The organism is Micromonospora chokoriensis (assembly GCF_000718555.1).
Classification (GTDB): Bacteria; Actinomycetota; Actinomycetes; order Mycobacteriales; family Micromonosporaceae; genus Micromonospora; species Micromonospora chokoriensis_B.
Map to the genome: position 1 here is coordinate 56,104 of NZ_JOAN01000015.1, position 230,686 is coordinate 286,789.

193 protein-coding genes, 2 tRNA genes, 4 pseudogenes and 1 riboswitch (1 of these 200 cut by a window edge) are annotated in these 230,686 nt (G+C 71.1%); of the genes and pseudogenes, 118 read left to right on the plus strand and 81 right to left on the minus strand.

Features of this window, described 5'->3' with window-relative positions:
• Positions 1–246: 246 nt before the first annotated feature.
• Both IF46_RS0120085 and IF46_RS0120090 read right to left on the minus strand, forming a co-directional pair.
• Positions 247–786: a nitroreductase family protein gene (locus tag IF46_RS0120085; RefSeq protein WP_030489891.1), complete on the minus strand. Its 540-nt coding sequence runs from the start codon at positions 784–786 to the stop codon at positions 247–249.
• An 84-nt stretch (positions 787–870) separates the two neighbouring features.
• Positions 871–1,659, minus strand: a complete 789-nt coding sequence (locus tag IF46_RS0120090; protein ID WP_157563221.1) for a hypothetical protein — start codon at positions 1,657–1,659, stop codon at positions 871–873.
• Between the two features lie 258 nt (positions 1,660–1,917).
• Between IF46_RS0120090 and IF46_RS0120095 the strand changes: the two genes are divergently transcribed.
• Positions 1,918–3,183 (plus strand): aspartate kinase, encoded by a 1,266-nt coding sequence (locus tag IF46_RS0120095; protein WP_030489892.1) that lies wholly within the window; start codon positions 1,918–1,920, stop codon positions 3,181–3,183.
• Positions 3,184–3,188: 5 nt separating this feature from the next.
• The gene (locus IF46_RS0120100; protein WP_030489893.1) at positions 3,189–4,250 is read left to right on the plus strand and encodes an aspartate-semialdehyde dehydrogenase; all 1,062 of its coding nucleotides are present in this window, start codon (positions 3,189–3,191) and stop codon (positions 4,248–4,250) included.
• Positions 4,251–4,259: 9 nt separating this feature from the next.
• Here IF46_RS0120100 and IF46_RS0120105 read toward each other — a convergent pair whose 3' ends face one another.
• Positions 4,260–5,669, minus strand: coding sequence for a sensor domain-containing diguanylate cyclase (locus IF46_RS0120105; protein ID WP_030489894.1), 1,410 nt, complete (start codon positions 5,667–5,669; stop codon positions 4,260–4,262).
• Positions 5,670–5,869: 200 nt separating this feature from the next.
• On the opposite strand from IF46_RS0120105, the gene IF46_RS0120110 reads away from it, so the two are divergent.
• Together IF46_RS0120110 and IF46_RS0120115 are read left to right on the plus strand one after the other, a co-directional pair.
• Entirely contained in the window at positions 5,870–6,649 is a 780-nt protein-coding gene (locus IF46_RS0120110) for a phosphodiesterase (protein WP_030489895.1), read from the plus strand.
• A 10-nt stretch (positions 6,650–6,659) separates the two neighbouring features.
• Entirely contained in the window at positions 6,660–7,310 is a 651-nt protein-coding gene (locus tag IF46_RS0120115; RefSeq protein WP_084597969.1) for a histone deacetylase, read from the plus strand.
• On the opposite strand, the gene IF46_RS0120120 is transcribed toward IF46_RS0120115, so the two are convergent.
• Positions 7,303–8,100 (minus strand): alpha/beta fold hydrolase, encoded by a 798-nt coding sequence (locus IF46_RS0120120; protein WP_084597970.1) that lies wholly within the window; start codon positions 8,098–8,100, stop codon positions 7,303–7,305. The two genes, IF46_RS0120115 and IF46_RS0120120, sit on opposite strands and share 8 nt — an antisense overlap.
• Before the next feature lie 279 nt (positions 8,101–8,379).
• Between IF46_RS0120120 and IF46_RS0120125 the strand changes: the two genes are divergently transcribed.
• Entirely contained in the window at positions 8,380–10,086 is a 1,707-nt protein-coding gene (locus tag IF46_RS0120125) for a bifunctional metallophosphatase/5'-nucleotidase (RefSeq protein WP_030489898.1), read from the plus strand.
• A 112-nt stretch (positions 10,087–10,198) separates the two neighbouring features.
• On the opposite strand, the gene IF46_RS0120130 is transcribed toward IF46_RS0120125, so the two are convergent.
• Positions 10,199–11,476 carry an MFS transporter gene (locus tag IF46_RS0120130; RefSeq protein WP_030489899.1) on the minus strand — a complete coding sequence of 426 codons (1,278 nt, stop codon included), beginning with the start codon at positions 11,474–11,476 and terminating at the stop codon, positions 10,199–10,201.
• A gap of 151 nt (positions 11,477–11,627) precedes the next feature.
• Here IF46_RS0120130 and IF46_RS0120135 point away from each other — a divergent pair, with 151 nt between their 5' ends.
• From IF46_RS0120135 to IF46_RS0120165, 6 genes are all read left to right on the plus strand, one after another.
• On the plus strand, positions 11,628–12,101 hold the full coding sequence (locus IF46_RS0120135; protein ID WP_030489900.1) for a hypothetical protein: 474 nt from the start codon (positions 11,628–11,630) through the stop codon (positions 12,099–12,101).
• Positions 12,102–12,207: 106 nt separating this feature from the next.
• Positions 12,208–14,817 (plus strand): right-handed parallel beta-helix repeat-containing protein, encoded by a 2,610-nt coding sequence (locus IF46_RS32645; RefSeq protein ID WP_157563224.1) that lies wholly within the window; start codon positions 12,208–12,210, stop codon positions 14,815–14,817.
• 108 nt (positions 14,818–14,925) lie between these two features.
• Positions 14,926–17,535, plus strand: coding sequence for a right-handed parallel beta-helix repeat-containing protein (locus IF46_RS33870; protein WP_084597972.1), 2,610 nt, complete (start codon positions 14,926–14,928; stop codon positions 17,533–17,535).
• Between the two features lie 61 nt (positions 17,536–17,596).
• Positions 17,597–20,212, plus strand: a complete 2,616-nt coding sequence (locus IF46_RS33330; RefSeq protein WP_157563227.1) for a hypothetical protein — start codon at positions 17,597–17,599, stop codon at positions 20,210–20,212.
• A 136-nt stretch (positions 20,213–20,348) separates the two neighbouring features.
• A complete protein-coding gene (locus tag IF46_RS33335) occupies positions 20,349–23,006 on the plus strand; it encodes a right-handed parallel beta-helix repeat-containing protein (protein WP_157563230.1) in 2,658 nt (885 codons plus the stop codon).
• Between the two features lie 292 nt (positions 23,007–23,298).
• Positions 23,299–24,129, plus strand: coding sequence for a hypothetical protein (locus IF46_RS0120165; RefSeq protein ID WP_157563234.1), 831 nt, complete (start codon positions 23,299–23,301; stop codon positions 24,127–24,129).
• Between the two features lie 64 nt (positions 24,130–24,193).
• On the opposite strand, the gene IF46_RS0120170 is transcribed toward IF46_RS0120165, so the two are convergent.
• The 3 genes from IF46_RS0120170 to IF46_RS0120180 form a co-directional block, all read right to left on the minus strand.
• On the minus strand, positions 24,194–26,239 hold the full coding sequence (locus IF46_RS0120170; RefSeq protein WP_084597973.1) for a DUF5010 domain-containing protein: 2,046 nt from the start codon (positions 26,237–26,239) through the stop codon (positions 24,194–24,196).
• A gap of 352 nt (positions 26,240–26,591) precedes the next feature.
• A tRNA-Pro gene (locus tag IF46_RS0120175) sits at positions 26,592–26,668 on the minus strand.
• 87 nt (positions 26,669–26,755) lie between these two features.
• A complete protein-coding gene (locus IF46_RS0120180; protein WP_030489905.1) occupies positions 26,756–27,649 on the minus strand; it encodes a metallophosphoesterase in 894 nt (297 codons plus the stop codon).
• A gap of 25 nt (positions 27,650–27,674) precedes the next feature.
• Here IF46_RS0120180 and IF46_RS0120185 point away from each other — a divergent pair, with 25 nt between their 5' ends.
• Positions 27,675–28,130 (plus strand): GatB/YqeY domain-containing protein, encoded by a 456-nt coding sequence (locus tag IF46_RS0120185; protein WP_030489906.1) that lies wholly within the window; start codon positions 27,675–27,677, stop codon positions 28,128–28,130.
• Positions 28,131–28,245: 115 nt separating this feature from the next.
• Here the strand turns inward: IF46_RS0120185 and IF46_RS0120190 are convergent, their stop codons facing one another.
• Positions 28,246–30,675, minus strand: coding sequence for a penicillin-binding protein (locus IF46_RS0120190; RefSeq protein WP_036392712.1), 2,430 nt, complete (start codon positions 30,673–30,675; stop codon positions 28,246–28,248).
• Between the two features lie 407 nt (positions 30,676–31,082).
• On the opposite strand from IF46_RS0120190, the gene IF46_RS0120195 reads away from it, so the two are divergent.
• Complete coding sequence (locus IF46_RS0120195) at positions 31,083–31,403, plus strand: WhiB family transcriptional regulator (RefSeq protein WP_030489908.1); 321 nt, start codon at positions 31,083–31,085, stop codon at positions 31,401–31,403.
• Between the two features lie 6 nt (positions 31,404–31,409).
• On the opposite strand, the gene IF46_RS0120200 is transcribed toward IF46_RS0120195, so the two are convergent.
• From IF46_RS0120200 to IF46_RS0120210, 3 genes are read right to left on the minus strand one after another with little or no spacing between them, the layout of a single operon-like run.
• Positions 31,410–32,561, minus strand: a complete 1,152-nt coding sequence (locus IF46_RS0120200; RefSeq protein WP_030489909.1) for an ArsA family ATPase — start codon at positions 32,559–32,561, stop codon at positions 31,410–31,412.
• Positions 32,562–32,614: 53 nt separating this feature from the next.
• A complete protein-coding gene (locus tag IF46_RS0120205; protein ID WP_030489910.1) occupies positions 32,615–33,592 on the minus strand; it encodes an ArsA-related P-loop ATPase in 978 nt (325 codons plus the stop codon).
• A 26-nt stretch (positions 33,593–33,618) separates the two neighbouring features.
• Complete coding sequence (locus IF46_RS0120210) at positions 33,619–34,356, minus strand: hypothetical protein (RefSeq protein ID WP_332261500.1); 738 nt, start codon at positions 34,354–34,356, stop codon at positions 33,619–33,621.
• A 355-nt stretch (positions 34,357–34,711) separates the two neighbouring features.
• Between IF46_RS0120210 and IF46_RS0120215 the strand changes: the two genes are divergently transcribed.
• The 8 genes and pseudogenes from IF46_RS0120215 (at position 34,712) to IF46_RS0120245 (ending at position 42,645) form a co-directional block, all read left to right on the plus strand.
• Complete coding sequence (locus IF46_RS0120215) at positions 34,712–35,194, plus strand: hypothetical protein (RefSeq protein ID WP_030489912.1); 483 nt, start codon at positions 34,712–34,714, stop codon at positions 35,192–35,194.
• 44 nt (positions 35,195–35,238) lie between these two features.
• Positions 35,239–35,394, plus strand: a complete 156-nt coding sequence (locus IF46_RS34835) for a DUF4177 domain-containing protein (protein WP_165435850.1) — start codon at positions 35,239–35,241, stop codon at positions 35,392–35,394.
• Entirely contained in the window at positions 35,391–35,852 is a 462-nt protein-coding gene (locus tag IF46_RS0120225) for a RidA family protein (protein ID WP_030489913.1), read from the plus strand. The genes IF46_RS34835 and IF46_RS0120225 overlap by 4 nt, the downstream gene beginning before the upstream one ends.
• A 122-nt stretch (positions 35,853–35,974) precedes the next feature.
• On the plus strand, positions 35,975–36,811 hold the full coding sequence (locus IF46_RS0120230; RefSeq protein ID WP_036392718.1) for an MBL fold metallo-hydrolase: 837 nt from the start codon (positions 35,975–35,977) through the stop codon (positions 36,809–36,811).
• A pseudogene (locus IF46_RS35755) lies at positions 36,808–38,376 on the plus strand (adenylate/guanylate cyclase domain-containing protein); the annotation flags it as partial. The gene IF46_RS0120230 and the pseudogene IF46_RS35755, both read left to right, overlap by 4 nt.
• Before the next feature lie 105 nt (positions 38,377–38,481).
• Positions 38,482–40,488 (plus strand): annotated as a pseudogene (locus IF46_RS35760) (adenylate/guanylate cyclase domain-containing protein); the annotation flags it as partial.
• 126 nt (positions 40,489–40,614) lie between these two features.
• Positions 40,615–41,118, plus strand: coding sequence for a hypothetical protein (locus tag IF46_RS0120240; protein WP_030489916.1), 504 nt, complete (start codon positions 40,615–40,617; stop codon positions 41,116–41,118).
• Positions 41,119–41,148: 30 nt separating this feature from the next.
• Positions 41,149–42,645, plus strand: a complete 1,497-nt coding sequence (locus tag IF46_RS0120245) for a serine/threonine-protein kinase (RefSeq protein ID WP_030489917.1) — start codon at positions 41,149–41,151, stop codon at positions 42,643–42,645.
• Here IF46_RS0120245 and IF46_RS32650 read toward each other — a convergent pair.
• Positions 42,632–42,964, minus strand: a complete 333-nt coding sequence (locus IF46_RS32650; RefSeq protein WP_157563237.1) for a hypothetical protein — start codon at positions 42,962–42,964, stop codon at positions 42,632–42,634. The two genes, IF46_RS0120245 and IF46_RS32650, sit on opposite strands and share 14 nt — an antisense overlap.
• A 177-nt stretch (positions 42,965–43,141) precedes the next feature.
• On the opposite strand from IF46_RS32650, the gene IF46_RS0120255 reads away from it, so the two are divergent.
• Together IF46_RS0120255 and IF46_RS0120260 are read left to right on the plus strand one after the other, a co-directional pair.
• Positions 43,142–44,083 carry a transporter substrate-binding domain-containing protein gene (locus tag IF46_RS0120255; protein WP_030489918.1) on the plus strand — a complete coding sequence of 314 codons (942 nt, stop codon included), beginning with the start codon at positions 43,142–43,144 and terminating at the stop codon, positions 44,081–44,083.
• Entirely contained in the window at positions 44,080–45,276 is a 1,197-nt protein-coding gene (locus IF46_RS0120260; protein ID WP_030489919.1) for a hypothetical protein, read from the plus strand. Before IF46_RS0120255 ends, IF46_RS0120260 begins: the two co-directional genes overlap by 4 nt.
• 92 nt (positions 45,277–45,368) lie before the next feature.
• Here IF46_RS0120260 and IF46_RS0120265 read toward each other — a convergent pair whose 3' ends face one another.
• The 8 genes from IF46_RS0120265 to IF46_RS0120300 form a co-directional block, all read right to left on the minus strand.
• Positions 45,369–46,532, minus strand: a complete 1,164-nt coding sequence (locus tag IF46_RS0120265) for an acyl-CoA dehydrogenase family protein (RefSeq protein WP_030489920.1) — start codon at positions 46,530–46,532, stop codon at positions 45,369–45,371.
• On the minus strand, positions 46,529–48,538 hold the full coding sequence (locus tag IF46_RS0120270) for a biotin carboxylase N-terminal domain-containing protein (RefSeq protein ID WP_030489921.1): 2,010 nt from the start codon (positions 48,536–48,538) through the stop codon (positions 46,529–46,531). The genes IF46_RS0120265 and IF46_RS0120270 overlap by 4 nt, the downstream gene beginning before the upstream one ends.
• An 11-nt stretch (positions 48,539–48,549) precedes the next feature.
• Positions 48,550–50,151 (minus strand): acyl-CoA carboxylase subunit beta, encoded by a 1,602-nt coding sequence (locus IF46_RS0120275; protein ID WP_030489922.1) that lies wholly within the window; start codon positions 50,149–50,151, stop codon positions 48,550–48,552.
• Positions 50,148–51,344: an acyl-CoA dehydrogenase family protein gene (locus IF46_RS0120280; RefSeq protein ID WP_030489923.1), complete on the minus strand. Its 1,197-nt coding sequence runs from the start codon at positions 51,342–51,344 to the stop codon at positions 50,148–50,150. The genes IF46_RS0120275 and IF46_RS0120280 overlap by 4 nt, the downstream gene beginning before the upstream one ends.
• Positions 51,341–53,005: an acyclic terpene utilization AtuA family protein gene (locus tag IF46_RS0120285; protein ID WP_030489924.1), complete on the minus strand. Its 1,665-nt coding sequence runs from the start codon at positions 53,003–53,005 to the stop codon at positions 51,341–51,343. Before IF46_RS0120285 ends, IF46_RS0120280 begins: the two co-directional genes overlap by 4 nt.
• Positions 53,002–53,799 carry a TIGR03084 family metal-binding protein gene (locus IF46_RS0120290; RefSeq protein ID WP_030489925.1) on the minus strand — a complete coding sequence of 266 codons (798 nt, stop codon included), beginning with the start codon at positions 53,797–53,799 and terminating at the stop codon, positions 53,002–53,004. The genes IF46_RS0120285 and IF46_RS0120290 overlap by 4 nt, the downstream gene beginning before the upstream one ends.
• Before the next feature lie 37 nt (positions 53,800–53,836).
• A complete protein-coding gene (locus tag IF46_RS0120295; RefSeq protein ID WP_030489926.1) occupies positions 53,837–54,442 on the minus strand; it encodes a TetR/AcrR family transcriptional regulator in 606 nt (201 codons plus the stop codon).
• 263 nt (positions 54,443–54,705) lie between these two features.
• Positions 54,706–55,383 carry a Crp/Fnr family transcriptional regulator gene (locus IF46_RS0120300; protein ID WP_007466162.1) on the minus strand — a complete coding sequence of 226 codons (678 nt, stop codon included), beginning with the start codon at positions 55,381–55,383 and terminating at the stop codon, positions 54,706–54,708.
• 143 nt (positions 55,384–55,526) lie between these two features.
• Here IF46_RS0120300 and IF46_RS0120305 point away from each other — a divergent pair, with 143 nt between their 5' ends.
• The 6 genes from IF46_RS0120305 to IF46_RS0120330 all read left to right on the plus strand — a co-directional run bounded on the left by IF46_RS0120305 (position 55,527) and on the right by IF46_RS0120330 (position 60,790).
• Positions 55,527–56,234: an adenosylcobinamide amidohydrolase gene (locus IF46_RS0120305; protein WP_051724032.1), complete on the plus strand. Its 708-nt coding sequence runs from the start codon at positions 55,527–55,529 to the stop codon at positions 56,232–56,234.
• 12 nt (positions 56,235–56,246) lie between these two features.
• Positions 56,247–57,410: a CapA family protein gene (locus IF46_RS0120310; protein ID WP_030489928.1), complete on the plus strand. Its 1,164-nt coding sequence runs from the start codon at positions 56,247–56,249 to the stop codon at positions 57,408–57,410.
• 19 nt (positions 57,411–57,429) lie between these two features.
• On the plus strand, positions 57,430–58,239 hold the full coding sequence (nth, locus tag IF46_RS0120315) for an endonuclease III (protein WP_030489929.1): 810 nt from the start codon (positions 57,430–57,432) through the stop codon (positions 58,237–58,239).
• Positions 58,236–58,859: a TlpA family protein disulfide reductase gene (locus IF46_RS0120320; RefSeq protein WP_030489930.1), complete on the plus strand. Its 624-nt coding sequence runs from the start codon at positions 58,236–58,238 to the stop codon at positions 58,857–58,859. Before nth ends, IF46_RS0120320 begins: the two co-directional genes overlap by 4 nt.
• Positions 58,856–59,548, plus strand: a complete 693-nt coding sequence (locus tag IF46_RS0120325; protein ID WP_030489931.1) for an NUDIX hydrolase — start codon at positions 58,856–58,858, stop codon at positions 59,546–59,548. The genes IF46_RS0120320 and IF46_RS0120325 overlap by 4 nt, the downstream gene beginning before the upstream one ends.
• A gap of 63 nt (positions 59,549–59,611) precedes the next feature.
• Entirely contained in the window at positions 59,612–60,790 is a 1,179-nt protein-coding gene (locus IF46_RS0120330) for a MarP family serine protease (RefSeq protein ID WP_030489932.1), read from the plus strand.
• 24 nt (positions 60,791–60,814) lie between these two features.
• Here IF46_RS0120330 and IF46_RS0120335 read toward each other — a convergent pair whose 3' ends face one another.
• The 3 genes from IF46_RS0120335 to IF46_RS0120345 all read right to left on the minus strand — a co-directional run bounded on the left by IF46_RS0120335 (position 60,815) and on the right by IF46_RS0120345 (position 67,055).
• Positions 60,815–61,603 (minus strand): phosphatase PAP2 family protein, encoded by a 789-nt coding sequence (locus tag IF46_RS0120335; RefSeq protein WP_036392724.1) that lies wholly within the window; start codon positions 61,601–61,603, stop codon positions 60,815–60,817.
• A 53-nt stretch (positions 61,604–61,656) separates the two neighbouring features.
• Entirely contained in the window at positions 61,657–62,997 is a 1,341-nt protein-coding gene (gene mycP / locus IF46_RS0120340) for a type VII secretion-associated serine protease mycosin (protein WP_030489934.1), read from the minus strand.
• A 74-nt stretch (positions 62,998–63,071) separates the two neighbouring features.
• The gene (locus IF46_RS0120345; protein ID WP_030489935.1) at positions 63,072–67,055 is read right to left on the minus strand and encodes a type VII secretion protein EccC; all 3,984 of its coding nucleotides are present in this window, start codon (positions 67,053–67,055) and stop codon (positions 63,072–63,074) included.
• A 101-nt stretch (positions 67,056–67,156) separates the two neighbouring features.
• On the opposite strand from IF46_RS0120345, the gene eccD reads away from it, so the two are divergent.
• Complete coding sequence (gene eccD / locus IF46_RS0120350) at positions 67,157–68,560, plus strand: type VII secretion integral membrane protein EccD (protein WP_030489936.1); 1,404 nt, start codon at positions 67,157–67,159, stop codon at positions 68,558–68,560.
• A 31-nt stretch (positions 68,561–68,591) separates the two neighbouring features.
• Here eccD and IF46_RS0120355 read toward each other — a convergent pair whose 3' ends face one another.
• Complete coding sequence (locus IF46_RS0120355) at positions 68,592–69,098, minus strand: inorganic diphosphatase (protein WP_030489937.1); 507 nt, start codon at positions 69,096–69,098, stop codon at positions 68,592–68,594.
• 404 nt (positions 69,099–69,502) lie between these two features.
• Between IF46_RS0120355 and dacB the strand changes: the two genes are divergently transcribed.
• The 3 genes from dacB (at position 69,503) to tilS (ending at position 73,210) form a co-directional block, all read left to right on the plus strand.
• Positions 69,503–71,044, plus strand: coding sequence for a D-alanyl-D-alanine carboxypeptidase/D-alanyl-D-alanine-endopeptidase (dacB, locus tag IF46_RS0120360; protein WP_198041486.1), 1,542 nt, complete (start codon positions 69,503–69,505; stop codon positions 71,042–71,044).
• A gap of 92 nt (positions 71,045–71,136) precedes the next feature.
• Entirely contained in the window at positions 71,137–72,207 is a 1,071-nt protein-coding gene (locus IF46_RS0120365; RefSeq protein WP_030489939.1) for a zinc-dependent metalloprotease, read from the plus strand.
• Positions 72,208–72,217: 10 nt separating this feature from the next.
• Positions 72,218–73,210, plus strand: a complete 993-nt coding sequence (gene tilS, locus IF46_RS0120370) for a tRNA lysidine(34) synthetase TilS (protein ID WP_030489940.1) — start codon at positions 72,218–72,220, stop codon at positions 73,208–73,210.
• A gap of 1 nt (position 73,211) precedes the next feature.
• Here the strand turns inward: tilS and IF46_RS0120375 are convergent, their stop codons facing one another.
• A complete protein-coding gene (locus IF46_RS0120375) occupies positions 73,212–74,174 on the minus strand; it encodes a GlxA family transcriptional regulator (RefSeq protein WP_030489941.1) in 963 nt (320 codons plus the stop codon).
• Between the two features lie 138 nt (positions 74,175–74,312).
• Between IF46_RS0120375 and IF46_RS34490 the strand changes: the two genes are divergently transcribed.
• The 4 genes from IF46_RS34490 to folE all read left to right on the plus strand — a co-directional run bounded on the left by IF46_RS34490 (position 74,313) and on the right by folE (position 78,387).
• The gene (locus tag IF46_RS34490; protein ID WP_157563243.1) at positions 74,313–74,462 is read left to right on the plus strand and encodes a hypothetical protein; all 150 of its coding nucleotides are present in this window, start codon (positions 74,313–74,315) and stop codon (positions 74,460–74,462) included.
• Positions 74,463–74,562: 100 nt separating this feature from the next.
• Positions 74,563–75,138, plus strand: a complete 576-nt coding sequence (hpt, locus tag IF46_RS0120385; RefSeq protein WP_030489942.1) for a hypoxanthine phosphoribosyltransferase — start codon at positions 74,563–74,565, stop codon at positions 75,136–75,138.
• A 529-nt stretch (positions 75,139–75,667) separates the two neighbouring features.
• On the plus strand, positions 75,668–77,686 hold the full coding sequence (ftsH, locus tag IF46_RS0120390; protein ID WP_030489943.1) for an ATP-dependent zinc metalloprotease FtsH: 2,019 nt from the start codon (positions 75,668–75,670) through the stop codon (positions 77,684–77,686).
• Positions 77,687–77,721: 35 nt separating this feature from the next.
• Complete coding sequence (gene folE / locus IF46_RS0120395; RefSeq protein ID WP_030328001.1) at positions 77,722–78,387, plus strand: GTP cyclohydrolase I FolE; 666 nt, start codon at positions 77,722–77,724, stop codon at positions 78,385–78,387.
• Positions 78,388–78,491: 104 nt separating this feature from the next.
• Here folE and IF46_RS0120400 read toward each other — a convergent pair whose 3' ends face one another.
• Positions 78,492–79,211: a hypothetical protein gene (locus IF46_RS0120400; protein ID WP_030489944.1), complete on the minus strand. Its 720-nt coding sequence runs from the start codon at positions 79,209–79,211 to the stop codon at positions 78,492–78,494.
• Between the two features lie 28 nt (positions 79,212–79,239).
• Complete coding sequence (locus IF46_RS0120405) at positions 79,240–81,801, minus strand: FtsK/SpoIIIE domain-containing protein (RefSeq protein ID WP_030489945.1); 2,562 nt, start codon at positions 81,799–81,801, stop codon at positions 79,240–79,242.
• A 185-nt stretch (positions 81,802–81,986) separates the two neighbouring features.
• Between IF46_RS0120405 and IF46_RS33875 the strand changes: the two genes are divergently transcribed.
• Positions 81,987–82,550 (plus strand): hypothetical protein, encoded by a 564-nt coding sequence (locus IF46_RS33875; protein WP_084597975.1) that lies wholly within the window; start codon positions 81,987–81,989, stop codon positions 82,548–82,550.
• 2 nt (positions 82,551–82,552) lie between these two features.
• Here IF46_RS33875 and IF46_RS0120410 read toward each other — a convergent pair whose 3' ends face one another.
• The 7 genes from IF46_RS0120410 to IF46_RS0120440 form a co-directional block, all read right to left on the minus strand.
• Positions 82,553–83,152 carry a hypothetical protein gene (locus IF46_RS0120410; RefSeq protein WP_030489946.1) on the minus strand — a complete coding sequence of 200 codons (600 nt, stop codon included), beginning with the start codon at positions 83,150–83,152 and terminating at the stop codon, positions 82,553–82,555.
• A 13-nt stretch (positions 83,153–83,165) separates the two neighbouring features.
• Positions 83,166–84,344: a M23 family metallopeptidase gene (locus IF46_RS0120415; protein WP_030489947.1), complete on the minus strand. Its 1,179-nt coding sequence runs from the start codon at positions 84,342–84,344 to the stop codon at positions 83,166–83,168.
• Complete coding sequence (locus IF46_RS0120420; protein ID WP_030489948.1) at positions 84,341–84,898, minus strand: hypothetical protein; 558 nt, start codon at positions 84,896–84,898, stop codon at positions 84,341–84,343. Before IF46_RS0120420 ends, IF46_RS0120415 begins: the two co-directional genes overlap by 4 nt.
• On the minus strand, positions 84,895–86,850 hold the full coding sequence (locus IF46_RS0120425; protein ID WP_030489949.1) for an MFS transporter: 1,956 nt from the start codon (positions 86,848–86,850) through the stop codon (positions 84,895–84,897). The genes IF46_RS0120420 and IF46_RS0120425 overlap by 4 nt, the downstream gene beginning before the upstream one ends.
• 1 nt (position 86,851) lies before the next feature.
• Entirely contained in the window at positions 86,852–90,253 is a 3,402-nt protein-coding gene (locus tag IF46_RS0120430) for an ATP-binding protein (RefSeq protein WP_030489950.1), read from the minus strand.
• Between the two features lie 70 nt (positions 90,254–90,323).
• Entirely contained in the window at positions 90,324–90,686 is a 363-nt protein-coding gene (locus IF46_RS0120435; RefSeq protein ID WP_030327985.1) for a hypothetical protein, read from the minus strand.
• Positions 90,687–90,699: 13 nt separating this feature from the next.
• Complete coding sequence (locus IF46_RS0120440; protein WP_030327982.1) at positions 90,700–91,014, minus strand: hypothetical protein; 315 nt, start codon at positions 91,012–91,014, stop codon at positions 90,700–90,702.
• A 356-nt stretch (positions 91,015–91,370) separates the two neighbouring features.
• Here IF46_RS0120440 and folP point away from each other — a divergent pair, with 356 nt between their 5' ends.
• The 7 genes from folP to IF46_RS0120475 all read left to right on the plus strand — a co-directional run bounded on the left by folP (position 91,371) and on the right by IF46_RS0120475 (position 95,968).
• Positions 91,371–92,267 carry a dihydropteroate synthase gene (folP, locus tag IF46_RS0120445; protein ID WP_051724034.1) on the plus strand — a complete coding sequence of 299 codons (897 nt, stop codon included), beginning with the start codon at positions 91,371–91,373 and terminating at the stop codon, positions 92,265–92,267.
• Positions 92,264–92,632, plus strand: a complete 369-nt coding sequence (gene folB, locus IF46_RS0120450) for a dihydroneopterin aldolase (RefSeq protein ID WP_030489952.1) — start codon at positions 92,264–92,266, stop codon at positions 92,630–92,632. Before folP ends, folB begins: the two co-directional genes overlap by 4 nt.
• The gene (gene folK, locus IF46_RS0120455) at positions 92,629–93,156 is read left to right on the plus strand and encodes a 2-amino-4-hydroxy-6-hydroxymethyldihydropteridine diphosphokinase (protein WP_030489953.1); all 528 of its coding nucleotides are present in this window, start codon (positions 92,629–92,631) and stop codon (positions 93,154–93,156) included. Before folB ends, folK begins: the two co-directional genes overlap by 4 nt.
• Positions 93,157–93,175: 19 nt before the next feature.
• Entirely contained in the window at positions 93,176–93,715 is a 540-nt protein-coding gene (locus IF46_RS0120460) for a DUF3180 domain-containing protein (protein WP_030489954.1), read from the plus strand.
• 119 nt (positions 93,716–93,834) lie between these two features.
• On the plus strand, positions 93,835–95,049 hold the full coding sequence (locus IF46_RS0120465; protein WP_030489955.1) for an ABC transporter permease: 1,215 nt from the start codon (positions 93,835–93,837) through the stop codon (positions 95,047–95,049).
• 53 nt (positions 95,050–95,102) lie between these two features.
• Positions 95,103–95,411 carry a hypothetical protein gene (locus IF46_RS0120470; protein ID WP_030489956.1) on the plus strand — a complete coding sequence of 103 codons (309 nt, stop codon included), beginning with the start codon at positions 95,103–95,105 and terminating at the stop codon, positions 95,409–95,411.
• A gap of 125 nt (positions 95,412–95,536) precedes the next feature.
• Positions 95,537–95,968: a hypothetical protein gene (locus tag IF46_RS0120475; protein WP_420063580.1), complete on the plus strand. Its 432-nt coding sequence runs from the start codon at positions 95,537–95,539 to the stop codon at positions 95,966–95,968.
• A gap of 32 nt (positions 95,969–96,000) precedes the next feature.
• On the opposite strand, the gene IF46_RS0120480 is transcribed toward IF46_RS0120475, so the two are convergent.
• Positions 96,001–97,005 (minus strand): ABC transporter ATP-binding protein, encoded by a 1,005-nt coding sequence (locus IF46_RS0120480; protein WP_030489958.1) that lies wholly within the window; start codon positions 97,003–97,005, stop codon positions 96,001–96,003.
• A 2-nt stretch (positions 97,006–97,007) separates the two neighbouring features.
• Here IF46_RS0120480 and IF46_RS0120485 point away from each other — a divergent pair, with 2 nt between their 5' ends.
• The 4 genes from IF46_RS0120485 (at position 97,008) to IF46_RS0120500 (ending at position 101,447) form a co-directional block, all read left to right on the plus strand.
• Complete coding sequence (locus IF46_RS0120485) at positions 97,008–97,694, plus strand: ABC transporter permease (protein WP_030489959.1); 687 nt, start codon at positions 97,008–97,010, stop codon at positions 97,692–97,694.
• A complete protein-coding gene (locus IF46_RS0120490; protein ID WP_030489960.1) occupies positions 97,691–98,431 on the plus strand; it encodes an ABC transporter permease in 741 nt (246 codons plus the stop codon). Before IF46_RS0120485 ends, IF46_RS0120490 begins: the two co-directional genes overlap by 4 nt.
• A gap of 200 nt (positions 98,432–98,631) precedes the next feature.
• Positions 98,632–99,636 (plus strand): glycine betaine ABC transporter substrate-binding protein, encoded by a 1,005-nt coding sequence (locus IF46_RS0120495; protein ID WP_030489961.1) that lies wholly within the window; start codon positions 98,632–98,634, stop codon positions 99,634–99,636.
• 110 nt (positions 99,637–99,746) lie between these two features.
• Positions 99,747–101,447 carry a hypothetical protein gene (locus IF46_RS0120500; protein WP_051724035.1) on the plus strand — a complete coding sequence of 567 codons (1,701 nt, stop codon included), beginning with the start codon at positions 99,747–99,749 and terminating at the stop codon, positions 101,445–101,447.
• An 18-nt stretch (positions 101,448–101,465) separates the two neighbouring features.
• Here IF46_RS0120500 and IF46_RS0120505 read toward each other — a convergent pair whose 3' ends face one another.
• Together IF46_RS0120505 and IF46_RS0120510 are read right to left on the minus strand one after the other, a co-directional pair.
• Entirely contained in the window at positions 101,466–102,653 is a 1,188-nt protein-coding gene (locus IF46_RS0120505; RefSeq protein WP_198041487.1) for an NADH-quinone oxidoreductase subunit D, read from the minus strand.
• Entirely contained in the window at positions 102,650–103,855 is a 1,206-nt protein-coding gene (locus tag IF46_RS0120510) for an SAM-dependent methyltransferase (RefSeq protein ID WP_030489964.1), read from the minus strand. Before IF46_RS0120510 ends, IF46_RS0120505 begins: the two co-directional genes overlap by 4 nt.
• A 266-nt stretch (positions 103,856–104,121) precedes the next feature.
• On the opposite strand from IF46_RS0120510, the gene IF46_RS0120515 reads away from it, so the two are divergent.
• The 7 genes from IF46_RS0120515 (at position 104,122) to IF46_RS0120545 (ending at position 110,939) form a co-directional block, all read left to right on the plus strand.
• Complete coding sequence (locus tag IF46_RS0120515) at positions 104,122–105,096, plus strand: Rossmann-like and DUF2520 domain-containing protein (RefSeq protein WP_030489965.1); 975 nt, start codon at positions 104,122–104,124, stop codon at positions 105,094–105,096.
• Positions 105,093–105,941: a pantoate--beta-alanine ligase gene (panC, locus tag IF46_RS0120520; protein ID WP_030489966.1), complete on the plus strand. Its 849-nt coding sequence runs from the start codon at positions 105,093–105,095 to the stop codon at positions 105,939–105,941. The genes IF46_RS0120515 and panC overlap by 4 nt, the downstream gene beginning before the upstream one ends.
• A gap of 44 nt (positions 105,942–105,985) precedes the next feature.
• A complete protein-coding gene (panD, locus tag IF46_RS0120525; protein ID WP_030489967.1) occupies positions 105,986–106,414 on the plus strand; it encodes an aspartate 1-decarboxylase in 429 nt (142 codons plus the stop codon).
• A 96-nt stretch (positions 106,415–106,510) separates the two neighbouring features.
• Positions 106,511–107,407, plus strand: a complete 897-nt coding sequence (locus IF46_RS0120530) for a septum formation family protein (RefSeq protein WP_030489968.1) — start codon at positions 106,511–106,513, stop codon at positions 107,405–107,407.
• Between the two features lie 108 nt (positions 107,408–107,515).
• Positions 107,516–109,210 (plus strand): L-aspartate oxidase, encoded by a 1,695-nt coding sequence (locus IF46_RS0120535; protein WP_030489969.1) that lies wholly within the window; start codon positions 107,516–107,518, stop codon positions 109,208–109,210.
• Positions 109,211–109,266: 56 nt separating this feature from the next.
• The gene (gene nadC / locus IF46_RS0120540) at positions 109,267–110,163 is read left to right on the plus strand and encodes a carboxylating nicotinate-nucleotide diphosphorylase (protein WP_030489970.1); all 897 of its coding nucleotides are present in this window, start codon (positions 109,267–109,269) and stop codon (positions 110,161–110,163) included.
• 17 nt (positions 110,164–110,180) lie between these two features.
• Positions 110,181–110,939, plus strand: a complete 759-nt coding sequence (locus tag IF46_RS0120545; protein WP_030489971.1) for a type III pantothenate kinase — start codon at positions 110,181–110,183, stop codon at positions 110,937–110,939.
• Positions 110,940–111,034: 95 nt separating this feature from the next.
• On the opposite strand, the gene IF46_RS0120550 is transcribed toward IF46_RS0120545, so the two are convergent.
• Positions 111,035–111,772 (minus strand): class I SAM-dependent methyltransferase, encoded by a 738-nt coding sequence (locus tag IF46_RS0120550; RefSeq protein WP_030489972.1) that lies wholly within the window; start codon positions 111,770–111,772, stop codon positions 111,035–111,037.
• A gap of 87 nt (positions 111,773–111,859) precedes the next feature.
• On the opposite strand from IF46_RS0120550, the gene lysS reads away from it, so the two are divergent.
• From lysS to IF46_RS0120565, 3 genes are all read left to right on the plus strand, one after another.
• Positions 111,860–113,368, plus strand: a complete 1,509-nt coding sequence (lysS, locus tag IF46_RS0120555; RefSeq protein ID WP_030489973.1) for a lysine--tRNA ligase — start codon at positions 111,860–111,862, stop codon at positions 113,366–113,368.
• Between the two features lie 112 nt (positions 113,369–113,480).
• Positions 113,481–113,825 carry a histone-like nucleoid-structuring protein Lsr2 gene (locus IF46_RS0120560; protein ID WP_036392792.1) on the plus strand — a complete coding sequence of 115 codons (345 nt, stop codon included), beginning with the start codon at positions 113,481–113,483 and terminating at the stop codon, positions 113,823–113,825.
• 564 nt (positions 113,826–114,389) lie between these two features.
• Complete coding sequence (locus IF46_RS0120565) at positions 114,390–116,936, plus strand: ATP-dependent Clp protease ATP-binding subunit (RefSeq protein WP_030489975.1); 2,547 nt, start codon at positions 114,390–114,392, stop codon at positions 116,934–116,936.
• Positions 116,937–117,131: 195 nt separating this feature from the next.
• Here IF46_RS0120565 and IF46_RS0120570 read toward each other — a convergent pair whose 3' ends face one another.
• Positions 117,132–118,043: an A/G-specific adenine glycosylase gene (locus tag IF46_RS0120570; protein WP_030489976.1), complete on the minus strand. Its 912-nt coding sequence runs from the start codon at positions 118,041–118,043 to the stop codon at positions 117,132–117,134.
• A 96-nt stretch (positions 118,044–118,139) separates the two neighbouring features.
• Between IF46_RS0120570 and IF46_RS0120575 the strand changes: the two genes are divergently transcribed.
• The 3 genes from IF46_RS0120575 to IF46_RS0120585 all read left to right on the plus strand — a co-directional run bounded on the left by IF46_RS0120575 (position 118,140) and on the right by IF46_RS0120585 (position 120,044).
• Positions 118,140–118,652, plus strand: a complete 513-nt coding sequence (locus IF46_RS0120575) for a glycine cleavage system protein R (RefSeq protein ID WP_030489977.1) — start codon at positions 118,140–118,142, stop codon at positions 118,650–118,652.
• The gene (locus IF46_RS0120580; protein WP_030489978.1) at positions 118,649–119,221 is read left to right on the plus strand and encodes a peptide deformylase; all 573 of its coding nucleotides are present in this window, start codon (positions 118,649–118,651) and stop codon (positions 119,219–119,221) included. The genes IF46_RS0120575 and IF46_RS0120580 overlap by 4 nt, the downstream gene beginning before the upstream one ends.
• A 118-nt stretch (positions 119,222–119,339) precedes the next feature.
• Positions 119,340–120,044, plus strand: coding sequence for a hypothetical protein (locus tag IF46_RS0120585; RefSeq protein ID WP_030489979.1), 705 nt, complete (start codon positions 119,340–119,342; stop codon positions 120,042–120,044).
• A 6-nt stretch (positions 120,045–120,050) separates the two neighbouring features.
• On the opposite strand, the gene disA is transcribed toward IF46_RS0120585, so the two are convergent.
• The 4 genes from disA to IF46_RS0120605 form a co-directional block, all read right to left on the minus strand.
• Positions 120,051–121,235, minus strand: a complete 1,185-nt coding sequence (gene disA / locus IF46_RS0120590; protein ID WP_030489980.1) for a DNA integrity scanning diadenylate cyclase DisA — start codon at positions 121,233–121,235, stop codon at positions 120,051–120,053.
• 131 nt (positions 121,236–121,366) lie between these two features.
• Positions 121,367–122,824 (minus strand): DNA repair protein RadA, encoded by a 1,458-nt coding sequence (gene radA, locus IF46_RS0120595; RefSeq protein WP_030489981.1) that lies wholly within the window; start codon positions 122,822–122,824, stop codon positions 121,367–121,369.
• Between the two features lie 85 nt (positions 122,825–122,909).
• Complete coding sequence (locus IF46_RS0120600) at positions 122,910–123,689, minus strand: hypothetical protein (protein ID WP_030489982.1); 780 nt, start codon at positions 123,687–123,689, stop codon at positions 122,910–122,912.
• 140 nt (positions 123,690–123,829) lie between these two features.
• On the minus strand, positions 123,830–124,669 hold the full coding sequence (locus IF46_RS0120605; RefSeq protein WP_157563246.1) for a UbiA family prenyltransferase: 840 nt from the start codon (positions 124,667–124,669) through the stop codon (positions 123,830–123,832).
• A 46-nt stretch (positions 124,670–124,715) separates the two neighbouring features.
• Here IF46_RS0120605 and IF46_RS0120610 point away from each other — a divergent pair, with 46 nt between their 5' ends.
• The 4 genes from IF46_RS0120610 to IF46_RS0120625 all read left to right on the plus strand — a co-directional run bounded on the left by IF46_RS0120610 (position 124,716) and on the right by IF46_RS0120625 (position 128,500).
• On the plus strand, positions 124,716–125,489 hold the full coding sequence (locus IF46_RS0120610; protein ID WP_051724036.1) for a class I SAM-dependent methyltransferase: 774 nt from the start codon (positions 124,716–124,718) through the stop codon (positions 125,487–125,489).
• A 40-nt stretch (positions 125,490–125,529) separates the two neighbouring features.
• A complete protein-coding gene (locus tag IF46_RS0120615; protein WP_030489985.1) occupies positions 125,530–126,696 on the plus strand; it encodes an acyl-CoA dehydrogenase family protein in 1,167 nt (388 codons plus the stop codon).
• An 85-nt stretch (positions 126,697–126,781) separates the two neighbouring features.
• A complete protein-coding gene (locus IF46_RS0120620) occupies positions 126,782–127,840 on the plus strand; it encodes a type III polyketide synthase (protein ID WP_084597976.1) in 1,059 nt (352 codons plus the stop codon).
• Positions 127,841–127,864: 24 nt separating this feature from the next.
• A complete protein-coding gene (locus IF46_RS0120625) occupies positions 127,865–128,500 on the plus strand; it encodes a hypothetical protein (protein WP_030489987.1) in 636 nt (211 codons plus the stop codon).
• 35 nt (positions 128,501–128,535) lie between these two features.
• Here IF46_RS0120625 and IF46_RS0120630 read toward each other — a convergent pair whose 3' ends face one another.
• Complete coding sequence (locus IF46_RS0120630; protein ID WP_030489988.1) at positions 128,536–129,216, minus strand: hypothetical protein; 681 nt, start codon at positions 129,214–129,216, stop codon at positions 128,536–128,538.
• A gap of 327 nt (positions 129,217–129,543) precedes the next feature.
• Between IF46_RS0120630 and IF46_RS0120635 the strand changes: the two genes are divergently transcribed.
• The 4 genes from IF46_RS0120635 to IF46_RS0120650 are packed head-to-tail and all read left to right on the plus strand — an operon-like array spanning position 129,544 to position 132,319.
• Entirely contained in the window at positions 129,544–130,029 is a 486-nt protein-coding gene (locus tag IF46_RS0120635; protein ID WP_007073334.1) for a CarD family transcriptional regulator, read from the plus strand.
• Positions 130,030–130,085: 56 nt separating this feature from the next.
• Positions 130,086–130,781 carry a 2-C-methyl-D-erythritol 4-phosphate cytidylyltransferase gene (ispD, locus tag IF46_RS0120640; RefSeq protein WP_030489989.1) on the plus strand — a complete coding sequence of 232 codons (696 nt, stop codon included), beginning with the start codon at positions 130,086–130,088 and terminating at the stop codon, positions 130,779–130,781.
• 13 nt (positions 130,782–130,794) lie between these two features.
• Entirely contained in the window at positions 130,795–131,280 is a 486-nt protein-coding gene (gene ispF / locus IF46_RS0120645) for a 2-C-methyl-D-erythritol 2,4-cyclodiphosphate synthase (protein ID WP_030489990.1), read from the plus strand.
• 10 nt (positions 131,281–131,290) lie between these two features.
• A complete protein-coding gene (locus IF46_RS0120650) occupies positions 131,291–132,319 on the plus strand; it encodes a tetratricopeptide repeat protein (protein ID WP_030489991.1) in 1,029 nt (342 codons plus the stop codon).
• 89 nt (positions 132,320–132,408) lie between these two features.
• On the opposite strand, the gene IF46_RS0120655 is transcribed toward IF46_RS0120650, so the two are convergent.
• Both IF46_RS0120655 and IF46_RS0120660 read right to left on the minus strand, forming a co-directional pair.
• Positions 132,409–133,020: a hypothetical protein gene (locus IF46_RS0120655; RefSeq protein WP_030489992.1), complete on the minus strand. Its 612-nt coding sequence runs from the start codon at positions 133,018–133,020 to the stop codon at positions 132,409–132,411.
• A 273-nt stretch (positions 133,021–133,293) separates the two neighbouring features.
• Positions 133,294–134,460: a homogentisate 1,2-dioxygenase gene (locus IF46_RS0120660; protein ID WP_030489993.1), complete on the minus strand. Its 1,167-nt coding sequence runs from the start codon at positions 134,458–134,460 to the stop codon at positions 133,294–133,296.
• A gap of 94 nt (positions 134,461–134,554) precedes the next feature.
• Here IF46_RS0120660 and IF46_RS0120665 point away from each other — a divergent pair, with 94 nt between their 5' ends.
• The 6 genes from IF46_RS0120665 (at position 134,555) to IF46_RS0120690 (ending at position 139,443) form a co-directional block, all read left to right on the plus strand.
• Positions 134,555–135,424, plus strand: coding sequence for a hypothetical protein (locus tag IF46_RS0120665; protein ID WP_030489994.1), 870 nt, complete (start codon positions 134,555–134,557; stop codon positions 135,422–135,424).
• Complete coding sequence (fahA, locus tag IF46_RS0120670) at positions 135,421–136,617, plus strand: fumarylacetoacetase (RefSeq protein WP_030489995.1); 1,197 nt, start codon at positions 135,421–135,423, stop codon at positions 136,615–136,617. Before IF46_RS0120665 ends, fahA begins: the two co-directional genes overlap by 4 nt.
• 176 nt (positions 136,618–136,793) lie before the next feature.
• The gene (locus IF46_RS0120675; protein ID WP_030489996.1) at positions 136,794–137,003 is read left to right on the plus strand and encodes a DUF397 domain-containing protein; all 210 of its coding nucleotides are present in this window, start codon (positions 136,794–136,796) and stop codon (positions 137,001–137,003) included.
• Between the two features lie 143 nt (positions 137,004–137,146).
• Positions 137,147–137,629, plus strand: a complete 483-nt coding sequence (locus IF46_RS0120680; RefSeq protein ID WP_030489997.1) for an SRPBCC family protein — start codon at positions 137,147–137,149, stop codon at positions 137,627–137,629.
• An 81-nt stretch (positions 137,630–137,710) separates the two neighbouring features.
• Entirely contained in the window at positions 137,711–138,967 is a 1,257-nt protein-coding gene (locus IF46_RS0120685) for a PQQ-binding-like beta-propeller repeat protein (RefSeq protein WP_030489998.1), read from the plus strand.
• A 101-nt stretch (positions 138,968–139,068) separates the two neighbouring features.
• On the plus strand, positions 139,069–139,443 hold the full coding sequence (locus tag IF46_RS0120690) for an LPXTG cell wall anchor domain-containing protein (RefSeq protein ID WP_030489999.1): 375 nt from the start codon (positions 139,069–139,071) through the stop codon (positions 139,441–139,443).
• A gap of 75 nt (positions 139,444–139,518) precedes the next feature.
• Here IF46_RS0120690 and IF46_RS0120695 read toward each other — a convergent pair whose 3' ends face one another.
• The 3 genes from IF46_RS0120695 to IF46_RS33880 form a co-directional block, all read right to left on the minus strand.
• On the minus strand, positions 139,519–140,349 hold the full coding sequence (locus IF46_RS0120695; RefSeq protein ID WP_051724037.1) for a hypothetical protein: 831 nt from the start codon (positions 140,347–140,349) through the stop codon (positions 139,519–139,521).
• A 211-nt stretch (positions 140,350–140,560) separates the two neighbouring features.
• Positions 140,561–141,115, minus strand: a complete 555-nt coding sequence (locus IF46_RS0120700; RefSeq protein ID WP_030490001.1) for a hypothetical protein — start codon at positions 141,113–141,115, stop codon at positions 140,561–140,563.
• 152 nt (positions 141,116–141,267) lie between these two features.
• On the minus strand, positions 141,268–142,074 hold the full coding sequence (locus IF46_RS33880) for an AfsR/SARP family transcriptional regulator (protein WP_198041488.1): 807 nt from the start codon (positions 142,072–142,074) through the stop codon (positions 141,268–141,270).
• A 599-nt stretch (positions 142,075–142,673) separates the two neighbouring features.
• On the opposite strand from IF46_RS33880, the gene IF46_RS34495 reads away from it, so the two are divergent.
• Both IF46_RS34495 and IF46_RS0120715 read left to right on the plus strand, forming a co-directional pair.
• A complete protein-coding gene (locus IF46_RS34495) occupies positions 142,674–143,291 on the plus strand; it encodes a hypothetical protein (RefSeq protein WP_157563252.1) in 618 nt (205 codons plus the stop codon).
• Between the two features lie 116 nt (positions 143,292–143,407).
• Complete coding sequence (locus IF46_RS0120715) at positions 143,408–143,812, plus strand: hypothetical protein (RefSeq protein ID WP_157563255.1); 405 nt, start codon at positions 143,408–143,410, stop codon at positions 143,810–143,812.
• A 65-nt stretch (positions 143,813–143,877) separates the two neighbouring features.
• Here IF46_RS0120715 and hisC read toward each other — a convergent pair whose 3' ends face one another.
• From hisC to hppD, 4 genes are all read right to left on the minus strand, one after another.
• A complete protein-coding gene (gene hisC, locus IF46_RS0120720) occupies positions 143,878–144,981 on the minus strand; it encodes a histidinol-phosphate transaminase (protein WP_030490005.1) in 1,104 nt (367 codons plus the stop codon).
• A complete protein-coding gene (locus IF46_RS0120725) occupies positions 144,978–146,048 on the minus strand; it encodes an RDD family protein (RefSeq protein ID WP_030490006.1) in 1,071 nt (356 codons plus the stop codon). The genes hisC and IF46_RS0120725 overlap by 4 nt, the downstream gene beginning before the upstream one ends.
• A gap of 156 nt (positions 146,049–146,204) precedes the next feature.
• Complete coding sequence (locus IF46_RS0120730; RefSeq protein ID WP_030490007.1) at positions 146,205–146,924, minus strand: RDD family protein; 720 nt, start codon at positions 146,922–146,924, stop codon at positions 146,205–146,207.
• Positions 146,925–146,935: 11 nt separating this feature from the next.
• Entirely contained in the window at positions 146,936–148,141 is a 1,206-nt protein-coding gene (gene hppD / locus IF46_RS0120735) for a 4-hydroxyphenylpyruvate dioxygenase (protein ID WP_030490008.1), read from the minus strand.
• A gap of 139 nt (positions 148,142–148,280) precedes the next feature.
• On the opposite strand from hppD, the gene IF46_RS0120740 reads away from it, so the two are divergent.
• The 4 genes from IF46_RS0120740 to IF46_RS0120755 all read left to right on the plus strand — a co-directional run bounded on the left by IF46_RS0120740 (position 148,281) and on the right by IF46_RS0120755 (position 153,538).
• A complete protein-coding gene (locus IF46_RS0120740; RefSeq protein WP_030490009.1) occupies positions 148,281–148,784 on the plus strand; it encodes an Lrp/AsnC family transcriptional regulator in 504 nt (167 codons plus the stop codon).
• 70 nt (positions 148,785–148,854) lie between these two features.
• Positions 148,855–150,300 carry a PQQ-binding-like beta-propeller repeat protein gene (locus IF46_RS0120745; protein ID WP_420063582.1) on the plus strand — a complete coding sequence of 482 codons (1,446 nt, stop codon included), beginning with the start codon at positions 148,855–148,857 and terminating at the stop codon, positions 150,298–150,300.
• A 125-nt stretch (positions 150,301–150,425) separates the two neighbouring features.
• On the plus strand, positions 150,426–152,093 hold the full coding sequence (locus tag IF46_RS0120750; RefSeq protein WP_030490011.1) for a fumarate hydratase: 1,668 nt from the start codon (positions 150,426–150,428) through the stop codon (positions 152,091–152,093).
• A 35-nt stretch (positions 152,094–152,128) separates the two neighbouring features.
• Positions 152,129–153,538: a class II fumarate hydratase gene (locus IF46_RS0120755; RefSeq protein WP_030490012.1), complete on the plus strand. Its 1,410-nt coding sequence runs from the start codon at positions 152,129–152,131 to the stop codon at positions 153,536–153,538.
• Here the strand turns inward: IF46_RS0120755 and IF46_RS0120760 are convergent.
• On the minus strand, positions 153,515–153,829 hold the full coding sequence (locus IF46_RS0120760; RefSeq protein WP_030490013.1) for a hypothetical protein: 315 nt from the start codon (positions 153,827–153,829) through the stop codon (positions 153,515–153,517). The genes IF46_RS0120755 and IF46_RS0120760 overlap by 24 nt on opposite strands.
• Before the next feature lie 665 nt (positions 153,830–154,494).
• Between IF46_RS0120760 and IF46_RS0120765 the strand changes: the two genes are divergently transcribed.
• The 3 genes from IF46_RS0120765 (at position 154,495) to IF46_RS0120775 (ending at position 156,129) form a co-directional block, all read left to right on the plus strand.
• Positions 154,495–155,307 (plus strand): helix-turn-helix domain-containing protein, encoded by an 813-nt coding sequence (locus IF46_RS0120765; protein WP_030490014.1) that lies wholly within the window; start codon positions 154,495–154,497, stop codon positions 155,305–155,307.
• Positions 155,298–155,480 (plus strand): DUF397 domain-containing protein, encoded by a 183-nt coding sequence (locus tag IF46_RS0120770; protein WP_030490015.1) that lies wholly within the window; start codon positions 155,298–155,300, stop codon positions 155,478–155,480. Before IF46_RS0120765 ends, IF46_RS0120770 begins: the two co-directional genes overlap by 10 nt.
• 64 nt (positions 155,481–155,544) lie before the next feature.
• The gene (locus IF46_RS0120775) at positions 155,545–156,129 is read left to right on the plus strand and encodes a GNAT family N-acetyltransferase (RefSeq protein ID WP_030490016.1); all 585 of its coding nucleotides are present in this window, start codon (positions 155,545–155,547) and stop codon (positions 156,127–156,129) included.
• On the opposite strand, the gene IF46_RS0120780 is transcribed toward IF46_RS0120775, so the two are convergent.
• A complete protein-coding gene (locus IF46_RS0120780; protein ID WP_030490017.1) occupies positions 156,096–156,641 on the minus strand; it encodes a CGNR zinc finger domain-containing protein in 546 nt (181 codons plus the stop codon). The two genes, IF46_RS0120775 and IF46_RS0120780, sit on opposite strands and share 34 nt — an antisense overlap.
• Positions 156,642–156,726: 85 nt before the next feature.
• On the opposite strand from IF46_RS0120780, the gene IF46_RS0120785 reads away from it, so the two are divergent.
• Both IF46_RS0120785 and IF46_RS0120790 read left to right on the plus strand, forming a co-directional pair.
• Positions 156,727–157,692 (plus strand): EamA family transporter, encoded by a 966-nt coding sequence (locus tag IF46_RS0120785; protein WP_030490018.1) that lies wholly within the window; start codon positions 156,727–156,729, stop codon positions 157,690–157,692.
• Positions 157,693–157,883: 191 nt separating this feature from the next.
• The gene (locus IF46_RS0120790) at positions 157,884–159,587 is read left to right on the plus strand and encodes a S8 family serine peptidase (protein ID WP_030490019.1); all 1,704 of its coding nucleotides are present in this window, start codon (positions 157,884–157,886) and stop codon (positions 159,585–159,587) included.
• 198 nt (positions 159,588–159,785) lie between these two features.
• On the opposite strand, the gene IF46_RS35240 is transcribed toward IF46_RS0120790, so the two are convergent.
• Positions 159,786–160,196: an endonuclease domain-containing protein gene (locus IF46_RS35240; RefSeq protein ID WP_232234099.1), complete on the minus strand. Its 411-nt coding sequence runs from the start codon at positions 160,194–160,196 to the stop codon at positions 159,786–159,788.
• A 615-nt stretch (positions 160,197–160,811) separates the two neighbouring features.
• Here IF46_RS35240 and IF46_RS35245 point away from each other — a divergent pair.
• On the plus strand, positions 160,812–161,249 hold the full coding sequence (locus IF46_RS35245; RefSeq protein WP_232234100.1) for a hypothetical protein: 438 nt from the start codon (positions 160,812–160,814) through the stop codon (positions 161,247–161,249).
• A 180-nt stretch (positions 161,250–161,429) separates the two neighbouring features.
• Here IF46_RS35245 and IF46_RS0120805 read toward each other — a convergent pair whose 3' ends face one another.
• Positions 161,430–162,038, minus strand: a complete 609-nt coding sequence (locus IF46_RS0120805) for an IclR family transcriptional regulator (RefSeq protein WP_036392801.1) — start codon at positions 162,036–162,038, stop codon at positions 161,430–161,432.
• 186 nt (positions 162,039–162,224) lie between these two features.
• On the opposite strand from IF46_RS0120805, the gene cysS reads away from it, so the two are divergent.
• Positions 162,225–163,640 carry a cysteine--tRNA ligase gene (gene cysS / locus IF46_RS0120810; protein WP_030490023.1) on the plus strand — a complete coding sequence of 472 codons (1,416 nt, stop codon included), beginning with the start codon at positions 162,225–162,227 and terminating at the stop codon, positions 163,638–163,640.
• Complete coding sequence (gene rlmB, locus IF46_RS0120815; protein WP_030490024.1) at positions 163,640–164,773, plus strand: 23S rRNA (guanosine(2251)-2'-O)-methyltransferase RlmB; 1,134 nt, start codon at positions 163,640–163,642, stop codon at positions 164,771–164,773. Before cysS ends, rlmB begins: the two co-directional genes overlap by 1 nt.
• 130 nt (positions 164,774–164,903) lie before the next feature.
• Here rlmB and IF46_RS0120820 read toward each other — a convergent pair whose 3' ends face one another.
• Positions 164,904–165,995, minus strand: coding sequence for an ABC transporter ATP-binding protein (locus IF46_RS0120820; RefSeq protein WP_030490025.1), 1,092 nt, complete (start codon positions 165,993–165,995; stop codon positions 164,904–164,906).
• A 342-nt stretch (positions 165,996–166,337) separates the two neighbouring features.
• On the opposite strand from IF46_RS0120820, the gene IF46_RS0120825 reads away from it, so the two are divergent.
• A tRNA-Thr gene (locus IF46_RS0120825) sits at positions 166,338–166,414 on the plus strand.
• A gap of 440 nt (positions 166,415–166,854) precedes the next feature.
• Here the strand turns inward: IF46_RS0120825 and IF46_RS0120835 are convergent.
• The 3 genes from IF46_RS0120835 to IF46_RS33885 are packed head-to-tail and all read right to left on the minus strand — an operon-like array spanning position 166,855 to position 170,473.
• On the minus strand, positions 166,855–168,120 hold the full coding sequence (locus IF46_RS0120835; protein ID WP_030490027.1) for a glycosyltransferase: 1,266 nt from the start codon (positions 168,118–168,120) through the stop codon (positions 166,855–166,857).
• Positions 168,121–168,128: 8 nt separating this feature from the next.
• Entirely contained in the window at positions 168,129–168,740 is a 612-nt protein-coding gene (locus tag IF46_RS0120840) for a tetratricopeptide repeat protein (RefSeq protein WP_084597979.1), read from the minus strand.
• A complete protein-coding gene (locus IF46_RS33885) occupies positions 168,737–170,473 on the minus strand; it encodes a collagen-like triple helix repeat-containing protein (protein WP_198041489.1) in 1,737 nt (578 codons plus the stop codon). The genes IF46_RS0120840 and IF46_RS33885 overlap by 4 nt, the downstream gene beginning before the upstream one ends.
• A 696-nt stretch (positions 170,474–171,169) precedes the next feature.
• Between IF46_RS33885 and IF46_RS0120850 the strand changes: the two genes are divergently transcribed.
• The 3 genes from IF46_RS0120850 (at position 171,170) to IF46_RS0120860 (ending at position 172,741) form a co-directional block, all read left to right on the plus strand.
• Positions 171,170–171,571 carry a helix-turn-helix domain-containing protein gene (locus IF46_RS0120850; RefSeq protein ID WP_030490030.1) on the plus strand — a complete coding sequence of 134 codons (402 nt, stop codon included), beginning with the start codon at positions 171,170–171,172 and terminating at the stop codon, positions 171,569–171,571.
• A gap of 35 nt (positions 171,572–171,606) precedes the next feature.
• Entirely contained in the window at positions 171,607–172,026 is a 420-nt protein-coding gene (locus IF46_RS0120855) for a VOC family protein (protein ID WP_036392805.1), read from the plus strand.
• Positions 172,027–172,096: 70 nt separating this feature from the next.
• Entirely contained in the window at positions 172,097–172,741 is a 645-nt protein-coding gene (locus IF46_RS0120860) for a histidine phosphatase family protein (protein WP_030490032.1), read from the plus strand.
• Here the strand turns inward: IF46_RS0120860 and IF46_RS0120865 are convergent.
• Positions 172,729–173,292: a hypothetical protein gene (locus tag IF46_RS0120865; protein WP_030490033.1), complete on the minus strand. Its 564-nt coding sequence runs from the start codon at positions 173,290–173,292 to the stop codon at positions 172,729–172,731. The two genes, IF46_RS0120860 and IF46_RS0120865, sit on opposite strands and share 13 nt — an antisense overlap.
• Positions 173,293–173,481: 189 nt before the next feature.
• Between IF46_RS0120865 and IF46_RS0120870 the strand changes: the two genes are divergently transcribed.
• Together IF46_RS0120870 and IF46_RS34840 are read left to right on the plus strand one after the other, a co-directional pair.
• Positions 173,482–174,249 carry an enoyl-CoA hydratase/isomerase family protein gene (locus IF46_RS0120870; protein WP_030490034.1) on the plus strand — a complete coding sequence of 256 codons (768 nt, stop codon included), beginning with the start codon at positions 173,482–173,484 and terminating at the stop codon, positions 174,247–174,249.
• Between the two features lie 94 nt (positions 174,250–174,343).
• On the plus strand, positions 174,344–175,846 hold the full coding sequence (locus IF46_RS34840) for a serine/threonine-protein kinase (protein ID WP_051724041.1): 1,503 nt from the start codon (positions 174,344–174,346) through the stop codon (positions 175,844–175,846).
• Between the two features lie 72 nt (positions 175,847–175,918).
• Here IF46_RS34840 and IF46_RS0120880 read toward each other — a convergent pair whose 3' ends face one another.
• From IF46_RS0120880 to IF46_RS0120900, 4 genes are all read right to left on the minus strand, one after another.
• Positions 175,919–176,362, minus strand: coding sequence for an HNH endonuclease (locus tag IF46_RS0120880; RefSeq protein ID WP_030490036.1), 444 nt, complete (start codon positions 176,360–176,362; stop codon positions 175,919–175,921).
• Between the two features lie 211 nt (positions 176,363–176,573).
• The gene (locus IF46_RS0120890) at positions 176,574–177,782 is read right to left on the minus strand and encodes a hypothetical protein (RefSeq protein ID WP_051724042.1); all 1,209 of its coding nucleotides are present in this window, start codon (positions 177,780–177,782) and stop codon (positions 176,574–176,576) included.
• 67 nt (positions 177,783–177,849) lie between these two features.
• Positions 177,850–179,403, minus strand: coding sequence for a hydroxysqualene dehydroxylase (locus tag IF46_RS0120895; RefSeq protein ID WP_030490038.1), 1,554 nt, complete (start codon positions 179,401–179,403; stop codon positions 177,850–177,852).
• Positions 179,404–179,433: 30 nt separating this feature from the next.
• On the minus strand, positions 179,434–179,922 hold the full coding sequence (locus tag IF46_RS0120900; RefSeq protein ID WP_030490039.1) for an MSMEG_6728 family protein: 489 nt from the start codon (positions 179,920–179,922) through the stop codon (positions 179,434–179,436).
• Between the two features lie 95 nt (positions 179,923–180,017).
• Between IF46_RS0120900 and IF46_RS0120905 the strand changes: the two genes are divergently transcribed.
• From IF46_RS0120905 to IF46_RS0120935, 7 genes are all read left to right on the plus strand, one after another.
• Entirely contained in the window at positions 180,018–181,988 is a 1,971-nt protein-coding gene (locus tag IF46_RS0120905) for a potassium channel family protein (protein ID WP_232234101.1), read from the plus strand.
• Between the two features lie 60 nt (positions 181,989–182,048).
• Positions 182,049–182,621: a BMP family ABC transporter substrate-binding protein gene (locus tag IF46_RS33355; protein WP_157563261.1), complete on the plus strand. Its 573-nt coding sequence runs from the start codon at positions 182,049–182,051 to the stop codon at positions 182,619–182,621.
• 109 nt (positions 182,622–182,730) lie between these two features.
• Complete coding sequence (locus IF46_RS0120915) at positions 182,731–194,325, plus strand: LamG-like jellyroll fold domain-containing protein (RefSeq protein WP_157563265.1); 11,595 nt, start codon at positions 182,731–182,733, stop codon at positions 194,323–194,325.
• Complete coding sequence (locus IF46_RS34505) at positions 194,325–194,921, plus strand: hypothetical protein (protein WP_157563268.1); 597 nt, start codon at positions 194,325–194,327, stop codon at positions 194,919–194,921. The genes IF46_RS0120915 and IF46_RS34505 overlap by 1 nt, the downstream gene beginning before the upstream one ends.
• A gap of 152 nt (positions 194,922–195,073) precedes the next feature.
• A complete protein-coding gene (locus tag IF46_RS0120925; protein WP_051724045.1) occupies positions 195,074–197,917 on the plus strand; it encodes a BTAD domain-containing putative transcriptional regulator in 2,844 nt (947 codons plus the stop codon).
• Between the two features lie 30 nt (positions 197,918–197,947).
• Entirely contained in the window at positions 197,948–198,937 is a 990-nt protein-coding gene (locus IF46_RS0120930; protein WP_030490045.1) for a daunorubicin resistance protein DrrA family ABC transporter ATP-binding protein, read from the plus strand.
• Entirely contained in the window at positions 198,934–199,719 is a 786-nt protein-coding gene (locus tag IF46_RS0120935; RefSeq protein ID WP_030490046.1) for an ABC transporter permease, read from the plus strand. Before IF46_RS0120930 ends, IF46_RS0120935 begins: the two co-directional genes overlap by 4 nt.
• Positions 199,720–199,746: 27 nt before the next feature.
• Here IF46_RS0120935 and IF46_RS0120940 read toward each other — a convergent pair whose 3' ends face one another.
• Together IF46_RS0120940 and IF46_RS0120945 are read right to left on the minus strand one after the other, a co-directional pair.
• Positions 199,747–200,985, minus strand: coding sequence for an APC family permease (locus IF46_RS0120940; protein WP_030490047.1), 1,239 nt, complete (start codon positions 200,983–200,985; stop codon positions 199,747–199,749).
• Between the two features lie 11 nt (positions 200,986–200,996).
• Positions 200,997–201,743, minus strand: coding sequence for a phosphatase PAP2 family protein (locus IF46_RS0120945; RefSeq protein WP_030490048.1), 747 nt, complete (start codon positions 201,741–201,743; stop codon positions 200,997–200,999).
• 90 nt (positions 201,744–201,833) lie between these two features.
• Between IF46_RS0120945 and IF46_RS0120950 the strand changes: the two genes are divergently transcribed.
• On the plus strand, positions 201,834–203,057 hold the full coding sequence (locus tag IF46_RS0120950; RefSeq protein ID WP_198041490.1) for a DUF4032 domain-containing protein: 1,224 nt from the start codon (positions 201,834–201,836) through the stop codon (positions 203,055–203,057).
• Between the two features lie 43 nt (positions 203,058–203,100).
• Here the strand turns inward: IF46_RS0120950 and nagA are convergent, their stop codons facing one another.
• From nagA to IF46_RS0120965, 3 genes are read right to left on the minus strand one after another with little or no spacing between them, the layout of a single operon-like run.
• Positions 203,101–204,210, minus strand: coding sequence for an N-acetylglucosamine-6-phosphate deacetylase (gene nagA / locus IF46_RS0120955; RefSeq protein ID WP_030490050.1), 1,110 nt, complete (start codon positions 204,208–204,210; stop codon positions 203,101–203,103).
• Positions 204,207–205,160 carry an ROK family protein gene (locus tag IF46_RS0120960; RefSeq protein WP_030490051.1) on the minus strand — a complete coding sequence of 318 codons (954 nt, stop codon included), beginning with the start codon at positions 205,158–205,160 and terminating at the stop codon, positions 204,207–204,209. Before IF46_RS0120960 ends, nagA begins: the two co-directional genes overlap by 4 nt.
• A complete protein-coding gene (locus IF46_RS0120965) occupies positions 205,157–206,089 on the minus strand; it encodes an SIS domain-containing protein (protein ID WP_030490052.1) in 933 nt (310 codons plus the stop codon). Before IF46_RS0120965 ends, IF46_RS0120960 begins: the two co-directional genes overlap by 4 nt.
• 200 nt (positions 206,090–206,289) lie before the next feature.
• On the opposite strand from IF46_RS0120965, the gene IF46_RS0120970 reads away from it, so the two are divergent.
• The 6 genes from IF46_RS0120970 (at position 206,290) to IF46_RS0120995 (ending at position 211,334) form a co-directional block, all read left to right on the plus strand.
• Positions 206,290–207,075 (plus strand): DeoR/GlpR family DNA-binding transcription regulator, encoded by a 786-nt coding sequence (locus tag IF46_RS0120970; RefSeq protein ID WP_030490053.1) that lies wholly within the window; start codon positions 206,290–206,292, stop codon positions 207,073–207,075.
• Between the two features lie 121 nt (positions 207,076–207,196).
• A complete protein-coding gene (locus IF46_RS0120975) occupies positions 207,197–208,207 on the plus strand; it encodes an ATP-binding cassette domain-containing protein (RefSeq protein WP_036392748.1) in 1,011 nt (336 codons plus the stop codon).
• Positions 208,204–209,220, plus strand: a complete 1,017-nt coding sequence (locus IF46_RS0120980) for an ABC transporter permease subunit (protein WP_030490055.1) — start codon at positions 208,204–208,206, stop codon at positions 209,218–209,220. Before IF46_RS0120975 ends, IF46_RS0120980 begins: the two co-directional genes overlap by 4 nt.
• A 110-nt stretch (positions 209,221–209,330) precedes the next feature.
• A complete protein-coding gene (locus tag IF46_RS0120985; RefSeq protein ID WP_030490056.1) occupies positions 209,331–209,732 on the plus strand; it encodes a DUF3263 domain-containing protein in 402 nt (133 codons plus the stop codon).
• Between the two features lie 94 nt (positions 209,733–209,826).
• Entirely contained in the window at positions 209,827–210,684 is an 858-nt protein-coding gene (locus IF46_RS0120990) for a hypothetical protein (protein WP_051724046.1), read from the plus strand.
• A 140-nt stretch (positions 210,685–210,824) separates the two neighbouring features.
• Entirely contained in the window at positions 210,825–211,334 is a 510-nt protein-coding gene (locus IF46_RS0120995; RefSeq protein WP_030490058.1) for a GNAT family N-acetyltransferase, read from the plus strand.
• Positions 211,335–211,339: 5 nt separating this feature from the next.
• Here IF46_RS0120995 and IF46_RS0121000 read toward each other — a convergent pair whose 3' ends face one another.
• From IF46_RS0121000 to IF46_RS0121030, 7 genes are read right to left on the minus strand one after another with little or no spacing between them, the layout of a single operon-like run.
• Complete coding sequence (locus IF46_RS0121000; RefSeq protein ID WP_030490059.1) at positions 211,340–213,553, minus strand: AAA family ATPase; 2,214 nt, start codon at positions 213,551–213,553, stop codon at positions 211,340–211,342.
• Positions 213,554–213,589: 36 nt separating this feature from the next.
• Complete coding sequence (locus IF46_RS0121005; protein ID WP_030490060.1) at positions 213,590–214,135, minus strand: hypothetical protein; 546 nt, start codon at positions 214,133–214,135, stop codon at positions 213,590–213,592.
• A gap of 38 nt (positions 214,136–214,173) precedes the next feature.
• Positions 214,174–214,920 carry a GTP-binding protein gene (locus tag IF46_RS0121010; RefSeq protein WP_084597980.1) on the minus strand — a complete coding sequence of 249 codons (747 nt, stop codon included), beginning with the start codon at positions 214,918–214,920 and terminating at the stop codon, positions 214,174–214,176.
• A complete protein-coding gene (locus IF46_RS0121015) occupies positions 214,898–215,386 on the minus strand; it encodes a DUF742 domain-containing protein (RefSeq protein WP_030490062.1) in 489 nt (162 codons plus the stop codon). The genes IF46_RS0121010 and IF46_RS0121015 overlap by 23 nt, the downstream gene beginning before the upstream one ends.
• Complete coding sequence (locus tag IF46_RS0121020) at positions 215,383–215,856, minus strand: roadblock/LC7 domain-containing protein (protein ID WP_030490063.1); 474 nt, start codon at positions 215,854–215,856, stop codon at positions 215,383–215,385. Before IF46_RS0121020 ends, IF46_RS0121015 begins: the two co-directional genes overlap by 4 nt.
• Positions 215,853–218,423 (minus strand): sensor histidine kinase, encoded by a 2,571-nt coding sequence (locus IF46_RS0121025; RefSeq protein WP_030490064.1) that lies wholly within the window; start codon positions 218,421–218,423, stop codon positions 215,853–215,855. Before IF46_RS0121025 ends, IF46_RS0121020 begins: the two co-directional genes overlap by 4 nt.
• Complete coding sequence (locus tag IF46_RS0121030; protein ID WP_030490065.1) at positions 218,410–219,588, minus strand: hypothetical protein; 1,179 nt, start codon at positions 219,586–219,588, stop codon at positions 218,410–218,412. Before IF46_RS0121030 ends, IF46_RS0121025 begins: the two co-directional genes overlap by 14 nt.
• 371 nt (positions 219,589–219,959) lie before the next feature.
• Here IF46_RS0121030 and IF46_RS35765 point away from each other — a divergent pair.
• The 3 genes and pseudogenes from IF46_RS35765 to IF46_RS0121040 all read left to right on the plus strand — a co-directional run.
• Positions 219,960–220,649 (plus strand): annotated as a pseudogene (locus IF46_RS35765) (alpha/beta hydrolase); the annotation flags it as partial.
• A 78-nt stretch (positions 220,650–220,727) separates the two neighbouring features.
• Positions 220,728–222,785, plus strand: a pseudogene (locus IF46_RS0121035) (ATP-binding cassette domain-containing protein); the annotation flags it as partial.
• Positions 222,785–223,651, plus strand: coding sequence for an ABC transporter permease (locus IF46_RS0121040; RefSeq protein WP_030490067.1), 867 nt, complete (start codon positions 222,785–222,787; stop codon positions 223,649–223,651). The pseudogene IF46_RS0121035 and the gene IF46_RS0121040, both read left to right, overlap by 1 nt.
• Positions 223,652–223,660: 9 nt before the next feature.
• On the opposite strand, the gene IF46_RS32685 is transcribed toward IF46_RS0121040, so the two are convergent.
• Positions 223,661–224,341, minus strand: coding sequence for a DUF4232 domain-containing protein (locus tag IF46_RS32685; protein WP_232234102.1), 681 nt, complete (start codon positions 224,339–224,341; stop codon positions 223,661–223,663).
• A gap of 493 nt (positions 224,342–224,834) precedes the next feature.
• Between IF46_RS32685 and IF46_RS0121050 the strand changes: the two genes are divergently transcribed.
• On the plus strand, positions 224,835–225,296 hold the full coding sequence (locus IF46_RS0121050) for a DoxX family protein (protein WP_030490069.1): 462 nt from the start codon (positions 224,835–224,837) through the stop codon (positions 225,294–225,296).
• An 89-nt stretch (positions 225,297–225,385) separates the two neighbouring features.
• Here IF46_RS0121050 and IF46_RS0121055 read toward each other — a convergent pair whose 3' ends face one another.
• Positions 225,386–225,691 (minus strand): ArsR/SmtB family transcription factor, encoded by a 306-nt coding sequence (locus IF46_RS0121055; protein ID WP_030490070.1) that lies wholly within the window; start codon positions 225,689–225,691, stop codon positions 225,386–225,388.
• 90 nt (positions 225,692–225,781) lie between these two features.
• Between IF46_RS0121055 and IF46_RS0121060 the strand changes: the two genes are divergently transcribed.
• The 4 genes from IF46_RS0121060 to paaN all read left to right on the plus strand — a co-directional run.
• Positions 225,782–226,744, plus strand: a complete 963-nt coding sequence (locus tag IF46_RS0121060) for a DMT family transporter (protein ID WP_051724047.1) — start codon at positions 225,782–225,784, stop codon at positions 226,742–226,744.
• A 68-nt stretch (positions 226,745–226,812) separates the two neighbouring features.
• Positions 226,813–226,948: riboswitch (SAM riboswitch) on the plus strand.
• A 10-nt stretch (positions 226,949–226,958) separates the two neighbouring features.
• A complete protein-coding gene (gene thrC / locus IF46_RS0121065) occupies positions 226,959–228,245 on the plus strand; it encodes a threonine synthase (protein WP_030490072.1) in 1,287 nt (428 codons plus the stop codon).
• A 252-nt stretch (positions 228,246–228,497) separates the two neighbouring features.
• The gene (locus IF46_RS0121070; protein ID WP_030490073.1) at positions 228,498–229,517 is read left to right on the plus strand and encodes a GNAT family N-acetyltransferase; all 1,020 of its coding nucleotides are present in this window, start codon (positions 228,498–228,500) and stop codon (positions 229,515–229,517) included.
• A 50-nt stretch (positions 229,518–229,567) separates the two neighbouring features.
• Positions 229,568–230,686, plus strand: partial view of a phenylacetic acid degradation protein PaaN gene (gene paaN, locus IF46_RS0121075; protein ID WP_030490074.1) — the 5' portion only. The gene runs 555 nt beyond the window's last position; the window shows 1,119 of its 1,674 coding nt (coding positions 1–1,119); it begins with the start codon at positions 229,568–229,570; its stop codon lies off the right edge, out of view.

Consider the following 230,686-nt stretch of genomic DNA (forward strand, 5'->3'; position numbering starts at 1 on the left):
GAGGCGCCGGGCAGCGGTGCGCGGCGGTGCCGAGAGGAAACTCGGATGTGCTGGACGGCGCGATGCAACTCCGCGACGAGGTGCCGGCCGGTTAGGCCTCGTCGCGGCGGCTAAGGAGAAGAAGCGCCTGCCACATGACCAGGTAACCCTACGTGATGGATCTCTGAGTGGGAAGGTCCGTCCGGACTATGGGACCGACGTCATGGTCCGGTTCCGGGGTTGCTGCACCCGTGGCGTGCGGTGTGTTCAGCCGAGCAGGAGGTCGGCCAGCGGCCGGCGACGGCGTAGGCCGGTCTCCTCGGCGACGAGGTCCGCCGGGAGGCTGAGCGGGTCGCCGAGTTGCCCGACGACGAGCACCGCGTACGGCCGCACGTCGGCGGGTAGGTGCAGGTCGGCGGCGAGTCCGGCGCGATCCACGGTCAGCACCTGCCGCACGTGCAGCCCGAGCGCGGTGGCCTGCACGGTGAGATGGGCAACCGCCTGGCCCAGGTCGTACGCGATCCCGTCGGCTGGTGCGGCCTCCGGTTCGACGTGCCCGGCGAGCAGCAGCGCGGCGGCCCGGTGTGCCCAGCGTTGGTCGCGCTCGGGCAGGTTGACCAGGATCCGCTTCCACGTCTCGTCGTCGCGGTAACCGAGGGTGAACCGCCAGGGCTGGCGGTTACCCAGGGAGGGCGCCCAGCGGGCCGCCTCCAGCAGGGAGGACGCGTCGGCCGCGCTCAGTTCCTCGGTGGGGTGGAACGCCAGCGGACTCCAGCGGTAGGCGAGCAGCGGGGTGAGGTCGGCCATATGACGGATCGTCCTGTATGGGCGATTCGCCGCTCAGGTCGGGTGTGCCAAATGTGGTCAAAGGCACCCGTAACCGGACGAAGATCAGGACGTTCCCGCGCTCGGGCTCTCCGACGAGTCCGGGGTCGGTGGCGCCGCCGTGTCGAGCGGCTCCCGGTCGACCACCACCGGGCCGGCCAGCTGCACGGTGGCCGGGGCCGGACCGGGTGGGGCGGCCAGCCGTAGCGTCCCGGCCCCGGTCCGGACACCGGTCGGCGTGCCGTCCTGGTCGTAGCAGTAGATGCCCACGTCCAGCGGGGCGTTGAGCGACGCCGAGGTGGAGTCCACCGAGTAGCAGGTGCCGGTGAGCCCCTCAGGCGCGCTGGCCGGGGCGACCGCCAAGGGCGCGCGCCGGTCGGTGAGCACGTCCAGCCAGTCGGTGAGCGGGTGCTGGACCCGAGGGTCCGAACGACGTGGGATCGCGTCGTCGCGATCACCCAGGCGCACGCAGCTCGCCGACTCGGTATGACCGGCCGACGGCAGGGCGCACTGGAACAGCCCGTCAGCCGTGTTGGCCATCGAGACATCGACGGTGCCACCCAACGCGCCCCCCGGCACGTCGGCCCGCCAGCTGCCGTCGTTCGCGCTGGTGAACACGATTGTGCGATCGGGTTCGCCCTCCTGGCGGTACACGTACTGGGCCACCAGGTGACGGTCCTGAGCAGCCGCGGCCAGCGCGGCCAGCTCATCCCGTGCGGCGTCCACCTCGACCGGCCCCGGATCGGCGGGCGGTGGAGGTGGAGGCTGCTCACTGGTGCAGGCGGCCAGGAGCGCCGGCAGGGCGAGGACGAGCGGCCCGAGCACGCGGCCGGCCGAGCGGTTGAGGACGGGCACCGGCCCATTCTGGTGGGTGCGGGCGGCCGGTGGGGGCCGACGCGTACCGGGCTCGTCTCGGCGTGTCGGGCGGGTCGTCCTCGCGTACCGCCCGACCTGGTGGGACCGGCCTGGCCGGCCCCGCGCGGGCCGGATGGTGGGATCACCTGACCCGGCGTCGTTACCTGCCGGATACCCTCGAGGGGTCTGACACGCGCCGCCGGCCCCGGTTCCGGCGGCGTCGGCACGCTCAGGGTCGCTGGGAGGGAGTGCACCGTCGTGGCACTCGTGGTGCAGAAGTACGGCGGGTCCTCCGTCGCCAACGCCGAGCGGATCAAGCGGGTGGCCGAGCGCATCGTCGCCGCCCGCAAGGCCGGCGACGACGTGGTGGTGGTGGTCTCCGCGATGGGGGACACCACCGATGAGCTGCTCGACCTGGCCAACCAGGTCAGCCCGCTGCCGCCCGGCCGCGAGCTGGACATGCTGCTCACCGCCGGGGAGCGGATCTCCATGGCCCTGCTGGCCATGGCCATCCACAACCTGGGGTACGAAGCCCGCTCGTTCACCGGTTCGCAGGCCGGCGTGATCACCACCTCGGTGCACGGCCGTGCCCGGATCATCGACGTCACCCCCGGGCGGCTCAAAGGCGCGCTCGACGAGGGGTCGGTAGTCATCGTGGCCGGCTTCCAGGGTGTCTCGCAGGACACCAAGGACGTCACCACGCTGGGCCGGGGTGGCTCGGACACCACCGCCGTGGCGCTCGCCGCAGCCCTGCACGCCGACGTCTGCGAGATCTACACCGACGTGGACGGCATCTTCACCGCCGACCCGCGGATCGTGCCCAACGCCCGGCACATCCAGCACATCACCTACGAGGAGATGCTGGAGCTGGCCGCGTGCGGCGCGAAGGTGCTGCACCTGCGTAGCGTGGAGTACGCCCGACGGGCGGGGTTGCCGATCCACGTCCGTTCGTCATACTCGACCAACACCGGCACGATGGTCACCGGATCGATGGAGGACCTTTCCGTGGAGCAGGCACTGATCACCGGAGTCGCGCACGACCGCAGCGAAGCCAAGATCACGATCGTCGGGGTGCCCGACGAGCCGGGTGCCGCCGCGCGGATCTTCGACACCGTCGCCGGTGCCGAGATCAACATCGACATGATCGTGCAGAACGTCTCCACCGAGGGCACCGGTCGGACGGACATCTCGTTCACCCTGCCCAAGGCTGACGGCCCCACCGCGATGGCGGCGCTCAGCAAGATCCAGGAGCCGGTCAAGTTCAAGGGCCTGCTCTACGACGACCACGTCGGCAAGGTCTCGCTGATCGGCGCCGGCATGCGCTCGCATCCCGGTGTCGCGGCCGGCTTCTTCGCCGCGCTCGGCGCGGCCGGGGTCAACATCGAGATGATCTCCACCTCCGAGATCCGGGTCTCCGTGGTCTGCCGGGACACCGACCTCGACGCCGCCGTCCGCGCCATCCACGACGCGTTCGAGCTGGGCGGCGACACCGAAGCCGTGGTCTACGCGGGGACGGGTAGGTAGCGCCGATGACGGCGCTGCCCACCCTCGCCGTGGTCGGAGCGACAGGTGCCGTCGGCACCGTGATGTGCGAGCTGCTCACCGGGCGACGCAACGTCTGGGGTGAGATCCGGCTGCTCGCCTCCGAGCGCTCCGTCGGGCGGCGGGTGCGCTGCCGGGGCGAGGAGATTGTCGTCCAGGCGCTGACCCCCGAGGCGTTCGACGGGGTCGACGTGGCCATGTTCGACGTGCCCGACGAGGTCTCCGCCGAGTGGGCGCCGATCGCCGTCTCCCGAGGGGCGATCGCGGTCGACAACTCTGGCGCCTTCCGGATGGACCGCGACGTTCCGCTGGTCGTTCCGGAGATCAACCCCGAGCAGGTGCGTAACCGGCCCCGGGGCATCATCGCCAACGCCAACTGCACCACCCTCGCGATGATCGTCGCCGTCGCGCCGCTGCACCGCGAGTACGGCCTACGGGAGCTGGTGCTCGCCTCCTACCAGGCGGTCTCCGGGGCTGGCCAGTCCGGCGTCGACATCCTGCACGACCAGCTCAGCAAGGTCGCCGGCGATCGGGCGCTCGGCTCGCGCACCGGCGACGTACGCCAGGCGGTCGGTGACGACCTGGGCCCGTTCCCGGCGCCGATGGCGCTCAACGTGGTGCCCTGGGCCGGCTCCCCGGCAGACAGCGGCTGGTCCTCGGAAGAGATGAAGATCCGCAACGAGTCGCGGAAGATCCTCGGCCTCCCCGACCTCAAGGTCTCCGCCACCTGCGTCCGGGTGCCGGTGGTCACCGCCCACTCGGTGGCCGTGCACGCGGTCTTCGCCAGCGAGGTCGACGCCGAGGGCGCCCGTGAGGCGCTGCGCAACGCGCCCGGGGTGATCCTGGTCGACGACCCCGCGGCCGGGGAGTTCCCGATGCCGATCGACGCCGTCGGCACCGACCCGTCCTGGGTCGGCCGGATCCGCCGTGCCCTAGATGACCCCCGTGCTCTGGACTTCTTCGTCACCGGCGACAACCTCCGCAAGGGCGCAGCCCTCAACACCGCCCAGATCGCCGAACTCCTGGCCAAAGAACTCCGTAACCCCTGACCGCTTCCGTTAGGCGGCGGATAGCAGGACGCCGTCTCGGCCTTGGCGTTTTACTGCGTAGAGGGCTTGATCGGCTCTTTTCAGGGTGCGGTCGGGGGTTTCGCCGGGGCGGGGGAGTGCCACGCCCACGCTGATCGTGCGGCCGATGCGTCGGGCCGCCTCGGTCAGCCGTTCCGCGATCCGGACCGCCTCCTCCGGACGGCTCACCTCGATCACCGCGACGAACTCGTCGCCGCCGATCCGGTACAACTCGTCGCCGTGCCGCAGCGCTGCCTCCAGGGCCCGCGCCAACCCGACCAGCACCCGGTCGCCGGCCTGGTGGCCGTACGTGTCGTTGACGGTCTTGAAGCCGTCCACGTCGATCGCCAGCAGGGCCGTACGGCCGGGGGTGGCCGTCGCGATCCGCCGCCCGAACGGGCCGGTGTGCCGCAACCCGGTCAGCGGGTCGGAGCTGGCCTGCTCCCGCAGCCGGGCCAGGGTGCGCAGTCGTTCCACGCTCGTCCAGGCCTGCCCGGCGAGCAACTCCATCAGGCTGACCGTGGTCGGGTCCGGACGCAGTGCGCGTTCGTCGGCGACCAGCAACACGCCGCCGGCGTCCGTCGGCCCGACCGGTACGGCGACAAGCGTGCGTACCCCCGCCCGCGTCAGCGGACGGTAGTCCTCGGTCGGGGGATGCCCGGACTCGCCCAGCGTGTACCCGGCGCCGTACCGGTGTGCCCGGTCGACCATCCGGTTCAGGGCGGCCGGACCCGCCGTGGTCAGCTCGGCGCGGATTCGGGTCTCCAGGTCGTTCGCCACCGACGGGGACGGGCCGAGCTGGCCGCCGATCAGCAGGATCGCTGTGGAGAGGGTGGAGACCTCCCGGGCAGCGCGGGCCGCCACCCCCATCACCTCCCCCTCGCTCGGGGCACAGGAGAGTGCGGCGGCGTGCCGGAGCAGCTTCTCGCTGCGGCTCTCCGCCGGTGGGCCGCCGAGGGCGGCGATCCGTGAGCCGAGCTGGTCGGCCAGCCGCTGCGCGGTCTCCCGCCACGGCTCCAGGTCGGTCGGCTCACTCCACTGCAGGTCGAGTACGCCGATCGTCGTGCCTGCCGGGTCCAGCACCGGTACGCACAGCTCGGTGGTCACGTCCGGGCGTACCGGTAGGTAGTCCGGGTCGACGGTGACATCCGGGACGACGGCGGGGGCGCCGGTGGCGTACACCCGACCGACGATGCCGGTCCGCGCTGGCACGGTGGCGAAGACCTGCCAGGCCCCGGTCGCCGCGACACAGCGCAGGCGGTCGTGGACCGCGAGCAGCACGGAGATGGTCGCCGGGGTGTGGCGGGACAGCGCGGTGACCGTCCACCGACACGCCTCTGGCGTGCTCGACGCCATCGGCAGGCGGACGGTGACGTCACGGATGACTCGCTGATGATCCACTCGCACGTCGTTCCAGGTAGGGGAGGAGCCCGGCCGGCGCCGAGCCGCGCGATCAAGCGTACTCACGGCGGCGGGGACCGGCGCGGCTTCGTACACACGTGCTATCCACAGGCTGTGGACGCAGCCTGTGGGCGGCGTGCCCCACGGGATGCCGTGCCCGGCGATAGCGTGGAGCATCCCGGCGCCGAGGAGGCGAGCCCATGCTCATCGCCCAGCTCAGTGACCCCCACCTGACCACCGGCCTGCTCGCCGCCGAACCGGCCGCCGGGCTGCACCGTGCGCTCGGCCGGGTGCTCGCGTTGCGGCCCCGACCGGACTGCGTGGTGATCACCGGCGACCTGGCCGACCACGGGCAGCCCGACGAGTACGCGGCGCTGCGCGAGGTGATCGGCCGGTTCCCGCTGCCGGTGCACCTGGCCACCGGCAACCATGACGACCGGGAGTCGCTGCTCGACGCGTTCGGGGGCACGCCGTGGCTCGGGGGCGGCTTCTCGGCCTACTACCACGTCGACCACGAGGCGGCGTCGGTCGTGGTGCTCGACTCGCTCGTCCCCGGCAGCGACAGCGGGCAACTCGGCGAGGAGCAGCTCGGCTGGCTCGACGGGGTGCTGGCCGGGCGGCCCGAGGTGCCGGCGGTGATCTTCCTGCACCACCCGCCGGTCGCGGTCGGCATCCCGGTGGCGGACACCGTCCGGCTCGCCGACGGTGCCGCGCTCGCCGAGGTCATCGGCCGGCACCGGCACGTCGTCCGGGTCGCCGCCGGGCACCTGCACCGCCCGGTCACCACGGCGTACGCGGGCACGGTGCTCACCGTGGCCCCCAGCACCTGGAAGCAGAGCACGCTCACCATGAGCGCCGACGAGCAGATCGGTTGGGTCAACGAGCCCACTGCCTTCCTGCTGCACTCGGTCGAGGCCGGCGGCTGCGTGACCCACACCGTGCAGGTGAGTCACTCCGCTGGGCAGACCTGCGGCTTCTGAAGGCGTCGCCGTGCTGGTCTGGTACGTCGCGTACGGCTCGAACCTGCACGCCGCCCGGCTGGCCTGGTATATCGGTGGCGGCTGCCCACCCGGCGGAAAGCGGACGTACCCAGGCTGCCGCGACCGGCGCCCACCGAGCCGGTCCGAGCCGGTGTCGCTGCCCGGCGGCATCTACTTCGCCGGCGAGTCCGGTGCCTGGACCGGCGGCATGGCCTTCTACGACCCGGATCTGCCGGGTGAGACGGCTGCCCGCGCCTACCTGGTGACCCTGGAGCAGTTCACCGACATCGCGGCCCAGGAGATGTACCGCCCGACGGCTGACACCGCCGACCTGATCCCGGCGACCGGCGCGGCCATCGACGCCGCAGTCGCCGACGGGCGAGCGACGCTCGGCCCGGGACGATACGAGACGCTTGTCTGCCCCGGCAGCCGTGACGGCGTTCCGCTGCTCACCTTCACCGCACCCGAGGGGGCGTCAGCCGCACGATGCCGGCCACCCGCGCCGATCTACCTCGCCATGATCGCCCGAGGGCTACGCGAGTCGCACGGCTGGCCGGCGGAGCGGATCGCCAACTATCTGGCGGTCCGGCCCGGCGTGGCCGATAGTTGGCCTCCGGACGCGGTTGCCGCCCTGGTCACCGAGGCGCTAGCCGTCAGTTGAGCAGGAACTCGCGAAGCGCCGGGGCCAACGTCGTCGGCGGCACGTCGTGGTAATCACCGTCGAGGCTGATGGACCGGCCACCCGGGACCGCCTCGGCAGCGGCCCGGCTCGCGTCCCGCAGCCACTGTGGACTGCCCGTGCTGTCCACCGCGAGGGTCGGCGCGGTGATGGCCGCCAGCCGGTCGGCAGGGAACCGCCCGCCGGCGGTGACGATCGAGTCGTACGGCAGGGTGTGCGCGATCGCGGTCAGTGAGCCCCACATCGGTTGCGCCTTCATCCCGGCGACCGCCTCGGCCGGCAGCCCCACCGAGTCACTGAGGAACGTCTCCACCGCGCCGCCCCGGTCGTCGGCGGCGATCAGCTCGATGAGTTGCGCGGTGATGTCTTTACGGACGCCAACGTGCGGGCCGACCTGAAACGGTGGCTCGAAGAGGACCAGCCCGGTCACCGGGAGGCCCTGCGCGGTGGCGAGGGCGGCCAGGACCGCACCCGAGGAGATCCCGTAGACAGCGGAGGAACCACCTGCCGCCGCGATCAGGGCGGCCAGGTCGTCGATCTCGCGGCCAATCTCGTACGGTGCGGTGTCGCCGCTTTGGCCCCGACCTCGACGGTCATAGCCGAAGACGGTGAAATCCGGTGCCAACGCCGCCCCCAGTGCGCGGGTCGTGTTGCGATCGCTGAACGCGCCACCGACCAGGATGATCGTCGGCCCGGCACCGGACCGTTCGAACGCGATGGGCGTGCCATCCGCCGATCGCACCTGCTCCACCGTCGGTGTCGTTCCGCTCACGATGCCGCCCCCTTTCCATGATTGCTGTCCTGTCCTTTCTAGACCCTGGGTCCGACACTGTCCGGCAATGCGCGGTAAACGGTGATCGATTTCGGACTGGGCGTATGCGCAGCTCTGCTGCGCTGCCGGAGTCGCCGGGTCGGCGTCCGGATGAGAGGCTGTCGGGGCAGGCGGCCATCCACGACCGCCGCTAACCGTGACCCTTCCGACGGCGTCGGTCGGGGGCCCGGTCGACCCACCGGCCGGGCACCGTACGCGCCGATTCTCACGAGGAGATCCATGTTCATACCCGGGATGCGTCGGGCCGCTGTCGGCCTGACCGCGCTCGCGGTGGCCGCCCTCGGCGCGGTCGCCACCAGCCCTGAGCAAGCCGACGCACGGCCGAAGCCGGTCGACGTCACCCTGCTGGCCCTCAACGACTTCCACGGCAACCTCGAACCACCGAGCGGGTCCAGCGGCACCATCGCCGGGCAGACCGCCGGCGGCGTCGAGTACCTGGCCACCCACCTGGCCGAGCTGCGCGCCGCCGCCAAGAAGAAGAACACCATCACGGTCGCCGCCGGTGACCTGATCGGCGCGTCCCCGCTGCTCTCCGCGGCGTTCCACGACGAGCCGACCATCGAGGCGCTGAGCATGGCCGGGCTGGACTACGCCAGCGTCGGCAACCACGAGTTCGACGAAGGTGCAGCCGAGCTGCTGCGCATCCAGAACGGCGGCTGCCACCCGGTGGACGGCTGCGCCGACGGCACCCCCTATCGGGGCGCCGGCTTCAAGTACCTGTCCGCGAACGCCTTCAAGACCGCGACCGGCAAGCCGCTGCTGGCGCCGTACGCGATCCACAAGGTGCAGGGCGTCAAGGTCGGCTTCATCGGGATGACCCTGGAGGGCACCCCGCAGATCGTCAGCCAGCAGGGCATCGCCGGCCTCAGCTTCGCCGACGAGGCGGACACCGCCAACCGGTACGCCCGTGAGCTGCGCCGCAAGGGCGTACAGGCGATCGTCGTCCTGCTGCACGAGGGTGGCACCCAGGCGGCGACCGGTGGGATCAACGACTGCGTCGGCATGACCGGGCCCATCGTCGACATCACCAACCGGATGGACCCGTCGATCGACGTGGTGGTCAGCGGGCACACCCACCAGGCGTACAACTGCGACATCAACGGCAAGCTGGTCACCAGCGCCAGCTCGTTCGGTCGCCTCGTCACCGACATCGACCTCAAGATCGATCGCCGCAGCGGGGACGTGATCTCCGCCGCCGCGAACAACGTCGTGGTCACCCGGGACGTCGCCAAGGACCCGAGGCAGACCGCGCTGATCAACCGGTACAAGACGGTGCTCGGCCCGGTCGCCGGACGCCAGGTCGGCGTGACCAGCCAGGTGATCACCCGGAGCCAGGAAACCCTCTTCGGTACGAGTCTGGGTGAATCGCCACTGGGCAACCTGATCGCCGACGCGCAGCTCGCCGCCACCGACAACGAGCAGGGCGCAGTCGCCGCCTTCATGAACCCCGGCGGGGTTCGAGCCGACCTCGACGCCGGCCCGGTCACCTACGAAGAGGCGTTCACGGTGCAGCCGTTCGCCAACAACCTGGTGACACTGGACCTGACCGGCGCGCAGCTCTACTGCGTCCTGGAACAGCAGTTCGTCACCAACCGGACGCTGTACCCGTCGGCCACGGTGGGCTACGTGGTCGACCCCAACGGCACCACCGGCACGGTCGCCGACCCGTGCGCCGGCACCCGCGTGGTCCGAGGCAGCCTCACCCTCGGCGGCACCACCGTCGACACCGCCGCCACCTACCGGGTGACGGTGAACAACTTCCTGGCCGGCGGCGGTGACGGCTTCAGCGCCCTCACCGGTGGAACGAACCTGGTCACCGGCCAGATCGACCTGGACGCCTTCGTGGACTACCTGACCGCCCAGTCGCCGGTCTCCGCACCGACGCTGGACCGAATCCGCACCACCGTCGAGGTCCCCGCCGCCTGACGGTCGACCCCCGCGACGCCGGGCCCCGGAGCATCAGCTCCGGGGCCCGACCCGTCCCAGGCACTACCGCCCGGCGCGGGGTGCGGGGTGCGGGGTGAGTCGGGGGGCGGGGTCAGGCGGAGGCGGGGGCGGGGATCGCCGGGGAGGTCGTCGGACGGCCGTCCTGCTCTGCGTTGAGCAACCGGCGCAGGGAGAGCGCGACCAGCGAGGCGACCAGGCAGCCGCCGACCACGGTCGCCACCCAGACCTTGCCGTCAGCGGCGCCGATGAGCGGGCCGGCGGTGACCGGGCCGATCACACCGCTGATCCCGAAGATCATCGAACTCATCGCGTTGTACCGGCCGCGTAGCTCGTCGGTGGCCAGCGCGTTGGTCAGCGCGGGCATCACCGGCGACAGCAACGTCTCGCCGAAGCCGAAGATCGCCGAGCAGGCCACCACGCACAGCGCGGCCAGGACGGCACCCTGGGTGCTGACCAGGTTGGCGGCGCCGAGGACCAGCCATGCGGTGGCGAACACCGCCCCGACGAGGGCCAGCGCGGCGGTGCGGCTGCGGCCCTCGATCCGGCGGATGACCAGGAGTTGAGCCAGCACGATCATCACGGTATTCGCCGCCAGCGCCCAGGCCACCACCCGTGGGCTCACCTCGGCGACCCGTACGGCGTACGCGGCGAAACCCACCTCGACCTGTGCGTAGCCGCAGGTGGTGAGGATCAACCCGAAGATCACCAGCCGCCGGAACGGGCGGTCCCGGAGCACGGTCAGGTAGCCGCCGGCCGATGGCTCGTCGACGCCCCGACGGTTGCCGAGTCGGTGACCCACGCCGGGCAGGGTGAGCAGGATCAGGGCCGGCATCAGGTAGGTGACCGCGTCCAGCAGGTAGATCGCCTGGAAGGTGCCGGGCCGGGCGGTGTCGATGATCGCGCCGGAGGTCATGCCACCGATCCCGATGCCGAGGTTGAGCAGCGCGAAGTTCAGCCCGAAGACGCGTTGCCGCTCATCGTCGTCGGTCAGCGAGGCGAGGATGGTGTTCTGCCCGGACCAGATCGCCGAGCTGCCAACCGCGATCACCGTCATCACCGCGAACGCGGAGGCGCTCGAATCAACCAGGGCCAGCGAGCCGGTGCCCACCGCCTCGATCAGCAGGCACGGCAGCACCACCCGGCGGGCCCCGAATCGGTCGATCAGAGTCCCGCCCAGCGGCGACAGGGCCAGGGTGACCACGCCGTACCAGCCGATCACCAGCCCGGCCCGGGTGTCGGTGAGACCGCGTACGTCGGTCAGGTAGATGAAGAGGAACGGCAGGGTGAGGCCGCGCCCGATCGCCGACAGCACGGTGCCGACGAGGAGCCGGCGAGCTTCCGAACGGCGGGGGAGGGCGCGACGCAACATGACCGACATTCTGTTCGCCAGCTGCGACATCGCGCGAACGGTATTGACCGAGCCACGCCTTCGCCGGGGTGCTCGGGTGACCAATCCCACGAGGATGGACGCGGCGCGTTCGTTCGCCGTTGGTGTCCGCCGGGTCTGCGATGCTCTCCCGATGACCGGCACCTGGCGACATCTGCCCGCTACCGCCCGCGCCATCGCGGTGACCGCTACCGCAGCTGTCGCCGCCGCCCAGACGCGCGACGGTGAGGTGTACGACGAGGCGGTCGATGGGCTCGCCGCGGACGAGCGATCTGGCCTGGTGCTCGGCGCAGTGGTGCGGCTGCTGCTGGAGGCGACCCATCCGGACGGGCTGGACGGCGACGACGTGCGGCAGGTGCTGGAGCGGTGCGTCCGGGCGGCGGCCCCCTGGCGACCGGACGTCGACCCGCACGTCGTGCTGGTCCTGCTGGCCGGGGCGCTCGGCGTGTACGACCCCGGCGAGGACGACTCGCCACCCGACCCGGCAGCGCTCGCCCGGCACGCCCCACTGCTCGTGGCCGACCTGCTGGCGGTGACGGGCCGACCGCTCGACGGCTACCTGAGCGCGGCGTTCACCGAGATCGAGCGCACCGAGCGGCACGACTGACACGTTGCGGCCGAACGGGCGAGGGTGCCGACCGATCGGAGCTGATCACATCGTTCGGCATCGCGCTATTCTCCCTCCGCATGATCGACTCGCACGGGGGTGTGTGATGGACAGACGTATGGCGGCGCGGCTTGCGGTCGTACCGCTGCTTGGTGGTGTGGGCCTGGTGGGGCCGGCGATGCCGGCGGTGGCGGCGGCCCCCGCGCCGGTCGCGAGAGCAACGGCCAGCCTGGCGAACGAGCTGTACGTGAGCGGCCAGGACTGCACGCCGGGCGCCGATGGCAGCGAAGCGGCGCCGTACTGCACGATCTCGGCGGCGGCGGCGGTGGCGCAGCCCGGCCAGACGGTGCTGGTGCAGCCCGGCAACTATCCGGAGACGGTCACCTTCACCCGGTCAGGCACGGCGACCGCACCCATCGTGTTCCGCGCGGTGAACGCCTTCGACGGCTGGGTCCACGTAGGTCGGACCGTCGGGTCGGACGTTACCGGCACGATTCTGTCTCTCAACCAGGTCCACGACGTGGTGGTGGACGGCTTCGTGTTGTACGGGCAAAGTATCAGCGCCTCGCCTGCCGTGGTGATCGATGGCTCGTCCCGGGTCACGCTGAACGGTGTCGCCGTGCAACAGACAAAGGTGCCGGCAGCGGTACGGGTCAGCGGTGCTTCCCACGACGTGACGATCAGCCGAAACTGGCTGATCAACCTCAATGACACCGGTAGCGTCGCTTTGGCTGTCGAAGGGGCCGCGACCGGCACAACGGTCATTGCCAATCAGGTCGCGGCCGGGCGGATCGGCGTCACCGACGCGCCCGGCACCACGGTCACCAACAACACGGTAACCGCGGCGTGCGGCCCGGGGATCGACATCACCGGCACCTCGCCCAACGTGACCATCGAGAACAACATCGTCAAGCCATTGAGTAGGCAGGTGGCCCTGTGTAGGGGGTCATACGCCGACGGTGCGATTTCGGTCTCGGCGGCTTCGTTGCCGGCCGTGGCCGACTACAACCTGATCGATCCGACGGTGGGCACTGCCCCGTATGTCTGGGCTGGCACCACGCACCCCACCTTGGATGCGTTTCGATCCGCCACCGGGCAGGGCGGGCACGACATCGCCGCTGATCCGTTGCTGGATACCCAGAGCGGCGGAATGCGGAGTTTCTTCCCCCTGAAGGCGGGCTCACCGGCGGTCGACTCGGCCAACGCGACGGCACGGGGCCTGCCCGCGACCGACATGTTGGGCAATTCGCACGCCGACGACCCAGCGGTGACCAACACCGGCACCGGCAATGGCTACCACGACCGGGGTGCGGTCGAGCGGATCCTCGGCTTCAACTGGTACACGGAGCCATTCCGCCAGTCCGTCGGCGGCGGGCCACTGGACGGGACCGCTCGGAGCACGAACCATTCGACGTGGCAGTACGACGGCCCGGTGGGGACCTTCACCTACAAGTTCAGCGACTCGAAGTTCTACCGGGTGAGCCAGTCGCCGGAGGAGACTCACCGGTTCCGCCGCGCGGGCCGGGCCTGCGCCTACGTCCGCTCGAACTTCACCGGTAACCGTGAAGCGCCCGGCTCCTACAGCACCCTCTGCACGGTTCTCGGGGCGCACTACACACCTGTGTCACCGACCCGGCTGCTCGACACCCGTAGCGCGATCGGAGTGGGAACGACCACCCCGATTCCCGCGAACTCCGAGGTGGTGCTGCCGCTCAGCAGCATCGGTGGCGTGCCGGTGGCGCGGATCAGTGCTGTGGTGTTGAACGTGACGGTGACCGAGCCGACGACGTCGGGCTTCCTGACCGTCTATCCGGACGGTACGGGGACGCCGAGCGCGTCGAACGTCAACTTCGTGGCCAGGGAGACGGTGCCGAACCTGGTCACCGTCCCGGTGGAGAACGGGAAGATCCGGATCCGGAACAGTAGCGGCGGCACCGTGCACGTGATCGCCGATCTTCAGGGCCAGTACAGCGCAGAGGGCCAGGGGTTCACCGCCCTCGCCCCGCAGCGTGCGCTCGACACCCGTACCTCCGGCGGTGCGTTCCCGCCGAACACCACCCGGCAGTTGGACCTTGTCGGGAGGATCCCAGCGAATGCCACCGCCGTCGTCCTCAACGTCACGGTGACCGGGCCGACGACGAGCGGCGTCCTGAAGGTCTTTCCCGCCGGTGCGGCGCTGCCCGCCGCCTCGAACCTGAACTTCGTCACCGGTCAGACCATTCCGAACCTGGTGACCACTCCGGTGGTTGCCGGCAAGGTGAGCATCCACAACCAGAGTTCCGGTAGCACGCACGTCGTCGCGGACGTGGCCGGTTACTTCGGGCCGGCCGGTCAGTTGACGTACGTGCCGAACTCCCCGGTTCGGATCGCCGACACCCGCGCTGACCCGAACCGCGGAAACCATCCACTCAATCCGCGCGAGTCGATCACGGTCTATAGCGACTTCGCGGCCGGCGGGAACTGCTCCTGCCCGTTCGTGGCGGCGATGGTGGCGAACCTGACCGTCACTGCTCCGACCACGGCCGGCGTGCTGACCGCCCACCCGGCAGACGAGGCCCGACCGTCGGCGTCGAACGTCAACTTCGCCGCCGGGGAGACCGCTTCCAACCTCGCCATCGTCGGGACGGGTCGCGGCACCGCGCTCTACAACAACAGCTCAGGCACCACGCACGCCATCGTGGATCAGTCTGGCGTCTTCATCAAGCCGCTGTACTGACCCGTTCGCCCACGGCGGCCACACTCCTCGTCGGGGTGTGGCCGCTGTGCCACGGAAGCCGCTTGGCAATCACGCTGAGTTCGATCATTTCTCTTACGGGGGCAAGTCATGACCGTCCGACGTTGGGCGAGGTTCACGCTCGTACCACTGCTTGGCGGCGCGGCGCTGGTGGGGCCCGCGGCGCCGGCCGTGGCCGCACCCGTCGCGGCCGCGCCGGTGACCGTCGCGGCGGCCGGCGGTGAGCTGCACGTCAGCGAGCAATGGTGCCTCAGCAGCGGTGACGGCACCGAGCAGCGGCCGTTCTGCACCATCTCGGCGGCAGCGGCGGTGGCCGGCCCGGGTCAGACGGTGCTGATCCATCCGGGGGAGTACCTGGAGACGGTCCGGTTCACCCGATCCGGCACCGAGGGTGCGCCGATCACCTTCCGGGCAGTCAACGTCAAGTGGCAGATGGCCCGGGTCGGCAACTTCGACACGACGGTCGGGACCGGCGCCGTCCTCGACCTCACCAACGTGCACGACGTGACGGTGGAGGGTCTGGTCGTGTTCGGGGCGAATCTCGCCGACGCCGTGACGGTGCGGGACTCCCGCCGGGTCCGCCTCGACAAGCTCACCATCCACAACGGGCTCGGCGGCCTCACCGGTGTGCGGATCAGCGGCCAGTCGAATGAGGTGATGTTCAGTCGGAGCGTCATCCGGGCCGCACAGGGACCGTCGGTGACCGTCGAGCCCGGCGTGACCGGTACGACCATCACCGCGAACGTGCTCGACAACTCCGGCCTCGTCGCTACCGACGCCGTCGGCCTGGCCGTCACCGGAAACACGGTCTACGTCGACTGTCGTCGTGGCATCGATGTGGCCGGGCGTTCCCCCGGCGCCGCGATCCACAACAACATCGTCGTCACGGCGCGTCAGCGCAAGCGCTGCACCACCCCAGCGAACGCGGCCGGCATCCGGGTGTCCGCCGAGTCCGTGCCCGGGACCAGCACCGACTACAACCTGATCGAACCGTTGAGCGGTGGAGCACCCTACAACTGGGCGGGCACTGACTATCCGGACCTAGCCGCGTTCGTGGCGGCGACGGGACTTGCCACGCACGACCTCGCGGCTGACCCGAAGCTCGTGTGGACGAACGCCCTGCACCGCGACTACCTGTTGACGCTCGGGGGTTCGCCGGCCCGGGACTCCGCCGACGCCACCGCCGTGGGTGTCCTGGACACCGACCTGCTCGACAGCTCCTTCGCTGATGATCCGGGTGTGCCGAACACCGGCACCGGCAGCGGCTACCGCGACCGAGGAGCGGTCGAGGGTGGCTCGCAGGTCACCGAGGATCCGGTACGTGTCGAACGCAAGGTGGGTGGCGGGCCGCTCGATATCGTCGCGCGTGCCGGCTGGCACCAGACCTGGACGGTCGAGCGGGATCGGGCCCAGTACGCGTATCACCTCGACGGTGAGCACTTCTGGCGGGTGAGCGACGTCGCCACCATGGAGTACACGCTGCGGCGAGCCGGCGATGCCTGCGTCCAGGTCCAGATCAGCGTGTCCGACTTCCGGATGCCCGCTGGTGGCGAAGAGCGGGTCTGCACCCAGGTCGGCGCGCGCTACGTACCGATCACCCCGACCCGACTGCTGGACACCCGGGCACCGATCGGTGTGCCCGCCTCGCGGCCGGTGGCAGGCTTCGGAACGATCGAACTGCCGGTCGGCATCATCGGCGGCGTCCGGGACACGGACATCAGCGCGGTCGTGCTCAACGTGACGGTCACCCAGCCGACCTCCGCCGGCTTCATAAGTGTCTTTCCGGGCGGCGACTGGAGCGACGCATCCAGCGTCAACTTCGTGGCGGGGGAGACCGTGCCGAATCAGGTCACCGTGCCGGTACGCAACGGGTCGGTGAAGTTCTACAACGCAAGCTCGGGCACCGTCCATCTGGTCGCCGACCTGCAGGGTTTCTATGCCGCGGCGGGATCCGGCTTCGCGTCGGCGTCGCCGACCCGGGTCCTCGACACCCGGGAGGGCGTGGGAACCCCGATCGCCGCCAAGGGCACCCGAGTCCTCGACCTGTCCGGCCGGCTGCCCGCCACCGCGACGGCGGCCGTGCTCTCCGTGACAGTCACCGCGCCGAAGACGGGCGGTGTGCTCACCGTCTACCCGTACGGCTCGGCGGCGCCCACCGCGTCGAGTCTCAATTTCGTCGCCGGACAGACCATCCCCAACCTGGTCACCGTGCCGGTGGTGAACGGTCGGGTCAGCATCTTCAACAACAGTTCCGGCACCACCCACGTCATTGCGGATCTGGCCGGATGGTTCAGCCCGGACGCCACCCAGACGTTCGTCCCGATGACGCCGAAGCGGATCGTCGACTCCCGGAACAGCACCGGGCTGCCCGGCCGGACCCCGGCTCCCCTCGCCGCTCGGGAGACCGTCCGGTTCGCGCCGATGCGCAGTGCTCTGGTCTGTAACCCGGCCTGCCCCGCCCCCACCGCGCTGTTGGGGAACGTGACAGTCACCGCGCCGACCACGCCGGGCCTGCTCACCCTCTACCCCGGCGGTGGATCGCGACCCACTTCCTCGAACGTCAACTTCGTCGCCGCTGAGACCGCGTCGAACGCCGGGGTGGTCGCCGTGGGCGCCGGCATCGACCTCTTTCACAACAGCGGCGGTACGTCCCACGTCATCGTGGACCAGTCCGGCTACTTCATCGCCGCCGCGTCCTGATTGGGCGGCGTGGGCCGTCCGTTTTCGCCCTTATTGCAGATCCACATTATGGAGATGATCGATGAGACGGTCTGCCATGGCGGGGCTCGCGCTCCTGCCGCTGGCTGCTGGCGCGGGCCTGGTGGTCCCGGCGGCGGCCGCATCCGCCACTGTCGTGCGGGCGCCCGCGCCGAGCGCAACCGGTGTCGAGTTGCACGTGAGCAACACGAGATGCGTGACGGGCGGTGACGGCAGCCTGGTAGCCCCGTTCTGCACCATCTCGGCGGCAGCCGCCGTGGCCGAACCCGGCCAGGTCGTCCTGGTCCATCCCGGCACCGAATACCGGGAGTCGGTGGTCATCAGCCGATCGGGGACCGAGGGTGCGCCGATCACCTTCCGGGCGGTGAACGGCCCGGGTCAGAGTGCCACCGTGGTCAAGGTGGGTAAGCGACGCGGCGCCAATGGCAGCGAGAGCGCGTTCACTCTTCGCGGCGTCCACGACGTGGTCCTCGACGGCTTCCAGGCTTCCGGTGAGGGCACCGCCGAGGCCGTCCTCGTCGACGCGTCCACCCGGATCACCCTGGACCGGCTTGTGGTCGGCGAGTACGACGCCCGGGCGGCGGTTCGGATCACCGGCACCTCCCAGGACGTCACGATGAGCCGTGGCGCATTCACGCCGGGCAGTGGCCTGGCGGTGGATCCGGGGGTACGCGGTGCGCTGGTGACCGCGAGCACCTTCACCCAGAGCGGTATCACGGTGCGGGACGCGCCGGGCACGAAGATCGTCGGCAACACCCTGGAGACCGACTGCACGTTGGCGATCGACGTCATCGGCACGTCGCCGGGGGTGTCGATCCGCAACAACATCCTGGAGACCGCCACCGGCCCGCTCAGTGACGCGGTGGCGTGCGAGGTGCCGGCGGAGGCCACTGCCATCGCCGTCTCGGCGGACAGCGTCGCGCAGACCGTGTCGGACTACAACCTGATCGAGCCGGCCAGCGGCGGCCCGCTCTACCGGTGGGGTGGCACCGAGTACACCAGCCTGCCCGAGTTCGTCGCCGCCACCGGTCACGGCCGGCACGACATCGCCGCGACCCCGTGGCTGTCGGCGGAGCCGGCGTACGAGCGGCCGTACTACAAGATCGACCGGAACTCGCCGGCCATCGACTCGGCCGATGCCGCCGCCGAGGGTGTCTCTCGCACCGACCTGCTGGACAACCCGCACTCTGACGACCCCGACGTCCCCAACACCGGCACCGGCTCGGGTTACCACGATCGGGGTGCGGTCGAGGCACAGGGCCCGACGACGGTCACCGAGGTGCCGGTCCGACGCAAGGTCGGCGGCAGCCCCATGGACGTGACCGTCGGCATCTCCGTCACCACCGCCTGGCGTACGGACGGCCCGCTGGGCAAGGTGTCGCGCAGTTGGGGCGACGAGCCGTTCCGCCGGATCGTTCAGATCGGGCCGGAGGAGCACCGCTTCCGGCGTGCCGGTAGCGCCTGCGAGACCCACCAGGTGACCTTCACTGACTTCCGCTTCACCTATGGCGCCCCCAAGACCACCTGCACCGTGGTCGGTGCCACCTACACCGCCCTTGCGCCGCTGCGGGTGCTGGACACCCGCAGTGCGCTCGGAGTGCCGGGATCCGTGCCGATTCCGGCGAACACCGAGGTCGTGCTGGCGCTGCCCCGGATCAACGGGGTGCCGGCCGCAGACCTCAGCGCGGTCGTGCTGAACGTGACTGCCACCGCGCCGACCACCGCCGGGTTCCTGCGGGTCTACCCGGACGGCACCACCCTGCCGGACGCGTCGACAGTCAACTTCGTGCCCGGTGAGACGGTGCCGAACCTGGTCACCGTGCCGATGACCAACGGCAACCTGCGCATCCGCAACAGCGCCAGCGGCACGGTCCACGTCGTCGCGGATCTGCAGGGCTACTACTCGGCAGGTGGTTCCGGGTTCCGGTCGGTCGCTCCGTCACGGGTGCTGGACACCCGCGATGCCGGCAACTCAGCGTTCGCCCCGAACACCGGTCGGACGCTGGACCTGACCGGTCGAATTCCGTCCGGGGCGACGGCAGTGGTGGTCAACATGACCGTGACCGGGCCGACGACGAACGGGGTGCTCACCGTCCACCCGTACGGCACGGCGGTGCCGACGGCGTCGAATCTGAACTTCGTCGCCGGGCAGACCATTCCGAACCTGGTGATGGTGCCGGTGGTCAACGGGAAGCTGGCCATTCAGAACGTCAGCTCCGGTCGTACCCACGTGGTTGTCGATCTTGCCGGCTGGTTCGGCGGCGGTGCCACGGACGTCTTCGTGCCGTTCGGCCCGCGCCGCATCCACGACACCCGAGGGGCTGCCGGCGAGGGCTGGCCGCAGGCGCCGATCACTTCGACAGGCGTGCCTGTCCCGTACCTCGACCCGATGTTCGACAAGACGGCACCGAAGCCGACGGCCGTGGTGGCGAACCTGACCGTCACCGCGCCGACCAAGGCCGGCGTGCTCACCGCCTACCCGAACGGATCGGGCCAGCCCACCGCGTCGAACGTCAACTACGTCGCAGGTGAGACCGCCTCGAACCACGCCATCGTGGGCGTCGGTGAAGACAGCAACATCGTGCTGTTCAACAACAGTTCCGGATACACCCATACGGTCGTGGACCAGGCGGGTTACTTCATCGCCGCCGCACGCTGACCCACGTACGCGCGCAAGCCGGTGCCCCCCCGCGAGCAGCGGGTGGGCACCGGTTTGGCTTCACGGCCAGGCAGCAGCCACCTGATCGCCGATCTCACGCATAGCCATACGTCGGTATAGGCTGCCTCGCGTCAAGGTGATCTATTTTCAGCGGGGGCTGTTGGTGAGAAGAAGACTGTGGTCGCTGGTGGTCGTACCAGTGGTTGGTGGGGTGAGCCTGGTCGGGCCGATGACGCCCGCGGGAGCGGCACCGGCCCCCGCGCAGGCGGTGCCCGCGTCCGGCTCCGAGGTGTACGTCAGTAAGAGTTGTCCGTTCCCTGCCTTGGCGGACGGAACGGCCGACCGTCCGTACTGCACGATCTCGGCCGCCGCGGCGGTGGCACAGCCGGGGCAGACCGTCCTCGTGCAGATCGGCTCCTACGTGGAGAAGGTGGTGGTCAGCCGCTCGGGCTCCAGCGGTGCGCCGATCACCTTCCGGGCGGCGAACGGTCCGGACGGCTTCGTCACGTTGAGCGCGCCGGCCGGAGGCAACGCGATCTCGCTCGCCGGGGTGCACGACGTCCGGGTCGAGGGTTTCTCGCTGCGGTCGTCCGGCACCGCCGAGCCGGTCCTGATCGACGGGGCCACCCGGGTGACCGTGGACGGGCTCACGGTCCGTGCGCCGGCCGGCGTGAGCGGAGTGCGCGTCACCGGGGCGTCGAGTGACGTGACCGTCAGCCGGGGCTGGTTCAGCGCTTCCGGTGCGCCCGGGGTGGCGATCGGTGCCGGTGTGGCTCGTGCCGTGGTCAGCGGCAACCAGTTCCGGGGTGGCCTCACGGTCACCGATGCCCCCGGCACGGCGATCACCGGGAACACGCTGGTGACCGGCTGCGCGTCCGGTATCACCGTGACCGGCTCCTCGCCGGGAGTGGAGATCCGCAACAACATCGTGCAGACCGCCGACGTGTCCGGCAGCGCCCCCGCCGCGTGCGCTGACCCGGCTGCGGCCACCGCGATCGCTCTCTCGGCCGGTTCGGTCGGGCAGAGCGTCGCCGACTACAACCTGATCGACCCGGTGAGTGGCGCTGCCCTGTACAACTGGGGAGACACTTCTTACGCGGACCTTGCGGCGTTCCGGGCGGCGACCGACCAGGGCGCCCACGACATTGCCGCCGACCCGAAGCTCAAGGCACAGCAGGGCACGGAACGGCCGTGGATCGCTCTCGATCGCACGTCGCCGGCGGTCGACTCGGCGGACGCGGGTGCGACCGGCTCCGCTCCGGTCGACCTGCTCGGCAACTCCCGTGCCGATGTGCCGGAGGTGCCGAACACCGGCACCGGCTCGGGGTACCGCGACCGCGGCGCGGTCGAGATCGCCAGCCCGTGGACCGGCAGCAACGACGTCACCGTCAGCCGGAAGGTGGGCGGCGGCCCTTACGACATCGTGACCCGGCTGCCCTGGACCTCCGCGTGGCCGGTGGAGACGGTTGCCGGCAACTTCGCCTATCGCGCGACCGACTCCCGTTTCATGGAGCTGGCCAGCAGCCCGGTCCACGAGCAGACGGTGCGCCGGGCCGGCCAAACCTGCGTTCGAGTGTTCACGAGCGGGGACGGCTTCCGGATCCTCAACGACTTCGACCTGCCCAAGGGCAGCTGCACGGTGGTCGGCGCCCGGTACAACCCGGTCACTCCGACCCGCCTGCTGGACACCCGGTCCGGGGTCGGAGTCGGCACCTCCGTGCCGGTCGGGCCCAACTCCGAGGTGCTGCTTCCGGTTCCGAGCATCGGCGGTGTGCCAGCGGCCAACATCGACGCCGTGGTGCTGAACGTGACGGCGACCCAGCCGACGGCGAGCGGCTTCCTCACCGTCTACCCGGACGGCGTCACTGCGCCAACCGCGTCGAGCGTCAACTACGTCGCCAAGGAGACGGTGCCGAACCTGGTCACCGTGCTGCTGACGAGCGGGGGGATCCGATTCCGCAACAGCAGCAGCGGCACCGTGCACGTCATCGCCGACCTACAGGGTTGGTTCGGCGCTTCCGGGTCGGGTTTCAAGCCGCTCACCCCGGTACGGGTGGCTGACAGCCGGGAGGGTACCGGCGGCCCGTACCTGCCGGACACGTCGCGGCAGCTCGACCTCTCGTCGAAGGTTCCAGCCGACGCGACCGCCGTGATCCTGAACGTGACGGCCACCGCTCCGGCGACAGCCGGAGTGCTGAAGGTGTACCCGGGCGGTTCGCTGGTGCCGGTCGCGTCCAACCTGAACTTCGTGGCGGGTCAGACGATCCCCAACCTGGTTATGGTGCCGGTTATCAACGGCAAGGTGAGCATCTACAACCAGAGTTCCGGCACCGTGCACGTGCTCGCCGACCTGGCCGGATACTTCGGGTCCGCGTCCTCCGGCGCCGACCAGACCTACGTGCCGTACGGCCCGCGCCGGGTCGTCGACACCCGGGACGGCACCGGGTTGCCGTCGCGGCCGGTCGGACCGGTCGCGTCGAACTCCCTGATCAGCTTCAAGCCGGCGAACGTGCAGGCCAACCCTTACTGCGCGAGCGGCGTACTGCAGTGTCCGACCGCGGTGGTGGCCAACCTGACGGTTACCGGACCGACCAAGGCCGGCCTGCTCATCGGGTATCCGTCGCACCTGCCGCGGCCGACGGCGTCGAACGTCAACTTCGTCGCCGGGGAGACGGCCTCCAATCTGGCCGTCATCGGGACCGAGATGGGTGGGGCGTCGCTCTACAACGCCAGCTCGGGCAGCACCGACGTGATCGTCGACCAGGCGGGCTACTTCATCGCCGCCGCGTCCTGAGCACCGTTTTCGGAGCCGGCACCGCATTGCGGTGCCGGCTCCGGCTGTCTCCGGGCAACAGTTAGCGGCACCGCTGACCAGTCGATCACTCATCACTCATCACGACTCCGCCGAGGCGCAGAAGGTTGAAGGCCAGCAGCGCTCGCGTCGCGCAACGTTCACCTGAGAGAGCCGGTTACCAGCGGGTTTGGCTGAACCGAACGGTTCGAGGTGTCGTCGTAACGACCGGAACTGGCAGGTAGGACATGTTGTCTGGGGGATGGGCGTGGACGGCGGGCACCTGGGACGATCCATGGAGACCACCGCGATGGAGCGGATCGACGCGCTCCGGTTCGACTGGGACGTTCAGGATGGCAAGGCGTATCGCGGTGCTCGCCGGGCTGGTCGCGCTCGTCGGAAGCGCGGTGCGGCGGCCCTGCTGCTTGCCTGCCTGTCGACTGTCGTTCTGGCGGTGATGATCGGGGTCGTGGCGATGCCCGCCAAGCTCGGAAGCTCCGCGCCGTTGGCCGGTCCCAGCATCGACGCGGGGATGCCGATGGTCCCGGTCGTTCCGCAGGTGTCCGACGCGCCGCTCGGCTCCGCCACCACTTCGCCGACGGCAGCCGTCCCTTCGACGAGCGGCACACCGTCACCGACGGGTTCCGCTCCTGTGCACCGGCCGACCACCCCCGGGCTGACCCCGCCCTTGGCCCCGACCGTGATCCCGTCGACGGCCGCGTCGGTCCCGCCCCCGACGGTCCAGCCGTTTCGTCCGGTGACCGTCCAGGCCGAGGACCCGCGCAACGAGCTGCACGGCGACGCCCAGGCGGTTGGCTGTCCGACCTGTGATGGTGGCGCCAGGGTTCGCTACATCCTCGGCGCGAGCTATCTCGTCGCGAACCTGACGATGCCGGTGGCCGGGACCCGGACGGTGACCGTGAAGTACGAGTCCGCGGACTACCGGCCGCTGAAGATCAGCGTGAACGGTGCAGCCCCGCTCGTGGGCTGGGGGGCTGGTGGAGGCGACTGGGAGACGCCACTCTCCTTCACCGTCACGATGCACCTGCCCGCAGGTCCGATTCGGATGAAGCTCTACCACGACACGGACCCGGCCATGGACATCGACAGCGTCACCATCAGCTAGCTGGTCGACCGGCGGAACCGGTGCGAGCGGCCTCAGCTGCCCGCACCGGTTCCACACCGTGGTGTCAGAGGATCACGATGGTGAACTTCTCCGCGGTCCCGATCGACGAACGATTGGCGATCAGGGGGCTGGCGCCGGAGTTGGCGGCGCTCACGTACATGCCGTTCACCTTCGCCCGAAGGCTGATCGTGTTGTCCGAGTTGCGGACCAACGTGAAGGTCTCCCACCCGCCGACGGCGGCCCGGTTGGCGATCAGCGGCTTCGTGCCGGCCTCCGCCGCGCTCACGTACATGTTGTTGATCTTCGCGCGCAACGCGATGTTGCCGCTGCCCAGGTCAACCATCTCGAACGGTTCCCAGACCCCGATCCCGGCAGCACCGGCGATCAGGCTGTCCGCACCGGCGTACGAGCAGCTGACGTACTTCTTGTTGACCACGGCCTGCAGAGCGATCGGCCCGATGGGCAGCGTGGGCCCCGACGTGGGCGGGGTCTGCCCGGTCGGGTTCTGGGTGACGGCCTGCCAGAAGTTGATGTTCAGCGGCCCGCCCACGAACTCCAGCCGGACGGTGTGGTGCTTACCCGCCGGGAGGCTGAAGGCGCCCGCGTCGATCGTCTGGTAGCTCTGCCAGTCGCCGGTGTTCGGCACGGAGATGGTCGGTCCGGCGACGCCGTCGATGACGAAGCGAAGCTTGGCGTCCGTGTTCGGCGTGGCGACCCGGGCCTTCATCGTGACCGAGTTCTGCAGCGGAATCTCCTGCCACTGCAACCACTCGCCATTGCTGGTGGAGCCGACGTTCCAGCCGCCCCCGGAGTCCGGGGTGGTCTGCACGTCGACGTCGCCGGCCCGGTAGACGTTGTACGCGTTGCCCGAGGTGCTGTCGCTGTAGCTGTCCGCGGTCTCCGCCTCGACCCGCAGATCGGTGGGGAACGGGTTCTTGGAGTACCGCCGCAGGATGTTCAACATCTGGTTGGGGTAGTCGACCCGCCGCTGGGCGTACGTCCCGGAGGCCATCCGCCAGGTCGCCGCGTTCTCCTCCCAGTCCGTGAAGCCCTCGACCAGGGTCGCCGCCGCGCCGTTGTTCACCGTGGTGTTGAGGTTGCTGGCGAAGGTCTGGCCGTGGTTCGGGTCGATCACCATGTTGGTGCTGTCTCGCACCACGTAGAACCCCGGTACGGCCACGCCGTAGCTGCGGCCGTTGAAGGTGGTGAGGGAGCGCCCACCGCTGGGCATGCTGAACCAGGAGTTCGAGCCGTTCGCGACGGCGCTGACCGCCGAATCGCGCTCCATCCAGGTGCGGTCGAGGTTGAAGAACGGGTCGACCCCGAACTCCGCCTTTGCCCGGTCGCGGACGTGCTGCAACATCTTCGCGGCGTTACCGCCACCCTGGTGAACGAAGAAGGTGTCGCTCAACGACCACTCGTACACCACCGGCTTCCCGTCAATCTTGAAACGCAGATTGTCCGGTACGGCGGTGAAGAAGGCCCGCAGGTTGTTGTCCCAGATGTACTTGTAACCACCCTCGCCGGTGCCGGCCGCGTCGGCGATGTCGAAGGGCGGGTCGTAGCCGCCGCGGTTGTGCACCGCCATGTTCTTCTGATCGGTCATCGAGGCCGGAGTGTCGTCGAAAGCGGCGATCTTGAGCCGGTCGGCGACACCCCGACGGTTGATCGCGTCGACGAGCTCGCTCAGCATCCGCGGGTCACCCCCGCCGTTGGGCACCGCGGTCCCCGGGACGTACCCGCGCAGCACGGGGGCGACGAAGTCGACCCCGGCGCTCGTCAGCTCCTCGACGTAGTTGTCCCAGAACTTCGCCCGGTCACCGGTGGTGACCAGGTACGACGGCAGGTTGTAGGTCGTGCTGCCGAAGCCGGGGTAGGAACCGTTGAGGGTGCCCCCGCTCAACCCGAACGTCACACCGACTGGTCCGGTCCCGCCGGCCGTACGGCCGGGCAGGCTGGTGCCGCTGGTGACGACCACCGGGGTGGTTGCCGCGGCGGCACTCGTCGTGGTTGCGCCCACCGCGCCGACCGGAAGGACCAGGGCGAGCCCCAGCATGGCCGCGGTGCGACGCATGGTCCTCGGAGTGGTTTTCTCGGGCTTGTCGCTCATAGTCACCCTTCTTGGCTGCTGTGATCTGTCGGGTTCTCGAACACCGGAACCGCACTGGGAGACCAGTCATGGGCATGTTCGGGACGGCCCCCATTGCTGGCCGGTCGACACGGCCGGGGCTCCCGGGAGTGCAGTGCGTGTCCGGTCCGTGCCCCTCTGCATGGCCGGTGATCCGCCACCAAACTGGACGAATGGCGAGACCTGGCCACTCGGACGACGGCTGCTGGGCCGGCTTGGTTCAACAATTCCGGCAACCCAATGCACGCGATCCCGAGGTTGCTGTCCGTACCGTGGGAGCGCCGGAAACGAATCAAGGCCCCTCCGTGGAGGGGCCTTGACCTGCTCTTACCTCTGGTCGGGGTGGCCGGATTCGAACCGACGACCTCTTCGTCCCGAACGAAGCGCGCTACCAAGCTGCGCCACACCCCGAGGCGTGCCGACAAATAGTAGCCCACCCGGCCCGATGGTCAAACTCGGTACCCCCGCCGCTCTGGGCGACGGGGCACCGGGCGGCTGTCAGCGGGGGATGAGGGTGAGGATGCTGGCTTCCGGGGGACAGGCGAAGCGGACCGGGGCGGTCGGGTGGGTGCCGAGGCCGGCGGAGACGTGCAGCCAGGAGTCCGATCCCGGCCACCGGTGCAGACCGCGCGCCATCGAGCGGGGCAGGCCGCAGTTGGTCACCAGCGCCCCGAAGCCCGGTACGCAGACCTGACCGCCGTGGGTGTGCCCGGCCAGCAGCAGCCCGAAGCCGTCCGCGGCCATCTGGTCGAGCACCCGTGGCTCGGGTGAGTGGGTCAGCGCGATGGACAGGTCGGCCGAGGACGAGACCGCGCCGGCCACGGACGGGTAGTCGTCCCGGTCGATGTGGGGGTCGTCCACGCCGACGAGGTCGAGCTGGCGGCCACCGGCCTTCAGCGTGGTCCGAGCGTTGTTGAGGTCCGCCCAACCCGCGCCGGTGAAGACCTGACGCAGTTCCTCGTAGGGCAGCTCGACACCCTCGGTGTACTCCCGGTCGGGCAGGAAGTACGTGAAGGGGTTCTTCAACACCGGCCCGGTGTAGTCGTTGGACCCGAACACGAACGCGCCCGGGTAGTTCAGCAGCGGTTGCAGGGCCCGCAGCACCCCGGGCACCGCCCCCGGGTGCGCCATGTTGTCGCCGGTCACCACCACCAGGTCGGGGTCGAGGGCTGCCAGCGACGCCACCCAGCGCTGCTTGCGCGCCTGGTCGGGCATCATGTGCAGGTCCGACAGGTGCAGCACGCGCAGCGGCTCCGCGTCGGCCGGGAGCACCGGCACGTCGTACCGCCGCAGGGTGAACATGTTGCGCTCGATGAGCGACGCGTACGCGAGGCTGGCCGCGCCGATCGTGGCGGTTCCGGCGGCGAGCCGGAATAGTGTGCGCTTTCGCATGGCGTTCAGGGTAGTTTGACCGTCCATGAGCACGCTGAAGGACCGCCTCACTGCCGACATGCGTTCCGCGCTCAAGGCGCGCGACGAGCTGACCACCTCCACGCTGCGGATGGCCCTGGCCGCCGTCGGCACCGCCGAGGTCGCCGGCAAGGCCAAGCGCGAGCTCACCGATGACGAGGTGCTCGCGGTGCTGACCAAGGAAGCCAAGAAGCGCCGGGAGGCGGCCACCGCCTTCGCCGACGCCGGCCGCACCGAGCAGGCCGCGAAGGAGAGCGCCGAGGGCGAGGTGTTGGACCGCTACCTGCCCAGGCAGCTCTCGGACGCCGACCTGACCGAGCTGGTGTCGGGGGCGCTCGCCGCGGGCGGCTTCACCGCTAAGGCCCAGATGGGCCCGGCGATGAAGGCGGCCCAGGCCGCGGTGGCGGGCCAGGCCGAGGGTGGCCGGGTGGCCGCCGAGGTACGCCGACAGCTCGGTCTCTGACTCACCAGGATCGGCCGGCGCGGCACGACGGTTGTCGCAGCCGATCGCCGGTCCGGACAGACGAACGGGCGGGCACCCGAGGAGGGTGCCCGCCCGTTGTGTCCTACTCGTCGGCTCAGCCGCCTGGACGACCGCCGGGTCGACCGGGCCCGTTACCGGGCGGCGGACCACCCGGGGTGCCCTCGGTGTTGCCCGGCGTGCCGCCACCGCTGCTGACCTGAATGGTGACCACGCCACCCTTGATCGTGCGTCCGTCCGGGCTGCTACCGGCCGCTTCGCCCGCCTTGCAGGAGGACGGCACCCTCGTGTCGGAGACGACCGGCTCGAAGCCAGCGCCCCTGAGCCGGGACTTCGCGGTGTCCACCGACACGCACTTCACGTCGGGGATGCTGCGCTGGTCACCCTCGGAGATCTTCTGGCCCGGCGGCTCGAAGTTGATGCGGGGCTTGCCCTTCATGGCGTCGCGCAGCGTCTCCCACACCGGCGGGTTGATGCCGTCCCGCTCCGAGTGCTTCATCTTCACGTTGGTCTGCGGCCAGTCCGGGTCGGCCATGATGCCGGCGACCGAGTACTGCTTGGTCATCACGACCTGAGCAGCGGTCTTCTCCGAGTCGGTGGTGCCGGACTTGCCGGCCACCGGGTAACCGACGTCGTTGCGGATGTTGCCGGAGGTGGCGCCGGTGCACCGGGAGACGGATGACTTGTCACCGACTGGGCAACGGGCCGCGTCCACCGCGGCGCGGGCCACCTCGGTGCTGAACCGCTTCTCGCAGCGCGGGTTGGCGATGTCCAGCTTGTTGCCCGCCGGGTCGCGGATCTCCTGCACCGGGATCGGCTCGCAGTACTTGCCGTCTGCGGCGAGGGTGGCGTAGGCGTTGGCGAGATCAAGCGGGGTGGTCTGCGAGACGCCCAGGGTGAAGGCGCCCCACTGGTGCGCCCCCTTCTCCAGGTCCAAATCTTCCTGAGATCGGAAGTTGATGCCCAGCCGCTTGGCGGCCTTGACTACGTTCTCGGCGCCGACCTGCTGTTGCAGCGGCACGAAGTAGGTGTTCACCGAGCGGCCGAAGGCACCCCACATGTTGTGTGGGCCGGCCATGCTCTCGGCCGCGTTGGTCGGGCAGTAGAAGTGGGTTCCCGGACAGGCTGCCTTGCCAGGCTGAATGATGTATTCCGACCGGAACTGCTTCGGCGAGTTGATCGTGTAGCTGAGCGGGATGCCCTTCTCCAGCGCCGCCACGATGGTGAAGATCTTGAACGTCGACCCGGCCTGGTAACCGCTGATGCCGTCGCCGCCAGTGAGCAGCGGGTTGACCGTCGCCGGGTAGTTGCCGCGGATCTTCTTCTTGCTCTTCGCCGGATCGCTGGAGAGCTTGTTCTTCGGGTTCTTCGGGTCGTCCAGCTTGAACTGCCGGTTGACCGCCAGCGCCCGGACCCGGCCGGTGCCCGGCTCGACCACCGCGACCATGGCGGCTTCCTTGCTGTTCTCGCTCTTGGACTTGCGGACCGCCTTGTCCGCGGCCTTCTGCGCCTGAACGTCGATCGAGGTCACGACGGTGTAGCCGCCGCTCTTCAGCCGGCGCTCCCGGTCGTACGTCGTCGAGCCGAACGTCTCCTGATCCATCCACCAGCGGTAGAAGTAGTCGCAGAAGAAGCCCCAGCTGTTGACGTTGGCGGACACGCAGCCGTTCGGGGTGCGCTTGTCCTTGACCACCAGCTTGACCGCCTTGGCGGCGTCCGCCTCCTGCTGGGTGATGGCCTTGATCTCGACCATGTTGTCGATGACGTAGTCACGTCGATGCAGCGCGGCCGGGTAACCCGACTCGGTGGTCGGGTCGTTCGTCGTGGGCGCCTTGACCATGCCGGCCAGCAGCGCGGCCTCTTCGATCTTGAGCTTGCTCGGCGGCTTGCCGAAGTAGACCTGGCTGGCGGCGAAGATGCCGTACGCGCCGTTGCCGAACGCGGCGAGGTTCAGGTAGCGGGTGAGGATCTCGTCCTTGGAGAATTCCTTGTCGACCTGGAGGGCCAGCCGCATCTCGCGCAGCTTGCGGGCGCTGGTGTCCTCGGTCGCCGCGACCACGTCGGCCGGGTGGGTGGCCGAGTAGGCGATGGCCAGCCGGACGTACTGCATGGTCAGCGTCGAGGCGCCCTGCCGGCCGGCGGACTCGCTCTGGTTGTTGACGAACGCACGGGCGACACCGTTGATGTCGACGCCGTTGTGCTTGTAGAAGTCATGGTCCTCGGCCGCGATGATGGCCTTCTGCATGTACGGCGAGATGTCGGCGAACTTCACGTCGCGCCGGTTCTCGTCGTACATGGTCGCGAGCGGTGTCTTGCCGTCCGAGGCCAGTAGGTAGCTGATCTGTGGCGCGCTGGGCGCCTCCAGCTCCGTGGGCAGGGCGTCGAAGGTCTTTGCGCCGGCCTTCGCGGCCAGGCCAGACATCGCCACTGCGGGGAAGGCCGCCGCAGCGACCACCACGCCGGCCAATAGGCCACACACGAGTAGCGATGCGGCGTTGGTCAGCACATTGTGGTCACGTTTCCGCATCCAGGTCACCTCGACAGGGTACGCGAGTAGGGAACGAGGGGCGCTGGGGCGTTCTTTCCCCATTTCCTGCGCGCGCTGCCCTCGTTGTGCTAAACGCACGACCCCCGGTGCGTGGTTGCGTGTGACCTGGCGTGAGTCTCCTCCAATTCAGGGAGGCGGCGCAGCGTTACCGCTGACCTCGGCGGGGTAACCGGCGGTTGAAGGCCCGGGAAGCCGGGAGTGTCCGGAATGATGGATTTCGCCGACAACGTTGCGTAATCAGTCGACTACAGAGCATGATGGAGGCGGCGACAGCGCCACATGTCGTCCGCGCCGCCTTGGGGAAGGCAGGCCGGGCGACCGGGGGGAATTGCCGGCTGACGTGCATCGACGAGGTCGGTAGGTACTGCAAGGGGGGACGTGTACACATGGGCATGATCACTGACTGGCCGTCACAGGCGGCATGTCAGAACGGGGACCCGGACGCGTTGTTCGTACAGGGCGCCGAACAGAACGTGGCGAAGCGGATCTGCCGGAGCTGCCCAGTTCGGTACGAGTGCCTGGCCGACGCGCTGGACAACCGGATCGAGTTCGGTGTGTGGGGCGGCATGACCGAACGCGAACGGCGGGCGCTGCTGCGCCGTCACCCGCAGGTGACGAGCTGGCGCAAGATGTTCGAGGCCGCGATGAAGAAGAACAGCAAGGACAAGGCCGGCAAGGACAAGATTCTCGTCAGCGCGGCCAACTGACGCCGGTCACGGCCGGCTGATCGCCGCGCCGATCGTCCGTAGCCCGTCGACGTCGTGCACGTCGGCGGGCTGCGCCGTGACCGAAACCGCCGGCACGGCCGGGAACGCCTCGGTGAAGCGCGCGGCGACCTGCTGCTCGCGTACCGCCTGACGAGCCAGCGCCGCGTGCGCCCGCAGCACGTCGGCGGTGCCCTCGTGCCCACCCAGCTCGGTCAGCCGCTCGGCGGCGACCCGGCTCTGCTCGGCGTCCAGCTCCGGGACCGCCGGGCGGTGCACCCGGTTGAGCACTAGGCCGGCCAGCGGCATCCGCTCGTCGCGCAGCCGGCCCGCGAAGTAGGCGGCCTCTCGGACCGCGTCCGGCTCCGGCGTCGCGACCAGCAGAAAGGCCGTCTCCCGCGCCTGGAGGATGCGGTACGTCTGCTCGGCGCGCTGCCGGAAGCCGCCGAACATCGAATCCAGTGCGGCCACGAAGCCGGACAGGTCGGTGAGCAGCTGCGCGCCGAGCACCTTCTGCACCACCTTCGAGAACATCCCGAACGAGGCTGTGACCAGGCTGAACATGCTCCGTCCGCCGCTGCGGGCCGGGGCCAGCAGCAGTCGCAGCATCCGGCCGTCGAGGAAACGGGAGAGTCGAGCCGGCGCGTCCAGGAAATCAAGTGCCGAGCGCGATGGTGGCGTGTCCACCACGATCAGGTCCCATTCGCCCCGAGCGTGCAGCTGGCCCAACTTCTCCATCGCCATGTATTCCTGCGTGCCGGCGAAGGTCGAACTCATCGCCTGGTAGAACGGGTTCGCGAAGATCTCCGCGGCCTTCGTCGGGTCGGTGTGCTGCAGCACCACGTCGTCGAAGGTGCGCTTCATGTCGAGCATCATGGCGTGCAACTCGCCGCCGCTGCCCTCGACGTCGATCCCCTTGACCTGGCGGGGGGTGTTGTCCAGCTCGGTCAGGCCCAGCGACTGGGCCAGCCGGCGGGCCGGGTCGATGGTGAGCACCACCGTGCGCCGGCCATGGTGCTCGGCGGCCCGCAGCGCCAACGCCGCAGCCGTGGTCGTCTTTCCCACTCCGCCGGCACCGCAGCACACGATGATCCGCACGCCGGGGTCGGCGAGGATCTGGTCGACGTCCAGCTGCGGCGCCGCGTCTTCGGAAGGCACCAATCGAGCGTATCGGGCCGGTGGGTCCGCGCGCCCGTGCTGCGCTCAGGTGTGAGTCATTCGGCGCGGACGAGGGCCTGGGCCAGCGTCGCGAGCCCGGCCTGGTCCACCCCGTCGGGCAGCAACGGCAGCTCGATCATCGGCAGCCCCAACTCCACCAGGTCGGCGCGGAGCGAATCCTCCAGTTCGCGCCGGATGAGCTGGTCTCGTGCCTCATCGTGCAACCCGGCCACGATGTCCCGATCGGCTGGCAACCCGGCGGCGACCAGCCCGCGCTTCAACTCCGCGGCGGTGACCGCGCGGCCGGCGGGCAGCGGGGGCCGGACGCCGTTGACGAGCACCTTCCCGATGCCGAAGCCGAGGGCGGTCAGGTCGGCGATCGCGTCGACCGTCTCCTGGATAGGCATCTCCTCGAGCAGCGTGACCACGTGCACCGCGGTCATCGGAGACCGCAACAACGCGGCGACCCCCTCGCTCTGGGTCTTGATCGGGCCCACCTTGGCCAGCCGGGCGGTCTCCGCCGTGACGTTGAGGAACCGGCCGATCCGCCCGGTCGGCGGGGCGTCCAGCACCACCGCGTCGTACGCGCGCCGCTGCCCCAAGGTGCGGGTGGTGGCCTCCTTCACCTTGCCGGTGAGCAGCACGTCGCGCAGGCCGGGCGCGATGGTGGTGGCGAAGTCGATGGCGCCGAGCTTGCGTAGTGCCCGGCCCGCCGCACCCAGCTTGTAGAACATGTCGAGGTACTCGAGCAGCGCCTCCTCGGCGTCCACCGCGAGTGCGCGCACCTCACCCCCGCCCGGGGCGTCGGCGAGGTGCCGCTCCTCGTAGGGCAGCGGGTCGATGCCGAACAACTGGGCGATGCCCTGCCGCCCCTCCACCTCGACCAGCAGGGTGCGCCGGCCACCGGCGGCTAGCGCGAGGGCCAGGGCCGCCGCAACGCTGGTCTTGCCGGTGCCGCCCTTGCCGGTCACCACGTGGAGGCGGGCAGACCATCCGGCACCGGCCGGGTCGATCGGACGCTCAGCTGCACACACCCGTCGAGCCTATCCAGGCCGGGCGGTCAGGCGACCTCGCAGACCCACCAACCCGTCTTCTGCACCACAGTGAAGCGCAGCTCCTGGTCGGCCACCTTCTCGTCAGCGGTGGTCATGGTGAGCCGGGTGGAGACGGTGGCCCGGTCCCCGGTCTGGTTGTCCACCTTCGGGGTGGTCCACCGGAAGCGCGGGTTCTGGTAGGTGGCGGCGTACTTCTCCACCTCGGCCACCTTCGCGGCGATCTTGTCGTCGTCGCGCGCGGCGGCGCAGACCCGACTGGCCGCCTTGGTCGCGTCGCGATCCTTGTAGACCGCGGTGAGGAACTCGTCGACGGCGACCGCCGGTTCCTTGGCGCCCTCGCCGGTCTCGGCATTGCGCAGGGTCAGGAAGGCCACCACACCGCCGCCCACGCAGAGCACCATGATCACGACCAGCGCGATCGCCGCGATCAGCAGGCCGCGCTTCTTCTTCGGCTCGGCCGCACCCTGGTAGGGCGGGTATCCCGGCGGGGGCGGGGGGATCGGCGACGGGCCCGGGGTGCCCGGCTGCGCCGCTGCGGCGGGGAAGGCGGGCGAGGTGGGTGAGGCGGGGTGGGCCGGCAACGCTGGCTGGGCGGGGGATGCGGGGAGGGCGAGCTGCCCAGGTCGCGCGGTGGGGGCCGGCTGGCTGGGGATGGCCAGCGCGCCGGGCTGACCGGCGGGATCCGGGTGGACCGGCGGGTGAGCGGGTGTGTCGGCCTGGTCGCCGCTGGGCGGGTGGGTCATGTCGTTCCCCCAGGGGTGCGGCGCCCGCCGCCACCCCTGGCGCCGAGCGTGATCGAGCGGGCGGCCGGGCGCTGCGCGACCGTCCGACCGGAAGGGTAGCGGTCGATGACCGGATCGGTATCGCCCCGGCCGTGCCGCACGGTTCATCGGTCCGGTGGGCGGTACCCGCGTCTGATTCGGTGTCAGGCCCCCGACCTGCGGTGTGTCGCATATGTGACTGTTGGTGATGCTTGTGCGCGTCCTGTTGGCGGGACTGCGGCCACAGACCTACCTTCGTCCCGGTGCGGGGGGGCCGGAACGGACGAATGGGTCCGGGCCGGACGCATGGTCCGAGAGGTACGACCGGAGGCAGTGCATGCGCGACGCGGACAACATTCCTCGCACCCAGTTCCCGACGAACGACCGACCCCGCCGGCCCCGGTCAGCGGTCGAGGCCGGCGGGCAGCTCACCAGCCAGCCGATCAACGAACGGTCGTACCGCCGCATGCCGGAGCAGACGGAGACGGCTCGGGTGCCGAGCCAGCCCGCCGAGCGGACCCGCGACGACGACGAGCCGGGCTTCGTCATCCACCTGCCGATCCGGGTGCCGAATCTGGCGGCGGCGACCGTGCTGGCCGGCCGGGTGGCGGTGTCGCTGGGCTTCCTGCCCGAGCTGGACGCCGGCGAGACCACCGTGTCCAACGCCGACGATCAGAACAACCGGCACCGGGTCTTCTGTGACCTGCTGCTGCCCGATCGGTCCCGCTGCCCCCAGGGGTACGAGCACGAAGGGCTCTGCGGGGAGCTGCCGGCCGCGCCGGAGCAGCGTCCCGTACCTCGTCCGGCCAGCGGACCGTAGGCTGTCCCTCGAACAATTCCGCACCGAGAGGGAGCCCTTCAGCGATGCAGAAGTGGGAATACTCCACGGTCCCGCTGCTGGTCCACGCGACCAAGCAGATCCTCGACAACTGGGGCGAGGACGGGTGGGAGCTCGTCGCCGTGGTCCCCGGCCCGAATCCGGACCAGCTGGTCGCCTACCTGAAGCGGCCCAAGCAGTGAGCAACGGTCCGCACGCGAAGCTTGCCGAGCTGGGGCTCGAACTGCCCGACGTCGTGCCGCCGGTGGCCAGCTATGTCCCGGCCGTGCAGTCCGGGCAGCACGTGTACGTTTCCGGCCAGTTGCCGATGGCCGAGGGCAAGCTGCTCGCGACCGGCAAGGTCGGCGCCGGGATCTCCGCCGAGCAGGCGAAGGATCTCGCCCAGCGCTGCGCGCTCAACGCGCTGGCCGCGGTCGACGCGCTGGTCGGCCTGGAGAACGTGGTCAAGGTGGTCAAGGTGACCGGCTTCGTGGCCTCAGCGCCCGGCTTCACCGGTCAGCCTGCCGTGATCAACGGTGCTTCCGACCTCTTCGGCATCGTCTTCGGGGAGGCCGGCCGCCACGCCCGCAGCGCCGTGGGTGTGGCCGAACTGCCCCTCGACGCCCCGGTGGAGATCGAGCTGATCTTCGAGGTCGCCTGACGCGTCCCATCTCCCCGCGATCTTGCACTTTCGGCCCGGACGAAAGCCCTGAACGGGGATGAATCAGGGGTTGCAAGTGCAAGATCGTGGGGTGTGGCGGGCGGGGTCGTACGATCGCAGCCATGAGCGGGCACGTGACGGGGGCGGTGGCGGCGCTCGCCGACGAGCTGCCCCGCTGGGTGACACTGCTGCGTGCGCCCAACCCGGGGCCGATGACCCTCGACGGCACCAACACCTGGGTGCTGCGGGCGTCGGCAGCCGAACACGCCATCGTGGTCGACCCGGGGCCGGCGGACGAGGGGCACCTGACCCGGATCGCCGAGCACGGCCCCATCGGGCTGATCCTGATCACGCACGGCCACCCCGACCACACCGAGGGGGCCGCCCGGCTGAGCGAGCTGCTCGGCGGCGTGCACGTCCTCGCCGTGGACCCGGCGCACACCATCGGCGGTGAGCCGTTGACCGAGCCGGGTGAGCGCTTCGGTGACTTCGACCTGCGCGTCCACCTGCTGCAAACGCCGGGGCACACCGCCGACTCGGTCTGCTTCCTTGTCGAGTACGGCGACGAGCGGGTGGTGCTCACCGGTGACACCATCCTCGGTCGGGGCACCACCGTGGTCGCCCACCCGGACGGGCACCTCGGTGACTACCTGAACAGCCTGGAGCTGCTGTCCGCGTACCGGGGGATCGTGGCGCTGCCCGGGCACGGCCCGGCGCTGGCCGACTGCGCCGCCGCCGCCAATTTCTACCTGGCCCACCGCCGGGCCCGGCTCGACCAGGTCCGGGCGGCGGTCGCCGCAGGCGCCCACACCCCCGCCGACGTGGTGGCGACGGTCTACGCGGACGTGGACCGCGCACTCTGGTGGGCGGCCGAATGGTCGGTCCGTGCCCAGTTGGAGTATCTGGGTGTCGGCACCGGGGAATCCGCGCCCGGGGCCAGTGGGTTGGAGCACATGTGACCTGCCCCGTGTGTGGAACCGTTGCCGTTCCCGGTGCGCGGTTCTGCCACAACTGTGGCGCCGCGCTGCCGGCCGCCGCCACGTTGCCGGCGGCCGAGCGTCGGGTGGTCACCGTGCTCTTCGGTGACCTCTCCGAGTTCACCTCCTGGTCGGAGGACCTCGACCCGGAACGCGTCGGTGCGGTCACCGACCGGGTGCTCGCCGCCCTCGCCGGTGCCGTGAAGACGTTCGGCGGGCACGTCGACAAGCTGACCGGTGACGGCATCATGGCGGTCTTTGGCGCCCCGGTGGCACACGAGGACGACGCCGAACGTGCCGTCCGGGCCGCCCTGTCCATGCAACGGGCCGTCCGCCGGGTGCTCGACGACGAGCGGGGCGGCGGCGCGCCGCTCGGGCTGCGGGTGGGGCTGAATACTGGCGACGTCATCGCGGGCATCCAGGCCGCGATTGAGTACACGGTCATCGGCGACACGGTGAACACTGCGGCCCGGCTCGCCGATGCCGCAGCGGTCGGAGCCGTCTACGCCGGTGGTCGCACCGCCGCGGCAACCCGGCACGTCTCCTCCTGGCGGGCGCTGCGTCCGTTGCGGCTCAAGGGCAAGCGTGAGCCGGTCGAGGCGTACGAGCTGCTGGGCCTGCTGGACGCGCCGGGCACCCGGTCGGGGCTCGGCGACGAGGCGCCGTACGTCGGCCGAGAGACGGAGATCGGCCGGATCGCCGGCCGGCTCGCCGAGGTGATCGACCAGGGCGACCCGCGGGTGCTGCTGATGACCGCCGAGGCGGGGATCGGCAAGTCCCGATTCGCTGCCGAGGTAGAACGCCTGGCCGCCGGGTACGACGTGGGTGCTGGCCGGTACGCGGCGCACACCGGGGCCCGGGTGCTCTCGGTGCGCTGTGCCGCGTTCGGTGAGCGGCGACGGCTCGCACCCCTGGCCGACCTGGTGCGTGCCGCCGTCGGTCTGCCCAGCGACGCCGCCCCCGCGCTGACCCGCCCGGCGGTGGAGGAGCGGTTGCGGCGGCTCGGGCAGCGGCTCGCCCGCTCCGGCGGTGAGATCGCGCCGATCGCTACGGAGCAGCTGCTCGCCCTGCTCGGCTACGCGGAGCTGCCGGCGCACGGCGGCACCGACAGCGGCGAGTGGGGCGGGTCGGGCACTGCGGCGGCGGATGCCGAGGTGGTGCCGAACGCGGTCGCCGATCTGCTCAGCGGGCTCGCCTCGGAGGCGCCGCTGGTGATCGTGGTGGACGACCTGCACGATGCCACCGCCGAGACGATCAGTGCCCTCGGGCTGGCTCTCTCCAGGCTTACCGGCCCGGTGCTGGTGCTGCTGCTCGGCCGCCCGGAGCTGGTACGCACCGCTGGTGCGCTGACCCGGGTCGCGGACGCCGAGGTGCATTCGTTGCCGCCGCTGCGCGGTGCCGACGCGGCACGGCTGCTCACGAGCTACCTCGGCGGCGGCCGGCTGCCACAGGCCGACGCCGACCGGTTGCTCGCCACCGCGCAGGGCAACCCGTTCTACCTGGCTGAGCTGGTCACCCTGCTGATCGAGCGCGGAGCGCTCACCACCGAATCGGTGCGCGGAGTCGGTGCCGGTGCCGCGTCGGTGCGCGGAGTCGGTGCCGGGTCAGCGCGGGTCGCGGCGGAGCGGCCTGGCTCCGCCGAGCGGGAGCAGGGCGGGTCCGCCGGCTGGCGGCTGGTGCCGGGTTCGCTGGGCAGTCGGCTGCTCTCCCGCGACCTCGCCGCCGTGCTCGCGGCTCGGATCGACGCACTGCCGCCGGACGCCCGGTCGGTGCTGCGCGACGCCGCGGTCACCGGTGACACCGTGCCGACCGGAGCGTTGGAGGCGATGCGGGAGCAGCGCGCCGGTCGCGACGGCCGGCCGTCGGCAGTGGTCGCCGTCGAGCTCGACCGGGCTGTCGAGGAGCTGCTGCAACGCCGGATGCTGCACCGTTCGCGTACCGGCTACTCGTTCGCGACGCCGCTGATGCGGGAGGCCGCGTATGCCGGGGTGAGCAAGGCCGAGTTGGCCGAGCGGCACGCCGCGCTGGCCCGGTGGGCCGCGCCGGCGGACGAGGGCAAGGTCAGCACGGTGGGCGGGTTCACCGACGAGGCCCGGGACGACTTCGTGGCGGCGCACGTCGAGCGGGCCGCCCGGCTCGCCGACGCGGTGAAGCTGCGCCCGGACGCGCCGGCCCGGGCGGTAGTCCCGCTCGGCGTCGCCGCGCTCGGTCGGGCCGCCCGCCGGTCGCTCTCCGCCGGTGAGCCGGTCATGGCCGTCGAGTACGCCGAGCGCGCCACCGAGTTGGCCCGCGACGGGGTGCCGGCAGCCGATCGGGTGGTGCACGCCCGGGCGTTGCTCCAGGTCGGCCGCGTTGCCGATGCGCTGGCGTACGCCGAGAAGATCGCCGCGAACGCGGGGGACGAGGCCACCCGGGTCAGCGCCCTGCTGCTGGCGGGGCAGGCCCAGGAGACCCTCGGCGATCAGGGCCGGGCGGTGACCGCCTGGCAGGAGGCGTTGCAGGTCGCCACGGAGGGTCAGCTGCCCACGCAGCGCGCCACGGCGATGCGCCGGCTCGGCATGGCCGACTTCGTGGCGGGGCGGCTGAGTCAGGCGAGCAGCCGGTTGGCGGCCGCGTACCAGGTCAGCCTCGGCGCGCAGGATCGGCGCGGGCAGGCGTGGTCCCTACAGAACCTGGCCTGGGTGACCACCACCCGGGGTGACTTCGCCGGCACCGACGCGGTGCTCGGTCGGGCCGCCCGGCTCTTCGCCGAGCTGAAGGACCCGTACGGGCGGGCCTGGCTGCGCGGCACCACGGCGTTCGCCCGGCTGCTCGCCGGCCGACTGCGCGAGGCGTGTCGGATGGCGCAGGTGTTCCTGCCGTTCGGTGAGCGGGTCGGTGAGGCGTGGGCGGTGGGCACGTTGCGCGCGGTGGCGGCGTTCGCCACCGCCGAGCTGGGTGACCTGGCCGAGGCCGACCGGGAGGCCCGGCGCGCGTACCGGGACTTCGCCGCCGCCTCCGACGACTGGGGCCGCGGGTTCGCCCTGGTGGTCCGGGCGGTGGTGGCGCGTGGGCTGGGCGAGTCGGAGCACGCGGCGGACCTGCTCACCGACGCTCTGGCGTACGCGGAGCGGACCTCGCATCCGCTGCTCACCGGGATGGCCGGCACACTGCGGGGCTTCGTCGCGTTGGACATGGGCGACCGCGAGACGGCCGAGCGAGTGGCCCGCGCGGTGCTGACCGCCGTGGAACCGCACAACCCGCAGGCCCCGGCGCAGGTGGCGCCCCGGGTGTTGCTGGCGGCGGCCCGTCTCGCCGCCGGCGACTCGGCGACCGCGGTCGGGCTGCTCGCCCCGGTGGCCACGGCCGCTGCGAACGCACCCTCGTTGCTCTTCTCCCGCCGTCAGACGATGGCCCAGTACGCTGCGGCGCTGCTCGCTCACGGTCAGCGGGAGCAGGCGTTGGACTGGGCCCGCCGGGCGGTCACCGCACCCGCCGAGGACGTGCGCAGTCAGGTGATCGCAGCGAGTGTGCTGGCCGAGGCGTTGGCCGCCTGCGGTCGTCCGACCGAGGCCCTGTCCTGTGCGGAGGAGGCGGTCCGCACGGCGTACGCGACCGAGCAGCGCAGCGAACGAGCCGCGGCCGACGCCCTCCTCACCCGCCTAAAAGCCCTCACCTGACCCGACTCTGGGGTGGGGCAGGTTTTGGCGATTTTGGGGATGTGGTGGTCGGGGTGAGCGGCTAGCGTGTCACCACCGCGTGCGGGTCCACAGTGGTGACCGTCGCAGTGCCTGGGGAGGCCCTTCATGAAGCTGCCGCGATCCATCGCGGGCTGGACCATCGCGGTCTTCGGCCTGCTGGCGCTGGTGATGGGCGGGGTCGGGCTGCTCTGGCCGGAGGCGCAGTTGCGCATGCTCGGCTTCGAGGTGCCGGCGACGCGGGCCGTCGGTGATCACACCGGCACGTTCCTGCTGGCGTCCTCGATGGCGGCGTTCAACATGGGCGTCTACTACCTGCTCGCCACGGTGACCGAGTGGCGGGCGTTCTACCGGTTCACCGTGGTCTTCCGACTGGTCACGTTCACCGTCTTCACCATCGCGGTGCTGGCCGACATCGCTCCCAACCGGTTCTTCGGGGTGGCGGCGTGGGAAGGGCTGGGTGCCGTGGCCACCGCCGTCGGTCTGCGCCTGGATGCCCGCCGGGGCGTCCCGGCCGGCGAGGTCGCATCGTCCGAGGGTGCCGGGACGACTGCGGTCGCCGAGGAGGGTACCGGTCCCGCCGGTGCCGCTTCGGCGGACGCGGTGCGCTGAGCCATCGGTCGGGTTGGGTATTTTCGAGCGGTGACCGACACCCCGACCGGCGGCCTGCCAGTGCCGATCGTGCCTGGTCTGACTGATTTGCGGGTCTTTGCCCGGGGCGGGTACGCGACCGTCTACCGAGCTACCCAGATCTCCGTGGATCGCGAGGTCGCCGTCAAGGTGGAGAACCGGACGCTGGACAGCGACCGGGATCAGGCCCGCTTCCTGCGCGAGGCGCGGGCGGCCGGCCGGATGTCGTCCCACCCGCACGTGGTGGACCTCTTCGATGTGGGGGTCACCGTCGATCAGCACCCCTATCTGATCATGGAACTCTGCGACGGCTCGTACGCCGAACGGATGCGCACCTCGCCGCTGGGCCCGGTGGAGGCCCGCGACCTCGGCATCAAGATCGCGGATGCCCTGGCCCACTCGCACGCCGCCGGGGTGCTGCACCGGGATGTGAAGCCGGCCAACATCCTCCACTCGTCCTTCAACTCGGCGGTGCTCGCCGACTTCGGGCTCGCCGTCCTCGCCGAGCACCGGGACGCCTCGGTCACCCTGGAGGTGCTCACCCCGGCGTACGCGCCACCGGAGATGTTCAGCCACAGCCCGCCGTCGCCGGCCGTCGACGTGTACGCGCTCTGCGCCACCCTCTACGCCGTGATGCACGGCCGGCCGCCACGCTGGCAGTCCGAGCGCAACCCGAGCCTGGTCACCGTGCTGGAGATGTTCAACCGGCCGCTGCCCGCCCTGCCCGGCGTACCGGACGAGCTGATCGACGTGCTGCGCGCCGGCATGGCCAACGACCCGGCCGAGCGTCCCTCCGCCCTGGAGTTGCACGACCTGCTCGCCAACCTGCCGTTCGGCTCTCCGGCGACACCGGTCAGCGGCGCTCCGGTCAGCGGTGGCGCGACCCCCTCCGGCCCGTACGCGGCCAGCCAGCGGGTGCCCCGCCCGCCTATCGAGGAGACTCAGCGAACAGTCCCGGCGGACCGGCGTTGGCGGCGCTGGCTCTTCGGTGGTGCCGGGGTGCTCGCGCTCGCCGCCTCCGCAACCGCCGGGGCCTGGGTCGCCGACCGGGCGCCATCACCCACCCCGAGCCCGTCGGCCACGCAGATCGCCGCGCCGGCGACCGGGCCGCTGCCCGGCTGCGCGACCGGCATCGGTGCGCCCACCGCTCTCCCCGAGGGTGCCCGGTGCCTGCCCGAGCTGGAGTGCTTCGGCCCGATGCGGATCCGCGGCAGCCGCGCCGAGGCGGCTCGGCTGTCCTGCGCCGGCCGACACACCTGGGAGACGTACGCCGAGGGCATCCTGCCGGTGTCGCTTGTCGGCGCCGACTATGACGAGGTGATCGCCGCCGAGCCGGTGCGGCAGGTGTGCAGCGCCAAGACCTTCCGGTTGACCACCGGCATCGGCGAGCCGACCGGCTGGCACCTGGAAGTGCTACCGCCGGTCGACGGCAGCATCGACCGGACCTACCGGTGTCTGGCGGGGCGGGGCGTGGACGCGCTCACCGCACCCACGCTCACCGGCCGCTGAGCCCGTCCGACCCGCGCCGACGGTCACGCACCGCACGCAACGCGTCCCGGCTGTCGAGCGCGTCGAGGGTGTCCGCATCGATCCCGTACGGCATCAGCTCGGGCGGCCCGATGGCCGCCGACCGGTCCATGGGCTCCGGGTCGTCGACCTGACGGGCGGCGGAGACAGCAACCCCGGCGACCATGGTCAGCAGCACGCAGAGCAGCGCGAGAACCACGCCGAGGAGATCCTGTCGGCGCCACACGACCAGCATGACCAGCGGCGCAAGAGCTCCCAGCGCCGCGAGCACCGCCACCGTCCGCGCATCTGGTCTGGACAATCGGCTCACCTGTCCAGCATGTCGTGACGAGGCCGGCTGTCAACCGCAGAGCTGGCCGCCGCGCCGATCGACATCGATCTGAGGGATCCACCCGACATGATCGACGGCGCGCACACGGATTGGACGACAACGGCTACTCTCGGTGTCCCGCAGGCTCTTTCGGCAGCGAGGTCGCCCATGAACTCAGGCAGTTCGCAACCCCGGCTCCGCGCGTTCACGTCGACGCTGGCGGTCGCCCTCACTCTCGTGCTCGCCGCCGCCGCCGGTTGCGACAGCAGGAAGGAGCCGGAGCTGCCCTCCGTGCAGGAGAAGATGCGCGAGACGCACATCTACGGCCAGTCGAAGCTGCGGATCGGTGTCGCCACGAACGAGCCGCTGATGGGGGAGTTGCGCAACGGCAAGCCGGTCGGCTTCGACGTCGAGATCGCCCGGTACATCGCCACCTCGCTCGGTTACGCGGGGGACCAGCGGGTGGAGTTCGTCCCGGTGGCCACCGAGGAACGGATCCCCGCGCTCCAGGGCGGGACTGTCGACCTAGTGGTGTCCAGCTTCTCCATCACCGAGGAGCGCAAGAAGGTGGTGAGCTTCGCCGGGCCGTACTTCGTCACCACCCAGGAGGTGATGGTGCCGACCCGATTGCGGGGGAAGATCAGCACCATTGAGGACCTCCGTAACCCGGACTACAAGATCTGCACCAGCGGCGGCTCCACCTCCGAGGCCGAGCTGGGAAGTCACCAGGTCAAGGCGTTTGTCGTGAAGACCGTCGGGGACTGCGTCGCCGGCATCCGGACCGGCCGCTACGACGCGGTCAGCTCCGACGAGACGATCCTCGCCGGCTTCCTGGCCCGCCACCCGAAGGAGTTCGAACTCGTCGACATGCCCTTCGGTACCAGCGAGTTGCTGGGCGTCGGCGTGCCGATCGGCGACCCGGCACTGCGGGACCTGGTCGCGTTCTTCCTGCAGAAGAGCTACCAGCAGGGGCGTGACGAGCAGGTGAGCCCCTGGCAGACCGCCTACAACCGGACCTTGGGCCCCTGGCTGAAGGCAGACAAGCGCCAGCCGCAGCCGCTGGAGGTGCCGAAGCTTGTCGACTTCGACGACAAGGCGCCCGCGAAGTGAGCGCGGCGCCGACCGCCACCGGCGGTGACGGGCCGGTCCCGCCGCCCCGCTCGTCCGTGCCCGCCGACTCGCCAACGATCGACGGTACGGCCACAGCGCCGGTCGTCGATCGTCCGGCTGCCGTGGCCGGAGTCGCCTGGCCGGCCGGCGTGCCGGTCGCCGAACCGGCCGAGCCGGTCGTCGTCGAGGTCGAACCCGGTCGGGTGCGCTGGGATCCGGCCGAGCGGCGGGCCCGCGCCAGCCAGTCGTTTTGGACGGCCGTGGTCGGCGTACCGGCGATCTTCTCGGTGCTCCGCCTCGGCGTGGAGGCCGGCGGCGAACTCCAGACCACGCTGCTGCTGGTGGCGAACGTCGGGCCGGTGAATCTGCTCGCCGGGTTCCTGACCACGGCGGCACGGCTGCTCTCCACCGGCATGGTCGCCGTCTTCGCGCTCGGCGCGGTGCTGGCCGTCAGCGCGGACCGACTCCCACCCGGCACCCGACGCCGACCGCTCTTCGCCCGCTGGGCCGACATCACCCCGGCCTGGGTGGTGCTGGCCAGCTTCCTGCTCGCCCTGATCACCTGGCCGTTGCTCTACCTTCCGTTGCTGCTGCCGGCCTTCGTGGCCGCGTTCCAACTACGCCCCGAGCGGCTGCACGAGCGGGTCGTGCCTCGGCTGCTGCTGATCGGCGTGCTGCTCGCCGGGTACGGCTGGCTGATGCTGCCCACGCTGCGCGAGGCGATGCGGCAGGGCGATGAGTGGCTGGTGCTGGCGCTCCTCGTGGTGCCTCCGCTGCTGGCCCTCTTCATCGCCGGGCCGCTGCCGGGGCTGGTGATCCGGCCGCTGGCGTCGGTGACCGAGGTGGCGGTGCTGGCCACCCTGGCCTGGGCCGCGGTGCCGGTGATCAGCACGCCGGTGTTGCCGCTGACCGTCACCACTGTGGGGCCGGAGAGTGGGCCCACCGAGGACGTACGCGGGCACGTGGTCACCACCGACGACGTCAACATGGTGATCCTCCAGGAACAGGGTGGCGTCCGGTACGTCCCGGTCGACCTGGTCCGCGCCCAGGTGCTCTGTCCCAGCGAGGAGGAGTTGCCTCGCCATCAACTGCGCATCCACGACTTCCACGTCGAGGATTCCCTGCTGGAGGGCATGGGCCGCCGAGTCCGCCCAGTCCACCGCATAGACGCAGCCTGCCGCACCCCAGCCTGACCGCCCCACCCCGGCCCCGCCCTTGCAGATCTTGGAAGGAAGCAGCCCCTATAGGGGCCGAAACTTTCCAAGATCTCGCAGCTGAGCGAGGCTCAATAAGACTTGTCCTGGCCGAGGACGTGTTGGGCCACGAAGTTGAGGATCATCTCCCGACTGACCGGGGCGATCCGGCCCGCCCGAACCGCGCCGAGCAGGGTCGCCACCCCGTACTCGGTGGTCATGCCGGCCCCGCCGAGCACCTGGACGGCGGTGTCCACGGCGAGCGCGGCGGCCTCCCCGGCGGCGTACTTGGCCATGTTGCCGGCGACCCCGGCCTCCAGGTCGCGGCCGGCGTCGTAGAGCGTGGCCGCCTTCTGGATCATGAGGCGGGCCAGCTCCACCTGCACCGCCGCGTGCGCCAGCGGATGCGATACCCCCTGGTGGGAGCCGATGCTCCGGCCACCCCAGACCTTGCGGGTGGCGGTGTATTCACTGGCTCGCTCGATGGCGTACCGGCCGGTGCCGGCACCCATCGCGGCCACCGTGATCCGCTCCGGGTTGAGCCCGGCGAAGAGCGCCGGCAGCCCGGCATCCAGCGACTCGCCGAGCAGCGCGTCGGCGGGTACCCGCACGTCGTCCAGGTAGAGCAGGAACTGGTTCTCCGGGGACACGATCTCCATGTCCAGCTTGGACCGGGTCAGCCCGGCCGCGTCGGTCGGCACCAGGAACAGCGCCGGCTTCAGCTTTCCGGTGGAGGAGTCTTCGGTCCGCGCCACCACCAGCACGTGGCCGGCCTCGTCGACCCCGGAGATGTAGCACTTGCGGCCGTTGAGCAGCCAGCCGTCGCCGTCGCGGCGAGCCACCGTGCCGAGCCGGTGGAAGTTGGAACCGGCCTCCGGCTCGGTGATCGCGAAGACGATCTTCTGGGAGCCGTCGGCGAGGCCCGGCAGGTGCCGCTTGCGCTGCTCCTCGGTGCCGTGCCGGCTGAGCACGGTCGCCGCGATGGCGGGGGAGACCACCAGCAGCAGCAGCGGGCAGCCGGCGGCGGCAAGTTCCTCGCAGACGATGGCCAGATCGGTGATGCCGCCGCCCCCGCCGCCGTACTCGGTGGGGATGTTGACCCCCAGGTAGCCGAGCCGTCCGGCCTCGGCCCAGAGTTCGGTGGTGTGTTCGCCGGCCTTCGCCTTCTCGACAAAGTAGCCGTGACCGTAGCGGCGGCCCAGCGCCCGCACGGCGTCGCGTAGCTGGTCCTGCTCGGGGGTGAGGTCGAAGGTCATCGGGGGTCCTCTTCGTCGATAACGGCCAGCACGGCGCCCGTCTGCACCTGACCGCCGGTCGGCACCGGCAGCTCGGTGACCACGCCGTCGATCGGGGCCAGCACGGGATGTTCCAGCTTCATCGCTTCCAGCGTGAGCAGTGGTTCGCCGGCCGTGACCCGCTGGCCGACCTGGACGTGCACCCGGCTCACCGCGCCGGGCAGCGGCGCGAGCAGCGACCCGGCCGCCACCTGCGCGGTGGGCAGCGGGAGACGTGGCAGCTCGTCGAGGCTCGCCGCCCCGTCCGGGCCGTCCACGAAGACAGCCGACCCCACCCGGTGTACGCGGTACGCGTGCCGAAGCCCGTCGACGTCGAGCACCACCCGGTCCGGGGTGGCCTCCACAAGCGCTACTGCCGGCGGCTTCGCCTCTGACGCCGCCGCGTCGCCGGGTGGCGCTGCGGACCAGTCGGCGAGTCCACCGGTCCGGTCCAGGCGGTAGCGGATTTCGATCTCGTCGCCGTCCGGCCCGACGAAGCGGGTGATCTGGGGTACGGCGGGCACGTTGCGCCAGCCGGAGGGGAGCCCGGAGAGTACCGGTGCGGTCGCCCGGCGGTGCGCGGCACCGGCCAGCGCGGCGGCGAGGGCGGTGAGTGGGACCTGGTCGGCGGGGAGGAGTGGGGTGAAGACCTCCGGGTGCCGGTCCAGGAAACCGGTGTCGATCTCCGAGGCCGCGAACTCCGGGCTGCGCAGGACGCGGACCAGCAGGTCCCGGTTGGTGGCCACCCCGTGCAGCTCGGCCCGGGTCAGCGCGCCCGCCAGTGCCCGGGCCGCCTCGGCTCGGGTCGGCGCCCAGGCGATCAGCTTGGCGAGCATGGAGTCGTAGTGCACGCTCACCTCGGAGCCCGTCCCGACGCCGGAGTCCAGCCGCAGGCCGGCGCGCTGGAGGCCACCGAACTCCCGGTCCACTCCCGGTATCGCGAACCGGCGCAGTGTGCCGGTGGCGGGTCGCCAGCCCTGCGCCGGGTCCTCGGCGCACAAACGCACCTCGATCGCGTAGCCGCGTACGCCCGGCGCGTGAAGGTGCACCGGCAGCTCTGCGCCCTCGGCGACCAGCAGTTGCAACCGGACCAGGTCGAGCCCGACCGGGACGGTCAGCTCGGTGACGGGGTGCTCCACCTGCAACCGGGTGTTCATCTCCAGGAAGAAGAACTCACCGGTCGGTGCCAGCAGGAACTCGACCGTGCCGGCACCCACGTAGTCGACGGAACGTCCGGCGGACACCGCAGCCTCGTGCAGCGCCACGGACAGCTCCCCCGGAAGCACCCCGGGGGCCTCTTCGATGATCTTCTGGTGTCGGCGCTGGATCGAGCACTCGCGCACCCCGAGGGCGGCCACCGTGCCGTGCGAGTCGCCGAAGATCTGCACTTCGACGTGCCGGCCACGCTCGACGTACCGCTCGATGAAGACCGTGCCGTCGCCGAACGCGGCAGCCGCCTCCCGGCTGGCGCTGGCGACGGCCTCGGTCAGCTCGTCCGCGTCCCGCACGATCCGCATGCCCCGGCCACCGCCGCCAGCGGACGCCTTGACCAGCACCGGGAAGTCGGTGACCTCGTCGGCGTCGGTCCAGCTCGGCAGCATCGGCACGCCTGCCTCGGCGAGCAGCGCCTTCGCTGCCAGCTTGTCACCCATCGCGGCGATCACCTTGGCCGGCGGCCCGACCCAGGTCAGCCCCGCGTCGGTCACCGCCGCAGCGAACTCCGCGTTCTCGGCGAGGAAGCCGTAGCCCGGGTGGACGGCGTCCGCGCCGGCCTTGCTGGCCGCGTCCAGGATCAGGTCCGCCCGCAGGTACGTCTCGGCCGGCGAACTCCCCGGCAGGCGTACGGCCAGGTCGGCCTCGGCCACGAAGGGCGCGTCGGCGTCCGCGTCGGAGTACACGGCGACGGTCTGCACGCCCATCGCGCGGCAGGTGGCGAAGACCCGGCGGGCGATCTCGCCCCGGTTCGCCACCAAGAGTCGAGTGATCATGACCGCACCCCCTACATCCGGAAGACGCCGAAACCGTCGGCGCCCTTCACCGGTCCGTTGTGGATTGCCGAGAGGCAGAGCCCGAGGACAGTGCGGGTGTCCCGGGGGTCGATCACCCCGTCGTCGTAGAGCCGGCCGGAGAGGAAGAGCGCGCCGGACTGCGACTCGATCTGCTGCTCGACCATCATCCGCATGGCGGCATCCGAGTCCTCGTCGTAGTCGCGGCCCCGAGCGGCGGCGGCCTGCCGGGCCACGATGGAGAGCACCCCGGCGAGCTGCGCCGGGCCCATCACCGCCGACTTCGCGTTCGGCCAGGTGAAGAGGAACCTCGGCTCGTACGCCCGACCGCACATGCCGTAGTTGCCGGCCCCGTACGAGGCGCCCAGGTTGACCGTCAGGTGCGGCACCGTCGAGTTGGACACCGCATTGATCATCAGGGCGCCGTGCTTGATGATGCCGCGCTGCTCGTACTCGGTGCCGACCATGTAGCCGGTGGTGTTCTGCAGGAAGATCAACGGGGTGTCCGAGGCGTTCGCGAGCTGGATGAACTGGGCCGCCTTCTGCGCCTCCGCGCTGAACAGCACCCCTCGGGCGTTCGCCAGCACCCCCACCGGGTAGCCGTGCAGCTCTCCCCAACCGGTGACCAGCGCGTCCCCGTACGCCGGTTTGAACTCGTCGAAGTCGCTGCCGTCCAGGATCCGGACCAGCACCTCGCGGGGGTCGAACGGCACCTTCAGGTCGGCGCTGGTGATGCCGAGCAGCTCCTCCGGGTCGTACTTCGGTGGCTGTGGCACCGCCGTCCGCGGCGACGGCCCCTGCTTGCGCCAGTTCAGCCGGCGTACGCACTGCCGGGCCAGCCGGATGCCGTCCCGCTCATCCTCGGCGAGGTAGTCGGCCAGCCCGGACGTGCCGGCGTGCATCGCCGCGCCGCCCAGCGACTCGTCGTCGGTGACCTCGCCGGTCGCCATCTTCACCAGCGGCGGACCGGCCAGGTAGACCTGGGACCGGTCCCGGATCATGATCACGTGATCGGACATCCCCGGCACGTACGCGCCACCGGCCGTGGCGTTGCCGAAGACCACGCTGACCGTGGGGATGCCGGCCGCCGAGAGCCGGGTGAGGTCACGGAACACCCGACCGCCCGGGATGAAGATCTCCGCCTGGGTGGGCAGGTCCGCCCCGGCCGACTCGACCAGGTTGACCATGGGCAGCCGGTTGGCCAGGGCGATCTCACCGGCCCGCCGGGTCTTGGCCAGCGACCACGGGTTGACCGCTCCGCCGCGTACCGTCGGGTCGTTGGCGACGATCAGGCACTCCACGCCCTCGACCACCCCGATGCCGGTGACCACGCTGGCCCCGACCGGGAAGTCCGTGCCGTACGCGGCGACCGGCGACAACTCCAGGAACGGGCTGTCCGCGTCCACCAGCAGCTCGATCCGCTCCCGGGGGAGCAGCTTGCCGCGGGCGTGGTGCCGGGTCACGTACTTGTCGCCGCCGCCCGCCCGCGCCTGGTCCAGTGCGGTGTCCAACTCGGCCAGCCGCTCCAGCAACGCCGCCCGGTTCGCCGTGTACGCCGGTGCGGACGGGTCGACAGCGCTGTCCAGCGTGGTCATAGGCCCATGCCCTTCGCGATGATCTCGTTCATGATCTCGGTGGTGCCGCCGCCGATGCCGAGGATCCGCGCATCGCGGTAGTGCCGTTCCACCTCGGCGTCGCGCAGATAGCCGAAGCCGCCGTGCAGCTGCAATGCCTGGTCGACGACGTGGTCGCAGGCGGCCACCGCCACGTTCTTCGCCATCGCCACCTCGGTCACCACCGGCTCGCCGGAGACGACCCGACCCGCGACCTCGTGCACGTACGACCGGGCCGCCTCGGCCCGCGTGTGCATCTCGGCCAACCGGTGTCGGATCAGCTGCCGGCTGGCCAGCGGACGCCCGAAGGTCTCCCGGTCCCGGCACCAGCGCACCGCCAGCTCGACGCAGCGCTGCGCGGTCGCGTACGCCTGGGTCGCCAGCGACAGCCGCTCCGCCGCGAAGTGCTGCATGATCGCCAGAAAGCCGGTGTTCTCCGCGCCGATCCGGTTGGCGACCGGCACCCGCACGTCGGCGAAGGACAGCTCGGCGGTGTCCGAGCAGTGCCAGCCCAACTTCTCCAACCGGCGTCCCACGGTGAACCCGGGCAACCCCTTGTCGATGACCAGCAGGGTGAGTTCGCCGCTACCGGCAAAGTCGGTGCACACCGCAGTGGTCACGAAATCGGCCCGGTGCCCGCTGGTGATGTACGTCTTCGACCCGTTCACCACGTAGTGCTCGCCGTCGCGGCGGGCGGTCGTGCGGATGGCGGCGACGTCCGAACCGCCGTCCGGCTCGGTGATGGCCAGAGCGCCGATCATCGTGCCGGCGAGGGTGGGCCGGACGTACCGCTCGATCAGGCTGTCGTCGCCCGGGGACGAGACTCCGGCGAGCCGACCGCCCAGCGAGCCACCGGTGCGGGCACCGGCCGCCGCGACCATGTGCGGCAACGCGATGCCGTGCGTGAACAGGGCCGCCACCAGCCCGGACGAGCCGCCGGAGCGGATCAGCTCCTCGGTCACGATGATCGAGTCGAGCAGGTCGCCGCCGCTGCCACCGACCGACTCCGGGAAGCCGATGCCGAGCAGGCCGAGCTTCGCGGCGGTCCCGTGCAACGCCCGCGGCACCTCGCCGGCCCGCTCCCAGTCGTCCAGGTGCGGCAACACCTCCCGGGTCAGGAACGCCCGGGTCAGCTCACGTAGTTGCCGGCGCTCCGGCGTGTCCACCAGGCTCATGGCGCGATCTCGCCTGGTAGGTCGACTATCCGGGCACGCAGCAGCTCGCCCAGCGCCTTGGCCTGCGGGTCGAACCGGGTTGACGCGGCCACCCCCGCCCCGAGCAGGCCCTCGATCACGAAGTTGACCGCGTGCAGGTTCGGCAACTCGTAGCGCTGTACCGACAGCGGCGCGGTCTCCGGCAGCAGCTCGGCCAGCCGCTCGACGGTCAACCAGGTCCGCAGCCACACGTACCCGACGTCGGTGCGCGCCCAGACACCGAGGTTGGCGTCCCCACCCTTGTCCCCGGAGCGTGCGCCGACCACCTCGCCGAGCGCCCCGCGCCGGGTCGGGCCCCCGACCGCCGTGTCACCGCTCGGGGCGATCTCGTCCGCCGAGGTGGGGGCGGTGCGGATCGGCGGGGCGATCGGCACCCGCTCGCCGCCGGGCAGCACCGCGACGTGCGCCACCGCGTCTTGCGGGACCGCGTCGGCGGTGAAGACGCCGTACGGTGTCGCGTCCCCGGGCAGGGTGGTCAGCGTGCAGCCCGGGTACGAGGCCAGCGCCAACTCCACCGCGGCGGCCGAGAAGGCCCGCCCGGCCCGCGCCTTGTCGCCGTCGCGCAGGTGTACGTGCAGCAGGGCGCTGGCCGCCTCGGTGTCGGCGGCATCGGGGTGGTCGGTGCGGGCCAACGTGAACTCCAGCCCGTCCTTGCCCACCGCCTCCTCGACCTGCCCCCGGACCAGGGCCGCCTTCGCCTCGATGTCCAGCCCGCAGAGGACGAACGTCATCGAGTTGCGGAAGCCGCCGAGGTTGTTGACGCCCACCTTGAGCGTGGGCGGTGGCGGCGTGCCCCGAACGCCTGCGACCCGGACCCGGTCCGGCCCGTCGGGGTGCAGCGTCACCGTGTCCAGTCGAGTGACCACGTCCGGCCCGAGGTACGCCGGCCCGCCGATCTCGTAGAGCAGTTGGGCGGTGACCGTCTCCACGGTGACCGCGCCGCCGGTGCCCGGATGCTTGGTGACCACCGATGAGCCGTCGGGGTGCACCTCGACGATCGGGAATCCCGGCCGATGACCGCCGTCGGGCAGCTCGGTGAAGAAGCTGAAGTTGCCGCCGGTGACCTGTGCGCCGCACTCGACGAGGTGCCCCGCGACGGTGGCCCCGGCCAGCTCGTCGAGGTCGTCGCGGCTCCACCCGTACCGGGCGATGGCCGGGCCGACCACCAGCGACGCGTCGGTGACCCGGCCGGTGACCACCACGTCCGCACCGGCGTCGAGGCAGGCGGCGATCCCGAACGCGCCGAGGTAGGCGTTCGCGCTCAACGCGTCCGGCCGCTGGATCGTGTCGCCCTCGACGTAGCCGACCTGGGCCGGCAGGCCGAGCCGGTTGGCGAGCTTCTCGATCGCGGCGGCCAGGCCGGCCGGGTTCAACCCGCCGGCGTTCGTCACGATCCGTACCCCTCGGTCGAGGGCGGTGCCGAGAGTGGTCTCCAGCTGCCGCAGGAACGTCTTCGCGTAGCCCAGGTCGGGGTCGCGGAGACGATCCCGGGCGAGGATCAACATGGTCAACTCGGCCAGGTAGTCGCCGGTCAGCACGTCCAGCTCACCGCCGTCGAGCATCTCCCGCCAGGCGGTGAACCGGTCGCCGTAGAAGCCGGAGGCGTTGCCGATGCGGATCATGCCCGTACCCCGTCTGCGCCCGCCGGCTTCCGGCCGTCACCCGGCGGGCCGGCGAAGGCCTGCGCCACGTCGAGCCACTCGTCAGCGACCGGCCCGGTGGCGACCAGGGCGAGGTCCGCGCGGTGTCGGCGCTGGGTGACCAGCAGGCAGAAGTCCCGAGCCGGGCCGGTGACCCGGTCGGCGGCGTCCGCCGGACCCCAGCTCCACGTGTCGCCGCCGGGCCCGACCAACTCGACCCGGACCGGCGTCGTCGGTGCCTCCCGGCCGTGCGCGGCGAAGCCGTGCCCGAGGGTACGCACACCCAGGTGCGCCACGTGTCGGAGCCGGTCGCTGTCGGGGCGGACCACGTCGAGGGCGTCGGCCACGTCCGCACCATGCGCCCAGGTCTCCATGATCCGGGCGGTCGCCATCGAAGTGGCCGACATCTGGGTGCCGTACCAGGGAAGTTTGCCGCCGGCCGGAACGACGGCCAGCGCGTCGACGAGCGCGGTCCGCCCGGCTCGCCAGCGGGCGAGCAGATCCGCCGGCGGAGCGAGGAACCCCTCAGCGCCGACGTCGACGAGCCGGGTCACGTCCGGCGCGGCGGTCACCGTCGCGTAGAACGCCTCGGGCACGGTCGCCGCCAGCAGCGCGACGTGGTCGGTCCAGGCGAGGTGGGCGATCTGATGCGCGATGCTCCAGCCCGGCGCGGGGGTCGGCCTCGCCCAGCCGGCCGCCGGTAGTGGGGACACCAGGGCGTCCAGTTGGGCGGACTCGTCGGCCAGGTCCGTGAGCAGGTCGCTGAGGTCGACCATGGTGCCTCCGGTCGGTGGTGGCCGGTGCGGCCGGCGGTCAGGGCGTGAGCAGAGTGGCGAGCTGGCGCTTCCAGGTGGCCAACAGGGCAGTGCGGCGGGCGGAGTCGTCGCTGAGCAGGTTTGCCACCCCGAGCCCGCGGAGCAGGTCGAGCGTGGCCTGCACCGCCTCGCGGACGCCGGGTCGACGCTCGTCCACGCCGAGTAGGGCAACGGTGAGACGGTGCATCTCCCGCCCGACGGTCGCCTCCAGCGGCACCAGGGCGTCGCGCAGCTCCCGATCGGTGCGGGCGGCGACCCAGAGTTCGAGCGCGGCCACGAACAGCGGCCCGGTGAACGCCACAGCGAGCAGGTCGACCACCCGGTCCAACCGCTGTGGGCCAGCCGGCAACGCCTCGGCCTCGGTGCGCAACTCGTCGGCCCGCCGCTGGGCCAGATGGGCCACGGCGGCCGTCACCAGCGCTGCCTTTGTCGGGTAGTGGTGCAGCTGAGCCCCGCGCGACACACCGGCCCGGGTCGCGACGACTGTTGTCGTGGTGCCGGACCAGCCGTGCTCGATCAGGCAGTCGACGGTCGCCTCCAGCAGCCGGGCCTGGGTGGCGCGGCTGCGCTCCTGCTGAGGGACGCGCGTCGATGCGGTGGGCACGGAGACAGCCTGCGGCCTATGAAACAAACAGTCAAGACTGACTTTTTTGGGACTAGTGCCTGCATGCCTGCGGGAGGTGCGGTACACCTCGATCACTTGATGCTGAGTAGCTGAAAGACGCCCCCGACGACTACTCAGCATCAAGTGATCAACGCTCGGCTCGGCCGTCACCCGGGCGCAGGCCACGTCTCCTGCGCCAGGCAGATGGAAAAGCGTCCCCGCCTGCCGTCAGTGACGGCAAGCGGGGACGCGTGTGGTGCTACTCAGACGCGGGCGCGACGGGCCAGGCGCTCCGGGTCCAGGATGATGATGCTCTTGCCGTCCAGTCGCAGCCAGCCACGCGAGGCGAAGTCGGCGAGCGCCTTGTTGACGGTCTCCCGGGAGGCGCCGACGAGCTGAGCGATCTCCTCCTGGGTGAGGTCGTGGGTCACCCGCAGAACGCCGCCGTCGCGGGTGCCGAAGCGGCCCGCCATCTGGAGCAGGTTCTTGGCTACCCGGCCCGGCACGTCCGTGAAGATCAGGTCGGCGAGCGAGTCGTTGGTCCGGCGCAGCCGCCGGGCGAGCACCCGGAGCAGTTGCTCGGCGATCTCCGGACGGTTGTTGAGCCACGGCCGCAGCGCCTGCTTACGCAGTCGCACCAGCCGGGTGTCGGTCACCGCGGTGGCGGTCGCCGTACGCGGACCCGGGTCGAAGAGCGACAGCTCACCGACCATGTCCGATGGCCCCATCACCGCGATCAGGTTCTGTCGGCCGTCCGCAGCGCGGCGACCAACCTTGATCTTCCCGGACAGCAGGATGTAGAGGCTGTCACCGGGCTCGCCCTCATTGAAGACGATCTCGCCCTTGCGGACTTCGATCGTCTCCATCTCCTTGGCAAGCGCCTCGGCAGCTTCCGGGTCAACACCCTGGAAGATCCCGCTGCGGGCCAGTACCTCGTCCATTGCGCACCTCCGGTTGCGCGTGCCGTCCGTCGGCCGGGGCCGCCGTCCGCTGATCCCCTCGCGCGCCGCCAAGTCTAGGCGCACGTGAGCATGAATCAGAGGTCGCCCCTGGAATCTTGATCGGTGGGCGTAACCTGCCCGACGTGCTGAGCGAGCCGATTCTGACCAGTCGCCCCGAGGATGGGCGGTGTGTGCCGCTGCTCGTCTGGCGCCCGGACGTGCCCCTGCGGGCGATCAGCAGCGGCTCGCTGGGCGGCGGCATCGGGGTCCGGCGATGGGTGTTGAACGCGACCGTGCCGATGTCGTACGACCGGGAGGACCCGGCGGCGCACCTGGCCTCGCTCGCCGCCGAGCTGGACCTCGACGGCCCCGGGGTTGGTTTGTTGACCGGCGTCGATGTGACCGAGGTGGTGGCGCGGACCGATACCGGGGTGCGCGCCTGGGCGACGGTCGGGCTCGGCACGCCGGTGTCCGCGGCAGCGCCGACACCGACCGCGCTCACCCAGCGCGTCGGCACGGTCAACATCGTGGTGTACGTGCCGGCCCGGCTCGCCGACTCGGCACTTGTCAACGCGGTGGCCACCGCGACCGAGGCGAAGACCCAGGCGATCACCGAGCTGGGGCTGCCGGGAACCGGCACGCCCACCGACGCGGTCACCGTGCTCTGCCCGGTGGACGGGCCGGAGGCGGCGTACGGGGGGCCGCGCTCCACCTGGGGCGCACCGCTCGCCCGAGCGGTGCACGCCGCGGTGCTCGCCGGAGGTGCCCGGCCCGTCGTGCCGTGGTCTGAGCAGCTCAGGGCCGCAAAGTCCAACCGATCGGCTGTCGTCGGCGCGTTTGACGACCAGTAGCGTCGACGGACGATGTACGCTCCCGCGTCCCGCCCGTGTCGCGGCGTCGCACCTGGCCTCGCCGCGCTGCTGGCCGCCGTCCTGATGGCCGGCTGCGCCGACCCCGGTGGCGAGGCGCCCGTCTGGCAACCCGGCGCTGGCGGCGGCACCGGCGTCCCGGTCTCCACGGCCAGCCCGAAGGCGACCGGGCCCGCCTCCTCCGGTCCGCGCGCGATCTCACTCTCCGCCACCGGCGACATCATCATCGGCAACGCGCCCAGTCGGCTGCCCGCCGCCGACGGTAGGGGCTTCTTCGCCTCGGTCACCGCGGCGCTCAAGGCCGACCTGGTGATGGGCAACCTGGAGGAGCCGCTGACGGTCGACACCGGCGCTGGCAAGTGCGCGGCCAACGCCACCCGCTGCTTCCAGTTCCGGGCCCCACCGGAGTACGCCGCGCACCTGCGCGACGCCGGCTTCGACGTGCTCAACCAGGCCAACAACCATGGATACGACTACGGGCCCAAGGGCTACGAGAACACCCAGAAGGCACTGCAGAAGTACGACCTGGAGCACACCGGCGCACCGGACGAGATCACCGTGGTCGACGTCGAGGGCGTCAAGGTGGGCGTGGTCGGCTTCTCGTCGTACGTCTGGTCCAACAGCCTCGTCGACATCGCCGAGGCGAAGGCGGTGGTCACCAAGGCCGCCACCATGGCCGACCTGGTCGTGGTGCAGGTGCACATGGGCGGCGAGGGCGCCGACAAGACCCGGGTGAAGCCGGGCACCGAGCTGTTCTTGGGTGAGAACCGGGGCGATCCGGTGAAGTTCTCGCACGCCATGATCGATGCCGGTGCCGACCTGATCGTCGGGCACGGCCCGCACGTGCTGCGGGGGATGGAGTTCTACCAGGGGCGTCTGATCGCATACAGCCTGGGCAACTTCGCCGGCGGCGGCAACTCGCTGAGCAACGACGGTCGCCTCGGCTGGGGCGGGGTGCTCAAGGTGTCGCTCAAGCCGGACGGCACCTGGGCCGGCGGCTCGTTCACCTCGACGTACATGAACTCCACCGGCAAGCCGACGATGGACCCGGACCACCGGGGTCTGGGCCTGGTCGCCGAGTTGAGCCGCGCCGACTTCCCGAAGAGCGGCGCTCGGCTCGACCGGCAGGGGAAGATCTCGCCACCGACCGCTGGCTGACCCGGCGAGGCCGTCCGAGGTGCGACGTAGGCTGACCGTCGTGACCAGTAGCCCTCCCGGTGCCAGCGAGACCGACCTCGGGCGCAAACGCCGTGCCCGCAAGATCGGCCGGGTGCTGGCCGAGACGCACCCCGACGCGCATTGTGAGCTGGACCACTCCAACGCCCTGGAGCTGGCCGTCGCCACGATCCTGTCCGCGCAGTGCACGGACAAGAAGGTCAACGAGGTCACCCCGAAGCTCTTCGCCCGCTACCCGAGCGCCGCCGCGTACGCCGGCGCTGACCGGGGCGAGATGGAGGAGCTGATCCGGCCCACCGGCTTCTACCGCAACAAGACCGACTCGCTGCTCAAGCTCGGTCAGGCCCTCCTCGACCGGTATGACGGTAAGGTCCCGGGGCGGCTCGTCGACCTGGTGACGCTCCCCGGCATCGGCCGCAAGACCGCCAACGTGATCCTCGGCAACGCCTTCGACGTCCCGGGCATCACCGTCGACACGCACTTCCAGCGGCTGGTCCACAGGTGGCGGCTGACCACCGAGACCGATCCGGTCAAGATCGAGCACGCGATCGGCGCGCTGTACGACAAGCGCGACTGGACCATGCTGTCGCACCGGATCATCTTCCACGGGCGACGGGTCTGCCACGCCCGCAAGCCGGCCTGCGGCGCGTGCACGCTCGCGAAGCTCTGCCCCTCCTACGGCACCGGCCCAACCGAGCCCGCAGCCGCCGCCAAGCTGCTCAAGGGCCCTCGGGCCCGTGACCTCGCGGTGGCGGCCGGGGTCGACCCCGAGTTGGTGCCCGCGCAGGCGGTCAGTGCGGAGGTGCCGTGAACCGCCGCCTCGCCCTGGGGATCCTGCCGCTGCTGCTGACCCTCGCCGGCTGCACCAGCGGCGCTGCCGACGACGACCCGGCGCCCCGTCCGGCCGCAGCTGAGCGGCCATCGCCGTTCCGGGACTGCTCCACGCTGAGCACGGCGCCCACGGCGGCATCGCCCGGCTCCGGCACGACAGCCCCCGCCGCTGGCGGGCAGGCGCTGCCGGAGCTGACACTGTCCTGCTTCACCGGCGGCGCCCCCGTCGCGCTACGGGACGTGGCCGGGCCGGCGGTGATCAACGTGTGGGCCTCCTGGTGCGGGCCGTGCCGCAAGGAGCTGCCCGCCTTCCAGCGGCTCAGCGAGCGGGCCGCCGGTCAGCTCCAGGTGGTCGGGGTCAACACCCGCGACAGCCGGGGCGGCGCCCAGTCCATCGGCGAGGACTTCGGCGTACGGTTCCCGATCCTCGTCGACCAGGGCGACGCGCTGCAACGGGAGCTGAAGCGCAGCGCCTTCCCGCTGACCCTCTTCGTCGACGCGCAGGGCCGGATCCGGCACGTGGACGCCACCGGGGCTCTCGACGACGCCCAGCTCGCCAAGCTGGTCCGCCAGCACCTCGGCCTGGCGGTGCCGGCGTGACCCGTCGGCCACCCGAGTGGATCGAGCCGCTGCTGACCCGGCTGGGCACCGCCCGCGCCGAGGACTTCACCCGGCTGACCACCCCGGCCGAGGGTGGTCGGGAGAGCGCCGTGCTGGTGCTGCTCGGCGAGCAGCCCGGGGCCGGTCCCGACGTGCTGGTCCTGCAACGCGCCGCCACCCTGCGCAACCACGCCGGCCAGCCGGCATTTCCCGGGGGTGCGGCCGACCCGGAGGACGCCGACGTCCGCGCCACCGCCCTGCGCGAGGCGAACGAGGAGGTCGGCCTCGACCCGGCTAGCGTGACCGTCCTGGCCGAGCTGCCGAAACTGTGGATCCCGGTCAGCGACTTCGTGGTCACGCCGGTGCTGGCCTGGTGGCACGACCCGCACCCGGTGCACCCCCGGGAGCCGGCCGAGGTGGCACACGTCGCCCGGCTGCCAGTCAGCGAGCTGGTCGATCCGGCCAACCGACTGCGGGTCCGCCACCCGAGCGGCTGGATCGGGCCGGCGTTCTCGGCGCGCGGGATGCTCGTCTGGGGCTTCACCGCCGGGGTGCTCTCCACCCTCCTGGAAATGGGCGGCTGGGCTCGTCCGTGGTCGCGCGGTCGGGTGGTGGAGCTGCCGTCGACCGGGGCGACACCGGCGCCGTCGGCCGGCACCGACGAGGCCGACGAGAACGCCCTACGCTGACGGCACGGTCACCATCCGCAAGCGATGGTCATCCGTCGGGCGCACTGCCCGTACGCTTGACCCGTGTCCGTCGTGGATCTCGTCCTGCTGCTGCTCATGCTCGTGTTCGCGATCAGCGGATACCGCCAGGGTTTCGTCATCGGCGTCACGTCGCTGACCGGCTTCTTCCTGGGTCTGCTGCTGGGCCTCCAGCTCGGGCCGTTGTTCGCGAGACAGTTCGTGGACGCCGGCACCCGCGTGCTGATCTCGCTCGTGGCGATCTTCGGGCTGGCGGTGGTCGGGCAGGCGCTCGCCGGCTGGGCCGGCTCGCACCTCCGCAAGACGATCACCAGCGATGTGGGCAAACGGATCGACGACGTCGGTGGGGCACTCGTCTCGTTGTTCGCGGTGCTGCTGCTCGCCTGGCTGGTCGCCGTGCCGCTCGGCTCGTCCTCGGTGCCCTGGCTCGCCGCCTCGGTCCGCAACAGCGCGTTGATCACGGTGGTCAACCAGGTCCTGCCAGAGCAGGCCCACGAGTTGTCCACCGCGTTGGAGGACACCGTCGACACCGACGGGTTCCCGGACGTCTTCGGTAACCTCGCGCCCACCCGGGCCCGCCAGGTCGACCCGCCGGATCCGGCGCTGGCCGGCTCGCAGGTGGTGGTCAGTGGTCAGCGGTCGGTGGTCAAGGTGCTCGGCTCCGCCCCCAGCTGCTCTCGCCGGATCGAGGGGTCCGGCTTCGTGTACGCCGACGACCGGGTGATGACCAACGCGCACGTCGTGGCCGGCACCCGCTCGGTCGCCGTGGAGCTGGGCGGCGAGCGGTACGACGGCAAGGTGGTGGTCTACGACCCGAACCGGGACCTGGCGGTGCTGCTCGTGCCCGGGCTGCCCGGCCCGTCCCTGCGGTTCGCCGCCGGCAACGCGGGCAGCGGCTCCGACGCCATCGTGCTCGGCTTCCCGCTCGACGGCCCCTACAACGCGCAGTCGGCGCGGGTCAGGGACGTCGACCAGATCAAGGGGCCGGACATCTACTCCGCCAATGAGGTGACCCGGGAGATCTACACGATCCGGGCGCTGGTCCGCAGCGGCAACTCGGGCGGTCCGTTGCTCTCCGCCAACGGCCTGGTGCTCGGCGTGATCTTCGCGGCGGCGTCCGACGACCCGAACACCGGCTTCGCGGTGACCGCGGCCGAGGCCCGCCCCGTGGCGTTGGCCGGGGCCGAGCGCAACCGGCAGGTCGGCACCGGCGAGTGCACCTGAGCGTCGCGCCGCGGCCCGCTCAGCTCAGGCCGTCCCGGGGTGCCGCTCGACCTCGGGAGCGACGCCGTCGCGGGTCGGCCGCACCGGCCGGAGACCGGTTCCCGCCCGCCAACTGGTGAACGCGGCGGTGGTCGCCGCGACCACCGCCGCACCGAGCAGCCAGCCGGCCACCACGTCGCTGGTGAAGTGCACGCCGAGCGCCACTCTGCTCAACCCGGTCACCACGGCGAGCAGCACCGCGGCGACCCAGAGCGCGGCCCGCGCCACCCCTCGCCCGGCGTACGGCAGGAGCACCAGTAGCAGCACCCCGGCGGCCAGGGTGGCGTTCAGCGCGTGCCCGGAGGGGAACGAGTAGCCGGCGGCCCGGGCCACCGGGTCCAGAAGGTCCGGCCGGTCCCGGCCGACCAACAGCTTGAGCAGCGGACCGACCAGCCCGCCGACGATCATGGTGGTGGCCGCCCAGAGGGCCAGGCGGTGGGCTCCCCGGCGCAGCAGCCAGACCACCAGGAGCAGGGCGACGGCGCGCAGCGGCATCGGCGCGAACACCTCGGTCCAGACCCGCATCAGCACGACCCAGGCCGGGTGATCCTGCGCGAAGCTGTGCAGCGCGTCGGTGATCGCCGTGTCCAGCCGGTGCAGAGGTGCCCAGGCGTCGAGCACCAGCAGCGTGAGCAGCGCGAACGGCACCAGCAGGAACGCCGCCGTCGCGGCCAGGGTGAGCCGCAGCCCCAGCGAATGGTCTGGATCGAATCGGCGGCGCCGCCAGGAGGGCTGGCCGGTGGGGGCGAGGGTGGGCGGCCGGTGCGTGCTCATGGGTCCGTTTCTACCCGGCCGGTTGCTCGGTCAGGCCTGGCGGTGGGCCGTGATCAGCCGGCCCGCTGACGGAGCCGGCGGACCAGCAGCACGGCACCGGCGACCAGAGCGACGAGGAACACGACAGTGGTCCACAGTTGCCCCGGCGCGGACGTGGCCGGACCGCCCGCCGCCCGGGCCGTCCACCGGCTGTGCTGGCCGGCTGCGGCGAGACCGAGCGGATCGCTGCCGGCGCCGGCTACCGGGTCGTCGTCGGCCGAGCCGGGCGCCGGCCCGAAACCGGTCACACCCGGCGACGTCTGATCGTCCAACGGGTTGGCGGTCACCGGCGGCACCTGAGCGGTCAACGCGGCCACCGGGTCGACCACCCCGTACCCGAAGCGGTCGTCGCGCCCGGTCGGGCCCAGGTCCCGGGCGGTGCTGAGCAACCGGTTGACCACCTCACCCGCGGGCATCTGCGGGTAGCGGGACCGGACCAGCGCGGCGGTCGCGGCCACCAGTGGCGCGGCGAAGCTGGTGCCCTGCACCCGCCAGTAGCCACCCGGCGGCTTCGCGCCGACCAGCCCACTGGCGGGAGCGGTGAGCACCGTCGCCCGGCCGGTGATCGACCCGGACCACAGGTTGTCGCTGCTGCGTTCGAGACCGGAGACCGCGATGACACCCGGCTCACGGGCCGGGTACCAGACCTTGCTGCTGCTGGAGGTGGCCAGGTTGCCGGTGCAGGCCACCACGACCACGTCCCGGACGAACGCGTAGTCCAGGGCCGCGGCCAGGGCTGGGCTGTCGCCGCTGCCGCCCAGCGACAGGTTGATCACGCGGGCGCCGTTGTCGACCGCCCAGCGCACCCCCTGGGCGACGATCAGAGCGTCGTCGTAACGGTTCTCCGCGTCGAGCACGCGGACCGGCAGGATCCGGGCGTCCGGTGCCAGGCCGACCACGCCGCGCTTGTCGTCGCTGCGCCCGGCGATCAGGCCGGCGACCGTGGTGCCGTGGCCCACCGGATCCGGGCCTGCGCCGCCGCCGGGGCCCACCAGATCCTTACCCGGCAGCACCTGGCCGACCAGGTCGGGATGAGTGCCATCCACTCCAGAGTCGATCACCGCGACGGTCACGCCTCGGCCGGTCGAGCTGCGCCAAGCCGTCTCGGCCCGCAACTCGTCGAGCTGCCACTGCTCGTCACGGACCTGGTCGGTGCGGGCGATGGCGTCACCGGGAGCGAACGCCATCGGCGCGCCGGCGAGTTGTCCACCATTCGTGGGCGTGGCGACGGGCGTGGCTGCGGCGGTCGGGGCCACGACGGCGAGCGCCGCGGCCACCCCGAGCAACGCCCGGCTGGTCGCTCGACGGGCCGTCGACGGACCGCTGTACCGCACCCCAGTCACATCCCCAGCCATTCATCCCGACGGAACCATGACGATCGGAGATTACCGGTTTCCTCACCCGTCACGGGAAGAACCGGCGAGTCCGGTCATTGTGGCGGCAGTTGTGCCAGCTGCACGAGGCGTACGCCCTCCCGCCGGGTGACCAGCCGACCACGCCCCGGCGGCAGCGGTCCCGGCCGCACCGGCCCGACGAGCGCGCCCTCCTCGGGGCTGCCCGCCATCACCAGCCCGGCGGTGGACAGCTCCCGCAGCCGCTGCACGATCGACTCGTACTGTGCGCGGCCCGCCCCACCGGAGCGGCGGGCCAGCACCAGGTGCAGCCCGGTGTCCCGGGCGTGCGGCAGGTGCTCCTCCAGCGCGCGCAGCGGGTTCGCCGGCCCCGCCGCCACCAGGTCGTAGTCGTCCACCAGCACGAACAGCTCCGGCCCGGACCACCAGGACCGGTCCCGCAGCTGCTGCGGGGTGACCTCCGGCCCCGGCGCCCGCCGCTCCAGATAGCCGGCGGCCGACTCGACCAGGTCGGCGGTGTGTGCCGCGGCGGTGCCGTACCCGATCAGGTGTGGCGTCTCGATGGCACCGAGCAGGCTGCGTCGATAGTCGACGAGGATCACCCGGGCCTCTTCGGGAGTGAACCGGGTGATGATCGACGTGGCCAGCGCGCGCAGGAACGACGACTTGCCGCACTCCGAGTCCCCGAAGACGACGAAATGTGGCTCGGTGGCGAAGTCGAGCAGCACCGGGCGCAGGTCCGCCTCCGCGATCCCGATCGGCAGCCGCAGCCCGGTCGTCGAGGCGAGGTCCAGATCGGCGTACGGCAGCACCGGCGGGAGCAGCCGGACCCGGGGCGCCGGCGGGCCCGCCCACCCGTCGGCGGCCCGCTTGACCAGGTCGGCGGTGTCCCCGCTGGCGGCGCCGAGTTGGGGCAGCGCGGTGAGGAAGTGCAGACCCTCGGCCGTCACCCCACGGCCGGGGCGCTCCGGCACGTTCGCAGCCGCCCGCCGGGCCACCAGCGAGTCGGCCGGGTCGCCGAGGCGCAGCTCCAGCCGGGAGCCGAACAGGTCCCGGATGGCCGGGCGGAAATCCAGCCAGCGCAGCGCGCTGGCGACCACATGCACCCCGTACGACAGGCCCCGGGTGGCCAGGTCGGTGACGAGTGGCTCCAGGTCGTCGTACTCGCCACGGATGGTGCTCCACCCATCGATCACCAGGAAGACGTCGCCGAACGGGTCCGCGCCCGGCTGGCTGAGGGTCCCCGCTGCCGCGCGGCGCTGCCGGTACGCGGCCATCGACTCCACTCCCAACTCGGCGAAGCGGCGTTCCCGATCGGCCAGCAGGGTGGTCATCTCGCCGACGGTGCGTCGTACGGCGGTCGGGTCGGCGCGGCCGGTCACCCCGCCCACGTGCGGCAGGTCGCGCAGCGCGGCCAACCCGCCGCCACCGAAGTCGAGGCAGTAGACCTGCACCTCGGCCGGGGTGTGGGTGAGCGCCAGCGCGCAGATCAGCGTTCGCAGGACGGTGGACTTGCCGCTCTGCGGCGCACCGACCATCGCGACGTGCCCGGCCGCACCGTCCAGCGCCAGCCAGAGCAGATCCCGGCGCTGCTCCAACGGTTTGTCCACGACGGCCAACGGCACGCCGAGCGCCCCGTGCAGCTCTGGGTTGCCGACGGTGAGCCCACGCTGCGGGTCCACCTCGACCGGGCCGAGCAGCTCGTCCAGGGCCGGCGGCGCACCGAGCGGCGGGAGCCAGACCTGGTGCGCCGGTGGGCCCTGCCCGACGAGCCGGTCCACCAGCAGGTCGAGCAGCGTCCTACCGCTCTCCTCCTCGGTCACGACGGGCACGACCGGGGTCGCCGGCTCGGGCACCGGCACGACGTGGGTGGTGAACGTGAGCAGCCGGGCGCCCCCCGCGGCGGTGCCGCCACCCGGCGTGGCCCGACGGCGGACCGCACCGGAGACGTACGCGGCCTTGAACCGGGCCAGCGGGTCGGTGCCGGCGCGCAGGTAGCCGTGGCCTGGCGAGCGCGGCAGCTCGTGCGCGTCCGCCACCCCGAGCACCGTCCGGGACTCCAGGGCCGAGAAGGTGCGCAACCCGATCCGGTACGAGAGGTGGGTGTCCAACCCGCGCAGCCGGCCCTCCTCCAGTCGTTGGCTGGCGAGCAGCAGGTGCACGCCGAGCGACCGGCCCAGCCGGCCGATCTGCACGAACAGGTCGATGAAGTCGGGCTTGGCGGAGAGCAGTTCCGAGAATTCGTCGCAGATCAGCAGCAACGACGGCAGCGGGGCCAGCGGGCTGCCGGCCGCCCGGGCCCGCTCGTAGTCGCGCACGCTGGCGAAGTTGCCGGCGCGTCGCAGCAACTCCTGGCGGCGGACCAACTCCCCGTTGATCGCGTCCACCATGCGGTCGACCAGGGGCAACGCGTCGGCCAGGTTGGTGATCACCGCTGCGGTGTGCGGCAGTCGGTCGAACGACGTGAAGGTGGCGCCACCCTTGAAGTCGACGAGCACGAAGTTGAGTTGCTCGGAGCTGTGCGTGGCGGCGAGCCCCAGCACCAGCGTGCGGAGCAGCTCGGACTTGCCGGAGCCGGTCGCCCCGATGAGCAGGCCGTGCGGGCCCATCCCGTCCTGGGCGGACTCCTTGAGGTCCAGCTCGATGGCACCGCCGTCGGTGCCCACCCCGATCGGCACCCGCAGTCGGTCACGCGCCGAGCGTGGCAGCCAGCCCTGCTCCGCCGTGAAGCTCTCCGGGTCGCCGAGACCGAGTAGCTCAGGCAGGCCCAGGTCGGCCTGGAGCGGGGAGTCCGGACCGCGGGCCGCGCCGGCGAGCCGCAGCGGCGCCAACCGTCGGGCGACCGCCTCGGCGTCGGCCAGGTCCAACTGGTCGGCGGTGCCCACGTCGGCGTGCCCGTCGGAAGACCGCGAGTGCAGCCGCCGGCCGTGCAACTCCAGCAGCAGTGCGTACCGGTCCAGCAGCCGGGGCGGCGGGGTGTCCAGGTCCAGCACGGTGACCGCGTCGATGCCGCCGTCGCCGGTCAGGTCACTGGCACCGGTCAGGTCGCCGCCGTCGAGGACCACCACCACGTGTGGGCCGTCGGTGGCCGGGCCGGCCGGGCTGAACCGGGACCGGCTGGCCAGCACATCGGCCAGCAGCGACTCCAACTCGGCGGCGGAGCTGGTGACCAGTCGTACCGGGCCGAGCGCGTCGGTGCGGCTGGGATGGTGGGCGTGCGGGAGCCACTTCACCCACTCCCAGCAGGTGCGGCGCTCCGGCCCGGCGCAGACCGCGACGAGCAGTTCGTCGGGGGCGTGGAAGACCGCCAGCTGGGTCAGCACGGCCCGGACCAGCGCCTGCACCGCCGGGTCGCCGGTGGGTGGTCCGCCGGTGGTCGGGGTGTTCGCCCGGCTGCGGCCGGCGGGCCGGACATGCACCCGGGCGAAGCTGCGCAGCGACAGCGCCACCGGCAGGTCCGGCACCACGGAGTACGCGTCCAGGAATCGGCGCAGCGCGCCGGCGGTCATCGGCTCCAGCTCCTCCAGCGGCCGGGTGACCGGTGGGACGAGTGGGGTGGCCAGGGTCTGCGGCCCGACGGCGACCCGCACCACCGCGAAATCTCCGTCGGCCGGGCGGCGCTCCCAGACCCGGTGGCTGTCCACGGTCGACCAGAGCTGGCCCGGGTCCGGGTGCCGGTAGTAGAGCCCAGCCCGTTGCTGGCCCGCGGTCCGCCGGACCCGCCGCCGCAGCGTGGCCAGGTGGCGCAGGTACTCCCTGCGGGCGGCCATCATCTCGGACTTCTTCGGAGTGCCGGAGGCGCTGCCCCAGGACGTCACGAGCATCGCCAACGAGGAGAGCCCGAACATTCCGCCCACCACGTACGAGTACGCGCCGCCGCCCCGGCCGAACATCATCGCCATCGCCACCGTGCCGCCGAGCATCGGCAACACCATGAGCATCTGCTGCCACCGTCCGCCGGTCACCACGGGGATCTCCGGGGGCGCCTCGACCGGCAGCTCACCGGCGGGGATCTCCGGTGCTGGTCGACGCGGTGGGCGCTTGATGACGACGGTGGACACTCGGCCTCCTGACAGCGCTGGGTAACCCGAGCCTGGCTCATGGTAGGTAAAGTCCTGTCGTCCGCGCAGCCTCCGATCCCCCTCGATATGGAGTCCAGTCGATGACTACCGGGCTGGCACGCGTCACCATCAGCGCGCCGCAACGACGGGTGGACGTCGCCCTGCCGGAGCAGGTCCCCCTGGCCGAGTTGCTGCCCGACGTGCTCCGGCACGCCGGCGTCGGGCTGGCCGACGACGGCGAGCAGCACGGTGGTTGGGTGCTCCGTCGCACCGACGGCGCGCTCCTGGTGACGGCACAGGCGCTGCTGCCGCAGGGCGTACGCGACGGTGAGGTGCTGCACCTCGTGCCGGCCCGCGCGCACTGGCCCGAGTTGGAGTACGACGACGTCATCGAAGCGATCGCCGACGGTGCTCGCCGCCGTGGCGGCGCCTGGTCGCCCAGCGCCACCCGGGCAGCCGGTCTGGCCGGCGCCGCCGTGCCGCTCTCGGTCGGGCTCCTCGCGCTGTTCGCCGCCGGCCCGACGCACCGGGCCGGCTGGCTGGCGGCCGTCGGGGTGGCGCTGGTGCTCACCGTGGCCGGCACGGTGGCCTCCCGCGCCAACGGCGACGGCACCGCCGGGGCAACGCTCGGCGGTTATGCGCTGCCCTACGCGTTCACGGCCGGTGCCCTCGCGGTCGGCTCCGGCGACCCGGTCGGGCCGTTCGGGCCGGCTCGCTGGGTGGGTGCCCCCGAGCTGCTGGCCGGCTCGGTCGCGCTGCTGCTGGTGGCGTTGATCGGTCTACTCGGGGTGGCCAGCCGGCTGCGGGTCTTCGTGGCCGGTGTCACGGTCGGCCTGATCGGCGCCGGGGCCGCCCTCGGTGGGCTGGTGATGACCACTGCCGGTACGGCGGCAGTGCTGCTCAGCGCACTGGTCTTCGCCGTCGGGGTGATCCCGCTGCTGGCCATCCGGCTCGGCAAGCTGCCCCTGCCGCCCATCACCCTGCCGACCTCGACCCCCGAGGGGGAGCCGGAGCGGGCCCGGGATCTGCCGGACCGGAGCCGGGTGCACGCCGCGGTGATCCGCACCGAGGAGATGCTCACCGGGATGTTGATCGGCCACGCGGTGCTGGCGGCAGCCACGGCGGTCGTACTCGCGGTTGCCGGCGCAACGGCCGGTCGGGTGCTGGTGGCGGTCACCGCGGCGGTGCTGCTGCTGCGGTCGCGGCTGTTCGTGGCGCTGCGACACCGGGTGCCGACGGTGCTCGCCGGGCTGGCCGGCTACGCGGTGTTGGGCGCTGTGCTTGTCGCCCGGGTCGACGAGACCGGGCGGCTGGCGCTGGTCCTCGGCGGGGCGGCGCTGGCCCTGGTGGCCGTCGCCGGCGGCACCGGGTACGCCCGCCGGCCGGTCTCGCCGTACCTCGGAAGGGTCGCGGATCTCACCGACACGGCCCTGGTGGTCGCCGTGGTGCCGATCGCCTGCGCGGTGCTCGACCTGTACGACCGGGCCCGAGGGCTGCTCGGTTGAGCGACCCTCGGGCCCGGTGCGTCAGCGGTCGTCAGTGGGCGGATTCGCCGCGCGCCTCGGCGTCCCGGGCCCGCTGGTAGGAGGCGTGGATCTCGGCCTCGGCCTCGGTGCGGCCGACCCAGGTCGCGCCCTCCACCGACTTGCCGGGCTCCAGGTCCTTGTACACCTCGAAGAAGTGCTGGATCTCCAGGCGGTCGAACTCGCCCAGGTGGTGGATGTCGCGCAGGTGCTCCTGACGAGGGTCCTCGTAGGGGACGCAGAGGACCTTGTCGTCCCCGCCCTTCTCGTCGGTCATCCGGAACATGCCGATGGTGCGGCAGCGGATCAGGCAGCCCGGGAAGGTCGGTTCGGGGACGAGCACGAGCGCGTCCAGCGGGTCGCCGTCCTCGCCCAGCGTGCCCTCAATGAACCCGTAGTCGGCCGGGTACTGGGTGGACGTGAAGAGGGTGCGGTCCAGCCGGATCCGGCCGGTCGCGTGGTCCACCTCGTACTTGTTCCGGTGACCCTTGGGGATCTCAACCGTCACGTCGAAATCCATCTGCACGCTCCCTCGTCTGCCCACGCTGGCTAACGGAACCAATGGCGGCCCTCCGGACGGGTGAATGCCCACCCGCCGACTCCGGCCGCCGCATAGTCTTCGGACCGAAGTAGTGTCACCCAAGCCGATTTTCGCTGGGGGAGGAGGGGGTCGTGGGGAGGGAAGATTCACACTACCGCCCGGACAGGGGCTCTGTGCACGGTACGGGACGATCCGGCTCCGGCGGTGCCAAGGGTCGGGTTCCGGTGCCGGATGCCCACCTCCCACGAACTCCCGAACCACCGGCGCCGACCCCGGAGAGGGTGCCCGAGCGACCGCCGCCGTTGCCGTGGCACCCACCGACCGGGTCGGCATCGCCCAGTCCGAACTTCGGTCGCTACCCGGTAACCGGCGCCGAGCGGCCGATGAGCGGCCCGCCGCGCGGCAGCGCCCAGGTCCCGGTCGGCCCGTCCGGTCCCGGTGGGGTTCCCCCACTGGGCCCGCCGATCTCCGCGCTGCCGGCGTCCGCCGGTCCCGCACCGGCACCCGCGACGCCGCCCCGCCGCAAGCGGCTGCCGGTGGTGCTGGCCGCCGTGCTCCTGCTGGTGCTCGTCAGCGTCGGAGTCGTGATCACTCGTCCCGGCCCGGTCGCCGGATGGCTGGGCGACGACGCTGGGTCCGCGTCGAACGCCGGTGGTGTGACCCCGGACCCGGCTCCGTCGGATGTGCTTGCCGGCCCGGATCAGAACGCCCCGCTGCCGACCCCGGACGGGGTTCGTGCCGCGCTCGATCCGCTGGTCGGCGCCGCCGCACTGGGCGACCGGGTGAACGTCTCGGTCGCCGACGTGATCACCGGCCAGACGCTGTTCGACAAGGGGGCGGACGACGGCACCGTCCCCGCCTCGGTGACCAAGCTGGTGACCGCGGTGACCGTTTTGGCTGCCCGAGGGCCCGGCTACCGGATTCCCACCCGTGTGGTGGCCGGCGCGAAAGCTGGCGAGGTGGTCATCATCGGTGGCGGCGACCCGACCCTCGCGATCAACAAGAAGGGCTACTACACGGGTGCGGCACGTCTCGACGAGTTGGCCGCCCAGGTGCGCACCGCGCTCGGCGGCACCAAGCCGACGAGTGTGATCGTCGACGGCTCGGTCTACTCCGGTCCGGTCTACGGCCCCGGCTGGGACGACGACATCCCGACCGGCGGGTCGGGCGGGGCGATAACCGCGTTGATGACCGACGGCGCGCGTACCGACCCGGGCGTCGAGCACGGGTCCGCCCAGCGGTTCGCTGAGCCGGACCTGGCCGCCGGGAAGGCGTTCGCGCGGCTGCTCGGTGTGCCGACCGACGCCGTGAAGCGTGGCACCGCCCCGGCCGGCGCCAGCCCGGCGCCCGGCACCGAACTGGGCGTGGTGCAGTCTCCGCCGCTGATCCGGCTGGTCGACGTCATGATCAGCGAGAGCGACAACATGGTGGCTGAGGCGCTCGCCCGTCAGGTCGCGTTGGCCCGCAACGAGCCGGCCTCGTTCGACGGGGGTGCCGCCGCCATGGACGCCGAGGTGGCCGAGTTGGGCCTGCCGGCCGACGAGATCACCGTCTCCGACGGCAGCGGCCTGTCCCGTCGCAACCGGATCAGCCCGTCGCTGCTGACCGACCTGATCCGGTTGGCCGCCAGCCCGGATCATCCGGAGCTGGCCGGCGTCTTCGGCGGCCTGCCGGTGGGTGGTTGGTCGGGGACGCTGAACGAGCGCTACCGCACCGCCGCGGGCACCGCCGCCGGTGCGGGCAGCGTCCGGGCCAAGACCGGCACGCTCTCCTCCGTGCACGCCATCGCGGGCCTGGTCACCACCGCCGACGGCCGGCTGCTGACCTTCGCGGTGCTCACCGACCGGGCGCCGGGGGAGAAGGACACCGCCCAGCCGGCACTGGACCGGATCAGCTCCGCGCTGGCCCGCTGCGGCTGCCGCTGACCGTCGCCGGTACGGGGTGACGCGGTCGCCATCGGCGTCGATCGAGGGCGCGAGCCCGGGCCGAGGTGTCGCGGCGCGGGTACGGTGGGTCCATGGCGCAGTTCGTGGACTGGGATCTGGCCGCCGCCACCGCGGGGGCGTTGAGCAAGTCGGGCCCCCGCGTGTCGTACGCCGAAGCCACCGACGTGGTCGGCGACCTGCGCCGGCTGACCGACGAGGCGGCCGGGCACGTGGCCGACTACACGGGGCTGCGGGCGCAGGTGTCGCATCCGCCGGTTCGGGTGGTCGATCGCCGGGACTGGGCCGCGACCAACATCGCCGGGCTCCGCGAAGTGATCACCCCGCTGGTGAGTCGGCTCTCCGGCGACAAGCAGCCGGGTGCGCTGACCGAGGCGATCGGCTCCCGGCTGACCGGGGTGCAGGCCGGGACGGTGCTGGCGTACCTCTCCGGCCGGGTGCTCGGCCAGTACGAGGTCTTCTCGGCCGACCCGGGCCAACTGCTGCTTGTCGCACCGAACATCGTCGAGGTGGAGCGCAAGCTCGGCGCCGACCCACGGGACTTCCGGCTCTGGGTGTGTCTGCACGAGGTCACCCACCGCACCCAGTTCACGGCCGTGCCGTGGATGCGTGCCTACTTCCTCAGCGAGGTGCAGGCGTTCGTCGACGCCTCGTCGAGCGGGAGTGAGCACCTCGTCGAGCGGCTGCGGCGCGGGGTGGCCACGCTGTCCGAGGCGGTCCGTGACCCGGAGAGCCGCACCAGCGTGCTGGACATCGTGCAGACCCCGGCGCAGCGGGCCGTACTGGACCGACTCACCGCGTTGATGACCCTGCTGGAGGGGCACGCCGAGTTCGTCATGGACGGCGTCGGCCCGCAGGTGATCCCGAGCGTGGAGCGGATCCGGGCGTCGTTCAATCGACGTCGGGAGGCGGGCAACCCGCTGGAGAAGGCGATCCGCCGGCTGCTCGGGGTGGACGTCAAGATGCGCCAGTACGCCGAGGGGCGCAAGTTCGTGCACGGTGTGGTGGAACGCGTCGGCATGGACGGCTTCAACTCGATCTTCAACTCGCCGCTGACCCTGCCCCGACTGTCGGAGTTGGGCGACCCGGACGCCTGGGTCGCCCGGGTGCACGGCCCCGCCGGCACCTTCCCGGCCGCTGGCTGATCACCCGCCGGTGGCCGTTCTCGCCCCGCCGGTGGCCGCGATCCGGGTGGCGGTCCGCCGCGTCCTGACCGGTCTGCCGTCCGACGGCCCGGTCCTGGTCGCCTGCTCCGGGGGTGCCGACTCGCTCGCTCTCGCGGCGGCCGCCGTCTTCGTGGCACCTCGGTTGGGCCACAGCGCGGCGCTCGTCACCGTCGACCATGGCTTGCAGGACGGCTCCGCGGAGCGCGCCGAGGCGGTCGCCAGTTGGGGGCGGGAGGTCGGGTTCGCGTCGGCGACGGTGGTCCGGGTGGAGGTGGCCGGGCGCCCCGGCGGGCCGGAGGCGGCTGCCCGCGACGCCCGCTACCAGGCGTTGACCGAGGTGGCCCGGCAGCAGAACGCGGTCGCGGTGCTCACCGGGCACACCCGGGACGACCAGGCGGAGACGGTGCTGCTCGCGCTGGCCCGGGGCGCTGGCCCACGAGGGCTGGCCGGGATGCCCGCCCGGCGGGACCTGGGCGGCGTGCCGCTGCTGCGCCCGCTGCTGGAGATCGGTCGGGAGCAGACCCGCGCCGCGTGTGCCGTGCACGGGCTGAGCCCGTGGCAGGACCCGCACAACACCGACCCGTCGTACGCCCGCTCCCGGGTGCGGGCCGACCTGCTGCCGGCGCTGGTGCGGGCGCTCGGGCCGGGCGTGGTGGACAACCTCGCGCGTACCGCCCGGCTGGTGGCCGCCGACAACGCCGCGCTCGACGAGCTGGCGGCGGCGGCGCTGGCGGCGGCCCGGCACCCCGCCGGTGGGCTCTCGGTGCCGGAGTTGGCCGCCCTGGCCCCCGCGGTACGCGGCCGGGTGCTGCACGCCTGGGCACGTGAGCTGGGTGCGGTGCCGGCTGCCCTGTCGTACCGGCACGTCGCCGCGCTGGACGCCCTGGTCATTCATTGGCGTGGCCAGGGCCCGGCCGACCTGCCGGGTGGTCTGCGGGTGCTCCGGCGCGCCGACCGGTTGGCGCCGGTGGACCCCACTTGATCTAGACGCTGTGCGCGCGGTCCCGGAAGGTGGTCCGGTAGCTGTGTGGGGTGGCACCGACCCGGCGGCTGAAGTGGTGCCGCAGCGCCGCCGCGTCGCTGAAGCCGGCCTGGTCGGCGACCGCCTCCACGCTCAACGGGGTCTCCTCCAACAGCCGTCGGGCGAGCAGCACCCGCTGGTTGGTGAGCCAGTCGTGCGGGGTGGTGCCGGTCTCGGCGCGGAACCGGCGGGCGAACGTGCGGGGCGCCATGCCGGCGCGGGCGGCCAACTCCTCCACGGTGATCGTCCGGTCCAGGTGACCCATCAACCACTCCAGCACCGGTTCGAGGGTGGGTGCCTCGGGCGCCTTCGGGATGGGCGCCTCGACGTACTGGGACTGGCCGCCGTCGCGGTGCGGCGGGACCACCATCCGCCGGGCCAGCCGGGTCGCGGTGGCCGAGCCGTGCTCCTGGCGGATCAGGTGCAGGCACGCGTCGATGCCGGCCGCCGTGCCGGCGCTGGTGAGCAACCGACCGTCCTGGACGTAGAGCGAGTTGCACCGCACCCGAGCGCGCGGGTGCCGGCGTTGCAGCTCGTCCACGTACCGCCAGTGGGTCGTGCACTCGCGGTCGTCGAGCAGCCCGGCCTCGCCGAGTAGGAAGGCTCCGGAGCAGACGCTGAACAGGTGCGCGCCGCGGGCGTCGGCCCGGCGGAGCGCGTCGAGCACCGGGCCGGGGACGGTGGTGCCCTGGCTGTGCGCGGGGATGGCCACCAGGTCGGCCTCGTCGACCGGGCCGAGGCCGGCGTGTGGCGTGAGGTGGAAGCCGGACGAGGTACGCACGGGAGCGCCGTCCGGGCTGCACACCTGGAAGCGGTAGGCGGGGAAACCGTCGGCTGTCCGGTCGGTGCCGAACACCTCGGCCAGCACGCCGAGCTCGAAGGGAGCGACCTGGTCGAGGGCGAGGACGGCAACGGACCGCAGCATGTGACGAGGGTAACCCCACAGGTGGCAGTAAATCGATGACCGATGGCATTCCTGCCACTGTCCGGCCGCTTCGCGAGGTCGCAGACTGGTCTCAGTCCGGTGCGCACCGGCGGCGAAACCATCAGCAATCATGCGAAAGTGAGCGCCGCCATGGAGTTCCTGCTCTTCCTCCTGTTCCTCGTCCTGCTCGTCGCCGCCTCGGCGGCTGGGCTCACCGTCGACAGCCACGATTCGGCCGACTGGAAGCCCAGCGACGGTGGCCGCCGCTGGCAGTCACGTACCAACTGATGCTTTTAGCGCAATTTGCGGAGAAAATCTTTGGCGGGACCGCGCCAAAAGGTGCGGCCCCGCCGACGGAGGCCATCCGACGTACGGCAGGCTAGGAGTCATGGCTGACGGCTCCTGGTACGACGCCGACATCGACCACGTGATCATCTCTGAGGCGCAGATCCGCGAGAAGACAGCGGAGCTTGCCAAGCAAATCTCCGCCGACTACGCCCACGTGAGCGACGGACTTCTGCTGGTGTGCGTGCTCAAGGGTGCGGTGATGTTCATGGCGGACTTCGCCCGGGCGCTGGGCCGTAACGGCCCGCCGGCGGAGCTCGACTTCATGGCCATCTCGTCCTACGGCCAGGGCACCACCTCCTCCGGGGTGGTCCGCATCCTCAAGGACCTGGACCGGGACATCGCCGGTCGGCACGTGGTGGTCGTCGAGGACATCGTCGACTCCGGGCTCACGCTCTCCTGGCTGCTGCGCTACCTCGAGTCGCGCTCGGCGGCGAGCGTCGAGGTGGTCGCCCTGTTCCGCAAGCCGGACGCGGTGAAGGTGCCGGTCGGAGTGAAGTACGTCGGCTTCGACATCCCCACCGAGTTCGTGGTCGGCTACGGCCTCGACTTCGGTGAGCGCTACCGGGAGCTGCCGTACGTCGGGGTGCTCAAGCCCGAGGTCTACGCCCGCTCCTGACGCCGGGCCCGACCTCTCGGCCCGCCCCGATCGCCGGCATGAGGCCGACTCGCATCGGCATCCATCAAGCCGACGTTCAGCGCGCTCTCAGTTGTTGCGGTTACCGTGGAGCACGGTGGCCCGGAGGTTACTCCGCGCTCGACCCATTCGATCGCGTGACCGGGCGCTCGGGTGGCCGAGCCGGACTCCCGCCACGCTGGTCTCTACCCGGACCCGCCGTACGTTCGGTGCGGTGCTGGTGAGCTGCCCACGGTGCGTGTCGTCGATGTCGAAGGCACGCCGAGCGCGGGGGGCTCGCAGGCTCGCTCCGTGCGTACTCGGTCTTTTGGTGGTGCACGACTGCGGGGCTCGCAAGCTCACTCCTCGCGTACACGGTGTACCGTCGAATGACCGCGGCGCGGCAGTTTTCGCGCCTCGGGGTCGAGGCCGGCCCGCACGGCGGCTCCGGCCGCCGCTCAGCGCGGCGACACCATCAGACGGTCAGGACGTCGATCAGGAGGATGCGGGCGCTCTGGCGCTCGACAACAGTATGGAACGTACGCGTTTCTTCCGCCGACCGGTGGTCTGGATCATCCTGGTCATCCTCGGCGCCGTTGTGCTCAGTCAGCTGTTCACCAGTGGTCCCAGCTACCACCGCGTGGACACTTCCGTTGCGCTCGACCAGCTGCACACCGCCAAGATCAATAAGGTGGTCTTCCAGGACAAGGAGCAGACGCTCCAGCTGGACCTGGCTCAGAAGACCAAGTTCGGCAAGACCGAGACCAACAAGATCGAGGCCCAGTTCCCGTACCAGACCGGCGACGAGATCTGGAACGAGGTGCTGGACGCCAAGGCCGCCAACCGGGTCACCGGCCCGGCCGACGCCAAGGTCTCCTCGGACAGCATCTGGGTGAGCCTGCTGGTCAACCTGCTGCCGATCGCGTTGCTCGTCCTCCTGCTGCTGTTCTTCATGTCGCAGATGCAGGGCGGCGGCTCCCGGGTGCTCAACTTCGGCAAGTCCAAGGCGAAGATGATCACCAAGGACACTCCGAAGACGACCTTCGCGGACGTCGCGGGTGCCGAGGAAGCCGTCGAAGAGCTGTACGAGATCAAGGACTTCCTGCAGAACCCTGCGAAGTACCAGGCTCTGGGCGCCAAGATTCCGAAGGGCGTGCTGCTCTTCGGTCCGCCCGGCACCGGCAAGACGCTGCTGGCCCGCGCGGTCGCCGGCGAGGCCGGGGTGCCGTTCTACTCCATCTCCGGCTCCGACTTCGTGGAGATGTTCGTCGGTGTCGGCGCCAGCCGGGTCCGTGACCTGTTCGAGCAGGCCAAGACGAACGCCCCGGCGATCGTCTTCGTCGACGAGATCGACGCCGTCGGCCGGCACCGTGGCGCCGGCATGGGCGGCGGCCACGACGAGCGCGAGCAGACGCTCAACCAGCTGCTCGTCGAGATGGACGGCTTCGACACCAAGGGCGGGGTCATCCTGATCGCCGCCACCAACCGGCCGGACATCCTCGACCCGGCGCTGCTGCGCCCGGGCCGGTTCGACCGGCAGATCCCGGTGGACGCCCCCGACATGGAGGGCCGCAAGGCCATCCTGCGGGTGCACGCCAAGGGCAAGCCGTTCACCCCCGACGTCGACCTCGACGCGGTGGCACGACGGACCCCGGGCTTCAGCGGCGCCGACCTGGCCAACGTGATCAACGAGTCGGCCCTGCTCACCGCCCGCAAGGAACAGCGGGCGATCAGCAACGACTCGCTCGAAGAGTCGATCGACCGGGTGATCGCAGGTCCGCAGCGACGGACCCGCGTGATGAGCGACCAGGAAAAGAAGATCACCGCGTACCACGAGGGTGGCCACGCGCTGGTCGCCTGGGCGCTGCCGCACGCCGCGCCGGTGCACAAGGTGACGATCCTGTCCCGTGGTCGCTCGCTGGGCCACACCCTGGTGCTCCCGACCGAAGACAAGTACACCCAGACCCGCGCCGAAATGATCGACACCCTGGCGTACGCGCTGGGCGGTCGCGCCGCTGAGGAACTGGTCTTCCACGAGCCGACCACCGGTGCCGGCAACGACATCGAGAAGGCCACCCAACTGGCCCGCGCGATGATCACCCAGTACGGCATGAGCTCCAAGCTCGGCGCGATCAAGTACGGCACCAGCGGGGACGAGCCGTTCCTCGGCCGCAACATGGGCCACGAGCGGGACTACTCGGACTCGGTGGCCGCCGAGATCGACGGCGAGATGCGGGCGTTGGTCGAGCTGGCGCACGACGAGGCCTGGGAGATCCTGGTGGAATACCGGGACGTCCTGGACAACATCGTGCTCGAGCTGATGGAGAAGGAGACCCTCTCCACGGCCGACATGGCGCGGATCTGCTCCCGGGTGGTCAAGCGCCCGCCGCTGGCGCCGTACAACGGCTTCGGCAAGCGCCAGCCCTCCACCGAGCCGCCCGTGCTCACCCCCGCGGAGAAGGACAAGCTCAAGGCACAGGCCCAGGCCGACGGCGCGCAGGCGGCGGTCGGCGGCGGGGCACCGTCCAACAACTCGGACGGCACGCACTGAGCAACGACCCGACGGCCAGCTCCCCACACCGGGAGCTGGCCGTCTCCGCGACCGAACCCGACGGCGACGACGAGCTGGACTACGTGGCCGCGCGGCTGATCAGCGGCAAGCTGACCGGCCGCCCGGTCGAGGATGCGGTCGACCTCGGCCGGATCGAGAAGGCTGTCCGCGAGATCCTGATCGCGGTCGGCGAGGACCCGGACCGTGACGGGCTCCAGCAGACACCGGCCCGGGTCGCCCGCGCGTACGCCGAACTCTTCGCCGGCCTGCGGGTCGACCCCGCCCAGGTGCTCAGCACCACCTTCGAGGCCAACCACGAAGAGTTGGTCATCGTCCGGGACATCGACGTGATGAGCCTCTGCGAGCACCACCTGCTGCCGTTTCGGGGCAGCGCGCACATCGGCTACATCCCGGGCCCCGACGGGCGGATCACCGGCCTGTCCAAGTTGGCCCGACTCGTCGAGGTCTTCGCCCGTCGGCCGCAGGTGCAGGAGCGGCTCACCTCGCAGGTCGCCGACCTCCTGATGAGCAAACTCGCACCACGTGGGGTCGTCGTCGTGCTCGAGTGCGAGCACATGTGCATGGCGATGCGCGGCATCCAGAAATCCGGTGCCAAGACCATCACGTCGGCCGTACGCGGCATCCTGCAGACGGACTCCAAGTCGCGGGCCGAGGCGATGGCGCTGATCATCCCCCGCTGACACCCCGACGCACCGCGGCCGGCCGAAACCCTTCCGGGACGGCCGGCCGTTGCGGTTCCGCACCCGCCCGGGATGTTCCGGCCGGGCGCTTCCGCCACGGCGGGTCAGCCAGCGAGGAGGGCCAGCAGCAGGCCGGCCGTGGCCAGCACCGCCGGCACCAGGCACACCAACGCGCCGAAGCGCACCGTCCGGTCCAGCCGCTCGGTGGGGCTCACCCGGAACAACCGCCCGATGCCGATCCACCCGGCGACGAACGCGACCGCCGGCATCGGCAGCCCGCAGATCAGCGCGGCCACAGTGGCCGGTCCCACCCCCGTCGCGGCGTACACCGCGAGCTGGATCAACGGCACCAGCAGCGCGAACGGCCCGTACACCAGGAGGTTGCGCGCTCGTGCGGGCCAGGACCCGGGCCGGAACCTGCCGCGCGCGGCCAGCGCCGAATCCGCAGCCTCGGCCCGACCCCGCGCGGCCCGCAGCGCCGCCAGCACGGCCGCCGGGCCGCCCGCCATCGACCGGGCCGCCTCGGTCAGCTCCGGCGGCGACGGCACCAGAGAGATCGCCGGTACGCCCAACTCCCGCAGCCGTTCCTGCTGGCTCGCCAGCCCGGTACGGACCGCCGTCAACTCCTCCCGGGCAGCCTCCGCCGACCGGGCCTGCTCACCGGCGGCGGCGGCCGCGCTGCGGCGTACCCCGTCCAGCTGACGGGCTGCCGCGAGGTACTCCGCCCAGGCTGTGCTGGGCTCGACCGTCGTCGGCGTGGCGTCCCCGCTCGTCGCGGCGGCCCGCTGCCGGCCCGGCCCGGTCACCGTCGCGTTCGGATTCACCTCGACACCCTCCACGCGCGCCACCCGATCAGCCGGCCTCGTCGGCGAACGGCACCAGGACGGTGCCCCGCTCGTCCGAGCCGTCCCAGAGCACCGCCCGGTCAGGGCGCGCGCGCCACTCGACCGGCCGCCCGAAGACCGCGGTGAGTTGCGCGACCGGCACGTCCAGCACGGCCACCGCAGCCAGCTTGTCGACCTCGCCCGCCGGCTCGAACAACGCGGCGAACGGCGGCACCGCACGCCACCAACCCAGCAGGTGCCTCCCTGCTGGCGGCCCGTCCCGCAGGAGAGCGCGCAGCCGGTCCACCGGCAGCTCCCGAGGACCCGGCCGGTCCAGCCCGAAGACCACCAGATACGTCGGTAGCTCGTCGGCGGCGTCCGCGAGTAGCGTCGGCAGATCCACCACCTCGGCCGAATGCCGGGTCGCCAACTCGGCGGCCAACGCCTCCGCCAACGCCCGGGAGCCCGGGTCCGGTGCCGTCACCAGGAAGCGAGCGGTGCCCGGTGCGTGGTGCGCCGACGTGCTCCGAGCCGCTGTCGCCAACAACCCGCCCGCCGCGCTGCCCGAGCCCAGCACCGCGAGGTTGCGCCCGGCCGCCGGCCCCAACGGTACGGCGACCGTCGAGCGGGCCACGTCCACCGCACGACCCAGCAGAGCGGCCGGCCCGTGCGCCTGCCCCGCCAAGGCCGCCCGGTGGCGCGGATCGTTGCCCAGCAGAGGCCGGGCGTAACCCGCGAAGACCACCGGCGGCACCGACCCGGCCGGGCGGGCCGCCCACAACTCGTGCCGCAGCCCCTCCACCACCTCCGGGTGATCCTGTGGGTCCGGGTGGCGGATCAACCGTTCATGACCCCGGATCGCACCCCGAGGGCCGCCCAGCCCGCCGGCCGTGTTCACCACCGCGCTGCCCACCGGCAGACCCGCCGCCGAGTCGTTCGTCGGCTCCAGCACCGGGCTGCCGCCCGGCAACGCCACCCGCACCGGAAACTGCCCCAGCACCGAATCCCGATGACCGGCATCCGCGCGGGCGCTCAGCCCCAACTCGCCGGCACCCGCCAAGACCAGGTGTACGCCGTACGCCCGGCCCGCCCGGGCCAGCGCGTCCAACTGGGCGGCCACCTCGACGGCCAGCCGGTCCCGCTCGGCGAAGAGCAGCGGCACATTGTCCAACACACAGACGATCCGGGGCAGCGGCTGATGCTGACGCAGCTCCGTGAAGCGTTGCCCACCAGCCCGGGTGCCCGCCTCCGTGCGGCGCTGCACCTCAGCCAGCAACTCGTCGAGCAGATCCCGGACGTACTCCCGGTCGGCGGCCATCGCGGCCGCGCGGACCTGCGGAATCCACGACCGGTCCCGCTCGGTCTGCAGGAACTCCACGAAGGACTCGCCGTCGCCGAGATCCACCAGATAGAACGCCAGGTCATCGGGGCCGTACCGGGCGGCCAAGCCGAGCAGCGCGGTGGTCAGGAACGCCGCACGGCCCGCCGCGGAACGGCCACTCACCAGCCAGTGCGGGGTCAACTCGGTGAAGCCCAGCGGCACCGACCGGCCCCCGGCATCGCCGACGGTCGTCGTCAACCCGTCGGCGGAATCCGACTCCCACAGCCGCTCACCCGTGGGCGGCAGCAGAGCACCCAATGCCAATCGGGAACCCGCCTCCACCTGCTCGGCGAGCCGCCGGCAGACCGCGTCGACCAGCTCGGCCGGTGGATCCGACTCGACGAAGACCGGCGAGTTCAAACCGCCCGGCGGATCGGCGCCCGGACCGGCGAACGACGCCCCCGGCGGGTCACCAAGCAGCGCGTACGCGTTACGCAGCGCCAGCGACGTGGTGTGCGGCAACGGTGCCCGGGCCGAGTACGGGCCGGCGGGAGGCCAACCCGCCACCACCAGGTGCAGCCCAGCGGCCGGCCCCTGCTCGGCCAACGTCTCGATGCGCGCCAGGTCGGTCGGGCCGGTCGACTCCGGCAACGCGGCCACCACCAGCAACAAGGTGCGATCGTGGCGGCGTCGCCCGCTCGCCCCCGGGGTGACCCACTGCTCCGCCTCGGTCAGCACCGCGCGCAGACCCACCACGTCCACCGCAGGCGGCGGCAGCAGGCCAGCATCCGCGAGCGCCCCGAACGGCGTAAGCACAGCCCCGGTGGCATCCACCGCGCGAATCAGCAAGGCACCCGCCGGTGCCGCACCCAGCAACCGCAGGAGTACGGCCCGGAGCAACCCCGCCACCCGAGGCTCCCGGGCATCAGCGTCCACGCTGAGGTGACCGGTGCCGACAAGTGGCACCAACGCGGGGAAGCGAGCGTCGTCCAACGGCGCAGCAGTGCCGACCCGGACGAACGGCGGCGGGCCATCACCCGCCGGAGAATCCACAGTGAGCGTGTCCAGTGCAGCGCCCGACCAACCCGGAGCCAGCAACGCCGCAGCTGTCCGTAAGCGGTCAGCCACCTCGTACTGACGGCGCTGGTCGGCCGGGGCCGGTCGCGTCTCGTCCAGAATCCCAGCAGCTGCGGTCGCGACGGCCGCCGCCCGACGGTGCAGGGCTGCGGCGCGGTTAGTGCGAGCCTTCGGACCGGCCACCGCGTCCACCCCCTCTGCCCGAGGTTGGCAACCCCTCCCCAAGCAGAGACGGTATCCCAGCCGAGGGCGCTCCTCCGGGAGGTGCCCCGGCGCTGCGCCGGTGATGTCGTGGATCTCACGGGTCCGTCACGATCCGCTGGATCTGAGGCATTGGCTCCGGAGCGTCCAGCCGATAACTTCAGGAGGTGGAATCAGTGCAGCCCCCCGCCGGTTCCCAGGTCTCCCGCGTACCGGCCCAGCGGACACCGTCCGAGCAGCTGCCGCCCGCCCCGGAAACGCCGGCACCGCAGCCGCCACGCCGCCGGATGCGGACAGTGCTCACGGTCGTCGCGGGCGTGCTTGCCCTGCTCTGTCTTGGCGGGCTCGCCACTGCCTACGTGTGGTACAACCGCGCCACAGCTCCAGATCGCAGCGCACCCGACGTAGTTGTGGACAACTATCTGCGTGCATTTCTCGTGGATCGCAACGATACGAAAGCGAACCTCTTCACCTGCGAGAGTGGTGCCGACCTTGAGGCCATTCGAAACCTGCGAAGTGAGACTGAGCAGCGTGAGTCGAAGTTTGGTGTCACCGTGCGGGTCAGCTGGGGCCCACTGACGCGCACGCCGTCTTCTGCGGGGGAGTCCGTCGGCACCACGCTGACCATTGCCGGGTCCGACGAGGGCGTTGTCCGAAGCAGCCGCCGAGAGGACTGGACGTTCAGTGTCGTCGAGGATCACGATGGTTGGCGAGTGTGTGGCGGCGCAGAGGCGAGCTGACGTCACTCAATCCACAACAGGTGAACCGGCACTTCCAAGGTGGTGGGTGACTGGCCGCGCCAGGCCCAGCGGTACCACTCCACCTCGGGTGTGATGCGCACGCAGATGTCCCCCTCGGCACCCGAGTAGGTCTCGGTGACCGCTCGAAGGTCACGGTGCTCTAGACCGCCCTCGACGTGCACCACCCGTCGACCGGTGACCGCGTCCGCTTCGAAGACGGGGGTGGGAGTCCGGTGCGCCGGGCCGTCCAGCGAGACCAACCGGATTCCCGTATCCCGCGGGCCGTCGACCCCCGGTCGACTGCCGACCATCTCCACCCAGACCCGCTCCACCGGCACCAACGGCGCGAACACCTCGACCTGGTCGGCTTCGGCCCGGTACCACTCGTGCTCGGGGATCACCGGCACGTAGGTCCGGGCGCTCTGCACCACCCGGTCGTCAGCGCGTAGGTCGCCGCGCCAACCCATCCCTGGCAGCCCGACCAGGACCCGTCGCCCGCGTAGCTCCACCCGCTCCGTCGCGGGGACGACGGCCAGAGGCCGAGGTGGCTGCGGCGCCCAGTCGGGTTGGTCGGCGAACGGGTCGGGCAACGGTCCGGTCATACCTGCGGTGGCCTCACTCAGCGGCGCGTAGCGGGGCGCCCCGCTCGCGCATGAACGGGACCGGGTTCACCGCACCAGACGAGTTACGGTCGTTGCGCAGATGCACCTCGAAATGCAGGTGCGGACCGGACGAGTTGCCGCTGCTGCCGACCTTGCCGATCACCTGGCCAGCCGACACCATCTGGTCTTCCTTGACGAAGGGCTGAACCATCATGTGGCAGTACCTGGTGATGTTGCCGCCGGCGTGCAGCAGGTCGACGAACCAGCCACAGCCCTCCTTTCCAGGGAAGCCGTCTACGTCGCAGTCTCGTTTGCCCCGGTAGTCAGGGTCGCAGGTGGCGACCAGCACACGACCGGCCGCTGCCGCACGGATCTCGGTGCCCTTGGCCGCGCCGATGTCGACGCCGTTGTGGCTGGGGCGCTCGGTAGTTCGAAAGCCGGAGCCGACGCCGCCAGGGATCGGCGCGGTCCAGCCCGAGGCGGCGATCTGGCCACGCTCGGCCGCGTCACACACCGCCTGACCGTTGATCTCGACGGTGCGGGCCGCGCCGCCGGACAGCGCGTCCACGATCCGGCTGGCGAGTTCCTCGTGTTTGGCGTACGCGTCCGGGTACGCGCTGATCTGCACCCGCTGCGCGGCCACGCTCAGCGGCCGGCGTTGCCAACTGCTCACTTTGATGAGCTTCTCGTAGAACTTGCGGGCCGCGTACGCGGGGGTCAAGCGTTGGGCGACCGTGCCCCACCCCGGCCGCTGCTGGAACAGGCCGACCGAGTCGTGGTCGGCGCCGGCTCCCTCGTGCGGCAGGGCCATGGACTCGGGCACACCGCTGTTCGCCAGGTTGCGAAGCGCGGATTCCTGCATCGCGGTAGCGACGGCGATCACCCAGCCTCGCGAGGGTACGCCCATGTCCTGGCCGACCTTGATGATGATCGCGGCATTGCGGATCTGGGCGTCGCCGTACTCGGTGAACCGCGGCAGCTTGCCCGTGATGTTCACCGGTCGGACCGGCCCGCACTCCATGCCGGCCAAGGTGTCCCCGTTCTCGGCGTCATCGCCACCGAGCCCGGCGAGGAAGAACGCCGCAGTGCCGCCGGTGCAGCAGAGCAGGAGCAGCGCCCCGGTGAGCACCGTGGCGATCACGCCGAGCCGGAGGGGCCGGCGGCGTTTGTCAGCGCTGTCAACGTCGTTCACGGCCGCTCCCAGTCCAGAACGTCGACCAGCCAACCATCGTCGGAGGTGACCAACTCCAGCCGGAGCCGACCGGCATCAAGGGGAAGTAGCAGCTCGACGAACGTCGCGGTCCGCTCTCGCATGGTTGGAGGCCCAGCGACCTTCTCGGCGGGCACACCCTCGGGCTCGACACCGGTCAACTTCTCTCTCAGCGCCGGCGTGGAGAGCGGCCGTAGGCCAGCCTGCCACTCTTCGGTGGTCATCCCCGGGCGACCCAGCCAGGCCACGGCGAAGCGCTCGGCGGTCTGCTCGGGCGTGCGGGCGCCCGGTGACGTCACGGGTGACCGCGGAGTCGCGCTGCTGAGTAGGCCGTCGTCGCCGGCCGTCGGGTTCACGGTGGTGATCGGCCCATCCGGGCGGTTACTCAGTCCGTCCGCCGAATCGACCGGGTGGGAGATCAGCCGGGCCGCCCCAACCACGCCGACGACCACCACTCCGATCACCAGTGCAACGCCCAGCCGGGACCGCAGCGCCCGGGTGAAGAGGAATTCGATCGCCCGTCGCATGACCGTCACCTCGCCTCTGAGCGCACCCGAGGTCCGGTGCGATCCGGTGCACGCTCGGTGGAGCCCGGTCGGTAGACCACGAACGACGGGTTCTCAGCGGGTACATCCGGCTCGGTCCAGGTCGCTGGCGCTCGGCGCCGGGGCTGCGGGGCGACCGGGCGGCTCCGCCCCCCGTCCTCCGTCGTCGGCGCTTCGTCGCGCCCTTCCTTACCGTCAGGGCGCCCCGCCTCTGCGCGCCGGTCCTCGGCCGCAGCGGTCGGCACCGGGGCCGGATCTTCCCGCCGCGCCTCCGGACGCAGCCGGGTCTGCTCCGCGACGGGTGACCGTCGACGACCGCCCACCGGCTCGGCGGTGCCGCCCGGCTCAGCGACGTCCAAACGTGCGGCGGTTCGCATGTCGCGGAAGAACCGGCGGTGCCACGAGCCGGCCGAACTGACCGCCTCGCTGCTGTCCTTGCCGCCGAGTTGGGTGATCCGCCGGTACGGCCGCAGCAGCAGCCATCCGACCACCCCGCAGAGCCAGACCAGCACCACCTGAAGCCAACCCGGCATGGTGGGTGTGCTCATGATCAGATCTACGGCGAACAGGTAGATCGCGGCGCCGGTGCCGAAGATGGCGATGTTGAACACCGCGGCGACAACCGCGTTAGCGAGGCGGCGTAACCCAGCGCTGGCGGGCCGGAGTAGGCCGATCGTGCCGAGGATCGGGGCAGCGATCACCGCCCAGCGGAAGATCAGGAAGCCGAGCAGCACGAGCACCGACGCGGTGAGGTCGAACATCGCGAAGAGCACAGCCGCGAGCACCGCGATGAACCCGGAGCCGATCCGGTCCATGTCCCGGGTTCCCGTCAGGAACTCGTAGGCCTCCGGGTCCTCGGCCTTGATCTGCTCGGCAACCGTCATCCACTGCTGCTGTTTGGCCTTGATCGTGCCATCCCGGGTAGCCGGGTTAGCGCGGAGTTTCTCCGACTCCTCCCAGGACAGCGCCTTGGCGTCGTACAGGGCTGGGCCGTACTTGCGGGCTGTCTCGCTGTCCGCCGAGCCAAGCACTCCGCGCAGCCAGTTGCGGTAAAGCATCGCCTCGGTGGCAGTGTCGCTGGCACGGACGGCCGGCGGCCGGTTATCTGTGCAGGCCTTGGGATCCGGATCGTCGCACTGATCCGGCGGGGTGTCCCGAGCTGCCGGACCTACGGCGTCGTGCACGACGCCGAGCGAAGTGATCAGGGTGCCGTCGGCGATGTTCGCTGACTTGACCGGCCAAGCCGCCAGTGCGGTGACTGCCACCATCACCAGTAGCGCCCACCCGGCCGTCGTCATCGCATTGCTCATGTCCGACTGGCGAGAACGCCAGAGCAGATACAGACCCACCACGCAGAGTGTGATGATCCCGAAGACGCTGAATACCTTCTGGTAGACCGCCTTGGTGGCCTTCTCCACCAGCGGGTCGGCCCAGCTCCACATCGTGCGGGGATCCCAGGCCCGCTCCCGCAGAGCGTTCGAGGCCCCCACGACCGCCGTGGCCATCATGAGTTCGCCGTTAGCGACCGTGGTAGTGAACTTGTAGTCCGGGTGAAGGATGGTGGAGGCGCATCCACCATCCACGTCATAGGTGTTGTAGCTGTAACCGCCGTAGCCGTAGTCGCTGTAGATGCCCTTCGGCCCGGGCAACTTGGACGAATCCGGGCGAGAGGCGAACCAACCAGCGAGGCCAGAATCCGGAGCGGATGGTACGGGCGGCTTCCGGCACTCGATCTCGGCCTGGCTGACCTGCTTCAGCTTTCCTACGCAGGTGCGGAAGTCGGCCTGCCATTCGGCTGTCGTACAGAGGTCAGCGCGGGCCTGAGCGGTGGGCGGTGCGGCGGCTGCGGCCTCGGCGCCGATCAGCGGCCAGCTGAGGGTAGCCCCGGCCAGTACGCCGAGGGCGAGCAGGAACGACATGATCCTTGCCCAGACCCTCGCCATGTCACGCCTCCAGATCCGGCAGGGGGATGCTCGGCAGCACTCCGGCCGCTGCGGCGATCGCGGCGGGCGTCGTGTCGAGGTGGTCCAGCAGGCCTTCGACGTACGAGACGTCGACTCGGACCTTCTGCACTCGCCCGTCCACGTCGCGCATCACGAATTCACGGAAGCCGAGGCGGGAGGCCGAGTTGGTATCGGCGGCGGACAGCGAGGCGAGTGTGGCCTCGTACCCGTCGTTGACCGGCACGCGCAGCAGCCGCAGCGCTTCGGAGGCGATCTCGGCGTCTTCGGCGATGCGGCCGACGAAGACTGTGGAGACGAGGTTCTGCACGTCGAGGCCGAGGATGTCGCGGGGGTTCTGGGAGGCGACCAGCGCGGCCAGGTTCCATTTGCGGGAGTCACGGGCGAGCCGGACCAGGAAGGAACGCCCGGACCGCCAGCCCTCCATGAAGTGCGCCTCGTCGAGGCCGACGAGTTTGCGGGACGACATCGAACCGCCGTAGCAGCGTCGGACGGCGAGCCGGTGCGCGGTGTGCAGCATCGGCAGGGCCAGCGCCTCCTCGGCGGACCAGTACTCGCGTTCAATCTTGAGGTCGGGCAACCGTAGCCCGGCCATGGTGATCACGGTGAGTGCCGCGTCGGCACCGAGCAGCCCTTCCGGCGGTCGGCCGAAGAAGAGCATGGCCAGTGGCATCTCGGCGGTGTCCAGCAGGAGGTTTGCCAACTCCTTGCCGGCGTCGTCGTCGAGCCGCCCGAGGCAGCTCACCACGTCGTCCAGGGTGGACGTCTCCTCGGCCGGGACCTGGCGGACGGCGTGCCGGAAGAGGGTGGCGGTCGACGCCTCCCTGGCCACCTGCGGCGGAACGAGCATCATGCAGATGTCCTGGACCAGCATTCGCCGCTCGGCGCGGGCGTTGGAGACCGCGATCTCGAACTCCCGGTCACCGGAGGCGCCGACGCCGAACTCGGTGCGCAGCGGCGTCGGAATGAGCGAGTAGGGCGCCAGGGTGCCGTGCTCCGAGCCGGTCAGGTTCAACACCCGGGAGTACGGCCGCAGCTCGGGCATCGCGCAGAGGCGGGCCAGCGGGCCGGACGGGTCGAGCAGGGTCACCTGGACACCTCGCCGGGCGGCCAGGTAGCCCAGGGCACCGAGCAGGGTCGACTTACCGCCGCCCGGCTCGGCGACGAAGACCGCGAGACCGGAGCGTTCCCGGACCTCCATGGGGAAGTGCAGGTCGAGGAAGACCGGGCGGCGGCAGGTGCCGGCGGTCCGGCCGATCAGGTCGCCCCGCCGGTCGCCCACGTTCGACGCGGCCTGGGGGAGCGCGGCGGCGAGCAGCGGCACCGGCATGCGGCGGACGTAGCCGGTGTTGGCGATCGGTTCGCCGGGAATGAACTCGCGGGCCAGCCAGTCCTGGTTCTTGGGGTGTTGCAGCGAGATGCGCAGCTCCCGGGAGTAGAGCTGGATGAGCCGACGGGCCCGCTCGAGGCATTCCTCCCTGGTCCGGCCGCCGACGGCGATCCGGTGCCAGCCGTGGGCACGGGCCGAGTCGACCGGCAGACCGGTGGTCATCTCGTCGCCGATCACCAGGGCGCGCTTGGCGAGACGTTCCAGCTCCGGGGGTGCGTCGATGCCGTGCTCGGCGTAGTCGAGCTGTTGCGAGCGGATCATCCGCAGCCGGTGTTCGAGATTGCGGAAGGAATCGCCGGAGCCGAGGATGTCCACACGGGTGGAGATCTCCATCGGCCAGGGCAGTCGCTCGTGGAAATGCAGCCAGGGCTCGTGCCGTTCCGGGATCTCCAGCGGCTCCATCCGGCCGACCGCGAGCACGGCCACGTGCCGTTCCTCGCCGGTCATCCGGTTGACCAGTTTGACCGTCGAGCCGTACGGGGTGCGGTAGCGCTCGACCTGCTCGGTCATGGCGAGCAGGTCCCCGCGTTCCCAGCGCCCGTCGGTGACGGGGGAGAGGGTGCTCGGCGGTGACATGCACAGCGCCACCGAGCGGTAGAGCAGCCACTCCAGCTCCTGGGCGGTGACCCGCCGGCCGCGCATGCCGAACGCGCCGAGCACCTCGTCGAACTGTTCCACGGTGCGGCCCAGCTTGCGGCGTTCGCCGTCGGCGGTGCCCCGGCCGAAGGTGCGCAGCAGCCGCTCGGTGAGCGAGTCGCCAAGGGAACGGCGGGCGAAGGTGACACCGAGGTAGGTCTGCCCCTCGGCGTGGTTGACCGCCATCAGGTGCCGTTGGGCCGCGACCAGGTGATCGGCCCAGCCGGTGGTGCCGGGTACGTCGGGTAGCGGCGCCGAGGTGTGCGTGTCGATCGTGCGCGCCCACTCGTCGGCGGGGAACGGCCGGGTGGTGCGGCGTAGGTGCAGTCGGAAGCCGGCCAGGCCGGCGTACTGCTCGGAGATCGCCGACAGCAGCGCCTCGCGTTCGGCGTCCGGCCGGAACGCCCAGCGGACCTCGGGCAGCCAATACCAGGCGGTGACGGTGTTCGGAGTGAAGGTCAGGTGGCCGGCGATCTCGGTGATGGCCAACTCGACCGACGGGTCCCGATCTCCAAATTTGATCTTTGGAGCGCGTACCCGGGTCGGTTTGATCGGTCGGTCCGCGGCGCGTTGTCGGGGTGGAGCGACCTCTTTCCCGATGGGCTCCGTGCCGGCGCCCTTGGGTCGATCCGGGGCGGTGGCCCGGCGCGCCGTGCGTTCCAGAGCCGGCCGATCCGCGGCAGCGATGCTGGCCGGCTGCTTCGCCGAGGCTGGGGGCCGGGCCGCTTGCGCCGCTGGCCGGGCCGGCGGCGTGGCCGTGGGTCGGCTGGCCGACCGACCAGCGGGACCGGTGACCGCCGACGGTGACCCACGGCCGCTGGGCCGGTCGAGCTCGTCCGGTGGACTGTGCATCGGCCGTCGGTCGCCGGCTTGCTGCGGCACCCGGGACTCGCTGGCTGGCTGACCGCCGCCGTGCCGTGGCTCGACCGGCCGGCTACCGCTGCCGGGCTGGTCGGCGGGCGTCCACGGTGGCTCGAGCTCAGGAGTCGCCCGAGCTGGTGCCGGGCTGGCGGCGGGCGGCGGCTGATGCGGGATCGCCGGCTGCTCCCGGGTGCTCGGCCCGGCTGTGACGGCTCGCGCCGAGCCGGGCCGTGCCCCGCCGAAGAGGTCCAGGAAGGGGGAGTCGATGTCGGCGTTCTCACCCGCCGACACCGCGGTGGGCTCGGCGGGTGGCGTCCGGCGGGGAACCGGCCGGGGCGCCTGGAACACGCCGACGGCGCCGTGACCGGGCGAGGTCACCAGCGCAGGGTCGAGCGCCACTTCGTCCTCGGCCTCGGTGTAGTCGAACGAGTGCGCACGGTGACCTGCCGGCGCGGCCGGGCGGCCGGCCGGGGAACCCGGCGTGGAGGAGCGACTCATGCGTCCGCCTTAGCGACTGTCGGCAGACCCTTGCCCGCGTCCTGCGACGGACCATTCGACGTACGCCCGGTCATGCCAGCTCCTCCCGAATCCTGATCCGGCTGCCGACCAGGCGCGGATCGCGCTGCTCGACCGCCGGCTCCCGGGTGCGTCGCCAGTCGGTAAGCGCGGTGCGGATGACCACCCGCGCCGGCCGATCGGGGTCGACGTGCCGGAAGATGAACGACGTGGTCACGATGGCGAGCGCGATCTCCCAGGCTGGAAAGAGCTCGACCGTCAACGTGAACAGCCAGTGGATGAACATGTAGAGGGGGACCAGCAGGATGAAGAGCCCGTACTGGGCGTAGGGCAGGTGGACCGGAAGGGTGTAGCCGGGCGGCCCGAGGTAGACCAGGCGGGCCCGGTAGATGTCGTCGTCGGTGCGTAGCCGCATCTGGTGAACGCGCCTATTCGAAGATCAGGTCGATCAGGTAATCGCCGACGAAGAAGAGTGTTGCCGCGCCGGCGATGAAGGCCAGCCCGACGATGGCGATCGCGGAGCTGGTCAGCACCTTGGAGATCTCGCCTCGGCTGGCGCGACCGATGAAGATGACGCCCAGGACGGCGAGCAGGATCGGCGCGATCTTGCTGGCGAAGAAGGTGACGACACTGTTGGTGTCGATCCCCTTCGGTGCCGGCTCCGCGAGTGGAGCCGACGCCAGGGTGGAGAGCGCGTGGGCGACGCCGGACGACGCCGTCTCCATGAGCTCGAAGGCGATCACTGGAACCTCCCCATAGCGCGGCCGGCGGTGCCGCGGCGGTGCAATAGGCAAGCCTGGCGGGAAAAGTGCTCCACAGGGCATGGCGTTCTTGACCCTGTGTTCGTTACTCACCACGGAGGGTGGCGAGGTTTGGGCGGTTTTCCCCCGCTTCGGCCCTCCCTCCAAGCTTCGCCATCTCTATGCTGGCCAATTCCAAAGCGTACGGGCCGCCCCGGATTGCGACAAGCCGCGAAGGGGCTGCCCGATGCTGCTCGGATGTCCGATCGTACACCTGTTCTAAGTGGCACGTCAGGGGTGCTGGTGCGGGGCCGACCCGGGTCGGTGGGCACCGCTGCCGCGACCGGTACCGTCTAGTCGTGACCGATCTGGTGCGGGCTTCGGGCCCGGTGGTGATGGGCGTTCTCAACGTCACACCGGACTCCTTCTCCGACGGCGGACGGTACGCCGACCTGGATGCTGCCGTCGGACACGGCGTCCGTCTGCGCGATGCCGGTGCGCACCTCATCGACATCGGCGGCGAGTCGACCCGCCCGGGCGCCGAGCGGATCGACGCCGCGACCGAGGCCGACCGGGTGTTGCCGGTCATCCGCGAGCTGACCGCCGCCGGCGTGCTGGTCAGCGTCGACACCAGTCGCGCGCGGGTGGCGGAGGCCGCCCTGGCCGCTGGCGCGGCGGTGGTCAACGACGTCTCGGGCGGGCTGGCCGACCCGGACATGGCCCGCGTGGTCCGCGACGCGCACTGCCCCTGGGTGCTGATGCACTGGCGTGGCCACTCCCGCGAGATGCGCGAGCTGGCCACCTACACCGACGTGGTGGCCGAGGTCCGGGCCGAGTTGGCGGAACGGATCGACGCGGCGCTGGCCGTCGGCGTGGCCGCCGATCGCCTCATCGTCGACCCCGGGCTCGGCTTCGCCAAGACGGCCGCGCACAACTGGGAGCTCAGCGCCCGCCTGCCGGAGCTGCTGGATCTCGGCTACCCACTGCTCTTCGGGGCGAGCCGTAAGTCGTACCTCGGCGGGTTGCTCACCGCCCCGGACGGCACGCCGCGGCCGACCGCCCAGCGGGAGGCGGCAACCGTGGCCACCAGCGTGCTGGCGGTCGCCGCGGGCGCCTGGGGCGTACGCGTGCACGACGTGCGGGCCACCGCTGACGCGCTCGCCGTCTGGGCCGCGACCGGGCGCCCCCGCCTGGCCGTGCCCTCGCACGAGAAGAAGCCAGCACAACACGACCACGAGCACGAGGTACGGCCATGACGACGGACCGGATCCACCTGACCGGCCTGCGGGCGCGCGGCCGGCACGGGGTGTACGACTTCGAACGCGTACAGGGGCAGGACTTCGTGGTCGACGCCGTCCTGGAGTTGGACCTCGCCCCGGCCGCGGCCAGCGATGACGTCACCGACACGGTGCACTACGGCGAGTTGGCCGAACGCCTGGTCGCGGTGGTGACCGGCGAGCCGGTCAACCTGATCGAGACCCTCGCCGACCGACTCCTCGCGGTCTGCCTGGCCGACGAGCGGGTCGACACCGCCACGATCACCGTGCACAAGCCGGAGGCGCCGGTGCCGCACACCTTCACCGACGTGGCTGTCACCATGACCCGGACGCGTGCCCGGTGACCCGGGCCGTCCTGTCGCTCGGCAGTAACCTGGGCGACCGTCTGGAGCACCTGCGTACGGCCGTCGCCACGCTCGGCGACGCGGTGCTCGTGCTCTCCGGGGTGTACGAGACTCCACCGTGGGGCGACGCGGACCAGCCCGCGTACCTGAACGCGGTGGTGCTCGCCCAGGACGACAGCGCGACCCCCCGCGACTGGCTGGAGCGGGCTCGTGACGCGGAGCGCGCGGCCGGTCGGGTCCGTGACCCGCAGCGGCGGTTCGGGCCGCGCACCCTCGACGTGGACGTGATCGCGGTCTGGGGTGACGACGACGAGCCGGTGCTCAGCGACGAGGAGGAGCTGACCCTGCCGCACCCCCGAGCGCACCTGCGTGCCTTTGTGCTGCGTCCGTGGATCGACATCCAGCCGTACGGTCAGCTGCCCGGCCACGGCTGGCTGACCGACCTGCTGACCACCGGCCCCGCGGCGGACGAGGCGTTGGAACTGCGTCCCCGGCCGGACTTGGCGTTAGAGTCGACGGCATGACCGAGCGGAACCGGCCGGCATGACGCAGGCGAAGCCCCCACCCTCGGGCGGGTCGGGCCCGGATCGGTCCCGGATGGGCCCCACCCGGATCTCGACCCTGTTCGTGGCCGGCCTGGCCGCGGCGGCGGTGGCCTGGTTGCTGATCAGCACCCTCTACTACAGCGGCATTCCTCGGCTGCCCTGGCTGCCGGTGGTGACGCTGGCCGGGCTCGCCGTGCTGGAGGCGTACGCCGCGATCAACACCCGGAGCCGGATCGAGCGCAAGCCCGGCCGGGAGCCGGTCAACCCGCTGATGGTTGCCCGCTTCGTGGTGCTGGCCAAGGCGTCGGCACTGGCTGCGGCGATCTTCGCGGGCTTCTACGCGGGGCTCACCGGCTGGCTCTTCGTGGAGACGACCCGCGCTGCCCTGGACGATCGACCGGCCGCCGGCGGTGGTCTGCTCGCCTCGCTGGCCCTGGTCGGCGCCGCGCTCTGGCTGGAACGCTCCTGCCGCGTGCCGGAGCGCCCGGACGACGAGCGCGAGCAGGACCCACGGGACAGCCGCCCCGGCCAGCGCTGAGCAGGGGGTTACGCCCGGCTGCGGGCGCGGGTACGGTGCCTGCGATCGGAGAGCAAGGGCCGCCCAGGGTTCGTCCGAGCGCCGGACTGGGGGCGGTCGGCCACTGGGGAGGCGGCGTCATGGGGTACGAAGAAGCGGGCCGGGAGCGGTCGGCCGAACCCTCGTCGGGGGTGTCGTCCGCCGTGCTGGAGAACGTCTTCGACGACCCCACCCACGGTGAGCCCGGCCGGGACCGGATCGGCGTACATCTGGGGTGGGAGCTGCTGCTGCTGGCCGGTCTTGCCGCTGTGGGCTGGCTGCTCTGGCAGGAGGACTCGGCCGCCGTGCGCGGCGACAACCTGCGCACCCTGCTGGTCGACGCGGTCGGGCTGGGGTTGCTCGCGCTGGCCGCCGGACTGAGCCTGCGCACGGCCGCACCAAACCTGGCCATCGGCCCGATCGCGGTCGCGTCCGCCCTGCACTACGCCGAGCAGGGTGACCGGGGTCTGCCGGAGTCGATCGGGATGGCCGTGGCGGTCGCCGCGGCGGGCGGGCTCGTGCTGGCGCTGGCCGTGGTGGTGCTGCACGTGCCGGGCTGGGCCGCCAGCCTGGCCGGCGCGGCCGCAGTGGTGGTGTACATCGAACGCCGGTCGGCGCCCGTGCTGGTGCAGAGCGACTACGACCCCGGGCGCAGCGCCGGCTATCTCTTCGCCGGATTCGCCGCGGTGGCCGTCCTCGGCGGGCTGTTCGGCGCTATCCGGGCGATCCGTCGTCTGGTCGGCCGGTACCGACCGATCGGAGACCCGGCCCGTCGGCGCGGCGCGGTGGCGGCCGTGGTGACCGCTGTCGCGCTTGTCTTCTCCACGGTGCTGGCCGCTCTCGCCGGTGTGCTGCTCGCCGCGAACGACCCCGGGCCGGTGGCGCCCACCTCGGGGCTGGACTGGACGGTGCTGGCGGTCGGCGTGGCCCTGCTCGCCGGCACCAGCGCGTACGGTCGCCGGGGTGGTGTGTTCGGCACGGTGCTGGCGGTCAGCCTGGTCGCGGTCTTCCAGGTGTACGCGCCGGAGCGCGGCTGGACGCTGAGCAACTGGGTGGTCGGCGGGGTCGCGCTCGCTGTCGGGCTGCTGGTCACCAGGCTGGTCGAGACGTTCGGTCGGCCCCGACCGGGCAGCACCGACAAGCCCGAGCCCCTCGGCGACGGCACGATCAGCTCGGGTTGGACGGTGCCGCAGCCGCAGTCGGCCGACAACTGGCCTCCCACGCTGCCGACCCAGGCCGCGCCGCAGTCGGTCGACCCGTGGCGGGACCCGCGTTGGGAGGACAGCCCGCGTCGGTGGGACACCGACGAGCGGTGAGCCACATCGCGTCCGCCGAGCCGGAGCTGATCTCGACCGTTAGGCTCGGCGGCATGACCGACACACCTGCCGCCGCCCCGGGCGGAACCTCGTTCGCCGAGCTTGACGCGCTGTCCACCGAGGAGCTGCGGGAGCGGGCGTTCGCCCTTGCCCGGGAGCGTCGGGACGTGAAGTTCTACTGGTCGGTGCTGCGCCACCTGCCGAACGCGGACGAGGCCACCGTGCTGGACGGCGCTCCCAACTCGATCGGCCCGACGATCGACGAGGCGAACGCGCTGTGGCGGGAGCTGACCGGTCACGGCTACGAGGAGTCGGCGCCGCTGCTGCGGGCCGCCTTCATCGACTACCTGTTGAAGCACTGAGCCGCTCGGGGCAGTCCAGGCCGGCCCGAGCCACCGGTTCGGGACCTGGGCGGATCGCGTCGATCTTCCACCGCTCCGGCCCGGTCAGCCGCTACGGCACCGCCGCCGGCACCGGGGCGCTCGCCGTGCTGCTGCTGGTCGGCATCTGCGGCAGCCCGGCGTACACCGGTTGGGCCGCCACCCAGACCGACCCGAACTCGGCCGGCGCCTTCTACGCGCGCCTGCTCGCCTGGCCGGCCTGGCGGCTCGACGCGGACGGGCAGGCCGGCGGGTTGTTCGCCGCCGACCTGCGGGCCGTGCTGCTCGTGGTGCTCGCGGTGGCCCTGCTCTACCTGCTGCCCGCCGCCCAGGTCGCCCGGGTGCCCGGGCCGGTCAGCCAGTTCTTCTCCGGCTGGGCCGCGTACGTGCTGGCCGGTGGGCTCGCCGCCGTGCTGGCGGCGCTGCTCGGCCCGTCGCCGTCACTGCTGGGCGCCTTGCAGGACGCCAGCACCGGCGCCGGCTACGGCTTCCTCACCGGGTGGATCATTGGCACCGCCAGCCTCGGCGGGCGCGCCTGACCGAGGCAGGTCAGGCGGACGACCGAGGCAGGTCAGCTGGTCGGACGGCCGAGGTCGAGGAGGCGCTGCCGGCTGAGCGCACCGACCGGACGACCGGCGTCGGTCACGACGAGCCGGTCCTGGCCCGAGGTGAGCAGCACCGCCAACGCGTCGTACGCAGAGCCGTCCAGTGCGACGGTGGGCAGGTCAGCCGCGGCGTCCCCGGGCACCGGCTCCAGCGACTCCCGGTCGAGTGGGGTGACCGCCAGCCGGCGGATGCCCCGGTCGGCGCCGACGAACTCGCGTACGAACGGGGTGGCGGGTGCGCCGAGCAGGGCGGCCGGTGTGTCGTACTGCTCCAGGTGCCCGCCCTCGGAGAGCACCGCGATCCGGTCACCGAGTCGGACCGCCTCGTCGAGGTCGTGGGTGACCAGCACGATCGTCTTGCGGACCTCGGCCTGAAGGCGGAGGAACTCCTCCTGGAGGCGGGCCCGGACGATCGGGTCGACGGCCGAGAACGGCTCGTCCATCAACAGCACCACCGGGTCGGCGGCGAGCGCGCGGGCCACCCCGACCCGCTGCCGCTGGCCACCGGAGAGCTCCTGTGGGTAGCGACCGCCGAACTCGGTCGGGTCGAGCCCGACCAGGTCGAGCAGCTCGTCGACCCGGGCCCGGGTCTGGCCCTTGGGCCAGCGGAGCAGCCCCGGCACGGTGGCCACGTTGGCCCGCACCGTCTGGTGTGGAAAAAGCCCGACATTCTGAATTACGTACCCGATTCGGCGGCGTAGCCGCACCGGGTCGACGTGACTGACGTCCTCGTCGCCGAGGGTGATGCGGCCGGCGCTCGGCTCGATCAAGCGGTTGATCATGCGCAGCACTGTCGACTTGCCGCAGCCGGACGGGCCGATCAGCACCACCAGCTCACCGGCGCGGACGTCCAGGCTGAGTTCCCGGACAGCCTCGGTGCCGTTCGGGTAGCGCTTCTGGATGCCGTGCAGGGAGATCGATGCCGCGCGAGGGGATTGGGCCACGTTGGCGGCCCCCGGGGTAACGTCCACGTATGTCCTTCCGCCTGAGCTACCGGGCCGACCCGGGTAACCCCTGGTTCTCCTGGCAGTACGTGCGGGACAACTCTGACACGATCCTCGCTGCGGTGCGCGAACACGCCTCCCTCACCGGGCGGGCGGTGCTGATCGCGGTGCTGATCGCGCTGCCGTTGTCCGTGCTGGCGTACTGGTTCCGTCCGCTCGCCGGCCCGATCCTCGCCGTCAGCGGGGTGGTCTACACCATCCCGTCGCTGGCGCTCTTCGCGTTCATCGCGCCCTACCTGGGCACCGGGGCGACCACGGTGCTGGTCGGGCTGGTCCTCTACGCGCTGCTGTTGATCGTGCGCAACGTGGTGGCCGGGCTCAACCAGGTGCCCCCGGAGGTGCGCGAGGCCGCCGAGGGCATGGGTTACGGCCGGTGGGGCCGGCTGTTCCGGATCGACCTGCCGTTGGCGTTGCCGGGCATCGTGACCGGCGTACGGCTGGCGACCGTCTCCACGGTGGCGTTGGTCACGGTCGGGGTGCTGGTCGGGCACGGCGGGCTCGGGCAGTTGATCTTCGCGGGCTTCCAGAACAACCTCTACAAGGCCGAGATCATGACCGCCGCCCTGCTCTGCGTGGCGCTCGCGGTCGTGCTCGACCTGCTGCTCATCCTGGTCGCCCGACTGGTGAGCCCCTGGTCCACTCGGAGGGCACGGTGACCGTCGCGGCGAACCCGGTCGGCCAGGCGATCGTCTGGATCAACGACCCACTGAACTGGACCAACCCGGGCGGCATGCTGGACCGGCTCGGCGAGCACCTGACGATCTCCGCGCTGGCGGTGGCGCTCGGCTGCCTGGTGGCGTGGCCGCTCGGGCTCTGGCTCGGGCACCTCGGCCGAGGTGCCGGCCTCGTGGTGCTGATCTCCAACGCCACCCTGGCCATCCCCACCCTGGCGCTGCTGACCATCCTGCCGGTCGTCTTCGCCAGCGGCTTCGGGAAGACGCCGGTCGTGGTGGCGCTGGCCGTCTTCGCCGTGCCGCCGCTGCTGGCCAACGCGTACACCGGGGTGCGGCAGGTGGACCCGGAGGCCCGCGACGCGGCCCGTGGAATGGGTCTGTCCAGCGGGCAACTGCTGCGCCAGGTGGAGTTGCCGCTCGCGGTGCCCTACCTGGCGGCCGGCTTCCGGACCGCGGCGGTCCAGGTGATCGCGACCGCGGCGCTGGCCTCGTTCGTCAACGGTGGTGGCCTCGGGCAGATCATCCGGACTGGCTTCGGCATCGGTATCGCGGCCGGCGGTGGGCAGATCCTCGCTGGCGGTGTGCTGGTGGCCGGGCTGGCGCTGCTGGCCGAGGTGGTTCTCGGCGGCGTCGAACGGCTGGTCACCCCCCGACCACTGCGGCGTGGGCGGCAGCGTCTGGGGCGGCCCCGCGCCGCCGATGCCACCGGAAGCGCCTGACCCGTCCGGGTGAGCCCGGCGTCGAGCCGACGACCCACGCCGGTCCGATCGGTGACGATGCGGTGACGAAGTCCGTCCCAAGTTGTCGGTCGGTTGCGGAGCATGTTGGGTGGATATTCGCGGGCGACCGACAGTCAGGATCGTCCGTCGGACACGCGGCCGGCCCGGACGGGCCGCGCCGGGACACGGAAGGCGGGCACATGCGCGCACGTACACGGCTGGCCATCGGCGCGGTCAGCGCCGTCGCCGGGGCAGCGCTTCTCACCGGCTGCGGTGATGCCGGGTCGTCCGGCACCGACGCACCCCAGCAGAGCGCCTCCGGCGCCGGGTGCGCCCCGGTCGCCGGCCAGCAGCTCATCGCTCTGCAGGACGACAAGAAGCTCCAGAACTCCGACAACGTCATCCCCGCGGTCAACAGCAAGGCGGCGAACCCGCAGCTGATCGCCGCACTGGACAAGGTCTCCGCCGCGCTCGACACGCCGAAGCTGATCCAGCTGAACAAGGCGGTGAACGAGGACCGCAAGACGCCCAAGGTGGCGGCCGAGGCGTTCGCCTCCGACAACAACCTCACCGCGGGCATCGCCAAGGGCCCGGGCGGCGAGATCGTGGTGGGCGCCGCCAACTTCGCCGAGAGTCAGACGCTGGGCGAGCTGTACCGGATCGCGCTCACCGCGGCCGGCTACCAGGTCAAGGTGCAGCAGATCGGCAACCGCGAGCTCTACGAGCCGGCGCTGGTGAAGGGCGAGATCCAGGTCGTCCCGGAGTACGCGGCGACCATGGCCGAGTTCCTCAACACCAAGGCCAAGGGCGGCACTCCTCCGCCGATCTCCTCGCCGGACATCAACACGACGGTGACCGCGCTCAAGGCCGAGGGCGACAAGGTGGGCATCACCTTCGGCACCCCGGCCGCCGCGCAGGACCAGAACGCCTTCGCGGTGACCCAGGCCTTCGCCGACAAGTACGGCGTGCGGACCCTCTCCGAGTTCGCGGCGAAATGCTCCGGCAGCGCGACCGTGCTGGGCGGCCCGCCGGAGTGCGAGCAGCGTCCGTTCTGCAAGCCGGGCCTGGAGAAGACGTACGGGCTGTCGGTGGGCAAGTTCTCCTCGCTGGACCAGGGTGGACCGTTGACCAAGAGCGGGCTGCGCGACGGTTCGATAAGCGTGGGGCTGATCTTCTCGTCGGATGGCGCCTTCGCCACCAGCTGAGGACTCTCCGTACCTGCTGAGGACGCCTCCGCCCGCTACCGGGCGGGGGCGTCCGAGCATCTTAGGGACCCCGTTCCCTCCGGTGGACATCCTCGGTAGGCTGCACAGCCATGCCAGCCCTGGCCAACTCCGACGCCCGGCGTCAACCACCGCTGCTGACCATGCTCTTCTGGGCCGGCGTCGCTCTCGCGCCGGTCGCGGCACTGATTCTGCTGGTGGCCGACGGTAACGGCCCGCTGCGCTTCGCCGCGGTGCTCGCCATCGTCGCGGTGGTGCTGATCGGTCTCTCCATCGCGCTGCGACCCGACGGAGAGGGCGATTCGGCGCGGGCCGACGAGCTGCAGGGTGAGATCGAAGAACTGCGCCGGGAGCTGCGCGGCGAGATCGTGGCTGCGGCGCAGCGCGGAAATCAGGCGCTCGACCAGGCACAACGAGCCCAGGAGGGAATCGCCGCCGTCCGGCGTCGGCTCGATGCCAGCGGTGCCGCCCTCGCCGGTGCCGCCCCCGCCGTCGATCCGGCAGGTGCTGGGCGGGCGCGCGTGCCGGTCGTCGAGCCGCCGGTGGACGACGCGCCGGTGGCCCGCAGCCGGGTCCCGGTGCCGGGTGACGCGCCGGCAGGCCGAGCCCGCGTGTCGAGCCCCGAGGACGCGCCTCGGTGGGGTCGCCCCGAGCAGACCGAAGACGACGAGCCTGCGTACGCACGGGAGGCCGCCGAGCCGCCGGCCCCCGCCGGGATGTACGGCGGGGAACGGCCGGCCGCCACCGCGTACGGCTCAGCCCGTCCCCGCGAGCACGACCGCCCCGAACCGGCGCACCGGCCGGCGGGCGTGGTTCGGCACACCGAGACCGTGCACGTCACCACCCGGCACACAGTGGTGGACGGCGGCGCGGCCGATTCGGCTGGGCGCTACGGCGGCGGGTACGCCGGCCAGTGGACCCCGCCCGCGCAGGAGTGGTCCCGGGGCGGCGGCGCGGACGAGCGCCCCAGAGCCGGGTACGGCGACGAACCAGAGTGGACCGATCGGCGCGACGCGTACGCCCAGCCCGACGAGCCCGCTCCGGCGGCCCGGTCGCACCGCTCACCGGACCGGCCGGAGGCGGGCTCCTGGGAGAGCCCGGACGATCGAGGCTGGTCGGAGCAGCGCGATCGGGCGAGTGCCGCAGCGCCGCAGCCCGGGCCGCCGCTGCGGGCCGACGACACCGGCGAGTACTGGTCGCAGTTGCGGGCCGGTGACCGGTGGGCCGCTGTCCGCGACGACGAGAACGGCCGCGAGCTGCGGGTCGGCGAGCGCCGGGCCGAGGTGCACGCCGATGCCACCGGCACCGAGTACCGGGTGGCTGACCGCTGGGCCGCCGTCCGCCACGAGGAGCCGCGCCGCCACGAGGACGCCGGCCGGTACGACGAGCCGCGCCGGTACGAGGACGCCGGCCGGTACGACGAGCCGCGCCGGTACGAGGACGCCGGCCAGTACGACGAGCCGCGCCGGTACGAGGACGCCGGCCAGTACGGAGAGCCGCGCCGCCACGAGGACGCCGGCCGGTATGAGGAGCGGGAGTCGTACCCCCGGGATGAGCCGGCGCGCCGCCACGACCGCGACGGTGGACGGCGGGCCGAGCCGGGAAGGCCGGCGCTGCCGGTCGGCGGTGTGCCGGTGCCCGACGAGTGGCGCCCGCCGCGCCAGCGTGGCCACCAGGCGGAGCCCGCGCCGGAGCGGACCGGCCGGCGGCGAGTCGACGAGCGCTACGGCTACCCGCCCCAGGACGACGTACCGCGTGCCGGCGGTGCACCACCCGCCGACCGCTGGCGGTGACTCCTCAGGCGGCTCGGCTCACTTGTCGATGTCGCCGACCACGAAGAACATCGACCCGAGGATCGCGATCAGATCCGGGACCAGGCAGCCGGGGAGCAGGGTGGCCAGCGCCTGCACATTCGCGTACGAGGCGGTGCGCAGCTTCAACCGCCACGGCGTCTTCTCGCCCCTGGACACCAGGTAGTAGCCGTTGATGCCGAGCGGGTTCTCGGTCCAGGCGTAGGTGTGCCCCTCCGGCGCCTTGAGCACCTTCGGCAGCCGGGTGTTGATCGGCCCGGTCAGCCGGTCCACCCGGTCGAGGCACTGCTCGGCGAGGTCCAGCGACGCGTACACCTGGTCGAGCAGCACCTCGAAACGCGCGTGGCAGTCCCCGGCGCTCCGGGTGACCACCGGCACGTCCAACTCGTCGTAGGCCAGGTAGGGGTCGTCGCGGCGCAGGTCCAGGTCGAGCCCGGACGCGCGGGCCACCGGCCCGGACGCGCCGAACGCGGCGGCGTCCGCGGCGGACAGCACGCCCACGCCGACGGTGCGGGCCAGGAAGATCTCGTTGCGCCGGATCAGGTGGTCCAGGTCGGGCAACCGACGGCGTACCTCGCCGATCGCCGCGCGGGCCCGCCCGGTCCACCCGTACGGCACCTCTTCCTTGAGGCCACCCACCCGGTTGAACATGTAGTGGATCCGGCCGCCGGAGACCTCCTCCATCACCGCCTGGATGGTCTCCCGCTCCCGGAAGGCGTAGAAGATCGGCGTGATCGCCCCGATCTCCAACGGGTACGAGCCGAGGAACATCAGGTGGTTGAGCACCCGGTTCAGCTCCGCGAGGGCCATCCGCAGCCAGGTGGCCCGCTCCGGCACCTCCATGCCCATCAGGCGTTCCACCGCGAGCACCACACCCAGCTCGTTGGAGAAGGCCGAGAGCCAGTCGTGCCGGTTGGCCAGCACGATGATCTGCCGGTAGTCACGCACCTCGAAGAGCTTCTCCGCACCCCGGTGCATGTAACCGACGATCGGTTCGCACGCGACCACCCGCTCGCCGTCGAGCACCAGCTTCAACCGCAGCACACCATGGGTGGAGGGGTGCTGCGGGCCGATGTTCAGCACCATGTCGGTGCCGAGCTGTTGATCGCCGGTGCCGGCGATCAGCCCGGCCCCGGTGCCGACGGTCAGTTCACGGAGGGCCCCGGCGTCGGTGGTCATGCCCGTCATCGTGCCACGGCCGGCCCGAACGGGATGCCGACCGGCTGGCGCAGCCACAGGTGCCCGCCGAGCCCGGCCGGGTCGGTCAGTTCGGCCACCGCCGACGCGGCGGCCAGCGCCCGCACGTAGCCGGCCGGGTCGGTGCCGGCCAGGCTGAGCGGCGGTCGCCCGCCGTCGGCCCCGAGCGCCCGCAGCGCTTCCCGCTGCAAGACCAGGGAGTACGCGCACCGGGCGACCGCCGCACCAGCGGAGGCGACCGAGTCCATGGCCACATGCGCGGTGACGTCACTCGACCCGTCGGGCACCGGGGGCACCTGTCGCCCACCCCGGTAACCGGTCAACGTCCCGTCGACCGGTCGTGCCTCCCTCAGGTGTCCGTAGTCGATTGCCACCGCGAGCCCTCGATTGATCCTGCCGACCGCATCTGCCCAGGCATCGTCCCTGGTCCGGCCGATCTCGGCGCGGTGGTCGTGGTGGTCGTGGTGGGGGGTTTCCGGGCAGCCCGGCCGGCTCCGGGCGGTCAGGCTTGATCCCTCCGCCGGCCGGGCTGCCCGGAAACCCGACTCGCTTTCGCTTGTCGTGTCCGCCCCGGTCACCACCGGATTCGGGGTACTGGGCGGGCTCGTGGGGCTGGGCCACCACTTCGTGAGCCAATCATGATCAGCGGGGCTGACCGGCTCACCAACCGTCTCTGCACCACTGCCGGGATCGACAAGCAGGTATCGCCAGCCGTCGTCGGTGTGCACCGCGACGTCTAGCGGCACGTTGTCCAGCCACTCGGTGGCGATCAACAATCCGTTGATCTCGGTGGGGATCTCGGCTGTCCAGTTGATCTCTTCGGGCAGGTTTTCGGGGCGGGCGGCGTACTCGACTGCTGTGAAGCGGACCCGCTCCGCAAGCGACGGGCGGGCGGTGACCAACGACGGCTCGTCGGGCGACCGACGGACGGAAACCCCCACCGCAACCCCGACGGACGCCAGCAGGGCGCGGAGCAGTTCTCCTCGACCAGCGCCCACGTCAACGACATCGAGCCGGTCCGGGTGGCCGAGGGCCGAGTCCACCTGTTCGACAAGGCGCAGCAGGGCGGTGGCGAAGGCTGGGGACGCGTGCACGCTGGTGCGGAAGTGGTCGGCCGGCCCGGTGCCGGCAACGAAGAAGCCGCCCGGCCCGTAGAGGGCTCGGCTCATCGCGTCTCGCCAGGCGATCGGCATCAGGTCACTCCAGGTCCAGGGTGCGTCATGCGGTGATCAGGTGATGAAAAGTAGGTCAGAAACGATCCGAGTGCCTATTTTTCATCACTTGATCAAGGTGGTCGCGGGAACGCGCTGGTGGGCGGCGTTTCGGTGGCAAGCGGGGACGGTGGCGGGGGGTGCTTCCGGCGGTGGTGAAGGTTTTCACACATGCTTGTCCGGGTTCGGTGGGCCGGGCGCATACTTGCGATCGACCGGTACCCCTTCTCGAGGACTGGATCGTCGTCATGAGCGCACCGTTGCGCCCGCGTCCGGCCGCCCCATCCGGGCCTGCCGCATCGTGGGATCGCGCCGTTCCCGGCGCCCGCGCCACCTCCCGTCTGCTCACCGTCGGTGTCGTTGGCGCCGGTCGGGTCGGCGCCGTGCTGGGCGCCGCGCTCGCCGCCGCCGGGCACCGGTTGGTCGCTGTCTCCGGCAGCTCCGGAGCCAGCCGAGCCCGCCTCGCCCTGCTGTTGCCCGAGGTGCCTCGTCGCCCGGTCACCGCCGTGGCCCACGCCGCCGCTGACCTGCTGCTGATCGCGGTGCCGGACGACACCCTGGCCGGCGTGGTGGCCGACCTCGCTGAGCGGGGCGCCCTGCATCCGGGTCAGATCGTCGCGCACACCTCGGGAGCGCACGGCCTCGCCGTGCTGGAGCCGGCCGTCGCGGCCGGCGCCCGGCCGCTCGCCCTACACCCCGCGATGACCTTCACCGGTACGCCGGACGACCTGGCCCGTCTGGACGGCATCTCGTACGGGGTGACCGCCCCGGCGGAGTTGCGCCCACTGGCTGCCCGGCTGGTCGCCGACCTCGGTGGCGTGCCCGAGTGGGTGGCCGAGTCGGACCGCCCGCTCTACCACGCTGCGTTGGCCCACGGCGCGAATCACCTGGTGACCCTGGTCAACGAGGCGACCGACCGGTTGCGGGACGCCGGAGTGTCCCGGCCGGAGAAGGTGCTCGCCCCGCTCCTGCGGGCAGCTCTGGAGAACGCGCTGCGGCTCGGCGACGACGCGTTGACCGGTCCGGTCTCCCGTGGTGACGCCGGTACCGTGCAGCGGCACCTGGCCCGGTTGGCGGCCACCGCGCCGGAATCCGTCCCCGCGTACCTGGCGTTGGCACGTCGTACCGCCGACCGGGCGATCGCCGCCGGCCGGCTGCAACCGGTGGACGCGCAGTCGCTGCTCGGCGTGCTGGCAGACAACGCTAGGGAGGTGGCCGCATGACGCAGGTGGTGCACACGCGCGCCGAGTTGGCCGAGGCCCGGGCTGGGCTGAAGGGCACGGTCGGCGTGGTGATGACCATGGGCGCGCTGCACTCCGGGCACGAGACGTTGCTGCGCGCGGCCCGGGAACAGGCCGATCACGTGCTGGTGACGATCTTCGTGAACCCGTTGCAGTTCGGGCCGAACGAGGACTTCGACCGTTACCCGCGCACCCTCGACGCCGACCTGGAGGTCTGCCGTCGGGCCGGTGCCGAGCTGGTCTTCGCCCCGTCGGTGGCGGACATGTACCCGGACGGGCAGCCCCGCGTACGCCTCGACCCGGGCCCGCTCGGCGGGGAGTTGGAGGGGGCGAGCCGCCCCGGTTTCTTCCACGGTGTGCTCACCGTGGTGTTGAAGCTGCTCCAGCTCACCCAGCCGGACCTGGCGTTCTTCGGCGAGAAGGACTACCAGCAGCTCACCCTGGTCCGGCGGATGGCCCGCGACCTGGACGTGCCGGTCGAGGTGGTCGGTGTGCCGACCGTCCGAGAGTCGGACGGGTTGGCGCTCTCCAGCCGCAACCGCTATCTGAGCGAGCCGGAGCGGGCCGCCGCGCTGAGCCTGTCCGCCGCGCTGCGGGCCGGTGCGCGCGCCGCCGACGACGGCCTGGACGCGGGGGCGGTGCTGACCGCCGCGCACACCGCGTTCGGTGCCGGTACGTCCGGTGCCCGCCTCGACTACCTGGTGCTCACCGATCCCGAGTTGGAGCCGGGGCCGGTATCCGGGCCGGCCCGGCTGGTGATCGCCGCGTGGGTGGGCGCCACCCGGTTGATCGACAACGCGGCGATCCACCTCGCCCCGCGCCGCTGACCCGGCCGCACCACCCTCCACCAATCCCGCGAAAGGCCACCCCGATGCTGCGGACCATGCTCAAGTCGAAGATCCACCGAGCCACGGTGACCCAGGCCGACCTGCACTACGTCGGTTCGGTGACGGTGGACGAGGACCTGATCGACGCCGCCGACCTGCTCCCCGGCGAGCAGGTGGCGATCGTGGACATCACCAACGGTGCCCGGCTGGAGACGTACGTGATCCCAGGTGAGCGGGGTAGCGGCGTGATCGGCATCAACGGTGCCGCCGCGCACCTGGTCCACCCCGGTGACCTGGTCATCCTGATCTCATACGGGCAGATGGACGATGCCGAGGCCCGGTCCTACCGGCCGCGGGTCGTGCACGTAGACGCCGACAACCGGGTGATCGAGTTGGGCGTCGATCCGGCTGCGGCTGCTCCCGGCACGGCCGGAAACCCGGTGCCCAGCCCGCTGGCTGTGTCCGGAGTCTGATCCCGCGTACCGCGCTTCCGGTCTGTTACCGGAAGGTCATTTCCGGTTACCCTGGGCGCGCTGGCGGAAGCCGGCCGGTGGCTGGGGGAGGCCGCTATGCGCAGTGCGATGACGACACTGTTCGCCGCTGTTGCCACGGCAGCGCTGCTGGCCGGCTGTGCCGGGTCCGGTGACCTGGACGGTGACCTGACCGACGACTGGGCGGCGCTGCCGGCACCGTCGGCGTTCACCCCGGCCGCCGGTGTGTGTCACGCCGCCGACTTCACCGATCTGGTCAGCCTGGCCAGCTACGAGCCGGTGGACTGCGCCGGCCCGCATCGGCTGGAGACCGTGCACGTGGGGGCGTTCCCGGTCGAGCGGGCGACCGCCCCGGCGGGTGGATCGGCGGAGCTGCGCGGCGCGTTCGCCGAGTGCGACACCCGGGCGACCGGCTACGTGGGCGACGACTGGCGGGCGGGCCGGCTGCGGCTGTCCGTGGCGCTGCCCAACGGGCTGGGCTGGGCGGCGGGCTCCCGGTGGTTCCGGTGCGACCTTACCGAGCTGACCACGACCGAGGCGGCAGCTACCGTCGTGGTCCGGTCCGGCAGCCTGCGGGACGCGCTGAAGGGGCCCGCTGGGCTGCGGCTCGGGTGCCAGCAGACCCGTGGCGGCGCCGGCCGGGGTGTGCAGACGCTGATCCCGGTGGAGTGCGGCAAGCAGCACGACGCCGAGTTCGTCGGGGTGTGGCGCGCGCCGGAGATGGCGTACCCGACCAAGGACGCCGACTGGGTGCCGCTCTACACGGGTTGTCGCAGCGCCCTCGCCCGGTACACGGGCGTGCCGGACGACACCAACCTGCGCTTCCGTAGCGGTGTGGTGGTCCGCCCGCCGGGGGCGGGGCGTTGGAAGGTCGGTGATCGGGGCGTCCGCTGCTATCTGTGGCTCAGCGACCGTACGGTGAGCGCCTCGCTGAAGGGCGCAGGCCCGGCTGGCTTACCGGTCCGGACGAAGTGACCACGGCCTGACGGTCGGCTCGGCGCGGTCGGCGGCGGACGGGGTCGCCCAAAACACTCGTCCCGCCCCCGCCGCCCCGGGCGAGGATGGTTCGGGTTGACTGAGGGGATGGACCTTCCGACCGTCGACCTGCCTCCCCTGCCCGGGTTGCTGGCCGCGCCCGCACCCGGCTGGGTGGAGACCACCGACGTGATCGTGGTGGGTTCCGGCGTGGCCGGGTTGACCGCGGCGCTGCACCTGCGTGAGGCGGGCCTGCACGTCACGGTGGTTACCAAGGTCAACATTGACGACGGCTCGACCCGGTGGGCGCAGGGTGGCATCGCCGCCGTGCTCGACCCGGCCGACACCCCGGCGGCGCATGCCCGGGACACCGAGGTCGCTGGGGTCGGGCTGTGCGACCCGGAGGCGGTCCGGGTGCTGGTCGAGGAGGGCCCGGCCCGCCTTCGTGAGCTGATCCGGATCGGCGCCGAGTTCGACCGAAACCTGGACGGCTCACTGATGCTGACCCGTGAGGGCGGGCACCGGGCGGACCGGATCGTGCACGCTGGCGGGGACGCTACCGGCGCGGAGGTGCAGCGGGCCCTACACGCCGCGGTGCAGCGCGACCCGTGGATCCGGCTGGTCGAGCACGCCCTCGTGCTGGACCTGCTGCGCGCGCCGGGTGACGGCCCAGATGGGCTCGGCCCGGCCTGCGGGATCACCCTGCATGTGCTGGGTGAGGGCAGCGAGGACGGCGTCGGCGCGCTGCTGGCCCGTGCGGTGGTGCTCGCCACCGGCGGGATGGGGCAGATCTTCTCGGCCACCACCAACCCGGCGGTCTCCACCGGGGACGGGGTGGCGCTGGCGTTGCGGGCCGGCGCGGCCGTCACCGACCTGGAGTTCGTCCAGTTCCACCCGACCGCCCTGATCACCCCGTCCGGCACGGGGGTGCCCGGTGCCGGGCACGCGCAGCAGCCGCTGGTCTCCGAGGCGCTGCGCGGCGAGGGCGCCTACCTGGTGGACGCGGACGGCAAGCGGTTCATGGTGGGCCAGCACGAGCTGGCCGAGCTGGCACCCCGGGACGTGGTGGCCAAGGGCATCCACCGGGTGCTGCTGGCCACCGGCGCGGACCACGTCTTCCTCGACGCACGACACCTGGGCGGCGACTTCCTGGCCGGTCGGTTCCCCACCATCGTGGCTTCCTGCCTGGCGATCGGCGTAGACCCGGCGACCGACCTGATCCCGGTGGCGCCGGCCGCCCACTACGCCTCCGGCGGGGTCCGGACGGATCTGCGCGGCCGCACCTCGATCCCCGGCCTGTACGCCTGCGGCGAGGTGGCCTGCACGGGCGTGCACGGCGCGAACCGACTGGCCAGCAACTCGCTGTTGGAGGGTCTGGTCTTCTCCCGGCGGATCGCCGAGGACATCGCGGCCGGCCTGCCCGAGCAGGCTCAGCCGGCGGACACCGGTGCCTGGCGTGGCGGTGCGGGCTGGGTTCTGCCCGCAGCGTCGACGCCGGCCCTGCAACGGGCGATGACCCGGGGGGCCGGGGTGCTCCGATCCGCGGCGACGCTGGCCGAGACGGCCGGGACGCTTACCGAGTTGGGCGTTGCCCGGGGCCGACCGCGGACCGCCGACTGGGAGGCGACGAACCTGCTCACCGTGGCGTCGGCGCTGGTCGCTGCCGCGTACGCCCGTGGTGAGACCCGGGGCTGCCACTGGCGGGAGGACTTCCCGACGTCCGACGAGCAGTGGCTGGGCCATCTGGTCGGCGCGGTCGGGGCGCAGGGCCGGGTGACGCAACAGTGGGAGGGGATCCAGTGAGCGCGAGGAGTGAGCCGATCTTGCGAGCCCCGCAGTCGGGAACGAAGGAGGCGACGATGACGGAGCCGACGCGGGCGGCGTTGCGGGCGGCTGGGCTGGACCCGGCGCAGGTGCGGCAGGTGATCGAGGGCGCGCTGATCGAGGATCTGGGCCCGGATTTCCTGGACGTAACCAGCGTGGCAACCATCCCGGCGGAGCAGACGGACACCGCCGACCTGGTGGCCCGCGCGGACGGGGTGTTGGCCGGGATGGCGGTGGCCGCCGCCGTGTTCGAGCTGGTGGGCGAGGTGACGGGCTTCGGTCGTACCGTCGAGGTGTCGGTGCTGGCCCGCGACGGCGAGCGGGTGGCCCGCGGCGACGTGCTGGCGACGGTGACCGGGCCGACCCGGCTGCTGCTGACGGCCGAGCGGACGGCGCTCAACCTGCTCTGCCGGATGTCCGGGGTGGCCACCCACACCCGCGCGTGGGCGGACGCGCTGGCCGGCACGAAGGCGATGGTGCTGGACACCCGCAAGACGACGCCGGGTCTTCGGGCGCTGGAGAAGTACGCGGTGCGGGCCGGTGGTGGCACCAACAAGCGGATGGGCCTCTACGACGTGGCCATGATCAAGGACAACCACAAGCTGGCGGCCGGGAGTATCACGGCGGCCTACCGGCGGGTCCGGGAGGCGTTCGGCGAGGTGCCGGTGCAGGTCGAGGTGACAACTGTCGACGAGGCGGTGGAGGCGGTCGAGGCCGGGGCAGACTTTCTGCTCTGCGACAACATGACTCCGGAGGTGCTGGCCGAGGCGGTGGCCGCCGTGGGCGACCGAGCGGAGCTGGAGGCGACCGGCGGGCTGACCCTGGAGGTGGCCGGCCGGTACGCGGCCACCGGCGTCGACTTCCTCTCGGTGGGTGCGCTGACGCACTCGTCGCCGATCCTGGACATCGCGCTGGACCTGCGCACCGAGTAGTTGTCTAGGCTGCGTGCGTGCTGCTCTGCATCGACATCGGAAACACCAACACCGTGCTGGCGACCTTCGACGGCGACAAGCTGGTGCACTCCTGGCGGATCAAGACCGATGCCCGCTCGACAGCCGACGAGCTGGGCCTGATGTTCCGGGGTCTGCTCGCCGGGGACAACGTCGAGATCACCGGTGTGGCCGCCTGCTCCACGGTGCCGGCCGCGCTGCGGTCGCTGCGCACCATGCTCAGCCGCTACTACGCCGACCTGCCGAGCGTCGTCGTCGAGCCCGGGGTGCGGACCGGGGTGCAGTTGGCGATCGACAATCCGAAGGAGGTGGGCGCCGACCGGGTGGTGAACACCCTGGCTGCGTACACCCTCTACGGCGGGCCGTCGATCGTCGTGGACTTCGGCACCACCACCAACTTCGACGTGATCAGTGAGCGCGGCGAGTTCCTCGGCGGCGCGTTCGCACCGGGCATCGAGATCTCCTTTGACGCGCTGGCCGCCCGCGCGGCCCAGCTGCGCAAGGTCGAGGCCACCAAGCCCCGCTCGGTGATCGGCAAGAACACCGTGGAGTGCCTCCAGGCCGGCCTGTACTTCGGCTTCGCTGGCCAGGTGGACCGGATCGTCGAGCGGATGACCGAGGAGTTGGGCGAGGTGCGCGCGGTGATCGCCACCGGCGGCCTCGCCTCCCTGGTGATCAACGAGTGTCGCAGCATCACCCACCACGAGCCGATGATCACGCTGATCGGCCTGCGGATGGTCTACGAGCGCAACCTCTGACGCTTGCGGGGAGGGTTTCCGGGCAGCCCGACCGGCTCCGGGCGGTCAGGCTTGATCCCTGCGCCGGCCGGGCTGCCCGGGAACCCCCGTTGGCGTCAGCGCCGTCGGGCGCGCAGCACAAGCGTCCGGTACGGCAGCTCGACGGTCTCCCGACCAGCCAGGGCGGGGTGGGTGTCCAGGAGTTCGGCGAGTTCGCGTTCGACCCGCCGCTGATCCTCGCTGGAGGCGGTGAGCCAGTACGACCGGGTGCGGATCATGCCGAACAACTCGTCCGGCGTGAGCGTGCGGCGGTGCGTGAACTCGCGCGACTCGATGGCGTCGAACGCGGGGCCGAAGTCGGCGTACTTCTCGGCATAGTCGCCGGCTTTGTCACGTATGTCAGATATCCGGCTCAGCTCGGCTACCCAGTCGAGCCGGTCGTCCCGGATGTTCCAGATGGGGGCGAAGGTGCCACCGGGGCGCAGCACCCGGGCGATCTCGGTGTGCGCGGGCTCTCGGTCGAACCAGTGGTAGGCCGTCCCGACCAGCACCGCGTCCGCCGCCGCATCGGGTAACGGCAGGGCCTCGGCGCTGCCCGCCAGCGCCGTCGTGCCCGGCGTGGCGTTCGCGAGTTGCGCCCGCATCCCCGGATCAGGCTCGACGGGTACGACCTCGTGGCCCAGGGCCAGCACGGCGCGGGACAGGATGCCGGTGCCCGCGGCGAGATCGACGACCTGTGCGTTGCTCAGCCCGTCGAGTGCCCAGCGGACCGCAGCCTCGGGATAACGTGGCCGAAATCGGTCGTAATCACTCGCGGCGGCACCGAACGACAGGGCGTGAGTGTGATCGACCATGTCGGGCAGGTTATCCCGTAACAGCCTCCGGACCGCTTGAGTACGCTCGGGCCTGACCCCTGTATCTCCGTGACGAGGAAGCGTGCCGTGAGCGAGCAGAACCCCGTACCAGTGGACCCCGCCGACGACCTTCCCGAGCAGATGAAGGTCCGCCGGGAGAAGCGGGACCGGATGCTCGCCGAAGGCGTCGAGCCCTACCCGGTCGGCTTCCCCCGTACGGCCACCCTGGCGCAGGTCCGGGCCCGTTACGCCGACCTGCCGACCGACACCGCGACCGGTGACCAGGTCGCGGTCACCGGCCGGGTGATCTTCGTACGCAACACCGGCAAGCTCTGCTTCGCGACTCTCCGGGACGGCGACGGCACCGAGTTGCAGGCGATGCTCTCCCTGGACCGGGTCGGGCCGGAGCGGCTGGAGGCGTGGAAGCGCCTGGTCGACCTCGGCGACCACGTCGGCGTCACCGGAGAGGTGATCACCAGCCGGCGGGGTGAGCTGTCGGTGTTGGCCCAGCAGTGGGAGATGACCGCCAAGGCGTTGCGACCGCTTCCGGTGGCCCACAAGCCCCTCTCCGAGGAGGCCCGCGTTCGGCAGCGTTACGTCGACCTGATCGTCCGGCCGCAGGCACGGGAGATGGTGCGCACCCGAGCTGCCGCCGTACGCAGTCTGCGCGATTCGCTGCACGGGCAGGGCTTCATCGAGGTGGAAACGCCGATGTTGCAACTGCTGCATGGGGGTGCGACGGCCCGACCGTTCGTGACCCACAGCAATGCGTTGAACACTGATCTGTATCTGCGAATCGCTCCGGAACTGTTTCTCAAGCGTGCCGTGGTCGGCGGCGTCGACCGCGTCTTCGAGATCAACCGCAACTTCCGTAATGAGGGTATCGACTCTTCGCACTCGCCCGAGTTCGCGATGCTGGAGACGTACCAGGCGTACGGCGACTACGACACGATGGCCGAGTTGACCCGCAATCTCGTGCAACAGGCGGCGATCGCGGTCAGCGGCTCGACGGTGGTGACCCACGCCGACGGTCGGGAGTTCGACCTGGGCGGCGAGTGGCGGTCCGTGACGTTGTTCGGTGTGCTTTCCGAAGCACTGGGTGAGGAGGTCACGGTCCGCACCGAACACTCCCGCCTGGTGGAGTACGCGGACAAGGTGGGATTGGCCGTGGACCCGAAGTGGGGCCCGGGCAAGCTGGCCGAGGAACTGTTCGAGGAACTCGTCGTTCCGGGCCTGCAGGCACCCACCTTCGTACGGGACTACCCGGAGGAGACGAGCCCGCTCACCCGGGCGCACCGCAGCGAGCCGGGGCTGGCCGAGAAGTGGGACCTCTACGTGCTCGGCTTCGAGCTGGGCACCGCGTACTCCGAGTTGGTCGACCCGATCGTGCAGCGGGAACGGCTGATCGCCCAGGCGCAGCTCGCCGCCCGTGGCGACGACGAGGCGATGCGTCTCGACGAGGACTTTCTTCGGGCGATGGAGTATGGAATGCCGCCGGCCGGCGGTATGGGAATGGGAATCGACCGGCTGTTGATGGCCCTGACCGGGCTCGGAATTCGGGAAACCATCCTCTTCCCGTTGGTCCGCCAGGAGTAGTCCCGCCCACACTCACGCCGAGCCGTAACGGGATCCTATTGACGCGGCAAGTGGCGCGCGGGTTATTGTGCTCTCGTTAGCAGGATTCCCCTGCTCGAAAGGAATGTGGGACGTGGCCAAGCAGATCATTCACAAGCTGGTCGATGACCTGGACGGTGGGGACGCGGACGAGACCGTCAAGTTCGCCCTCGACGGCGTTCAGTACGAGATCGACCTGTCGAGTGCCAACGCCGCGAAATTGCGCGATGCATTTGCCTCGTACGTGGGTGCCGGCACCAAGGTCGGCCGGGGCGGCGTGGTGATCGGTGGACGGGCTGCCCGCGGTCGGGGTGGCGCGACCGCCGATCGGGAACAGAACAAGGCGATCCGGGAGTGGGCCAAGAAGGCCGGCAAGGACATCTCGGACCGGGGTCGTATCCCCCAGGAGATCGTGGACGAGTTCCACGCAAAGCGCTGATCTGTCAGCAGGTTGGTGGCCAGCCGCCACCGCAGGCGACACCGACGCCGGGCCGGAGGAGTTCTCCGGGCCGGCGTCGCCGTATCCGCCGTGGGCCGGCGTCGCCGCTGCGGACCGGCGTCGTTATGTCCGTTTCGGGCCGGCGTTGTTGTGGCCGTTCCCGACCGGGAAGCAATCCGGGGCGGCCGACGTTGTCCACAACCAGTGGAGCAGCTATCCACAGCCTGTGGAAAACCGTCCCCAGGGTCGAGTGCGGCGTCCTTCGCGACCGCTGTTCTGCCCTCCGGGAGCCCTCTGGAACGCATCCGGAGCCCGGATCGGGCCTCCGTCGAGCCAGTCGGATTTCGCTCTGCGCGTAGCGACAGGGCTACCGGAACACCTCCTGAGCGCGGACGGTTGTTCAAAACGACGTGGAACCGACCCAGAGCAGAGACACACGACCTCAGCTGAGTCGGTCAGCGACGATAGAGTAAGGAGGCACGGACGCCCGTCCCGGACGTTCGTGCACCGGCCCCGCCAAGATCTTGACCATCAAGGCGCACGGCACGTGAGGAGCACGAGGGCATGTTCGAGCGGTTCACCGACCGAGCGCGACGGGTTGTCGTCCTGGCCCAAGAAGAGGCCCGGATGCTCAACCACAACTACATCGGTACGGAACACATCCTGCTGGGCCTGATCCACGAAGGTGAAGGCGTCGCGGCAAAGGCCCTGGAGAGCCTCGGCATCTCCCTTGAGGGCGTCCGTCAGCAGGTCGAGGAGATCATCGGCCAGGGCCAGCAGGCACCGAGCGGGCACATCCCGTTCACGCCGCGGGCCAAGAAGGTGCTGGAGCTGTCGCTGCGCGAGGCGCTGCAGCTCGGCCACAACTACATCGGCACGGAGCACATCCTGCTCGGGCTGATCCGTGAGGGCGAGGGCGTCGCTGCCCAGGTGCTGGTGAAGCTCGGCGCCGACCTCAACCGGGTCCGCCAGCAGGTGATCCAGCTGCTCTCCGGCTACCAGGGCAAGGAGCCTGCCGCGGCGGGCGCCGCCCCGGGTGAGGCCGCGCCGTCGACCAGCCTGGTGCTGGACCAGTTCGGCCGCAACCTGACTCAGGCCGCCCGCGAGGGCAAGCTCGACCCGGTCATCGGGCGCGAGAAGGAAATCGAGCGGGTCATGCAGGTGCTCTCCCGCCGTACCAAGAACAACCCGGTCCTGATCGGTGAGCCCGGCGTCGGTAAGACCGCTGTGGTGGAGGGCCTGTCCCAGAAGATCATCAAGGGCGAGGTGCCCGAGACCCTCAAGGACAAGCAGCTCTACACGCTCGACCTGGGCGCGCTCGTCGCCGGTTCCCGCTACCGCGGTGACTTCGAGGAGCGCCTCAAGAAGGTGCTCAAGGAGATCCGCACCCGCGGCGACATCATCCTGTTCATCGACGAGATCCACACCCTGGTGGGTGCGGGTGCCGCCGAGGGCGCGATCGACGCCGCGAGCATCCTCAAGCCGATGCTGGCCCGTGGCGAGCTGCAGACCATCGGTGCCACCACCCTTGATGAATACCGCAAGCACCTGGAGAAGGACGCCGCTCTCGAGCGCCGGTTCCAGCCGATCCAGGTGGGTGAGCCGTCGCTGGCCCACACCATCGAGATCCTCAAGGGTCTGCGTGACCGCTACGAGGCTCACCACCGCGTGAGCATCACGGATGCTGCCCTCGTGGCTGCCGCGACCCTGGCCGACCGGTACATCTCCGACCGCTTCCTCCCGGACAAGGCGATCGACCTGATCGACGAGGCCGGCGCCCGGATGCGGATCCGTCGGATGACCGCGCCGCCAGACCTGCGTGACTTCGACGAGCGCATCGCCCAGGTGCGTCGCGACAAGGAGTCCGCGATCGACGCGCAGGACTTCGAGCGCGCTGCCCAGCTGCGCGACAAGGAGAAGCAGCTCCTCGGCCAGAAGGCTCAGCGGGAGAAGGAGTGGAAGGCCGGTGACCTGGACGTCGTCAGCGAGGTTGACGACGAGCAGATCGCCGAGGTGCTCGGCAACTGGACCGGCATCCCGGTCTACAAGCTGACCGAGGAGGAGACCTCGCGCCTGCTGCGCATGGAGGACGAGCTGCACAAGCGCGTCATCGGCCAGGAGGACGCGGTCAAGGCGGTCTCGAAGGCGATCCGGCGTACCCGGGCCGGCCTGAAGGACCCGAAGCGCCCGTCGGGCTCGTTCATCTTCGCCGGTCCGTCCGGTGTCGGTAAGACCGAGCTGTCCAAGGCGCTCGCCGAGTTCCTCTTCGGCAGCGAGGACGCCCTCATCCAGCTGGACATGTCCGAGTTCCACGACCGCTACACGGTGTCGCGGCTCGTGGGTGCCCCTCCCGGCTACGTCGGCTACGACGAGGGCGGGCAGCTGACCGAGAAGGTGCGGCGTCGGCCGTTCTCGGTGGTCCTCTTCGACGAGATCGAGAAGGCCCACCCGGACGTGTTCAACACGCTCCTGCAGATCCTCGAAGACGGTCGGCTCACCGACGGTCAGGGTCGGATCGTGGACTTCAAGAACACGGTCATCATCCTGACCACCAACCTGGGCACCCGAGACGTCGCCAAGGCGGTGTCGCTGGGCTTCCAGCAGTCGGAGGACTCCGAGTCCAACTACGACCGGATGAAGCAGAAGGTCAACGACGAGCTCAAGCAGCACTTCCGGCCTGAGTTCCTCAACCGGATCGACGACACCATCGTCTTCCACCAGCTGCGCCAGACCGAGATCCTCTCGATCGTGGACATCATGATCCAGCGGATCGAGGGCCAGCTGCGCAACAAGGACATGGGTCTGGAGCTGACCGACAACGCCAAGAAGTACCTGGCCGCGAAGGGCTTCGACCCGGTGCTCGGTGCCCGTCCGCTTCGTCGCACGATCCAGCGCGACATCGAGGACAACCTCTCCGAGCGGATCCTGTTCAACGAGCTGACCCCGGGTCAGATCGTCGTGGTGGACTGCGAGGGCGACCCGAACGACATCGACAACTCCAAGCTCGTCTTCCGAGGCGCGGAGAAGCCGGTTGAAGTTCCGGACGCCGTCCCGGCCGACCTCGGTGGCACTGCCGCTGGCACCGCCGCCACCGCAGGCGCGGACGAGTAACCCAACCAGCAAGGGCGGGGCCCCGGTGGCGCAAGCCATCGGGGCCCCGCCTTTTCTGCGTCCTCCCCAACAGGCCACACCGGCCCCGCCCGCGCCGCGCCGCGCCGCCCCGCCACGCCCGCGCCTCGCACGCCGACCCCCGACCACCGTGCGGCCCGTGCGGGGCGTGGGGTCGGGAGGAGCGGGTGGGGCGGGTTAGCTGGTGAGGTCGGCGGTTGGGAGGGACGGGCCGTCGCCGACCAGGCGGAAGGAGTCGGTGCCGGCCGGTTCGACAAGCCCGTCCTGTACCAGGCCGGCGAGGGCACGCGCGCGTTGGACGTCGTCGGTCCAGACCTGGTCCAGCCGCTGGTGCGGGACCGGCCCGGTGCTCTCCCGGAGCACTCCGAGCAGCAGGCCGCGTACCTGCCGGTCGGTGCCCGCGTACCGCTGAGGTCGGCGGGTTGGGCCCGCCGGTGCCTCCTGGCCGGACGCCCGCCACGCGCAGACCGATTCGACCGGGCAGGCGGGGCAGCGTGGTGACCGGGCCGTGCAGATCACCGCACCCAGTTCCATGAACGCGGCACTGGCCAGCGCCGCTGCGGCCGGTTCTGTCGGGAGTAGCTCTTCGGTGGCGACCAGGTCGGCGGGTCGGGTGGCTGGGCCGGCGTCGGGTTCGCCCGCCACCGCCCGGCACACGACACGTCGTACGTTGGTGTCGACGACCGGGTGCCGCTGCCCGTACGCGAATGCGGCCACCGCCCGCGCCGTGTAGGTGCCGACGCCGGGTAGTGCCAGCAGTTGCTCCAGCCGGTCCGGCACCTGGCCACCGTGCCGGTCGACGATCGCGACCGCGCATTCGCGCAGCCGGACCGCCCGACGGGGGTAGCCGAGGCGTCCCCACATCCGGATCGCCTCGGCTGGGGTGTCCGCAGCCAGCGCGGCCGGCTCCGGCCAGCGGGCCAGCCATGCTTGCCAGGCCGGCACGACCCGGACCACGGGCGTCTGCTGGAGCATGACCTCGCTGACCAGGATGGCCCACGGGGTGGTTCCGGGCTCGCGCCACGGCAGGTCACGGGCGTGCTGCTGGAACCATCGGCTGACCAGGGTGGCGAAATCGGGTTGAGTCATGGCGTCGTCGATGATGTCACGCGTGGCGGTCCCGTTGGTTGGGCGGCTCGGGCGGGGTGCCACGTCGACGTTCGCCGGGCGGGGGAGAATGCCCGGATGAACGAGCTCGCGATCACCGTCATCGGTCGGGACCGGCCGGGCATCGTGGCCGATGTCGCGGAGGTGTTGGCCCGACTGGGCGCGAACCTCACCGACAGCACGATGACGCGCCTGCGGGGGCATTTCGCGATGACCCTCATCTGCACGGGGCCGGCGGCCGCCGAGGTTGAGGCCGCACTGGCGTCGCTGGCCGCCGAGGGTCAGCTGGTGGCGACGGTACGCGCGGTCACCCCGGACGGCGAGGTGCCGCCGGTGGGTGAGCCGTACGTGATGGCGGTGCACGGTTCGGACCGGATGGGGATCGTCGCGGCGATGACGCGGGTGCTGGTGGACGCCGGGGGGAATGTCACCGACCTGAGTACCCGGTTGACCGGTGCGCTCTATGTGGTGTTGGCGGAGGTCGAGTTGCCGGCCGGTGTGGCGGCCACCCTGATCGACCGGTTGCACCAAACGGCTGCCGAGTTGGGCGTGGAGGTCACTCTCCGTCCGGCGGACCCGGATCTGTTGTGACCGGCGGGGCGAGCGGGCCGGGCGTCGGGTTGGGCGACTGGACGCCGGATTCGTTGGCTGTGCCCGGGGTGGTGCGGGCGGTGGTGTCCGCCCCGGATCCGGTGCTGAGCCGGGCCGCTGACGAGGTCGATCCCACTGCGGCGGAGACGGTCCAGTTGGCTGCCGATCTGGTGGCCACGATGAAGGTCTCGCCGGGCTGTGTCGGGTTGGCCGCGCCGCAGGTCGGGGTGGGCGCTCGGGTCTTCGCGGTCGATGTGACCGGGCACCCGAAGGCGGTGACGGTGCACGGCACCTTCGTGCTGTGCAACGCGCGTGTGGTCGAGGCGACGCGGTGGAAGCCGGGCCGGGAGGGCTGCATGTCGGTGCCGGAGCTCACCGGGGACGTGAAGCGGGCCAGCCGGCTGGTGGTGGAGGGTGATCTGCCGGGCAGCGGTGAGCCGGTGCGGCTGGTGACCGACGGCTTCGAGGCTCGGGCGTTGCAGCATGAGATCGACCACTGTGCGGGGCTACTCTTCCTGGACCGGGTGGCCGGTGCGCACGCCGTCTATCAGCGCAAGGTCTACCTGTGATCGGGTGCCGGGCGGTTGAGCGATCTGTCCTCACTGGAGGGTGGGCGGTGCGCTCTGGGGAGGCTCCGGCGCGTCGCGCCGCACTGCCGGGTACGGCGCGGCTACGGTGGAGGGCATCATGCGTCTGACGGTCGGCCCCCTGCCACCCGCCGTGTATTGGCGGCGTCGCGCCGTCGTACTCGGAGCGGGCTTTCTTTTCCTGATTGTCCTGCTCTACTCCTGCAGCGGTTCGGGTCGTTCCGGCGGTCAGGAGCCGAAGGCGGGAGGTTCCCCGTCGGCGACGTCTAAGCCCGACGGGCCGGTGTTGACACCGCAGACCGGGGTTCCCTCGTCGTCCGCGTCCGCTGATTCGGGTGCGCCGAGTCCGAGCCCCGCGATCACCAGCAACACACCTCCGTTGGGCGAGGCCGCTGGTTCGGAGGACGACGGCACCTGCACCGACGCGGAGATCAGCGTGGTGTCGGTGGCGAGCCCGACCTCGGTGCAGCGTGGGGCAGTGGCCAACCTGCAACTGAAGATCAAGAACACTTCGGACCGGACGTGCAGTCGCAACGTCGGCGCCGACTTCCAGGAGATCTTCATCAAGTCCGGTGCCGAGAAGGTCTGGTCGTCGGACACCTGCGGCAAGGTTCAGGGCTCGGACGTGCAGTCCTTCACGCCGGACTTCGAGCGCTCCTACCAGGTGCCCTGGAACGGGCGGGACACCAGCCGGTGTGATGGTGTGTTGGCCGGTGGGCCGTTCCCGCCGCTCGGGGCGTACCAGGTGTTCGCTCGGGTCGGCACGAAGCTCAGCGAGCCCGTGAAGCTCACCGTCACCGGCTGAGTCGGGTCAGACGTAGCGTTCCAGGATGGATGCCTCGGCGAGCCGGGACAGCCCCTCACGGACGCCGCGGGCTCGGGCATCACCGACCCCTTCGACGGCTTGCAGGTCTTCCACGGTTGCGCCGAGCAGCCGCTGGAGGCTGCCGAAGTGCAACACCAGACGATCGACCACGGCCACCGGTAGCCGGGGCACCTTGGCCAGCAGTCGGAAGCCACGCGGGCTGACCGCGGCGTCGAGCGCGTCGGACGCGGCCGGGTAGCCGATCGCCTTGGCCACCGACACCAGGTCGATCAGCTCGGTGGCACCGAGCAGGTCCAGCTCGACGAGTGCCTCGTCCAGGGTGCGCGACTTGCGGCCGACTGGCAGGTAGTCGCGGATGACAAGCGTCCGGTCGGCGTCCACGCCAGCCATCAGCTCGTCGAGTTGCAGGGCGAGCAGACGGCCGTCGGTGCCCAGCTCCACCACATAACCGGCGATCTCGTCGGCGATCCGGCGAACCATCTCCAGTCGCTGCACCACGGCCACCGCGTCCCGGACGGTGACCAGATCCTCGATCTCCAACGCGGAGAGGGTGCCGGAGACCTCGTCCAGCCGGAGCTTGTAGCGCTCCAGGGTGGCGAGCGCCTGGTTGGCCCGGGAGAGGATCGCCGCCGAGTCGTCGAGCACGTGCCGTTGACCGTTGACGTAGAGGCTGATGATCCGCATCGACTGGCTGACCGAGATGACCGGATAGCCGGTCTGCCGGGCCACCCGCTCGGCGGTGCGGTGCCGGGTGCCGGACTCTTCCGTCGGGATGGACGGGTCGGGCATCAGATGCACGGCGGCCCGGACGATCCTGGTGCCGTCGCTGGAGAGCACGACCGCGCCGTCCATCTTGCACAGCTCGCGCACCCGTGTCGCGGAGAACTCCACGTCCAGCGGGAAGCCGCCGGTGCACAGGCCCTCGACCACCTTGTCGTAGCCGAGCACGATGAGTGCACCCGTGCGACCCCGCAGGATGCGCTCCAAACCGTCGCGCAAGGCGGTGCCGGGGGCCATCAGGGCGAGATTGGCGCGCAGCGGATCTCCGGTGCTCCCAGCGGCTCCCGCGGTCACGCTCACGCTGATCGGGCGGGCGGGCGAGCCCACGGCGCCGGTGCGGGCCTGGGGCGGCGCTCCGGCTGGCTTGGTGGTATCGCGGTCGATCGGCACGGGCACAGTCTACGGACTGCCGTGCGGTGGGTGCTGTCGTGGTTACTGTGATGTGTCACGATGCCGCCCTTTCCAACGTCTCCCGCTTGCGACGTGCTGTCCGGTTTCACCGTTCTCGTTGGCACGGTGGGTCACTCGGCGGACGCGCGGGCCGCATGGTGCAGGGCCGAACGGACGTCGGTGACCTCGGTCACCCGCATCTGCTCAGGGCCTGCGCCGGTGCTGGCCGGACCGCAGCCGGGCGGCACCAGAGCCACCTTGAACCCCAGCCGGGCGGCCTCGGCCAGCCGGCGCGGCACCGCCCCGACCCGGCGCACCTCGCCGGTCAGCCCCACCTCACCGATCGCCACCAGGTGCGGCGCGATCGCCAGGTTGAGCCCGCCGGAGGCGACCGCCAGCGCCACCGCCAGGTCGGCGGCCGGCTCCGTCACCCGGATGCCGCCGACGGTGGCGGCGAAGACCTCCCGGTCGTGCAGGGTCAACCGCTCGGTGCGCCGTTGCAGCACCGCGAGCACCATCGCCAGTCGCGCCGAGTCGAGGCCGGAGACGGTGCGTCGGGGAGAGCCCGCCACGGTCGCGCCGATCAGCGCCTGCACCTCAGTGACCAGGGCCCGCCGCCCCTCCATGGCCACTGTCACGCAGGTGCCCGGGACCGGCTCCGCGTAGCGGGTGAGGAACAGCCCGGACGGGTCGGCCAGGCTGCTGATGCCGCCCTCGTGCATCTCGAAGCAGCCGACCTCGTCGGCCGCGCCGAACCTGTTCTTCACGCCGCGCACCAGGCGCAGCGAGGAGTGCTTGTCGCCCTCGAAGTGCAGCACCACGTCGACCAGGTGCTCCAGCACCCGAGGCCCGGCCACCTGGCCGTCCTTGGTGACGTGCCCGACCAGCACGGTGGCGATGCCCCGCTCCTTGGCGACCGACACCAGTGCGGCGGTGACCGCGCGGACCTGGGTCACGCCACCGGGCACCCCCTCGGTGCCGGTGGTCGAGATGGTCTGCACCGAGTCGAGCACCAACAGGCCCGGCTTGACCGCGTCGAGGTGACCGAGGACCGAGGCCAGGTCGCTCTCCGCCGCGAGGTAGAGCTGCTCGTGCAGGGTGCCCATCCGCTCGGCGCGCAGCCGCACCTGACTTACCGATTCTTCGCCACTGACCACCAGCGAAGGGCTGCCAGCGCCGAGTGCCCACTGCTGCGCCACATCGAGCAGGAGGGTCGACTTGCCCACGCCGGGCTCGCCGGCGAGCAGCACCACGGCACCGGGGACCAGGCCGCCGCCGAGCACCCGGTCGAGCTCACTCACCCCGGTGGGCACGGCACGGGCCGGAGCGGCGCTGATGGTGGCGATCGGCCGGGCCGGCTCGGACGGCATCCGGGAACTGACCACCCGACCGGAGACGGTCGGGCCGGTCACCGTGCTCTCGACCACCGCCCCCCACTCACCGCACTCTGGGCAGCGCCCCACCCACTTGGGCGGCTGGTGCCCGCAGGCGTCGCACTGGTAGGCCGGACGCGGCTCGCGGGCAGTGGACCGACCACGGGCGGCACCGGCCGTGCCGCCGCGTGAAGGGGTCGATCGGGAGGTGGTCACATCAGGACGCTAGCCCTCGCGTACGACGAAAACACCCCGGCGTGGTGGTCACCACGCCGGGGCGTTTGTCGATGTGCGGGTCGGGTCACTCGTGGGTCGTGCCGCCCTCGTTGCCCTCGTAGCCGCCCTCACGCTCGATGATCGGCGAGGGAGGGGCCGCCGGGGTGAGCGGCACCGCGACCGGCGCCTGGCCGGTGACCGTGTTGCCGTTGCCGAAGTCGAAGGTCACGACGACGTTCTGGCCGGAGCGCAGCGCCTCGGTCAGGCCGATCAGCCGGAGCTGGGTGGTGGCCTCGGAGTTGAACTGGATGTAGCTCAACGGCGCCAGCTCGATCCGGGCTGGCTGACCCGGAGCGGAAGGGCTGGCCGAACCGGACGCCCGCGCCGACTCCGGGGCAGACGGGGTGGCCGAGGACGAGCCGGTCTCGGAGGGCGTCGCCGACGGGGTCGGCGAACCGGACGTCGAGTTCGACGGGCTGACTGACCCGGACGGCGACGGGCTCATGGAGGCGGACTCCGAGGCGGACGGCGACGGGCTCGCCGAGCCGCCGCTGATCACGACCTCGCGAGCGCTCTCGGTGGTGACGGTGACCGTCACCGTCTCCTTGGAGTCGTTGTAGATCACCGCGCTGAGCCCGGCGTCCTGCCCGGCCTGGTAACCCTCGGTGCCCGGGTAGTCCACCAGCAGGCCCCGCACGGAGAACGAACCGTTGCTGGTCGTGAGGTTGACGCCCTGGACCGACGGCTCCTTCAGCGCGGTCTCGGCGATCTGACCGGTGCCGCATCCGGAAGTCAGCAGGCTGACCGCCGCGATTCCGGACAGCAACAGGGCCGCCCGCCGGGATCCCCTGATCGAGCGCGTCACGTCGGTCCTCCTCGTCACAATCCCCACCCGGGCCGTACGCCGGGCACGGTGGCCATACCCGCGCAGACCGCGCTCCAGGGTAGTTGGGGCTGATCGAGGCCCGCACGCGGACCCGGTAATGCCACCTGGCCGGGTGGCGTTCACACCACCCGACCGCTCGCCACCAGCAGAACCACGTCGATGAGGGCCACCAGCATCACCGCCCGGAAGGCCGCCACCGGCCGCCGGCCGGCCCGGCTCGCCGAGCGTCCGGCGTACCAGCTCAGCGGCGGCACCACGGCGGCCGTGCCGACCGCCGCCCAGCCGATCACCGACGGCGGCCCGGGTGGTCCCAGGGCCAGCGCCGCAGTCGCCGCGAGGAGGAAACCCGCCGCGGCCACCCGGCTGCCGGCGGCGCCGAGGCGGTGGGGCAGGCCGCGCACTCCGGTGCGGGCGTCGTCGGCCAGGTCGGGCAGCACGTTGGCGAAGTGCGCGCCGGCGCCCAGGCAGGCCGCCGCCGTCACCAGCCAGACGGGCGGGGCCGGCTGCCCGGGCAGCGCGAGGACCACGAAGGCGGGCAGCGCGCCGAACGACACGGCGTAGGGCAGCACCGAGAACAGGGTGGCCTTGAGCGGCCAGTCGTAGAGCAGCGCGGAGACCAGGGCGAGCGTCAGCCAGAACGCCGCCGTCGGGTTCGTGGTCAGCGCCAGCAGCGGGCAGGCCACCGCAGCCGCCGCGGCGGCCCAGGCCGTCACGCGCCGACCGACCGCGCCACTTGCGACAGGTTTGTCGGTACGCCCCACAGTGGCGTCCCGCTCGGCGTCCAGCGCGTCGTTGGTCCACCCGACGGCGAGCTGGCTGGCCAGCACGGCGAGCACCACCGAGACGATTCCGGCCGCCCGGTGGCCCACTCCCCACGCCAGCAGACCGGCCACCGTGGTCACCGCTGCGGCTGGTTCCGGATGGCTCGCTCTGACCAGCCCTAACACCCTCGACGACATAAGGGAAGTCTGGTCGTTACCGAGCAGTCGTGCCACGCTCGGTGCCATGCGAGAGGTGGCTGCGGCCGGGGCGTCCACCGGTCCGAGGGTGCTGCCGCGAAACGATCCGCGTCAGTACGACGACCTGGCCGGTGAGTGGTGGCGGCCGGATGGCGCGTTCGCCATGTTGCACTGGCTGGCCGAGGCCCGTGCCGCGCTGGTGCCACCGGCCACCCGCCCGGACGCGCTGCTTGTCGATCTGGGTTGCGGCGCCGGTCTGCTCGCGCCGCACCTGGCCGGCAAGGGCTACCGCCACGTCGGGGTGGATCTGACCTTTTCGGCGCTGGTCCAGGCGGCCGAGCACGGCGTACGCGTGGTCCAGGGCGATGCCACCGCCGTCCCACTGCCCGACGGCTGTGCCGACGTGGTCTCGGCGGGCGAGTTGCTGGAGCATGTGCCGGCCTGGCCGCGTGCCGTGGCCGAGGCGTGTCGGCTGCTGCGCCCTGGTGGCGTGCTGGTGTTGGACACCCTGAACGACACGGCGTTGGCCCGGCTCGTCGCGGTCCGGATCGCCGAGCGGTTGCCGACGGTGCCACGCGGCATCCACGATCCTCGGTTGTTCGTGGACGCGCGGGCGCTGGTGGCCGAGTGCGCCCGACACGGCGTCGACCTGCGGCTGCGGGGCATCCGTCCGCAGATCGGCGGCGTGCTCGCCTGGCTGCTGCGCCGCGCTCGCACGGCCGGAGCGCCCGGTGCGGTGCCCGCCGGCAGCGCGCCGCGCATCGTGCCGACCCGGTCCACCGCCGTGCTCTACCAGGGCCGGGGGGTCCGCAAAGGATAGTCGGGCCGTGGCGGGGTATGGAACGCCGAGGAGGAACGAGATGACGGTGCACGCGCTTGAGGCAGCACGCCGGTTGGCACCGCGGTTCGCCGCGCGGGCGGCGGAGCACGACCGGGACGGTTCCTTCCCCGTGGACGACTTCGCCGACCTACGCGAGGCTGGCCTGTTCGGGTTGATGGTGCCCCGGGCGCTCGGCGGCCTTGGGGCCACCTTCGCCGAGTACGCCGCGGTCGCCACTGAGCTTGCCCGGGGCAACGGTGCGACCGCCCTGGTGTTCAACATGCACGCGTCGGTGACCGGCGCGCTGGGCGCGGTCACCGAGGAGTTGGCCGAGGCGCTGGGCGTACCGGACGAGGCGCTGGCCGCCCGCGACCGGCTGCTCAGCGCGGCGGCGCAGGGCTCCTGGTACGCGGTCGCGATGAGCGAGCGTGGCGCCGGCGCCCGGCTGTCCCAGCTGACCACGGCGTACGCGCCGATCGACGGGGGCTGGCAGCTCAAGGGCAGCAAGACCTTCTGCTCCGGTGCCGGGCACGCGGACGGCTACCTGGTGGCGGCGCGCAGCGCGGCCGACCAGTCGGTGGTCTCACAGTTCCTGGTGCCGGCCGGCGACGGGCTGACCGTGGAGCCGACCTGGGACTCGCTCGGCATGCGCGCCACCTCCTCTCACGACCTGCACCTGGACGTCAGCGTGCCAGCCGACCGGCTGCTCGGCGGGGTGGAAGGGCTGGCGCTGGTGGTGGCCCAGCTGATGCCGCACTGGCTGGTGGCCAGCTACGCGGCCGTCTACGTGGGGGTGGCCCGCGCGGCGATCGACGCGGCGGCCGAGCACCTCAACGCCCGCAACCTGGCCGGTCTGCCGGCGGTGCGGGCTCGGCTGGGTCGGGCGGACGCGGCGACGGCCGCCGCCCAGTTGGTGGTCGCCGAGGCGGCCCGCCGGGTGGACGAGGCACCGGGCGACGAGGAGACCAACCGCTGGGTGTGGCGGGCGAAGCTGCTCGCCGGCACCACGGCCGCGGAGGTGGCGGCGTCGGTGTTGGAGGCGGCCGGTACGTCGGCGACCCGCCGTGGTCATCCGTTGGAGCGGCTCTACCGCGATGCCCGCTGCGGCTCACTGCACCCGGCCACGTCGGATGTCTGCGCCGATTGGCTCGGCATCGCCGCGCTGGGCGGCGACCCGGATCGTGACGGATCGGCACCGCGTTGGTGAGCCCGTCGTACGGGGTTCGCACGGAAGATGGGCCAGCCGAGGCGGCTGGTGGGACGGCCAGGGGGAGGACAGCATCTGACGAGAGGTGGGGATCGTGTCCGTACCAGTGATCGCGGGGCTCGGGACAGCGCAGCCGCCGTCCGCTTCGCAGGACGAGTTGTGGGAGGGCTTCTTCTCCCGACACTTCTCCGGCACCACCCGGTCGTTGGCCCAGCGAATCTTCGCCAACTCGGGGGTGACCCGGAGGCAGGCTGCGGTCAACCCGCTGCTTGAAGACGTCTCGGACTGGCCGACCGAGCGCCGGATGCGCCGCTACCAGGTGGAGGCGCTGCCGCTGGGCAAGGAGGCGGTGGGTCGCGCGCTGACCGCGGCCGGGCTGAGCGCCGGCGACATCGGGCTGTTCATCGTCTGCTCCTGCACCGGGTACGCCACCCCGGGGCTGGACATCCTGCTCGCCCGGGACCTGGGCATGGCCGCGGACACCCAGCGGATGTTCATCGGCCACATGGGTTGTTATGCGGCGCTGCCGGGGCTCGGCGCGGCGAGTGACTTCGTCGCCGCCCGGGGGCGGCCGGCGCTGCTGCTCTGCGCGGAGCTGACCAGCCTGCACATCCAGCCGTCCAGCGCCCGGGTGGATACCCAGCAGATCGTCTCCCACGCGCTCTTCTCGGACGCCGCGGTCGCCGCCGTGGTCGTGCCGGGCGGCCCGGGGTACGCGCTGCGCGAGGTCACCGCCGTCACCGACACCTCGACCGCCGACCACATGACCTGGGACGTCACCGACGCGGGTTTCCGGATGGGGCTGTCGCCGAAGGTGCCGCAGGTGCTGTCGAGGCACGTCCGCGGGCTTGTCGACGGTCTGTTGGCCCGGCACGGTGTCGCCAGCTCCGAGGTGGACGGTTGGGCGGTGCACCCGGGCGGGCCGCGGATCCTCAACGTGGTCGAGCGGGAGTTGGCGTTGCCCCCGGAGGGGCTGGCGGCGTCCCGGGCGACGCTCGACGAGCACGGTAACTGCTCGTCGCCGACCGTACTGCTGATCCTGGATCGGTTGGGCCGGGCGACGCCGGCGGCTCGGCGCATCGTCATGTTGGCGTTCGGCCCGGGCCTCACCCTGTACGCCGCTCTGCTCGATCGACAGGACTGAGCCTCCGGCCGGTACGCTCGATTGATGGATGCGACGACGGATGAGCGGCTGCGCTCGGCGGTCCTCTATGGCGCTGCCGTGGCCGTCCTGGCCGTCGGTGGCTGGTGGTGGCACTCTGCCGCACCCTCCCCGGTGGCCCGGCCGGCCGATCCAGCGGCCGCACCCGCCGTAGGGCCCAGCGCCGCCACTCCGTCGCGCCGCGTCCTGCCGGACGGTGCTGAGGTGACCGCGCGGGTTGGTGCCGACACAGGTGAGGTCGTCCGGCGGCCGGACGCTGCGCGGATGATCATCGACACGGCCACCGGCAAGATCACCGACATCGAGGGTGATCCGAGTTGGCTCTTCTTCCAGGGTGAGCTGCCCCCGTTCCGCGACACGACCTGGCAGGAGCGAAGACCGCTCGTGCCGGGGCAGCGCGTCGTCCGGCAGGCGGCGGGCGGCAACGCCCGTCAGTTGCTGCAATACCGGTGCACCAGGCCGGGCACCCTGTCGGTGACGACCTCCGGGGCCGAGCTGGCCGGGCCGTCCGAGATCGACTGCGACGGCATGACCACCAGCGCCGAGGTGCTCTCGCACGGCAGGCCGTTCCGGGTGTCGCTGTCGACGGTCGGGGTGCGCGAGATCGACGTCGAGGCGCAGCTGGTCACCCTGCCCGACTAGACCCGGCGGGGGTCACCCCACCTCCCGCGCGCCGGTCAGCCGGCGAGGGCGCTCAGGTCGCTCCGGTAGGACTCGACCGTCCCCAGGTCCGGCAGCACCCGGGTCACTATGCCGGCGCGGTCGACCAGCAGGGCGGTCGCGGTGCCGGCGCGAACCGGTTGGCCCAGGAACGAACGCAGCCCTCCGGCGGGGTCGGCCAGGACGCGTGCCTGCCGCTGGGTGGTCGGCCCGGCCGGGCCCGTACGCCCCCCGGTGACGGTGACCACGGAGACGCCGGCTGGCGCACCCGCCAGGGCGTCGGTGACGCGGTCCGGGCAGGGGCAGCCGTCCAGCAGAATGATCATGGCGGGCAGTAGGCCGCGCAGTGGCACAGGCGCGTCGTTCGCGTCGACCAGGTCCAGCGCGGGCAGCGCCCGGCCGGTCAGGCTCTCCGGTGGCGAGTAGGGGGCCGGGGCTGGACGGTCGGTGTCGCGGTTGGCCCGGGGCCAGGTGACCACCAGTAGGCCGGCCAACGTGGTGAGGACCGCCACCAGCAGGACCAGCAGCGGCAGGCCCAGCCGGGTGCCGCCGCCGGTTCGGCGCAGCTCACGGCGAATCTGGGCGGCCTCGGCGGCCAGCGCGGAGGCGTCGTCGGGGACCACCACCCGGCCCCACTCGGGAGGCAGGCCGGGCACGCCGTCGGCTGGCCCGTGACCCTCTGCGTCCGGCTTGCCCATCGGACCTCCTGGAAGCGTCTCGAGAGCGGAGTGCGGCTCGGTCTCCAGGGTCGCGCACGAGGGGCTCCTCCCGCTACACCTGGGCGCGGTCCTGCCGGCCGGGCTACCATGGGAGAGCGCATAGCCCTTGATCTCGACGTTCTGTTCACCCGTGCCGGGCAGTCATTTGCCCGCTACGGAGCGTGTTCGAACCATTGGTTTGACCGCCTGTCAAGCTGAAGCAAGACCTCTCACAGGGCCCCTGAGCTGCGCCAACGGTCAGGACATCGGTGAGACATCGGTGCCTGACCGTGTTACCCTAGACACAGCGAAAGGGGTTTCGAACCTATGGTTTTCAGTGTCGGCGAGACCGTTGTCTACCCCCACCACGGGGCCGCACTCATCGAGGCAATCGAGACTCGGGTCATCAAGGGCGAGCCTAAGCAATACCTCGTCCTGAGGGTCGCGCAGGGTGACCTGACGGTCCGGGTGCCGGCCGAGAACGCCGAGATCGTGGGCGTACGTGAGGTGGTCGGCGAAGAAGGCCTCGGTAAGGTCTTCGACGTTCTGCGGGCTCCGCACACCGAGGAGCCGACCAACTGGTCGCGGCGTTACAAGGCCAATCTGGAAAAGCTGGCTTCCGGCAACCCGCTGAAGGTCGCCGAGGTCGTGCGTGACCTGTGGCGCCGGGAGCGGGAGCGGGGCCTCTCTGCGGGCGAGAAGCGGATGCTCGCCAAGGCCCGCGACATTCTCGTCGGCGAGGTCGCGCTGGCTGAGAAGAGCACCAAGGATGAGGCGGAGACGCTGCTCGACAAGGTCCTCACCGAGGCCTAGTCCGCACAGCATCGTCGTACCCACTTCGTTGTGAAGAAACCACCGAGGACCGCGACGTGACCGCGCAGCTCAATCCGCGCGGTGACGTCGCGGTCCTCGTGCCTGCGGCGGGTGCCGGCGTACGGCTCGGCCCTGGCCGACCCAAGGCGCTGCGCCTGCTCGTCGGCGAGCCGCTGTTGGTGCACGCTGTGCGTCGACTGGCCGCCGCGCCCTCGGTGCACACCATCGTGGTGGCCGCGCCGACCGCCGAGGTGCAGGCCGTCCGCGAGCTGTTGGCTCCGATCGCCCCGGTGATCGTGGTGCCCGGCGGCGCGGAACGGCAGGCGTCGGTGGCCGCCGCGCTGGCCGCGGTGCCCGCCGGCCCGACGATCGTCCTGGTGCACGACGCCGCTCGGGCGCTCACCCCGCCCGAGCTGGTCGAATCCGTCGCGGCGGCGGTCCGGGGCGGGTGCGACGCGGTGATCCCCGTCCTGCCGGTCGTCGACACGATCAAGGAAGTCGGCGCCGACGAGGTGGTGCTCGGCACCGTCGACCGTTCCGCCCTGCGCGCGGTGCAGACCCCGCAGGGTTTCCGCCGGGCCGTGCTCAGCGCCGCACACGCCGCCGCCGGTGACTCCCTCACCGATGACGCCGGGCTGGTCGAGAAGCAGGGCGTCGCGGTGAGCTGCGTGCCCGGCTCGGAGTACGCCCTGAAAATCACCCGACCGTTCGACCTGGCTCTGGCGGAGCATCTGCTCTCCGCCGCCGGCTGACGCGTACCCTCTGATCATGATCGTTCCCCGGGTGGCCATCGGCACCGATGTGCACGCGTTCGAGCCCGGCCGGCCCTGCTGGGTGGCCGGGTTGCTCTGGCCGGACCAGGACGGCCTCGCCGGGCACTCGGACGCCGACGTCGCCGCGCATGCCGCCTGCAACGCGCTGCTCTCCGCCGCCGGTCTCGGTGATCTCGGTTCCGCCTTCGGGGTCGACCAGCCCGAGTGGTCCGGCGCGTCCGGGGTGGCGCTGCTGACCGAGACGGCCCGCCGGGTGCGGGCCGCGGGCCTGGAGATCGGCAACGTGTCCGTGCAGGTCATCGGCAACCGACCCAAGATCGGTCGGCGTCGCGCGGAGGCGCAGGAGGTGCTCTCCGCCGCAGTCGGCGCTCCGGTCACCGTCTCGGCGGCGACCACCGACGGGCTCGGCTTCGCCGGCCGGGAGGAAGGGTTGGCCGGGGTCGCGGTGGCCCTGGTGTACGACGCGCCGGCCGCCTAAGCTCGCCGCGATGTCCAGCGATCCCGCCCCCGACCAGTCCGCCGCCGACGGCTACGTCCAGCGGGCCCAACTCCTTGCCGAGCTCGGCCGCTATGACGAGGCGGCCGGAGAGTTGGCCTACGGGCTGGCCCTACAGCCGGATGACGTCGACGTGCTCACCATGCTGGCCCGGGTGCACCTGGCCGCCGGCCGCCCGGCCGAGGCGCTCACCGCCGCCGACACGGCCCTGGCTGCCGCACCGGAGGGCCTGCCACCGCTGGTGGCCAGGGGTATGGCGCTGGCCGACCTGGAGCGCTATTCCGAGTCGGCCGCCACCGCCGACCGGATCCTCACCCTCGGCCCGACCGACGCGTACGCCCAGCGGAGCGCGGCGGCGATCCTGGCCGGCGCCCGCAACGGACAGCCGGCGCTGAACGCGGCCTGGCGCGGTGTCGAGTTGGCCCCGCAGGAGCCGCAGGCGCACCTGGTGCTCAGCCTGGTCGCCGCCCGCCTGGACCTGTTCGACCTGGCCGAGCGGGCCTACCGGGAGGCGCTGCGGCTCGACCCGCGCATCGCCGAGGCCGGGCACGACGTGGGTGTCATGCGGCTGGAGCAGCGCCGCTGGTCGGAGGCGTTGGAACACATCGCCGAGGCGGTGACGGTCAGCCCGAGCCGGATCGACTCGCCACGGACCCTCGCGTACGGGCTGCACCGCCTGGTGCTCTACGGCGCGGGTTGGTCGCTGGTGGCGGCGGTGCTTGTCGCGTTCGCGGCGTCGGCGAGCGACGGGTTCTCCCGTGTCCTGGCGGTGCTCGCCGCGCTCACCGGCGGGGTCGTGGTCTGGCAGCTCGCGGCCCGGCTGCCGGGGTTGACCCGGACCGTCCTGCCCGCCCTGCTGCACTCGGACCGTGCGATGGCCCTGGCGATCTACGCCGCAGCCGCCGCGCCGTTGCTGCTGCTGGTGTACGCGATGGTCGGCTCACCCTGGCCCCTGGTGCTGGCCATCGCCGTCACGGCGGTAGCCGAGTTCGCCGTCTTCACCCGCACCGCCATCCGCTGACCCAGGCTCCCGCGAACACTGGGGCGTGCAGAGGGCCCACCACGGCGAGACGCTCGGCCGGGAGGCCCCGGCCGAGCGTGCCGGACAGATCAGCAGCCGAGATACAGCCGCGCCTGGAAGCGCACCGAGCCGGCAGGCGGACTGTCCTGGCAGCCGATGGTGCCTACCTCCATGACGGAGAAGGTGGTGTAGCTCTCGAGGTTGCCGACCTGGAACCAGAACGGGTAGGTGGTCGTGCCTCCCGACGTCAGCCGCTGGCACCGGTATTCGAGCCAGGTTCCCTCTACCGCCCGGGTGCCCTTGTAGAGGCCGTAGTAGCCGGGCTGAGAGAAGTTCCAGGTGTCGGTGACCGACTCACTGTTCGTGGTCGAGGTGCTCTTCTGCACCGTGAAGCCCACCTTGGTCTCGACCTCGGCGAGAACGAACTTCCCCTTTGCCGTGATCTCGATGCTCGCGCTGACCGACGTGGTCACCTCGTTGACCGTACTGAGGGTCTCGGCGTGCTCACCTGTGGTGCCGGCGGTGATGTGGACCGCGAGGAAGTGGGTCAGCGTGGGGTTCACCTCGACCGCGTCGACAACGTAGGCAGTCTCGCCGACGTTGGCCGGGCCGCAGGACTTGGTCGGCTTGGGGTAGCTCGGAATGACCCCGCCGCCTCCCCGGTCTGCGGCGGCCGGGCTTCCGACTGTGGCGACGAGCATTCCCGCGACCAGGGCGACAGCCCCGATTCGGGAGGCATGAGGAAATCCCGTACGGGAAAGGCGCATGGCCGCTCCTGACTCGGTTGTACACAGTGGACCGATTGCGACCATCATCGAGTGACTGATCAATGGCCGCAACGATCCTCAACCGCGCCAGGCGCGCAAAATTGCCTTCCCGGCTATCCGCCCGGTACGAGAGTGATCGTCGGATAGTCGACCGGTAGCACCCTTTCGGGCAGCCCGCCAGCAGGGCCGCCGAAAGGGTGTAAACGGCTAGCCGCGACGGGCCCAAGTCCAGGCGTACGCCTCGTCTTCGCACTCGTTGGCCGCGTCGCAGAGATCCAGCGGGCGGAAGGTGTCGACCATGACGGCCAACTCGTCGAAGTAGTCCGCGCCGATGGACCGCTCGGCGGCACCCGGCTGGGGGCCGTGAGTGAAACCGGACGGGTGCAGGGAGATCGAGCCCTGCTCGATGCCGGAGCCGCGCCGCGCCTCGTAGTTGCCCCCGGTGTAGAAGAGCATCTCGTCGGAGTCGACGTTGTGGTGGTTGTACGGCACCGGGATCGACTGCGGGTGGTAGTCGACCTTGCGGGGCACGAAGGAGCAGATGACGAAGTTGGGCCCCTGGAAGGTCTGGTGCACCGGCGGGGGCTGGTGGATGCGGCCGGTGATCGGCTCGAAGTCGTGGATGGAGAACGCCCACGGGTAGAGGTGCCCGTCCCAGCCGACCACGTCGAACGGGTGGTGGGCGTAGACGTAGCGGGTCCATCCGCGCCGGTGCCGGACCAGCACCTCGACCTCCTCGCCGTCGACGAGCAGCGGGGCGTCGGGGCTGCGCACGTCGCGCTCGCAGTACGGCGAGTGCTCCAGGAACTGGCCGCGTACGGAGAGGTAGCGCTTGGGCGGGCCGATGTGCCCGGACGCCTCGACGGCGAGCAGCCGGACGGGCTGGTCGCCGGTGGGCACCAGCCGGTGGATGGTCGAGGTGGGGATGACGACGTAGTCGCCGGCGACCGCGTCCAGCGCCCCGAACGGGGACTCGACCCGCAGGGTGCCCGACTCGACGTAGAGGCAGTGGTCGCCGGTGGCGTCGCGGAACAGCGGTGAGGGTCGGTCGGCGAGGACGTACCCGATTCGTACGTCGTCGTTGGCGAGCAGGTACTGCCGGCCGAGGATGGGGTCGGCGCCGCCGGTGTCCAGTTTGTGGGTGCGCAGGTGGCGGGGCTTGAGCGGCAGGTTCGGTGCCCGGGTGAACGTGGGCGGGGTGAACTCGTCGGCGGCCAGGATCGCCGTGGGCGCGTACCGGTGGTAGAGCAGGGACGAGTCGGAGGAGAAGCCCTCCTGGCCCATCAGCTCCTCGGCGTAGAGGCTGCCGTCGGGCTGCCGGAACTGGGTGTGGCGCTTGCGCGGCACCTCGCCGACGCTGCGGTAATACGGCATCTCGCCTCCCGATATGACCCGTTCACCGGCCGAAGGCGTCCGATAATCGGACGCTGTTGTCCGTTCCTCGTAGCGTCCCGTACATTCTTGTTCCGTGTCAACGCAGGTGCCCGCACTCCTCGACGGCCTGGTGGACGATGCCGCCGTCTTCCCCCCGGGCAGCGCCACGCTGCCGGACGCCCTGGCCGCCCACCGTCGGCACCGCACCGCCTGGTACGCCGACCTGGTCGGCCCGCTGCTCATCCCCGCCTCGACCGTCGCGGCCGGCGAGTTGAGCGGTCTCGTCGACCCGGGCGAGGGCATGGTGATCGGGCTGATCGGTGACACCGGGATCGGGAACCTGCCGTTCGCGCTCTCGTTTCTCGCCCCCGACGGCGTCACCGCGCGTCAGATCGAGGTGGCGGTCGCCAAACGCGGTGAGGACCCGCTGCCCGGCATCGCCGAGTTGCTGCGGCTGACCGACGCGCTGGCGGGCGTGGAGGCCGTCTACGCCGAGCTGCCGCTGACCTTCGGGCTGATGGGGGCGCTGGACGCGCTTGTCGCCGCGCGGGCCGACGGGGTGCCGATCGCGGCCAAGTTCCGCACCGGCGGGCTCGCCGCCGAGCTCTTCCCCACACCGACCGAGCTGGCCGCGGTGATCTGCGCCTGCCGGGACCGGGACCTGCCGTTCAAGCTCACCGCCGGGCTGCACCAGGCGATCCGGCACCTGGACCCGGAGACCGGGTTCACCCATCACGGCTACGCCAACGTGCTGGCCGCGACCCTGGCGGCCGCCGACGGCGAGGGTGCGCGCTCGGTCGCCGAGCTGCTGACCATTGTCGATCCGCGTCCCCTGCTGGAACGCGCGACAGCACGGCTGGACGTGCCCCGCCCACTCTGGGTCGGCTTCGGCTCGTGCAGCATCCTGGAACCACTTACCGATCTGATCCGGCTTGGGCTGGTGAACGGGGGCTACGACGCATGACCTGGGTGACCGGCGCCGAAGGATCTTCGTACGGGGTGACGAACCTGCCGTACGGGGTGTTCCGGCACAACGGGGGTCCGGCGCGGATCGGCGTACGGATCGGGTCCTGGGTCTTCGACCTCGCCGGGGCTGAGGCCGCCGAGCTGGTGTTGGCCGCCGGCGCGCTGTGCCGTCCGGTGCTCAACGACTTCATGGCGCTCGGTCGTCCGCAGTGGACGGCGGTGCGGCAGCGGATCACCGAGCTGCTGACCGACCCGGCGCACCGGGCTGCGGTGGAGCCGCTGCTGGTGCCCCTCGACGACGTGGAGCTGCTGCTCCCCATCGAGGTGGCCGACTACGTCGACTTCTACTCCTCCGAGCACCACGCGTCGAACGTCGGGCAGATCTTCCGACCCGGCCAGCCGCCGCTGCTGCCCAACTGGAAGCACCTGCCGATCGGCTACCACGGCCGGGCCGGCACGGTGGTCGTCTCCGGCACGCCGGTGACCCGGCCGACCGGGCAGCGGGCCTCCGCCGAGGGGCCGGTCACCGGCCCATCGGTACGCCTCGACATCGAGGCCGAGGTCGGCTTCGTGGTGGGCGTACCCAGCGCGCTGGGTGACCGGGTGTCCGTGGACGACTTCGCCGAGCACGTCTTCGGGGTGGTGCTGGTCAACGACTGGTCGGCCCGGGACATCCAGGCCTGGGAGTACCAGCCGCTCGGCCCGTTCCTCGGCAAGTCGTTCGCCACTTCGGTCTCGGCCTGGGTCACGCCGCTGGACGCGCTCGGCGACGCCTTTGTGCCGGCCCCTGACCAGGACCCGCCGGTGGTCGACTACCTGCGGGACGTGCCGCACCTGGGCCTGGACCTCCGGCTGTCGGTCGAGTGGAACGGCGAGCGGGTCAGCGAGCCCCCGTTCGCCACCATGTACTGGACTCCCGCACAGCAGTTGGCGCACCTCACCGTCAACGGCGCGTCACTGCGCACCGGCGACCTGTACGCCTCTGGCACCGTCTCCGGCCCGGACCGGGGGCAGGTCGGCTCGTTCCTGGAGCTGACCTGGGGAGGGGCCGAACCGGTAAAGGTGGGCGACGAGACCCGCACCTTCCTCGCCGACGGCGACACGGTGACCATCACGGCCACCGCCCCTGGCCCGGGCGGCACCACCGTCGCCCTCGGCGAGGTCACCGGCACGGTTCGCCCGGCCCGCTGAGCGGGCACCCGCCACCCGTCTCGTGCACGGGACCCGTGATCGCACCGGCTGTGCGATCACCGGCCCTGGTTGAGCCGTTGATCGTCCGGATCCCGTTGCCTCGCCGCGCGATCCGAGCCGGGCTCTGCCCGGCTGCCAGCGGTGGGGCATCCCCATCGCACACGGAGGTAACGACGATGCACGATCTTGCGGGCGCGGTCTGGCGTACCAGCAGCCGCTCAAACGACCAGGGGCTCTGCGTGGAAGTGGCGGACAACGTGGTTGATGTTCACGGTTTGGTCGGGATTCGCGATTCCAAGGACCAGGCCGGCCCCACACTCGCGGTCAGCCCGCCGGGGTGGACAGCGTTCATCGGCGCGATTCGGGCCGGTCACTTCGAGCGCTGACCGGCGTTTCGGCGCCGGTCGACGACGATCGGTGTCGAAGCGACCGCCTAATCGGACAGCGTGGCCTCCGGTCGGTGGAAATTCCGTCCGGGGGCCCCGTCCGGCCCTCACTCCGCGTACCGTCGGGGACACGGGAGGGTGGCATGTCGACGGTGGCGATTACCGGGATCATCGAGGCGCACGCTGTCGACGTCTGGCGTCTGCTGACCGACTTGCCCGGCCGTGCGGCCCGGCTGACCGCAGCCGGCCCGATCGAGGTGCTCACTCCGGGTCCGTTCGGGCCGGGCAGTTCCTGGCGTGAGGAGCGCGCCCAGCCGGGCGGCGGCACGCTGATCGAGGAGTTCCTGGTGGTGGAGGCGCTCGCGCCGCAGCGACTGGTGCTCTGTTCCTCCGGTGCCGGCGCGGATTACCGGATCACCTGGAGCCTGCGACCGGTCCGACGCCGCCGTCGAGGTTGCACGGCGATCACCGTCACCCAGGAGGCGGTGCCCACCGCCCCGTACGGCCGGGTGGTGGCGCTGCTGCTCGGCGGGCTAGCCGCGCGGGCGGTCGAGGCGGCGCTCTGGCGTGATCTCGCCGATCTGGCCGTCGCGGCCGGTGCCGTCGGCTCCGTCGAAGCCGCCTGAGCGCCAGCCGGTCATTCCTCGCTGTGACCTGTTCGGGGTCCGGTCCGCTGCGCTGGGTAGGGTGCCGGGCGGAGGTGCGGCATGAGGTTCCCGAAAGGCCGGCGACGGCTCGTTATTGCGGTTGCGGCGCTGGTCGCGACCGCGGCCGTCGCCGTCATCGTCCACCGGGTCCTCGCGCCGGCAGAGGTGAGCACGGTGGCGCAGGCCGATTATCCGGCCCCGGCCCGACCGGCTGCTGGAGTGGTCGGTCGTCTGCCGGTCGCGCCGTTGATCGTGGACGGGAGACTGCGGGTTTACGCCGCACACCGCCAGGTCTACGCCGACCGGCCGGTCGACGGGCGGCACCGGACCACTCCGTACTGGTCGTACCGGCGGTGGCCGGCGGAGTTGACCGGGGTGGTGGCCAGCGGCAGCACGGTGGTCAGCCGTTGGTCGGACGGGCGACTTGTCGCACTCGACGCCCGGACCGGCGGGGTGCTCTGGCGCACCGACGGCCCGAAGCCCGCCGAGAGCACGGAGGTGCTGCGGCGTACCGGGGCGGCGACCGTCTGGGACCCGCGCGGGCTCCAGCTCACCGACCTCCCGGACGGGCGGATCGTGCTGGTGGCGACCGGGGATAGCCAGGCGCGTGGGGTCGAGGTGAGCGGTGGTCGGGAGCTGTGGCGGGTTGACCTGCCGGGCAGGTGCCGCAGCGATGTCGGCACCACGGCGGCTGGGCAGCTGATCGGGCTGGATGCCTGCGCCGGGGCGGCCACTGTCGAGTTCCGGGACGCGGCGACGGGTGTGGTGCGGGAGCGCTGGCGACCGCCGGGTGGCCCGGACGAGTTGGTGGTGACGCCGCTCGGCTGCCGTACCGGCCGGTCGGGCTGCCTGGGGCTGCGGACCGCCGGGCCGGGCGACGCGGGCGGGCGGGGTTGGCTGTTGGGTGCCGGCGAGCCGGTCGCCGCCCCCGCGCTGGACCTGGCCGGCGCCGCGCTCGTCGGTGAGCAGGCCGTCGTCGTGCTCGACGGGGTGGCGGTGGGTCGATCGGCGCGTACGGGCACCGAGCTGTGGCGGTCTGCGAGCCTGGGCGCGGCCCGGGTGCTGGTTGGTGAGCCTGGCCGGGTGCACCTGCTGACCGAGGCGAACGATCTGGTGACGCTAGACCCGGTGACCGGCGCGCAGTTGTCCCGCTTCTCGCTCAACGTCGGCTCGGATGGGACCGGCTGGGCACCTGGGGCGGTGGCGGCCGAGGACGGGTTCGTCGCGGTCGAACGGCTCCGCAAGCCGGTCGACCCGACCGGCGACGACCGGCGCTACTACCTGACCGCGGAGGCGGTGATCCTGGCCGCCACCTGATCGTGGCGTCTTCGACCCCGGAACGCCGAACCATTCATTCCCTTTGTCGGAAAAGGGTACGTTTTTCATGGTTCAGGTTTCGGTGGAGAAGGGGTCGGCGCATGGGCAGGATAACAGCCAACTACGTCGCGGGTGGCGTACTCGCTGCCGCCGCGAGCATCGCGCTGGCGGTCCCGCCGATGCTGCATGCGGATCCCGCGTCGGCGCGCGGGTTCAGCGCCGCCCGGGCCGAGCCGTCAGCGGACACCGGCGTCACCTTCGAGATCCTGCCGGCGACGCCGACACCCACACCGACGCAACCCGGGCCACCCACGCCCACGCCGACGCAACCCACGGCACCACCTCAGCCCACGCCCAGCCACGGTGGCCAACTGCCGGTCACCGGTGCGGGTGGGTCGACGTTGCTGCTCACCGGGCTGGGCGTGACCCTCCTGATCGTCGGTTGGCTGGCGGCCCGGCGCCGGCGGCCGGTCTGACAGACACTCGCCACCGAACGGCCGGTGGAAGCCCGCCGCCGACGGCCGGTCCGATGCGCGGCCGCCGGCGTGGTGTCACCGTCCGGCCGGGACCCGCTCCCGTGGCCTGCCGGTGGGGGGTCGGGGGGACTGACGGGATCGGCGGGCCAGCACCGCGAGGCCGGTGATGAGCAGCAAACCCGCGATGGCCGCCCCCACGGTCCAACCGGACACCATCCGGGAGATGACGCTACCCCGCTTCCCGACCTGACCCGGGTCGGGGAACTGGATCTGCGCGGTGATGCTGCGCTTCACCAATCCACTCTCCAGGTTGATCTCGACCTTCCACGGCCCGTTCGGCAACTCGGCTGGTAGCCGGGCGATGACCTGCCCGGACCCGCCTGGCGGTAGCGTGACGCCCTGCCCGACCTGGAATGGGCCGGCCCGGCTGTCGGCCGGTCCGTCGGTCAGGGAAACCGTGCCGGTCAGGTCGATGGCACGGCCACCGGTGTTGGTGACCTGAGCGGTCAGCGATGGTTCGCCCTCAGCGCTGCCGGCCGGACGAAGCTCACCGATCGAGAAGTCGGAAATCGGCTCGCCGCCGGGTCCAACATCGAGGTACATCCGGACGCCGACCCGGTGGATCTGGGTGACCTCCCCGCCGGCCCGGGGCGCGGAGGTGGCGGACGCCCAGACCACCCCGTACCGCTCGCCGCGTGAGGCGGCTGACGGCACCTTGACGGTCGCGAGGACCCTTGCCTCGCCCCACGCCTCCACCTCCACGGCGGACTTGTCGAGGGTGATCCACGAGGTCAGCTCGTTGGCCGCGTGGCCTTCGCCGAACTTGAACTCCGAACCTTCCACGGTCGCCGCCGCCGGATACACGTCGATGCGGCGGTCCTGGTCGGTGCGGTTGGTGACCAGCAACTGCCGCTTGATCGTGGTGCCCGGCGGGAGGTGATCGACGATGTACCGCCGCGCCCGGGGATCGTCGCGGCGGTTGCTCGGTGCCTCCAGCAGCCGGATCCCGAGGCGGTCGTCGGCGTCCGGCTCGGCCGCGCCGGCCCGGGTCGACAGACCCGGACCGGCGAGGCAGAGCAGCGCCAGCGCGACCGCGACGGTCGACCGGCCCTGGCGGCTAGGCCACCGAATGCGTCACCGTCCCGGTGTAGATGCCCGCGATGCTGTCCAGCGGCACGTTGACGTCAAGCGTGGGGTTCCAGGACGCGGTGTTGCCGCCGGTGCCACCAGTGTGGGTGAACGCCGTGAGCGGCGTGACGCTGGACAGCGGCGCCGCGTCACCAGCGGTGAGCTGGCCCGGCGTGAAGGTGCCGGTGCCGGTGGTCGCTGTGGCGGGGCCCGACCAGTAGTCGATCTCCTCGGGCAGGACCGTTTCGGCGGGGGTGCCACCACCGGTCTGGAAGACGGTGGCGGTCACCGAGGCCACCCAGGAGGCATCCGCATCACCCCGGGAGTCGGTGACCGTGACCGTGCCGAGCTGAGCGGTGATGACGCCACCGGGCGGGCCGCCGCCCAGGTCGGCGGTGGCCGGCGCGACGATGTCGAGGGTGCCCGCCTCCACCTCGAAGGTGACGGTCGTGTCGTCGGTGGGCGCGGCGGCGGCCGGCGCCGCGAGGAAGCCGACCATCGCGGCGGCGGCCGCTCCGGCGAGACAGATCTTGGCAGTACGCACTGTATTTACCCCGTTTTCTCGAAGTGAGCCGGCGTGAGCCCTCGACACAACCGGCCACTTCGGAAGATAGGGCATAAGACATGTCAAGTCGGACAAACAACTCATAGTTCACGATTGAGGTTGATTACGCCTGGTTGGGGTGGCGAAGTTGGTCAGGCCACCCGGGCCGTGAGGTTGGAGTGCTGGGGTCGCGGTTCGGCGTCGCTGCTCAAACTCACCAGAAGCTGATCGGAGAACAGCAGGGCGTCGTCGCGCCGGAGGGCTGCGTGGTGAAGAGTCTGCAGCCATGACCCCGGGTCCACGCCAAACTCCCGGCGCAGCGTGGTGCGGGCTGCCGCGAAGATGCGCAGGGCCGCCGGAAGATTGCCGGCCCGATAACACGCGACGAGCATGAGTGCGGCGGACTTCTCCCGGGTGAGATTCGGATCATCGATCTCCGGCAGCCCAGCAATGGCGGGCAGGCCGTCGCCGCTGGCGATGCGGGCGGCGGCGAGGTCCTCGGCCAGGGCGAATCGTTGCTCGCGGAGCATTGCGAAGCGATGATCGAGCCAGCCCTGAGCGGCCACGTCCTGGCCTGAGGTTCCGGCCCAGAGTGCCGATGCGCTTTCGAGTGCCTCAACCGCGCCACGGAAATCCGAGCGGTTCATCGCCCGGCGGCCCTCGTTCCAGAGCTCGATTGATCGCCCGAGGTCTAACTCTCCGTCGAGAATATCCAGCCGGTATCCACCATGGACGGTTGCGAGGCGTTCGTGGAGCTCCGGGCTCAACTCGGCAAGGAAGCGGCGCAGTTTGGCGATATAGGTCCGCACATTTGCGTCTGCGGAAACTGGCGGGTCACTCCAGATGGCAGTGGCCAGGGTAGCCGAACTGACGTTTTGCCCATGTCGAAATAGAAGAGCTGCGAAAATGCTCTGGACGCGGCCTTCTTGTGGAAAGTGGAAGGCATTGTCAACTGTCACGCCCGGAGATCTGAGTAGTCGGAACATCATTTCGGCACCCCCGTTGTCGCGCACCGTTAGGGTGAGCAGCGACAGGGACGCTACATCGGCCCGCGCACCGAGGCAACGGGTGCTCTCGCCATTATTTAACGGACTTATCTAGAGCCGATGTGCCTTGCGGCAAGTCGACCGTTTTGTCGCTTCGGGGCCGAGGCTGTCGCGCGGAGAAGCCGTCACGTGGAGTAACTGAGGCGCGGGGCGGCGGAAAGCCAAGTGACGTGGTCACTTGAGGAACTGGCGACGAGGCTCCAGGGGTTTGAGTTGGCTTGGCCGCGACACTCCGTTATCTCCGGGTCGACGTGCCCAGCGGGCCGCACCTTGCTCGTTGGCCCGACCCCCACAGCTCGGCAATCCGGGCGTGAGTAAGGTTCGCCAACTCGACGATTCGGTCGCGCGTGCCCTGCGCTTCCCAATCCGGACGGTCGGCACGGTGTGGATCAAGTCGGGCGACGGCGCGGGCCCTCGTGCCCGGTGGGCGGCGTGTGCTGCGAATGTGCAGCGCTGGTGCAAAGGAGTGAAAGGCTGCGATCTCCAACGCAATAGCGACCAGGGATGTGGCGATGAGTAAGAAATCTGCAGGTCTGCTCCGATCATTCCCCCTTGCTGCGACCGTCGTCGCTGCCGTACTGCTGCCGGCAGTTCCTGCTATGGCGGCGGGTGGGGTCACGCCGGCGGCGTCTGAGGACCTCGTGCCAATCCCGGCTCCGATACCTCCAAAGGGGGAGCAGGGCCCTGAGTTTGGCACCCAGGCGGAGTACTGCACGCCGGGGACCTACCTCTACTCAATGACCAACACGACGAACACCTTCGACGCGAAGTTCCGTACGTCGGTCATCAACAACACCAGTTCGGCGAAGAGCTTCAAGTTCACCGCGACGAAGACGGGCACCACGACCTTCACGGTTTCGGTCTCGGTTTCGGCCGAGCTGAAGGCGGCAATCTTCGCCAAGATGGAAGCCACCATCAACGCGGGCGTCGAACAGAGCAACACAACGTCCTATGGTGTCGAGGTCAGCGGCACCGTCAACGCCAACTCCACCCTGTACGGCGACTATGGCAACTGGAAGGAGAACGTCAGCTGGAAGTCGCACTACGTCTACAGCAACTGCAACACGACCTCCGAGAATTCGGGCAGCGCGTATGCCCCCTACCGTGAAGCCTGGAAGCTGTACTACTGACCGTGCGTGCTGGCGTTCAGGGCAGCTTGACGACAGGCTCGTCCGGCCTGGATTGGAGACGCGAGATGCGTGCTAGTCGTTCCGCCGTGTGCCTGGCCCTCGGCATGGTCGTCCCCTTGCTGATGGTCAGCGGCTGCACCGCTGACACGGCGAGACGATCGGCGGTGCCGTCCGGACCCGCCTTACCCACCGGGATGAGTCAGCCTTCCCCCACCGCGGAGGCGCCGACCGGATGGTTTCCGACCGGTCGGGTGCTGCTGGCCGGTCCGCTGGCTGAACAGAAGGAAGCAACCATCGCCGATGTGGTTCCCAGCGGGGCCAGCTTCACGGTGTATTTCGTCTGCACCGGGGGAGGCCGGATCGCATTGGACGTGAAGACCGGCGGTTTGCTGCGATATCCCTGCGACGGGGTGCCCAATCGGTCGCAGGTCTTCGTCGACAAGGGCGTCTCGACCGATCTTGCCGTTGGGGTCGAGGGTGAGACGCAGTGGCGACTGGCGGTAGTCGACGGAGCGCCCTAGCCGGGCAATGGCGGGCGGAGCAGCTGCCTGCTGCCCCGCCCGCCGCCGCGACGGCGAGCTGTCGCTCAGACCAGGGCGGCCTCGGCCGCCGCCAGGAACGCGTCGTTCTCGGCCGGGGTGCCGATGGTGACCCGGACGCCGTCACCAGCGAACGGCCGCACGATCACGCCGCGCGCCTCGCACGCCTTGCCGAACGCCACCGCCCGCTCGCCCAGCGGCAGCCAGACGAAGTTGGCTTGGCTCGTCGGCACCTCGGGCACGAACTTGCGCAGCGCCTCGGTGACCCGGTCCCGCTCAGCGACGACCAGGGCGCAGCGGCGCTCCATCTCGGTCGCCTGTGCCAGCGCAGCGAGCGCCCCGGCCTGGGCTGCCGTGCTGCTGGAGAACGGGGTCGCCACCTTGCGGATGGCGGCTGCCACCACCGGCTGGGCAACCAACCAGCCCATCCGCAGCCCGGCGAGCCCCCAGGCCTTCGACAACGTGCGCAACACCGCCACGTTGGGCCGGTCCAGGTAGTCGAGCCCGTCCGGCACCTCCGGGTCGGTGACGAACTCCCGGTACGCCTCGTCGATCACCACCAGCACGTCGTCCGGCACCGAGTCGAGGAACCGGTCCAGCTCGGCCCGGCGCAGCGCCGTACCCGTGGGGTTGTTCGGGTTGCAGACGAAAATCACCCGGGTCCGATCGGTCACCGCCGCGGCCATCGCCGCCAGGTCGTGCCCGTGCTCGGCGTCGTTGGGCACCCGCACGCTTGTCGCGCCGCTGGTCGCCACGATGATCGGGTACGCCTCGAAGGACCGCCACGAGTAGAGCACCTCGTCGCCGGGCAGGCAGGTTGCCCGCACCAGGTGCTCGGCGAGCGCCACCGAACCGCAGCCGGTGGCGATCCGGTCGGCGTCCACCCCGTAGCGCTGGGCCAGCGCGTCACGAAGCGCGACCACGCCCATGTCCGGGTAGCGGTGCGACGTGGTGACCGCCTCGGTGACCGCCTCCACCACGCCGGGCAGCGGCCCGTACGGCACCTCGTTGCTGGCCAGCTTGATGGCCTCCGGCAGGCCCAACTCCCGGGCCAGGTCGGCGGGGCTGCGCCCCGGCACGTAGTTGGGCAGCGCGTCCAGGTCGGCGCGGGTCAACCGCAGCGCCGGCTGGTGGCGTCCGGAGTCGGTCATGGGGTGTCTCCCGAGGGCTGGTCGCGGTCGTTCGAGGGGGCGGGGTCGGTGCGGTAGGGGACCTCGACGACCACCGTCTGCGCGCGCTTGTCGTGCAGCGCCTGGCGCAGGGGGTGGTCGAAGAGGGGAGAGAGAGAATCGACCAGTTGCAGCACCAGGCCGAGCCCGGCGCAGTACCACAGCAGGGTTGGCAGGCCCAGCGTGCTCCACCGGCTCAGTGCTCGGCGGACGCCCAGCGGCTGGTCGGCGGCGATCGGCACCGCCCGGATCCGCATCACCCGCTTGCCGATGGTCTGCCCGCCTGCGGCCATGGTGGGCACCTCGTAGGCCAGCCAGAGCGCGGTGGCGATCAGCAGGATCGCCACCAGGAGAGACCCGGCCTGCTCACCGGGGAGCGGCAGGCCGTCGGCGGAGGTGTCACCCCGCGACGCGCGCCGGAAGACCTCCTGCCAGTACGGGGCCCACTCCTGCGCCCATCGCCAGACGAACCAGCCGTTGACCACCACGTTCAGGGCCAAGACGAGGCCGAAGTCGATCAGCCGAGCGACGAACCTACGGCCGTAGCCGGCCAGCCGGAGGCCGTGCGGCCGCGGCTCGGGCGGTCGTCCGGGCCAGCCGGGGTGACCGGCCGGAGGCGCCCAGCCGGCAGGGCTGCCCGGGGGCGCCCAGCCGGCAGGGCTGCCCGGGGGCGCCCAGCCGGGCGGACCGCCCTGCGGGCCCCAGCCCGGGCCGTGACCCGGCTGCGGGCCGTACCCCGGTTGTTGCCCGTACCCCGGTTGTTGCCCGTACCCCGGTTGTTGCCCGTACCCCGGTTGTTGCCCGTGCCCCGGTTGCGGGCCCTGGTGTGGCGGCCAGCCGGGTGCGACGGGCCCCGGGCCAGGGGTGGCCGGGCCGGAGGTTGGGGTCGCGGCCGGGGTGACCGGCGCGGGCGGCGGCTCGGCCGGTGGCGGGCCGTCCGGCACGGTGGCGTCGACGGGGATGGGCGCACCCAGCCAACCGTCACCGTCCCAGTAACGCCGGGTCTCAGTGTCGGCGGGGTCGACGTACCAGCCGGGTTGAACGCTCACGCCGTCACTCCGCTTCGCTGCGCGACGGCGCGAGGCGCCACGCTACTGAGCCTGCTGGTTCGCTCGCTGCGCTCGCTCACGCCGTCACTCCGCTTCGCTGCGCGACGGCGCGCGGCGCCACCCGACTGGGCCTGCTGGTTCGCTCGCTGCGCTCGCTCACGAGGACACCTTAACGACGACGGTCTCAGCGAACTTGTCGTGGAGGCACTGCTGCCACGGCTTGTCCCAGAGCTGCCACAACCCGTTCAGGTAGCTCAGCCCCGGGACGAAGCCGGAGACCTGTTGCACCAGGAACCGCTTCGCGGCGGCCCGGCGGTCGAGGGTGCGCGTCGGGTCGAGCGGCACGACCCGCAGCTTCATCATCTTCTTGCCGAAGGTCTGGCCGGTCTTGAACATCATCTCGACGTGGTAGACGTACGAGATCACCAGCGAGATCGCGATGATCCCGAGGTCCAACCAGAGCAGGGGCAGCAGAAGGTCGCGGACGAACTCGGCCTCACGCAGCGAGCCGTCCGGCGCGAACAGGGCGACCTCGGGCGCGATGAAAACGAGAAAGATGATCGCCGCGGGCACCGTGAGCACCAGGCCGATCACCATGAAGATGCCGACATCGATCAGTGTCGCCAGCAGCCGGTCACTAAAGCTGGCCAGCGGCTGCCCGCCTGGGGTCAGCGTCGGGGGCGGGGCCACCGGTCGCGGTGGTCCGGCGTGCCACTGCGGCGGGGCATACCCGGGCGGGGCGTACTGCGGCGGCAGCGCGTACTGCGGCGGCGCGGCGTACCCCTGGGGGTGTGGTCCGGGCGGTGGCGCGACGCCGCCGGCGGCGGGCTGAGGCCCACCGACCGGCGGCGTCGGGTACGACGGAGGTTGCGTCACGCTTGCAAGTGTTACAGGTTGCCGCGGGCTTCCTGCTCCCGCTCGATCGCCTGGAAGAGCGCCTTGAAGTTGCCCTTACCGAAGCCGAGCGATCCGTGCCGCTCGATCAGCTCGAAGAAGACCGTGGGGCGGTCCTGCACCGGCTTGGTGAAGATCTGGAGCAGGTAGCCGTCCTCGTCCCGGTCGACCAGGATCTTGCGGGCCTTCAGCTCCTCGATCGGCACCCGGACGTTGCCGATCCGCTCGCGCAGCTCCGGGTCGTCGTAGTACGAGTCGGGGGTGTCCAGGAACTCCACCCCGGCCGCGCGCATCGCGTCGACGCTGGCGACGATGTCGTTGGTGGCGACGGCGATGTGCTGGGCGCCCGGGCCCTGGTAGAACTCCAGGTACTCGTCGATCTGCGACTTCTTGCGGGCGATCGCCGGCTCGTTGAGCGGGAACTTCACCTTGCGGGTGCCGTTCGCCACGACCTTGCTCATCAGCGCCGAGTAGTCGGTGGCGATGTCGTCGCCGATGAACTCCGCCATGTTGGAGAAGCCCATCACCCGCTTGTAGAACTCGACCCACTCGTCCATCCGGCCCAGCTCCACGTTGCCGACCACGTGGTCGACGGCCTGGAAGAAGCGCTTCGGCTGGATGCCGGCGGCGATCATCGGCTGCCGATCCACGATCGGGCCGCGCGCCACGAAGCCGGGCAGGAACGGGCCGGTGTAGCGGGACCTGTCGACAAGCGTGTGCCGGGTGTCGCCGTACGCGGCGATGGCGGCCATCCGGACCGTGCCGTGCTCGTCGGTCACCTCGTGCGGCTCGACGACGCTGGTGGCGCCCTGCGCGATGGCGTGCGCGTACGCGGCATCCACGTCCGGCACCTCCAGCGCGATGTCGCTGACCCCGTCGCTGTGCTTCGCCACGTGCTCGGTGCCGTCGGCGTCCGGGCGCACCGCGCCGGTCAGCACGAACCGGGCCGAGCCGCTGGTCAGCACGTACTGGGCGTGGTCCCGGTAGCCCTGCTCAGGGCCGCGGTACGCCACGCAGGTCATGCCGAAGGCGGTGGAGTAGTAGTGGGCGGCCTGCTTGGCGTTGCCGACCAGGAAGTGCACGTGGTCGAGGCCCCGGACCGGGAACGGGTCGTGGCTGATGTCGTGGTCGACAGCGCCGACGAGCCGGTCGACGTCGACGTCCTCGGTCGACTTGGGTCGGTCGATCGCCTGGGTCATGGTGGGCTCCCTCGCGTACCGGCCGGCCTTGTGGGCCGCCGTGGTTGGTTCTTGTGGCGAGGATCGCTGGCCCGGCATCAGGTGGGCAACTGTTGCCAGAAATGCTGGTCAGGTTGCGCATTCGGTATGGTCTGGACTCATGAATGGTGAGCAGAATGTACAGCTCGACGCGCTCGACGTGCGCTTGATCGAACTGCTCGCCGAGGAGCCGCGGATCGGGGTGCTGGAGTGCTCCCGGCGGCTCGGCGTGGCGCGGGGCACCGTGCAGGCGAGGCTGGACAAGCTCGTCGAGCGGCGGGTCATCGAGGGCTTCGGCCCCGCGATCGCCCCGGCCGCGATCGGGTTCGGGGTGACCAGCTTCGTCACCCTGGAGATCAGTCAGCGGCAGGGCCACGACCCGGTCACCGCTCACCTCGCCGCCATTCCGGAGGTGCTGGAGGCGCACACCATCACCGGCTCCAGCGACCTGCTCTGCCGCATCGTGGCCCGCTCCAACACCGACCTGCAACGGGTCATCGACCAGATCGTCTCGTCTGCGGGCATCACCCGGGCCTCGACGATCATCGCGCTGGCCGAGCAGATTCCCTACCGCACGCTTCCGCTGGTTCGCAGCGCTGTGCGAGCCGAGGGAAGAGTGCTGTAACACCTCCGTGCCCAGAAAGCGCGGCGACACGGCGGCGCGGGCGTACGGAAGATCCGTGATCGTAGCTACGGTGTGCGGTGTGGCGAAGGGGAGCGTGCGCGTGGGGGTGGCGCTTGGCCTCGCCGTGGTCGTGGCGCTCGCCGCGACCGGCGTGTGGAACCCGTTCCCCGGCCTGTGGGACTGGGTGGACCGCAGCGAACCCATCTCCGAGCCCGACGTGGTCTGGCAGCAGCGGGTCGGTGGCACTCCGCGCAGCGTGACAATCGCCGGCGACGCCGTAGTGGTCGAGCAGCGTACCCGGGTCGAGGCTCGTAGCCTGGCCACCGGCGCCCAGCTCTGGGAGCGCAAGGCGGACTGGGCGGCCGTCGCCGGCGGCGACCGCGATTCGGTCGTGGCCGTGGGCAAGCTCCTGGTCAAGGGGTACGAGCTGCTCGACCCGACCACCGGGGTGACCCGACGACGTGACGATGACGCGGTGGCCGTCTGGACGTACCGCAACTTGCTCCTCGACGCCCGGTGCACGGACGCCACCGACTGCACCCTGAGCGCCTGGGACCCGCGTGGCACCGCGCCGCTCTGGACGGCCTTCCTGCCCGGGGTGCACAGCGGCCTGCTCGCCGACAACCCCGGTCTGCGCGGCACCCGCCGGCTCACCGCCACCCGGATCGAGGACGGGGTGGCCGGGGCGGAGGCCGCGCCACCGCTGCTCGGCTTCCCGGTCGACGGTCGGGTCCACGTGGTCGACACCGCCACCGGCCGGGTGTTGCAGAACGTCGAGCCCGCCCGGGACGAGCGGCTCTCGGTGGTGGGCGGCCGGCTGCTGCGCATCGCCGCCCGCTCCCAGGACGGCACCTGCTACTTCGCCATCTCCGCCCGGGACTCGGGGACCGGGCAGGAGGCCTGGCAGCGGGCCGGAATCAACCTGCGCACCGCCGACTCGGCCGGCTGCGTGCAACGCGAGGACCCGCAGGGCGCCCGGAACGTGCTGATCGGCGTCGCCCCGGACGGCCGCGAGGCGGTCATCGACGGGTACGACGGACGGCTGCTCTGGGTCGGTGACTCGGGCACCAAGTTGATCGCGGTCGACGATCGCCTGGCGGTCTTCCGGGCCGCCGACAAGCGCTCGGTCATCGCCCGTGAGCTGGGCACCGAGAAGGTGCTCTGGACGCGACCCGCCAGCGGCAAGGCCGGTGCCGCGCTGACCCCGTACGCGGCGGTGGTCGCCGACGAGAAGCCGTCCCGGCTGGCCGCACTGGACCTGCGCAGCGGCCGGGAGTTGGCCGTCCTGCGTACTTCGGCGAACGCGCTCGCCGTCGGGTCGCAGGGCATGATCATCGGCGAGGGGCGGGAGATCGGGTACGTCCGCTTCGGCGCGACCGGAGGCTCGCCCACCCGACCGCCCGGCGACGGTGGGAACCCCGGGCCGGGCGGCACCGGCCCCGGCGGATCGAACAACGGCGACTGCGGGCCGAAGGGCGAACTCTGCCCCGACCCGGACGGCGGCAAGGACGGCTGAGCGGGCCGGTCGCCTGTTGATCCGGGCGGCGGCGGAGCGCGGCACGCCCGGAGGATGAGAGCGGCGTCCCAGGACCCGCCCGGCGGGTGGGAGTGATCGACCGGTCTGCCCTAGGCTTGCCGCTCATGAGCAGTGCCGCCGCATTCTCGTACGCCCCTCTGCTGCCGACCGGCCCCGACCAGACGGACTATCGCCTGGTCACCGACGAGGGCGTGGACGTCGTACACGGCCCGGGAGGCCGTCGGTTCCTCACCGTGGAGCCGGCTGCGCTCACCGCGCTTACCGCCGAGGCGATGCACGACATCGCGCACTTCCTGCGCCCCGCGCACCTGGCGCAGCTCCGGGCGATCATCGACGACCCGGCCGCCTCGCCGAACGACCGTTTCGTCGCGCTGGATCTGCTGCGCAACGCCAACATCGCCGCCGGCGGTGTCCTGCCGATGTGCCAGGACACCGGCACCGCCATCGTGATGGGCAAGCGCGGTCGGCACGTGCTGACCGACGGCGCCGACGCCGAGGCCATCTCCCGGGGCGTCTACCAGGCGTACACCAAGCTCAACCTGCGCTACTCCCAACTCGCCCCGCTGACCATGTGGGACGAGCGGAACACCGGCAGCAACCTGCCCGCACAGGTGGACCTGTACGCCGAGGACCCGGACGGGCACCCGGACGCGTACAAGTTCCTGTTCATGGCCAAGGGTGGCGGCTCGGCCAACAAGTCGTACCTCTACCAGGAGACCAAGGCGCTGCTCAACCCGACGCGGATGATGCAGTTCCTGGAGGAGAAGCTGCGGCTGATCGGCACCGCCGCCTGCCCGCCGTACCACCTGGCCATCGTCATCGGCGGCACCTCCGCCGAGTACGCCCTGAAGACCGCGAAGTACGCCAGCGCCAAGTACCTCGACGCGCTGCCGACCGCCGGCTCGATGAGCGCGCACGGTTTCCGCGACCTGGAGCTGGAGGCGGAGGTGCTGGAGTTGACCCGCAACTTCGGCATCGGCGCGCAGTTCGGTGGGCGGTACTTCTGTCACGACGTACGGGTGGTCCGGTTGCCTCGGCACGGCGCGTCCTGCCCGGTGGCGATCGCGGTCTCCTGCTCGGCGGACCGGCAGGCCGTCGCCAAGATCACCCCGTCGGGTGTGTGGCTGGAGCGGCTCGAAACCGACCCGGCGCGGTTCCTGCCCGACGTCACCGACGATGCGCTCGACGCCGAGCTGGTCGTCCGGGTCGACCTCAACCGGCCGATGGACGAGATCCGCGCGGAGCTGTCGAAGTACCCGGTGAAGACGCGCCTCTCGCTCTCCGGGCCGCTCGTGGTCGCCCGGGACATCGCGCACGCCAAGATCGCCGAGCGGCTGGATGCCGGTGAGCCGATGCCGCAGTACCTGCGGGACCACGCGGTCTACTACGCCGGGCCGGCGAAGACCCCCGAGGGGTACGCGTCCGGCTCGTTCGGCCCGACCACCGCCGGCCGGATGGACGCCTACGTGGAGAAGTTCCAGGCTGCTGGTGGCTCGCAGGTGATGCTGGCCAAGGGCAACAGGTCGGGTCAGGTGACCCGCTCCTGCCAGCAGCACGGCGGCTTCTACCTCGGCTCGATCGGCGGCCCCGCGGCCCGCCTCGCGCAGGACTGCATCAAGCACGTCGAGGTGCTCGAATACGCGGAGCTGGGCATGGAGGCGGTCTGGAAGATCGAGGTGGAGGACTTCCCCGCCTTCATCGTGGTCGACGACAAGGGCAACGACTTCTTCGCCGAGGTCACCAAGCCGGTGCTCACCGTCGGCCGCCGCTGACGGATCCTCTGCGAGCCGGCCAGGCGCGCGGCAGGATGGTACGCGTGACGACTCCAGAGGCGACCGGTTACCGGATCGAACGCGACTCGATGGGCGAGGTGGAGGTGCCCGCCGAGGCGCTGTGGCGGGCGCAGACCCAGCGTGCGGTGCAGAACTTCCCGATCTCCGGCCGGGGCCTCGAACCGGCCCAGATCAAGGCCCTCGCCCAGATCAAGGGTGCGGCGGCCGAGGTCAACGGGGAGTTGGGCGTGATCGACGCCAACGTGGCCGCCGCCATCGCTGCCGCTGCCGCGCACGTGGCCGACGGCGGTTACGACGACCAGTTCCCGGTGGACGTGTTCCAGACCGGCTCGGGCACCTCGTCGAACATGAACGCCAACGAGGTGATCGCGACCCTGGCGAGCCGTGAGCTGGGTGCGCCGGTGCACCCGAACGACCAGGTCAACGCCTCCCAGTCCAGCAACGACATCTTCCCGTCCTCGATCCACCTGGCGGCCACCCAGTTCATCGTGGAGGATCTGCTGCCGTCACTGGGGCACCTGGCGTCCGCCCTGGAGGCCAAGGCGGCGGAGTTCGAGACGGTGGTCAAGGCCGGGCGTACGCACCTGATGGACGCCACCCCGGTCACCCTCGGCCAGGAGTTCGGCGGGTACGCCGCTCAGGTCCGCTACGGCGTCGAACGGTTGGAGGGGGCGCTGCCCCGCCTGGCCGAGCTGCCCCTGGGCGGCACCGCCGTGGGGACCGGGATCAACACCCCGCTCGGCTTCGCCGCCGCCGTGATCGACAAGCTGCGGGAGTCGACCGGGTTGCCGCTGAGCGAGGCGCGTAACCACTTCGAGGCGCAGGGCGCGCGGGACGCGCTGGTGGAGACCTCGGGGCAGTTGCGGACCGTGGCGGTCGGCCTCTACAAGATCGCCAACGACATCCGCTGGATGGGCTCCGGCCCCCGCGCGGGCCTGCGCGAACTGCGCATCCCGGACCTTCAGCCCGGCTCGTCGATCATGCCGGGCAAGGTCAACCCGGTGGTCGCCGAGGCGATGCGGCAGGTCTGCGCCCAGGTGATCGGCAACGACGCGACGGTCGGGTTCGCCGGCTCGCAGGGCGACTTCGAGCTGAACGTGATGCTCCCCGTGATGGGCCGCAACCTGCTGGAATCGATCCGGTTGCTCTCCGCGGTGAGCCGGCTCTTCGCCGACCGGCTGGTGGTCGGCCTGGTCGCGGACGCCGAGGTCTGCCTGGCGTACGCCGAGGGCTCGCCGTCGATCGTCACCCCGCTCAACCGCTACCTGGGGTACGACGAGGCCGCGTCGATCGCCAAGGAGGCGCTGGCCAAGCAGACCTCCATCCGCGAGGTGGTGATCTCCCGGGGTCACGTCGACTCCGGCAAGCTGACGGAAACCCAGCTCGACGAGACCCTGGACCTACTCCGGATGACGCACCCCTGAGGCGGGGTCGCCGCGTGGTCTCGCCCAGCCGAGGAAGCGAGTGAAGAGCGTTGCGGGGTCCGGGCCGTCGTGCGGGTTGAGCCGGTACAGGTCGGCCGCCGCCTCATGCAGGACCGCGCACAGGTAGATGCTCAACCCCACCCGGTCGTGCGCGTACTCCTGACGGAGGGTGAGCCGGGCGACCGGGCACGGCCAGGGCGCGGCGCAGACCCGGCAGAGCCAGAGCGGGCGCAGCGGCAGGTGCGGTCGACATGGTGTCGTCGCGCGGTCGTCCAGGGCAGTCCGGGACATGGTGTCGCCGTCCTTTCGAGCTGACTCGTTTGTGGCATCACGCCCGCGCCATGCGCCATGCGCCATGCGCCGTGCGCCGTGCGCTGTGGGCCCGCGCCGTGCGCTGTGGGCCCGCGCCGTGCGCTGTGGGCCCGCGCCGTGCGCTGTGGGCTCGCGCCGTGCCCGGCCCGCGCGCATCTCGCTGCGCACCCGCTGCCCATGCAAGATCGTGCTCGATCCTTGGCGTCAACACCGTTGCGTTAGGGCGCAGGGCGGGTCCGGCAACCACTGCCGAGACGTATTGCGCCAAGGGGGGTCGCGTCGATCTTGCAGTTTCAGTGGTCGACATGGAGTGGGATGCCCCTTATGTCGGTACAGAAAGTGCAAGATCGCGGAGCAGGGCAGTCCAATCCCGTCGATCAAGGAGTTCCACGATCGAGCACGATCTTGCTGGTTGGTCGGCTTGGTCTTGGGGGTGGGACCGCCCGGCACGGGGGAGCGGACGGTCCCGTACGACGCCGCCGGACCCGGGGGACGGGGAGCGGCGCCGTACTTCACAGTCTGGTGATCAGGCGACTACGGTCGGAAGGGTTTGGCCGCGTCGTCGTAGTCGCCCTGTGTTGGGTGGCACCGCTGCTGGCGGCCGGCTGGAGTTGATCGTCGGCGGGGTGGAAGGGCGGCACGGCATGGCCGATGGACAGATGACGGCGGCGGCGTTCCTGATCGCGGAGCTGCGCCGGGCGCGGGCTCGGCGCGGCTGGAGTCAGGACGAGCTGGCCAAGGCGGTCAACTACTCGGCGTCGATGGTCAGCGCCGTCGAGCTGGGCCAGCAGCAGCCCACCGCCAAGTACCTGGAACTCGTCGATCGCGCCTTGGACACCGGAGGCCTCTTCGGTCGCATGTCCACCGAACTGGTAAGCCTGGACAAGGCTCAGGTTTGGCTACGCGGCTGGCGCGCGATCCTCGCGGATGCACGGGCGCTGCGATGGTTCGATCCGCTGCACGTCCCTGGGCTGCTGCAAACCGAGGGCTACGCGCGCGCCATCTTCGAGTCGGACAGATTGCTCGATGGGGATGAGGTCGGGCGTCGGCTGGCAGACCGGATGGACAGTCAGCGCGTGCTCTACGAGGACCGCCCACCGCACGTGGTCGCTGTGCTTGATGAGTCGGTGCTGAGGCGACGCGTCGGCGGTCGGAAGGTGATGTGCGAGCAGGCTTTACACCTAGCGCGGTTGGCGACCGAGCATCCGCGCGTTCAGCTACACGTGGTGCCTCGCACGGCCGAGGAGTATCCCGGCCTGAACGGACCATTCATCATTGCCACCGTGGCCGACCACAGCGATCTCGCCTATCTTGGTGGCCAGATCGGCGGTCAGGAACTCGACCGGCCTGCGGATCTGCTGCGTCTACAGTGGACCTGGGAAGCTACCCTCGGGCAGGCGTTGCCACCCCAAGAGTCGATCGAGTTGCTGAGGGAAGTGGCAGAGTCGTGGAGTTGACCGGAGCCCGGTGGCGCAAGAGTAGCCGGAGTGGTTCCAACGATCAGTGCGTCGAGGTGGCTACGAATCTTGGGGACGTGGTCGGGGTGCGAGACAGTAAGGACTTGGACGGGCCTGTGCTCGTTGTCGACGCGTACTCCTGGCGGCTCTTCGTGGCCGCGCTGCCGCGCTGACGCGGCGGCCTTGCCCGCGACGGCCTGGTAAAGCGCTCGACGGGGTGCCTGCGCCGGGCGGATGATCCGGGCTATGGGTGACGTGCCGGCGGGGACCTCGCGGCTGCGGTTTCGGCGGCTGACCAGGGCCGACGCGGACGCGTTGGTCGAGCTGGACAGCGACCCCGAGGTGATGCGTTTCCTCACCGGCGGCGTGGCGACTCCGCTGGCCACCGTGCGCGATGAGCAGTTGCCGAGGCTGCTGGCCCAGTACGAGCGGCATCCCGGGCTGGGTCGTTGGGCCGCCGACGATCGGGAGTCCGGTGAGTTCCTGGGCTGGTTCGCGCTCGACCCGTCGGCGGACGGCACCGAGGCCGAGTTGGGCTATCGGCTGCGCCGCTCGGCGTGGGGTCGGGGGCTGGCCACCGAGGGGTCGCGGGCGTTGGTCCGGCACGCCTTCGACACGGTCGGGGTGCGTCGGGTCTGGGCCGAGACGATGGCGGTCAACGAACGCTCCCGGCGGGTGATGGAGAAGGCCGGGTTGCGCTACGTGCGGACCTTCCACCTGCAGTTCGACGACCCGATCCCGGGCACCGAGCACGGCGAGGTGGAGTACGAGTTGCGGGCACCCATCGGTCAGGAGCGGCTGGCGGCCCGTCGGGCACGGTAGGCGGTCACCGCCGCGCGGTTGCCGCAGCCGGCCTCGCAGAATCGTCGGGACCGGTTGCGGGACAGGTCGACCACCACGTTGTCGCAGTCCGGGTATTCGCAGATCCGCAGCCGGCTCAGCTCGCGGGTACGGACCAGGTCGGCCATCGCCATGGCCGCCTCCACCGCGATCCGGGTGGCCAGCGGCGCGTCGCGGGGCACGGCGTGCAGGTGGTACGGCTCGTCGTCGTGCTCGATGAGCTGGGGCAGCGCCTTGTGTTCCCGCAGTAGACCGTTGACCACCCTGACGATCTCGGATGGCTCGGCGTACCAGATGCGGCGCAGCTTGGGTCGCAGCTCCCGGACGGCGCGCAGTTCGGCGTCGGTGTGCTCGTGTCGGCCGCTGTAGGAGTGGCGGACGAAGAACGCGTCCAGCGCCGCGGTGTCGGGCAGCAACTCGCCGTCCCGACCTGCGGTGTTGACCAGCGCGGCGGCGGCGATCAGCGAACACTCGGTGTCATGAGCGAATAGCAACTTGACTCCTGTCACAGCTTCCGCTTAGCGTCATCAGCACAAGGATAGTTTGCCCATGACACGGTGCCATTCCGAGGAGCGCGACATGCACTCACGACCTGCTGCCGGCGTCGGGTTGGCGCTGCTCTCCGCAGTCACCTTCGCCACCTCCGGCACCTTCGCCCGATCGCTCATCGAAGCTGGCTGGTCGGCCGAGTCCGCGGTGATCGTCCGGGTCGGCGTGGCCGCCCTGGTGCTGGCGATCCCCGCCCTGCTGTCGCTGCGAGGCAACTGGCACGTGCTGCGGAGCAACGCCCCGGTCATCGGGCTGTTCGGGCTCCTGGGGGTGGCGCTGGCTCAGGTCTGCTTCTTCAATGCCGTGCGCTACCTGCCGGTCGGTGTCGCGCTGCTGCTGGAATACCTGGGCATCATCCTCGTCGTGGGCTGGATGTGGCTGCGGCACGGGCAGCCGCCCCGCCGACTCACCGTCGCCGGATCGGCGGCCGCACTGGCCGGGCTGGCGTTCGTGCTCGACCTGGCCGGCACCGCCGACTTCCACCCGGTGGGCCTGCTCTGGGGGCTGGGCGCAGCAGTTGGCCTGGCCGGCTACTTCGTGCTCGCCGGCCAGGTCGACCCCCGGCTGCCCTCGGTCGCCATGGCCAGCGGTGGAATGGCCGTCGGCGCGGCCGTGTTGCTCCTCGTCGGGCTGACCGGCCTGCTGCCGCTGCACGCCACCTTCGGCGAGGTCACCTTCGCCGGGCAGCCCACCAGCTGGCTGGTGCCCATCGTCGGGCTGTCGCTGGTGGCCGCCGTCATCGCGTACCTCGCCGGCATCGCCGGCACCCGGATCCTCGGCCCTCGCCTGGCGTCGTTCGTAGGGCTGACCGAGGTGCTCTTCGCGGTGCTGATCGCCTGGCTCTTCCTGAACGAGTTGCCCACGGGCTGGCAGTTGTTCGGCGGTGCGCTGATCGTCGCCGGGGTCGCCCTGGTGCGCCTCGACGAACTGCGCGGGTCGCCCTCGACGCCCGCGCCGGTTTCGCCCGAGCCCGCGCTGGCACTCGACGGTCGGTGAGCCGCGTGCCGGTTCGTCGGTTGGTGAGCGTCCGGCGGTTGGCGACCGCTCTGGCGGATCTGGGCATCGATGTGGACGGTGCGCGTTGTCAAACTTTAGGGATTCACGGCCATAACGGGCGTTGTACTGGCGTAAAACCGAGCGTTGTTGTGTGATGGCTGCCACGTCCCTCAACGAGAGGATCCGATGTGGTGAGCAAGCGCTTCACCGCCCGTACGGTCGCGACCGCGGCAGTACTGGCACTTACGGCTACGGGGTTGGGAGTGCCGGCTAACGCCGCACCGACCAACTCCCGCACCTTCACCGTCGTTGCCGAGGATGGTGTCGCCGCCGAAACGGCCGTCGCCGCGATCCGGGCAGCCGGAGGCACAGTGGTGTCCCGGTCCGATGAGGTCGGCATGTTCCAGGTCAGCAGCGACCGGGCCGACTTCGCGGCCAGGGCGACCGCCGCGCCGACGCTGATCGGCGTCGCCGAGCAGAAGGCCATCGGCCGCAAGCCGAAGCTGGACCGGGTCGAGCAGGAGCACGTGACGGCGACGTCGGCGGGGGCCGCAGCCCGCCGCGGAACCAAGATGGACCCGCTCGACGACAAGCTGTGGGGCCTCGAGATGATCCGGGCCGACAAGGCCCGCAAGATCGAGCCGGGCGACCGTCGGGTGACCGTCGGTGTGCTGGACACCGGCGTCGACGCCGGCCACCCAGACATCGCACCCAACTTCAACTGGGCGCTGTCGCGTAACTTCGCACCCGACCTCACCGACGTGGACGGCCCCTGCGAGGTGCCGAGCTGCCTCGACGCGGTCGGCACCGACGACGGCGGGCACGGCACCCACGTGGCCGGCACCATCGGCGCCGCGGCCAACGGCTTCGGCCTCTCCGGCGTTGCCCCGAACATCTCGCTGGTCGAGCTCAAGGGTGGCCAGGACTCGGGCTACTTCTTCCTCGACCCGGTGGTCAACGCCCTGGTCTATGCCGGCCGGTCCGGCATCGACGTGGTCAACATGTCGTTCTACGTCGACCCGTGGCTCTACAACTGCACCGCCAACCCGGCTGACTCCCCGGAGGACCAGGCCGAGCAGCGGGCCATCATCAAGGCGATGAAGCGGGCGCTGATCTTCGCCCACAACAAGGGCGTCACCCTGGTTGGTGCGCTCGGCAACAACAACGAGGACCTGGGCGCTCCGCGTATCGACGAATCGAGCCCGGACTACGGCGCCGACCCGTACCCCCGGCCGATCGACAACAACAGCTGCTGGGACCTGCCTGCCGAAGGTCCGCACGTCATCGGCGTGTCGTCGGTCGGCCCGTCCGGCAAGAAGGCGGACTTCTCCAACTACGGCACCGAGCAGATTTCGGTTGCCGCGCCCGGTGGATTCGCGCGGGACGGCTTCGGGACCCCGACGTACAACACCCCCGGCAACCGGATCCTCTCCAGCTACCCGCTGAAGGTGCTCCAGGAGGAGCCCATCTCCCTCACCATCCCGGACCCCAAGGTGGACGCGGACGGCAACATTGATCCGCGTGTCGCCACGAGCGTGTTCAAGGAGTGCAAGGCCAACGGTGAGTGCGGCTACTACACCTACCTCCAGGGCACCTCGATGGCGTCCCCGCACGCCGCCGGCGTCGCCGCGCTGATCGTCAGCCGGTACGGCAAGCCGCAGGGCCGGGCTGGCTTCGGGATGTCGCCGGACCAGGTCGAGCAGCACCTCTACCGCACGGCCGCCGAGCACGCATGCCCGGAGCCGCGCCTCCAGCAGTACCGCAATGAGGGCCGGGACGAGACCTACGACGCGTACTGCGCCGGTGGGGTCAACTTCAACGGCTTCTACGGCTACGGGATTGTCGACGCCTACGCGGCGGTGAAGACCCCGCTCAAGCCGAACGCCCGCCCGTAAAGCACATCGCACTGCCGAGGTGGCCTCACCGCCACCGCCCGGGGCCCGGTCGACGCTCGTCGACCGGGCCTTGTGCTCGCCCGGGCCTGCTACAACGCCCATCGCTCAGCACCGGTCATGATCGACTCGTCTTCCGTGAAGGCGCGGTGTTGGTGCCGGAAGGATGGCGCGGTTTCCAGGAACCCGAGTCGATCCTGGTCATCTGGACGATCCCTGTCGCCAGCCGCGGCTAACCAGCGCGTCGCGTACCTCTCGAAGCACCGCCGGGAACTCGCCGTGCAGCCGTCGGCTGGTCACGTGCAGGACCAGCCAACCCGCAGCGACCAGATGATTCAGCCGACGGCGATCGCGGTGCAGCTGCTCTACGTCGGAGTGCCACTTCCCGTCGTACTCGACCGCTACCCGATAGTGCGGCCAGGCCAGATCGGGATGCAGGACAATGCCGCTAGGCAGGCGTATCGGATGTTGAACCACTGGGCGCGGCAGCCCGCCCAGCACCAACCGCACGCGCAGGTGCGACTCCGGTGGAGATTCTGCTCCGCCGTCGGCCAGGTCGAAGACCCAACGTGCTCGTCGTCCACCGGGCCGGTCGGCATTGCGGGCAGCCATGGCGGCCAGCGTGTCGCGATCGGTCAGCCCCTGCCCCAACAGCGAGTCGACGATCGCGACTGCCCGGACCGGATCAAGCCAGACAGCCGTTTCCCAGGCGGCCCGCCCCGGGTCGGATCGGGGGATTGGAAGGTCCCGCTCCCTGGACCCGTGTGGCCTGGCCGCCGCCCACCCATCGCCCCGACCGGTCATCACCAGGCCCCCTGCTCCGACGGGCATGGCGGCTGGGCGGGAAAGTCGCCGTACTGGGCGTGGTGGCATTCCGCCGGCAGGTGGGTGCCCTACTTCCACAGGTCGCGCTGCATCACGTGGACGTCCAGCGCTCGACGGCCGCTCTGCGTCCGGCATTCGTTCTGCACCCGGCGTTCGGCCTGCGTCTAGCGGTCGGATGGCGGCTGAATGATGTCCTGAAGTCGGCGGGCGGCTCGTGTCCGGTGGTCGGCCTGATGGTCGTCTTGTGCCGGCCGGTCTTCGTGTGGATGGTGCCGCCGGATCAGGGGTCTCGCTCGACGTGAGCGGGGTGATGGCGTTGACGTGCACGCTGAGGCCGCGCTGTGAGCCGACCCGTAGCGATCGGGGCACGAGGACGTGCACCTCGTCGGTGAAGCTCGCGGCGTGTTCGACGCCGTGCAGATAGGCGGCCGACGGGCCGCCGACCACCACGCCGGGCGGAAGCCGGAGGAGGGCGGCGCGACAGGCGAGGGCGTGGTCCCGTTCCAGCCGCGAATCGGCGTAGATGTCGTGGCGCAACCGCACCCAGGCCGAGTTGCGCAGTTGATGTTCGGTGAGCAGGCCGTCCCGGACAGCGTCGGAGCCGCGGAAGACCTGCCAGGTCAGGGCAGCGGGGCGATGCGGACGTGGTGGCATGTCGAGCAGCCTGCCGACTGCGGGCGGGCCGCCGAAACCCCTGTGGACAACCCGACCTGCGCGCGCCGCCGCACCTGTGGACAACCACGAATCCACAGGCTGATCATGCTATGGCGTCAGCCGGATCGACTGACCAATCAGACATTCGGCCCGCCGACGGGCGGTGATCCACTCGCGTTCCTGTAAGTCGGGTGGTCCCTGTTGCCGGGACACCGCGACTTACAGGAACCCGAGTCGATCAAGCCCTCAGGGGCGTGCGCGGGGCGGTGTGGTGGCGCGGGGCGGCGTGCGCGGGGCGGTGTGGTGGCGCGGGGCGGCGTGCGCGGGGCGGTGTGGTGGCGCGGGCGCTAGGGGGCCGGCGCGGGGTCAGCTGAGGGCGGTGGTGATGGCTCTGGCGGCGGCCTGCACCTGGGGGCCGATCGTGTCGACGTCCAGCGGGGCCAGCGCGACCACGCCGACGCTGGCCTCCAAGCCGGGTACGCCGAGCACCGGCGCGGCCACCCCGTACGCCCCGGCCTGCAACTCTCCGCTGCTACTCACCAGCTCTGCCACGCCGGCTCGACCGGCGAGGATCGCCCGGCCCGCCGCTCCCCGGTCCAGTGGGTGCCGTGCCCCGGCTCGGTACGCGACGTGGAACGACGTCCAACTCGGCTCGACCACGGCCAGAGCCACGCCCTCGCCACCCTCGACGACGGTCAGATGCGCGGTCGCGCCGGCCTGCTCGGCGAGGCGGCGGAGCGCGGGCAGCGCACCTTCGGCGAGCAGCGGCTGGGCTCGTCGGGCCAGGTGCAGCAATCCGGCACCGAGGCGCAGCCGACCGTCTCCGTCGCGGCGCAGCATGCCGTGCCCGGTCAGCGCGCTGACCAGCCGGTAGACGGCAGCTCGGCCGATGCCGAGCTGATTGGCGGCCTCGGTGACGGTCAGACCACCCGAGGCGTCGGCGACCAGGTGCAGCAGCCGTAACCCCCGGTCCAGCGTCTGCGACGTCTCCCCGCTCCGTCCGGCAGCGGCGTCGACCGGCCCGGAGGCTGCGTCGGCAGGGGCGGTGGGGTTGGCTGGCGTGTCACCGGAGCCACCGGAGCGTGCGGTCGCATCCACGACTGGCAGCGTACGACCCGGCACCGGCGGACCCGGACAGGCGCGGACAGCTACCCTTGTACGGTGACGCTACGCCTGTATGACACTGCCACCCGATCGGTGCGGGACTTCGTCCCGCGGGAAGCCGGCAAGGTGGGGGTCTACCTGTGTGGTCTCACGCTTCAGGCCCCGCCGCACATCGGTCACCTTCGCTCCGGCGTCAACTACGACGTCCTGCGCCGCTGGCTGTTGGCCGCCGGCTACGAGGTCACCTTCATTCGCAACCTGACCGACATCGACGACAAGATCCTGGTCAAGGCCGGCGAGCAGGGTCGACCGTTCTGGTCGATCGCGTACGCCAACGAGCTGCTGCTCGCCGAGTCGTACCAGGCGTTGAACGTGTTGGCGCCCACCTACGAGCCGCGCGCCACCGGGCACATCCCCGAGATGCACGAGCTGATCACGAAGTTGATCGCCGACGGGCATGCGTACCCGGCGAGTGACGGCTCCGGCGACGTCTACTTCGACGTGGCGTCCTGGCCGGCGTACGGGTCGTTGTCGGGTCAATCCCCGGACGCCATGCAGTCCGCCGGCGACGCCCCCGATCGGGGCAAGCGGGACCCGCGCGACTTCGCGCTCTGGAAGGGTGCCAAACCGGACGAGCCGGCGGACGCCTACTGGCCGTCGCCGTGGGGCCTGGGCCGCCCGGGCTGGCACATCGAGTGCTCGGCGATGTGCTGGCGGTATCTCGGCCCGGAGTTCGACATTCACGGTGGTGGGCTGGATCTGACGTTCCCGCACCACGAGAACGAGATCGCCCAGTCCCAGGCGGCCGGGTTGCCGTTCGCCCGCTACTGGGTGCACCACGGGCTGCTGAGCATCGGCGGGGCCAAGATGGGCAAGTCCGCCGGCAACGCGCTGGGCTTGGCGTACGTGGACTCGCTCGGGGTGCGGCCGGTGGACCTGCGCTACTACTACGCCGCCGCGCACTACCGCTCGGTGATCGACTACTCAGAGGATTCGCTGCGCGACGCGGCCACCGCGTACCGGCGGATCGAGGGTTTCGTGCAGCGGGCCGTCGAACGCGTCGGTGCCGGGCAGCCCGGTGAGCTGCCCGGCGGCTTCGTAGCGGCGATGAACGACGACCTCAACACGTCCGCCGCCCTGGCCGTGCTCCAACAGCACATCCGGGACGGCAACACCGCGCTGAGCGTCGGCGACGATGTGACCGTCCGCACCACGCTGGCCGCAGTGCGGGCAATGCTGGATATCCTCGGGATCGACCCCCTCGACCCGGCCTGGACCGGTGGCGGCCGATCGGATGATCTGCGTGCCGTGGTGGACTCCCTGATCGCGCTGGCCCTGGAGCAGCGCGCGCAGGCCCGGGGCCGCAAGGACTGGGCCGCCGCCGACGCGGTACGGGACCAGCTCAAGCTGGCCGGCGTGGTGGTCGAGGACACCCCCCAGGGCCCCCGTTGGACTATTGGAGAGCAGGACTGATGGCCGGCAACTCGCAGCGCCGTGGCCGGCGACTGACGTCGAAGGCAGGCGCCCCCAAGGGCACCGGTGGCAAGAACAAGGACTCGTTGGCCGGGCGGGGTCGCACCCTGCCCGCGGACGAGCGGCCGTGGCACAAGGGCTACTCGGGCACCGAGAAGCTGCCCCAGCGCACCGCCTGGAAGCAGGACAAGGAGCGCCGCGCGGCGGCCGAGGAGGGGCGTGCCCCGAAGATCGGTCAGCCGGGCAGCAAGGACACCACCTGGGGTCGGGGCGGCGGTCGGGGCGTACCGGTCGGTCGTGGTGGTGCCACCGGCGGTCGGGGCGGCAAGCCCACCGGGCGGTCTGGCCCCCGGGTCACGCCGGGGCGCAAGTCCAACCCGTCCAAGGACTCCCCGGAGCTGTTGGTCGGGCGTAACCCGGTGCTGGAGGCGCTGCGCGCCAACGTGCCGGCAACGGCGCTCTACACCGCCCAGGGCATCGACATGGACGACCGGATCAACGAGATCATCCGGACCGCCGCCGACCGGGGCATCGCCAACCTGGAGATCAGCCGCGCCGAGCTGGACCGGATGACCGGCGGGGTGCTGCACCAGGGCGTCGGGTTGCAGGTGCCGCCCTTCGCGTACCAGCCGTTCGAGGACATGGTCGTCGCCGCGATGGAGCAGCAGGCCCCGCTGCTGGTCGCGCTTGACGGTGTCACCGACCCGCGCAACCTGGGTGCCGTGATCCGGTCGGCTGCCGCATTCGGCGCGCAGGGTGTCTTCGTACCCGAGCGTCGTGCCGCCGGGATCACCGCGACCGCCTGGCGGACCAGCGCCGGCGCGGCCGCGCGAGTGCCTGTGGCGCAGGTGACCAACCTGACCCGGTCGCTGAAGGCCTGCCGGGACGCCGGCTTCATGGTCGTCGGCCTGGACGCCGACGGCGACACCGACCTCTACAACCTGGAGGCCGCGGTCGGCCCGCTGGTGGTGGTGGTCGGTTCCGAGGGGCGTGGTCTTTCCCGCCTGGTCGGGGAGACCTGCGACCTGACCGTCAGCATTCCGATGATCTCCGAGGTCGAGTCCCTCAACGCCAGCGTGGCCGCAGCGGTCGCCCTGGCCGAGGTCGCCCGCCGGCGCTCCGCAGAGCTGTAGCGCACGCCGAGGAAGGCCCCCTCCCGCTTCAGCGCGGGAGGGGGCCTTCGTCGTCAACTCTGAAGATCAGCGGTACGACGAGAGGGGCGGCCCGCCGCAGCGGACCGCCCCTCTCGTGTACGGCGTTACGTCAGATCCGGCCACCCGTGGCGGCGTGGAAGACGTGGCTGCGACCGGCGACCGGCCGGACGAACACGGTGTCACCCATGTTCGGCATGTTGTGCCGGTCGGTGCGGACGACGAAGCGCTCCGAGTTGCCACCCAGCGCGGCGTGGCCGTAGACGTTGGCGTCCGAGCCGAGGTCCTCGACCAGCTCGACCACGACCGGCATACCGCCCTCGGTCGGGCTGACCAGCTCGCAGTCCTCCGGGCGGAAGCCCACGGTGACCTTGCCGTCGCCACCCTCGGCGCGGGCCGCCTCGACCTGCTCCCGGGTCAGCGGGATCTGCAGCTCGGCGAACTCGGCACCCCGCTCGTTCAGCGGAACGGTCTTGATGTTCATGGCGGGAGAGCCCATGAAGCCGGCGACGAACACGTTGGCCGGGGTGTCGTAGAGCGCCCGGGGGGTGTCCACCTGCTGGAGGACACCGTCGAGCAGCACCGCGACCCGGTGGCCCATGGTCATGGCCTCGACCTGGTCGTGCGTGACGTAGACCGTGGTGACGCCCAGCTTGGCCTGCAGCGACGCGATCTGGGTACGGGTCTGCACACGGAGCTTGGCGTCCAGGTTCGACAGCGGCTCGTCCATGAGGAAGACCTGCGGCTCGCGGACGATCGCCCGGCCCATCGCGACACGCTGACGCTGACCACCGGAGAGCGCCTTCGGCTTACGGCTGAGGTACTCCTCCAGCTGGAGCAGCCCGGCCGCCTCCTTGACCCGCCGGTCGATCTCCGACTTGGAGGTCTTACGCAGCTTGAGGGCGAACGCCATGTTCTCGTACACCGTCATGTGCGGGTAGAGGGCGTAGTTCTGGAAGACCATCGCGATGTCGCGGGCCTTCGGGGGAAGGTGGGTGACGTCACGCTGGTCGATGTAGATCGAGCCCGCGTCCACGTCCTCCAGGCCGGCGAGCATCCGCAGGCTGGTGGACTTACCGCAACCGGAGGGGCCGACCAGGACGAGGAACTCGCCGTCGCCGATCTCCAGGTTGAGCTCGTTGACGGCGGGACGCTCTTGGCCCGGGTAGATCCGGGAAGCCTTGGAATAGGTGACCGTAGCCATGGTGAAGCGCTTCCTTTCACCGGCAGGAACGTGCCGGACGATCCGAGTGAAGGAGCAACCGGCACGTGTCCGTGCCGGTCAGCGGACGGCGGCCCGGTCGCGGGGGCGCCGGGTTGTCGTCCGTGTCAGTGAACCGTAAACGGGTTTCACCTTGCTGCCAAGGCGGGGGACCGCCGAACGTGCTACCCGGGGCTACGCATTCCGGTCACTCGGGCACGGTCAGACATCAATCGACGCCACGTCCACCCGGCAAGGCGTCGGGTTAATGACGATTCCCGTGGTCGGGAGGCATCGCGAGCGGGATAACCGGACGTCAGTCGCTATGCTGGCCTCGACACACGCGCCCCTGTAGCTCAGCTGGCCAGAGCACTCGCCTTGTAAGCGAGATGTCGCCGGTTCGATCCCGGCCGGGGGCTCCAATTCCATCAGGCATTTCCCGATGGGCACCGCCCGAGTCGTCCGGTCGGCAGCAATGGGACTCACACCAGCTTGCCGACCGCCCGACGCATCGCGTCGAGGTTGGCGCGAGCGTGGACCTTGAGCGTGATCTTCACGTCGGCGTGCTCAGGCGAAGGCGATGAACGGCAGCGTGGTGTGCCACAGCACTGCGATGTGGTGCTGCGCCCGGTTCGTGCCGACCGCACGGAAGGTCGGCGTGACGCCGGCACGGGTCACGCCGGTGACGGTTGCGCCGACGGCACGGGCGGCGTGATGACACGCGGTGGTGAAACGGCCCAAGTCCGCTCGGTAGCTGGAGCGCCGCCCGAAGCTGGTGGCTCCGGGCGGCAGCTGCCTGGTCGGGCTCCGTGGTCGTCGCGGTGGTGCAGGCCGCTATCCGGTCCGGCCGAGAACCCGACAGTCAGATGTTCAGCGGGCCGCCGTTGCGAAGGGCGTCGTCCTTGATCGCGATGAGATTCGCGGAGACGTATGGGATGTTGTGGGTCTGGTGCCATTCGCTCGGGAAGTACGTCACCAGCCGCGATGCCTGGAATCGGCACTTGATTTCAGGCACGAAGCGAGAATAGTTGGCGTCCGTGAAATACCAGAACGAGTTCTCGTTGTAGAACGCGACGTGCGTGGGATCCTGGTAAGCACCCCGACCATCGGTGCTGGGTGTCAGCGACAACAGCATCCCGTTCGGCGCGAGCAGTCGATACAACTCGTTGAACAGTGCGATCTTATCCGGGATGTGCTCCAGGAAATCCGCGGCCCTGATGACTCCGACGCTGCTGTCCGGCAGGTCGACTCCTTTTGTTATGTCGCAGACCATGTCGACGCCCGCGCCGTCGTGGTAGTCCAGACCGAGGTAGCCCTCCGGCTTGTTGTGGGCGGCACCCAGGTCGAGCGCCAGGAGTCCCTGCCGCCGCGACCAAGCCAGCGCATTCTGTTGAATGTTTCGGTCGTAGATTTCCACCGTACGCTGCTGGATTCGGGCATTCATATCCGGAATGCGTTGAGTGTTCTTGGCATGCATGCGCTGCAGGTACAGGCACTTCTCTATGTGATGGAACTCGCTCACCTGGTACATCCGAGCCATAAGATCGGCGTCGTCCGCGACATCGAGCGAATCGTCGTAACCGCCGACCTTTTCGTAGATGTCCCGGCGGAAGGCCCGTACATGGTTCGGTGCGTACCAGATGTAGCTCACGTTGTGCGGCGTCGGCGGCATCGCCCGGCAGACCAGCACCTCCCGGCCGTCCACCTTGTCGTCGTAGTGCCGCCAGCCGAATGAACTCGCGAAACGGTCTTCGCAGCGGCGGCCGTCCTCCTGAATCTGCGCGGTGTCGCTGTAGACGAACCCGACCTCCGGGTTGGAGTCGAAGGCGTCGACGATCTCTTGCAGACAGTCGCTGCTGAGCAGGTCGTCGTCATCAAGCTCGACCAGGATGTCCCCGGCAGCCTCGGCGCAGGCGTACCCCTTCACGGCGCCAATGCCGTTGAGGTTGTCCTGGACAATGAGGCGGATCCGATCGTCGTGCTTCTCGGGCCGCCAGCGAGACCCCTGGTTCAGAACGACGACCCATTCCCAGTCGGTGAAGGTCTGTGCAAGCAGCGTCTGGAAACATTCGTCGATGAAGCGGGTGCGGTTGCTTCCCGTGAAGACCGTTACGCGTGGTGTACGCATTGAGGCGATCACCTACCCGCCGGAGTCGAGGAGGTGCGGTACTTCGCCGGTACGGCTGAGGTGAGCCCCTTGTCCAGCCGGATCGCTGCCTTGAAGGCGTCCCGCGCTGCCGTGTCGTCGCCGGATTGGGACAGCAGCATGCCCAATCGGAGGTAAGCGGTCGACGACTTGTTGTCGATGGACACGACCTTGCGGTAGATCTCGATCGCCGTCGTCGGAGCCTTGCTTTCCAGTGCAATCGCCTTGTTGTAAAGGGCTGGCTTGTAGTTGGCGTCGGCCGCCAGTGCCTTGTCGTAACTGCTGATCGCCTCGTCGGCCTCGTTGCGCGACTGGGCGATGAAGCCCAGGTTGAACCAGGCGAACTTGTTGGTGGACTCGGCGGCCACCAGCTTCTCGAAGGTGACCTTCGCCGCGTCGAAGTTACCGGCTTGGCCCTGCTCGACACCGAGTTGCAGCAGCTCCGCGGGCGTGGGTTCGGTATTGGCGCCGCCGCTCGCCTTGTCGCTGTCGCCTGAGCTGCTCGCCTGCGGCTTATCGGCAGGCTTCTCGCTGCATGCCGCGACTCCGGTCAGTAGGACCGCACCACAGGCGAGTGACCCGAATATCTGACGCACGCTCATTTCTCCTCCTTGGCGGTAACGGGGCGGTCCGACTCGCTGTTCGGCCGGCTGGAATCGCTACCGGGGGCCGTCGCCCGACCCGACGTGGCGGCTGCGAGCCCGATCAAGACTGGGATGGTGGGCGATATGCAGGACACCCAGATGTCGGCGCCTCCACCGGTGAAGGTGAACTGGTAGCCGCTGGTGGAGAGGGGCTGGATCAGCACCGGGTTAACACCCGCGCCCGAGAGCTGATATCCAGTTCCGACAGCGATGTCCCCGGCATTGCACCCGAAGTTGACGGGGGTGTCCGCGATCACGGTCAGCGGGCCCTGAATGTAGGCGGACTCGATTCCGTTGCCCGCCGCGCCCTGCGCGCCCTGGGTGCCCTGGGCACCCGTGGTGCCCTGCGGTCCTTGTGCGCCTTGCAAGCCCTGGGCGCCCTGGGCGCCCTGAACGCCGGCGTCACCTTGAGCGCCTTGGAATCCTTGAGCGCCTTGGAAACCTTGTGCGCCCGTGGCGCCTTGTGCGCCCGTGGCGCCTTGTGCGCCCGTGGCGCCTTGTGCGCCCGTGTCGCCCTGGAAGCCTTGTGCGCCTTGTGCGCCGGTGTCGCCTTGGCTGCCCTGGGCACCTTGAGCGCCGGTGGCGCCTTGTGCGCCTGTGTCGCCCTGGAAGCCTTGTGCGCCTTGTGCGCCGGTGGCACCTTGTGCGCCGGTGGCACCTTGTGCGCCGGTGGCACCTTGTGCGCCGGTGGCACCTTGTGCGCCGGTGGCACCTTGTGCGCCTGCGTCGCCCTGGAAGCCTTGTGCGCCTTGTGCGCCTGCGTCGCCTTGGCTGCCCTGGGCACCTTGTGCGCCCGTGGCACCTTGTGCGCCCGTGGCACCTTGTGCGCCTGCGTCGCCTTGGCTGCCCTGGGCACCTTGAGCGCCCTGGGCACCTTGAGTGCCCGTGGCACCTTGTGCGCCTGCGTCGCCCTGGAAGCCTTGCGCGCCTTGTGCGCCGGTGGCACCTTGTGCGCCGGTGGCACCTTGTGCGCCGGTGGCACCTTGAGCGCCCGTGGCACCTTGAGCGCCCGTGGCACCTTGAGCGCCCGTGGCACCTTGAGCGCCTGCGTCGCCCTGCGCGCCTTGTGCGCCGGTGTCGCCTTGGCTGCCCTGGGCACCTTGAGCGCCCGTGGCACCTTGTGCCCCCTGTGCGCCTGCGTCGCCCTGTGCGCCCTGGAAGCCTTGTGCGCCTTGCGCGCCCGTGTCGCCCTGTGAGCCTTGTGCGCCCGTGGCACCTTGCGCGCCCGTGGCACCTTGCGCGCCCGTGGCACCTTGCGCGCCCGTGGCACCTTGCGCGCCCGTGTCGCCCTGTGAGCCTTGTGCGCCCGTGGCGCCTTGCGCGCCCGTGTCGCCCTGTGAGCCTTGTGCGCCCGTGGCACCTTGAGTGCCCGTGGCACCTTGTGCGCCTGCGTCGCCTTGGCTGCGCGTCGCCTTGGCTGCCCTGGGCACCTTGAGCGCCCGTGGCACCTTGTGCGCCTTGTGCGCCTGCGTCGCCCTGGAAACCTTGCGCGCCTTGTGCGCCCGTGTCGCCCTGTGAGCCTTGTGCGCCCGTGGCACCTTGAGCGCCCGTGTCGCCCTGGAAGCCTTGAGCGCCCTGTACGCCGGGGGTGCCAGCTTCGCCTTGGCTGCCCTGGGCACCTTGAGCGCCCGTGGCACCTTGTGTGCCTTGTGCGCCTGCGTCGCCCTGGCTGCCCTGCGCACCTTGAGCACCCGCGTCGCCTTGTGCGCCCTGGGGGCCTTGCTTGCCCTTGGAGCCATGGTCCGGCCGATGACCATCGTCGTGCCCACCCCAAGGGCCCTGCCAGCCCTGCGGGCCGTAGTCCGGCGGGCCGTCGGATCCGCCGTCTTGGTGGGCGGTCAACCAGTACGACGGCAACCCGCCGTACTGGCCGAGCGGACCGGGTGTACCGAGGTGCACGCCCTGGGTGGACGGTTTCGCTTCCACGGGTTGCGCTGCGGCGGCGGGTCCACCCGTCATGCCGACTACCAGCAGGGCCGAACTCAGCCCTGAAGCGGCGCGGGCATGCTGCAGCTTTCGCCGCAGCCGTCGGTTGTTGCTCATGACCCCTCCAGAGCCACCCTGGATGCACCCAGAGCCACTTACTAGTTACTTGTTGTCATCAAGGGCGAGTCGTAGCGTATTCGACCGATTCGCGCCTGGAGGGAGGTTTCAGTAGCAAATAGGCATATTCGGATTAAAGTGGATTGATCTCACGATCAGCGGCGTAGGCCCCGGCAGCGCGTCCCCGACCCGCCCTGTTAGCGAGGGCAGCGGCGACACCACGTACTCGAATAGGGTGCCCAGCGAGGAACAACGCGGGTCCGCCCAGAGTGACGGCGGCCGGCCTCGGGTGGGTCTGCCCGATAGCCTGGGGCCTGGCAACGAGCGGAGCGAGGCGGGGGCCGATGAGTCGCGCGGTGGAGGAGTCGAACCGGGCGATGCTGCGTGCCCGGGACGCCATGGACCGGGCGTACGCCGAGCCGCTGGACATCCCCGCGCTGGCCCGGATCGCGCACGTCTCCGAGGCGCACTTCATCCGTACCTTTCGGGCCACCTTCGGTGAGACCCCGCACCGCTACCTGCAACGCCGCCGGGTGGAGCGGGCGATGGCGTTGCTGGTGGAGACCGACCGGGATGTAACGGACATCTGCTACGCCGTCGGTTTCGGCAGCCTGGGTACGTTCAGTCGGACGTTCCGGCAGATCGTCGGTGCGTCACCGTCGGACTTTCGGCGGCACCGCGTCGCGCCGGCCAATGTGCCGTCGTGCTTCGCCAAAGCCTGGACCCGACCCAGCAGTTTTGGATAAGCAGCAGGTCACCGTCGACCTCTAGCGTCATGGGCATGACGATGAACGCGATCAGCCGTTCCCAGATCTACGTCCTCGACCAGGACGCCGCGCTTGACTTCTACGTCAACAAGCTCGGTATGGAGGTCAACACCGACCAGGACCTCGGTTTCATGCGGTGGCTTACGGTCAACCTGCCGGGCGACCCGGAGCGCGAGATCCTGTTGGAGAAGCCGGGCCCACCGGCGCTGGACCCGGCCACCGCCGAGCAGGTCCGGGAGTTGCTCACCAAGGGTGCACTCGGTGGGTACCTCTTCATGACCACAGACGACGCCCACAAGACGTACGAGGACCTCGTGGCTAAAGGCGTCGAGATCACCGACGAGCCGACCGAGCGTCCGTACGGGATCGACTTCGGCATCCGGGACCCGTTCGGCAACCGGATTCGCATCGGCCAGATGTTCCCCCGGGCGTAGGGGCACCGGGCCGCGGGACCGGGAGGTGCGGGGTCGAATCCGTACCTCCCGGTGTGTTGAGGTGGGCGGCATGGTGACCCGGTTGCTGTACCTGACTCGACACGCCGAGCAGGATCTGTCCGAGCTGAGTGGGCCCGATGCCGGGGAACCGGATACCGGCCTGTCCGAGCGCGGCCGACGGCAGGCCACCCTGCTCGGCGAACGACTGCGGGGCCGCCGGTTCGCCGCCGTCCATCACGGGCCGCTGCGCCGGGCCGCGCAGACCGCCGAGCTGATCGTCAAGTCGCTGCCCGAGGTTCCGGTGTACGAGACGGAGTTGGCCGGTGACCACCTCCCACATGACACGGATCCGGCTGGCCTGCCGCCCGCGTACGCCGATTTCCTGGCGCAGTTCTCGGCGGCCGAGCGGGTCGACGGGCCGCGAGTGACAGCGGACGCGGTACGGCGATTCGCCGGCCCGGTGGGCGAGGGGCCGGCCGGCGGCGAGCCGGTCCGCGAGCTGGTCGTGACGCACAGCTTCCTGATCGCCTGGCTGGTGCGGCACGCCCTCGACGCGCCGGAGCGGCGCTGGCTGGGCTTGAACTCGCACAACGCGGGGCTGACCGTCATCCGGTACAGCGCGGCCGGCCCGCCGAGCCTGATCGCGGTCAACGACGTGGCCCACCTTCCGCCGGAGCTGCGGGGCACCGGCCTGCCCCCGGACTACCTGCCGTAAGTGTTGGTGGCGCGCAGCAGCAGCTTGACCACCGCTTGGGTGGCTGGCGGCGGGGGCCCTTCGGCCGGGCAGTCGGCGTACCCGGTTTCGTTGCTGCCCACGGTGAGGCGGTAGTGCATCACGTCCGCGCAGGTGGTCGCGGTGGTCGGCAGCCGCGCCTCGGTGGGAAGCCGGGGATCGGCGGCCAGTCCCGCCAGGATGCCCTGATCGGCAGGGGTGAGCCGGCCGGTGCGCCGACTGCCGGCCCGGTCCGTCACGGTCCACTGGCCGTCCGGCTCGACGACGATGGAGTCACCACGCCCGGCGAAGCCGCCGGAGCCCCGCAAGGTCACTCGAGGTGCCACACCGCTGGCCTCGGGGCTAACGGTGGGGGCGGTGGTCGGCAGCAAGGTGGCCGTGCCGGACGGGCCGGTAGCTGTAGTGGCCGGGCCGGTAACGGTGGTGACCGGAGGCTGGGTCGGGGTGGTGGGGGCTCGGTCGACGGTTGTGCAACCGGTCGCGAGCGCGGCCAGGAGCGCGATCGTGACGGCGGTCGTCGATGCGGGTCTCATCTCCGTCGGACGCGCAACCCCAACCATCGGTTCCCCCACTCACCCCCACCCCCGCCACCACACCCGGACGGAGTCGGTGGGAGCTGTTTCTGGCAATCTTGGACAGTTTCCGTTACGCGCTAACGGAAACTGTCCAAGATTGCTCGGCAGATTGGCGGCGTCGCTCAGGTGGCGCGGGAGGGAGCGGACGTGTCGGACGCGGAGTTGACCGTGGAGGTGGCCGGGCCGGTCGCGACCGTGGTGATACGCAACCCGGCCCGGCGCAACGCGATGACCGCCGCCATGTGGCGTCAGCTCCCCGAACTGCTCGACCGCCTGGAGCCCGACCCCGACGTACGGGCGTTGGTGCTCACCGGCGCGGGCGACGCCTTCTGCGCGGGTGCCGACCTCGGTGACCTGGCCGAGCTGCTGGACGCCGGTGACGCCAGCATCGCGACAGCCGCCGAGGAACGGCTGGCCCGGTTCGCCAAGCCGACCGTCGCGGCCATCCGAGGTGCCTGCGTCGGGGGTGGTGCTCAGCTCGCCGTCGCCTGCGACCTGCGGATCGCTGCCGACGACGCCCGTTTCGGCGTACCGCCGGCTCGGCTGGGCCTGGTCTATCCGGCACCGACGACGCGCCGGCTGGCCCGGCTGGTCGGCCCATCCGCCGCCAAGCATCTGCTGTTCACCGCCGAGCTGATCGACGCCGAGCGCGCCCTGCGGATCGGCCTGGTCGACGAGGTGCTGCCGGCCGACCGGCTCGCCGTACGGGTGGACGAGTTGACCGCGACGATCGCCCAGCGGTCGCCGCTGAGCATCGCCGCCGCGAAGGAGATCATCGACGATCGGGCCGAGCCCGCCCGGATCGCCTGGTGGCACCGGAAGGTGACGTCCACCGGCGAGGCCCGGGAAGGGGTCGCCGCGATCACCGAACGTCGGCAGCCCCGCTTCGCCTGGCGGCCACCGACCGACGAGTGACCAGAGGTGCTCCCCGGCCGGCGAGTGTCGCACCCATTGCAATACCTCGATCCCGAGTCATCCGCTCCCAGGTCGGTACGGCAGGCTGTCCGTCGTGCAGCGTGATCAGTTGCTCGCGGGCCGCTACCGGCTCCTGGAGCGCCTCGGCAGTGGCGGAATGTCGGCCGTGCACCGGGCGTACGACGAGGTGCTCGAACGGGACGTGGCGGTGAAGGTGCTGGTCGCCACGGACACCAATGCCCGTCAGCGGATCCGGGGCGAGGCCAAGGCCGCGGCCCGGCTGTCGCACCCACACCTCACAAGCGTCTACGACTACGGCGAGTCGACGCTGGACGGTGCCGAGGTTCCGTTCGTGGTGATGGAGTTGCTCGGCGGTCACACCCTCGAACACCGGTTGGCGGCCGGGCCGTTGCCGGCGCGCGCCAGCCTGCGGGTGTGCGCCGAGGTGGCCTCCGCGCTCGCCGCCGCGCACGAGCAGGGGTTGGTGCACCGCGACATCAAACCGAGCAACGTGATGCTCACGCCGGCCGGCGCGAAGGTGCTCGACTTCGGCATCGCAGCGGCCGCCGGCGCGCCGGAGATCGACTTCGAGGGGCGGCTGCTGGGTACGCCGGCGTACCTGGCGCCGGAGCGGTTGCAGGCCGGCGAGGTGCTGCCGGCCAGTGACGTGTACGCGCTCGGCCTGCTGCTGCACCGGGTGCTTACCGGCCGGCTGCCCTGGCCCGCCGAGGCGCAGACCGGGATGCTCCGGGCACACACGCACGTCGAGCCGGATCCGCTGCCCCCGATCGACGGTGTGCCGCCCGAGGTGCACCGGCTCTACCGCTGGTGCCTGGCCGGCGACCCCGCCGACCGGCCGCCGGCCGCCGACGCGGCCCGCATCCTGCTCGCCGCCGCTGGCGGAGCCGCGCCGGAGGCAGCCGCGACAGTCGCCGCTGGCGGATCCGCGCCGGAGGCAGCCGCGACAGTCGCCGAACCGTCGGCAGACGTCGCCGAGCCAACCAACGCCGCGACCGGCGGTTCGGCGCAGTCGATGAGGCGTCACCCCTGGCGTCGGCGGCGAGCCATCCTGGCTGTCGGCGGCGCCGTGATTGTCGCGGTGGCGCTGGCCGGGCCGCTCGGTGACCTCAGCAACCGTCGACAGGGGCCGGGCGCTTCGCCGACCGGAAGCGGCCCGGGCACCACCACGGTGGGGATGCCCCGCACCGAGGAGCCGATCGGCGGGGCAGACCCCGCACCATCCGCTGTGCCGCCGAACAGGAAGACCGCACCCGCTACCCGGAGCGCCGCCCCGACCGCCCCGGGCCCGACGGCCACCACTCCAGGCGCGACCCCGACCAGTGCCGCGCCGACGCCTACCCCCGCCACGGGCACACCAGTGGACGCACGCGGCGGCACGGTCACCGCTCGCTGCGTGGGGAAGTCGGTCGAGGTGCTAACGGTGCGGCTGGCGCCCGAGTTCCGGGTCGAGGCGTACGACCCGGGCCCGGCGAAGCAGATCGTGGTCGAGTTGACCTCCACCGAGTACCGCAGCGAGATCCGGGTGCACTGCCCCAACGGCAGCCTGAAATCGCAGGTCAAGGAGCGCACTGCCTGACTCGGGGGCCGGCGGGATGCCGCGCCCGGGACGTACCCCGGACGCGACCCCCCGTTCCCGCCGGCCGGTCCGTCACCGCCCGGCCAGCGCCCCCCAGCCCGGGTTCACCGGCTCCCGGCGCAGCGGCATGCCCGCCTCCGCGGGCGTCCGGTCGCCCTTGCGCTGGTTGCACGCGTAGCAGGCGGCGGTGGTGTTCCGCCAGGTGTTCCGGCCGCCGCGCGAGCGGGGCAGGATGTGGTCGATGGTGGAGGCCGACCCGCCGCAGTACGCGCAGCACCTGTCGTCGCGGCGCAGCACACCGGCCCGCGACCAGGTCGGCCCGGAGTTGAACCTCCACCGGGTGACCACGAAGCGGACCAGCCGCACCACCCGGGGCATCGGGAAGACTCCGATGACCTGGTCCGGCTCGGCCTCGTGGATCTCGGCCACCCGACGGCAGAGCATCCGTACGGCGTGTTGGACGGTGACCCGGTGCAGCGGGCCGAGGTCGGCGTTGATGACGAGGACGGCGTCCACCGGGACTCCTTTCCTGAGATGACGGACAGCAAGAAGCCGCCCGGTCCGGCTGTCGGACGGGGCGGCTCGGCGCGTACGGGTACGCGTCAGTCGGGCCGGCCCGCCCGGGGACCTTCCGCTCGGTAACCGTCGCCGGGCAGCGTCGACGGCACGGTGGTGACGTGCGACATCGTCATGAGCTGCTCCTGCGGTGGTGGTTGACCTTGCGCGCTCACGGTAGGTCGACGGGGGAGACAGGGGCAACGTATTTCGATCGGCCGGCCTCGTCGGGCCGCCGCTGCCGACGGGTGCGGGGGGCTGCTTTCGCCGTAGCCTGGGCGGTGGTCAGCGGCCGGTTCAGCCGCAGGGCCATCCGGGCGGTGAGTTCGCTGTCCAGCAGGGGCCGGTTGACCTCACCGGCGACGGCCAGCGCGGGCCCGGAGACCGACCGCCAGATCGCGGCCAGCCCGGCGCCGAGGCCCACCAGTGCGACGGTGGCCCGGGTGGTCGGTGAGCCGGCGGCTGCGGCGGCACTCACTCCGACGACCGCGAAGAGCACCAACAGCAGGGGTACGAGCACCGGCCAGAAGATGCCCCGTGCCGCCTGCGCCACCAGTCGCCGGTCCCGGATGATCAGGTTTCTGGCGATCACCGCGTAGTCCTCCTCGTCGAGCAGGTCGCGCGGGTGCAGGCCGCCGGTGAGCACGTCGCGCCAGAGGTCGCCCTGGCCGCGTAGAGCCCGGCTCAGTGCGGCGGGCGCCGGCTCGGTCTGGTCCCCGTGGCCGGCGCGGTCGACAGCGCTCGCCCAGGCGGTCATCGACCGGCGCACCACTGCGGCCGAGTACGGCGGCAGCACGCTGGCCAGCTCGTCCAACCATCTGCTGATCTGGATCTGTCGGCCACCGAACTGCCGTAGTAACTGGGTGACATCGCCGGCTCGGACGGTGTCGGCCATGGATCGGCCCAGTCGGTAGGCCAGCCCGACCCGGTGGTTGGCGGCCATCGCCCAGCGCAGCACTTCCACGTTGAGGTCGTCGAGGGCGAGCAGCAGCGGCACCGGGTCCGCGGGGTCGGGCTGACCCAGGTCGGGAAGCAGGGCTCGGGCGGCCGAGGTGTCGGGTGCCGGCCCGGTGTGCCGGGTGAGGTCGGCGATCTGGGCCAGGGCGACGTCCACCCCGTCGAGGTACATCCGCATTCGCCGGTGGACAGACATCTCGGTGAGGTTGGAGAGTTTGGCCGGCGGCACGGCCGGGCGGGTCTCGACGAAGGCGCGGGGCTCCGCGTGTTGCCCGTGGTGGTAGGCGTCCGCCATCCACCAACCCAGCCGCAGCGCGGTGACGATGCAGGCGCGCTCGTCGCGGATCAGCGGGTACGTGTCGTCGCGGCCGATCTCGTCGATCGACGAACCGTTCTCCGCGCCGGCGCGGTGCAGTGGTGACATCTCCCGCTGCCCTCCCGCCCGGCTGATCGACGGTTGATCATTCGAGCGTACGGCAGCGTACCGTGGCTTATGTGGTGTTTTGTCGATTTGGCCTGCCGCGACCGGCCAGCAGCCCGCGCGGTCGGATCGAGCGCACCGGCTCGGCCGCGCCGCCCTCGGCACGCAGGATGTGGTTCGCGGCGATGATCCCGGTCGCGGCGGAGCGCTCCATCAACGCGCTCGGGAAGTCCGTGGCGATGCCGTCGCCGGCCAGGTAGAGGCCGGGCGCGTCGGTGCGTACCCCCGGTCGCCAGGCGTGGCTGCCCGGCGTGAAGGCCGGCGCCTGCGCCTCGACCCGGGCCCGCAGTTCGCGGACCCGCAGGTCGCCGGCCTCTGGCCAGAGCGCGACCAGCTCGCGGCGCATCCGCTCGGCCAGCTCCTCGGCCGGCACGCCGGGCTCGCAGGCATACGCGTGCAGCTCGATGACCGACCCGGCGGTCTGCTGCGCCCAGCGCCGCGGCTCGTTCTCCAGCCGGTGGTAGAGCGTCACCGAGTCCAGAGTGGGCTGGCGGGACACGCCGCTGAACACCGCCCGCTCGGCGGCCACGTCCCCGGCACACCAGTAGCGGGCCACCGCGTACGGCGGGCCGGGGGTGCCGAAGGCCGGCATTCGCGCTGCCAGCTCGGGTGCCCGCTTGGCCAGGTGCGGCGAGGCCGTGACCAGCGCGGCGAGCGCCGGCGGGTCGACGGCGAGCACGACGTGCCCCGCCGGATGGCTGTCGCCGTCGGCGGTCGTCACCCGCCAGCCCTCGGCGTCGTGGCGCACCTCGACGGCGGCGCAGTTGGTGCGGACCCGGCCGCCGTGCTTCTCCACGTGCCGGGTGAGTGGCTCCCAGATCGCCGTGGCGTAGTCCTCGTCGGGGCAGTCGAAGGCCAGCCCTTCCGGGTTGCCGAGCAGGTAGAAGTGGAACTGGGCGACCATCTCGGCCGCCGACATCTCCGCCTCGTGGTTGAAGAACGAGTGCGAGAAGACCTCGAACAGCATCGCCCGTGCCCGGTCCGGCAGTCGCAGCGACGCCAGCAGCTCGTCGGCGGTGGTGTCGTCCAGGTCCGCGTAGGTGCGCACCGGGTCGTAGCTGAGCAGCGGCAGCGCGGCGTCCCGGTCCATCAGCCGCAGGTCCGCCAGGCGCAGGCTGGGGCTGCGCAACAGCAGAGCCAGCAGGTTCGCCGGCGGCGCGGGCGGCAACTTGCCGAACTCCTCGGTCGGCCACTGCTCGCTGAGAATCGGATAGCCCGGAATGGGCTTGAGGAAGCCCAGGTCAGGGTCGATTCGGCGGAGGATGGACCGCCAGTTGTAGTACTGCCGGAAGAACGCGTGGAAGCCGTGCTCGTTGCGTTGGCTGCCGTCGGCGAGCGCCTCCGGCCAGGCGCCCAGTCGACCGCCGAGCGTCGGCGCCGCCTCCAGCACGGTGACCGCCACACCCCGTTCGGCCAGCACCACCGCCGCCGACATGCCGGCGATGCCACCGCCCACCACGAGCGCCGTGGTCGGTCGCGGCACGCGGGCCGCGCCACCACCGCCCGGGTCCACCTGATGCTGCCGTACGCCGATCAGTCGACCTACCACTTGCGACAGCGCCAGCGCCATGGGCCCAGTCTGCCCCACCTCGGCTCAGTCGGCTGGTAAGCAGCGGCGGGGGCGGTCCGAGGCGGGCCAGACGTACTCCAGGTCCGCTGGCACGTCGTCGCCGAAATGGGGGCGGTAGTGCGTCGGGTCCTTGCGCAGCAGCGACGAGCGGTGGCTCAGGTGCAGGTCGTCGCGGCCCAGCCACGGGGGCAGCTCACCGGCGCGGGCCAGCTCGTCCTGGGTGCGTATCACGCCGGCCCCGCAGGCGGCGGCGAGGTCGACTGTCATCGTGGTGGCACAGGTGTCGGCCCGCCCCGGTTCGGTCCAGACCGCGCACATGTCCAGCCCGTAGCGGACGAGCGCCTCCTCGTACCCGGCCCACATCTTCACGGCCGGGTGGTTACGCCAGCCGTACCCGGGTCGGGTGAGCCCGCGCAGCACCTGGATGGCCTCCACCCGCTGCTTGCCCAGCCGCTTCTGGTCCAGCGTGCGAGCACTGGCCAGGAAGTCCGGGTACGGGAGGAAAGTCTGCATGTCGCTGCTCTACCCGTCGCCGGGGCGGGCATGCCTGGTCCCGGGATGATCCGGACGGGGTCGCCCACCGTGGCTGTGCTGATTACGATCCGGGCATGGCGGAGCCGTGGCGGGACCGGGCGCGACGGGCGGTCGAGTGGAACTGGCGACTGCGGGCCGTCGGTGATCCACGCCCGCACTACGTGATCTGCGGGAAGGACGCGCTCGCCTACTACGTGGCCCGGGCGCTGCTCGAATCCGAGCTGCCGGCGGGTGGGGCCCGGGTGACAGTGGTGGTGCCCGAGCGCTACCGCAGCAACGGCCCGGACGTGGCCGGGCTGCGTGGGGTCCGGGTGGTCCGCTCGGACCGACTGGACGTGGCGACCTTCGAGGCCGCCGGCCTGGCCGGGGCGACCGGGCTGGCGCTGCTGCACCAGGACGACGTGGGCAACCTGCACGCCGCGCTCTGCGCCCAGGCGGTCGACCACCGGGTCCGTCAGGTGCTGCGGATGTTCAACGGCACTCTCGCCGACGGTGTGCGCAAGCTGCTCAAGGCGCCGGTCGAGGTGCTGTCCGACGCCGAGATGGCCGCGCCGGCGTTCGTGGCCGCCGCGCTCAACGAGGTCGACCCCAGCTCCTTCCAACATCGGGACAAGACGCTGCGGGTGGCGCGGCGAGCCGATGTCCGACCGCAGGACGTGGTCTGCGCGTTGGCGCACGTCAGCGTGGCGCAAGGGGTGGAGTTGCTGCCGGCCGAACAGGCCGGCGCCGACCTGGTGCTCGCCGAGGCGACCGGTCAGCCGCCAGGGACCGAGGTCGCCGCCCGCAAGCTGGTCCGGGCCCGCCGTCGGCGCCGCCCGATGGAGGTGCTGCTGCGTGCCGTACGCGGCTTCGCCACCCGCAAGATCGGCGTTGCGGTGATGCTGGTGCTCGCGGTGATCGCGGTACTGGGGGCGTTGATCTCTCGGGCCGAGGGTGTCTCCCCGGCCGAGGCGCTCTACCTGACGCTTGTCACCACGCTCAGCGGCGCGGATCCGGACACGCACAAGGCGGCCAGCGCGCAGATCATGCAGGTGGTGCTCAACCTGGCCGGGTTGGCGCTGATCCCGCTGATCACCGCGGTCGTGGTCGACGGCATCGTCAACGCCCGGCTGGCCCTGCATACCGGCCGGTTGCAGCCCGCGCGGGTCGGGCACGTGGTGGTGATCGGCCTGGGCAACGTCGGCACGCGGGTGGTGGCGCAGCTGCGCGAGTACGACGTCGAGGTTGTCGCGATCGACAAGGACCCGGAGCCGCGCGGCGCTGCCCTGGCCCGCCAACTGGAGGTGCCGCTGATCGTCGGCGACGCCGCCTTGCCGGAGACGCTGGTCTCCGCGTCGGTGGCCGACTGCCAGGCGCTGGTGGTGGCGTCCACCGACGACGTGGCCAACCTGGAGGCGGCGCTCGCTGCCCGCGATCTCCGTGCCGACCTACGGGTGGTGCTTCGGCTCTTCGACGGCGACTTCGCCGAACGGGTGGAGGAAACCTTCGCGCTCGGGGTGTCCCGGTCGGTCTCCTACCTGGCTGCCCCGGCCTTCATCGGGGCGCTCACCGAACGCGCCGTGATCACCACGATCCCGGTCGACCGGCATGCGCTGCCGGTCGCCGAGGTGCCGGTCGCTCCCGGCTCCGAGCTGGACGGCCGGCCGCTGGACGTGGTCAACCGGGACGGGCAGGTCCGGCTCATCGCCCGTACCCCGGCCGGCGGTGCCAAGACGATCTGGTGGAAGGATCTCGATCCCCGGCAGGTGATCTTCGCCGGTGACCGGCTGACCGTCGTCGCCCGGCGGCGCGGGTTGGACTGGCTGACGCGCCAGTGCGCCCCGCCCGCCCACCCGGACCCGCTCTCTCGGCCGGCCGGGCCGGTCCACGGTGGGGTGCACGCCCCAGCGGCGGCGTCTCCCGCAGTGCCGGGCCAGACAGCCTCGGGGGTCGCCGTGGCGCATCCCGTTCCGCCCACCGGGGGTGCTTCCACGACAACCACCGGCGGCCCAACTGACGATTTCGAGCTGACCCGCCGACATGATGGGACCAGCGAGGTGAGCTGACGGCACCCGGTCTGGCCGCTGCGGCACCCAGCGGTGGCGTCGGCCGAGTATGGTGCGCCCGTGCTTGGTGGTGGGGTGGGTCGACGAGCCCGCGACGCGCAACGACCGCGACGCGACACGGCGGTCGTACAGTGGCTGCGGGCTCAGTCTGGGTGGTGGCTGCTCGCGGCGGCCGGTCTGATCGCGGTGGTCGTCGGCTGGGCGCTGTGGCCCCAGGCCGAGCCGGAGCCGCGCCAGCGCGAGTACCGGGCCGAGACGGCGTGCCTGCTCACCGGCGCGGCGGGCGTCGCCGCTCCGGAGGCTCGTCCGGTGTGGACGGGCATGCAGGAGGCCTCGATCGCGACGCAGGTCAAGGTGCAGTTCCTCGAAGTTGACGGCCCGCAGACCGGCGAGAACGCCGAGACGTTCCTCGCCAGCCTGGTGCAGAGCCGCTGTGGGGTGATCTTCGCCGTCGGCGATGCTCCGGTGCAGGCGGTGGGTCCCACCGCCGCGCGGTTCCCCGCTGCGAAATTCATCGCCTTCGGTGCCGCGACGCCGGGCCCGAACGTGGTGGTCGAGCAGGACGCCAACTCGGAATCGGTGCAGCGTAAGGCCCGGGACGTGGTCTCGGCCCTCGCCTCCAACAGGGACTGAGACTCCAAGGTTTCTCTCAGGATTGGCCGTTCGGACATCTTGTGCCGAAGATCGATGAGAGATCACACTCCGCGTTGGTAATTTCACTTCGCGGGGGAGGGGACCGGCCATGCGCCGATCCGTTACCAGTGGGCCACGCCGTGTCGCATTCGTGGTCGCCGTTGTCTTCGGGCTGACCGTCGCCATACCGGCCGACGTGGTGCGGCCGGGTGGTGAGTTCCCACTCACGTGGCTCACCTGGTTCGCGCAGCGTCCCGCCTGGTCGGCGACCGCGGCGTTCGTGGGCCTTCCCGTGCAGCAGAGGGGAAAGCCGGTCACGGTTGATCCGCACGTGCCGGCTTCGGCGACCGACGCCGGCACCGGCGCAGGGCGGGCACCCCAGCCCGCGCCCGGCACCCTTGAGGCGTACCAGCCGCACCGGATCGCCACCACGCCCGAGGTGACGGATGCGGCCGAGCCGGGCTTCGACGCCCGCACCAGCACGCGGGATGCCCGCAAGTCGAGCGCGCGCTCGGACATCTTCGCGAACGCCGACGGCTCCATCACCAAGCGCACCTACAACCGTCCGGTCAACTACCGCGCGTCGGACGGCACTTGGCAGAAGATCGACTCGAATCTCGCCCGCCGCTCCGACGGCCGCCTGCACGTCACGGCGAACCGGCTCGGTGTGTCGGTCGCCGGCGGGACTTCGGGGGCGTCCGGGCGCGCCGCCAACTCAGCCACGGACGGCGACCTCGCCCAGCTCACCCTGCCCGGCGGCGAGAGCGTCGGTTACCGGCTTGAGGGCGGCACCGTCAACGTGCCCGAGGTGACCGGCCCGACCGCTCGTTACCGGGATGTTCTGCCGGACACCGACCTGGAGCTGACCACCTTCGACGCCGGCATCAAGGAAACCCTGGTGCTGCGCTCGCCGGAAGCGGCCTCCACGTGGGTGTTCCCGCTGCGACTCACTGGCCTGACCCCTCGGCTCACCGACGCGGGATCGGTGGAATTGCTCAATGCCGCTGGCACGGCGGTGGCCTGGTTTCCGCACGGCTCCATGCAGGACTCCAAGGTCGACCCGAGGTCCGGCGCGCCGGCCGAATCCGACGCGGTGACCTTCGAGATCATCACGCTCGCTGGTGCACCCGCGCTCAAGGTCGTGGCCGACCCGGCCTGGCTGCGCGACCCGGCCCGCCAGTATCCGGTGCGGGTGGACCCCACCGCGACCACCGGCACGACGGGCGACGTGTACGTGGACAACGACAGCGAGACCACCAATCACAACGGCGACAACCTGCCCGTCGGCACGTACGACGGTGCGGTGAAGGCGCGCTCGTTCATCCACTTCGACGAGTTCGCCAGCGATGGCCTCGCCGGCAAGCGGTTCAGCGCCGCCAAGCTGCGCCTCTACCACACCTGGTCCTTCAACTGCACCTCGCACAAGGCGTTCGACGTGCACCGGGTGACGCAGGCGTGGACGGTCGCCGGCCTGACAAGCGCCGCGCACCCCGGGCCGACCATCTCTTCCTCGATCGGTTCGCTGACCATCACCGACAACTACCCGGCCTGCACCAACAACCCGCCCAACCGGAGCACCGGCAAATGGGTGACCGTGCCGCTCGCCGTCGACACGTTCAACGACTGGTCGACCGGTGGCATGAACGAGGGCCTTGCGCTGACCGCCTCGGAGACGGATTCGACGGCCTGGAAGCGGTTCACCGCCGCCAACTACTCGGACGGCAGCTACAAGCCGTACCTGGAGCTGACGTACACCAACAACGTCGCGCCGCAGGTCAACGTCCGCTACCCGACCAACAACGCGGTCGTGCAGACCCTCACCCCCGAGCTGCACTCCCGGGCGGTCGATCCGGACAAGTGGCCGAACAAGGGTTTCACCTACAACTACGTGGTCGCGGACGCCGGCACCGGCGCGGTGGTGGCCAACTCGGGCTGGGTCGCGACGGCGAGCTGGACCATTCCAGCGGGCAAGCTGACCTGGAACAAGAGCTACCTCTACACCGTCCAGGTCAACGACAAGGCGGGCTCCAGCGCGGTCTACCCGGCGTACGCGTTCACCACGTCGGTGCCGCAGCCGCTGCTCACCGGAAGTCTGGCGCAGAACTCGGGCAAGGGCTACGACGCCGGCATCGGCAACTACACCACCTCGGCCACGGACGCCAGCGTCGCCACGGTCGGCCCGTCGCTGGCCATCACCCGCAGCTACAACAGCCTGGATGCCCGGCGTAGCAACGCCTTCGGCGCCGGCTGGTCCAGCATGCTCGACACCCGGGCCACCCAGGTGCGCGACGTGGCGGGCCAGGTGCAGTCGGTCCTCATCACGTACCCGACCGGCCAGGACGTGGCGCTCGGCCGCAACGCCGACGGAACGTTCACCCCGGCCTCCGGCCGGTTCTCCGTCCTGAAGGAGAACAAGGACGTCAGCGGAGCCGTCACCGGTTACACGCTTACCGACAAGGACGCCTCTCTCTACGTCTTCGCCCAGTCGGCCGGTAGCGGAGTCTTCAAGATCACGAGCGTGACCGACGCCAACGGTCGAACGATGACGTTCACGTACGACGCCAGCTCCAACGCGACGAAGGTGACCTCCGCCTCCGGCCGGTCGCTCTACGTCACCTGGTCCACCCCGGCCGGCTCGGAGTACGTCCACCCGGCCACCGTGTCCACCGACCCGGCCGTCCCCGGTGACTCGAGCACCTCGACGACCTGGCAGTACACCTACGGCACGAGCGACCAACTGGCCAAGGTCTGCCCTCCGACGAGCGCGACGGCCTGCACCACCTACCAGCACGACAGCACCTCGCAGTACGCCAACGCGACACTGAACGCCGGGCCGTACTCGTACTGGCGGTTGACCGAGGCTGCCGGCGCCACCACGGCGGCGAGTTCGGTGCTCGGCAACGCGGGCGTGGACAACGCCCGCTACAACAACGTCGCGCTGGGCCAGGCGGCGGCACTGCCCGGCTCCACCGCGACCACCGCCGGCTTCAACGGCACCAGCTCGCACGTGCAGTTGCCCGGAAACCTGGTCAGCGACGGCCAGTACCAGTCGATCAGCATGTGGTTCAAGACCACCACCCCGAACGGCGTGCTGTTCAGCTACCAGGCCGATGCGATCACCAACGGCACCACGTCGGCCAACTACACCCCGTCGATCTACATCGGCAATGACGGCAAACTGCGTGGATCGTTCTGGAACGGATTCCCGTCGCCGATCAACACGAACATGACGGTCACCGACGGCGCCTGGCACCACGTGGTGTTGGCCGGCGCCGGGGACACCCAGAAGCTCTACCTGGACGGGGTCGACCGGGGCACCCTCGACGGCACCATCGCCCAGATCCCCGGCGGCTCGGCGAATGTGCTGGTCGGTGCCGGGTTCGTCGGCGGCGGCTGGCCAAGCCACGTCAACAGCGGCGTGACTCCGGCGAGGGCCACCTACTTCACCGGCTCGATCGCCGAGGTGTCGTTCTTCAACCAGGCGCTCACCGGCACCACGGTCACCGCACTGCACAGCTCCGGCCGAACCGCCCACCCGGTGCTCACCAAGGTGGTCCGCCCGTCGGGCGGAGTCACCGCCCAGGTCGGCTACGACAAGACCTCCGGCCGGGTGTCCACGGTCACCGACGAGAACGGCGGCGTCTGGACGATGGGCACGCCCACCGTCTCGGGTAGCAGTGACGTCTACGCGGCGTCGGTGCTCGGCGGCAAGCCGGCCGACTACTGGCGGCTCGGGGACGTCGAGGCGACGGACGCCGCCAACGAGGTGCAGGGCGGTGTCGCCACCTACAGCTCCGCCACCCTGGGGGTCGCCGGCCCGTTCAGTGACAGTCGGGCGGCATCCTTCAACGGCACGACGTCTTATCTGCAGCTACCACCCGAAGACGCGCCGACCACCGGACCCAATTCGGTGGAGATGTGGTTCAAGATGCCGGCCGGTAACACCGCCGGTGGAGTTCTCTACGGCTATCAGGCCAGCCCGGTGTCGGACCCGACCGTCGCCGGTATGTGGACCCCGGCGCTCTACGTCGGTACGGACGGCAAGCTGCGGGGCGGTTTCTGGACCGGAAGCGCGACCCGGGTCATCACCAGCGGTGGCGCGGTCAACGACGACAAGTGGCACCACGTGGTGCTCTCCGCCGCCAGCAACACGCAGTCGCTCTACCTCGATGGTGTCGCGGTCGGCAAGCTCGACAACGCGCTGGTCACCGCCGACGGGCAGAACGTGTACGTCGGCGCGGGCAAGTGGGCCGGCGCCTGGCCGGGGCGTGGTGCCCGCGATGTCGGCTACTTCACCGGCTCGATCGCCGAGGTCGCCTTCTACCGCTCACAGCTCTCCGCCGACCAGGTCAGCGCGCACTTCCAGGCGTCGAAGCAGACCGCGCCGGTCGCGGTAACCATGGTCAACGGTGTCGCCAGCGCGATCCCGATGCCCGTCTCCACCGTCTCGGTCACCGGGCCGACGGGCGAGAAGGTCTCTTACAGCTACGACCTGGTCAACGGCAGCCGGATGGTCGCCCAGACCGATGGGCTGGGCAACACCACCAAGTTCGGGTACGACGTGGGCGGCTACGGCAACCTGACGTACGACCCGCGCGGGGTCTGGTCCCAGGAGCTCCAGGACGCCCGGGGCAACACGAAGCAGGTCATCACCTGTCAGGACCAGTCGGCCAGCAAGTGTTCGTCGGTCTACTACACCTACTACGCCAACTCGGCCGAGCCCCTGAACTGGGCGGACGCCGCGTTGCCGATGATGTTCGAGGACTTCAGTGGTGACGGCGCTCCGGACGTGGTCTACCGGGCCGCCGACAACACCATCCAGATGGTGCAGGGCAACGGCGCGGGTGGCTGGCTGACCAGCCTGCCAACGCAGATCGGGACCAGCCTGGCCGCGGCGAACATGGCGGTGGCGGCCAAGGACTTCTCCGGCGACGGCAAGCCCGACCTGCTGTGGCGCAGCGCCTCCGACGGCAACCTCTACATGCTCAACGGCAACGGCGCGGGTGGCTGGGTGTCGAGCACCTCGGTCAAGATCGGCCCGAATGTCAGCGCCGCGGACCTGATGGTCTACTCCAAGGACTTCAGCGGTGACGGCAAACCCGACATCATCTACCGCAGCTCCGCCGACAAGAACCTGTACCTGCTGAAGGGCAACGGCTCGGGCGGCTGGTTGAGCACCACCGCGACCCTGATCGGCCCGAACGTGAGCGCCGCGAACCTGCTCGTCTCGCCGGGCGACTTCGACGGCGACGGCAAACCCGACGTGCTCTACCGCAGCAGCGCGGACAACAACCTCTACCTGCTGCGGGGCAACGGGTCCGGCGGCTGGTTGAGCACCACCGCCACCCGGGTCGGCACCGGCTGGGGCACCGCCAAGGCCCTGCTCAGCGCGGGGGACTTCGACGGCGACAAGTTGGCCGACATCGTCTACCACAAGACCACCGACAACGACATGTACCTGGTGTCGGGCAACGGGACCGGCGGTTGGGCGACGGGCAGCTCCATCAAGATCGGTGGCACGCCCGACCCGCGCAACGACGTCATCCTGACCATGCGCGACGGTCGATCGTCGTCGGCCACGGACAACCGCTACCTGACCAGCTACGGCTACGACGGCAAGGGCAACCAGACCAGCATCACCGACCCGCTGGGCCGGGTCACCCGCACCACCTTCACCGACGGCACCACAGTCGCGGCGAAGGGCGGCGGGTTCGCCCCGGCTGGCCTGCCGGCGACGGTGACCACCGCCGGCGGGCAGACGCAGACGATCACCTACTACGCCAGCGGCGACGTCGCCGAGATGGTCGAGCCGGGGGGCAAGGTCACCCGCTACGCGTACGACGGGCTGGGCCGGCTGCTGACCGAGACCGAGGTGACCGACAGCTACCCCACGGGGCTCACCACCAGCCACGAGTACGACCGGTTGGGCCGTGAGGTCACCGAGACCGAGCCAGGGGTCACCAACCGGGTCACCGGCGCGATCCACACCGCCCGCACCACCACCGTGCACGACGACGACGGCAACATCACCGAGGTCACGGTCAGCGATCTGACCGGCGGCGACGCGTCCCGTACCGAGAAGCACACCTACAACTCGTACGGGCAGGAGTCGACGACCACCAACGGCGTCAACCAGACCACCGCCTTCGAGTACGACCGGTACGGCCGGGTGGTCAAGGAGACCGGCCCCGACGGCGGGGTGACCAGCAGCACCTACGACGTCGAGGGCAACCTGCTCACCACGACGGTGCAGGGCTACACGGGTGACCCGAACAACCCCTCGGCTCCTCGCGACCTGGTGACCACCACCCGGGCGTACGACCCGGCGGGTCGGCTGGCCAGCGAGACCGACGCGATGGGCTGGACCACCAGCTACACGTACACCGACAACGGTCTGGAAGCGAAGGTCAGCCGGACCGACGGCACCCGGACGTTCGTGGTGGAGGAGAACGTCTACGACGCCGCCGGCAACGTGGTCAGCGAGATCACCAACAACGGTCACACCGTCACCACCACCGAGTACGACGCGGCGGGCCGGTCGACGGCGGCGGTCGTCGACCCCACCGGGCTCAAGCGCCGCACCGCGTTGACCTACGACGCAGACGACAACGTCATCTCCACCGTGTCCTCTGGGCCGGACGGCACCGTCACCAGCGTCTCCGACGCGCTCTACGACAGCGCCGGCCGGGCCATCGCCGAGACGGAGTACCCGTCGGCGGCACTGACCCCGGTCGCGCGCTGGAAGCTCGACGAGACCAGCGGCACGAAGGCTGCCGACTCCACCGGCAACAGCCCGGCCACCGCGATCGGCAACGTCACCTGGTCCACCGACCGCGGCGGCTCGGCCGTCCTCGACGGCACGAGCGGGTACCTGAAGACCGGTCCGGTCGTGGACGCCAAGAGGGCGTTCACCATCTCGGCCTGGGCGAAGCTCGCCTCGAAGAACCCGGCCCTGGGCAACACGGAGCAGCTCGTCTTCAGCGCGTCGGGCGGGATCGGCGCCTCGGCGGCGAAGGTCTTCTACGCGCCCGGTGACGACCGGTGGTACGCCGGAGCGGCGGTCCGCAAGGCGGACGGGACCAACATGTTCGTCCAGGGCGGCGGAGCGGCTGGTTCCGCGTCGGCGGTGGGTACCTGGACGCACATCGCACTCACCGTGGATCCGGCCAACAAGACGATGAAGCTCTACGCCAACGGGGCGGTGCAGGCCACGGCGACCACGACCGAGACGTTCAACAACACGATCACGGGCCTCACCATCGGCGGTGCGGACGGCTGGGGCTTCTTCCCCGGCGCGGTCAGCGACGTGCAGGTGTACCAGAAGGCCCTGAGTGACGCGGAGGTCTCGCAGGTCAAGGCGGGGACCGCCCCGGCGGCGGACGCGTACGTCATTCGTACCTCACAGGTGCTGGACTCCGACGACCTGCCCACCTCGGTCACCGACCCGAACGGCAACACCACCCACTACGGGTACGACGAGGAGGGCCGGGCGGTGAAGACCACCGCCCCGGCGGCGATGGTCGAGCAGCCCGGACAGCTGCCGGCCCTGGCCAACGCGGTGAGCCTGGTCGGATTCAACACGTTCGACGAGCCGACCGACACCCGGGACGCGAACGGCAACTGGTCGGTGGTGGAGTACGACGCGGTGGGCCGGGTGGTGTCGGACAAGGCGCCGGCGTACACCCCGCCCGGGTCGACGACGCCGATCGTGCCGGAGACCCGGCACAGCTACGACGTGAACGGGCAACTGGAGGCGGTCACCGACCCGCTGGGCAAGGTCACCCGCTACGAGTACGACCAGCTCGGCCGGGCGTCGAAGGAGGTCGCGCCGAACGACGGTGCCACCACCTACACCTACGACGACGCGGGCAACGTGCTGTCGTCGACCGACCCGACCGGGGCGGTGAGCGCCGCGACCTACGACTACCTGGGCCGCACGGTCACCTCGACGGAGGTGGTTCGGCAGGACGGCAAGAGCCACACCACCAACTACACGTACAACGCCCAGGGCTGGCCGTCGCAGGTCACCACGGCCGCTGGGGTGAACAGCTCGACGACGTACAACGTGCTCGGTGATCCGCTGACGGTCACCGACGGCGCCAACAACGTGAGCCGCTACGAGTACGACGCCGAGGGTCGGACCACCAAGACGATCCGCCCGGACGGGTCGTACGCCTCGGTCACCTACGACATGGCGGATCGGGCCACCCGCACCGCCGAGTACAGCCCGACCGGGACGTTGCTGTCGGAGCAGTCGGCCCGCTACGACCGGGCCGGCAACATGGTGGCCAGCACCGACGCCCGCCGCACCACGGTGACCTACGAGTACGACGCAACCGGCGTGGTCACCAAGGAGACGCAGCCGATCTCCGCGTCAGACTCCATCGTCACCACGTTCGGCTACGACCTGGAGGGCAACCGCACCCGGTTCACCGACGGTCGGGGCAACGCCTTCCACACCAGGTACAACTCGTGGGGGCTGCCGGAGGCGATGATCGAACCGGCGACCGCCGCGCACCCGGACCCGGCGGACCGGACCTTCACCCTGTCGTACGACAAGTCCGGTCGCCCGGCGAAGCAGACCATGCCGGGCGGGGTGGCGGTCACCAACGAGTACGACGATCTGGGGCAACTGGTCCGGCAGTCGGGCGTGGGGGCCGAGGTCGCCACGGAGGACCGGAGCTTCGGCTACGACGTCGCCGGCCGGATGACCTCACTGTCCGGCTCGGGCGGCACGAACACCATCGCGTACGACGACCGGGGTCTGCCGAGGTCGGTGACCGGCCCGTCGGGCAACTCGACGTTCGGGTACGACCCCGACGGTCGACTGGCCTCCCGGCAGGACGCGGCCGGCACGACCTCCTACACCTACGACGGCGCGGGCCGCCTCTCGGAGCTGGCCAACTCGTCGGCCGGTGTGCAGATGGCCTACACCTACAACACGCTCTCCCAGGTCAAGAAGATCACCTACGGGTCGAACGGCAACACCCGCGACTTCACCTTCGACCCGCTGCGCCGGCTCACCGGCGACGAGTTGAAGTCGTCCGCGGGGGCGTCGCTTGCGAAGATCACCTACGGCTGGGACGAGAACAGCAACATCACCTCGAAGTCGACGACCGGCTTCGCCGGCTCGGCCGCGAACACCTACAGCTACGACCTGGCCGACCGGCTGACATCCTGGAACAACGGCGCCAACACCACCGCGTACGCCTACGACAAGTCCGGTAACCGGGTGCAGAACGGCTCCAAGCTGTTCACCTACGACCAGCGGAACCGGCTGTTGACCGCCGACGGCGCGAGCTACACCTACACGGCCCGGGGCACCCTGGACAACGCCGGCGGCAACATCACCCGTACCGACGCCTTCGGGCAGGTGGTGTCGCAGCAGTCGGCGGGCGGCACGCAGACCTACACGTACGACGGTCTGGGCCGCGCGATTCGGCCCGGCCACGCGTACACCGGTCTGGGTAACGACCTGGCGGCCGACTCCAGCGCGAGCTACGTGCGGGGGCCGTCCGGCGAGGTGGTCGGGACCACCGGTGGCGGTAACCAGCGGATGGTCTGGACGGACCTGCACTCCGACGTGGTCGGGCAGTTCACCCCGACCGGGACGGCGCTGGCCGGCTCGGTGACCTACGACCCGCTGGGCAAGGCGCTCAACACCAGCGGCCTGCTCGGCCAGCTCGGCTACCAGTCGGAGTGGACCGACGCGCTGACCAGCCGGGTCAACATGCACGCCCGCTGGTACAACACGGACACCGGCCAGTTCGACACCCGGGACACGGCGAGCAACAGCCCGCTACCGGACTCGATCAACGCCAACCGCTACCAGTACGGCGACGCGAACCCGCTCACCGTCACCGACCCGACCGGGCACTGGGGTCTGGGCAGCCTGAAGAAGTCCTTCTCCCGCGCGGTCAGCTCGGTCAGCTCGAGCTTCCGCTCGTACGCGTCGTCCGCCTATTCGTACGCGTCCTCGGCCTACTCGTACGCGTCGTCGGCCTACAGCGCCGCGAAGTCGACGGTGAAGAAGACCGTCTCGCGGGCCAAGGCGGCGGTGAAGAAGAAGGTTCACCAGGTCAAGAAGAAGTACAACCAGATCAAGAAGCAGGTCAAGAAGAAGTACAACCAGGCCAAGCGGGCGATCAAGAAGAAGTACAACCAGGTCAAGAAACGCGTCGCCAAGAAGATAGCGGCGGTCAAGAAGCGCGCCAAACAGGCTGCGGCGAAACTGAAGCAGGCCGGTAAGAAGATCGCCGCCAAGGCGCAGCGGGTGGTCAAGAAGGCCACCACCGCCGTGCGGGACGCGGCGAACGCGACGACCAAGTGGGTCAAGGAACACAAGGACGTCCTGCTGGAGGTCGCCGCGATCGGTGGCGCGATTCTGGCAGGTATCGCCTGCACAGCGGTGACCGCAGGTGTCGGTGCGATCGCCTGCATGGCCGGCGCCGGGGCGTTGATCAGCCTGGCCAAGGACGCCGCGCAGGGCGACATCCACAGCATCGGTGACGCGCTGGGCTCTCTGGGTACCGGTGCGGTCACCGGGCTGATCGGCGGTGCCGGTGGTGCCATCGCGGCACGGGTCGGTGCTGCGGTGGCGAAGAAGGTCGGCACCGGCCTGGTGGGCCGGTTGGCGACCGAGGCCGCCGAGAACGGTGTTGAGGACGCGGTCGGGCAGTTGGCCACGTCGGGCACCTACAACCCGCGGGCTGCCGCGGAGAACATGGTGCCGGGGCTCGGTGGGTTGAGCCGCAAGGGCGGCGGTGGCGCGCGTTCCGGTGGGGCTTCTTCGGGCGGCTCCGGTGGTGGGGGTGGGTTTAACCCGCTCGGCCTCGCGGTCGGTGGCGGTGGTGGCGGATGCTCGGGATCGAACAGGGGCCCCCGGCACAGCTTCGACCCGAAGACCCGGGTCCTCATGGCCGACGGCAGCAGCCGGCCGATCGAGGATGTCAACGTCGGTGACAAGGTCATGGCGACCGACCCGGTGGCGGGGAAGTCGGAGCCGAAGCAGGTCACCCAACTGCACCGGAACACCGACAGGGACCTGACCGACCTCACCGTCCGCGACCAGGACGGCAAGGTGACGAAGGTCGAGACGACCTGGCACCACCCGTTCTGGAACGCCTCGGAGCGGAAGTGGGACGACGCCAAGGACCTGAAGCCGGGCACCAAGCTGCTGGTCAAGGGCAAGGGTGCGGTCACTGTGGTCGCGGTGCTCAACGAGCTCGGCGTTGAGGAGATGCGCGACCTCACCGTCGCTGACATCCACACGTATTTTGTGGTCGTCGGCGAGTCACCGGTCTTGGTTCACAATAACGATGGTGGGTATAAGAGCGTCCCGCCTTGCGATATTCCTACGCTTAAGGGACTCGCTCGGGATATTCGCATGAACGCCAAGCATCCGGCAGCTGCCAATAGCAAAGTGGTGGCTGTCGGACAGGATGCTGACGGTTTCCTCACGGCTGGCGCAAGCAACCCGCTCGATCCCAACCAGCTGGCAAAGGCCAAGCAGTTGGGAGTTCGCGTCGTTCCTCAGGTCAATGGTTTGCACGCAGAGGAGGAATTGATGTACGATAAGCGGCCAAACCTCTTTGAGCCGCCATCGCCTCTAAAGCGAGTGGCAAGCGACAATCAGGGCGCCTGTGGGCCGGACCGGCACGATTGCGCGGCTCAGATGGACGCTCAGGGAATCGAGCATAACTGATGAATTCGGTTGATCTGGGGGAAGTGTCCAGGCCCCTGGAGGAGCAATTGCCGCAGTTGTCGTGGCGGGCAAGGTCTGCTCTATTTGGGGTTTGCGGGTACGCATTGCTGCCGATCCTGCGTGAGGTGGAAGTGCGTTTTTCGCGTCGATGGACATTTCCTGACGCAGAAATTGCACTGTCGGCTTCGAGGGAGTTCGCAGTTGGTGCGGCTCCTGCTCGAATCAACCAGGATCTTCGTGATCGAGTTCTCAATTCGGTGCCGAATGGTCATGACCTGGACTCGCCGTGGAGTACGTACACACTTGATGCGTCGGTCTGCGTTGATGCGGCGCTTGTTGCTGCCTCCGCAGACTTGCAGGGCTCGTTCGATCCGTCCTGGCTCTATTATGCTCTTGAGTCGTTGGCCGTGACGCTAAGTCCCAACATTTATGAGCTCGCGCCGGATTTGCTTGCTGAAGGGAGTCGATTTATTTTGGCTGTCAACTTCCTGGGCGACGCCATCTCTGAGTTGAGTAGTTCCGACGGGGTCGACGATGAGGCATATGGAGATCTGCTGCGCAGGGCTGCCGTGATCAATCCGTTTTCCGAGGTGTAAAGGGTTGAACTACGGCGCCGCAGGACGCAGCCGGGCTGCGGTAACTGTGGACCGGCCCGACGGTGCGCTGCTGCTGATGAAGGACCTTCGCCGCGCGCTCAGCGGCTGATCGCTCAGCAGCAACCGGCCGGGGCTGAGCGACAATCGACGGCATGCGTTTCCGCATCCTGGGGCCGACCCAGGTGGTGCTGGCCGACGGGCGAGAGGTCCCCGTGGGCGGTCCGCGGCTGCGCGCCCTGCTGGCGCTCCTCCTGCTCGACGCGGGTCGGGTGGTCTCCGCCGAGCGGCTGATCGACGGCCTGTACGGGGAGCATCCGCCCCGAGGCGCGGCCAACGCGCTCCAGTCCCAGGTGTCGCGGCTGCGTCAGGCCCTGCCCGCCGAGCACGACCCGGTCGAACTCCACCCGGCCGGTTATCGCCTGGCTGTGGATCCCGACGACGTCGACGCGTACCGCTTTGAACGGCTTGCCGAGGCGGGACGCCGCGCGCTCGCCGACGGCGACTGGCCACGGGCGGCGAACCTGTTGCGGGAGGCGCTGGAGCTGTGGCGCGGTCCCGCTCTGGTCGATGCCATCGGCGCACCCGCCCAGGCGGCTCGGCTGGACGAGCTGCGGCTGGCCGCCATCGAGGATCGGGTCGACGCCGACCTGGCATTGGGCGCGCACGCCACGCTGGTCGCGGAGCTACGGGAGTTGGTCGTCGCGTATCCCCTGCGGGAGCGCTCGCGGGGCCAGCTCATGCGTGCCCTGGCCGCACTGGGTCGGCCGGCGGAGGCGCTGGCCGAGTTCGAGGAAGCCCGGCACACGCTGGCCGAGCAGCTCGGCGTCGACCCGTCGGCGGAGCTGGCCGCGATTCACCTGGCCGTGCTGCGTGGTGCGGACCGCCCGGCGGCCGAACCTGGCCTGCCGAGCCAGCTCACCACGTTCGTCGGGCGGGAGGCGGAACTCAAGCGCGTCGGCGAGCAGCTCGGGGACCGCCGGTTGGTCACCCTCATCGGCCCCGGTGGCGCGGGTAAGACGCGCTTGGCGATCGAGGCCGCAGGCCGACTCGACGGCGAGGTCTGTTTCGTCGAGCTGGCCGGGTTGGCCGACGGTTCGGACGTACCGCAGGCGGTGTTGAGCGCGCTCGGCCTGCGCGACGCGGGTCTGCGGGCCCCGGCCGAACCGGGCCGGCGGACCACCGACCGGCTGGTCGAGGCGCTCGCCGACCGGCGTCTGCTGCTCGTGCTCGACAACTGCGAGCACGTCGTCGTCGACGCGGCCCGGCTGGCCGCCCGGTTGCTGAGCGCGTGCCCGGCGTTGCGCGTCCTGGCCACGAGTCGCGAGCCGCTCGGGCTGGCCGGTGAGGCGTTGTGCCCGCTGTCCGGGCTCGCCCTGCCACCGCTCGGCGCGTCGGCGCTGGACGCGGACGACTACGCGGCGGTCGGCCTCTTCACCCAGCGGGCCGCCGATGTCGTACCCGACTTCACCATCACGCCGGCCAACGTCGAGATGGTGCTGCGGATCTGCCGCAGCCTCGACGGCCTGCCGCTGGCGATCGAGCTGGCCGCCGCGCGGCTGCGGGCGCTGCCCGTAGCCGCGGTGGCCGCCCGTCTCGACGACCGGTTCCGGCTGCTGTCGACGGGCAGCCGGGCCGTGTCGGCGCGACACCGCACGCTGCGGGCCGTGGTCGAGTGGAGTTGGGATCTGCTCGACGACGCCGAACGCAGAGTGGCCCGACGGCTGACCGTCTTCGCAGGTGGGGCCACGCTGGAGGCGGCCGGGCGGGTCTGCGGCCTATCCACCTCCGAGTTCGTCGACGCGCTCACCGGTCTGGTCGACAAGTCCTTCGTGGAGATGACCGGTGGCCGGTACCGGATGCTCGAGACGGTGCGGGCCTTCTGCGCCGAGCGTCTCGCCGAGGCCGGCGAGGCCGACCAACTGCGTCGCGCGCACACCGCGTACTTCCTGGAGTTTGCCTGGACCGCCAGCGACCACCTTCGGCGTGCCGAACAGCTGCACTGGCTGCGACTGCTGGACGCGGAGCGGGACAACCTGCACGCGGCGCTGCGCCGAGCCACCGCGGCCGGTGACGCGTCCGACGCGGCCGGGCTGGTCGCGGCCCTGTCGTTCTACTGGTGGCTGCGCGGTATGCGTGGGGAAGGCGCGCGGCTGGCCGCGGACGTCCTCGAACTGCTCGGCACCGAAGCACCGCCGGGGCTGGGGGAGGAGTTCGCCCTCTGCGTCTACAACGCCTCGCTCGCCGGCTCCGGCCACCTGCCGTCCGTCGGGACGCAGTCGTCCGTGATCCGCAGTCTCGACCGGCCGCCGCGACAGCCGTTCCTGCTGTACCTGTCGGGGATTTCGACCGGGCCGCCGTCCGGCGGTGCCGAGAATGTCGACGAGCTGATGGCGGAGCTGCGGCGGCTGGTCGGCCCGGACGCGTGGATCAACGCGCTCGGTGCGATGGGCAGCGGCTCGGCGCTGATGTGGAGTGGCGACTGGGACCGGGCCAGGACGGCGCTGACCACCGCGCTCGACGGGTTCCGGAGCACCGGGGACCGGTGGGGCACCATGATCACGCTCGGTGCGCTCGGCGAACTCGCCGCCTGGCAGGGCGATCCAGCGGCGGCGGGTGCCCACATGGATGAGGCCATGGGTCTGGCCGAGGCGCTCGGGTCGGCCGTCGACCAGGCCGACATGCTGCGTACCCGGGGCGAGATAAGGCTGCGCTCCGGTGACCTCTCAGGTGCGCGCGACGACTTCGCGGAAGCCCTGCTTCTCGCGCAGCGCAGCGGTGCGCCCGAGTTCGTGGCCAGCGCCCGGCTCGGCCTCGCTCAGGTGGCCCGACTCCGTGGCGACCTGGCTGCGGCGAGGCAGCTCTGCGAGGAGGCGTTGGCTGGCGGGCTCACCGGCTGGTACGTCGGCGACGCCGCCCGCGCGGAGATCATTCTGGTCCTGGAGCAGATCACCGAGGCGGAGAAGGCCGGCGCGCCGCCGTCAGCGGACGGTGCGTGATCCGTCAGCGCTCGACCGCACCGTAGGCGCATGACGACATTCGAGGTGGTCGCCGAGGGGCTGGGCAAGCGGTACGGCCCGACCCGCGCGCTCGACTCATTCGACCTGACCGTGCCGGCCGGCACGGTGCACGGACTGCTGGGACCGAACGGCGCGGGTAAGACGACGGCCGTACGAATCCTCACCACCCTGCTGCGCTTCGACACCGGAAGAGCCACCGTTGCCGGGTACGACGTGCTGCGCCAACCGGACGAGGTGCGGACCCGGATCGGGCTGACCGGGCAGTACGCCGCAGTCGACGAGATCCTCAGTGGCCGGCAGAACCTGGAGCTGTTCGGCAGGCTGTTCCGACTCGGCCGACGGGAGGCCCGTCGACGCGCTGACGAACTGCTGGAACGATTCGGGCTCGACGAGGCGGCGGGTCGGTCCGCCGGCGAGTACTCGGGTGGGATGCGTCGCCGACTGGACCTCGCCGCCAGTCTGATCCGTACACCGCGCGTGCTGTTCCTGGACGAGCCGACGACCGGCCTGGACCCGCGCAGCCGTAACCAGGTGTGGGACCTGGTCCGCGGTCTGGTCGCGGACGGGACGACGGTGCTGCTCACCACGCAGTACCTGGAGGAGGCCGATCAGCTCGCCAACCGGATCTCGGTGATCGACGCTGGGCGGGTGGTGGCCGAGGGTTCACCGGACGAGCTGAAGGCGATGACCGGTGGCGACCGGATCGAGGTGGTGGTCCGCGACGCGGCCGAGCTGAGTCACGCGGCCCGCCTCGTCGCGCCGATCTGCGGCGCGGAGCCCGAACTCGACCCGGAGGTCCGACGGCTCAGCGTGGCGGTGGTCGATCGTGTCGCCGGGCTGGTCGACGTGGTGCGCGCGCTGGACGACGCCGGGATCGCGGTCGAGGACATCGGCCTGCGGCGCGCGACGTTGGATGAGGCGTTCCTGCACCTGACCGGGCACCGGCCGGACGACACCCGCGAGCCCGTCGGGGCCGGACGAAAGGCGGAGGTGGCATGACCACGGCGATCACCGACGGCTGGACGATGACCAGGCGGAACATGACCCACGTGGTCCGCGCGCCGGAGGAGCTGATCCTCTACTTCTCGCTGCCGATCATGTTCGTGCTGGTCTTCGGGTACGTGTTCGGCAGCGGTATGCAGGTGGCGGGTGGTGGCAACTACCGCGAGTTCCTGCTGCCCGGGGTCTTTGTGATGACGATGCTCTACGGGCTGGGGGCCACCGCGACCGGCGTGGCGCTGGACCTCAGCCGGGGCGTGGTCGACCGTTTCCGGTCGATGCCGATGGCGCGGTCCGCCCTGATGACCGGCCGCAGCGCCGCGGACCTGCTGCGCGCCCTGCTGGAGATGTCCACCCTCTTGGTGTGTGGGCTGCTCGTCGGGTGGCAGTGGCGACAGGGTGTCGGCAAGGCGTTGCTCGCCGTCGGGCTCCTGCTGCTGCTGCGAATCGCGATCACCTGGGTCGGGATCTACCTGGCGCTGCTGGTCCGCAACCCGGACACGGTCGGCGTGATCGTCTTCCCGGCGGCGTTCCCGTTCACCGCGATCTCGAACGTCTTCGTGTCGCCCGAGCTGATGCCGTCGGTCATCGGGACGATCTCGGAGTGGAACCCATTGTCGGCCACCGTCGCGGCGATCCGCGAACTGTTCGGCAACCCGGGCCTGGGTGGCGACTCCTGGCCGGCGGAGCACGCGATGCTGTTGGCGGTGCTGTGGCCGGTGCTGCTTATCGCGACGTTCGCCCCGTTGGCCGTGCGCCGCTACCAACGGCTGAGCCGCTGAACCCCACGCGCCGGTGGCCTCTGAGGGTCACCGGCGCGCGAGGCGCAGCGCGTACCAGGCGGCACCGGCCGCGAGCACACCGAACCCCGCGAGCACGCTGGTCACGGGCAGGTTGACCGCGAGCAGCAGACACCCGGCCAGCCCCAGGCCGGCGAGCACCTGCACCGGCAGTCGACGACCAGACTCCCGTCCCAGGGTGAGCGCCGCCGCGTTGGTGATCGCGTAGTAGACAAGCACCGTGCAGCTGGAGAAGCCGATCGCGTGGCGTACGTCGCCGAGCAGCACCACCACGATCACCACGGCGGCGACCGCCAGCTCTGCCCGGTGCGGCACCTGGCGCACCTGATGCACGGCGGCCAGCGCGCCGGGCAGGTCACGGCGGCGGGCCATCGCGAGGGTGGTCCGGCCGACCCCGGCGACCAGGGACAGCAGCACTCCGACGACCGCGATCGTCGCGCCGGCGCGGACCACCCACGCCAGGCCGGGCAGCCCGGCGGCGGTCACCACGTCGACCAGGGGTGCGGCGGAATCGGCCAGCCGGTCGGCGCCGAGCACGCCGAGCGTGATCACGGCCAGCACCAGGTAGATCGCGAGCACCACCCCGAGCGCCAGCGGCACCGCGCGCGGAATGGTCCGCTGCGGGTCGCGGACCTCCTCGCCGAGCGTGGCGATCCGGGCATAACCGGCGAAGGCGAAGAACAGCAACCCGGCGGCGGTGAGCACACCCCGCGCCGAACCGCCAGGCTCGCCGAGTCGGTCCAGGTGCACCGGCCCGCCCACCACACCGACGACCGTGACGAGGGCCAGCACCGCGAGCACAAGCGCGACCAACGCTCTGGTCACGGTGGCCGTCTTGCCGATGCCGCGTAGGTTCACTGCGGTCACCGCGAGCACCGCGCCGACGGCGACCAGTCGGGCCTGACCAGGCCACAGGTACGCCCCGATGGTCAACGCCATCGCCGCGCAGCTCGCCGTCTTGCCGACCACGAAGCCCCAGCCGGCCAGGAACCCGGCGAACGGCCCGAGGCGCTCCCGCCCGTAGACGTAGGTGCCGCCGGACTCCGGGTAACGGGCCGCGAGCCGCGCCGAGCTGGTCGCGTTGCAGAAGGCGACGAAGCCGGCCAGCGCCAGCGCGGGCAGCAGACCGGCACCGCCGGCCGCCGCCACGGCCGGGCCGAAGACCACGAATACGCCCGCACCGAGCATCGAGCCCAGCCCAATGACAACCGCATCGGGTACGCCGAGTCGCCGCGCCAGTTGATTCACGGACCGAAACCCTAGGGGTACGAGGTGAACGGCTGGTCCCACGCGCGTAACCGGCTGGGGATCGGCAGATCGTCCCAGGGCACCCGGTGCAGCAGCCGGTCCAGGAAGAGCCCGAGCAGCAGGGCCGCCACGCCGTCGGTGAGCCAGTGGAAGTTCAGGTAGGTGGTGGTGACCAGCAGGATTGCTGGCGGCGCGACCCGGATCAGTCGGTGCACGCTCGGGTGCAGCCGCCCGGCCGTCAGCGCGGTCAGCAGCACGGCCATGACCCCGTACCAGACGATGGCGTTGGCCACGTGCCCAGACGGGTAGGAGAGGTCGTACTCGGTCGGCGGGAGGTCGTTGAAGATCCGAACCGACTGGGTAGGCGGCAGATCCGAGCTGGGTGCGGCCCGGTCGGTTAGGACCTTGAGTGGCCCGACCGTCAGGTACAGGAGCACGAACGCCCCGGCCAACAGCAGCAGCGGCCGTACGGTGCGGGCCCGCCAGGCCAGGGCCAGGGCCAGGGCCCCGGAGACTGGCATCAGCAGCCAACCACCCTGCCCGAGAAGGTTGAACGCCCGCGCCGTCCAATAGATCGGTGCCGGGTGATGGGCATAGGCCCATTCCCGGACGGCGAGGTCCAGACCGAGCAACGCGCCGTTGGCGAGGGCCAGGGTCAACGCGCCGAACCCGACCAGCAGGAGCACGTCGAACCACCAGCCGGCCGGGCGGACGGGCCGTAGCCGCAGGTCACGTCGTACCGCTGTGGGTTTGAGCACGCGACCACGCTACCGGCCCGGCGCGAGGCCGGGGTGTTCGGCGCTGTGGGCCCAACCACGATCAGGGGCGGATGCGGGGGGTAACCAGTCATGCTTGTGCCCGTGCGGATCACGTCTGCCCTCGTGGACCCGGCGCTGCTCGACCTGCCCTGGTCGACACCGCTGGAGGAGTGGCCTGCCCAACACCTGGTGGCGCTGCCGCAGGGCATCTCCCGGCACATCGTCCGGTTTGTTCGGTTGGGCGACTTCGTGTACGCGTTCAAGGAGACCCGCGAGCGGATCGCCGAGCGGGAGTACGACCTGCTGCGGGCCCTGGAGCGGATCGACTTCCCCTCGGTCGAGGCGGTGGCGGTGGTCGCCGACCGGCAGACCGACGACGGGGAGCCCCTCGAATCGGTGCTGATCACGCGGCACCTGCAGTTCTCGCTGCCGTACCGGGCGCTCTTCTCGCACACCCTGCGGCCGGAGACGATGAGCCGGCTGCTCGACGCGCTCGCCGCCCTGATCGTGCGGATGCACCTCACCGGCTTCTTCTGGGGCGACTGCTCGCTGTCGAACACGCTGTTCCGCCGGGACGCGGGCGCCTTCGCCGCCTACCTGGTGGACGCGGAGACGGGCGCCCTGCACAACTCCCTATCGAACGGTCAGCGCGGCGAGGACCTGGAGATCGCCCGGGTCAACATCTTCGGTGAGGCGCTGGACCTGCAGGCCGCCGGCCTGCTGCACGAGTCCATCGACCCGGAGGTGGTCTGCGAGGAGGTCGTGCAGCGCTACGAGCGGCTCTGGCACGAGATCACCTACGAGCAGGCGATCGAGCGGGAGGCCCGGCGCGACATCGAGGGCCGGATCCGCCGCCTCAACGAGTTGGGCTTCGACGTCGCCGAGGTGGCCATGTCGTCAATCGACGGCGGGCGTTTCCTGGTCCGGCCGAAGGTCGTCGACGCCGGCTACCACACCCGGCGGCTGCTGCGGCTCACCGGACTGGACGCCGAGGAGAACCAGGCGCGCAAGCTGCTCAACGACCTGGACGCCTACCGGGCGGAAAGCGACCTGGCCGACGAGCAGCAGGCCGCCCACCGCTGGCTCACCGAGGTCTTCGAGCCGGTGGTCCGGGCCGTCCCCGCGCACCTGCGCCGCAAGCTGGAGCCGCAGGAGCTGTTCGCCCAGATCATCGAGCACAAGTGGCTGCTCTCCGAGCAGGCCGGCCGGGACGTCGGAATGCGCCACGCGGTCCAGTCGTACCTCTCCGACGTGCTGGTGCACCGCCCCGACGAGCAGGCCGTCCTCGGCGTGGAGATCCCCACCCTGAGCTAGGACCAGCAAGGCTGCGGCGGAGGCATGCGGGCCACGGCCACGGTCACTGGACCCAGGAGCCGCCGCGCAGCACGCGCACCACGTTGAGGTCGTCGTCGAGCACTACCAGGTCGGCGCGGAGACCCACCTGAAGGGACCCGACCCGATCGCCCAGGCCGATGGCTCGCGCCGGGGTGGTGGCCACCATCCGTGCGGCGTCGGAGATCGGGATTCCGGCATTCACGGCGTGCCGCAGCGCAGCGTCCATGGTCAGCGTGCTGCCGGCGATCGCGCCGTCGCGGGCGAGCCGGGCCACCCCGTCGGCGACGGTCACGGCCTGCCCGCCCAGCTCGTACTCGCCGTCGGGCATTCCGGCGGCGGCCATCGCGTCGGTGATCAGCGCGGCACGGTCCGGGCCGGCGGTCGCCGTGACGAAGGTCAGCATGCCGTCGTGTAGGTGCACCCCGTCGGCGACCAGCTCGCAGATCACGGTGGGCGCGTCGAGCAGGGCCACCACCGGCCCCGGCTCGCGGTGATGCACCGGCCGCATCCCGTTGAACAGGTGGGTGCCGACACTGGCGCCGGCTGCCACCGCGGCGCGGGTCTGGTCGTACGTGGCATCGGTGTGGCCCACCGCCGCCACCACCCGATGCGCGGCGAGCAGCTTGATCGCCTCCAGCGCGCCGTCGCGCTCCGGAGCGATGGTGACCATGCGGACGGCACCTCGGCCCAGCTCGATCAGCTCGGTCAGCTCGTCGGTCGACGGGTCGCGCAGGTACTCGGGGTTCTGCGCGCCGCAGCGGGCGGTCGACAGGTACGGCCCCTCGAAGTGGACCCCCGCCAGCACCCCCTCGTCGACAAGCGGGGCGAACGCCTCGGTGGCCGTACGCATCAGCGGAAAGGGTGCGCTGACCAGGCTGGCCAGCAGGGTGGTGGTGCCATGCGCGAGGTGGAAGCCGGCCGCCGCGCGGGCCTCGTCGGCATCCCCGGTGGTGAAGGTGTGCCCGCCGCCGCCGTGCGTGTGCATGTCGACGAAGCCGGGCAGGATCCAGTGCCCATCGCGCACCGACGGGTACTCGGCCACCGCCGTGATCCGATCCCCGTCCCATTCGACGCAGCCCTGTCGAATGACTCCGGTCGGGGTCACCACTCGGCCGTTCACCCGTACGGTCATCGCATCTCCTGATGGTCACGGACGTGCAGGGCGTCCAGGGCGAGCAGGGCGGCGCCGAGGCAACCGGCCTCGTCGCCGAGGGCTGCCGCGACGAGGCGCGGCTCCCGGTGGAAGGTCATTCGATCGTGCAGCGCCGCCCGTAGCGGGGTCAGCAGGCGGTCCCCGGCCTGGGCCAGGCCGCCGCCGAGCACGATCGTCGCCACGTCGAACAGCGCCTGCCCGGTGGCGAGGCCGTCGGCGAGCGCCTCGATCGCTTCCTGCCAGACCCGACCGGCGAGAGGTTCGCCGGCTGCGGCCCGCTCGGCCACCTCGGCGGCCGCCACCGCAGCGTCGGCGGTCTCGCCGGCCAGCTCGGTGTAGCGGCGGCCGATCGCGGCGGCCGACGCGAAGGTCTCCAGGCAGCCGGGCCGGCCGCAGCCGCAGCGTGGGCCGTCGGGCCGGACCAGGATGTGGCCGATCTCCCCGGCCGCGCCATGGGCACCCACGGCGGCCGTGCCGTCGACGATGTGTGCGGCGGCGATGCCGGTGCCGATCGCCACGAAGAGCACGTGCCCGGTGCCGCGTCCGGCGCCGAGCCGGGCCTCGGCGAGACCACCGACACGCACGTCGTGGCCGAGCGCCGTCGGTAGACCGAGCCGCGCCACCGCCAGGTCCCGCAGGGGTACGTCCCGGAAGCCCACGTTCGCCGACCAGACCGCGACTCCGCGCGCCTCGTCCACCACCCCGGGCACGGCGATGCCGACGGCGATCGGGGTGAGCCCGTCGGCGCGGGCCTTGTCGGCCAGCCCATCGGCCACGTCCAGGATGGTGCCGACCACGGCGGCTGGGCCGCGCGCGGCGTCGGTCGGGTGCCGCTCGGTGCGCACCGCGACGCCGTCCGGTCGGACCAGGGCGCACTTCATGCCCGTGCCGCCCACGTCCAGCGCAACGACCACGCGGTCGTCGCTCATGGCGCGAGAACCACTGAACGGGACAGGTGTCGTGGCGCGTCCGGGTCGAGGCCCCGGCTGGTCGCCAGCGCGACCGCGAAGCGCTGGGCCAGGATCAGGTCGGCCATCGGATCGACCGGGGTACGGCCGGCGGACCAGCTGCCCAGCACCGTGCGCCAACCGTGCGTGCGGCTGTGCACGAAGGCCGCGCCGGTGGCGGCCACATCCTCGGGCAGCCCGTCGGGTAGCTCACCGAACGCCCAGACCAGCCGGCCCGGCGCGGCAACCGAGATGGGCCCGTGCCGGTAGTCCATCGCTGGGTACGCCTCGGCCCAGAAGGTGGCCGTCTCGCGGCACTTCAACGCCGCTTCCTGGGCCAGCCCGATCGTCCACCCCCGACCGAGGAAGGTCGCCTGCTCGATGGTGGCCGGGTCGATCGGCAGCGGGGATCGCACCGCCACCTCGGCGTCGGCGGCGAGCGCGACCACCGGGTCACCGAGGTGGGCCCGGAGCAGGGCCAACGCGGTCGTCGCGAAGCGGGTCTGCACCACCGACCGCTCGTCGGCGAAGGGCATGGTCACGGTGGCGGCGGCCAGGTCGACCGCCGGGGATGCCGGGTCACCGACGATGACCGTGGTGGGTGTCCGGCCGCGCAGCGCGGCGAGCAGTTCCAGAACTTCGGTGGTGGTGCCGGAACGAGTGATCGCGATCAACCGGTCGTAGTTGCGGCCGGCGGGAAACTCGGACGCCTGGAACGCGTCGGTCTCACCCTGACCGGCCTGCTCGCGGCGGGCCGCGTACGCCATCGCCATGAACCACGACGTGCCGCAACCGACGACGGCGACCCGCTCACCGGGGCGCGGCAGGTCACCGCGGACGACCTCGGCCAGCCCGGCCGCCTCCCGCCAGCAGTCGGGTTGGCTCGCGATCTCCGCGTCCACGTATGCCATGAGGAACTCCTCGCAGGGCCGACCGATGCGCAATACGGCTCATTAGACCCGCATTTCGCGCGTTATTCTGCGCGAGCGCAGGTGACCATGGCAACCGGCGAGCCGATCGCGCAGGTCGGTCTTTTGCGCCAGCCTAGTTTTGCGCACTAGTGTGCACGCAATCAATCACCGTCCGTGCAGTTGCTGGGAGGGCCCCCGCAGTGGATCGGTACGCCAGATGGAACGCCCTGCTCGAAATGCTGACCGACAACGGCCGGGTCAGCGTCGAGGCGGCAGCCGAGCGGCTGGACGTCTCCCAGGCCACCATCCGGCGTGACTTCGACCAGCTCGGGCAGCAGCAAATGATCACGAGGACCCGGGGCGGCGCGGTCGCCAACGGCGTGTCGTACGACCTGCCGCTGCGCTACAAGACGGCCAAGCACTCGGCCGAGAAGCAGCGGATCGGGGCGGCCGCCGCGGCGCTCGTCACGCCGGGCACCGTGGTCGGCCTGAACGGCGGCACCACAAGCACCGAGGTGGCCAGGGCCCTCGCCGTCCGACCGGATCTGAACACCAGCGCCGAGGGTGCGCAGCTCACCGTGGTGACCAATGCGCTGAACATCGCCAACGAGCTGCTGGTCCGATCTCGGATGAAGGTCGTGGTGGCCGGCGGCGTGGTCCGCCCGAAGTCGTTCGAGTTGGTTGGCCCGCTGGGCGGGGCGCTGCTGCGTGAGGTCACCCTGGACGTCGCCCTGCTCGGTGTGGACGCGATCGACCCGCAGCTCGGTGCCGCCGCCCACCACGAGGGGGAGGCGGCGATGAACAACCTGATGGTGGCCCGCGCCAAGCGCGTGGTGATCATCGCGGACTCGTCCAAACTGGGGGGTCACGCCTTCGCCCGGATCTGCCCGGTCGAACGGGTGGAGACGCTGGTGACCGACTCCGGCGCCGCCCCAGAGGTGGTGGACGCGTTCCGCGCTGCCGGGGTGCAGGTCATCTGCGCCTGAGCGGTCACGTTCCGTCGATGAATTAGCCTGTTCGGCGCGTCGATGCATACCGCGTATTGCGCGCTTCTGCATACCGCGTATGGTGTCGGCTGTCACGCCCACCCATCGGGGGAGGTGCAGCTTGCCAGCTGTCCTGGAGATCGAAGGTCTACGTAAGACGTACAAGAGTCGTCGGCGCGGCACCCGCAACGCGCTCGACGGCTTCGACATGCGGGTCGACGCGGGGCAGGTGCACGGCTTCCTAGGCCCCAACGGGTCCGGCAAGACCACCACGCTGCGTACCCTGCTCGGCCTGATCCGACCCGACGGCGGTCGGATGACGCTGCTCGGGCACGAGGTCCCCGACGCGCTGCCCACGGTCGCCGGCCAGGTCGGCGCGATCGTGGAGAGCCCGCAGTTCTTCCCGCACTTCACGGCACGGGACACGCTGTCCCTGCTGGCCGGGGCGGGCGAGGTGCCGGCCACCCGGGTCGACGAGGTGCTGGAGCTCGTCGGGCTGCGCGACCGGTCCGGCGAGCGGGTCAAGACGTACTCGTTGGGTATGAAGCAGCGGCTCGCCGTGGCCTCGGCCCTGCTGAAGAACCCGAAGCTGCTCATCCTCGACGAGCCGGCCAACGGCCTCGACCCAGGCGGCATCCGGGAGATGCGCACGCTGATGCGCACCCTCGCCGAGTCCGGAATGACGGTGGTGCTGTCCAGCCACATCCTCGGTGAGATCCAGTTGATCTGCGACTCGGTCACCATCATCTCGCTGGGCCGACGGGTCGCGTTCGGCCCGGTCGACGAGGTGCTCGCGCAGCACTCGTCCGGTGCGGTCCGGATCCGGCTGGAGGCGGTCAGCGACCTGCCCGTGGCCACCGAGGCGCTCACCCAGGCGGGGATCCGGGTCACCGGTCACCCGGACCACCTGATGCTGGCCGGCGTCGACAAGCCGGCGTCGGTGACGCGGCTGCTCGCCGAGAAGAACCTCTATGTCAGCGAGTTGGCACCGATCGCGGTCGATCTGGAGAGCGTCTTCCTCGAACTGACCGCCACCGCACCGGTGCCCGGTCAGCACCGGCAGGTCGACGAGTCCACGAAGGTCGGCGGGACGGGTCAGCCCGGTCCCGCCGGGGGAGGGTGGGGCGCGTGAGCCTCTTTCGTACCGAGCTACGCCGGCTCAGCAAGCGGCGCTTTACCCGCTACATGACACTGCTCGGCCTGCTGGTGCTGGCCGCGGTGGTGGTCGGGGTGTTCTTCACCAATCAGAAGATCGATGCCGGCCAGCTCGCCCAGGCCGAGCGTCAGGCCGACCAGCAGTACCAGGAGCAGGTGCGCTGGAGCGAGCAGGAGCGCGCCGCGTGTCAGCAGGCCAAGACGGCCGGCACGGCGACCGACGGCCGCTACCCGGACGACTGCTCTGTGATCTCTCCGCCGCCCCGGGAGGAGATCAAGGCCGAGTGGTTCCTGCCCTCGACGTTCGACTTCAAGGAGACGTTCGACGAGACGCTGATCCCGTTCGCGGCGATCCTCGCCCTGGTTGGGTTCGTCATCGGCGCGTCCTTCGTCGGCGCCGAGTGGAGCACCGGCGGCATGATGAACCTGCTGCTGTGGCGACCGAAGCGACTCACCGTACTGCTCACCAAGCTGGCAGCCCTGCTCACCGGCATCCTGGCGGTGACGCTTCCGGCTGCGGTGCTGTGGTTTGCCGGGTTCTGGGCGGTCGCCAACTTCCGGGGCAGCACCGAGAAGATGACGTCCGGGGTCTGGCAGTCGTTCATGCTGACCGGCGTACGCGGTGTGGCGCTGGTGTTGGTGCTCACCACCATCGGCTTCGCCCTGGCCTCCCTGGGTCGGCACACCGCGATGGCCCTCGGTGGCGTGGTGGCGGTGATGGTGGTCGGCCAGTTCGGCCTGGGCATCCTGCTCTCCATGGCCGGCGTGCGGTTCGCCGAGGCGTGGTTGCTGCCCACCTACGCGCTGGCCTGGATGACGAAGACGGTCAAGCTGGAGGACTGGAACGCCTGCAACGCGACCTACTTCGGGGAGTGCAAGCCAGCCACGATGGAGATCACCTGGCAGCAGTCCTCCGTCCTGCTCTCGGTCGGGGTGGTGGTGATCCTCGGGGCGGCGCTCTGGGTGATGCGTCGCCGCGACATCTCCTGACCTGACCGAAGTGACGCGGCGCGGTCGGCTCGGCCGTCGGGGTTCCCGGCGATTCGGACCGGCCGCGCCGCTTGCTGCGTCCCAGCTCGCCCCTGGCTAGGCTGAGCGGCATGTCCGCCGACGCCACCCCGGCTGCCCCCGAGCCGTCCACCGACGCTCGTCCGGGCGAGGTCAAGGGTGGTGCCGGTCCGACCGTCCCGACCCCCCGACCGGCACCGCCCATCGAGACCGCCGACGAGCCGGAGTTGCCCGCCGAGCCGGCCGAGCCCGCTGATCCTGCACCTGGGCTCACCGAGCGGGAGCGGGCCATCCTCGCCTTCGAGCAGCAGTGGTGGCGGCACGCCGGCGCCAAGGAGCAGGCCGTCCGGGACACCTTCGGGGTCTCCTCGACCCGGTACTACCAGCTGCTCAACGGCCTGCTTGACAATCCGGCCGCACTCGCCGTCGACCCCGTGCTGATCAGCCGACTCCGCCGGTTGCGCTCGTCGCGCGCCCGCAACCGCCGCCGTTGACCCCTTCGGCCGGGGCAGGAATGTCGCCGGACCCACGGGGTACGCGGCGAGCGCGCATCGCCGCGGCGGGCCGAAGCGACAGAGGGGCGGAGCTATGACGCACGTGGGAGCACCGGTGATGCGGGTACGCTCCGCGTCCGCGCCAGCCCCGGGCCGGCCGGTCAACGAGGACCTGGTCTTCCGGTTCGGCCCACTGGTCGGTGTCCTGGACGGCGCGACAGTGCCGGAGGGCTTCGACACCGGCTGCGTGCACGGGCCCGAGTGGTACGTCCGGCACCTGGCCGCCCGGCTCGGCGTCGCCCAGGCGGTACGCCCTGCCGCCCGGCTGACCAGCAACCTGGCCGCGGCCATCCTCGCCGTGCGCGCCGACCACGGCGGGCAGTGCGACCTCGACCATCCCGGCACCCCGTCCAGCACGGTCTGCCTCCTGCGCGACTGCGGCGACCAGGTGGACTACCTGGTGCTCTGCGACAGCCCACTGGTCCTCGACGTAGGCGGGCAGGTCAGCGTGATCACCGACGACCGGCTGGACACGACGATGGCGGAGCTACGGGAGACCGTGGCCATCGTGCCGAGCGGCGCGGCGGACCCGGTCACCCGGTTCCGGCACGCTGTGAGCGTCCAACGGGAACGGATGAACCGCACCCACGGCTACTGGGTGGCGGCTTCCGACCCGGACGCGGCCTTCCACGCGGTGACCGGGAGCGTGCCTCGGCACGGTCCGGCTGCGGTGCGGCGGGCGGCGCTGCTCAGTGACGGCGCGTCCAGCGCGGTAGAGCAGTTCGCGCTGACCGACTGGGCTGGGCTGCTCGACCTGCTGAGCGCCGACGGGCCTGGCGCGTTGCTCGACCGGGTGCGGGACGCCGAGCGCGACCATCCCGACCGACTGCGCCGGCACAAGTCCACCGACGACGCGTCGGTGGTGTTCTGCGAGTTCCCCGCAGCGATCTGAGCGTTCGCCACCCGGTCGGGTGACAACAGAGCGTGAGGTGGAACACCCAGGCCGCCCGACCGGCCGGTACCGCTGGCCGGACCGCCAGTGGATGGCCAATGGGGTGGACTTCGGCCGATGGGGGCGGCAGACTGCGGCACGTGGCGGGTGCGGTCCGGCTGGAGCCGGTGGACGAGCGGAACCTGGAGCCATTGCTCTCCGTAGCGGCTGCGGAGGCGGAGCCCGGTGATGTCATGCCCCCCGTCGAGGCGCCTGCCGGCTGGTCACTCGCCCGCCGCGAGGCGTTTCGGGAATTCCATCGGGCGAGCTTCCGCGGGCTGGACGGCCCGACCCGTTCCCAGATGTACGCCATCCTCGTCGGCGGCGAGGTGATGGGCATGGTGCGGATGACGCGCTGTGACGAGCCCGGCACGGTGGAGACCGGCATGTGGCTCGGCCGCTCGGCACGGGGGCAGGGGATCGGCGCGGCAGCCCTGCGGGAGCTGCTGAACGCCGCCGCTCGGGCGGGTATGCGGGCGGTGGTCGCCGAGACGACCCCGGACAACATCGGCGCGGTCGCCGTCCTGCGCAAGTGCGGCGCGAAACTGCACGAGGACGGCGGCAAGGTGCGCGCCGAGATCTGCCTCGACTCGACGCCGCCTGCGCTCTAAAGGGCTTACTCCCGGTTGGCGGCGTACGCGGCCAGCCCGGCGACCTGGGCCGGGTCCAGCGAGGGGCGTACCCGGGCCCGCGCGGTCGCCATGTGCTCAGCGGTGACCGTGGCGGCGGCGAGCGACTCCCGCATCGCGGCCAGTGCGGCCTCCCGGACCAGCGCCGCGCAGTCGGCGGCGGAGAAGCCGGTCAGGTCCTCGCCGAGGGCGGACAGGTCGACGTCCGGTGCCAACGGCACCTGCCGGGACGCGGCCCGCAGGATCTCCGCGCGGGCGGGCCCGTCCGGCGGCGGCACGTAGACCAGCCGCTCCATCCGGCCCGGTCGCAGCAGCGCCGGGTCGACCAGGTCCGGCCGGTTCGTCGCGCCGACCACCACGACGTTGCGCAGCGTCTCCACCCCGTCCAACTCGGTGAGCAGGGCGGCGACCACCCGGTCCGTGGTACCACCGTCGGTGGCCTGGCCGCGTACCGGGGCCAGTGCGTCCACCTCGTCCAGGAAGATCAGCGTGGGGGCCGCCTCGCGGGCTCGACGGAACAGCTCGCGGACCGCGCGTTCGCTCTCACCGACCCACTTGGAGAGCAACTCAGCGCCCTTGACCGACAGCACGTTGGCCCGCCCCGACCCGGCCAGCGCGGTGACCAGGTAGGTCTTGCCGCAGCCCGGCGGCCCGTAGAGAAGCACGCCGCGCGGCGGCTGCACCCCGAGCCGGGCGAAGGTGTCCGGGTAGGTAAGCGGCCACAGCACCGACTCGGTGAGCGTCTGCTTCACCTCGCCGAGGCCACCGACGTCGTCCAGGGTCACCGAGGCCAGATCCAGGGTGGACGCCGCCATCGTGGTGGGCCGGACCACCTCCCGGGCGGCGGTGAAGTCGGCCATCGACACCGTCGGCGTCTCGGCGGACTTCTGCCGCAGCGCCGCGCGTACCCCGGCCTCCCGGACCAGCGCGGCCAGGTCCGCCGCGACGAACCCCGGGGTACGCGCGGCCACCTCGTCCAGCCGGACGTCGTCGGCCAACGGCACCTGCCGGGTCAGCACGGTGAGCTGTTCACGGCGCAGCGCCTGATCCGGGAGCGGGACGCTGATCCGCAGCGACAGCAGGTCCGGCGCGCGCAGTGCGGGATCGACCGCCTCCGGTCGGCCGGTGGCGCAGACCACGGCGACGCCAGCGCGAATGCTCTCCGCGAGCACCTGGCGGAACACCGTCGCCACCGGGCCGGGATCGTCCGCCGGTGCGAGCGCCTCGACGTCGGTGACCAGCAGCACCGCCGGCCCTCCGGCTCGGGCCGCCGTCGCCGCGACGCGCAGCCGCTCGGCTGCGGCCTGATTGGCCAGCGCGGCCACCTCGGGCGCCCAGAGCGGGTGGACGCGGGCACCGACCCGGGCGGCAACAGCCCGGACCAGCGCCGCCTTCCCGGAACCGGCCGGGCCGACGAGCAACACTCCCAACGAGATGGTGGTGCCGAGGCGGCCCAACACCTCCCGGTGGTGGAAGCCGAGGTCGAGCAGCTCGGTCAACTCATCGGCCTGGGCCCGTAGCCCGGGCAACTCGTCCACGTCGGGCGCGTCGTCCGCCGCGACCGCGTCGGTGCTGCCGCCGGGCCGGGCCGGCGCGGTGTCGACCGGGACCGGCCCGCCGTGGGTCGCCGCGCCGTGCTCCCAGGCGACCGAGGTGCCCATGGTGACCAGCGCGCCGGCCGTCGGCTCGACCGTGATCACGGTGAGCAGGGTGCTGGTCCAGGCGAAACCGACGGTGTTGGCGAGGCTGCGTCGCGCCGCCTCGACCAGACTGCGCACCGAGGCGTCCGGCAGCACGTCCTGCGGCAGCAGCGACACGTCGTCGCCGGCGGTGAGCACCTTGCCCAGCAGGGCGAGCCGGAGCATCTCCGGGCTGACCGCCGCGACGACCCCCACCGGCCCGGCCAGGACGACCCGGCTCGCCGGGACCAACGGCACCGGGCTGACCCGCACCTGACCGCCGTCGCGCAGACCCAGGTTGCCCAACGTCAGGTCGTCGGCGTACAGCAGGGCGCTGCTCGAGCCCGGCGCAGCCGCCGCCGCGATCCCGGCCGTCTCCCGGCGGCCGGCAAGGCGGACCGGGTCGCCCGGGCGTAGCCCCAGCGCGGTCAGCGCCTCCGGGTGCAGGCGCACGATGCCCCGTCGGGCGTCCAGCGCGGCCGGCCGCAGGCTCGCCGTCAGGGTCAGGTCGGGTTGCGCCACCGCCCGACCGTAGCCGCCCGCGGCCAGCCCCGCCGGTCAGCGCCGCGGATCCAGCTCGTCCAACAGCGACGGGTCGCGCCGGATCAGCTCGGCCAACCGGGCCGCCGGGTCCGGGGTCAACCCGTCCGGGCCGGGTGCCCAGGCAGGCACCGTCCGGCCGGAGAGCGGCCAGGCCGGCGGGGGCTCCACCGGGGCCGGCGGAGGCACCGGTCCGACCGTGACAGCGGGCCCGTCCCAGGAGACCCGCATCGGGTACGCCCGCCCGGCGTGCTCCACCTGCACGGTCACCGCCAGCCCGGGATAGGCCGCGACGACCTGGCGGACCGCCTCGGCCACCTCCTCGACCGGCCCCCATCCGGGGACGTCGCTCGGGGCCTCCACCCCGGCGTGCCGCGGGTCGTGCCGGCCCGACCGGGCATCGCGGGCATCGCCGTCGAGCCCGTGTTGGCGCGATGGTGCGGCGCCACCGAGCCCGTGTGGGCGCGTCGGTGCCGTGGTGTCGTCGCGGTCGGTGGCCCGACGGCGTGACGCCTCCTCACGTCGGGCCAGCCGGGCCAGCGTCTCGTCCAGGTCGCCCCTCACCAGATCACCTCTTCCCGCCACGGCCGGAGCCGGTCAGCTCAGGCCCTCCTGTCCCGGGTAGCGCGGTCCAGCGCGCGGTCCAGGACGACCAGTAGGGCGTCCCGCACCGAGAGCCGGTCGCGGGCATCGAACTGCACCAGGGGCACATGATCACCGATGGCCAGTGCCCAGCGGATCTCGCCGAGTTCCAGGGCCAACCGCCCGTCGAAGGCGTTGACCCCGACGACGAACGGCAGCCCGGCCCGTTCAAAGAAGTCGATCGCCGGGAAGCAGTCGTCCAGCCGTGCGCTGTCCACCACCACCAGGGCACCGAGCGCACCCCGGGCCAGGTCGTCCCACATGAAGCCGAACCGGGTCTGCCCCGGCGTGCCGAACAGGTAGAGCTTCAGGCTGCGGTCGATGGTCACGCAGCCGAAGTCCATCGCCACCGTGGTGGTGGTCTTGGTGGACCGGGCACCCGGGTCGTCCACGCCGATCCCGGCGCTTGTCATCTCGGCCTCGGTGGTCAGCGGCGCGATCTCGGAGATCGCACCCACAGTGGTGGTCTTGCCCACCCCGAACCCGCCAGCGATCAAAATCTTGACCGGGATCGGCGGTGCGGCCGGCTTACCGACCGGAGGTTGCACCGCCGCCGTGCCGGACGAGGGTCGGTACGGCGGCGGTGGGCCGGCACGCCCGACTATCGGCCCGGTCCCTGGGGACATGCCGTAACGGGCGGCGGCGCTGTTCGCGGCGACCCCGCCGAGCGGGGCGACCGGCCATTCAGGAGATCGCACGGAGTCCATCAATCACTCGCAGGATGAGGTCGGGGTCGACAGCGGTGTCGGAGTCGGTCACGTGCACGTCCAGGTGCCCGGCGGCGCGCAGGTCACCAACCAGGACCCGCGCCACGCCGAAGTGCAGTTGGGCGCGGGCCGAGATCTCAGCCACCGAGATCGGCTCCGCGCAGAGCGCGATGATCGCCTGGAGTTCCGGTGCCAGCAGAGCGCCCGGCGGGCTGGTCCACCAGCCGCTGTCCATGCGGGCGGTCACCTGCGTCTCCAGCCCGATCGCCGGGTCGGCACCCGCCACCCGCCCGGAGGTGAGCACGAACGGGCGGGGGCCGGTCGGCTGGCCCCCGCCTGGCTCCGGCTCGGGCAGCGCCGGTGTCGCCGCCGCGCCGTCCCCGGTCGGGGGTGGCGTGCGCAGGTACGGGCGGATCCGGACCCTCGGTTCCGGATCCGGGTCCTCGCCGGCGACGTCGGGGGTCACTGCTGAACGGCGTTCTTCAACTCGACGATCAGTCGCGGGGTCAGGGCGCCACCGGCCCGCCCGGCGAAGAGCGTCATCTCGTACGCGACGGTGCCCAGGTTCGCCGACCGGTCGGCGACCACCCCGAGCACGGAACCGCTGCTGATCGCGCTGATCAGCAGGTAGCCGTCGGCCATGTCGACGATCACCCGGTTCAGGCCGCCGAGCGCGTACCAACTGGCCGCCCCACCGGCGAGGCTGGTCATCCCGGACACCACGGCGGCCAACCGCTCCGCGTTGGACCGATCCTTGATCGCCGACATGGCCATCAGCAGACCGTCCGAGGAGACCGCGATCGCCTCCAGGACCCCGGCGGTGCTGGAGGTGAAGGAGTCCAGCAGCCAGTTGAACGTACGAGCCTCCGGGCTGAGGTCCCCGTTGGCGCTGGGCTGAGTCTGGTCGACGTTGTCGTGCAGGAAGGGGCTGGTCACCGTGATGATCCTTCTTCGTTCCGGTGGTCGGGGCTGACTTCGCGGAGAGCGCGGGCGACGCCCGCCTCGAACTCGCTGATGAGGTCGCGGACCTCGGCCGGGTCACCGAGATGCGTAGTGGGCGGTTGGCAGACCGGAATTGCGGTGAGGTTCGCCCCCGGCACCCGTCGACTCAACCGGGGACGCTCCGGCGTGGCATCGGCCGCGCCGTCACCCCCGTTCACCGTGGGGCCGGCGCCTCCCGGTGTGCTCGGCAGGCCGACGGTCGTCCGCGCCGACGAGTCAGCGAGGCCCGGCGCGTGCAGCTCGGCCCGGCGTACACCGGCCTGGAAAGCCTCGACCAGCGCGCGGGCGGCGGCGGGGTCCGCGCCGGTGGCGTCCACCGGCCGGGTCGGTGCTGCGGTGGCGTGCAGGCTGGCCCCAGGCACTCGCTGGCGGACCCGTGGCCCGGCCGGCTTGCCTGACGGTTGCGGGTCCTGGGGCTCGGGAACGGCCTGCTCGGGCTCGGGCTGGCCCCGGCCGAACGCGTTCCAGGACGGGCCGGCGTCCAGGCTACGGGTGGCCCGGCTGAGCAGGTCCGAGTCGAAGCGGGTCGGTGCGGCGATGGCCGCCGCGTGGGGCCGTGCGCCCTGCTCAGGGTCGAGCGTCGACGTCGTACGTTGGGCTCGTTCCGGCACCGCGACCCGGGCCACGGCGGCCCCCGCGCGGTCGGCGCGGCGCAGCACCAACGACGCCGACGGGATCTCCAGGTGTGCGGTCACCCCACCGCCGCCGGTGGCGGCCAGGCCGACCTCCCAGCCGTGCCGACGAGCCAACCGGCCCACCACGAAGAGACCGAGCACCTCGGTCGGGGCCAGGTCGAGCCGTTCCCGGCGGGTGAACCGGGCGTTCTCCTCCGCCAGCCGCTGCTCGCTCATGCCGATGCCGTGGTCCACCACGGTGAGCCGCGCACCGACGCCCGACGTCTCGGCGGCCACCAGCACCCGGGTGTGCGGCGGGGAGAAGACGGTGGCGTTCTCCATCAGCTCGGCCAGCGCCAGGACGAGGTCACCGACCACCGCCGGGGCGGCCGAGACGCCCGCCGGCACCTGCACCTCCACCCGGGTGTAGTCCTCGATCTCACCGAGCGCCAACCGGACCACGTCGGCCAGTGGCACCGGCGCGGTGTGCGCGTCGGCCCCGGCCGAGCCGGAGAGCACCACCAGGCTGCCGGCGTTGCGCCGCAACCGGCTGGAGATGTGGTCGAGTCGGTACAGGTGCTCCAGGCGGCCTGGGTCGGCCTCCTGCTGCTCCAACCGGTCGATCAGGGCGATCTGCCGACCCACCAGGTTCTGGGTACGCCGCCCGACGTGGCCGAACATCTGCGCCACGTTGCGTCGGCCGGCGACCTGCCGCTCGACCAGCCGCGCCGCCGTGTTCTGCACCCGGTCGAAGGCCCGCGCCAGGTCGCCGATCTCGTCGTTGGCGCGGATGTCCACTGGTTCCAGCCGGACCGATTGCGGGCTCTCCGCCTCGTCGTCGGTGACCCGGACCAGCTCCGCCTCGGCGACCCGGGCGACCCGGTCGGCCGAGCGGGTGAGTCGGGTCAGCGGTCGGGCCACCGTCCGGGCCACGACCACACTGAGCACCACCACAAGCGTCAGGATCAACGCCGCCGCGGCACCGACCAGGTACGCGGCGGTCAGCGCGCGCCGCTGCTCGGCCGTCACCTCGGCGAGCACGTCGGCGACCAGCTTCTTCTCGACGAACTGACCGAGCCGAATCATCGTGCGGACGGCCGGGAAGAGCGCCTCCAGCGGCACGTCGCGGACCGCGGCTGCCGGATCCCGGGCGCTTCTCACCAGGAAGTCGGGGCTGGTACGAGCCGCCACGGCCGCCTCGTTGAGCTGGGCCACCGTGAGCTGCTCGGGCGTGATCAGGCTGCGGAACCGGGCGTTGTCGACCTGGAGCGCGGCGATGCAGGCCACGTACCCGGCGGTGGTGTCCGGGGTGCCGATCGCCTTGACCAGCAGGCTCAGGGTGGCGCAGGCGCCCAGGCCCTCGTCGGCTCGGAGCAGCCCGTCGAGGGCGAGCACCTGACGACCCGGCAACGTGTTGGTGTCCACGCTGAACGGCAGACGCAACGACTCGATGATCCCCTTGTTGACCGGGCCGAACGCGTCCATCACCTGACCCGGGTTGGCGGCCCGGGCCAGCACGGCCGTCCGCAGGTCGATGAGGTTGGACACCCCGTCGAGGGCGCGGTCGACCTGCTCGGTGAACGCGTCGCCGCGCGCCGCTCGGAGGTCGGCCACCCGGTCGTCCACGTCGGCGGACTTACGGACCAGCTCGCTGCGTTCGACTCGACCGAGCAGGAAACCGACGGAGAGGATGCGTTCCTGTTGGAGGTCCTGGACCAGGCTGCCGACCCGGCTGGCGAGCCGTACCCGTTCGGCGGTGTCGCCGGCCCGCTGCGCCGCGGCGACCCGGTCGAGCATCACCGGCACGGCCAGACCGACCATGCTGAGCAGTGGAATCACCACGAGCAACGCGAGTTTGCCGCGGATCCGGAGCCTACCGAGCAGCATCGAATGCCCCCCACTGTGCGGTCTCCGGCTCCCGGGCCGCGCCGACCGGTTGCAGCGCGCGCGGCTCGTCGGCCGACGGTTGCCAGGGGTCGCGGTGCGGCGGCGCGTCGGGACTCTCCTGGTGGTTCGCGGCCTGGGCGGCCCGACGCCGAGCCCGGCGTCGGGCGGCGATCAGCAACGCGGCGAGCCAGCTCAGTAACAGGGCGGCGACGATCCCCGACCCGGCGGTCAGCCAGCGGTCCTGGTCGAGCCGATCGATGCGCTCGACCAGTAGAGCGTCCAGCTCGGTGAGGATGACCGGCTGAAGTTGGCGGGCCGCGCGGTGCGCGTTGAGCGCGGCGGCACTCAGCTGGACCGGGTCCACCACGCCGGTGTCCTTGCCCGGTGCCGAGTACGCGGCCAGCGCCTCCACCGAGCGTTGGTAGGTGTCCAACGGGGTCAGCACGTTGGCGCCGAGGTCGGTGCTCTCCGAGCCGTCCACGGCCGAGCGCAGGTTGTCGACGAGATCGGCGGCGGGTGCCAGGGCGGCCACCCGCAGGCCGGTCAGCTCCAGCAGGCCGCGCGGTTGTTCGGCGGCTGGCCGGCGGGAGACCAGCGTGCCCAGGTCGGCGAGTCGGCCGGCGAAGACCACCGCCTCGGGCAGTTCCTGGCCGGCGCTGTCCTGGAGGAAGAACGAGTCGGCCTCGGGATCGCGGACCAGCCCGGAGCTTTCCCGGACCTTCCGGTGCAGGGCCAGCAGCAGGTCGGAGACCTCGCCGTACGCCGTGTAGGCGGCCTCGGGGTCGGTGGCGGCACGGCCGCGCAGCGCCTCCAGCTTGGCCCGTACGCCGGCCCAGCGCTCCTGGCTGAGCAGCTCACCGCCGATGCGGGCGTCCACCGCGGCGGCCTCCTCGACCGCCCGGTTCAACGCGTCCCGGGCGACGGGGCGGCCGTTGACCGCGCTGGACTGGGCTTCGACGAGGGCGTCGGTGACCGCGGCCAGGGCGGTGAGGTACTGCACGCCGAGCCGTTCCCGGGCGGCGAGGTCCCGATCGTCGGTGGTCTGCCGCCAGCTCGACGTGACGAGCAGGCCCAACGGTGCCAGCAGTGCTCCGATGAGCAGCAGGGGCAGCAGTCGGCCCAGCATGGATGGCCGTCGACGGGCCCGCGGCGCGGGGACTGTCATGTGTGTCTCCTCCGGCGTGGGGCGCGGATCGGCGCGGCGTCGGGCTAGCCGACAAGTCCCGTGCACCGGACCGGAAAACTAATCGAACCCTGACTGGTCAGACGTCGCTCGACGAGTCAGGTTCGCGTCAGTTCGAGCCATGTCACCATTTGTCCGCGTTCCCGGCACGCTCCGTGTCATCTGTGGGCGTGACATGGAGGGATCGAGGTGGATATCCGCGAAAGATCGGAATTCACGGGATCCGAAGTCAACTCACTGTGCCGCGCCGGACGGTGCGCGCTCGCACCCCACTCCGCGCCGATCGGGGCAACCGGACGGACGTACGGCGGATCTCAGCCAACGCTCAGGCTGTGGGCCGTACCGTGTGCCGCATGACATCGCCGTCGCCGGCCGCGTGGTTCCGGCGTGCCCTGCCCACCCGCCGCCGCGCGACCGCTGCCGCGGTGGTCGTCGTGCTGCTCGCCGCCGCCGTGACCTGGGCGGTGTGGCCACAGGGGTCGGGCGTCCGCACCGAGAGCGCGATGCTCACCGTCCGCTCCGGACCGTCCGGTGACCAGCCGGTGGACCTGGACACCACCCTCTACCTGCCGGACGACGCCTCGCCCGAGCGGAAGGTGCCGGCGGTGCTGCTGGCACATGGGTTCGGCGGCACGAAGGAGTCGGTGCGCTCCGATGCCGAGGAGTTCGCCGGGCGTGGCTACGCCGTGCTGACCTGGACCGCGCGGGGCTTCGGCCGCAGCGGCGGTGAGATCCACCTGGACAACCCGGACTACGAGGTACGCGACGCTCAGCGGCTGCTGGACTGGCTGGCCGCTCGGCCGGAGGTGCGTACCGACGCGGCCGGCGACCCGAAGGTCGGTGTGGTCGGCGGCTCGTACGGCGGCGGGTTGGCGCTGCTGCTGGCCGCCCAGGACCGTCGGGTCGACGCGATCGTCCCCATGATCACTTGGAACGACCTGTCCCGCGCGTTCCTGCCGGAGAGCACCGGCGCGGCGCCGACCGAGGGCGTGTTCAAGAAGGGCTGGGCCGGCCTCTTCTTCGGCGGGGGCGGCACCGTCGGCGCGGGCACGGGCACGGGCACGGGCACGGGCACGGGCGCCGGCACGAGCGCCGGCTCTGGCTTCGGGCCCGGGGGCGCCCCGGGCGGTGCCGTCGACCCGTCCTGCGGTCGGTTCGCCGCCGACGTGTGCGCCGCGTACCTCCGGATCGCCACCACCGGGCGTGCCGATCAGGCCGCTGTGGACCTGCTGCGCCGCTCCAGCCCGGCGGGCGTGTTGGATCGGATCAAGTCACCCACCCTGCTGGTGCAGGGCGAGGCCGACACGCTCTTCCCGCTCGCCGAGGCGGACGCGAACGCGCGCGGCATCGCCGCCACCGGCACCCCGGTACGCGTCGCCTGGTTCACCGGCGGGCACGACGGCGGCACTGGCCCCCGCTCCGACTCCGACCGGGTCAAGTTCCTGACCGTCCAGTGGCTCGACCACTACGTCAAGGGCGAGGGGACGGCACCCGGCGACGACTTCACCTGGTCGCGGATCGCCGGCTTCGACGCGCTCGACCGGGGCCTCGTGGCCACCGGCTTCCGCCGCGCCGACTACCCGGGCCTGGTGGGCAACAGCCGCCGGGAGGTGACGGTCGCGGGCCCGGCCCAGCCGATCGCGAACCCGCCGAACGGCAACCCGGCCGCCATCTCCTCGATCCCGTTCGCCGGCGGGTTCGCCTCGCTGCTGGACGGGGTGGCCGGCGACGTGCCCGGCCAGCACGCCCGGTTCGAGTCGACGCCGCTGACCGAGGCCGTGGACGTGGCCGGTGCGCCCACCGTCACCCTGCGGGCCGCGTCGCCGACCGGCACGGCGGTGCTCTTCGTCAAGCTCTACGACGTAGACCCGGATGGCGTGGCCACCCTGCCGAACGGCCTGGTCGCCCCGATCCGGCTCACCGGCCTGCCGCAGCAGGTGCAGGACGCCCGCCCGGTCACCGTGACGCTGCCCGGGATCGTCCGCCGGGTGGAGGCCGGGCACCGACTGCGGCTGGTGGTGGCCACCTCCGACCAGGCGTACACCACGCCCGCCGAGCCGACCGTCTACACGGTCGCGGCGGACGGCGCGGTCAGCCTGCCCACTGTCAGCGGCGAGCCGATCCCCACCGCGGCCACGATCTGGCGTTGGGTGCTCGCCGGCCTGCTCGCCGCCATCGCGGTCGGGCTCGTCGTGGTCGTCGCAGTGGTCCGCCGCCGACACCGTCGCCAGGACCGCTCGGTGCATCCGGAGTACGCGGACACCCCGCTGGCCGTGCGCGCGCTGCGCAAGGAGTACGCGGACGGCTTCGTCGCCGTGTCGAACGTGGACTTCGAGGTGCACCCAGGCCAGGTGGTGGGTCTACTCGGGCCGAACGGTGCCGGCAAGACCACCACCCTGCGGGTGCTGATGGGGCTGACCCAGCCGACCGCTGGCGAGATCTACGTCTTCGGTCGTCGGCTGGTGCCCGGCTCACCGGTGCTGTCCCGGATCGGGGCGCTGGTGGAGGGGCCGGGCTTCCTGCCGCACCTGTCGGGCTTGGACAACCTCAAGGCGTACTGGCGGGCCACCGGGCGACCGTGGGAGGACGCGCAGTTCGACGCCGCGCTGGAGATCGCCGGGCTGGGTGACTCCGTGCACCGGAGGATCAAGAACTACAGCCACGGGATGCGCCAGCGTCTCGCCATCGCCCAAGCCATGCTCGGCCTTCCCGAACTGCTGGTGTTGGACGAGCCGACCGACGGCCTCGACCCGCCGCAGATCGCCGAGATGCGCCGGGTGCTCCAGCGGTACGCCACGGACGGCCGAGCGGTGCTGGTCTCCAGCCACCTGCTGGCCGAGGTGGAGCAGACGTGCACGCACGCGGTAGTGGTGAACAAGGGCCGGATCGTGGCGTCCGGGCCGGTGGAGGAGATCGTGGGCGAGTCGCCGAGCGTCCTCTTCGACGTCACCGACCCGGTGGCGGCGCGGGCGGTGCTGGACCGGCTGCACGGGGTCCGGGTGTTGCCGGAGAGCGACGGCCAGTTGGTGGTCGACACCAACGGCACGGCCCGCAGCGAGGTGGTGGCGGAGCTGGTGCGCGCTGGTATCGGGGTGGATCGGGTGGTGCCTCGGCGGCGCCTGGAGGACGCGTTCCTCGCCCTGGTGGGCGAGAACTCTCGGGGAAGCGGTGACCGGTAATGGTTGTTTCTGACGCGGGTGAGGCCCGTGGCTACCGGCCGTCGGCCACCATGCCGTTCATGGCGGAGTTCCGTCGGCAGGCGTCTCGGCGGCGCACCCAGTTGGCGCTCGGGTTCATGGTGCTGCTGCCGCTGATCATCCTGATCGCGTTCCAGTTCGATTCCGGCGGTGACGACGACAACGGCCGCAACGAGTTCGCCAGCCTGGTCGAGTTGGCCACCTCCGGCGGGCTCAACTTCACCCTCTTCTCGATCTTCGTGTCGGCGTCGTTCCTGCTGGTGGTGGTCGTCGCGCTGTTCTGCGGCGACACGGTGGCCAGCGAGGCGAGCTGGGGCAGCCTGCGGTACCTGCTGGCGATCCCGGTGCCCCGAGCGCGGCTGTTGACGGTGAAGCTGGTGGTCGCGCTCGCGTACTCGGGATTGGCTCTGGTCCTGTTGGCCGGCACCGCGTTGCTGGCCGGCACCCTGCGCTACGGCTGGTCGCCGCTGCGCAGCACGGTCGCCGCCGAGTTGGAGCCCACCGAGGGGCTGCTCCGGTTGTTGGCCGTGCTGGGCTACCTCGCGGTCGTACTGCTGGTGGTGGCCGGCCTGGCGTTCCTGCTGTCGGTGACCACGGACGCCGCGCTCGGCGCGGTGGGCGGTGCGGTTCTGCTCTGGATCCTGTCCAGCATCCTGGACCAGATCACCGCCCTGGGTGCGGTGCGCGACTTCCTGCCCACCCACTTCAGCACCGCCTGGCTGGGGTTGCTCTCGACTCCGGTGCAGACCGACGATGTGGTGCGCGGCTGCATCTCGGCGATCAGCTACGCGACGCTGTTCTGGGGGTTGGCGTTCTGGCGCTTCACCCGCAAGGACATCACCTCGTAGCGGGTCGGCTCACAGCCGGCTGTCGGGTGGGCTCACCGATGACGGCACCGCGCTCGGCGCCGGGGGCGGGGCCGGCCTGGTCGGCACCGGCGTGGACGGGTCGGCCTTCTTCCAGGCGCTGACGCCGATCCGGCCGGTGTTGCCCAGGTCGATCGGCCCGTCCGGGTCGACCTCTTCGGCCGGCTGCCCGGCGGCGGGTGCCACCGTCAGGAACTCGCCGTTGGTGGCCACCACTGTCGAGTCGGTGACCAGGTTGCGCCAGAGCACCACGGCGGTGGCCCGCTCTCCGGCGGAGAGGGTGACCTGCCGGGGTGGTTGGTCGAAGCCGGAGGTGATCTCCTTGGCGCCGTTGACCACCCGCAGCATGATCGGCTCGCGCTCCTCGTCGAAGACGTGCAGCACGGGGTACCCGTTGAGCTGGTAGGGGTGGTCGCCGCAGTTGACCAGCTCGATGCCGAGGGCGCGCAGGCCCATCGCGGCGTCCCCGCCGGTCGACCGGATCCGAACGCCGGACGTCGGGCACTCGGCCAGCGGCTCGGTGCTCGGCGACGGGCTCGGCGCGGTCGGCGGCCGGCCCGGAGGGTCCCCGCCCTGGCCCCGGTGGTCGCCGGAGGTGCAGCCCCCGAGCGTGAGAGCCATCGCGAACGCCGCGCTGATGCGCCGCAGTGCTGCCGGGTCGCGGGAGATCATTCGTTGATCCTCGCCCACAGCGGCATTACACCGTCGCCTGGCCCCGGCCCTCGCCAGCTCCTACTGCACTGCCAGGTGGACTGATGCAGCTGGCTGTTCGTCAACCCGGATCGCCTCGTCGATCATGGAGTTGTGGTGGTTGACAAAGCGCCCTCAAGATGAGCAAACCAGGCACCAAAACTCCTTGATCGACAGGGTTGGGATGTCCCTGCTCGGCGATCTTGCACTTTCTGTTTCGGCGCAAGGGGCATCTCACCCCGTACTGACGCAAGTTCAAGCCGCACTCTCGGCGGATCGGCCACCAGGACTCGGCGTCTTCGTCGCAGGCTGACGACGCTGCCTGCCCCATGTCCGGGCCGGTAAATGGGCTGTGGGTGTCCCCGTTCACACCGCTTTCAGGAGGGATTTTCCCACCAGCAAGGAACTTATGATTTTCGATGGCTTCGTACCGCACGATGGACGGGATTCATCCACTCTCTTCAATGGAGGTGCCATGAACGTCTCTCGGCTCGGCGGGCCGACCCTGTCCCTGTTCCGCATCGTGATCGGTCTGCTGTTCACGGTGCACGGCCTGTCCTCGGTATTCGGGTTGTTCGGCGGCAACCCGATGACTGGCAAGGCGGTACCGCTCGGCGTCTGGCCGGGCTGGTGGGCCGCACTGATCCAGCTGGTCTGCGGCGTACTGGTGCTGGTCGGGCTCTTCACCCGGCCCGCCGCGCTCCTCGCCTCCGGCTCGATGGCGTACGCCTACTTCGTGGTGCACCAGCCTGACGGTCTGCTGCCGCTGCACAACGGTGGCGAGCTGGCAGCGCTCTTCTGCTGGTCGTTCCTGCTGGTCGCGGTGCTTGGCCCGGGCGTCTGGGCGCTCGACACGCTGCTCGCCCGGCATCGCGCCGACGCCCCCTCGGAGTCGGCTTCGGCTTCGGCGGCCGAACCCGACTCGGTATCCGTCTGACCGCACCCGCGCCGCGCGTCGCCGGAGCCTCAACGAGGCGGCTCCGGCGATGCGCCCGGTCCGGCGACCGGCAGGCCGGTGCAGCGGTATCAGGCCGGCGGGCGTTGAGTGAGGACCGCGTCCAGTAGGCCGGGGTAGAGCTCGTTCAGCTCGTCGCGGCGCAGCCGGACCAGCCGGCTCGTGCCGGCGGCCCGGGTCCGGGTCAGGCCCGCCTCGCGCAGCACCTTGAGGTGGTGGCTGCGGGTCGCCTTGGAGATGCCGAAGTCGAAGCTGCCACAGGCCGACTCGCCACCCTCGGCGAGCGCCCGGACGATCTGTAGCCGCACGTCGTCGGCGAGTGCGGCCAACACGCTGGTGACCGGTACGGCGGCCAAGTCGGGTTCGTGCGGCTCCATGTGACCACTGTAACCCTTGTTCGACAATAATCGAACAACGACCTATGGTCGGTGTCGTTGGTTCGACGATACTCGAACATTGGAGTTGCGATGCGATCCCGCGCCGCCGCGTACCCACTGCTTGCCGTGCTCGGTTGGGGCGCGATGTTCCCGATCCTGGCCAGCGCACTGAACCGGGTCGACCCGCTCAACCTGACCACCGCGCGCTACCTGCTGGCCGCCGTCGTCCTGGTCGCCATCCTGCTGCTCCGCGAGGGTGCCGGCGCGCTGCGCCACGGCGGCCGGGCGGTGGAGGTGGTGGTGCTCGGCGTCGTCGGCTTCGCGGGCTTCAACCTGCTCACCAACCTGGCGCTCGAACACGCTGCCCCACAGCAGATCTCCCTCTTCGTGGCCACCACGCCGGTGATCACCCAACTTGTCCGCTGGGCTCGGGACGGCGTACGCCCGAAGCCGCTCCTGCTGGCCCTCTCCCTGGTGGCGCTCCTCGGTGTCGGCCTGGTGATCACGCGCGGGAGCCTGGCCGGGCTCGGTCAGTTCGGCCTGGGTGGGCTGATGATGATCGGCGCGGTGCTGGGCTGGGGCATCTACACCCACGGTGCCAGCCGGTTCGGCGAGTGGTCGCCGCTGCGCTTCACCACTCTGACCGCGCTCGCCGGCACGGCCGCCATGCTCGCTCTGAGCATCGGCGCCGACGCCGTCGGCTGGCAGCACGCGCCGGCCGCCGCCGACCTCGTGGCGATCACCCCGCAATTGGCGTACGCCGTGGTGGTGGGCGCCGTGATCGCGGTCCTGGCCTGGAACACCGGCGTGCAGCGACTCGGTGCCGCCAACGCCGCGCTGTTCATGAACCTGGTCCCGGTGACCACCTTCGCGGTGCAGATCGTCCGTGGCTACCGCCCGGAGCCCGTCGAGCTGGTCGGGGCCGCCATCACGATCGCTGCCCTGATCGCCGCGAACCTCGCCGCCCGGCCCCGGGTCACGTCGCTGCCCCGGCCAACCGCGGTCACGGACTCGATCGCGGTGACCGACCCGGTGGCCGTGAGCGCTCGCTGACCCACTACCTGGGATCAGCGGTGGCAGCGGTCGACAGCGTTGTCCTAGACTCGACGGCACAACTGAATACCTCATCCAGAGGGGCTGAGGGATACGGCCCGACGACGCCCCGGCAACCACCCTGCGCGCTCACCGCTGAGCGACCCGCGGGGCAGGTGCCAATTCCGTCCCCGCCGCACCGTGCGATGCGGGGAAAGATGAGAGGACTCTCGACATGACGTCGACGCTCGTCACCTCCGGAATCGATACCTCCGCCAGCCCCGCCCGTGCCCTGGTCTGCCGCGCCTGTTCGGCCCGCTACCCGCTCGCCGCGCAGCACGCCTGTTACGAGTGTTTCGGCCCGCTGGAGGTCGACTACGAGACCGCCGCACTGGCCACCGTCACCCGGGAGCAGATCGAGGCCGGCCCGAACAACATCTGGCGGTACGCCGCGCTGCTCCCCGCCGGTCAGGACCCGGCCACCCGGGTCACCCTCGACCCGGGGCTGACCCCGCTGGTGGCGGCCCCGCACCTCGCCGCCGAGCTGGGCATCACCGCGCCGCTCTGGGTCAAGGACGACAGCGCCAACCCCACCCACTCGTTCAAGGACCGGGTCGTCTCGGTGGCGCTCACCGCCGCCAAGGCGCTCGGCTTCACCCGGTTCGCCTGCGCGTCGACCGGCAACCTGGCCAACTCGGTAGCAGCGCACGCCGCCCGCGCCGGGGTGCCGTCGGTGGTCTTCATCCCCAGTGACCTGGAGCAGGGCAAGGTCATCACCACTGCTGTCTACGGCGGCGAGCTGGTCGCCATCGACGGCTCGTACGACGATGTCAACCGGCTCTGCGGTGAGCTGGTGGAGACCGACGAGTTCGAGGACACCGCGTTCGTCAACGTGAACGTCCGGCCGTACTACGCGGAGGGCTCCAAGACCCTCGGCTACGAGGTGGCTGAGCAGCTCGGCTGGCGGATCCCGGCGCAGGTGGTCATCCCGATGGCCAGTGGCGAGCTGCTCACCAAGATTGACAAGGCGTTCTCCGAACTGGTGGAGATTGGCCTGGTCGAGGCACCGGCCGGCGGCTGGAAGGTCTTCGGTGCCCAGTCCGCCGGCTGCAACCCGATCGCCACCGCCCTGCACGCCGAGACCGACACGATCACCCCGGTCAAGCCCACCGGCATCGCCAAGTCGCTCAACATCGGCGACCCGGCCGCCGGCCTCTACGCCCTGGAAGCGGTCCGCCGCACCGGCGGCTGGATGGAGTACGCCGACGACGACGAGATCCGCGCCGGCATCCGCGACCTCGCCCGTACCACCGGCGTCTTCGCCGAAACGGCAGGTGGGGTGACTGTGGCGGTGCTGCGCAAGCTGGTCGAGTCCGGTCGGCTCGACCCGACGGCGGAGACCGTCGTCTTCAACACCGGCGAGGGCCTGAAGACCATCGACGCGGTGGCCGGTCAGGTCGGGCCGACCCACCACATCAAGCCCTCGCTACGCGCCGCCCGGGACGCCGGCCTCCTCGGCTGATCGGCAGGGCGAGTGGATCAGTCGGTAACTGGGTTTTCGCTGTGAGTGTGGAAAACCCGCCGCTAAGGACTTGACGGCACGAACCGGACGGCGCAAGATGCTCCGTGCGGGAGGGCATTTCGCCGAAGACTTTTGAAGTTCTTGCGACCCAACGCCGGAGGCGTTGTGCGAGTGTCCCTCCCGACCACGTTCGATCGGGCCAGCGAATAATTCGCTGGCCCGATCGCTTTTCCCGGGTGCACCCTCAGCGGCATGAGCATCACGATCGCGTCGTTCGACGGCGCCGACCAAGCTTCGGTCGACGAGGCGTACCGGATCGGATCGGCGGCCAACGACGTCGATCTGTCGGATCTGCCGCCCTTTTGTCGACGGCGCTTCGACGCGATGTTCCACACGCCGATGCCGGGCACCCGGTCGCTCTGGGCGCTGGCCCGGCTGGACGGCGTGCCGGCCGGCTACCTTCAGCTGGACCTGCCGCAGCTCGACAACACCGAGAACGCCACCGCCGAGCTGACGGTCCATCCCGAGCTGCGGCGTCGCGGCGTCGGCCGGGCACTGCACGAGTACGGAGTGCGCCTGCTCGGCGAGCACGGCCGCAAGCGGGTGGTGGCGATGGCCGTCTCGGCGCTGCCCGGCGGGCCAGCCCGGAGCGTGGCGGGCGACGCGTTCGCCGCCGCGACCGGAGCCCAGCCCGCACTCGCCGAGGTGCGTCGCCGGCTCGACGTTGGCGAGATCGACCGGGTCACGTTGCGGGCGGCGCTCGCCGAGGCCCGCCCGCGAGCCGAGGGCTATCGGTCGGTCTGCTGGCAGGGGACAATTCCGCAGGAGTACGTCGCCGACATCGCCTACCTCGACGGCCGACTGCTGATGGACGCGCCCATGGGCGACGTGCAGTGGGAGCCGGAGCAGGTCGACGCCGAGCGCATCCGTGGCAACGAACGAGCGCTGGACGCCCGGGGCCGGCGGCGGTACCACCTCGGGATGCGGCACGAGGCGTCCGGTCGGCTCGTCGCCTGGACGCTGCTGGACGTCGGCCCCTCCGCCGACTGGCATGCCTTCCAGCAGATCACCCTCGTCGACCCGGCCCACCGTGGGCACCGGCTGGGCCTGATCGCCAAGGCGGAGAACCTGCACCACCTGCTCACCCACGAGCCGGCGGTACGCGCGATCGACACCTGGAACGCGGCCAGCAACAGTTACATGGTGGCGATCAACGAGCAGCTCGGCTTCCGCCCGGTGGACTCCTGGACCGACTGGCAGCTCACCCTCTGACGGGTATCGGCGCTACTGCTCGCGGATCTGACTCAGGCATGATGGCGGTCATGACGGAGACCCCGCAGCCCCTGTACGACAGGCACGCCGACACCCTCAACCGTGCGCTGACCGCGATCACGGAGCGGGGCTACTGGTCCGCCTATCCCGAATCCCCCAGCCCCCGGGTGTACGGCGAGACCGCCGCCGCCGACGGTAAGGCCGCTTTCGAGGCGTACCTCGGTGGTGATTTTCCGCTCGACCAGCCGGGCACCGGCGTTCGGGTCGCCACCGAGACGAGCCCGTTCGGGGTGGAGCTGGCGGTGCGGTACCCGCACGCCAGCCCCGGCGAGCTGGTCAGCGCCGCCTCCGCCGCGCTGCCCGGGTGGCGCGACGCCGGCCCGCAGGCCCGGGTGGGCGTCTGCCTGGAGATCCTCGACCGGCTGCACAAGCACATCTTCGAGCTGGCCAACGCGGTGCAGTTCACCAGCGGGCAGGCGTTCGTGATGGCCTTCCAGGCCGGTGGCGCGCACGCGCTGGACCGGGCGCTGGAAGCGCTGGCGTACGCGTACGCCGAGATGACCCGGCACCCGGGCACGGCAGGCTGGGAGAAGGCCGCAGGCAAGGGTGACCCGCTGCGGATGACCAAGACGTTCCACGTGGTGCCGCGCGGGGTGGCACTGGTGATCGGCTGCAACACCTTCCCGACCTGGAACTCGTACCCCGGGCTGTTCGCCTCGCTGGTCACCGGCAACCCGGTGATCGTCAAGCCGCACCCGCGCGCGGTGCTGCCGCTGGCCATCACCGTGAAGTACGCCCGGGAGGTGCTCGCCGAGGCCGGCTTCGACCCGAACCTGATCACCTTGGCGGCCGAGGCACCCGGCGAGAAGCTCGCCAGCGACCTGGCCCTGCACCGCGCCATCAAGATTGTCGACTTCACCGGCTCCACCGAGTACGGCGACTGGCTGGAGACGCACGCCCGGCAGGCGTCGGTCTACACCGAGAAGGCCGGCCTGAACACCGTCGTCATCGACTCCACCGACGACTTCACCGGGCTGTGCCGCAACCTCGGGTTCACGCTGACCCTCTACAGCGGGCAGATGTGCACCACCTCGCAGAACATCCTCATCCCCGCCGGGGGAATCGAGACCGACCAGGGGCACAAGAGCTTCGACGAGGTGGCCGGCGGG

Excerpts from the sequence above, each read along its gene's own strand:
- IF46_RS0120085 (WP_030489891.1), bottom strand. The coding sequence starts at position 786 with ATGGCCGACCTCACCCCGCTGCTCGCCTACCGCTGGAGTCCGCTGGCG.
- IF46_RS0120100 (WP_030489893.1), top strand. The coding sequence starts at position 3,189 with ATGACGGCGCTGCCCACCCTCGCCGTGGTCGGAGCGACAGGTGCCGTC.
- IF46_RS0120110 (WP_030489895.1), top strand. The coding sequence starts at position 5,870 with ATGCTCATCGCCCAGCTCAGTGACCCCCACCTGACCACCGGCCTGCTC.
- IF46_RS0120125 (WP_030489898.1), top strand. The coding sequence starts at position 8,380 with ATGTTCATACCCGGGATGCGTCGGGCCGCTGTCGGCCTGACCGCGCTC.
- IF46_RS0120130 (WP_030489899.1), bottom strand. The coding sequence starts at position 11,476 with ATGTTGCGTCGCGCCCTCCCCCGCCGTTCGGAAGCTCGCCGGCTCCTC.
- IF46_RS0120135 (WP_030489900.1), top strand. The coding sequence starts at position 11,628 with ATGACCGGCACCTGGCGACATCTGCCCGCTACCGCCCGCGCCATCGCG.
- IF46_RS32645 (WP_157563224.1), top strand. The coding sequence starts at position 12,208 with ATGGACAGACGTATGGCGGCGCGGCTTGCGGTCGTACCGCTGCTTGGT.
- IF46_RS33870 (WP_084597972.1), top strand. The coding sequence starts at position 14,926 with ATGACCGTCCGACGTTGGGCGAGGTTCACGCTCGTACCACTGCTTGGC.
- IF46_RS33330 (WP_157563227.1), top strand. The coding sequence starts at position 17,597 with ATGAGACGGTCTGCCATGGCGGGGCTCGCGCTCCTGCCGCTGGCTGCT.
- IF46_RS0120165 (WP_157563234.1), top strand. The coding sequence starts at position 23,299 with ATGGAGACCACCGCGATGGAGCGGATCGACGCGCTCCGGTTCGACTGG.
- IF46_RS0120170 (WP_084597973.1), bottom strand. The coding sequence starts at position 26,239 with ATGAGCGACAAGCCCGAGAAAACCACTCCGAGGACCATGCGTCGCACC.
- IF46_RS0120180 (WP_030489905.1), bottom strand. The coding sequence starts at position 27,649 with ATGCGAAAGCGCACACTATTCCGGCTCGCCGCCGGAACCGCCACGATC.
- IF46_RS0120185 (WP_030489906.1), top strand. The coding sequence starts at position 27,675 with ATGAGCACGCTGAAGGACCGCCTCACTGCCGACATGCGTTCCGCGCTC.
- IF46_RS0120190 (WP_036392712.1), bottom strand. The coding sequence starts at position 30,675 with ATGCGGAAACGTGACCACAATGTGCTGACCAACGCCGCATCGCTACTC.
- IF46_RS0120195 (WP_030489908.1), top strand. The coding sequence starts at position 31,083 with ATGGGCATGATCACTGACTGGCCGTCACAGGCGGCATGTCAGAACGGG.
- IF46_RS0120210 (WP_332261500.1), bottom strand. The coding sequence starts at position 34,356 with ATGACCCACCCGCCCAGCGGCGACCAGGCCGACACACCCGCTCACCCG.
- IF46_RS0120215 (WP_030489912.1), top strand. The coding sequence starts at position 34,712 with ATGCGCGACGCGGACAACATTCCTCGCACCCAGTTCCCGACGAACGAC.
- IF46_RS34835 (WP_165435850.1), top strand. The coding sequence starts at position 35,239 with ATGCAGAAGTGGGAATACTCCACGGTCCCGCTGCTGGTCCACGCGACC.
- IF46_RS0120230 (WP_036392718.1), top strand. The coding sequence starts at position 35,975 with ATGAGCGGGCACGTGACGGGGGCGGTGGCGGCGCTCGCCGACGAGCTG.
- IF46_RS0120240 (WP_030489916.1), top strand. The coding sequence starts at position 40,615 with ATGAAGCTGCCGCGATCCATCGCGGGCTGGACCATCGCGGTCTTCGGC.
- IF46_RS0120255 (WP_030489918.1), top strand. The coding sequence starts at position 43,142 with ATGAACTCAGGCAGTTCGCAACCCCGGCTCCGCGCGTTCACGTCGACG.
- IF46_RS0120265 (WP_030489920.1), bottom strand. The coding sequence starts at position 46,532 with ATGACCTTCGACCTCACCCCCGAGCAGGACCAGCTACGCGACGCCGTG.
- IF46_RS0120270 (WP_030489921.1), bottom strand. The coding sequence starts at position 48,538 with ATGATCACTCGACTCTTGGTGGCGAACCGGGGCGAGATCGCCCGCCGG.
- IF46_RS0120275 (WP_030489922.1), bottom strand. The coding sequence starts at position 50,151 with ATGACCACGCTGGACAGCGCTGTCGACCCGTCCGCACCGGCGTACACG.
- IF46_RS0120280 (WP_030489923.1), bottom strand. The coding sequence starts at position 51,344 with ATGAGCCTGGTGGACACGCCGGAGCGCCGGCAACTACGTGAGCTGACC.
- IF46_RS0120285 (WP_030489924.1), bottom strand. The coding sequence starts at position 53,005 with ATGATCCGCATCGGCAACGCCTCCGGCTTCTACGGCGACCGGTTCACC.
- IF46_RS0120290 (WP_030489925.1), bottom strand. The coding sequence starts at position 53,799 with ATGGTCGACCTCAGCGACCTGCTCACGGACCTGGCCGACGAGTCCGCC.
- IF46_RS0120300 (WP_007466162.1), bottom strand. The coding sequence starts at position 55,383 with ATGGACGAGGTACTGGCCCGCAGCGGGATCTTCCAGGGTGTTGACCCG.
- IF46_RS0120310 (WP_030489928.1), top strand. The coding sequence starts at position 56,247 with ATGTACGCTCCCGCGTCCCGCCCGTGTCGCGGCGTCGCACCTGGCCTC.
- IF46_RS0120335 (WP_036392724.1), bottom strand. The coding sequence starts at position 61,603 with ATGAGCACGCACCGGCCGCCCACCCTCGCCCCCACCGGCCAGCCCTCC.
- mycP (WP_030489934.1), bottom strand. The coding sequence starts at position 62,997 with ATGGCTGGGGATGTGACTGGGGTGCGGTACAGCGGTCCGTCGACGGCC.
- eccD (WP_030489936.1), top strand. The coding sequence starts at position 67,157 with ATGACTACCGGGCTGGCACGCGTCACCATCAGCGCGCCGCAACGACGG.
- IF46_RS0120355 (WP_030489937.1), bottom strand. The coding sequence starts at position 69,098 with ATGGATTTCGACGTGACGGTTGAGATCCCCAAGGGTCACCGGAACAAG.
- dacB (WP_198041486.1), top strand. The coding sequence starts at position 69,503 with ATGAGCGGCCCGCCGCGCGGCAGCGCCCAGGTCCCGGTCGGCCCGTCC.
- IF46_RS0120365 (WP_030489939.1), top strand. The coding sequence starts at position 71,137 with ATGGCGCAGTTCGTGGACTGGGATCTGGCCGCCGCCACCGCGGGGGCG.
- IF46_RS0120375 (WP_030489941.1), bottom strand. The coding sequence starts at position 74,174 with ATGCTGCGGTCCGTTGCCGTCCTCGCCCTCGACCAGGTCGCTCCCTTC.
- hpt (WP_030489942.1), top strand. The coding sequence starts at position 74,563 with ATGGCTGACGGCTCCTGGTACGACGCCGACATCGACCACGTGATCATC.
- ftsH (WP_030489943.1), top strand. The coding sequence starts at position 75,668 with ATGGAACGTACGCGTTTCTTCCGCCGACCGGTGGTCTGGATCATCCTG.
- IF46_RS0120410 (WP_030489946.1), bottom strand. The coding sequence starts at position 83,152 with ATGACCGGACCGTTGCCCGACCCGTTCGCCGACCAACCCGACTGGGCG.
- IF46_RS0120425 (WP_030489949.1), bottom strand. The coding sequence starts at position 86,850 with ATGGCGAGGGTCTGGGCAAGGATCATGTCGTTCCTGCTCGCCCTCGGC.
- IF46_RS0120430 (WP_030489950.1), bottom strand. The coding sequence starts at position 90,253 with ATGAGTCGCTCCTCCACGCCGGGTTCCCCGGCCGGCCGCCCGGCCGCG.
- IF46_RS0120435 (WP_030327985.1), bottom strand. The coding sequence starts at position 90,686 with ATGCGGCTACGCACCGACGACGACATCTACCGGGCCCGCCTGGTCTAC.
- folB (WP_030489952.1), top strand. The coding sequence starts at position 92,264 with ATGACGACGGACCGGATCCACCTGACCGGCCTGCGGGCGCGCGGCCGG.
- IF46_RS0120460 (WP_030489954.1), top strand. The coding sequence starts at position 93,176 with ATGACGCAGGCGAAGCCCCCACCCTCGGGCGGGTCGGGCCCGGATCGG.
- IF46_RS0120465 (WP_030489955.1), top strand. The coding sequence starts at position 93,835 with ATGGGGTACGAAGAAGCGGGCCGGGAGCGGTCGGCCGAACCCTCGTCG.
- IF46_RS0120470 (WP_030489956.1), top strand. The coding sequence starts at position 95,103 with ATGACCGACACACCTGCCGCCGCCCCGGGCGGAACCTCGTTCGCCGAG.
- IF46_RS0120485 (WP_030489959.1), top strand. The coding sequence starts at position 97,008 with ATGTCCTTCCGCCTGAGCTACCGGGCCGACCCGGGTAACCCCTGGTTC.
- IF46_RS0120495 (WP_030489961.1), top strand. The coding sequence starts at position 98,632 with ATGCGCGCACGTACACGGCTGGCCATCGGCGCGGTCAGCGCCGTCGCC.
- IF46_RS0120500 (WP_051724035.1), top strand. The coding sequence starts at position 99,747 with ATGCCAGCCCTGGCCAACTCCGACGCCCGGCGTCAACCACCGCTGCTG.
- IF46_RS0120505 (WP_198041487.1), bottom strand. The coding sequence starts at position 102,653 with ATGACGGGCATGACCACCGACGCCGGGGCCCTCCGTGAACTGACCGTC.
- IF46_RS0120510 (WP_030489964.1), bottom strand. The coding sequence starts at position 103,855 with ATGCCGATCGCCTGGCGAGACGCGATGAGCCGAGCCCTCTACGGGCCG.
- IF46_RS0120515 (WP_030489965.1), top strand. The coding sequence starts at position 104,122 with ATGAGCGCACCGTTGCGCCCGCGTCCGGCCGCCCCATCCGGGCCTGCC.
- panC (WP_030489966.1), top strand. The coding sequence starts at position 105,093 with ATGACGCAGGTGGTGCACACGCGCGCCGAGTTGGCCGAGGCCCGGGCT.
- panD (WP_030489967.1), top strand. The coding sequence starts at position 105,986 with ATGCTGCGGACCATGCTCAAGTCGAAGATCCACCGAGCCACGGTGACC.
- IF46_RS0120530 (WP_030489968.1), top strand. The coding sequence starts at position 106,511 with ATGCGCAGTGCGATGACGACACTGTTCGCCGCTGTTGCCACGGCAGCG.
- IF46_RS0120535 (WP_030489969.1), top strand. The coding sequence starts at position 107,516 with ATGGACCTTCCGACCGTCGACCTGCCTCCCCTGCCCGGGTTGCTGGCC.
- nadC (WP_030489970.1), top strand. The coding sequence starts at position 109,267 with ATGACGGAGCCGACGCGGGCGGCGTTGCGGGCGGCTGGGCTGGACCCG.
- IF46_RS0120550 (WP_030489972.1), bottom strand. The coding sequence starts at position 111,772 with ATGGTCGATCACACTCACGCCCTGTCGTTCGGTGCCGCCGCGAGTGAT.
- IF46_RS0120565 (WP_030489975.1), top strand. The coding sequence starts at position 114,390 with ATGTTCGAGCGGTTCACCGACCGAGCGCGACGGGTTGTCGTCCTGGCC.
- IF46_RS0120570 (WP_030489976.1), bottom strand. The coding sequence starts at position 118,043 with ATGACTCAACCCGATTTCGCCACCCTGGTCAGCCGATGGTTCCAGCAG.
- IF46_RS0120575 (WP_030489977.1), top strand. The coding sequence starts at position 118,140 with ATGAACGAGCTCGCGATCACCGTCATCGGTCGGGACCGGCCGGGCATC.
- IF46_RS0120585 (WP_030489979.1), top strand. The coding sequence starts at position 119,340 with ATGCGTCTGACGGTCGGCCCCCTGCCACCCGCCGTGTATTGGCGGCGT.
- IF46_RS0120605 (WP_157563246.1), bottom strand. The coding sequence starts at position 124,669 with ATGTCGTCGAGGGTGTTAGGGCTGGTCAGAGCGAGCCATCCGGAACCA.
- IF46_RS0120610 (WP_051724036.1), top strand. The coding sequence starts at position 124,716 with ATGCGAGAGGTGGCTGCGGCCGGGGCGTCCACCGGTCCGAGGGTGCTG.
- IF46_RS0120615 (WP_030489985.1), top strand. The coding sequence starts at position 125,530 with ATGACGGTGCACGCGCTTGAGGCAGCACGCCGGTTGGCACCGCGGTTC.
- IF46_RS0120625 (WP_030489987.1), top strand. The coding sequence starts at position 127,865 with ATGGATGCGACGACGGATGAGCGGCTGCGCTCGGCGGTCCTCTATGGC.
- IF46_RS0120630 (WP_030489988.1), bottom strand. The coding sequence starts at position 129,216 with ATGGGCAAGCCGGACGCAGAGGGTCACGGGCCAGCCGACGGCGTGCCC.
- IF46_RS0120635 (WP_007073334.1), top strand. The coding sequence starts at position 129,544 with ATGGTTTTCAGTGTCGGCGAGACCGTTGTCTACCCCCACCACGGGGCC.
- IF46_RS0120650 (WP_030489991.1), top strand. The coding sequence starts at position 131,291 with ATGTCCAGCGATCCCGCCCCCGACCAGTCCGCCGCCGACGGCTACGTC.
- IF46_RS0120655 (WP_030489992.1), bottom strand. The coding sequence starts at position 133,020 with ATGCTCGTCGCCACAGTCGGAAGCCCGGCCGCCGCAGACCGGGGAGGC.
- IF46_RS0120660 (WP_030489993.1), bottom strand. The coding sequence starts at position 134,460 with ATGCCGTATTACCGCAGCGTCGGCGAGGTGCCGCGCAAGCGCCACACC.
- fahA (WP_030489995.1), top strand. The coding sequence starts at position 135,421 with ATGACCTGGGTGACCGGCGCCGAAGGATCTTCGTACGGGGTGACGAAC.
- IF46_RS0120675 (WP_030489996.1), top strand. The coding sequence starts at position 136,794 with ATGCACGATCTTGCGGGCGCGGTCTGGCGTACCAGCAGCCGCTCAAAC.
- IF46_RS0120680 (WP_030489997.1), top strand. The coding sequence starts at position 137,147 with ATGTCGACGGTGGCGATTACCGGGATCATCGAGGCGCACGCTGTCGAC.
- IF46_RS0120685 (WP_030489998.1), top strand. The coding sequence starts at position 137,711 with ATGAGGTTCCCGAAAGGCCGGCGACGGCTCGTTATTGCGGTTGCGGCG.
- IF46_RS0120690 (WP_030489999.1), top strand. The coding sequence starts at position 139,069 with ATGGGCAGGATAACAGCCAACTACGTCGCGGGTGGCGTACTCGCTGCC.
- IF46_RS34495 (WP_157563252.1), top strand. The coding sequence starts at position 142,674 with ATGAGTAAGAAATCTGCAGGTCTGCTCCGATCATTCCCCCTTGCTGCG.
- hisC (WP_030490005.1), bottom strand. The coding sequence starts at position 144,981 with ATGACCGACTCCGGACGCCACCAGCCGGCGCTGCGGTTGACCCGCGCC.
- hppD (WP_030490008.1), bottom strand. The coding sequence starts at position 148,141 with ATGACCCAGGCGATCGACCGACCCAAGTCGACCGAGGACGTCGACGTC.
- IF46_RS0120740 (WP_030490009.1), top strand. The coding sequence starts at position 148,281 with ATGAATGGTGAGCAGAATGTACAGCTCGACGCGCTCGACGTGCGCTTG.
- IF46_RS0120750 (WP_030490011.1), top strand. The coding sequence starts at position 150,426 with ATGAGCAGTGCCGCCGCATTCTCGTACGCCCCTCTGCTGCCGACCGGC.
- IF46_RS0120755 (WP_030490012.1), top strand. The coding sequence starts at position 152,129 with ATGGTACGCGTGACGACTCCAGAGGCGACCGGTTACCGGATCGAACGC.
- IF46_RS0120760 (WP_030490013.1), bottom strand. The coding sequence starts at position 153,829 with ATGTCCCGGACTGCCCTGGACGACCGCGCGACGACACCATGTCGACCG.
- IF46_RS0120765 (WP_030490014.1), top strand. The coding sequence starts at position 154,495 with ATGGCCGATGGACAGATGACGGCGGCGGCGTTCCTGATCGCGGAGCTG.
- IF46_RS0120785 (WP_030490018.1), top strand. The coding sequence starts at position 156,727 with ATGCACTCACGACCTGCTGCCGGCGTCGGGTTGGCGCTGCTCTCCGCA.
- IF46_RS35240 (WP_232234099.1), bottom strand. The coding sequence starts at position 160,196 with ATGGCTGCCCGCAATGCCGACCGGCCCGGTGGACGACGAGCACGTTGG.
- rlmB (WP_030490024.1), top strand. The coding sequence starts at position 163,640 with ATGGCCGGCAACTCGCAGCGCCGTGGCCGGCGACTGACGTCGAAGGCA.
- IF46_RS0120820 (WP_030490025.1), bottom strand. The coding sequence starts at position 165,995 with ATGGCTACGGTCACCTATTCCAAGGCTTCCCGGATCTACCCGGGCCAA.
- IF46_RS0120835 (WP_030490027.1), bottom strand. The coding sequence starts at position 168,120 with ATGCGTACACCACGCGTAACGGTCTTCACGGGAAGCAACCGCACCCGC.
- IF46_RS0120840 (WP_084597979.1), bottom strand. The coding sequence starts at position 168,740 with ATGAGCGTGCGTCAGATATTCGGGTCACTCGCCTGTGGTGCGGTCCTA.
- IF46_RS0120850 (WP_030490030.1), top strand. The coding sequence starts at position 171,170 with ATGAGTCGCGCGGTGGAGGAGTCGAACCGGGCGATGCTGCGTGCCCGG.
- IF46_RS0120855 (WP_036392805.1), top strand. The coding sequence starts at position 171,607 with ATGACGATGAACGCGATCAGCCGTTCCCAGATCTACGTCCTCGACCAG.
- IF46_RS0120860 (WP_030490032.1), top strand. The coding sequence starts at position 172,097 with ATGGTGACCCGGTTGCTGTACCTGACTCGACACGCCGAGCAGGATCTG.
- IF46_RS0120865 (WP_030490033.1), bottom strand. The coding sequence starts at position 173,292 with ATGAGACCCGCATCGACGACCGCCGTCACGATCGCGCTCCTGGCCGCG.
- IF46_RS0120890 (WP_051724042.1), bottom strand. The coding sequence starts at position 177,782 with ATGTCACCACTGCACCGCGCCGGCGCGGAGAACGGTTCGTCGATCGAC.
- IF46_RS0120900 (WP_030490039.1), bottom strand. The coding sequence starts at position 179,922 with ATGCAGACTTTCCTCCCGTACCCGGACTTCCTGGCCAGTGCTCGCACG.
- IF46_RS0120905 (WP_232234101.1), top strand. The coding sequence starts at position 180,018 with ATGGCGGAGCCGTGGCGGGACCGGGCGCGACGGGCGGTCGAGTGGAAC.
- IF46_RS0120915 (WP_157563265.1), top strand. The coding sequence starts at position 182,731 with ATGCGCCGATCCGTTACCAGTGGGCCACGCCGTGTCGCATTCGTGGTC.
- IF46_RS34505 (WP_157563268.1), top strand. The coding sequence starts at position 194,325 with ATGAATTCGGTTGATCTGGGGGAAGTGTCCAGGCCCCTGGAGGAGCAA.
- IF46_RS0120925 (WP_051724045.1), top strand. The coding sequence starts at position 195,074 with ATGCGTTTCCGCATCCTGGGGCCGACCCAGGTGGTGCTGGCCGACGGG.
- IF46_RS0120930 (WP_030490045.1), top strand. The coding sequence starts at position 197,948 with ATGACGACATTCGAGGTGGTCGCCGAGGGGCTGGGCAAGCGGTACGGC.
- IF46_RS0120935 (WP_030490046.1), top strand. The coding sequence starts at position 198,934 with ATGACCACGGCGATCACCGACGGCTGGACGATGACCAGGCGGAACATG.
- IF46_RS0120950 (WP_198041490.1), top strand. The coding sequence starts at position 201,834 with ATGCTTGTGCCCGTGCGGATCACGTCTGCCCTCGTGGACCCGGCGCTG.
- nagA (WP_030490050.1), bottom strand. The coding sequence starts at position 204,210 with ATGACCGTACGGGTGAACGGCCGAGTGGTGACCCCGACCGGAGTCATT.
- IF46_RS0120960 (WP_030490051.1), bottom strand. The coding sequence starts at position 205,160 with ATGAGCGACGACCGCGTGGTCGTTGCGCTGGACGTGGGCGGCACGGGC.
- IF46_RS0120965 (WP_030490052.1), bottom strand. The coding sequence starts at position 206,089 with ATGGCATACGTGGACGCGGAGATCGCGAGCCAACCCGACTGCTGGCGG.
- IF46_RS0120985 (WP_030490056.1), top strand. The coding sequence starts at position 209,331 with ATGTCCGCCGACGCCACCCCGGCTGCCCCCGAGCCGTCCACCGACGCT.
- IF46_RS0120990 (WP_051724046.1), top strand. The coding sequence starts at position 209,827 with ATGACGCACGTGGGAGCACCGGTGATGCGGGTACGCTCCGCGTCCGCG.
- IF46_RS0121010 (WP_084597980.1), bottom strand. The coding sequence starts at position 214,920 with ATGGACTCCGTGCGATCTCCTGAATGGCCGGTCGCCCCGCTCGGCGGG.
- IF46_RS0121025 (WP_030490064.1), bottom strand. The coding sequence starts at position 218,423 with ATGCTGCTCGGTAGGCTCCGGATCCGCGGCAAACTCGCGTTGCTCGTG.
- IF46_RS0121030 (WP_030490065.1), bottom strand. The coding sequence starts at position 219,588 with ATGACAGTCCCCGCGCCGCGGGCCCGTCGACGGCCATCCATGCTGGGC.
- IF46_RS0121040 (WP_030490067.1), top strand. The coding sequence starts at position 222,785 with ATGGTTGTTTCTGACGCGGGTGAGGCCCGTGGCTACCGGCCGTCGGCC.
- IF46_RS32685 (WP_232234102.1), bottom strand. The coding sequence starts at position 224,341 with ATGATCTCCCGCGACCCGGCAGCACTGCGGCGCATCAGCGCGGCGTTC.
- IF46_RS0121050 (WP_030490069.1), top strand. The coding sequence starts at position 224,835 with ATGAACGTCTCTCGGCTCGGCGGGCCGACCCTGTCCCTGTTCCGCATC.
- IF46_RS0121055 (WP_030490070.1), bottom strand. The coding sequence starts at position 225,691 with ATGGAGCCGCACGAACCCGACTTGGCCGCCGTACCGGTCACCAGCGTG.
- IF46_RS0121060 (WP_051724047.1), top strand. The coding sequence starts at position 225,782 with ATGCGATCCCGCGCCGCCGCGTACCCACTGCTTGCCGTGCTCGGTTGG.
- thrC (WP_030490072.1), top strand. The coding sequence starts at position 226,959 with ATGACGTCGACGCTCGTCACCTCCGGAATCGATACCTCCGCCAGCCCC.
- IF46_RS0121070 (WP_030490073.1), top strand. The coding sequence starts at position 228,498 with ATGAGCATCACGATCGCGTCGTTCGACGGCGCCGACCAAGCTTCGGTC.